General features: G+C 59.2%; 193 protein-coding genes and 5 pseudogenes (2 of these 198 running past the window's edge). 105 read left to right on the top strand and 93 right to left on the bottom strand.

Annotated features, from left to right (window positions below):
* The 11 genes from FIV39_RS01400 to lpxC all read left to right on the top strand — a co-directional run.
* Positions 1-687 carry the 3' portion of a UDP-N-acetylmuramoyl-tripeptide--D-alanyl-D-alanine ligase gene (locus FIV39_RS01400; RefSeq protein WP_090409314.1) on the top strand. The gene continues 684 nt to the left of window position 1, outside the view, so 687 of the gene's 1371 nt are visible here — the last part of the coding sequence; its start codon lies beyond the left edge, outside the window; its stop codon occupies positions 685-687.
* The gene (gene mraY / locus FIV39_RS01405) at positions 687-1769 is read left to right on the top strand and encodes a phospho-N-acetylmuramoyl-pentapeptide-transferase (RefSeq protein WP_003171875.1); all 1083 of its coding nucleotides are present in this window, start codon (positions 687-689) and stop codon (positions 1767-1769) included. Before FIV39_RS01400 ends, mraY begins: the two co-directional genes overlap by 1 nt.
* 6 nt (positions 1770-1775) lie before the next feature.
* Entirely contained in the window at positions 1776-3122 is a 1347-nt protein-coding gene (gene murD, locus FIV39_RS01410) for a UDP-N-acetylmuramoyl-L-alanine--D-glutamate ligase (protein WP_090409311.1), read from the top strand.
* Positions 3119-4342, top strand: a complete 1224-nt coding sequence (ftsW, locus tag FIV39_RS01415) for a putative lipid II flippase FtsW (protein WP_090409308.1) — start codon at positions 3119-3121, stop codon at positions 4340-4342. The genes murD and ftsW overlap by 4 nt, the downstream gene beginning before the upstream one ends.
* Positions 4332-5402, top strand: a complete 1071-nt coding sequence (gene murG, locus FIV39_RS01420) for an undecaprenyldiphospho-muramoylpentapeptide beta-N-acetylglucosaminyltransferase (protein WP_090409306.1) — start codon at positions 4332-4334, stop codon at positions 5400-5402. Before ftsW ends, murG begins: the two co-directional genes overlap by 11 nt.
* Positions 5395-6840, top strand: coding sequence for a UDP-N-acetylmuramate--L-alanine ligase (gene murC, locus FIV39_RS01425; RefSeq protein WP_090409303.1), 1446 nt, complete (start codon positions 5395-5397; stop codon positions 6838-6840). The genes murG and murC overlap by 8 nt, the downstream gene beginning before the upstream one ends.
* Positions 6837-7793 carry a D-alanine--D-alanine ligase gene (locus tag FIV39_RS01430; protein WP_090409300.1) on the top strand — a complete coding sequence of 319 codons (957 nt, stop codon included), beginning with the start codon at positions 6837-6839 and terminating at the stop codon, positions 7791-7793. The genes murC and FIV39_RS01430 overlap by 4 nt, the downstream gene beginning before the upstream one ends.
* 4 nt (positions 7794-7797) lie before the next feature.
* Complete coding sequence (locus tag FIV39_RS01435; RefSeq protein WP_090409297.1) at positions 7798-8667, top strand: cell division protein FtsQ/DivIB; 870 nt, start codon at positions 7798-7800, stop codon at positions 8665-8667.
* 15 nt (positions 8668-8682) lie between these two features.
* Positions 8683-9945 carry a cell division protein FtsA gene (gene ftsA / locus FIV39_RS01440; RefSeq protein WP_027604757.1) on the top strand — a complete coding sequence of 421 codons (1263 nt, stop codon included), beginning with the start codon at positions 8683-8685 and terminating at the stop codon, positions 9943-9945.
* 117 nt (positions 9946-10062) lie between these two features.
* The gene (gene ftsZ, locus FIV39_RS01445; protein WP_053131424.1) at positions 10063-11259 is read left to right on the top strand and encodes a cell division protein FtsZ; all 1197 of its coding nucleotides are present in this window, start codon (positions 10063-10065) and stop codon (positions 11257-11259) included.
* Positions 11260-11371: 112 nt separating this feature from the next.
* Entirely contained in the window at positions 11372-12283 is a 912-nt protein-coding gene (lpxC, locus tag FIV39_RS01450; RefSeq protein ID WP_003171886.1) for a UDP-3-O-acyl-N-acetylglucosamine deacetylase, read from the top strand.
* 116 nt (positions 12284-12399) lie between these two features.
* Here the strand turns inward: lpxC and FIV39_RS01455 are convergent, their stop codons facing one another.
* The 6 genes from FIV39_RS01455 to FIV39_RS01480 form a co-directional block, all read right to left on the bottom strand.
* Positions 12400-13896 carry a sensor domain-containing diguanylate cyclase gene (locus FIV39_RS01455; protein ID WP_090409295.1) on the bottom strand — a complete coding sequence of 499 codons (1497 nt, stop codon included), beginning with the start codon at positions 13894-13896 and terminating at the stop codon, positions 12400-12402.
* 87 nt (positions 13897-13983) lie between these two features.
* Complete coding sequence (locus FIV39_RS01460; RefSeq protein ID WP_090409292.1) at positions 13984-15312, bottom strand: OprD family porin; 1329 nt, start codon at positions 15310-15312, stop codon at positions 13984-13986.
* Positions 15313-15635: 323 nt separating this feature from the next.
* Positions 15636-17000: a heavy metal sensor histidine kinase gene (locus tag FIV39_RS01465; protein ID WP_090409289.1), complete on the bottom strand. Its 1365-nt coding sequence runs from the start codon at positions 16998-17000 to the stop codon at positions 15636-15638.
* Entirely contained in the window at positions 16990-17667 is a 678-nt protein-coding gene (locus FIV39_RS01470; RefSeq protein WP_024073527.1) for a heavy metal response regulator transcription factor, read from the bottom strand. The genes FIV39_RS01465 and FIV39_RS01470 overlap by 11 nt, the downstream gene beginning before the upstream one ends.
* 31 nt (positions 17668-17698) lie before the next feature.
* Positions 17699-20788 (bottom strand): multidrug efflux RND transporter permease subunit, encoded by a 3090-nt coding sequence (locus FIV39_RS01475; RefSeq protein WP_090409287.1) that lies wholly within the window; start codon positions 20786-20788, stop codon positions 17699-17701.
* The gene (locus tag FIV39_RS01480; protein ID WP_090409284.1) at positions 20785-21951 is read right to left on the bottom strand and encodes an efflux RND transporter periplasmic adaptor subunit; all 1167 of its coding nucleotides are present in this window, start codon (positions 21949-21951) and stop codon (positions 20785-20787) included. Before FIV39_RS01480 ends, FIV39_RS01475 begins: the two co-directional genes overlap by 4 nt.
* Positions 21952-22168: 217 nt before the next feature.
* Here FIV39_RS01480 and FIV39_RS01485 point away from each other — a divergent pair, with 217 nt between their 5' ends.
* Complete coding sequence (locus tag FIV39_RS01485; RefSeq protein ID WP_090409281.1) at positions 22169-22402, top strand: hypothetical protein; 234 nt, start codon at positions 22169-22171, stop codon at positions 22400-22402.
* A 165-nt stretch (positions 22403-22567) separates the two neighbouring features.
* A complete protein-coding gene (locus FIV39_RS01490) occupies positions 22568-23350 on the top strand; it encodes a transporter substrate-binding domain-containing protein (RefSeq protein WP_090409278.1) in 783 nt (260 codons plus the stop codon).
* 43 nt (positions 23351-23393) lie between these two features.
* Here the strand turns inward: FIV39_RS01490 and FIV39_RS01495 are convergent, their stop codons facing one another.
* The 4 genes from FIV39_RS01495 to FIV39_RS01510 all read right to left on the bottom strand — a co-directional run bounded on the left by FIV39_RS01495 (position 23394) and on the right by FIV39_RS01510 (position 26701).
* Positions 23394-24137 carry a YkgJ family cysteine cluster protein gene (locus FIV39_RS01495; RefSeq protein WP_090409275.1) on the bottom strand — a complete coding sequence of 248 codons (744 nt, stop codon included), beginning with the start codon at positions 24135-24137 and terminating at the stop codon, positions 23394-23396.
* Positions 24138-24245: 108 nt separating this feature from the next.
* On the bottom strand, positions 24246-24728 hold the full coding sequence (locus tag FIV39_RS01500; protein WP_090409272.1) for a GNAT family N-acetyltransferase: 483 nt from the start codon (positions 24726-24728) through the stop codon (positions 24246-24248).
* A gap of 3 nt (positions 24729-24731) precedes the next feature.
* Positions 24732-25634, bottom strand: coding sequence for a chemotaxis protein CheV (locus FIV39_RS01505; protein ID WP_090409269.1), 903 nt, complete (start codon positions 25632-25634; stop codon positions 24732-24734).
* A 92-nt stretch (positions 25635-25726) separates the two neighbouring features.
* On the bottom strand, positions 25727-26701 hold the full coding sequence (locus tag FIV39_RS01510; RefSeq protein WP_090409267.1) for a 2-hydroxyacid dehydrogenase: 975 nt from the start codon (positions 26699-26701) through the stop codon (positions 25727-25729).
* Positions 26702-26953: 252 nt separating this feature from the next.
* Between FIV39_RS01510 and FIV39_RS01515 the strand changes: the two genes are divergently transcribed.
* Positions 26954-27352, top strand: a complete 399-nt coding sequence (locus FIV39_RS01515) for a hypothetical protein (protein ID WP_090409264.1) — start codon at positions 26954-26956, stop codon at positions 27350-27352.
* Between the two features lie 93 nt (positions 27353-27445).
* Here FIV39_RS01515 and FIV39_RS01520 read toward each other — a convergent pair whose 3' ends face one another.
* Positions 27446-28411 (bottom strand): LysR family transcriptional regulator, encoded by a 966-nt coding sequence (locus FIV39_RS01520; RefSeq protein WP_090409261.1) that lies wholly within the window; start codon positions 28409-28411, stop codon positions 27446-27448.
* A 183-nt stretch (positions 28412-28594) separates the two neighbouring features.
* On the opposite strand from FIV39_RS01520, the gene FIV39_RS01525 reads away from it, so the two are divergent.
* The 4 genes from FIV39_RS01525 to FIV39_RS01540 are packed head-to-tail and all read left to right on the top strand — an operon-like array spanning position 28595 to position 33379.
* Complete coding sequence (locus FIV39_RS01525; protein WP_090409258.1) at positions 28595-30130, top strand: efflux transporter outer membrane subunit; 1536 nt, start codon at positions 28595-28597, stop codon at positions 30128-30130.
* Positions 30131-30140: 10 nt separating this feature from the next.
* Positions 30141-32318, top strand: a complete 2178-nt coding sequence (locus FIV39_RS01530) for an FUSC family protein (RefSeq protein ID WP_090409255.1) — start codon at positions 30141-30143, stop codon at positions 32316-32318.
* Complete coding sequence (locus FIV39_RS01535; protein WP_027604741.1) at positions 32308-32508, top strand: DUF1656 domain-containing protein; 201 nt, start codon at positions 32308-32310, stop codon at positions 32506-32508. The genes FIV39_RS01530 and FIV39_RS01535 overlap by 11 nt, the downstream gene beginning before the upstream one ends.
* Before the next feature lie 10 nt (positions 32509-32518).
* Entirely contained in the window at positions 32519-33379 is an 861-nt protein-coding gene (locus FIV39_RS01540) for an efflux RND transporter periplasmic adaptor subunit (protein ID WP_090409253.1), read from the top strand.
* 67 nt (positions 33380-33446) lie between these two features.
* On the opposite strand, the gene FIV39_RS01545 is transcribed toward FIV39_RS01540, so the two are convergent.
* From FIV39_RS01545 to yaaA, 22 genes and pseudogenes are all read right to left on the bottom strand, one after another.
* Positions 33447-33716: a hypothetical protein gene (locus tag FIV39_RS01545; RefSeq protein WP_244176430.1), complete on the bottom strand. Its 270-nt coding sequence runs from the start codon at positions 33714-33716 to the stop codon at positions 33447-33449.
* Positions 33717-33751: 35 nt separating this feature from the next.
* Entirely contained in the window at positions 33752-34186 is a 435-nt protein-coding gene (locus FIV39_RS33825) for a hypothetical protein (RefSeq protein WP_244176429.1), read from the bottom strand.
* 105 nt (positions 34187-34291) lie between these two features.
* A pseudogene (locus FIV39_RS01555) lies at positions 34292-34378 on the bottom strand (DUF4440 domain-containing protein); the annotation flags it as partial.
* A 64-nt stretch (positions 34379-34442) separates the two neighbouring features.
* The gene (locus FIV39_RS01560; protein ID WP_090409247.1) at positions 34443-35744 is read right to left on the bottom strand and encodes a hypothetical protein; all 1302 of its coding nucleotides are present in this window, start codon (positions 35742-35744) and stop codon (positions 34443-34445) included.
* Positions 35745-35879: 135 nt separating this feature from the next.
* On the bottom strand, positions 35880-36293 hold the full coding sequence (locus tag FIV39_RS01565; RefSeq protein WP_090409244.1) for a DUF4440 domain-containing protein: 414 nt from the start codon (positions 36291-36293) through the stop codon (positions 35880-35882).
* Positions 36294-36306: 13 nt separating this feature from the next.
* Complete coding sequence (locus tag FIV39_RS01570; RefSeq protein WP_090409241.1) at positions 36307-36936, bottom strand: retron system putative HNH endonuclease; 630 nt, start codon at positions 36934-36936, stop codon at positions 36307-36309.
* Positions 36929-38284: an AAA family ATPase gene (locus FIV39_RS01575; protein WP_090409239.1), complete on the bottom strand. Its 1356-nt coding sequence runs from the start codon at positions 38282-38284 to the stop codon at positions 36929-36931. Before FIV39_RS01575 ends, FIV39_RS01570 begins: the two co-directional genes overlap by 8 nt.
* A 91-nt stretch (positions 38285-38375) precedes the next feature.
* Entirely contained in the window at positions 38376-39188 is an 813-nt protein-coding gene (locus FIV39_RS01580; RefSeq protein ID WP_090409236.1) for an SDR family oxidoreductase, read from the bottom strand.
* Positions 39189-39202: 14 nt separating this feature from the next.
* Positions 39203-39667, bottom strand: coding sequence for a multidrug transporter (locus FIV39_RS01585; protein WP_090409233.1), 465 nt, complete (start codon positions 39665-39667; stop codon positions 39203-39205).
* A 441-nt stretch (positions 39668-40108) separates the two neighbouring features.
* The gene (locus FIV39_RS01590; RefSeq protein ID WP_027604735.1) at positions 40109-41560 is read right to left on the bottom strand and encodes a mannose-1-phosphate guanylyltransferase/mannose-6-phosphate isomerase; all 1452 of its coding nucleotides are present in this window, start codon (positions 41558-41560) and stop codon (positions 40109-40111) included.
* 149 nt (positions 41561-41709) lie between these two features.
* On the bottom strand, positions 41710-42363 hold the full coding sequence (locus tag FIV39_RS01595; RefSeq protein WP_090409230.1) for an alginate O-acetyltransferase AlgF: 654 nt from the start codon (positions 42361-42363) through the stop codon (positions 41710-41712).
* Positions 42364-42379: 16 nt separating this feature from the next.
* Positions 42380-43555 carry an alginate O-acetyltransferase gene (locus tag FIV39_RS01600; RefSeq protein ID WP_090409227.1) on the bottom strand — a complete coding sequence of 392 codons (1176 nt, stop codon included), beginning with the start codon at positions 43553-43555 and terminating at the stop codon, positions 42380-42382.
* An 11-nt stretch (positions 43556-43566) separates the two neighbouring features.
* Positions 43567-45099, bottom strand: a complete 1533-nt coding sequence (locus FIV39_RS01605) for an MBOAT family O-acyltransferase (RefSeq protein WP_065938586.1) — start codon at positions 45097-45099, stop codon at positions 43567-43569.
* Positions 45100-45315: 216 nt separating this feature from the next.
* On the bottom strand, positions 45316-46425 hold the full coding sequence (locus FIV39_RS01610) for a mannuronate-specific alginate lyase (protein ID WP_090409225.1): 1110 nt from the start codon (positions 46423-46425) through the stop codon (positions 45316-45318).
* An 8-nt stretch (positions 46426-46433) separates the two neighbouring features.
* Positions 46434-47882 carry an alginate O-acetyltransferase gene (locus FIV39_RS01615; protein WP_090410146.1) on the bottom strand — a complete coding sequence of 483 codons (1449 nt, stop codon included), beginning with the start codon at positions 47880-47882 and terminating at the stop codon, positions 46434-46436.
* 11 nt (positions 47883-47893) lie between these two features.
* Positions 47894-49462 (bottom strand): mannuronan 5-epimerase AlgG, encoded by a 1569-nt coding sequence (algG, locus tag FIV39_RS01620; RefSeq protein WP_090409222.1) that lies wholly within the window; start codon positions 49460-49462, stop codon positions 47894-47896.
* Positions 49462-50949: an alginate export family protein gene (locus FIV39_RS01625; RefSeq protein ID WP_090409219.1), complete on the bottom strand. Its 1488-nt coding sequence runs from the start codon at positions 50947-50949 to the stop codon at positions 49462-49464. The genes algG and FIV39_RS01625 overlap by 1 nt, the downstream gene beginning before the upstream one ends.
* On the bottom strand, positions 50946-52337 hold the full coding sequence (gene algK / locus FIV39_RS01630; RefSeq protein ID WP_090409216.1) for an alginate biosynthesis TPR repeat lipoprotein AlgK: 1392 nt from the start codon (positions 52335-52337) through the stop codon (positions 50946-50948). The genes FIV39_RS01625 and algK overlap by 4 nt, the downstream gene beginning before the upstream one ends.
* Before the next feature lie 2 nt (positions 52338-52339).
* Entirely contained in the window at positions 52340-53506 is a 1167-nt protein-coding gene (locus tag FIV39_RS01635) for an alginate biosynthesis protein Alg44 (RefSeq protein ID WP_146371482.1), read from the bottom strand.
* Positions 53507-53547: 41 nt separating this feature from the next.
* Positions 53548-55017: a mannuronan synthase gene (gene alg8 / locus FIV39_RS01645; RefSeq protein ID WP_090409214.1), complete on the bottom strand. Its 1470-nt coding sequence runs from the start codon at positions 55015-55017 to the stop codon at positions 53548-53550.
* A 103-nt stretch (positions 55018-55120) separates the two neighbouring features.
* Positions 55121-56437: a nucleotide sugar dehydrogenase gene (locus FIV39_RS01650; RefSeq protein WP_090409211.1), complete on the bottom strand. Its 1317-nt coding sequence runs from the start codon at positions 56435-56437 to the stop codon at positions 55121-55123.
* 903 nt (positions 56438-57340) lie between these two features.
* Entirely contained in the window at positions 57341-58120 is a 780-nt protein-coding gene (gene yaaA / locus FIV39_RS01655; protein WP_090409208.1) for a peroxide stress protein YaaA, read from the bottom strand.
* Positions 58121-58239: 119 nt separating this feature from the next.
* Here yaaA and FIV39_RS01660 point away from each other — a divergent pair, with 119 nt between their 5' ends.
* The 5 genes from FIV39_RS01660 (at position 58240) to moaE (ending at position 62367) form a co-directional block, all read left to right on the top strand.
* Positions 58240-59364, top strand: a complete 1125-nt coding sequence (locus tag FIV39_RS01660; protein ID WP_090409205.1) for a polysaccharide deacetylase family protein — start codon at positions 58240-58242, stop codon at positions 59362-59364.
* Positions 59365-59711: 347 nt separating this feature from the next.
* On the top strand, positions 59712-61106 hold the full coding sequence (locus tag FIV39_RS01665) for a PhoH family protein (protein WP_032877681.1): 1395 nt from the start codon (positions 59712-59714) through the stop codon (positions 61104-61106).
* Positions 61107-61202: 96 nt separating this feature from the next.
* On the top strand, positions 61203-61676 hold the full coding sequence (gene moaC / locus FIV39_RS01670) for a cyclic pyranopterin monophosphate synthase MoaC (RefSeq protein ID WP_027604721.1): 474 nt from the start codon (positions 61203-61205) through the stop codon (positions 61674-61676).
* Entirely contained in the window at positions 61673-61915 is a 243-nt protein-coding gene (gene moaD, locus FIV39_RS01675) for a molybdopterin converting factor subunit 1 (protein ID WP_090409202.1), read from the top strand. The genes moaC and moaD overlap by 4 nt, the downstream gene beginning before the upstream one ends.
* 2 nt (positions 61916-61917) lie before the next feature.
* On the top strand, positions 61918-62367 hold the full coding sequence (gene moaE, locus FIV39_RS01680) for a molybdopterin synthase catalytic subunit MoaE (RefSeq protein ID WP_090409199.1): 450 nt from the start codon (positions 61918-61920) through the stop codon (positions 62365-62367).
* 128 nt (positions 62368-62495) lie between these two features.
* Here the strand turns inward: moaE and rhlB are convergent, their stop codons facing one another.
* Both rhlB and FIV39_RS01690 read right to left on the bottom strand, forming a co-directional pair.
* A complete protein-coding gene (gene rhlB, locus FIV39_RS01685) occupies positions 62496-63959 on the bottom strand; it encodes an ATP-dependent RNA helicase RhlB (protein ID WP_167361158.1) in 1464 nt (487 codons plus the stop codon).
* A 96-nt stretch (positions 63960-64055) separates the two neighbouring features.
* On the bottom strand, positions 64056-64712 hold the full coding sequence (locus FIV39_RS01690) for an alpha/beta hydrolase (protein WP_090409193.1): 657 nt from the start codon (positions 64710-64712) through the stop codon (positions 64056-64058).
* A gap of 345 nt (positions 64713-65057) precedes the next feature.
* On the opposite strand from FIV39_RS01690, the gene FIV39_RS01695 reads away from it, so the two are divergent.
* The 4 genes from FIV39_RS01695 to FIV39_RS01710 all read left to right on the top strand — a co-directional run bounded on the left by FIV39_RS01695 (position 65058) and on the right by FIV39_RS01710 (position 69227).
* Positions 65058-66089, top strand: a complete 1032-nt coding sequence (locus FIV39_RS01695) for an amino acid ABC transporter substrate-binding protein (RefSeq protein WP_090409190.1) — start codon at positions 65058-65060, stop codon at positions 66087-66089.
* 72 nt (positions 66090-66161) lie between these two features.
* Positions 66162-67343, top strand: coding sequence for an amino acid ABC transporter permease (locus FIV39_RS01700; RefSeq protein WP_090409187.1), 1182 nt, complete (start codon positions 66162-66164; stop codon positions 67341-67343).
* 10 nt (positions 67344-67353) lie between these two features.
* Positions 67354-68451 (top strand): amino acid ABC transporter permease, encoded by a 1098-nt coding sequence (locus tag FIV39_RS01705; RefSeq protein ID WP_090409184.1) that lies wholly within the window; start codon positions 67354-67356, stop codon positions 68449-68451.
* Between the two features lie 11 nt (positions 68452-68462).
* A complete protein-coding gene (locus FIV39_RS01710; RefSeq protein ID WP_003171943.1) occupies positions 68463-69227 on the top strand; it encodes an amino acid ABC transporter ATP-binding protein in 765 nt (254 codons plus the stop codon).
* 50 nt (positions 69228-69277) lie between these two features.
* Here FIV39_RS01710 and FIV39_RS01715 read toward each other — a convergent pair whose 3' ends face one another.
* Positions 69278-69760, bottom strand: coding sequence for a type II toxin-antitoxin system MqsA family antitoxin (locus FIV39_RS01715; protein ID WP_090409181.1), 483 nt, complete (start codon positions 69758-69760; stop codon positions 69278-69280).
* Positions 69757-70031, bottom strand: a pseudogene (locus FIV39_RS01720) (type II toxin-antitoxin system MqsR family toxin). Before FIV39_RS01720 ends, FIV39_RS01715 begins: the two are co-directional and overlap by 4 nt.
* A 159-nt stretch (positions 70032-70190) precedes the next feature.
* Between FIV39_RS01720 and FIV39_RS01725 the strand changes: the two are divergent.
* Positions 70191-70850, top strand: a complete 660-nt coding sequence (locus tag FIV39_RS01725) for a FadR/GntR family transcriptional regulator (protein ID WP_090410142.1) — start codon at positions 70191-70193, stop codon at positions 70848-70850.
* Positions 70840-72105 (top strand): CynX/NimT family MFS transporter, encoded by a 1266-nt coding sequence (locus tag FIV39_RS01730; protein ID WP_090409177.1) that lies wholly within the window; start codon positions 70840-70842, stop codon positions 72103-72105. The genes FIV39_RS01725 and FIV39_RS01730 overlap by 11 nt, the downstream gene beginning before the upstream one ends.
* Here FIV39_RS01730 and FIV39_RS01735 read toward each other — a convergent pair.
* From FIV39_RS01735 to FIV39_RS01770, 8 genes and pseudogenes are all read right to left on the bottom strand, one after another.
* Positions 72102-72752 (bottom strand): annotated as a pseudogene (locus FIV39_RS01735) (DUF1120 domain-containing protein). The gene FIV39_RS01730 and the pseudogene FIV39_RS01735 overlap by 4 nt on opposite strands.
* An 18-nt stretch (positions 72753-72770) precedes the next feature.
* Positions 72771-73922 (bottom strand): DUF1120 domain-containing protein, encoded by a 1152-nt coding sequence (locus tag FIV39_RS01740; RefSeq protein WP_090409174.1) that lies wholly within the window; start codon positions 73920-73922, stop codon positions 72771-72773.
* A gap of 9 nt (positions 73923-73931) precedes the next feature.
* Positions 73932-76352 (bottom strand): fimbria/pilus outer membrane usher protein, encoded by a 2421-nt coding sequence (locus tag FIV39_RS01745; protein ID WP_146371465.1) that lies wholly within the window; start codon positions 76350-76352, stop codon positions 73932-73934.
* A gap of 80 nt (positions 76353-76432) precedes the next feature.
* Positions 76433-77128 carry a fimbria/pilus chaperone family protein gene (locus tag FIV39_RS01750; RefSeq protein WP_090409168.1) on the bottom strand — a complete coding sequence of 232 codons (696 nt, stop codon included), beginning with the start codon at positions 77126-77128 and terminating at the stop codon, positions 76433-76435.
* 28 nt (positions 77129-77156) lie between these two features.
* Complete coding sequence (locus FIV39_RS01755; protein ID WP_090409165.1) at positions 77157-77780, bottom strand: DUF1120 domain-containing protein; 624 nt, start codon at positions 77778-77780, stop codon at positions 77157-77159.
* A gap of 81 nt (positions 77781-77861) precedes the next feature.
* The gene (locus FIV39_RS01760) at positions 77862-78482 is read right to left on the bottom strand and encodes a DUF1120 domain-containing protein (protein ID WP_146371467.1); all 621 of its coding nucleotides are present in this window, start codon (positions 78480-78482) and stop codon (positions 77862-77864) included.
* A gap of 32 nt (positions 78483-78514) precedes the next feature.
* Positions 78515-79129 (bottom strand): DUF1120 domain-containing protein, encoded by a 615-nt coding sequence (locus FIV39_RS01765; protein WP_090409159.1) that lies wholly within the window; start codon positions 79127-79129, stop codon positions 78515-78517.
* Positions 79130-79164: 35 nt separating this feature from the next.
* On the bottom strand, positions 79165-79782 hold the full coding sequence (locus tag FIV39_RS01770) for a DUF1120 domain-containing protein (RefSeq protein ID WP_090409156.1): 618 nt from the start codon (positions 79780-79782) through the stop codon (positions 79165-79167).
* A 450-nt stretch (positions 79783-80232) separates the two neighbouring features.
* On the opposite strand from FIV39_RS01770, the gene FIV39_RS01775 reads away from it, so the two are divergent.
* The 7 genes from FIV39_RS01775 (at position 80233) to dacB (ending at position 87570) form a co-directional block, all read left to right on the top strand.
* A complete protein-coding gene (locus FIV39_RS01775; RefSeq protein ID WP_090409153.1) occupies positions 80233-80658 on the top strand; it encodes a hypothetical protein in 426 nt (141 codons plus the stop codon).
* A gap of 206 nt (positions 80659-80864) precedes the next feature.
* On the top strand, positions 80865-81500 hold the full coding sequence (locus FIV39_RS01780) for a response regulator transcription factor (protein WP_090409150.1): 636 nt from the start codon (positions 80865-80867) through the stop codon (positions 81498-81500).
* A gap of 97 nt (positions 81501-81597) precedes the next feature.
* Positions 81598-82068: a nuclear transport factor 2 family protein gene (locus tag FIV39_RS01785; RefSeq protein WP_090409147.1), complete on the top strand. Its 471-nt coding sequence runs from the start codon at positions 81598-81600 to the stop codon at positions 82066-82068.
* A 36-nt stretch (positions 82069-82104) separates the two neighbouring features.
* Positions 82105-82380, top strand: coding sequence for a GIY-YIG nuclease family protein (locus FIV39_RS01790; RefSeq protein WP_090409144.1), 276 nt, complete (start codon positions 82105-82107; stop codon positions 82378-82380).
* 75 nt (positions 82381-82455) lie between these two features.
* Complete coding sequence (locus FIV39_RS01795; protein WP_090410140.1) at positions 82456-83391, top strand: glutathione S-transferase family protein; 936 nt, start codon at positions 82456-82458, stop codon at positions 83389-83391.
* Positions 83392-83500: 109 nt separating this feature from the next.
* Positions 83501-85918, top strand: coding sequence for a TonB-dependent siderophore receptor (locus FIV39_RS01800; RefSeq protein WP_090409141.1), 2418 nt, complete (start codon positions 83501-83503; stop codon positions 85916-85918).
* Positions 85919-86124: 206 nt separating this feature from the next.
* The gene (gene dacB / locus FIV39_RS01805) at positions 86125-87570 is read left to right on the top strand and encodes a D-alanyl-D-alanine carboxypeptidase/D-alanyl-D-alanine endopeptidase (protein WP_090410138.1); all 1446 of its coding nucleotides are present in this window, start codon (positions 86125-86127) and stop codon (positions 87568-87570) included.
* Position 87571: 1 nt separating this feature from the next.
* Here dacB and FIV39_RS01810 read toward each other — a convergent pair whose 3' ends face one another.
* Complete coding sequence (locus FIV39_RS01810; protein ID WP_090409139.1) at positions 87572-88351, bottom strand: IclR family transcriptional regulator; 780 nt, start codon at positions 88349-88351, stop codon at positions 87572-87574.
* Positions 88352-88471: 120 nt separating this feature from the next.
* Here FIV39_RS01810 and hmgA point away from each other — a divergent pair, with 120 nt between their 5' ends.
* From hmgA to FIV39_RS01830, 4 genes are read left to right on the top strand one after another with little or no spacing between them, the layout of a single operon-like run.
* Complete coding sequence (hmgA, locus tag FIV39_RS01815) at positions 88472-89755, top strand: homogentisate 1,2-dioxygenase (protein ID WP_090409136.1); 1284 nt, start codon at positions 88472-88474, stop codon at positions 89753-89755.
* Positions 89756-89758: 3 nt separating this feature from the next.
* Positions 89759-91045, top strand: coding sequence for a fumarylacetoacetase (fahA, locus tag FIV39_RS01820; RefSeq protein ID WP_090409133.1), 1287 nt, complete (start codon positions 89759-89761; stop codon positions 91043-91045).
* A 12-nt stretch (positions 91046-91057) separates the two neighbouring features.
* On the top strand, positions 91058-91693 hold the full coding sequence (gene maiA / locus FIV39_RS01825; protein WP_090409130.1) for a maleylacetoacetate isomerase: 636 nt from the start codon (positions 91058-91060) through the stop codon (positions 91691-91693).
* Between the two features lie 53 nt (positions 91694-91746).
* A complete protein-coding gene (locus tag FIV39_RS01830; RefSeq protein ID WP_090409127.1) occupies positions 91747-93117 on the top strand; it encodes an MFS transporter in 1371 nt (456 codons plus the stop codon).
* A 79-nt stretch (positions 93118-93196) separates the two neighbouring features.
* On the opposite strand, the gene FIV39_RS01835 is transcribed toward FIV39_RS01830, so the two are convergent.
* Complete coding sequence (locus tag FIV39_RS01835) at positions 93197-94000, bottom strand: SirB1 family protein (protein WP_090409125.1); 804 nt, start codon at positions 93998-94000, stop codon at positions 93197-93199.
* Between the two features lie 185 nt (positions 94001-94185).
* Here FIV39_RS01835 and FIV39_RS01840 point away from each other — a divergent pair, with 185 nt between their 5' ends.
* On the top strand, positions 94186-95205 hold the full coding sequence (locus FIV39_RS01840) for a Leu/Phe/Val dehydrogenase (RefSeq protein ID WP_090409122.1): 1020 nt from the start codon (positions 94186-94188) through the stop codon (positions 95203-95205).
* Between the two features lie 55 nt (positions 95206-95260).
* Here the strand turns inward: FIV39_RS01840 and FIV39_RS01845 are convergent, their stop codons facing one another.
* Positions 95261-95470: a YebG family protein gene (locus FIV39_RS01845; protein ID WP_090409119.1), complete on the bottom strand. Its 210-nt coding sequence runs from the start codon at positions 95468-95470 to the stop codon at positions 95261-95263.
* Between the two features lie 542 nt (positions 95471-96012).
* Between FIV39_RS01845 and FIV39_RS01850 the strand changes: the two genes are divergently transcribed.
* The 7 genes and pseudogenes from FIV39_RS01850 to FIV39_RS01880 all read left to right on the top strand — a co-directional run.
* Positions 96013-97140 carry a site-specific integrase gene (locus tag FIV39_RS01850; RefSeq protein ID WP_090409116.1) on the top strand — a complete coding sequence of 376 codons (1128 nt, stop codon included), beginning with the start codon at positions 96013-96015 and terminating at the stop codon, positions 97138-97140.
* Complete coding sequence (locus tag FIV39_RS01855; RefSeq protein ID WP_017734296.1) at positions 97127-98590, top strand: site-specific integrase; 1464 nt, start codon at positions 97127-97129, stop codon at positions 98588-98590. Before FIV39_RS01850 ends, FIV39_RS01855 begins: the two co-directional genes overlap by 14 nt.
* Position 98591: 1 nt before the next feature.
* Entirely contained in the window at positions 98592-100721 is a 2130-nt protein-coding gene (locus FIV39_RS01860) for a hypothetical protein (RefSeq protein ID WP_143513909.1), read from the top strand.
* 36 nt (positions 100722-100757) lie between these two features.
* Positions 100758-101180: a hypothetical protein gene (locus FIV39_RS01865; protein WP_143513908.1), complete on the top strand. Its 423-nt coding sequence runs from the start codon at positions 100758-100760 to the stop codon at positions 101178-101180.
* A gap of 1540 nt (positions 101181-102720) precedes the next feature.
* Entirely contained in the window at positions 102721-103728 is a 1008-nt protein-coding gene (locus tag FIV39_RS01870; RefSeq protein ID WP_244176427.1) for a class I tRNA ligase family protein, read from the top strand.
* 246 nt (positions 103729-103974) lie between these two features.
* Positions 103975-104220 (top strand): IS66-like element accessory protein TnpA, encoded by a 246-nt coding sequence (gene tnpA / locus FIV39_RS01875; RefSeq protein WP_081609225.1) that lies wholly within the window; start codon positions 103975-103977, stop codon positions 104218-104220.
* Positions 104166-104706 (top strand): annotated as a pseudogene (locus tag FIV39_RS01880) (IS66 family transposase); the annotation flags it as partial. The gene tnpA and the pseudogene FIV39_RS01880, both read left to right, overlap by 55 nt.
* A 456-nt stretch (positions 104707-105162) precedes the next feature.
* On the opposite strand, the gene FIV39_RS01890 reads toward FIV39_RS01880, so the two are convergent.
* Complete coding sequence (locus tag FIV39_RS01890; RefSeq protein ID WP_090409108.1) at positions 105163-105438, bottom strand: hypothetical protein; 276 nt, start codon at positions 105436-105438, stop codon at positions 105163-105165.
* A gap of 182 nt (positions 105439-105620) precedes the next feature.
* Here FIV39_RS01890 and FIV39_RS01895 point away from each other — a divergent pair.
* The 6 genes and pseudogenes from FIV39_RS01895 to FIV39_RS01920 all read left to right on the top strand — a co-directional run.
* Positions 105621-105930: pseudogene (locus FIV39_RS01895) on the top strand (IS66 family transposase); the annotation flags it as partial.
* Positions 105931-106349: 419 nt separating this feature from the next.
* Positions 106350-106574 (top strand): IS66 family transposase, encoded by a 225-nt coding sequence (locus FIV39_RS33830; protein WP_376753346.1) that lies wholly within the window; start codon positions 106350-106352, stop codon positions 106572-106574.
* A gap of 644 nt (positions 106575-107218) precedes the next feature.
* A complete protein-coding gene (locus FIV39_RS01905; RefSeq protein WP_090409105.1) occupies positions 107219-108124 on the top strand; it encodes a cation diffusion facilitator family transporter in 906 nt (301 codons plus the stop codon).
* A gap of 567 nt (positions 108125-108691) precedes the next feature.
* Positions 108692-109366: a heavy metal response regulator transcription factor gene (locus tag FIV39_RS01910; protein ID WP_090409102.1), complete on the top strand. Its 675-nt coding sequence runs from the start codon at positions 108692-108694 to the stop codon at positions 109364-109366.
* Positions 109363-110781 carry a heavy metal sensor histidine kinase gene (locus tag FIV39_RS01915; protein ID WP_090409099.1) on the top strand — a complete coding sequence of 473 codons (1419 nt, stop codon included), beginning with the start codon at positions 109363-109365 and terminating at the stop codon, positions 110779-110781. The genes FIV39_RS01910 and FIV39_RS01915 overlap by 4 nt, the downstream gene beginning before the upstream one ends.
* A 736-nt stretch (positions 110782-111517) precedes the next feature.
* A complete protein-coding gene (locus FIV39_RS01920; protein WP_026136731.1) occupies positions 111518-111739 on the top strand; it encodes a hypothetical protein in 222 nt (73 codons plus the stop codon).
* A gap of 240 nt (positions 111740-111979) precedes the next feature.
* Here FIV39_RS01920 and FIV39_RS01925 read toward each other — a convergent pair whose 3' ends face one another.
* The 7 genes from FIV39_RS01925 to FIV39_RS01955 form a co-directional block, all read right to left on the bottom strand.
* Positions 111980-113380 (bottom strand): ArnT family glycosyltransferase, encoded by a 1401-nt coding sequence (locus FIV39_RS01925; protein WP_090409096.1) that lies wholly within the window; start codon positions 113378-113380, stop codon positions 111980-111982.
* The gene (locus FIV39_RS01930; protein WP_090409093.1) at positions 113374-114357 is read right to left on the bottom strand and encodes a glycosyltransferase family 2 protein; all 984 of its coding nucleotides are present in this window, start codon (positions 114355-114357) and stop codon (positions 113374-113376) included. The genes FIV39_RS01925 and FIV39_RS01930 overlap by 7 nt, the downstream gene beginning before the upstream one ends.
* Positions 114323-114742 carry a GtrA family protein gene (locus FIV39_RS01935; protein ID WP_090409089.1) on the bottom strand — a complete coding sequence of 140 codons (420 nt, stop codon included), beginning with the start codon at positions 114740-114742 and terminating at the stop codon, positions 114323-114325. Before FIV39_RS01935 ends, FIV39_RS01930 begins: the two co-directional genes overlap by 35 nt.
* A 629-nt stretch (positions 114743-115371) precedes the next feature.
* On the bottom strand, positions 115372-115698 hold the full coding sequence (locus FIV39_RS01940; protein ID WP_017736204.1) for a DUF2790 domain-containing protein: 327 nt from the start codon (positions 115696-115698) through the stop codon (positions 115372-115374).
* Between the two features lie 156 nt (positions 115699-115854).
* Complete coding sequence (locus FIV39_RS01945; RefSeq protein WP_017736203.1) at positions 115855-119010, bottom strand: CusA/CzcA family heavy metal efflux RND transporter; 3156 nt, start codon at positions 119008-119010, stop codon at positions 115855-115857.
* Positions 119011-119034: 24 nt separating this feature from the next.
* The gene (locus FIV39_RS01950; RefSeq protein ID WP_090409085.1) at positions 119035-120291 is read right to left on the bottom strand and encodes an efflux RND transporter periplasmic adaptor subunit; all 1257 of its coding nucleotides are present in this window, start codon (positions 120289-120291) and stop codon (positions 119035-119037) included.
* 67 nt (positions 120292-120358) lie between these two features.
* Positions 120359-121636: a TolC family protein gene (locus tag FIV39_RS01955; protein ID WP_090409082.1), complete on the bottom strand. Its 1278-nt coding sequence runs from the start codon at positions 121634-121636 to the stop codon at positions 120359-120361.
* Between the two features lie 401 nt (positions 121637-122037).
* On the opposite strand from FIV39_RS01955, the gene FIV39_RS01960 reads away from it, so the two are divergent.
* Positions 122038-123384, top strand: coding sequence for an OprD family porin (locus tag FIV39_RS01960; RefSeq protein WP_026136728.1), 1347 nt, complete (start codon positions 122038-122040; stop codon positions 123382-123384).
* Positions 123385-123880: 496 nt separating this feature from the next.
* Positions 123881-124555: a heavy metal response regulator transcription factor gene (locus FIV39_RS01965; RefSeq protein ID WP_017736199.1), complete on the top strand. Its 675-nt coding sequence runs from the start codon at positions 123881-123883 to the stop codon at positions 124553-124555.
* A 257-nt stretch (positions 124556-124812) separates the two neighbouring features.
* Here the strand turns inward: FIV39_RS01965 and FIV39_RS01970 are convergent, their stop codons facing one another.
* Positions 124813-125034 carry a hypothetical protein gene (locus FIV39_RS01970; RefSeq protein WP_090409079.1) on the bottom strand — a complete coding sequence of 74 codons (222 nt, stop codon included), beginning with the start codon at positions 125032-125034 and terminating at the stop codon, positions 124813-124815.
* A gap of 941 nt (positions 125035-125975) precedes the next feature.
* Positions 125976-126410: a hypothetical protein gene (locus FIV39_RS33250; RefSeq protein ID WP_090410136.1), complete on the bottom strand. Its 435-nt coding sequence runs from the start codon at positions 126408-126410 to the stop codon at positions 125976-125978.
* 296 nt (positions 126411-126706) lie between these two features.
* Here FIV39_RS33250 and FIV39_RS01980 point away from each other — a divergent pair, with 296 nt between their 5' ends.
* Positions 126707-127162, top strand: coding sequence for a helix-turn-helix domain-containing protein (locus tag FIV39_RS01980; RefSeq protein WP_017736196.1), 456 nt, complete (start codon positions 126707-126709; stop codon positions 127160-127162).
* A gap of 131 nt (positions 127163-127293) precedes the next feature.
* Here the strand turns inward: FIV39_RS01980 and FIV39_RS01985 are convergent, their stop codons facing one another.
* The gene (locus FIV39_RS01985) at positions 127294-127560 is read right to left on the bottom strand and encodes a YebG family protein (RefSeq protein ID WP_026136726.1); all 267 of its coding nucleotides are present in this window, start codon (positions 127558-127560) and stop codon (positions 127294-127296) included.
* 565 nt (positions 127561-128125) lie between these two features.
* Between FIV39_RS01985 and FIV39_RS01990 the strand changes: the two genes are divergently transcribed.
* Positions 128126-128614, top strand: a complete 489-nt coding sequence (locus FIV39_RS01990; RefSeq protein ID WP_027604688.1) for a phosphate-starvation-inducible protein PsiE — start codon at positions 128126-128128, stop codon at positions 128612-128614.
* Here FIV39_RS01990 and FIV39_RS01995 read toward each other — a convergent pair.
* Positions 128611-128928 carry a DUF3509 domain-containing protein gene (locus FIV39_RS01995; protein ID WP_090409077.1) on the bottom strand — a complete coding sequence of 106 codons (318 nt, stop codon included), beginning with the start codon at positions 128926-128928 and terminating at the stop codon, positions 128611-128613. The two genes, FIV39_RS01990 and FIV39_RS01995, sit on opposite strands and share 4 nt — an antisense overlap.
* Positions 128929-129595: 667 nt before the next feature.
* Between FIV39_RS01995 and FIV39_RS02005 the strand changes: the two genes are divergently transcribed.
* Complete coding sequence (locus FIV39_RS02005; protein ID WP_027604683.1) at positions 129596-130006, top strand: HPF/RaiA family ribosome-associated protein; 411 nt, start codon at positions 129596-129598, stop codon at positions 130004-130006.
* Positions 130007-130058: 52 nt separating this feature from the next.
* On the opposite strand, the gene FIV39_RS02010 is transcribed toward FIV39_RS02005, so the two are convergent.
* The gene (locus FIV39_RS02010) at positions 130059-131570 is read right to left on the bottom strand and encodes an MFS transporter (RefSeq protein WP_090409074.1); all 1512 of its coding nucleotides are present in this window, start codon (positions 131568-131570) and stop codon (positions 130059-130061) included.
* Between the two features lie 105 nt (positions 131571-131675).
* On the opposite strand from FIV39_RS02010, the gene FIV39_RS02015 reads away from it, so the two are divergent.
* Positions 131676-132548 carry a LysR family transcriptional regulator gene (locus tag FIV39_RS02015; RefSeq protein WP_090409071.1) on the top strand — a complete coding sequence of 291 codons (873 nt, stop codon included), beginning with the start codon at positions 131676-131678 and terminating at the stop codon, positions 132546-132548.
* Between the two features lie 164 nt (positions 132549-132712).
* Here FIV39_RS02015 and fecA read toward each other — a convergent pair whose 3' ends face one another.
* The 3 genes from fecA to FIV39_RS02030 form a co-directional block, all read right to left on the bottom strand.
* The gene (fecA, locus tag FIV39_RS02020; protein ID WP_090409068.1) at positions 132713-135052 is read right to left on the bottom strand and encodes a TonB-dependent Fe(3+) dicitrate receptor FecA; all 2340 of its coding nucleotides are present in this window, start codon (positions 135050-135052) and stop codon (positions 132713-132715) included.
* Positions 135053-135142: 90 nt separating this feature from the next.
* Complete coding sequence (locus FIV39_RS02025) at positions 135143-136084, bottom strand: FecR domain-containing protein (RefSeq protein WP_090409065.1); 942 nt, start codon at positions 136082-136084, stop codon at positions 135143-135145.
* Positions 136081-136569: a sigma-70 family RNA polymerase sigma factor gene (locus FIV39_RS02030; RefSeq protein WP_090409062.1), complete on the bottom strand. Its 489-nt coding sequence runs from the start codon at positions 136567-136569 to the stop codon at positions 136081-136083. Before FIV39_RS02030 ends, FIV39_RS02025 begins: the two co-directional genes overlap by 4 nt.
* 170 nt (positions 136570-136739) lie before the next feature.
* Between FIV39_RS02030 and FIV39_RS02035 the strand changes: the two genes are divergently transcribed.
* The 5 genes from FIV39_RS02035 to FIV39_RS02055 are packed head-to-tail and all read left to right on the top strand — an operon-like array spanning position 136740 to position 140502.
* Positions 136740-137042, top strand: coding sequence for a DUF3649 domain-containing protein (locus tag FIV39_RS02035; RefSeq protein WP_090409059.1), 303 nt, complete (start codon positions 136740-136742; stop codon positions 137040-137042).
* The gene (locus tag FIV39_RS02040) at positions 137039-138613 is read left to right on the top strand and encodes a PepSY-associated TM helix domain-containing protein (RefSeq protein ID WP_090409056.1); all 1575 of its coding nucleotides are present in this window, start codon (positions 137039-137041) and stop codon (positions 138611-138613) included. Before FIV39_RS02035 ends, FIV39_RS02040 begins: the two co-directional genes overlap by 4 nt.
* Positions 138614-138940, top strand: coding sequence for a DUF3325 domain-containing protein (locus FIV39_RS02045; protein ID WP_090409053.1), 327 nt, complete (start codon positions 138614-138616; stop codon positions 138938-138940).
* Between the two features lie 9 nt (positions 138941-138949).
* Positions 138950-139528: an RNA polymerase sigma factor gene (locus FIV39_RS02050; protein ID WP_090409049.1), complete on the top strand. Its 579-nt coding sequence runs from the start codon at positions 138950-138952 to the stop codon at positions 139526-139528.
* The gene (locus tag FIV39_RS02055) at positions 139525-140502 is read left to right on the top strand and encodes a FecR family protein (protein ID WP_090409046.1); all 978 of its coding nucleotides are present in this window, start codon (positions 139525-139527) and stop codon (positions 140500-140502) included. Before FIV39_RS02050 ends, FIV39_RS02055 begins: the two co-directional genes overlap by 4 nt.
* Here the strand turns inward: FIV39_RS02055 and FIV39_RS02060 are convergent, their stop codons facing one another.
* Positions 140503-140853, bottom strand: coding sequence for a glutaredoxin family protein (locus FIV39_RS02060; protein WP_090409043.1), 351 nt, complete (start codon positions 140851-140853; stop codon positions 140503-140505).
* Complete coding sequence (gene yejK, locus FIV39_RS02065) at positions 140853-141857, bottom strand: nucleoid-associated protein YejK (RefSeq protein WP_012722392.1); 1005 nt, start codon at positions 141855-141857, stop codon at positions 140853-140855. Before yejK ends, FIV39_RS02060 begins: the two co-directional genes overlap by 1 nt.
* A gap of 396 nt (positions 141858-142253) precedes the next feature.
* Between yejK and FIV39_RS02070 the strand changes: the two genes are divergently transcribed.
* Entirely contained in the window at positions 142254-142535 is a 282-nt protein-coding gene (locus tag FIV39_RS02070; protein ID WP_090409040.1) for an HU family DNA-binding protein, read from the top strand.
* 67 nt (positions 142536-142602) lie between these two features.
* On the opposite strand, the gene rlmF is transcribed toward FIV39_RS02070, so the two are convergent.
* The 5 genes from rlmF to FIV39_RS02095 form a co-directional block, all read right to left on the bottom strand.
* Complete coding sequence (gene rlmF, locus FIV39_RS02075; protein WP_090409037.1) at positions 142603-143619, bottom strand: 23S rRNA (adenine(1618)-N(6))-methyltransferase RlmF; 1017 nt, start codon at positions 143617-143619, stop codon at positions 142603-142605.
* Positions 143620-143857: 238 nt separating this feature from the next.
* Positions 143858-146704 (bottom strand): valine--tRNA ligase, encoded by a 2847-nt coding sequence (locus FIV39_RS02080; protein WP_090409034.1) that lies wholly within the window; start codon positions 146702-146704, stop codon positions 143858-143860.
* 210 nt (positions 146705-146914) lie between these two features.
* A complete protein-coding gene (locus FIV39_RS02085; RefSeq protein ID WP_090409031.1) occupies positions 146915-147310 on the bottom strand; it encodes a DNA polymerase III subunit chi in 396 nt (131 codons plus the stop codon).
* Positions 147311-147314: 4 nt separating this feature from the next.
* Entirely contained in the window at positions 147315-147743 is a 429-nt protein-coding gene (locus FIV39_RS02090) for a DNA polymerase III subunit chi (protein ID WP_090409028.1), read from the bottom strand.
* Positions 147744-147894: 151 nt separating this feature from the next.
* Positions 147895-149385, bottom strand: coding sequence for a leucyl aminopeptidase (locus FIV39_RS02095; protein ID WP_090409025.1), 1491 nt, complete (start codon positions 149383-149385; stop codon positions 147895-147897).
* A 283-nt stretch (positions 149386-149668) separates the two neighbouring features.
* Between FIV39_RS02095 and lptF the strand changes: the two genes are divergently transcribed.
* From lptF to tadA, 10 genes are all read left to right on the top strand, one after another.
* Positions 149669-150787, top strand: a complete 1119-nt coding sequence (gene lptF, locus FIV39_RS02100) for an LPS export ABC transporter permease LptF (protein WP_090409020.1) — start codon at positions 149669-149671, stop codon at positions 150785-150787.
* Positions 150780-151859 carry an LPS export ABC transporter permease LptG gene (gene lptG / locus FIV39_RS02105; protein WP_090409017.1) on the top strand — a complete coding sequence of 360 codons (1080 nt, stop codon included), beginning with the start codon at positions 150780-150782 and terminating at the stop codon, positions 151857-151859. Before lptF ends, lptG begins: the two co-directional genes overlap by 8 nt.
* Positions 151860-152010: 151 nt before the next feature.
* Positions 152011-153810 carry a translation elongation factor 4 gene (lepA, locus tag FIV39_RS02110; protein ID WP_027604664.1) on the top strand — a complete coding sequence of 600 codons (1800 nt, stop codon included), beginning with the start codon at positions 152011-152013 and terminating at the stop codon, positions 153808-153810.
* A gap of 5 nt (positions 153811-153815) precedes the next feature.
* Complete coding sequence (lepB, locus tag FIV39_RS02115) at positions 153816-154670, top strand: signal peptidase I (protein WP_090409015.1); 855 nt, start codon at positions 153816-153818, stop codon at positions 154668-154670.
* 147 nt (positions 154671-154817) lie between these two features.
* The gene (gene rnc / locus FIV39_RS02120) at positions 154818-155507 is read left to right on the top strand and encodes a ribonuclease III (protein ID WP_027604662.1); all 690 of its coding nucleotides are present in this window, start codon (positions 154818-154820) and stop codon (positions 155505-155507) included.
* Positions 155500-156402: a GTPase Era gene (gene era / locus FIV39_RS02125; protein WP_090409012.1), complete on the top strand. Its 903-nt coding sequence runs from the start codon at positions 155500-155502 to the stop codon at positions 156400-156402. Before rnc ends, era begins: the two co-directional genes overlap by 8 nt.
* A 141-nt stretch (positions 156403-156543) precedes the next feature.
* Positions 156544-157233, top strand: coding sequence for a DNA repair protein RecO (gene recO / locus FIV39_RS02130; protein ID WP_090409009.1), 690 nt, complete (start codon positions 156544-156546; stop codon positions 157231-157233).
* Positions 157234-157285: 52 nt separating this feature from the next.
* Positions 157286-158029, top strand: coding sequence for a pyridoxine 5'-phosphate synthase (gene pdxJ, locus FIV39_RS02135; protein ID WP_090409006.1), 744 nt, complete (start codon positions 157286-157288; stop codon positions 158027-158029).
* Positions 158030-158222: 193 nt separating this feature from the next.
* Positions 158223-159599 carry a multicopper oxidase family protein gene (locus tag FIV39_RS02140; RefSeq protein ID WP_143513906.1) on the top strand — a complete coding sequence of 459 codons (1377 nt, stop codon included), beginning with the start codon at positions 158223-158225 and terminating at the stop codon, positions 159597-159599.
* Positions 159599-160096, top strand: coding sequence for a tRNA adenosine(34) deaminase TadA (tadA, locus tag FIV39_RS02145; protein WP_090409000.1), 498 nt, complete (start codon positions 159599-159601; stop codon positions 160094-160096). The genes FIV39_RS02140 and tadA overlap by 1 nt, the downstream gene beginning before the upstream one ends.
* 155 nt (positions 160097-160251) lie before the next feature.
* Here tadA and cmoB read toward each other — a convergent pair whose 3' ends face one another.
* The 6 genes from cmoB to FIV39_RS02175 all read right to left on the bottom strand — a co-directional run bounded on the left by cmoB (position 160252) and on the right by FIV39_RS02175 (position 166891).
* On the bottom strand, positions 160252-161208 hold the full coding sequence (cmoB, locus tag FIV39_RS02150) for a tRNA 5-methoxyuridine(34)/uridine 5-oxyacetic acid(34) synthase CmoB (protein ID WP_090408995.1): 957 nt from the start codon (positions 161206-161208) through the stop codon (positions 160252-160254).
* Positions 161205-161948 (bottom strand): carboxy-S-adenosyl-L-methionine synthase CmoA, encoded by a 744-nt coding sequence (cmoA, locus tag FIV39_RS02155; RefSeq protein WP_090408992.1) that lies wholly within the window; start codon positions 161946-161948, stop codon positions 161205-161207. Before cmoA ends, cmoB begins: the two co-directional genes overlap by 4 nt.
* A gap of 35 nt (positions 161949-161983) precedes the next feature.
* The gene (locus FIV39_RS02160) at positions 161984-162640 is read right to left on the bottom strand and encodes a lysoplasmalogenase (RefSeq protein ID WP_090408989.1); all 657 of its coding nucleotides are present in this window, start codon (positions 162638-162640) and stop codon (positions 161984-161986) included.
* A gap of 1 nt (position 162641) precedes the next feature.
* Positions 162642-163031: a protease inhibitor I42 family protein gene (locus FIV39_RS02165; protein ID WP_090408986.1), complete on the bottom strand. Its 390-nt coding sequence runs from the start codon at positions 163029-163031 to the stop codon at positions 162642-162644.
* 242 nt (positions 163032-163273) lie between these two features.
* Positions 163274-165694: an endopeptidase La gene (lon, locus tag FIV39_RS02170; RefSeq protein WP_090408983.1), complete on the bottom strand. Its 2421-nt coding sequence runs from the start codon at positions 165692-165694 to the stop codon at positions 163274-163276.
* A 207-nt stretch (positions 165695-165901) separates the two neighbouring features.
* A complete protein-coding gene (locus tag FIV39_RS02175; protein ID WP_090408980.1) occupies positions 165902-166891 on the bottom strand; it encodes a GntR family transcriptional regulator in 990 nt (329 codons plus the stop codon).
* 336 nt (positions 166892-167227) lie between these two features.
* Between FIV39_RS02175 and FIV39_RS02180 the strand changes: the two genes are divergently transcribed.
* From FIV39_RS02180 to FIV39_RS02220, 9 genes are all read left to right on the top strand, one after another.
* Complete coding sequence (locus FIV39_RS02180) at positions 167228-168559, top strand: amidase (protein WP_090408977.1); 1332 nt, start codon at positions 167228-167230, stop codon at positions 168557-168559.
* An 11-nt stretch (positions 168560-168570) separates the two neighbouring features.
* Positions 168571-169449, top strand: a complete 879-nt coding sequence (locus FIV39_RS02185; protein ID WP_003234086.1) for a polysaccharide deacetylase family protein — start codon at positions 168571-168573, stop codon at positions 169447-169449.
* A gap of 38 nt (positions 169450-169487) precedes the next feature.
* Positions 169488-170828, top strand: coding sequence for an MFS transporter (locus FIV39_RS02190; RefSeq protein ID WP_090408974.1), 1341 nt, complete (start codon positions 169488-169490; stop codon positions 170826-170828).
* A gap of 10 nt (positions 170829-170838) precedes the next feature.
* On the top strand, positions 170839-171600 hold the full coding sequence (locus FIV39_RS02195) for an SDR family NAD(P)-dependent oxidoreductase (protein ID WP_090408971.1): 762 nt from the start codon (positions 170839-170841) through the stop codon (positions 171598-171600).
* Between the two features lie 365 nt (positions 171601-171965).
* Positions 171966-172715 (top strand): SDR family NAD(P)-dependent oxidoreductase, encoded by a 750-nt coding sequence (locus FIV39_RS02200; RefSeq protein ID WP_090408968.1) that lies wholly within the window; start codon positions 171966-171968, stop codon positions 172713-172715.
* Positions 172716-172728: 13 nt separating this feature from the next.
* Positions 172729-173043, top strand: coding sequence for a hypothetical protein (locus FIV39_RS02205; RefSeq protein WP_090408965.1), 315 nt, complete (start codon positions 172729-172731; stop codon positions 173041-173043).
* A gap of 2 nt (positions 173044-173045) precedes the next feature.
* A complete protein-coding gene (locus FIV39_RS02210) occupies positions 173046-174020 on the top strand; it encodes a CobW family GTP-binding protein (protein WP_090408962.1) in 975 nt (324 codons plus the stop codon).
* Positions 174017-175189 carry an ABC transporter substrate-binding protein gene (locus FIV39_RS02215; RefSeq protein WP_090408959.1) on the top strand — a complete coding sequence of 391 codons (1173 nt, stop codon included), beginning with the start codon at positions 174017-174019 and terminating at the stop codon, positions 175187-175189. The genes FIV39_RS02210 and FIV39_RS02215 overlap by 4 nt, the downstream gene beginning before the upstream one ends.
* Positions 175190-175401: 212 nt before the next feature.
* Entirely contained in the window at positions 175402-177744 is a 2343-nt protein-coding gene (locus FIV39_RS02220) for a putative bifunctional diguanylate cyclase/phosphodiesterase (RefSeq protein WP_090408956.1), read from the top strand.
* Here FIV39_RS02220 and FIV39_RS02225 read toward each other — a convergent pair.
* The 3 genes from FIV39_RS02225 to FIV39_RS02235 form a co-directional block, all read right to left on the bottom strand.
* Positions 177741-178376 (bottom strand): protein kinase family protein, encoded by a 636-nt coding sequence (locus FIV39_RS02225; RefSeq protein ID WP_090408953.1) that lies wholly within the window; start codon positions 178374-178376, stop codon positions 177741-177743. The two genes, FIV39_RS02220 and FIV39_RS02225, sit on opposite strands and share 4 nt — an antisense overlap.
* Positions 178377-178639: 263 nt before the next feature.
* Positions 178640-181051: a glucose/quinate/shikimate family membrane-bound PQQ-dependent dehydrogenase gene (locus FIV39_RS02230; protein WP_090408950.1), complete on the bottom strand. Its 2412-nt coding sequence runs from the start codon at positions 181049-181051 to the stop codon at positions 178640-178642.
* Between the two features lie 381 nt (positions 181052-181432).
* Positions 181433-183451 (bottom strand): TonB-dependent receptor, encoded by a 2019-nt coding sequence (locus FIV39_RS02235; protein WP_090408947.1) that lies wholly within the window; start codon positions 183449-183451, stop codon positions 181433-181435.
* Positions 183452-183602: 151 nt separating this feature from the next.
* Between FIV39_RS02235 and FIV39_RS02240 the strand changes: the two genes are divergently transcribed.
* The 11 genes from FIV39_RS02240 (at position 183603) to FIV39_RS02290 (ending at position 192640) form a co-directional block, all read left to right on the top strand.
* Entirely contained in the window at positions 183603-183836 is a 234-nt protein-coding gene (locus tag FIV39_RS02240) for a VF530 family protein (protein ID WP_016977534.1), read from the top strand.
* Between the two features lie 4 nt (positions 183837-183840).
* Positions 183841-184464: a Pr6Pr family membrane protein gene (locus FIV39_RS02245; RefSeq protein ID WP_090408944.1), complete on the top strand. Its 624-nt coding sequence runs from the start codon at positions 183841-183843 to the stop codon at positions 184462-184464.
* A 437-nt stretch (positions 184465-184901) separates the two neighbouring features.
* On the top strand, positions 184902-185411 hold the full coding sequence (locus FIV39_RS02250; RefSeq protein ID WP_090408928.1) for a fimbrial protein: 510 nt from the start codon (positions 184902-184904) through the stop codon (positions 185409-185411).
* 50 nt (positions 185412-185461) lie between these two features.
* Entirely contained in the window at positions 185462-186022 is a 561-nt protein-coding gene (locus FIV39_RS02255; protein WP_090408925.1) for a fimbrial protein, read from the top strand.
* A 19-nt stretch (positions 186023-186041) separates the two neighbouring features.
* Positions 186042-188645 carry an outer membrane usher protein gene (locus FIV39_RS02260; RefSeq protein ID WP_159440145.1) on the top strand — a complete coding sequence of 868 codons (2604 nt, stop codon included), beginning with the start codon at positions 186042-186044 and terminating at the stop codon, positions 188643-188645.
* On the top strand, positions 188642-189403 hold the full coding sequence (locus tag FIV39_RS02265) for a fimbria/pilus periplasmic chaperone (protein ID WP_090408922.1): 762 nt from the start codon (positions 188642-188644) through the stop codon (positions 189401-189403). Before FIV39_RS02260 ends, FIV39_RS02265 begins: the two co-directional genes overlap by 4 nt.
* 21 nt (positions 189404-189424) lie before the next feature.
* Positions 189425-190006, top strand: coding sequence for a fimbrial protein (locus FIV39_RS02270; protein WP_090408920.1), 582 nt, complete (start codon positions 189425-189427; stop codon positions 190004-190006).
* Positions 190007-190016: 10 nt separating this feature from the next.
* The gene (locus FIV39_RS02275) at positions 190017-190511 is read left to right on the top strand and encodes a fimbrial protein (RefSeq protein WP_090410133.1); all 495 of its coding nucleotides are present in this window, start codon (positions 190017-190019) and stop codon (positions 190509-190511) included.
* 13 nt (positions 190512-190524) lie between these two features.
* Positions 190525-191004 carry a fimbrial protein gene (locus tag FIV39_RS02280; RefSeq protein WP_090408918.1) on the top strand — a complete coding sequence of 160 codons (480 nt, stop codon included), beginning with the start codon at positions 190525-190527 and terminating at the stop codon, positions 191002-191004.
* An 11-nt stretch (positions 191005-191015) separates the two neighbouring features.
* A complete protein-coding gene (locus tag FIV39_RS02285) occupies positions 191016-191564 on the top strand; it encodes a fimbrial protein (protein WP_090408905.1) in 549 nt (182 codons plus the stop codon).
* Between the two features lie 119 nt (positions 191565-191683).
* A complete protein-coding gene (locus FIV39_RS02290; protein WP_090408902.1) occupies positions 191684-192640 on the top strand; it encodes a fimbrial protein in 957 nt (318 codons plus the stop codon).
* 19 nt (positions 192641-192659) lie between these two features.
* Here FIV39_RS02290 and FIV39_RS02295 read toward each other — a convergent pair whose 3' ends face one another.
* Together FIV39_RS02295 and FIV39_RS02300 are read right to left on the bottom strand one after the other, a co-directional pair.
* On the bottom strand, positions 192660-193427 hold the full coding sequence (locus FIV39_RS02295; RefSeq protein WP_090408901.1) for a siderophore-interacting protein: 768 nt from the start codon (positions 193425-193427) through the stop codon (positions 192660-192662).
* On the bottom strand, positions 193424-193963 hold the full coding sequence (locus tag FIV39_RS02300) for a PadR family transcriptional regulator (RefSeq protein ID WP_090408900.1): 540 nt from the start codon (positions 193961-193963) through the stop codon (positions 193424-193426). Before FIV39_RS02300 ends, FIV39_RS02295 begins: the two co-directional genes overlap by 4 nt.
* Positions 193964-194462: 499 nt before the next feature.
* Between FIV39_RS02300 and FIV39_RS02305 the strand changes: the two genes are divergently transcribed.
* From FIV39_RS02305 to FIV39_RS02325, 5 genes are all read left to right on the top strand, one after another.
* Entirely contained in the window at positions 194463-194963 is a 501-nt protein-coding gene (locus tag FIV39_RS02305; RefSeq protein WP_090408897.1) for a CS1 type fimbrial major subunit, read from the top strand.
* A 114-nt stretch (positions 194964-195077) separates the two neighbouring features.
* Positions 195078-197597, top strand: coding sequence for a TcfC E-set like domain-containing protein (locus tag FIV39_RS02310; protein WP_090410131.1), 2520 nt, complete (start codon positions 195078-195080; stop codon positions 197595-197597).
* Between the two features lie 23 nt (positions 197598-197620).
* Positions 197621-198847: a hypothetical protein gene (locus FIV39_RS02315; protein WP_090408894.1), complete on the top strand. Its 1227-nt coding sequence runs from the start codon at positions 197621-197623 to the stop codon at positions 198845-198847.
* A gap of 61 nt (positions 198848-198908) precedes the next feature.
* Entirely contained in the window at positions 198909-199664 is a 756-nt protein-coding gene (locus tag FIV39_RS02320) for a pilus assembly protein (RefSeq protein WP_090408891.1), read from the top strand.
* Positions 199665-199676: 12 nt separating this feature from the next.
* On the top strand, positions 199677-200159 hold the full coding sequence (locus FIV39_RS02325; protein ID WP_090410129.1) for a CS1 type fimbrial major subunit: 483 nt from the start codon (positions 199677-199679) through the stop codon (positions 200157-200159).
* Between the two features lie 66 nt (positions 200160-200225).
* Here FIV39_RS02325 and FIV39_RS02330 read toward each other — a convergent pair whose 3' ends face one another.
* Positions 200226-205391: a dermonecrotic toxin domain-containing protein gene (locus FIV39_RS02330; RefSeq protein WP_090408888.1), complete on the bottom strand. Its 5166-nt coding sequence runs from the start codon at positions 205389-205391 to the stop codon at positions 200226-200228.
* Positions 205392-205536: 145 nt separating this feature from the next.
* Positions 205537-208635: a transglycosylase domain-containing protein gene (locus FIV39_RS02335; protein WP_090408885.1), complete on the bottom strand. Its 3099-nt coding sequence runs from the start codon at positions 208633-208635 to the stop codon at positions 205537-205539.
* Positions 208636-209010: 375 nt separating this feature from the next.
* On the opposite strand from FIV39_RS02335, the gene FIV39_RS02340 reads away from it, so the two are divergent.
* Positions 209011-210429: an amino acid permease gene (locus FIV39_RS02340; RefSeq protein WP_090408882.1), complete on the top strand. Its 1419-nt coding sequence runs from the start codon at positions 209011-209013 to the stop codon at positions 210427-210429.
* A gap of 42 nt (positions 210430-210471) precedes the next feature.
* On the opposite strand, the gene FIV39_RS02345 is transcribed toward FIV39_RS02340, so the two are convergent.
* Positions 210472-216969 (bottom strand): NEL-type E3 ubiquitin ligase domain-containing protein, encoded by a 6498-nt coding sequence (locus FIV39_RS02345; RefSeq protein ID WP_090408879.1) that lies wholly within the window; start codon positions 216967-216969, stop codon positions 210472-210474.
* 70 nt (positions 216970-217039) lie between these two features.
* On the bottom strand, positions 217040-218173 hold the full coding sequence (locus FIV39_RS02350) for an OpgC domain-containing protein (RefSeq protein WP_090408878.1): 1134 nt from the start codon (positions 218171-218173) through the stop codon (positions 217040-217042).
* 221 nt (positions 218174-218394) lie between these two features.
* Between FIV39_RS02350 and FIV39_RS02355 the strand changes: the two genes are divergently transcribed.
* From FIV39_RS02355 to FIV39_RS02365, 3 genes are read left to right on the top strand one after another with little or no spacing between them, the layout of a single operon-like run.
* Positions 218395-218769 (top strand): GtrA family protein, encoded by a 375-nt coding sequence (locus FIV39_RS02355; protein ID WP_090408877.1) that lies wholly within the window; start codon positions 218395-218397, stop codon positions 218767-218769.
* Positions 218766-219749: a glycosyltransferase family 2 protein gene (locus FIV39_RS02360; RefSeq protein ID WP_090408876.1), complete on the top strand. Its 984-nt coding sequence runs from the start codon at positions 218766-218768 to the stop codon at positions 219747-219749. Before FIV39_RS02355 ends, FIV39_RS02360 begins: the two co-directional genes overlap by 4 nt.
* Entirely contained in the window at positions 219746-221227 is a 1482-nt protein-coding gene (locus FIV39_RS02365; RefSeq protein WP_090408875.1) for a glucosyltransferase domain-containing protein, read from the top strand. The genes FIV39_RS02360 and FIV39_RS02365 overlap by 4 nt, the downstream gene beginning before the upstream one ends.
* A 72-nt stretch (positions 221228-221299) precedes the next feature.
* Here FIV39_RS02365 and FIV39_RS02370 read toward each other — a convergent pair whose 3' ends face one another.
* From FIV39_RS02370 to FIV39_RS02400, 7 genes are all read right to left on the bottom strand, one after another.
* Entirely contained in the window at positions 221300-221584 is a 285-nt protein-coding gene (locus FIV39_RS02370; protein ID WP_090408874.1) for a putative quinol monooxygenase, read from the bottom strand.
* Between the two features lie 12 nt (positions 221585-221596).
* Positions 221597-223216 carry an FMN-binding glutamate synthase family protein gene (locus FIV39_RS02375; RefSeq protein ID WP_090408873.1) on the bottom strand — a complete coding sequence of 540 codons (1620 nt, stop codon included), beginning with the start codon at positions 223214-223216 and terminating at the stop codon, positions 221597-221599.
* A gap of 81 nt (positions 223217-223297) precedes the next feature.
* Complete coding sequence (gene bglX / locus FIV39_RS02380; RefSeq protein ID WP_244176423.1) at positions 223298-225541, bottom strand: beta-glucosidase BglX; 2244 nt, start codon at positions 225539-225541, stop codon at positions 223298-223300.
* Between the two features lie 17 nt (positions 225542-225558).
* A complete protein-coding gene (locus FIV39_RS02385; protein ID WP_090408872.1) occupies positions 225559-227190 on the bottom strand; it encodes a glucan biosynthesis protein in 1632 nt (543 codons plus the stop codon).
* Between the two features lie 161 nt (positions 227191-227351).
* Positions 227352-228731 carry an ATP-binding protein gene (locus FIV39_RS02390; protein ID WP_090408870.1) on the bottom strand — a complete coding sequence of 460 codons (1380 nt, stop codon included), beginning with the start codon at positions 228729-228731 and terminating at the stop codon, positions 227352-227354.
* Positions 228728-230542, bottom strand: coding sequence for a DAHL domain-containing protein (locus tag FIV39_RS02395; protein ID WP_090408869.1), 1815 nt, complete (start codon positions 230540-230542; stop codon positions 228728-228730). The genes FIV39_RS02390 and FIV39_RS02395 overlap by 4 nt, the downstream gene beginning before the upstream one ends.
* Before the next feature lie 10 nt (positions 230543-230552).
* Positions 230553-230686, bottom strand: partial view of a cytochrome-c peroxidase gene (locus FIV39_RS02400; protein WP_390620678.1) — the 3' portion only. The gene runs 856 nt beyond the window's last position; only the last 134 of its 990 coding nucleotides appear in the window; its start codon lies off the right edge, out of view; its stop codon occupies positions 230553-230555.

Raw genomic sequence — 230686 nt, forward strand, 5'->3', positions numbered from 1 at the left:
TGGCGTGTACGCGCCGCCGGTCGCAAGGTCCTGACGTTTGCCGTGCTTAACGCAGCGGCTGATTTCCATGCATCCAACATCACCGTCGATGCCCGTGGCTGCCCGTCCTTCACCTTGCATACCCCGCAAGGTGACGAACACGTGCAACTGAATTTGTTGGGCAACCATAACGTCGCCAATGCTTTGGCCGCCGCCGCTGCCGCCCATGCCTTAGGCGTGTCGCTGTTCGGTATCGCTACAGGCCTGGGCGCGGTGCAACCGGTCAAGGGCCGTACCGTGGCGCAGTTGGCAACCAACGGCATGCGTGTGATTGATGACACCTACAACGCCAACCCATCTTCCGTTAATGCCGCTGTAGACCTGCTCAAGGGTTTTGACGGTCGCAAGGTGCTGGTACTGGGTGATATCGGCGAATTGGGCGACTGGGCTGAACAAGGCCACCGCGAAGTCGGCGCCTATGCCGCAGGCAAAGTCGACGCCCTCTATGCCGTTGGCGCGAACATGGCTCATGCGGTAAGCGCCTTCGGCCCCGGTGCGCGACATTTCGCAACCCAGGCCGAGCTGATCCAGGCGCTGGGCGTGGCAGAACAAGACAAACACACAACCATTTTGATCAAGGGATCGCGCAGCGCGGTGATGGAAAACGTCGTCGCGGCCTTGTGTGGCTCAAGTACGGAGAAACATTAATGCTGCTGCTGCTGGCTGAGTATCTGCAACAGTTCCACAAAGGCTTCGCGGTCTTTCAGTACCTGACCCTGCGCGGGATCCTGGGTGTGCTGACTGCGCTGTCTTTGTCGCTGTTTTTGGGGCCGTGGATGATCCGCACCCTGCAGAACCTGCAAATTGGTCAATCGGTTCGTAATGACGGCCCGCAGTCGCACCTGTCCAAGTCCGGCACCCCGACCATGGGCGGCGCGCTGATCCTGTCGTCCATCGGTATCAGCACCTTGCTGTGGGCCGACCTGCACAACCGCTACGTGTGGGTGGTGTTGCTGGTGACCCTGCTGTTCGGCGCCATCGGCTGGGTCGATGACTACCGCAAAGTGATCGAGAAAAACTCCAAGGGGCTGCCAAGCCGCTGGAAGTATTTCTGGCAGTCGGTGTTCGGCCTTGCCGCCGCGATCTTCCTGTACACCACTGCGCCAAGCGCGGTGGAAACCACCTTGATCATCCCGATGCTCAAGGACGCCAGTATTCCTCTGGGCATCGGCTTCGTGGTGCTGACTTACTTCGTGATCGTCGGCTCCAGCAACGCGGTGAACCTGACCGACGGCCTCGACGGCCTCGCGATCATGCCGACGGTGATGGTAGGCGGCGCGCTGGGCATCTTCTGCTACCTGTCGGGTAACGTGAAATTCGCTGAGTACCTGCTGATCCCCTACGTGCCGGGCGCGGGTGAGCTGATCGTGTTCTGCGGCGCATTGATCGGTGCTGGCCTGGGCTTCCTGTGGTTCAACACCTACCCCGCACAAGTCTTCATGGGTGACGTCGGCGCACTGGCGCTGGGCGCGGCCCTGGGCACCATCGCGGTGATCGTTCGCCAGGAAATCGTGTTGTTCATCATGGGCGGTGTGTTCGTGATGGAAACCCTGTCGGTGGTCATCCAGGTGGCGTCCTTCAAGTTGACCGGGCGCCGCGTGTTCCGCATGGCGCCGATTCACCACCACTTTGAACTCAAGGGCTGGCCTGAGCCGCGTGTGATTGTCCGTTTCTGGATCATCACCGTGATTCTGGTACTGGTCGGCCTTGCCACCCTGAAACTGAGGTAGAAACGAGTGTCCCTGATCGCTTCAGACCACTTCCGCATCGTTGTCGGCCTCGGCAAGAGCGGCATGTCCCTGGTTCGCTTCCTGGCGAACCGGGGCACGTCGTTTGCCGTGGCCGATACGCGGGAAAATCCACCGGAGCTGGTCACGCTGCGCCGTGACTACCCGCACGTGGAAGTGCGTTGTGGCGAGCTGGATGTCGAGTTTCTGTGCCGCGCCGATGAGCTCTACGTGAGCCCGGGCCTGGCCCTGGCGACACCGGCCCTGCAAGCCGCAGCGGCCCGTGGCGTGAAGCTGTCCGGCGACATCGACCTGTTCGCGCGTAATGCGAAGGCGCCGATCGTGGCCATCAGCGGTTCCAACGCGAAAAGCACCGTGACCACCCTGGTCGGCGAGATGGCGATAGCGGCCGGCAAGCGCGTGGCCGTGGGCGGTAACCTCGGCACGCCGGCGCTGGACCTGCTCAGCGACGACATCGAGCTGTACGTGATGGAGCTGTCGAGCTTCCAGCTGGAAACCACCCACGACCTGGGCGCTGAAGTGGCCACCGTGTTGAACGTCAGCGAAGACCACATGGACCGCTACAGCGGCCTGCCGGCCTACCACCTGGCCAAGCACCGGATCTTCCGCGGCGCCAAGCAATTTGTGGTCAACCGCCAGGATGCACTGAGCCGTCCGCTGATGGGCGAGGGCATGCCATGCTGGACTTTCGGCCTGAGCAAACCCGACTTCAAGGCCTTCGGCATTCGTGAAGAGAACGGCGAGAAATACCTGGCCTTCGAATTCCAGAACCTGATGCCGGTGCGCGAGCTGAAAATCCGTGGCGCGCACAACCAGTCCAACGCCCTGGCGGCGTTGGCGCTCGGCCACGCAGTTGGTTTGCCATTTGATGCGATGCTCTCAAGCCTGCGCACGTTCGGCGGCCTTGAGCACCGCTGCCAGTGGGTGCGCGACCTCAATGGCGTCAGCTATTACAACGACTCCAAGGCCACCAACGTGGGGGCTGCCCTGGCTGCTATCGAAGGCCTGGGTGCCGATATCGAAGGCAAACTGGTGCTGATCGCCGGTGGCGACGGCAAGGGTGCCGATTTCAAAGACCTCAAGGCACCGGTGGCTGCGCATTGCCGCGCCGTGGTGTTGATGGGCCGCGATTCCGATTTGATCGCCGCCGCGCTGGGCGACGCCGTGCTACAGGTGCGCGCCACCTCCCTGGACGACGCCATCGCCCAGTGCAAAGCCCTGGCCCAGCCAGGCGATGCGGTACTGCTGTCGCCGGCGTGCGCCAGTTTCGACATGTTCAAGAACTACGAAGAGCGCGGCCAGTTGTTCGCCCGCGCCGTGGAGGGCTTGGCATGAGCATTGATTTCAGAAACATCATCAAGCCATACCCGTCGCCGATCATTACCGGGCGTGGCATCGACCTTGATTTCCCGATGCTCGCCGGTTGCCTCGCGCTGCTGGGCCTGGGCCTTGTGATGATCACCTCGGCCTCTTCCGAAGTGGCCGCCGTGCAGTCGGGCAACACCCTGTACATGATGATCCGTCACCTGGTGTACCTGATCATCGGCTTGGGCACGTGCATCGTGACCATGATGATCCCCATCGCCACCTGGCAACGCCTGGGTTGGCTGATGCTGATCGGCGCGTTCGGCTTGCTGATCATGGTGATCCTGCCCGGCATCGGCCGCGAGGTGAACGGCTCGATGCGCTGGATCGGCTTCGGCGCGTTCAACGTGCAGCCGTCGGAAATCGCCAAGGTGTTCGTGGTGATCTACCTGGCCGGTTACCTGGTGCGTCGCCAGAAAGAAGTGCGCGAAAGCTGGATGGGCTTCTTCAAGCCATTCATCGTGCTGCTGCCCATGGCCGGCCTGTTGCTGATGGAACCCGACTTCGGCGCCACCGTCGTGATGATGGCCGCGGCGGCGGCGATGCTGTTCCTCGGCGGCGTGGGCTTGTTCCGCTTCAGCCTGATGGTAGTGCTGGCGGTGGCTGCGGTGACCATCCTGGTACAGGCGCAACCCTACCGGATGGCGCGTCTGATCACCTTTACCGACCCCTGGTCCGACCAGTTCGGCTCCGGCTACCAATTGACCCAGGCATTGATCGCCTTCGGTCGCGGCGAATGGCTGGGCGTGGGCCTGGGCAACAGCGTGCAGAAGCAGTTCTACCTGCCGGAAGCGCACACCGACTTCGTGTTCTCCGTACTCGCCGAAGAACTCGGCGTGGTCGGCTCGCTGTGCACCGTCGCGCTGTTCGTGTTCGTGTGTGTACGCGGCATGTACATCGGCTTGTGGGCCGAGAGGGCCAAACAGTATTTCGCCGCTTACGTGGCGTACGGCTTGTCGTTCCTGTGGATCGGCCAGTTCCTGATCAACATCGGGGTGAACGTCGGCCTGCTGCCGACCAAGGGCCTGACCTTGCCGTTCCTCAGTTACGGCGGCAGTTCGTTGGTGATCTGCTGCGCCTGTCTTGGCTTGTTGCTGCGCATCGAGTGGGAGAGTCGAACCCACCTGGGCAGCGAAGAGATGGAGTTCAGCGAGAGCGACTTCGCCGAGGAGCCGACCCATGGGCGCTAACGTGCTGATCATGGCCGGCGGCACCGGGGGGCATGTGTTCCCGGCCCTGGCGTGCGCGCGGGAATTCCAGAACCGTGGCTACACCGTGCACTGGCTGGGTACTCCGCGCGGCATCGAAAACGAACTGGTGCCGAATGCCGGCTTGTCGCTGCATCTGATCAACGTCACGGGCCTGCGCGGCAAGGGCAAATTGTCCCTGCTCAAGGCACCGTTCGTATTACTCAAGGCGGTGTGGCAGGCGCGCAAGGTCATCCGTGAATTGCAGCCGGTGTGTGTGCTCGGCTTCGGTGGTTATGTGACCGGCCCGGGTGGCGTCGCCGCCAGGCTTGCTGGCGTGCCGGTGATCGTGCACGAGCAGAACGCCGTGGCCGGTACCGCCAACCGTTTGCTGGTGCCGTTGGCTGCACGGGTGTGTGAAGCGTTTCCCAACACCTTCAGTGTGTCGGATAAGCGCCGTACCACCGGCAACCCGGTGCGTACCGAGCTGTTTATGGACATTGCCCGCGAAGCACTGGCGGGGCGCAAGGCGCACCTGCTGATCCTGGGCGGAAGCCTGGGCGCCGAGCCGCTGAATAAATTGCTGCCGCAAGCCGTGGCGCAACTCCCTGTGGAATTGCGCCCGGAGATCTTCCACCAGGCCGGCAAGAACCACGATGAAGTCACCGCCACGCGTTATCGCGAGGCCGGTGTGGAGGCCAATGTGCAGCCCTTCATCAAAGACATGGCCCATGCCTATGGCTGGGCCGACCTGGTGGTCTGTCGCGCTGGTGCGCTGACCGTCAGTGAACTGGCCGCCGCCGGTCTGCCGTCCTTGCTGGTGCCTTTGCCCCATGCCATCGACGATCACCAGACCCGCAACGCCGAATATTTGGCCGGGGAGGGCGCTGCCTTCCTGCTGCCGCAAAGAACGACTGGCGCCGCCGATTTGGCCGCACGCCTGACCGAGGTTTTGATGCAACCGGAACGACTCAACAACATGGCGAGCACCGCAAGCCGCCTGGCCAAACCTGACGCAACCCGCACCGTGGTCGATATCTGCCTGGAGGTGGCCCATGGTTGAGAATCAGAAAGCCATGCCACAACCGGAAATGCGCCGCATCCGTCGCATCCACTTCGTCGGTATCGGCGGCGTGGGCATGTGCGGTATCGCCGAAGTGTTACTGAACCTGGGCTACCAGGTGTCTGGCTCGGACTTGAAAGAGTCGCCGGTCACCGAGCGCCTGAAGTCCTTTGGCGCGCAGATCTTTATCGGCCACCGCGCCGAGAACGCCGCCGAAGCTGACGTGCTGGTGGTGTCCAGCGCCGTGAACACCTCCAACCCGGAAGTGGCCACTGCCCTCGAGCGCCGCATTCCCGTGGTGCCACGCGCCGAGATGCTCGCCGAGCTGATGCGCTATCGCCACGGCATCGCCGTTGCCGGTACCCATGGCAAGACCACCACCACCAGCCTGATCGCTTCGGTGTTCGCCGCCGGTGGCCTGGACCCGACCTTCGTGATCGGTGGCCGCCTGAATGCAGCCGGTACCAACGCCCAGCTCGGTACCAGCCGTTACCTGATCGCCGAAGCCGATGAAAGCGACGCCAGCTTCCTGCACCTGCAGCCGCTGGTCGCCGTCGTCACCAACATCGATGAAGATCACATGGCCACCTACGACGGTGACTTCAACAAGTTGAAGAAAACCTTCGTCGAGTTCCTGCACAACCTGCCGTTCTACGGTTTGGCCGTGGTGTGCCTGGACGATCCGGTGGTGCGTGAAATTCTGCCGCAGGTCAAGCGTCCGACCGTGACCTACGGCTTCAGCGAAGACGCCGATGTGCGCGCGATCAATGTGCGCCAGGAAGGCATGCAGACCTACTTCACCGTGCTGCGTCCCGACCGTGAGCCGCTGGATGTGTCGGTGAACATGCCGGGCAACCACAACGTATTGAACTCCCTGGCGACCATCTGCATCGCCTCCGATGAAGGCGTCAGCGATGAAGCCATCGTCGAGGGCCTGTCGCGCTTTGCCGGTGTCGGCCGTCGCTTCCAGGTCTACGGCCAACTGCCGGTAGAAGGCGGTGACGTGATGCTGGTGGACGATTACGGTCACCACCCGACCGAAGTCGCTGCGGTGATCAAGGCCGTACGCGGTGGCTGGCCGGAGCGTCGCCTGGTGATGATTTACCAGCCGCACCGCTACAGCCGCACCCGCGATTTGTACGACGATTTCGTCAATGTATTGGCCGATGCCAACGTGCTGCTTCTGATGGAAGTCTATCCGGCCGGTGAAGAACCGATCCCGGGCGCCGACAGCCGCAAGCTGTGCAACAGCATTCGCCAGCGCGGCCAGTTGGACCCGATCTACATCGAGCGCGGTGTGGACCTTGCGCCGATCGTCAAGCCGCTGCTGCGCGCCGGCGACATCCTGCTGTGCCAGGGTGCCGGTGATATCGGTGGCCTTGCCCCTAAACTATTGGCGAGCCCGCTGTTTGCCGCCGAGAAGGGGAAGTCGAAATGACCACCGACTACGGCTCCCTGTTCTCCACCCTCACGCCTGCCGACTTCGGCCGCGTGGCCGTGCTGTTTGGCGGCAAGAGCGCCGAGCGCGAAGTGTCGCTCAAGTCCGGTAATGCCGTGCTTGAAGCGCTGCAAAGTGCCGGTGTGAATGCGTTCGGGATCGACGTGGGCGATGACTTCCTCGCCCGCCTGCAGGCCGAGAAGATCGACCGTGCCTTCATCATCCTGCACGGCCGTGGCGGCGAAGACGGCAGCATGCAGGGCCTGTTGGAGTGCGCCGGCATTCCTTACACCGGCAGCGGCATCCTCGCGTCGGCGCTGGCCATGGACAAGTTGCGCACCAAGCAGGTGTGGCACAGCCTGGGTATTCCAACCCCGCGTCACAGCGTTCTGTGCAGCGAAGACGATTGTATTTCTGCAGCCAAGGAACTGGGCCTGCCTTTGATCGTCAAACCTGCCCATGAAGGCTCCAGTATCGGCATGGCTAAAGTGAACTCGGCCGCCGAATTGATCGACGCATGGAAAGCGGCAAGTACCTACGATTCGCAAGTGTTGGTGGAACAGTGGATCCAGGGTCCCGAGTACACCATCGCCACCCTGCGTGGCCAGGTATTGCCGCCTATCGCCTTGGGCACGCCCCACACCTTTTACGACTACGACGCCAAGTACGTGGCCTCCGATACCCAGTACCGGATCCCGTGCGGCCTGGACGCAACTAAAGAGCAGGAATTGATGGACCTCACGGCGAAAGCCTGTGAGGCGTTGGGTATTGCCGGTTGGGCACGGGCAGACGTGATGCAGGATGACCAAGGGAATTTCTGGTTCCTGGAAGTCAACACTGCGCCGGGTATGACCGACCACAGCCTGGTACCTATGGCCGCTCGCGCAGCCGGCCTGGATTTCCAGCAGTTGGTGCTGGCAATTCTTGCCGCCAGCATCGAGCCAAGAGGCTAAGGACATGAAAGGCGCATCGCTTCGTCATCAGCCCCCACAAGCACCGAGCCGCAAGCCGGTGCCACGGGGTGCCAGTCGAATGGTGGCTAAAGAGCCGATGTCGGCGCGCCTGCCGAAAGCCAACTTTGGTTTCCTCAAGGCGCTGTACTGGCCGGTGTTGCTGGTGGTGCTGGGCTTCGGCACCTACGAAGGCGCGCAGCGTCTATTGCCGTATGCCGACCGGCCGATCACCAAGATCAGCGTGCAGGGCGACTTGAGCTACATCAGTCAGCAAGCGGTGCAGCAGCGCATCGGCCCGTACCTGGCGGCGAGCTTCTTCACCATCGACCTGGCCGGTATGCGCCGGGAGCTGGAGCAGATGCCGTGGATCGCCCACGCCGAAGTCCGCCGTGTGTGGCCGGACCAGGTGACGATCCGCCTGGAAGAACAACTGCCCGTGGCCCGTTGGGGTGATGAGGCGCTGTTGAACAACCAGGGCCAGGCGTTCACCCCGCGTGAGCTGGCTAACTACGAGCACCTGCCGCAGTTGTTCGGGCCGCAGCGGGCGCAGCAGCAAGTGATGCAGCAGTACCAGGCCTTGAGCCAGATGCTGCGGCCAATGGGCTTCTCCATTGCACGCCTGGAATTGCGTGAACGGGGGAGCTGGTTTTTGACGACCGGGGCAGGCAGTTCCGGCCCGGGCATCCAGTTGTTGCTTGGACGCGACCGCTTGGTGGAAAAGATGCGCCGCTTCATCGCCATCTATGACAAGACCTTGAAAGAACAGATTACGAACATTGCGAGCGTCGACCTGCGTTACGCCAACGGCCTTGCCGTCGGCTGGCGTGAACCGGCTGCGCCCACGGCAGCGCAACCCGCTGTCGCGAAGAATTAAGAAGAGGCAGGACCCATGGCAAACGTGCAAAGCGGCAAAATGATCGTCGGTCTCGATATCGGCACCTCCAAGGTGGTGGCGCTGGTGGGCGAGGTCGGGGAAGACGGCACGATCGAAATCGTCGGTATTGGCACGCATCCGTCCCGGGGCCTGAAGAAGGGCGTGGTGGTCAACATCGAGTCCACCGTGCAATCGATCCAGCGCGCCATCGAAGAAGCGCAGCTGATGGCCGGTTGCCGGATTCACTCGGCGTTCGTCGGCGTGGCCGGTAACCATATCCGCAGCCTGAACTCCCACGGCATCGTGGCGATCCGCGACCGTGAAGTCAGCGCGGCCGACCTTGAACGCGTCCTCGACGCCGCCCAGGCCGTGGCGATCCCGGCTGACCAGCGCGTGCTGCACACCCTGCCGCAGGACTATGTGATCGATAACCAGGAAGGCGTTCGCGAGCCCCTGGGCATGTCGGGCGTACGTCTGGAAGCCAAGGTCCACGTGGTGACCTGTGCCGTCAACGCCGCACAGAACATTGAAAAATGCGTGCGCCGCTGCGGGCTGGAAATCGACGACATCATTCTCGAGCAGCTTGCCTCCGCGTATTCGGTACTGACCGACGACGAAAAAGAACTGGGCGTGTGCCTGGTGGACATCGGCGGCGGCACCACCGACATCGCGATCTTCACCGAGGGTGCGATCCGTCACACCGCGGTGATCCCGATTGCCGGCGACCAGGTGACCAACGACATCGCCATGGCGCTGCGTACGCCGACCCAGTACGCCGAAGAAATCAAGATCCGCTACGCCTGCGCCCTGGCCAAGTTGGCCGGTGCCGGTGAAACCATCAAGGTGCCGAGCGTGGGCGACCGTCCACCGCGCGAGCTGTCGCGCCAGGCCCTGGCCGAAGTGGTCGAACCGCGCTACGACGAGCTGTTCACCCTGATCCAGGCTGAACTGCGCCGCAGCGGCTACGAAGATTTGATCCCGGCCGGCATCGTGCTGACCGGTGGCACCTCGAAGATGGAAGGCGCGGTCGAACTGGCCGAGGAAATCTTCCACATGCCCGTACGCCTGGGTGTTCCCCATGGTGTGAAAGGCCTGGGCGACGTGGTGCGCAACCCGATTTATTCCACCGGTGTGGGCTTGCTGTTGTACGGGCTGCAAAAGCAGACCGACGGCATTTCCCTGTCGGGCCCGAGCAACCGTGACAGCTACCGCAGCGACGACGAGGCCAAGGCACCGTTGTTCGAGCGGCTGCAGGCTTGGGTTAAAGGGAACTTCTGACGAAGTTGGCTTCAAGCGACAAGTTACAAGCTTCAAGCTTGCGGCTCATGGCTTGCAACTTGGAGCTGCTGTAAAGCAGTAGGCGAAAAAACTAGAGAAAACGAAAGGAGAGGGAACATGTTCGAACTCGTAGACAACATCCCCGCCAGCCCGGTCATCAAAGTGATCGGTGTCGGCGGTGGCGGCGGCAACGCTGTCAACCATATGGTCAAGAGCAACATTGAAGGCGTTGAATTCATCTGCGCCAACACTGATGCCCAGGCGCTGAAAAGCATCGGCGCGCGGACCATCCTGCAATTGGGCACAGCCGTGACCAAAGGCCTCGGCGCTGGCGCCAATCCGGAAGTCGGCCGTCAAGCCGCGCTGGAAGACCGCGAGCGTATTGCAGAAGTGCTGCAGGGCACCAACATGGTGTTCATCACCACTGGCATGGGCGGCGGTACCGGTACCGGTGCAGCGCCAATCATTGCCGAAGTGGCCAAGGAAATGGGGATTCTGACCGTCGCAGTCGTGACTCGTCCGTTCCCGTTCGAAGGTCGCAAGCGCATGCAGATCGCCGACGAAGGTATCCGTCTGCTGTCTGAAAGCGTCGACTCGTTGATCACCATTCCCAACGAGAAACTGCTGACCATCCTGGGCAAGGACGCAAGCCTGCTGTCCGCGTTCGCCAAGGCTGACGACGTACTGGCCGGTGCCGTTCGCGGTATCTCCGACATCATCAAGCGTCCGGGCATGATCAACGTCGACTTTGCCGACGTACGTACTGTCATGAGCGAAATGGGCATGGCGATGATGGGCACTGGCTGCGCCAGCGGTCCTAACCGTGCACGCGAAGCCACTGAAGCGGCCATTCGCAACCCGCTGCTGGAAGACGTGAACCTGCAAGGCGCACGCGGCATCCTGGTGAACATCACCGCCGGTCCTGACCTGTCCCTGGGTGAGTACTCCGACGTGGGTAGCATCATCGAAGCCTTCGCTTCCGAGCACGCCATGGTCAAAGTCGGTACCGTTATCGATCCGGACATGCGCGACGAACTGCACGTGACCGTGGTTGCTACCGGCCTGGGCGCGAAAATCGAGAAGCCTGTGAAGGTCATCGACAATACCGTTCATACCAGCCACGCCAGCCAAGCGGCTGCCGCTCCAGCGCCTTCGCGCCAGGAACTGCCGTCGGTGAACTACCGTGACCTGGACCGTCCGACCGTGATGCGCAACCAGGCTCAGGCCGGTGCTGCGGCGTCCCGTAGCCCGAATCCGCAAGATGATCTGGACTACCTGGACATCCCGGCATTCCTGCGTCGTCAGGCCGATTAATGGAATGTATCAGGGCTATGAAGGTGATTGGTGTTCAGCAAAGGTCTGGTCTGCTATTATCGCCAGCCTTTGTTGATACCAGTTCGCAATTTGCGCTGAAGCGGTCCAAGCCATGATTAAACAACGCACCCTGAAGAATATTATTCGTGCCACAGGTGTAGGTCTGCACTCCGGGGAGAAGGTATACCTGACCCTCAAGCCTGCACCTGTCGACACCGGCATCGTGTTTGTGCGTGCCGACCTGGACCCTGTGGTGCAGATTCCTGCTCGCGCGGAAAATGTTGGCGAAACCACGATGTCGACCACGTTGGTCAACGGTGACGTCAAAGTGGACACGGTGGAGCACTTGCTCTCGGCCATGGCCGGTTTGGGCATCGATAACGCCTACGTCGAGCTCTCCGCGTCCGAAGTCCCTATCATGGATGGCAGCGCTGGACCCTTCGTATTCTTGATTCAATCTGCCGGCCTGGAAGAACAGGACGCAGCCAAGAAGTTCATACGCATTCTGCGGGAAGTGACAGTAGAAGACGGCGACAAGCGCGCCACCTTCGTCCCGTTCGAAGGCTTTAAAGTGAGCTTTGAGATCGATTTCGATCACCCGGTATTCCGTGACCGCACCCAAAGTGCAAGCGTGGATTTTTCCAGCACTTCGTTCGTAAAAGAAGTCAGCCGCGCCCGTACCTTTGGTTTCATGAGTGACATCGAGTACCTGCGCAAGCACAACCTCGCACTCGGCGGCAGCGTTGAAAACGCCATTGTGGTCGACGCGGATGGTGTACTGAACGAAGACGGCCTTCGCTATGAAGACGAATTCGTGAAGCACAAGATCCTCGATGCAATCGGTGACCTCTACCTGCTGGGCAATAGCCTGATAGGCGAGTTCAAAGGCTTCAAGTCGGGCCACGCCCTTAACAACCAGCTGCTGCGCAAGTTGATTGAGCAGACAGACGCTTGGGAAGTCGTGACCTTCGAAGATGCCAGCACCGCACCGATCTCTTACATGCGTCCCGTTGCGGCGGTGTAAGTAACAACTCTCTTTCTTTAGTTTTTAAAGGCTGCCTTCGGGTGGCCTTTTTTATGGCTGCGGGTCAGACACTGTGGATAACGAGCGAGCTTGCTCGCCACATTAGTCCGCTTGCCTCATGGCAACGTCGTGGCGTCCACAATCCGATTGCGCCCCGTGTGCTTGGCCTCATACAACGCCCGGTCCGCACTGAGCAGCAAAGCCTCCAGGGACATGCGGCTGCGCTTGTCCCAGGTGCTTATGCCGATGCTCGCCGTGATCGGCCGCTCGTCCCCTGCCACCCTTGGCAAATGCTCGATGCTGCTGCGGATATGCTCGGCGATGACCCAGGCACCCTTGGCATCCGTATGGGGCAGTACCACCGCAAATTCCTCGCCGCCATAGCGCGCCGCAAGGTCAGCCGGGCGGCGGATATTGGCGCCGATCACCTGGGCCACGGTGCGCAATGCCGCGTCGCCACCGTGATGGCCATGGCGGTCGTTGAAGGCCTTGAAGTGATCCACGTCGATCATCAGCACGGTCAGTGGTTCGAGCGAACGTTGCGCGCGGTCCCATTCAAGGCGCAGGCGTTCGTCCAGGATGCGGCGGTTGGCCAGGCCGGTCAGGGCATCGGTGGCTGCCAGTTCTGACAGCACACGCTCTGCGCGATAGCGACGCCGCAGTTCCCGGCGCAGCATCCAGGTCAGCCATAACAAACCGATACAGAGAATGCCTGTGGCGCCACCGGTCAGCAAAGCGGCGCGTTTCCAAGGGGCGAATACATCTTCACTGGACAGTGCCACCACCACAATCAGCGGCAGCTCACCCACATTGGTGAAGGTGTACAGGCGCTCCTTGCCACTGATGGCTGAGAGGGCCTGGAAGCTGCCACTGCCTTCACGCAGGATTCTCTTGAAATTCGGCCGCTCGCTCAGGTCCTTGTCGATCATGTCGCGTTCGAGCAACGGCTGTTGGGCCAACAAAATGCCTTTGGTGTTGAGCAGATTCACGCTGCTGCTGTTGCCGATCGTCAGGGTATTGAATAGTTGGTCGAAATACGCCAGGCGCATGGTCGCGACCGCAACGCCGGCAAACTCGCCATTAGGCCCAGACACACGCCGGCTGAATGCCATGCGCCAGACCTGGTCGCAGTCGCAATGGATCTGGAACGGTCGGCTGATAAACAAGCCGGCCTGGGCATCCTTGGCATGCACCTGGAAATAATCGCGGCTGGCAAAGTTGCGCGGGGTGGGGTGCAGGGTGGAGGAGTCGGCGATCACCGCGCCATTGGCGTCCAGCAATAGCACTTCACCCTTGAAAGGTGCTGCCGTGGACAAGTCAAACTGCACCAGGTGCTGGATATTCTCGGCAACCTGCGACAGATCTTCACGTTGCTTGGCGGCAATCAACCCTTTGAGGGCCAGATCGTAGAGTTCGACGTTACGCAGCACGTCGGCGTTGATCAGTTGGGCAATATTGGTGGTTGAACGCGTGGCGGCCTGCAGGGTGCTGGCGTGTTCACGGACCAGCAATGCTGCGACGATGATCACAATCAGGACAACGGTGAGACCGCTGCCGAGGATCAGCAGCAACTCGGGGTGTGCAGGCGCGGTACGAACACGGCGTTGACTCATCGGGCAGACTTCAGCGGGGTGAATGCTGGCAGTTTAGTTCTACCCGATGAAAATTAAATCGTTAGTTAAAAAGAAAGATCCGTGGACTCAGAACACGTTAATCGGGTAGTCGACGATCACCCGGTATTCATCCACATCCCGATCCACCGCCGAGTAGCCGTTGCTGCCGCGATTGGTCGCCCATTGCAGGCGCACGGCCAGGTCCTTGGCCTTGCCACCTTGCACCACATACTTTAAATCGATATCCCGTTCCCAGTGTTTGGCGTCCTTGCCATCGGCGCTGTACCAGGCGCTATAGCCACGGCTTTGCGGGTCGACCTTGGTCAGGTCGGTCTTGCCGCTGATGTAGGACACCGCCGAGGTCAGGCCAGGCAGGCCGAGGCCGGCGAAGTCATAGGCGTACTTGAGTTTCCACGAGCGCTCGTTGGGGCCGTTGAAGTCCGAGTACTGCTGGGAATTGTCCAGGTACACGCTATCGCCCTGGCTAATGTAGTCGAACGGCGTGTTGCCGTTGACCCGCTGGTACGCGGCGGTGACGCTGTGGTGACCGACGCCGACGGTGAAGTGCAGGCTGTAGGTGTTGTTGTCGATACCCCCCAGCAGTGACTGGCCGGTGTCCTGGGTGTGGTAGTAGTGCAGGCCCGGGTTGAGGCTGACCAGGTCGTTCAACGCGTAGGTGTAGTCCAGGTCGTAGTAATACTGGTGCCACACGTCCTTGAGTTCGGAGGCATACAGGTTGCTGGTCAGGCCGGGAATACCGCTGAAAGACACACCGGCCCAGTTCATGTGCTGGCTGTCAGTGTTGCTCGGCAATGCGCCATAGCTGGTGCCGATGCGCCGGTGGCCGCTCTGGTTGTAGAGCTTGGTGAAGCTGGCCTGGCCGCCTTCGAGCATCCAGCCGTCGAAGCTGTGGTTGCTCAGGCTTACGCCCCGGAAGGTCTGCGGCAGCATACGGGTCATGCCGCCGGCGATCACCGGGTTGTTGAGGAACAGGTCGCCGGCCTTCAACTCGGTGTCGAAGGCGCGCATCTTCAAGGTGCCACCAGCGGTGGAAAATGAACCGGGCGCTTTGCCGCTGCCGTCAGTGCTGCCGTAGGGAAGGATGCTGGAACCGTCGGTGCCGCCACCGCCGTCGAGCTTGAGGCCGAGCATGGCGTGGGCGTCCAGGCCGAAGCCGACGGTGCCCTGTGTGTAGCCGGATTCGAAGGTGCCTATAAAACCCTGGCCCCATTCCTTGCTGTCATCGGTGTGGATGTCGCGACGGTCGCGGTTCATGTAGTAGTTGCGGGTGTTGATGTTGAGGTGCGAGCCTTCGACGAAACCGTCGGTGGGGGTAGTGTCTGCCGCGTGGGCAAAGGGGACGATCGTTGCTGCAATCGCGAGGAATAACGGGGTGAACGTCAGCGAGTTCTTCACCGGTACAGCTCCTTTGGTCAATCGAAAACGGCCAATGTCGTGGGGGTGTGCCTGGCCTTTTTTTACGGCAAAAAAAAGCCGCTGAAGTCAGCGGCTTTAAGACAGATTCCCAGTGTAGAGCCCTGGAAATAAGTCGAGGGAAATTCGGGTAAGCGGGTCAGCTGCCTTTGCCGTCGCGCTCATCGATGCGTCAAATTAACGCAGGCGAGCGGTACGATACAGAGTGTAACAAGATAATCACTGTTGCCCAAATCGCAACAGTGCTGGTGTGGGGAGGCCCCATGTGTGAGGGGCAAGCCCCCTCCTACATTTGAACGAGTTGTCTAAACCGGGAGGGTAATGCCGAAGGTATTACCACTCACGTCGCTGCGCACGAACACATCGCCGCCATGCATCAGCGCAATCGCCTTGACGATCGCCAGCCCCAAACCGTGATTGGCCCCGCTGTTGCTGCGCGACGCGTCCACCCGATAGAAGCGTTCGAACAGGCGTGGCAGGTGTTCGCTGGCAATCACATCGCCTGGGTTGGTCACGCCGATCGCCACATGATGTTCCAGCACGTCGATGTTTACCTCGATCACCTGTCCGGGCGCAGTGTGTTGTACCGCATTGCTCAGCAGGTTGATCAGCGCGCGGCGCAGGTGGGCTTTCTCGATCTGCACCTGGGCGTCGCCGTGGACCTGCACCCGGACCTGGGCGTCTTCGAGGATGAAGTCCAGGTAGTCGAGGGTGGTGGCTACCTCGTCGGCCAATGAGCTTTCAATCAGCTTGGTGGCCTTGCTGCCCTGGTCGGCGCTGGCGAGGAACAGCATGTCGTTGATGATCGAACGCAGGCGCTCCAGTTCCTCGAGGTTCGATTGCAGCACCTCGAAATAATGCTCGGCCGAACGCCCGCGAGTCAGGGCGACCTGGGTCTGGCCGATCAGGTTGGTGAGCGGCGAGCGCAGTTCGTGGGCGACGTCGGCGTTGAACGACTCCAGGCGCGAGTAGGCCTGTTCCACGCGGTCCAGGGTGGAGTTGAACGAGTTGACGAACTGGCTCAGCTCCGGCGGCAGCGGCGACAGTTGCAGGCGCCCGGAGAGCTTCGGCGGCGCCAGCTTCTGTGCTTCATCCGAGAGTTTGCTCAGCGGCTTGAGGCCAATGCGCGACACCCAGAACCCCAGCAGCGCCGCCAGCACCACGCCGACCAGCGCCAGGCTGACCAGCGCCACCAGCAGATGGTGCTGGGTGGCGCGGAAGTTTTCGGTGTCGATGGCGATCATGAAACGCAGCGGTGGGCGTTGGTCCTTGGCCGGGAACTGGCTCACCAGCACCTTGAACGGGTATTCGCGCCCCGGCAGGCGCAGATCGCGCTTACCCGTCGGGCCTTCGGCGAAGGCGCGGATCTGCGCATCGGGGTTGCCATACTCGTAGTTCGGATCGCTGCTGACGACCCAGAAGCGGATACGCTTGTCTTCCTCACCCAATAATTTGAGCTTGGCTTGAATCTTCACCCAATGGTCCGGTGTACCGAAGCGGTTCACAGAGGACTCCAACACGCTGTAGCGCGCATCCAGCTCCGCCCCTGGCAGCAAGCCCAGGCTGCGATCCACCTGCTGATAGAGCACGCCGCCGATCAACAGGAATATCAGCGCCGCCACCAGGGTGAACATGCTGCTCAGACGCAGGGCAATGGAGTTAGCCGACACTACGATTCTCCAGCACATAACCCATGCCGCGAATGGTGTGCAGCAGCTTGTGTTCGAACGGCCCGTCAAGCTTGGCGCGCAGGCGCTTGATCGCCACCTCCACGACGTTGGCGTCGCTGTCGAAATTGATGTCCCAGACCATTTCTGCAATCGAGGTCTTGGAGAGGATCTCGCCCTGGCGCCGCGCCAATACGCTGAGCAACGAGAACTCCTTCGCGGTCAGGTCCAGGCGCACGCCGTTGCGGCTGGCCTTGCGGCTGATCAGGTCGATCCACAGGTCGGCGACGGTCACTTGTACCGGCTCGTGGCCGCCGCTGCGGCGGGTCAGGGCTTGCAGGCGCGCCACCAGTTCAAGGAATGAAAACGGTTTGCCGAGGTAATCGTCGGCGCCTTCGCGTAGCCCGCGGATACGGTCTTCCACGCGCTCGCGGGCGGTGAGCATGATCACCGGCGTCTGCTTGCGCGCACGCAAGGCTCGCAATACGCCAAAGCCATCGAGGCCGGGCAGCATCACGTCGAGCACGATCACCGCATAATCGTTCTCCAGCGCCAGGTGCAGGCCCTCGACGCCCTCGCGCGCCACGTCGACGGTGTAGCCTTGCTCCGTCAGGCCACGGTGCAGGTAGTCGGCGGTTTTTTCTTCATCTTCAACAATCAGTACGCGCATGAGCCTTTTGCTCCAGGGCGGTGCCTTGGCCTCAGTGTGTGGTCGCCAGCTCGGCAGCTGGTTTGGGCCGGTGGAAAATTTTCTCAAGGTACAAGTATATGACTGGTGTGGTGAACAACGTCAGCGCCTGGCTCACCAGCAAGCCGCCGACCACCGCGATGCCCAGGGGCTGGCGCATTTCCGCGCCGGGGCCGGCGCCGAGCATCAGCGGTACCGCGCCGAGCAGGGCGGCGAGGGTGGTCATGATGATCGGGCGGAACCGCGTGACGCAGGCTTCATAGATCGCTTCCTCCGGCGGCAACCCGCGTACCCGCTGGGCGTCCAGGGCGAAGTCGATCATCAGGATGCCGTTCTTCTTCACGATGCCGATCAGCAGCACCAGGCCGATCAGCGCCATGATCGAAAAGTCCTGGCCCATCAGCGACAGCATGATCAGCGCGCCCAACCCCGCCGAGGGCAAGGTGGAGATAATCGTCAGTGGGTGCACGAAGCTCTCATACAACACGCCCAGAATGATGTAGACCGCCACCAGCGCCGCGAGGATCAGCCAGGGCTGGCTGGCCAGCGAACTCTGGAACGCCTGGGCCGCGCCCTGGAAGTTGCCGATGATGGTGGTCGGCATGCCGATTTCATTCTTGGCCTGGTTGAGCAAGATCACCGCATCGCCCAGCGCCACACCGGGGGCCAGGTTGAACGACAGGTTGGCGGCCGGGAACATGCCGTCATGGCTGATGGACAAGGGCCCCACGGTCGGCGGGTCGACCTTGGCCACCGCCGACAACGGCACCATCTCATTGGTCAACGGCGAGCGCAGGTAGAAGTAATTCAGGCTTTCGGCCTTGCCGCGCTGTTGGGTGTCGAGCTCCAGCACCACCTGGTACTGGTTGATCTCGGTCTGGAACTCGTTGATCTGGCGCTGGCCGAAGGCGTCGTACAGCGCCTGGTCGACATCGGTGGCGGTCAGGCCAAAGCGCGCGGCGGCCTGACGGTCGATGCTGATATGGGTGATGCTGCCGCCCAGTTGCAGATCGTTGGACAGGTCGCGAAAGGCCGGGTTGGCGCGCAGTTTTTCGGTCAGGCGTTGGGTCCAGGTGTTGAGTGTCGGGCCGTCATTGCTCTTGAGTACGTACTGGTACTGGGCGCGGCTGGGGCCGGAGCTGAGGTTGATGTCCTGGCCGGCGCGCAGGTACAGCACGATGCCCGGCACTTTCGCCAGCTTGGGCCGGATGCGGTCGATGAACTGGCTGGCGGACACGTCGCGATCGCCCCGGTCTTTCAAGGCGATCCAGAAGCGGCCATTGGCGATGGTCTGGTTGCTGCCGGTCACGCCCACCGAATGGGAAAACGCCTGGACCGCCGGGTCGTCCTTGACGATCTCGGCCAGGGCCTTGTGCTTGGCGACCATGTCCGGGTACGACACATCGGCCGCCGCTTCGCTGGTGCCGAGCACAAAACCGGTGTCCTGTACCGGAAAGAAGCCCTTGGGAATAAACACGTAGCCGACCACGGCCAGGGCCAGGGTCACCACGAAAATGGCGGCCATGGTGCGTTGATGGGCCAGCGCGCGGCGCAGGTTGCGCGCATAGCCGGCCAGCAGGCGTTCGCTGAAGCCGGGTTTGTCGTGGGCGGGATGGGTCGGGGCGCGCATGAACAGCGCTGCCAATGTCGGCGCCAGGGTCAACGAGACCACCACCGAAATCAGGATGGTCGAGGTGGCCGTCAGTGCGAATTCCTTGAACAACCGTCCGACCACACCGCCCATGAACAGCAGCGGAATAAACGCCGCCACCAGCGAGAAGCTGATGGACACCACCGTAAAGCCAATCTCTCCGGCGCCTTTGATCGCCGCTTCGCGCTTGTCGAGCCCGGCTTCGAGGTGGCGGTGAATGTTCTCCACCACCACGATGGCATCATCGACCACAAAGCCCACGGCGATCACGATTGCCACCAGGGTCAGGTTGTTCAGGCTGAAGCCCATCAGGTACATCAGCGCAAAACTGGCGACCAGCGACACGCCGAGCACGCTGGACACAATCAGCGTCGCCGACAACTGGCGCAGGAACAGCGCCATCACTGCCACCACCAACAGGATGGCGATCAGCAGGGTCACCTCAACTTCATGCAGGGACGCGCGGATGGTCTTGGTGCGGTCAGACAATACGCTGACCTGCACCGAGGCCGGCAGCATGCCTTGCAGGCGCGGCAGTTCGGCCTGGATGCGGTCCACCGTCTCGACAATGTTGGCGCCGGGCTGGCGCGAAATCACCAGGTTGACGCCCGGCGTGTCGCCGGACCAAGCCTGTACGTAGGCGTTTTCCGAACCGTTGATGACTTTGGCAATATCGCGCAATTGCACCGGTGCACCGTCCTTGTAGGACACGATCAACTGCGCGTAGTCCTCCGGATGGAACAGCTGGTCGTTGGTCGACAGGGTCGACACGCTGTTCTGCCCGTAGATCGCACCCTTGGCCAGGTTGAGGCTCGATTGCTGGATGGCCAGGCGAATATCGGCCAGGGTCAGGCCGATGGCCGCGAGTTTGTCGGGGGAAGCCTGCACGCGGATCGCCGGGCGTTGCTGGCCGGTGATGTTGATCTGGCCGACACCGTCGATCTGGCTGATCTGCCGCGCCAGCAGGGTTTCCACATAGTCGCTCAGCTCGGTGCTGGGCATGCTGTCGGAGCTGACACTGAGGATGAGTACCGGGCTGTCCGCCGGGTTGACCTTCTTCCAGGTGGGCAGGCTTGGCATGTCGCTGGGCAGCTTGCCGGAGGCGGTGTTGATCGCCGCCTGCACTTCTTGCGCGGCGGTGTCGATGCTCTTGTCGAGGGTGAATTGCAGCGTCAGCAGGCTTGAGCCCAAGGCACTGCTGGAGGTCATCTGGGTCATGCCGGGGATGGCGCTGAACTGCACTTCCAGCGGCGTCGCCACCGAGGAGGCCATGGTATCCGGGCTGGCGCCGGGCAATTGTGCGGTGACCTGGATCGTCGGAAATTCCGCTTCCGGCAGTGGCGCGATGGCCAGGCGCGGGAAGGCAATGATCCCGAGCAGCACCAGGGCGAAGGTCAGCAGCAGGGTGGCGACCGGGTGGTCGACGCACCAGGCTGACGGCGAGCGGCTCATGGCTGCACCCTGGCATCGACGGTCTGGATCACCTGCGGTGGCTCCTTGAGCACCTCCACCTGGGCTCCGGCCTTGAGCCGCGACTGCCCATCACTGACCAGCACGTCACCGGCCTGCACACCCTTGATGATGTTCACGTCGCTGTTTTGATAGGTGACTTGCACTGGCACCACGTCGACCTTGTCACCGTTGACCCGGTACACGAAGTGCGAATCCAGGCCGCGTTGCACCACGGTCGGTGGCACCACCAAGGCATTTTTGTCGAGGGCGGTCTGGATCTTGATGGTCACCAGTTGCCCCGGCCACAGGCGTTGCGAGGCGTTGTTGAACTCGGCCTTGGCGCGCAGGGTGCCGGTGGTGGAGCTGATCTGGTTGTCGATCAGGCTCAAGTGGCCTTCCCCCAGCAAATCACCGGTCTGGCCGTCGGTGTCGGCACCCAGGTAGGCGTTGACGCTGGCCTGGGTCGGTGCGGCGATCAGGCCTTGCAGAGTCGGCAGCATCTGTTGTGGCAGAGAGAACTCAACGGCAATGGGGTCGATCTGGGTCACGGAGAACAGGCCCTGGGTATCGCTGGTGCGCAGGAAGTTGCCTTCGTCCACATTGCGAATACCGACGCGGCCGCTGACGGGTGAGCGAATCTGGGTGTAGGAAAGCTGGACCTGGGCTGCATCGATTGCGGCCCGGTTTCCTTGAGCGGTGGCCTTGAGCTGGTTGACCAGGGCTTGTTGCTGGTCGTAGGTCTGCTTGGACACGCCGTCGTCGACGCTCAATGCCTTGTAGCGCTTGAGGTTGACCAGCGCCACCTGCAACTGCGCCTGGCTCTCGCCCAGTTGCGCCTTGGCCTGGTCGAGGCTGGCGCGGATCGAGCGATCATCGATTCTGGCCAGCAAGTCGCCGACCTTGACCAACTGGCCTTCCTTGACCAGCAACTGGGTGAGAATGCCGTCGACTTGCGGGCGAATGACCACACTGTGCAAGGACAACACTGTGCCGATGCCGCTGACAAAGCGTGGAACGTCCTGCTGCGCTACGCTCACCACCCGCACCGGGATCGCGGTCGGTGCCGCCAGTTTGGCCTTGGCGGGCCGGGTCAGTGCCCATGCTGCAATCGCCACGACCACGAGGACACCCACGATCAGGGCAGTTTTTCGTTGAATGTGCATGGAAAGACGCCGTTAGCGCAGTTGCAAGTGTCAAGCTGCAAGCTGCAAGTTGAAGTTTGGATAGCAGCTTTATAGCGGGGATAACCGGTCAGGATCGTGACGGCAAACTGACAGCCATGACAGCTAAGGCTTTTAACTTGCCGCTTGAAGCTTACCGCTTGCACCTCCGGCCCCGCTATACTCGCGCTTTTACACCAATCGCTGCGCCGGAGCCCTTATGACTTCCCCGACACAACCCCCTGTTGAAGCGACCGACATCGTCGATTCGGCCAGCGCCGAAGGCGTTGAAAAAGCCGAGATCCCGGCGTTCAAGTTTCCGTTCAAGCCGGGTGAGCTGGCTGGGGCGAGGAATGCGGCCCAACCGTGGTACAAAAACGGCGCCAAGAATGGCCATACCAAGTCGCCAGGCATGGCGCCGCCGGGTACGCGTCGTTCGATGGGTAAACGCTGAGGTTAACAAGTCGCACGTTTTGTCGACTATTGCCTACAGCTTCTGCTGAAATTTCTGATTGTAGGCCTACGACCGTTTCTTGAAAGCTTGCACAGCCTTTGCTCTGCCCCAGTGGTTTCAGGGGGAGTGGGGTGATGCTGGTCTTTCCGGAAAAGGACGACGCCCTTGGCCCTGATACACATCTGTGTAATGTTTGCGCTGTTGCTTTCGGCTGATGCCTCTGCGGCCGATGATCAACCGCAGCGTGAAATCCGTTTCGCCGTTGCCGCACAATTCCCCCCCTTCCAGAGCCGCGACCCGCAAGGGCAGCTGATAGGCTTGAATATCGAGCTGGGCAACGCCCTGTGCGTGCAGATGAATGCACGTTGCATCTGGGTCGACCAGGTACTTGCCGAAGATTTCACCTCCCTTGAAGCCAGGAAATTCGACGCGATCATGGGAATGGCGCCAACGTCGCAACGGCGACGTTGGGTGAGCTTCACCGATAACCTCTACCCGTTCACCACGCGCCTGGTGGCGCGCAGTACGTCCGGCTTGCAGCCCCGTGCAGTGTCGCTCAGGGGCAAGCGCGTCGGCGTGTTGCTGGGCAGCAATCGCGAGGCTTTTGCCCTGTCGGCGTGGGCGCCCGGGGGCGTCATCGTCAAGAGTTTCTGGCTCAATAGTGAACTGGTACGCAGCCTTATAGCCGGCGAAATTGATGCGACCCTGCAAGGCACCGTGGAAATTCGTGAAGCCCTGCTCGACACCGAAGACGGTCACGATTTCGACTTCGCAGGCCCCGCCGTTTCGTCCGCGCTTTTGGGGGATGGCGTGGCCATCGCGGTGCGCAAGCCCGACACGGCATTGCGCAACGAACTCAACTGCGCCCTTGAACAGCTGAAGCAGAGCGGCGAGTACCTGAGGATTATCCAACCCTACCGCCTTGACGCCGTTCCTGCCGAGCAGTGACGGCTGATTAATCGTGACCGTCGCGCGATGTGGCCGGCAAGGTTTACGCCGCCCGCAGCGAGATAAACGCATAGTTGGCCGGCACCTCGGTGGCAATCTGCGCGCCGGCATCCAGCAACTGTTCGGCGATGTCCATTCCCGATACGTGGAACACCCACTCATTGGCCATGGACGGCTGATCCACCGCCAGTTCAATCGCCTGGGCAAACGCGCCCATGTCCGGCAGGTACGCGGTAAACCCATCCCCCTTGAGCGCCGTGGTGCGAATGCCCAGCAAGGCGCACACCGCCTCCTTGGTCTGCACGTCGTCTCGGTCGGCCTGGCGCGAGCGCTGGATCAGGTCCGCCAGCTCCTGGTCCACCAATTCACCACCGACGATCAACACCGGGCCCTGTTCCCAGGATTCCGGTGGGCAATCCTTGGCAGCGGGGCTGAGCGGGATATGCGGGTTGATCTCCATCGGGTAGATGCGGCACACCAACGGGCGACGCTCATAAATGCGGCACAGGTTATCTGCGTCAAGATTCCGGCAGCGCCCGGCGTTGTAGGCGGCAAAGGTGATTGCCACAAACGCCTCGGTGTTGCCGCTGGGTACCACCACCGAGCGGCGCTCGGCATGTTCGCGCTGCTGCTGAGGCAGGCCCAGGCCACTGCTCAGGAAGCCTTCCACCAAAACGATGACGTTACCGCCGTCAGCCGCCCATTGGCGGGCTTCCTGGAGGGTCAGGGGCACGTGATGATCGCTGCAGCATTTGCCGCAACCGACGCAGGAAAAATGGGTGTTCATGGCGGATCTGTCACCAGGCTAGGTCAGAGGGCACGCAGGAACGGTGACGGGTTTTTACCTCTATCCACCGTAGTGCTGCTCTGGAAGCAAGTTATGCGCCAGCACGTGTCAGTCGTCGGCGACCACATCGCGCAACACAAAGACCATGCCCGCGCTTTCGTACAGTTGTCGGGCGCGCAGGTTGCTCTCCAGCACCTTCAGGTCGACGTAGGGTTCGCCGCGTTGCTTGAACACCTGGAAGCAGTGCAGCAACAACGCCCGGCCCAAGCCTTGGCCTTGAGCGCAAGGATGCACGGACAGGTTCTTGATAAACGCGCTGGTCCAGCACTGCGCCACGCCGAGAATGCCATCGCCGTTGCTGGCTACCAGGCATAGCGTGGGGTCGAATTCGGCATCGGTGATGAACTGATGCTGCCAGGCTCGCAGATGAGGAACGCGGCCACCCCCTTGCTCCTGGGTCATGCGCAGCACCGCGTGGATCGCCGGGGCCAGCTCGTCGCGGTAATGATCCAACTGCGTATTGGCCGGCCATTGCGGCGCAGGCAGGCTGCCGGTGAGATTGCGGCGCAGCAGTTGGAAATACTCCGCCACGGGTTAAAGTCCCTGTTGCGCCACAGTCTGGGCGGCTATCACCAGGCACTTGGTCAGTTCGGGCGAGGAGAACTTGGTCAGCACCGCGTTGGCACCGGCCAGGCGCGCCTTTTCGCTGTTCATCGCGCTGTCCAGCGAGGTATGCAGCAACACGTAAAGATCCTGGAAATCCGGGGTTTCGCGCAGGGTGCGGGTCAGGGCGTAACCGTCCATTTCGGACATCTCGATGTCCGACACCACCACATTGATCTGTGCGGCGGTGCCTTGCAGCTCCAGCAGCACATCGATGGCTTCCTTCGCGCTGCGTGCGGTGTGGCAGGTCAGGCCGAGGTTGCGCAGGGTGTGCACCGACTGCTGCAAGGCGACCTGGCTGTCATCCACCACCAGGATCCGCGCATTGCCGAGCACTTCCGCCTCTTCCATGGTCAGGTCGGTGGGTGCCGCTTCAATCGGCGCCGGGGCGATACCGTGGATGACTTTTTCGATGTCCAGCACCTGCACCAGGCCGCCTTCCACCTGGGTCACCCCGGTGATGAACGCACGGTTGCCGCCGGAGCCGTAGGGCGGCGGGCGGATGTCGGTGGTCAGGCAGTGCACGATCTTGCTGACGGCCTGCACATGCAGGCCCTGCTTGGAACGGCTCACGTCGGTGACGATCAGGCAGCCTCCGTCCGGATCTTCCAGGGGCATTTCCCCCAGGGCGCGGCTCAGGTCGATCACCGCCAACGAGTTGCCACGCAGGGTGGCGATGCCTTTGACGTGCGGGTGGGACTCCGGCAGCTTGGTCAGCGGCGGGCAAGGGATGATTTCGCTGACTTTCAGCAGGTTGATGGCCATCAGCTTGCCGCTGCGCAAGGTAAAGAGCAGAAGCGAGAGTGAGTCTGCGCGGGCTTTGGTGGTGGACATAAAAACCTTCTGTGGATCAGGGATGACGAACTTCTATTGAGTGTTATCGACCCATTCGCCGGAAACTGTAGGAGCGATCAAGGCCCTTAACATCAGCCCTTCCACACCTGCGGGTTCACCAGGTCCTGCGGGCGCTGGCCCAGCAGGGCGCTGCGCAGATTGTCCAACGCGCGGTTGGCCATGGCTTCGCGGGTTTCATGGGTCGCCGAGCCGATGTGCGGCAGGGTCACTGCATTGCTCAGCTGGAACAGTGGAGATTCGGCCAGCGGCTCCTGCTCATACACATCCAGCCCGGCACCGCGAATGGTCTGGTTTTGCAGGGCCTGGATCAGCGCCGGTTCGTCGACCACCGGGCCACGGGAAATATTGATCAGGATTGCGCTGGATTTCATCAGCCCCAGCTCGCGGGTGCTGATCAGGTGGCGGGTCTTGTCGCTCAACGGTACCACCAGGCAGACGAAATCCGCCTCGGCCAGCAACTGGTCCAGGCTGCGGAACTGCGCGCCCAGCTCCTGTTCCAGCGCGGTCTTGCGGCTGTTGCCGCTGTACAGGATCGGCATATTGAAGCCCAGGCGCCCACGACGGGCCACGGCCGCGCCGATATTGCCCATGCCGACGATACCGAGGGTCTTGCCATGCACGTCACAGCCAAACAGCGGTGCGCCGACGCTGGCTTTCCACTGGCCGGCCTTGGTCCAGGCGTCCAGCTCGGCGACCCGGCGCGCGCTGCTCATCAGCAGGGCGAAGGCCAGGTCGGCGGTGCTTTCGGTGAGTACGTCGGGGGTGTTGGTGAGCATGATCCCGCGCTCGTTGAAGTACGGCACGTCGTAGTTGTCGTAGCCCACCGACACGCTGGAGACCACCTCCAGCTTGCTCGCGCCTTCGAGTTGCGCGCGGCCCAGCTTGCGACCTACGCCAATCAAACCGTGGGCGTGGGGCAGGGCTTCATTGAATTGAGCGTTAATATCGCCCAGCTTGGGGTTGGGGGCGATCACGTCGAAATCCTGTTGCAGGCGTTCGATCATTTCCGGGGTGACACGGCTGAAGGCGAGGACTGTCTTTTTCATTGCAGGCGGGCTCATCGACTACGGAAGAATGCCAAGCACGCTAACATTTATCTCCTCCACGCAACACCACAAGCTTGCACCTGCAGCCAGCGGCTCAATGTCTGGACGGCATGCTGTATATAACGAATGGATTCGCTGGGTATCATCAATTGCACTGAGAAACTGTGAACTCTAACAGTGTTAAACGCAGTATTTTTATTGCAGGCTATTTACGAAAGAGGGGGAAGTGGCACTTTTCAGGAGTGAGCAATCATGAGGTATTTATTAGTGTTTGGTTTGATCGCCTGGCTTTCAAACTCAGCGGTACTGGCCGAGAAAGGTTTCACTGATCAAGATTGTATAGATCAATGGTTGAAGAGCACCGCTTCCAGAACATGTTTCACAAGGCCTGGCAATATAGTTGCCATGGATCCTTTTGATAAGCGTACTTATGATCCGCGACCGATGAGTCAGTCGTACGATTACGAAAAGAGAGAACCCGTTAAATTTTGCAGTGTTACAGCGGAGTGCTTTACAGAAGGCACTAAAGAGATAGAGACGGGGCGCGTTGCGGGAGAAACTCAAGTGATAAATACGCGTAAAACGGGTGATTATGTGTTCCGGTTGGACTCTTTGGATCGCGTTATCAACAAGGATGGAGCGCTACAGTAAAGTTACCGACGTTGAATAAAGCGTGTAGGGCGGAACATCGTCCAATACCGACACATGCCTGGCGCTTCCAGAGAAGCGCCCTGGCTGTGTTACTCAAGCCAGCCGCGCACCGCTCAGGCTGCCGCTCAACTCATACGCCACCAGCTCCGCCTGGTGCGCCGCCAGGATCTCCGGCAGCGAGCCGCGCAGGTATTCCACCCAGGTCTTGATCTTCGCATCCAGGTACTGGCGCGAGGGGTAGATGGCGTACAGGTTCAGTTCCTGGGAACGGTAGGTGGGCATGACCCGCACCAATGTGCCGTTGCGCAGGCCTTCGATGGCCGCATATACCGGCAACAGGCCGACGCCCATGCCGCTGGTGATCGCGGTTTTCATCGCGTCGGCCGAGTTGACCAGGAACGGCGATGTATTGATCGCCACGCTTTCCTGGCCTTCGGGGCCGTTAAAGGTCCACTTGTCCAGCTGGATCACCGGGCTGACCAGGCGCAGGCAGGCGTGGTTGAGCAAGTCGTGGGGGCGATGGGCACAGCCCTTGGCCTTGACGTAGTCCGGCGAGGCGCAGGCGATGCTGTAGGTGATGCCCAGGCGTTGGGACACGAAGCCCGAATCCGGCAGCTCACTGGCCAGCACGATGGACACGTCGTAGCCCTCGTCCAGCAGGTCCGGCACGCGGTTGGCCAGGGTCAGGTCGAAGGTCACGTCCGGGTGGGTGCGGCGGTAGCGGGCAATCGCGTCGATGACGAAATGCTGGCCGATGCCGGTCATGGTGTGCACTTTCAACTGCCCGGCGGGGCGGGCGTGGGCGTCGCTGGCTTCGGCTTCGGCTTCTTCGACGTAGGCCAGGATCTGCTCGCAGCGCAGCAGGTAGCGTTTACCGGCCTCGGTGAGGGCAATTCGGCGGGTGGTGCGATTGAGCAAGCGGGTTTGCAGATGTGCCTCAAGATTGGAGACCGCGCGCGAGACGTTGGCGGTGGTGGTGTCCAGTTGTGCGGCGGCGGCGGTGAAGCTGCCCGCTTCAGCCACGCAACTGAAGGCGCGCATGTTTTGCAAAGTGTCCATGGAGAGTTCTCAGGGGAGATACCAAATTGTGACAGAAAGTTACGCTGTCCAGTGATCCCTACCAACGGATTATCGCTTGAACGGTAACAAAGATTCACAGGAATGCCAGCTTATCGTCCTCCATGCCGCCGCCTAGAATTGCGCCACCTCTCCCCGCAACACCACCTCAGGAATTCGTTCGCCGTGCCGCGTCGCATCAGCAGAGAGCTGAAGACTCTCATTTACAGGGAGCTGAAGGCTCTCAGTGTTTGCGCCTTATCGTTAGCAATCAGCGGCTGCATCGGAACCGGAGGAATCGCCCCCCAAGGCCAGGCTCTCAACGCCACTACCCTGGCCACCGACGAAGCGATCCGCAGCGCCGCCCAGGACGCCCACTGGCCCACCGCGCAATGGTGGCAGGCCTACGGCGACCCGCAACTCAACCACTGGGTCGAACTCGCCACCCAAAGCAGCCCGAGCATGGCCATGGCCGCCGGGCGGGTGCGGGAAGCGCGGGCCATGGCCGGGGTTGTCGAGTCGGCCGAGTCGCTGCAGATCAACGGTGATACCAGCCTCAAACGCCACAATTGGCCGAAGGATCAGTTCTACGGCCCTGGTGAATTGAGCGGTGCCAACACCTGGGACAACAATGCATCCCTGGGCTTGAGCTACGCCCTCGACCTGTGGAGCCGCGAAAGCAACGCCACTGAACGTGCCGTCGACCTGGCCCACATGAGCGCCGCCGAAGCACGCCAGGCCCAACTCGAACTGCAGAACAACGTGGTGCGCGCCTATATCCAGCTGTCGTTGCATTACGCCAATCGCGATATCGTCGCAGCGACCCTGGCCCAGCAACAGCAGATCCTCGACCTGGCCAACAAACGCCTGAACGCCGGGATCGGCACGCATTTCGACGTGAGCCAGGCCGAAACGCCACTGCCGGAAACCCATCGCCAATTGGATGCCCTGGACGAAGAAATCGCCCTGAGCCGTAACCAGCTGGCGGCGCTTGCCGGTAAAGGTCCGGGGGAGGGGGCCACGTTACAGCGTCCGACGTTGTCCCTCGCCGCACCGCTGAAACTGCCTTCGAGCCTGCCCGCGCAATTGCTCGGCCAGCGCCCGGATGTGGTCGCCAGCCGTTGGCAGGTGGCGGCGCAAGCCCGTGGCATCGATGTCGCCCACGCCGGTTTCTACCCCAACGTCGACCTGGTCGGCAGCCTAGGCTACATGGCCACCGGCGGTGGCATGCTGGCGTTTCTCGCCGGCAAGAAATTCAACTACAGCGTCGGCCCGGCGATCACCTTGCCGATCTTCGACGGTGGCCGCCTGCGTGCGGAGCTGGGTGAAGCCAGCGCCGGCTATGACATCGCCGTGGCGCGCTACAACCAGACCCTGGTCAACGCGCTCAAGGGCATCAGCGACCAGTTGATCCGCCGTGAGTCCATGGACAAGCAAGCCGCATTTGCCGCGCAGTCGGTGGCCTCGGCGCAGAAGACCTACGACATCGCGATGATCGCCTACCAGCGCGGCCTCACCGATTACCTCAATGTGCTCAACGCCCAGACCTTGCTGTTTCGCCAACAACAGGTCGAGCAGCAGGTACAGGCCGCGCGGCTTGGCGCCCATGCCGAACTGGTAACCGCACTGGGTGGCGGCCTCGACGCCGGCAAAGACGTACCGCAAGACGCCAGAACCCTCCCGAGCAAGACCCCGGCGGCGCTTGCCGTGTTTGATCACTGAGTAGGATTTAATGACTCCCTTGCCTGCACCGCTGCGCTGGCTGCATTCCCTTGAGTGGCGCCGTGGTTTTTTTGACTGGGCACGCAGTGACGGCGTGACTTGGGTATACATCTTCAAGGTGCTGATCGCCGCGTTCTTCACGCTGTGGCTGGCGATGCGCCTGGAACTGCCGCAACCACGCACCGCGATGATCACCGTATTTATCGTGATGCAACCGCAGAGCGGCCAGGTGTTCGCCAAGAGCTTCTATCGTTTCCTCGGCACCCTGGCGGGGTCGGCGGTGATGGTGTTGTTGATCGCCTTGTTTGCGCAGAACACCGAGTTGTTCCTCGGCGCATTGGCGATCTGGGTCGGTATTTGCACCGCTGGCGCGACGCGTAACCGCAACTTTCGCGCCTATGGGTTCGTGCTCGCGGGGTATACGGCAGCGATGGTCGGCCTGCCGGCCCTGGCCCATCCCGACGGTGCCTTTATGGCGGCGGTCTGGCGGGTGTTGGAAATCTCCCTGGGGATTCTGTGCTCTACGCTGGTCAGCGCGGCGATCCTGCCGCAGACCTCCAGCGCCGCCATGCGCAATGCGCTTTATCAGCGCTTTGGCGTGTTTGCGCTGTTTGTCACCGACGGCCTGCGTGGGCGCAGCCAACGTGAGGGTTTCGAGGCCAGCAACGTGCGCTTTATCGCCGAGGCCGTGGGCCTGGAAGGGCTGCGCAGCCTCACGGTGTTCGAAGACCCGCATATGCGCCGGCGCAATGGCCGGCTCAGCCGCCTCAATAGCGAGTTCATGAGCATCACCACGCGCTTCAATGCCTTGCACCAATTGCTCGAACGCTTGCGTACGGACTCCGCGGACCATGTGGTGGCGGCGATCAAACCGGGCCTGCAGGACCTGGCCGAAGTGCTCGACGGCTTCTCCGGTCGTGCCCTCACCAGTCCCGATGCCGCGCGCCTGGTCCACCAGCTCAGCGCCTACAAGGACGGCTTGCCCGCCAAGGTGCGCAGCCTGCGCGCGACCTTCCAGGAGGGCTGCCCGAGCGAAGCCGAGCAACTGGATTTTCACACCGCTTATGAGCTGCTCTACCGCTTCGTCGATGACCTGCACAACTACGCGCAAACCCATGCCTCCCTGGCCGATCACAGCCATGCACGGGAGCAATGGGACGAAACCTTCAGCCCGAAAACCAACTGGCTGGCCTGCGCCGCCTCGGGGATTCGCGCGTCGTTCATCCTGATCGTGCTGGGCAGTTATTGGGTGGCCACGGCCTGGCCCAGCGGTGCCACCATGACCATGATCGCCGCTGCTACGGTCGGCCTGTCCGCCGCTACGCCCAACCCCAAGCGCATGGCCTTCCAGATGGCCTGCGGCACGTTGATCGGTGCGTTGGTAGGCTTTGTCGACATGTTCTTCGTGTTCCCGTGGATCGACGGCTTCCCGCTGCTGTGCGTGATGCTCGCGCCGGTGATCATCCTCGGTGCTTTCCTCGCTTCACGCCCGCAATACGCCGGGGTCGGCGTGGGCCTGCTGATTTTCTTCAGCACCGGCTCGGTGCCGGACAACCTCACTGTCTACAACCCCTACACCTTTATCAACGACTACATCGCCATGATCATCGGCATGCTGGTGTGTGCGGCGGCGGGAGCGATCATCCTGCCGCCCAACAGCCGCTGGCTGTGGCGCCGCCTGGAGCAGGACCTGCGCGAACAGGTGGTGTATGCCATCAGCGGTAAGCTCAAGGGGTTGGCGTCGAGTTTCGAAAGCCGCACCCGTGACCTGCTGCACCAGGCCTATGGCCTCGCTGTCGGCCAGCCGCAAGTGCAACGCGACCTGCTGCGCTGGATGTTCGTGGTGCTGGAAATCGGCCACGCGATCATCGAGTTGCGCAAGGAACAAGCGATCCTGCCGGTGCACCCGGCCTACGCCGAGTCCCAGCCCTGGCGCCAGGCGATCCGGGTGATGGGCCGCTCGTTGGTGCGACTGTTCCTGCAACCCAGCGCCAGCAACCTGGAGCGTGGCCTGATCGCCGTCGACCACGCCATCAGCCGCGTGCAGGCCACCGACGAACCCTTCGCCCCGCACTTCGACACCTCGGCCCTGCGCCGGGTGAAAAGCTACCTGCACTTTATCCGCACCTCGTTGCTGGACCCGCAATCACCGCTGGCGGCCCTCAAAGGAACCCCGAATGCCTCGTGAAATCGCATTCCACGGCATTTATATGCCGACCATGACCCTGATGTTCCTGATCGCGGCCGCGCTGGCCTGGGCCCTTGACCGCTTCCTGGCCGGGTTCGACCTGTACCGTTTTTTCTGGCACCCGGCGTTGTTGCGCCTGAGCCTGTTCGTTTGCCTGTTCGGCGCCCTGGCGCTGACCGTCTACCGTTGAGAATGCCCCGATGAAAAAGTTTTTCAGCCTGCTCGCGACCTTGCTGGTACTGGCTTTGGCGATCTGGATTGGCCGCACGTTGTGGGTGCACTACATGGAAACGCCATGGACCCGCGACGGCCGGGTGCGCGCCGACATCATCAACGTGGCGGCCGACGTCACCGGCGAAGTGGTCGACGTCCCGGTGCGCGATAACCAGTTGGTGAAAAAGGGCGACCTGCTGATGCAGATCGACCCCGAGCACTACCGCATTGCCGTCAAACAGGCGCAATCCCTCGTGGCCTCCCGCAAAGCCACCTGGGAAATGCGCAAGGTCAACGCCCACCGCCGCGCCGACCTCGACGCCCTGGTGATCTCCAAGGAAAACCGCGACGACGCCAGCAACATCGCCGACTCGGCCCTGGCGGACTACCAGCACGCGCTGGCACAACTCGAAGCGGCCGAACTCAACTTGAAACGCACCCAGGTCGTGGCGGCGGTGGACGGCTACGTCACCAACCTCAACGTGCATCGCGGCGACTACGCACGCATCGGCGAAGCCAAGATGGCCGTGGTCGATATGAACTCGTTCTGGGTCTATGGCTTCTTCGAAGAAACCAAGTTGCCCCATGTGAACGTCGGCGACAAAGCCGACATGCAACTGATGAGCGGCGAGACGTTGAAGGGGCACGTAGAAAGCATCTCGCGCGGCATCTACGACCGTGACAACCCGGAGAGTCGCGAGCTGATCGCCGATGTGAACCCGACGTTCAACTGGGTAAGGCTGGCCCAGCGGGTGCCGGTGCGGATTCACATTGATGAAGTGCCTGAGGGGGTGTTGTTGGCGGCGGGGATTACGTGCACGGTGATCGTTAACCAAACGCCGAACTGAAATGTGGGAGGGGGCTTGAGCCCCCTCCCACATTCGATTTTTGTTGATAGGCAGATTGGGCACCGCTTCAGGTTTGTGCGTTGGCTCTGATTTTTCGTCGACGTTTGACCCGCAGCATGCTGACGAAGCGGCGGTGGTTTCTTGTATTAAGAATCAGCAGGCAGAACAGCGATTGAAATAGTGGGAATAGTGCAAACAACGTAACTGGGTTGTTCCCCAGGTAGCCTGCCGAAAGCAAGGCGTTCAAGGCCGCGACGCCTGCAAGCAGTGGCGGCCCAGAGCGAAACCCCACCGCCACCAAGGTCAGGCCAATGCACATGGCCAGTAGCAGTGCCATGCTCGCCACGACCGCATATTCGCCAGGGAGATAATTTATTCGTGCGTAATACGACAGGCTATGTGACAGGTTGCTGAACTGCTGACTAAGTTCATTGAGACCCCCATACCTACCGTGAATGCAAAACGTCGGGTGTATCGAGTTAAGTTTCGGGGGTCTTGCAGGGTATTGATGTCATTGTTCATGGCTGCTGAACTCTTCATAAATGCCGATAACAATAGGGTTGATATTTCCGGACCTGCCACTTCCCGCAAAATCACCCGTTTGGGCCTGATACTGCACAACGGCACAAACTCACGCAGCACCGTCACCTGATAGTCACTGTTGATATGCACTACCCCGGCCCCGACGATGGCCGGGTCGGCGTTAATGGTTCGATACAGTTTGGGCAGGTCCAGCAGACTCGTCAGTCGCTGGCGAGTCGTGGTGTGCGCATCCGGCACACCGCTTCGCAGGAAATTGCTTGGCATCCTTTCACCTGTGAGTAGACCGAGGTGAAAGAGCCTGGGGATAGTTTCCTTGTAATGATGTCAGGTCGTTCGCTGTTTTTTGTAGGATTTGGCCAGGCAGTTATTTCATTGCGCTACATAAGTTTCATGCAGATGACGCCACAGGAGTGCACCACTGGCCTGTTTCTCAAACACTGCGGTGGCACGGCGATTGTCGATAGCGTTCGTTGAACCTGGGACAGGGCCACGAGCACAGCATGAGATTGGCCCGGCCTTGTTAGCCAAAGAAACTAAATAGAGCGCCAATGCCGCCAGCTGGATCTGTACCCACGACGTTCGCGCCAACGATAACGCGTTGGTCGCCCCGCTCGGTTAACACCAAAGGGGTGGACATGACGGGGGCGTCCAGATCGATGTAGCCCTTATTGTTGAAGTCTATATTCAGCGAGCCATCGGCTTTGAATTGAGCGATGTATATCCAAGCACCTTCGGATGCGGTCGTAAGGTTCCCAGAGTGGGTGTTCATGATGCGCTGCCAGCCAATGTCACGGTTGTCATCAAATTGGCTGACCATCGGTTTGCCCTTATTGAACAGTTGATGCGCTGCTCCATTGGGGGTAATGGCCTGGATCAGGCCTTTCGTCGTTCTATTGTCGTTCAGGCCAACTTGACCGGCGCCAATAAGACTCTTGTCCGCTCGTTCAACGAGATCGTAAAGCGTGGTGTGATCCGCAATGCTATCAATGCGGTGAAAACCAGGGGTCTGCGGGCTGCCAAAACCGGTATCCGTGGTTCCGTCAGGGTTGAGGCGGGCGAAGAAGGCTGTTTGGAGCCCTGGGGTGAACTGGGCATGGCCCGCAATCACTATTTTGTAATCGCTACCTTGGCTGATGCATGCGTTGATGGCAGTTGCGGCAGCGGGGTCGAGAAGTTTGAAGTCGAGCTTGCCATTGCCGTTCAATCCAGTATCCAGCGCCCCATTGGGTAACAGGCGAAACAGCACACCTACGGTCAGGGCTGGATTGTTGCGTTTTGAATAATTGGCGCTCACCAGAATGCATCCGTCCTGTTGGACATGCACTTTTACCGAGTCCTCTGTCAGCCCTTCATCTGGCCTGGTTTGAAGAATGCACCAGCCTTGTTCGGCAAAATTTGTGTCGGGGCTGCCCTTGCTGTCGAAGCGCGCAACAACCAAGTCTGCCCAGTTATCGTATGAGCTGCGCGATGTCCAGCCAGCCATCAGGATTTTCCCGTCGGCCTGTAGAGTCAGCCCTGAACCTCCGGCCGGTAACGACGGCACAAAATCACCGGTGACCAGTGCATTTTGCGTAAACGTCGTATCCAGGCTCCCGTTGAGGTTCAGGCGCCCTAAACCATAGACGTAATGATCTTTTTTAAACAGGCTGGCACTGAACAGAAGCTTGCCGTCGTTATCCGTAGCAAGCCCCTTGAGTCGAAAACGAACGGTCAGGCCAGGAATATCGTTGAGAATCGAAGACAGGGTTGTGTTCCCATTGATGCCAAAGCCGGGGTCCGGGGTACCGGGTTGTTCCAATGAATCACTGTTGGATGAACTCATCGCAGCATTCCTTCGCGCAGTGAAGAGGACGATGTGCCAAGTCGATAAGCAGCAGGCTTTGGCTGGAATACCGTTCAAGTCTGTTCTCGGTGCAATACCTCGTCTACTGTCAAATCTAACAGGTGCTAGTGGCCATTATTGGCTACGAGCCTGAGGCACAAATGTCTCATGCAGATGACGCCAAAGCATCGTGCCACTGGCCAGCTTCTCGAACACTACCGTCGCACGGCGATCCGTCTGTGTGCCGCTGGCGTCGACCTGATGCTCGCGATAAGTCACCGTCGCTCCGCGCGCATGCCGGTCAATCCCGGTCATTTCACTCAAGGTGATCTTCAACCCCGGGCGCATTCCGCCCAGGCGAGTGAACAGCGCGTTGACCCCGGCTGCATTGACGCGTGCGCCGGTGGCGGGGGCGATCATGCTGAACTCGGGCGAGAAGCGCGCAAGCAGACTTTTCAGGGTGCCTTCTGGCGCAACACCGGCAAACCATTGTTCGATTTCGACGTGGGTCTGGATCACTTCTTCAAAAAAATCGCTGTAGTCGATCATTGGGCACTCGCTGTTAGGCGCCGAGCTGACGAATCACGTTCACCAGAACGGGGGAGAAGGGTTTTAGACGGTTGTTGGTGTCGGGCTGTTCCAGCTCTTCCTTGAGCAGCGTCAGTAAGTCGAAGTCGGCCACTTCAAGACCGTCGCCCTCCATCCCGCTGTCGTAGAGCAGTGCATCCAGGATCGACTTTCTAGCGCCGAACAAGGCGCGATTGTTTTCGCGACAGTCGCCAAGGTTTAACACTTGGATGGAGGTCACTGCTCTGGGGCTTAGGCCTTCTACACGGCCAGACAGATAAAATTTCAGCTCGGTTTCGCACTCATCCATCAGGGATGTCAGCGGCAAAACCTGATGTGCGTGCGCTCGTCCGCACTGTTTGCTGCGGTTGCAACTGGCGACGATATTGGAGAAGTCTAACGAGCGGCGGGGTGCGACCTCTCTGGCCTCAACGTGTTCGTTGTGGGCGCTGTCTGATGAGATTTCGTGGCAGCAATATGCGCATAGGCCATGTTGTTCTTCCACGCAGGCTTGGCGGATGCGGGTTCTTTCTTCAGGACTTAAATCTGAGTAGCGGCCCGTCGGGTGTTTGCGCTTCCATTGCGTCAGGGCTGCTGGTTCCTCTCCTTTGGTGATCTTACGCACTGCGCAGCTCCAACTTGCGAATCAGCAGGGCGGCTTTGGCAAGTTCGATATGGCCAGGTTCAAGCTCTGCAGACAGCTCTTTAAAAAGTGTCTTGGCTTCTTTCAGTTTTTTGTCTTGCAGCAGCTCCAGCAAACGATCAAGGCGCGCCTGAACTTCGCTGTTGCGCACATCGGTGTCCATGACGCTGAGCAGTACTTGATTGGCGTCCAGGCCGTAGAGACCGTTGCGCTCTTCCAGTTCGCCGTCGTCAAGGACGTAGCACAGAACGTTCTTGGTATCGCTGATCACCAAAGGGGAGTGGGTGGTGAGGATGAATTGGCAGTTGGGGAAGGTTTCGGTGAGTTGGTGGATAAGGCGGCGTTGCCATTGAGGATGAAGATGGAGGTCTACTTCGTCGATTAGGACGATACCGGCGCCTTCAAGTGGATTGCTCAATGACGGGTTCATGATTGCCAAGCGGCGAGCAATGTCGCCGACAAGTGCCATCAGTGATTTCTCCCCTTGAGAAAGCTGAGACACATTGAGTGTATTGCCTGACTTGTCGATGGCCATATGCAATCTAGGCTTTCGTTGGACTCGAAGGTTTTTAAAGTGAGGCATGAACTTGTAGACGGCGGATCGCACAGCATTTAGCTGTGGGTCGCGTGACGCTAGGTGCAAATTTTTCAGCTCAGATACCAGTTTTTTGTCGGAGCTAGAGATTTTTTTCAACTGTTCCATTACGGCTGAGGATATTCCCTGCTCGTTCTCGGTATCTTCCCTGTCACGGAACCATTCAAAAAAACGTCCGAAATCTACGCCACCATTTAGAGCGTTTTCATATCCATCAAATTGATCGAATGGTTTTTCGGATTTTCGGGTTGTTAGTGGAACGTCAAGGACGGATCTTTCGACAGGGTAGAAGGCGACAAGCGGAAGTGAGCCGTTGTCGTCAATCAGCCCTATATGAAAGCGATAGAATTCAGCCAGCTCAGTTAATTTACTAAGAGAACTATTTACCTTTGCTTTATGCCCTCGCAAGGTGCGAGCGAGTGTCCATGAGTAGGTCTCGGAAGCTGATGCTGAGGGGCGGGGGACACCGCCGACTTCAGCATCGATTGAGGCGAATCGCTCGCCATTTGTGACCACATCTTCTTGGATGGGACTGCCACCACCATTATCGGTTCGAATGCGCCCTACCAGCCAACTTAACGACGTAGCTATCGACTTCAAAATAGTCGTCTTCCCCGCCCCATTGTTCCCCACAAACACCGTCACCTTCGACGCATGCTTATCAGTAGGCGCAAAGGCGACTTCCAAGTCGGTAAAACGACCGACGTTATTCAGTCGAATTTTTCTGATTTCCATCGCATTACCCTTGTGGGGCCAGTCAGTTTCTAGAGGCAGGCGGCGATTATGGCACTCATCCTGGGTTTTGGCAGGTGGGCTTCACCCTTGCTTACAACACACCGCCCAAGCCAAAGCGCTTCTTTAACACCGTCTCCAACAACCCCTTAGGCAACAACGCCGCCATCAACGGCAACGCCCGGCTGCCATTGCCCGAGCGCAACAGGCGCGGCGGCTGTGGTTGTTGCACCGCCTTGAGCACATCCGCCGCAAACACGCTGGCCGGGGTGGGCTTGTCCTGAGAGGCCTGGCTGCGTGCGCGAATACCTTCGCGCAACGGCCACCATGGCGATTTTTCGTTGATCAACAGCTCGGCCTGGGCGCCGGCGTTTTTTGCAAAGCTTGTATCGATGGCGCCGGGCTGCACTTCCATCACCCGTACGCCAAAGGGTGCCAGCTCCATGCGCAATGCATCACTCAACGCATGCACTGCCGCCTTGGAGGCGCAGTAGGCGCCGGCGAACGGCGTGACCAATACGCCGGAGACGCTGCCGATATTCACCACCAGGCCTTTACTGCGGCGCAGGGCCGGGAACAGCGCCTGTGTCACGCCGACGAGGGAAAATACATTGGTCTGGAACTGACGCTGCATCGCGTCGGTGCCGCCATCGAGCAGCGGGCCCATGGCGCCGTAGCCAGCGTTGTTGACCAGCACATCCAGCTCACCCAGTTGTTCGGCCAGGCGCTGTAACGCGGCACTGTCGTTGACGTCGAGTTCGACTGCATTGAAACCCGCGGCGGCGAGGGCGGTTACGTCTTCCGGGCGGCGGGCGCTGGCCCACACGTTGAAGCCGGCGGATTTGAAGGCATCGGCCAGGGCGCGGCCAATACCGCTGGAGCAACCGGTGATCAGTACGTTGGGCATGGATCAGTCCTTTGTCAGTCCGAGAAACTGCCTTGCAGGTGCTCGGCACGAAATTCCAGGGTTTGCGGGCGGTAGCCGGGGCGCAGCGGCGGGGTGGGCAGGCAGTCGTCCCAGGTGGCGCCGGCCTGCAACTCGCCGGGGCCGCGATAGCGTGGAGCGGCGTAGACGTTGTCGGCCAGGTTGACGGTGTCGCCCGGTGCATAGGCGGCGACGCGCCAGCGCAGTTCGGTGAGGGGCACGTCGTTGCCGTTGTTCAGGGTCAGCTTGAGCGGTCGGTCGGCCGGGCATTCCTGCGGGGCGTAGGTGATGCGTAGTTCCAGGCGCGCCAGTTGTGAGGCTTCACGGTTGTCCAGCCAGACCACCCAAACGGCTACGCAACCCAGGCCAGCCAAGGCAGCGAGGGAAACCGGAAGGGCTTTGGCCGGGTAGCGCAGCAGGAGGACCAGCCAGGTGATGATCAGGAGAACGCCGAAGAACATGGAGACCACCTCGAATAGGGAACGAGCATCCTAACTTAAGCGTAGGTGGGATTGGCTACCTTGAGTGCTGTGGTGGCCGGGGCGGGCCTCATCGGGGCATAGGTATTTACACAACTTTTCAGACCCTGACAAATCTCCCTGTGGCGAGCGGGCTTGTCCCGCGAGGGGCTGCTACGCAGCCCAACGCGGGGCAAGCCCGCTCGCCACAGGTGCCCTATCTGCCGGGTGTTCAGCGTGGGGCCAAAGTTGTGTAGATACCTATGCTCATCGGGGGCAAGCCCCCTCCCACATTTGAATGTATTCGCAGATCAAAGGTGGGAGGGGGCTTGCCCCCGATGAGGCCCTCACCGCCAGCGCAAATCCCAAACAAAAAGCCCCCACCCAACCCACTGCGGATAGGGGACGCAATGGGCTGGGCGAGGGCTTCTTTTTACGACTGTTTTACTGCGCGATAGTTTTCACCGAAACGCCACGTTCAACCGGCGTCGAGCGACCATAGATATCTTCAAACCGCTCGATATCGTCTTCGCCCAGGTAGCTGCCCGATTGCACTTCGATGATCTCCAACGGGATCTTGCCCGGGTTGCGCAGGCGGTGCACCGAGGCGATCGGGATGTAGGTGGACTGGTTCTCGCAGAGCAGGAACACGTTCTCGTCACAGGTGACTTCGGCAGTGCCGCTGACCACGATCCAGTGTTCGGCGCGGTGGTGGTGCATTTGCAGCGACAGGCACGCACCCGGCTTGACCGAGATGTGCTTGACCTGGAAGCGGCCGCCCATGTCCACCGAGTCGTAGGAGCCCCACGGACGATAGACTTCGCAGTGGTTCTGGGTTTCGCTGCGGCCCTGTTCGTTGAGGGTGTTGACCATCTGCTTGACGCCCTGGACCTTGTCCTTGTGGGCAATCATCATCGCGTCCTTGGTTTCCACCACGACGATGTTTTCCAGGCCGATCACCGACACCAGTTTGCCGTTGCCGTGGATCATGCAGTTCTTGCTGTCCTGGATCACCACGTCGCCCTTGGTGACGTTGCCGTTGGCGTCTTTGTCGTTGACCGCCCACAGCGAGGCCCAGCAACCCACGTCGCTCCAACCGGCACTCAACGGCACCACGCAGGCGCGCTGGGTTTTTTCCATCACGGCGTAGTCGATGGAGTTGTCCGGGCAGCAGGCGAAGGTGGCTTCGTCGAAGGTCACGGTGTCGGCGTCTTGCTGGCTGCGTTCCAGGGTCAGCACGCAGGTGTCGTAGATGTCCGGATCGTGCTTTTTCAGCTCTTCCAGGAAGCGGCTGGCGCGGAACAGGAACATGCCGCTGTTCCAGAAGTAACCGCCGCTTTTGACGAACTCGACGGCGCGTTTTTCATCGGGTTTTTCCACGAACTGTTGTACGCGGCTCACGCCTTCGGGCAGCAGCGAATCGTTGGTGGACTTGATGTAGCCGTAGCCGGTTTCCGGACGGGTCGCCGGCACGCCGAACAGCACCATCTCGCCACGCTCGGCGGCCACGGTGGCCAGGGCCAGGGCGCGTTGCAGGGCTTTCTGGTCGTCGATCACGTGGTCGGCCGGCAGGACCAGCATCAGTTCATCACGGCCTTCGTTGACCAGCATCATCGCGGTCAGGGCCACGGCCGGCGCGGTGTTGCGGCCGAACGGTTCCATCAGGATGCGCTGGCACTCCAGCTTACGGTTGGCCAGTTGCTCGTTGACGATGAAGCGATGGTCCTTGTTGCAGACCACGATCGGGGAGTCCATGCCTTCGAACACCAGGCGTTCCAGGGTTTGTTGGAACAGCGTGTGCTCGCCGGTCAGGGCCAGGAATTGTTTTGGGAACTGTTTACGGGAAAGCGGCCAAAGACGTGAGCCGCTACCACCGGAAAGGATTACTGGGATCATGTGTTTCTCCTTGAATCAATTTGGGTCAGAGCCTGTGGGAGGGGGCTTGCTCCCGATGGCGGTGATTCAGTCAGTACATCTGTTACTGAACCACCGTATTCGCGAGCAAGCCCGCTCCCACAAGGGGGAGCGTCAATTTCAAAAGCTAATCAGCGGGTCGACACCGGGCGCTTGACCCAAACTGGCGACAAGCTCGAACCCGAGCCGGTGACATACAGCACCGCCGCTTCACCACGTTCCAACGCAACCGGCTTCACATCGCCGACTTTCTTGTCGCCGTCATACAGCGCCAGGCTGACCTTCACCGGGTTGATTTCGCGCTCGCCACGACCTTTGGCGGCCACCGACTTGACCACGTCGGTCTTGCCGTCGGCGGTCTTCAGGGTCAGGGCCTTGTCGCTCAGGTTCTGCACGCGCACCAGGGATTTCTGCTTGTTCTTGAACGGCGGTTCTTCGATCAGCTGTGGCTGGCCGCTGCTGTTGTTGACCAGGGTGTAGTAGTGATCGGCGGCGAGTTTGACCGGCACGGTTTGGCTGCCGATCTTGGCGCTGTAGTCGCCGCCGGGCATGAAGCTGAAGTCGCTGCTGGCCAGCGGGGCCACTTCGTTGAGGTTGGTGCTGCCAACTGTCGCGCTGACTTCCTGGTTGGAGGCGTTGTAGACACGCACGAAGCTTGAGCCTTTCGGTGCGACTGGGCCGTACAAGGCTGCGTCACCGGCGAAGGCGGACAGGGATACCAAGCTCATACCGGCAGCCAGGGCCAGAGTCTTAGCGAGACGACGCGGAGTAGTAGTGAAAGTCATGTGAGTTACCTCTCTTTCAGTTTTGCGCCCGGTCGGGCGTCTCGGATTTTTTAAGGGTGTTCTGTGCCATGTTTTGTTGGCGCGAACCGGCTTGTTTAAGTTGCGCAACCCACGATGGGTCGGCATCACCGATTTCGTTGTTTACGGGCAGATAGCGTTCAGGAAACTCCCAGATCAGCACCTGTGGCGGGCTGTTCTTGAAGTCGTCACTTTTCAGGTAGCTGAGCATCGGCAGGATCGGGCCGTGGCCGTCTTCGGCATAGCTGACTACGTCGCTGCCGAGTGCTTGCTTGAGGGCGCCGACGAAGTTCCAGTTGGGGTTGGCGCTGTAGCTGGTGCCCACCAGTGCCACCGGGGTTTCGCTGTCGCTGAACAGCGCGTCGTCGCCTTTGGTTTCGGCCAGTTGCGTGACGCGTTTTTCCAGCGGCTCTTTCGGTGGCATCAGGTTTTCGAACAGCGGGTCCAGGGGCAGGAACAGACGCAGGTCGCCGTTGTGCGGCTCGGTCTTCTCGGCCTCGGTGACAAAACGCTGCGGCTCGCCGTGGAGCGGGGTCTTGTCGGCGATGGTTTTAGCCAACTGCTTGGCAGCGATTTCGGCGCCGTCCGGGGTCCAGTGGGTGTCGGTGCGCAGGAACACTTGCTTGCCGCCCAGCTTGGCCTGTTGCAACGGGCCGAGCAGGTCCGGGGCGATGATCTTGTCGGCGGCGACACGGGCGTGGAAGTCCTGGTACAGGTTGGCGTGGATGCTCGCCGGTTTCACTTCACCCAGGTGTTCCGGGTACAGGCGCACCTTGGCCGGCACGATCGCCATCACCAGTTGGATGCCCTGGGCCTTGAGCTTCTGGCGCACGCCTTCGACCAGCGCGTAGTTGCCTTCAAGGTTCTGGTCTTCGTTGACGGCGGGGTTGAACTCCTCGTCGCTGTACAGCCAGTGATCGCGGCCCAGCACCACGCCAGGGCGGCCTTCATTGAACAGCTTGTAGTCCAGTGCGGCCCAGAGGTTGGTGCCCAATCGCTTGATCGGGAACGCCTCGTCGTAATGGGTCTCGACGGCCTTGGTCCAGCGACCGTTGAGCACGGTCGCGTCGGCGTTGGTGCTGAAGCCCAGGAAGCTGCGCAGCGACCAGGCGCCCAGGGCGAGCAGCACCACCAGGAACAGGCCGATATAGAGGACGCGTAATGAACGGGTCATGGTCGGCTCCCTCAGAATTGGAAGTAAAGGAACGGCGAGAAACTCTGCGCCGACAGTTTGAGAATCGACGCCACGAACAGCAGCAGCACCGCAGCGCGCATGGCGTAGCGTGGCCAGTCAGCGGTCCAGTAGGCCGGTTGCACGGCAGCGTCACGGCCAACGGTGAAACCTGGCTCGTGGATGCTGCCCGGGTTGTCGCCCGGCACGGCCTTGATCAGGCTCGGGTCGGCCGGCTTGGTTTTTTCCGCAGGGCGGTTGGTGTAGAAGTCACGCAGGCCGAAGAACGCCAACGTTGCGTACGCCACCACCAGGGTCGCCACTTGCAGGCCGGTGAGGTTGGCGCGGTTGAGTTCCGACAGCGACCACTCGCCAAAGCTGAACATCGCACCGTACATACGGCCGGCGACGTGCAGGTTTTCGGCGCGGAAGATCACCCAGCCCATCACCACCAGCAGGAACGTGAAGGCCCAGCGCAGGACGTTGAAACTGCGTGGTGCGGTGTTGAGGCCGATGGCTTTTTCAATCGCCAGCCACATGCCGTGCCAGGCACCCCAGACGATGTAGGTGATGTTCGCACCGTGCCACAGGCCACCGAGCAGCATGGTCAGGAACAGGTTGCGGTAGGTGGTCAGCGTGCCTTTACGGTTGCCGCCCAACGTGATGTACAGGTAGTCACGCAGCCAGGTGGACAGGCTGATGTGCCAGCGGCGCCAGAACTCGGTGATCGACTGGCTGATGTACGGCTGCTTGAAGTTTTCCATGAAGCGGAAACCCATCATCAAGCCCAGGCCGATGGCCATGTCGCTGTATCCGGAGAAGTCGAAGTACAACTGTGCGGTGTAGGCCAGCGCCCCCAGCCAGGCATCGCCGGTGGTGGGGTTTTGCAGGGCAAAACAGTGGTCGGCCACCACCGCCAGGGTGTCGGCGATGAAGACCTTCTTGATGAAACCCTGCATGAACCGCGTGCAGCCCTCGGAGAACTTATCGAGGGTGTGGGTGCGGTTATTGAACTGGTCGGCCAGGTCGCGGAAACGCAACACCGGGCCGGCGATCAAGTGCGGGAAGATCGCCACGAACGCCGCGAAGTCGATGAGGTTGCGGGTCGCCGGGGTATCGCCACGGTAGACGTCGATGATGTAGCTGATGGACTCGAAGATGTAGAACGAGATCCCGATCGGCAACAGCACGTGGGTGAGGATGAATGGCTCCAGGCCCGCCGACTTCATCATCACGTTGATGCTGTCGACGCCGAAGTTGGCGTACTTGAAGTAGCCGAGGATGCACAGGTCGACCACCACGCCGAGCAGCAGCCAGCGCTGGGCCGGCTTGGTGCGCACGCCAGCGGCACCGACCTTGAGGCCGATCCAGTAGTTCCACAGCGTGACGGCCGCAAACAGCGCCAGGAAGTCCACTCGCCACCAGGCGTAGAACACGTAGCTGGCCAACAGCAGCAGCAGGTTGCGATAGCGTTGCCCGCTCAAGTAGTACAAGCCGAGAAAGATCGGCAAGAACAGAAACAGGAACACATTGGACGAGAAAACCATCCCGATCTCTCCATGTTTAACCAACAGTCAAGGGCCGCAGCCCCCCCAAACCCCCCCACGAATTCCGGGGAGGGCGGTACAACAATTTCACTGTCAAGCGCGGTTCAAGTGTGGGAGGGGGCTTGCCCCCGATAGCGGTGTGTCATTCAACACAGATGGCGACTGTTACACCGCCATCGGGAGCAAGCCCCCTCCCACATTTCTAACCGCGTTCCGTCAGCTGCCTTTGTTGCCTTTTTCATGCGCCGGGTCGTAGACCTTGGTCAGGTCACCCCCGAGGCGGAAGGTCTTGAACGGTTGCATCCCATGCTTGCGCTCGATCACATCCGGCGCGCAGGTGTAGAGGGTGCAGAACGGTTCGAGCCAGGCATACTTCATGTCCTCCTTGAGGTCCTTCATGTCCTGCTCTTTGCCGTTCTTCTGTTCGAAGATCTCCGGGTCCTTGACCCCGGCCAGCACTTTGTCGCCCAGGCGCTTGAGCGCGCTGTTGTTTTCCTGGCGCAGGTCAACCCCGTTGACCAGGGCAAAACTGGCGATCATCGACAGTGGCGGCAATGCGTAGTTGTGGTACGACAAGGCGCGTTGCTGACGCTTCAATTCGTTGGGCAGGAAGCCCTGGTCGTCGACCTGGTTCACGCCGACTTTGTATTCCTTCACGGCCCAATCAAACAGGTCGCGACGGTTGGTGGCGATGGAGGTTGCCATCACCGACCAGGCGGCCCAGTAGGAGTGGTTGTTGGTTTTTTCCAGCGGCAGGTTGTCCCAGTCGCTGACCACCTGATCGGCCAGTTTGTTGAACCAGGCTTCGATCAGTTGCGATTCCTGCTGGTGGTTGGCCAATGGGTGCGAGTCGGAGAACTTCAGGCGTACATAGGCCGACGCCATGCTGCCCAGTGCCCATTTGCGCATGGACTTGCCGGTGTGGTTGAAGTCCTTGGACATCAACGCATCGGCCTTGGCCCAACTGGTCAGCCAGTTGAGCGTGCATTCCAATTGTTCCGGACGACCGTCGCGCATGAACTGCATCACGCGCTTGCTGGTGTCTTTTTCCAGCTTGGTGATGTCGGCGGTGCTGTCGCGAAAGGCTTTTTCCGACTGAACATTCAGCGTGGAACGGGCCTTGTCGGAGCCTTCGTACTTGCTGCGAAATTGCAGCGAGCCAGTGTACGGCGCCGGCATGGCATCGCAGTCATTCTTGAAGTCGCCGGTCTTGAACGCTTCAATCGGTGCGAAATAGCCCTGGGGCGGACGCAGTGGCGCGGCGGCGTTGGCTGCACCGGCGAAGATCGCCAGGCCCAGCAACGATGGAATCAATAACTTCTGCATAAGTAACCTCATTGCCCTGTCGAGGCAGTCTGTTGACCACCCGCTGGGAATACGTTGCGTGTGCAAATTTTCGCTTCGACCTTCTGCGCGGCAGCACCCGCTTCGGGGCCCTGCACTTCCACGGCCAGCAAGTTCTGCGAGGCCCAGTCTTCATCGGTGCGCAGTTCAAAGGCGAAACGCCCGTCTGTATCGGATGTTTCGGGTTTCTCGATCTTGATGTCCTCGTGGCGCCCGTTCATGTACCAGAGGGTGGCTTGCAAGGTTTTCACCGACGGGTCGGCGAAGCGGATATCAACCTGGTGATTGGCATTACGCAGGTCTTTGTTCGAACTGTTAACCATCAATTCGTTCTTGCCGGGTTTCAATGTAGTGCTCGCGCTCATCTGCGCGGTCTTGCCTTCGCAGCCGTTGTCGAGCAGCGACATCATCTGGCGGTAGATGGTCTCCTGGTCCAGGCGATACAGCGGTGAAAACTCCCAGATAAGGATTTTCGGCGGGCTCTTCTGGAATTCGTCGCTGCCCAGGTACTGGATCATCGAGCCTTCCAGGCCACCGCCGGGGAAGGCGACGTTGAGGATGTCGGCGCCGATTTCTTCTTCCAGGAACCCGGCGAAGTTGTAGTTCTTGCCGCTATGGCTGGTGCCCACCAGGGTGATCTGCGGGTTGCCCGAATCGCCGAACAGGTCGCCATCACCGGCTTCGCCTTTCGGCTCGGTGGTGAACTGGTCCATGTACTGGATCGCATAACTGGTGCCGCACAGTTGCCCGGCCATGTTGTGCAGGGTGCCGGTCTTGCCCATGCGCCCGGAGCGCTTGGTCTCGAATTCGCGCTTGGGTATCTCGGCGTACTCAGGCATCTGCTTGATCTTGGCCGCGACGATTTTCGCCGTGCGCTGGGCGCCGTATGGGGTCCAGTGTTGGTCGCCACGGAAGTAGAAATCGTGGGCCGGCAATTCATCCGGCAATTGCTCATTGGTCAACGGCGACAGGTCCGGCACCACGTAGCCCATCTTGGCGAAACGGCCGAGCATGGTTTTGTAGTTGCCCAGGGCTTTGTCGAAATCGAACGAAGCTTTTTCGGCAGGGTTGAGCTTGTTGCGGTTCACCAGGCCACGGGTCGGCTGGTAGACCACCACCAGTTCCACGCCCTTGGCCTTGAACGCATCGTGTAGCTGCTGCATGCGTTTGTAGCCGGAAGGGCTGGTGTCGAATTCGGTGCGCAGATCTTCCTGGGTACGGAACAGCCAGTCGCCCTGGGCTTGTACCAGGGTGGTGAAGTTCTGCTGGTAGCGCGTGGTGTAGTTCTTCGCGTCGTGCGCGGCGGGGCACAGGCTGCAGCACGGTTCGGCGCTGAACGTTGGGGCTTTCACTTCATCGGCGCGTACGCCCTGGCTGGCCGCGAGCAGGCCGAGGGTCAGACCCGAGAGGCTCAGCAGTTTGATCATGTGTGGGTGCATAAGGGTCATCCTCAGTCCTGCATTTCGGTCTGGCGTTCGACAGGGTCGATCAGCACGGCTTTCTGCTGGCGCACCAGCAGGTCGAGAATTTCTTCCTGACGATCGCCCAGCACGCCGGAGAAGCTGATGCCGCTGGATTTGGTCGGCGCCAGCATCGACACGCGGTACAGCTCGATACTCAATGGCGAGTCGATGGACAGCGGCCCGCTGCCGTTGCCCGCCAGTTCACCGCCGACCACGATCAGCGAGACCTTGGCGTCGAATGGGTCGAGGGCGATGTCGCGGTCGGTGTCGGTCAAATCCTTGATGTGGCCGTACACGCCGGTCAGGCCGTTGGCCATCGAGGTGTTTTCGTACAGCTTGATGTTCACGCTGTTACGTATGCGGATGCCGTGGCGACGGTTGCTGATCACCTTGTTGCCCCACAACAGGTTGTCGCCGCTCTCATAGAGGGTGATGCCGTCGGTGTGGTTGCGGTAGATCTCGTTGTCGGCGATCAGGTTGTTCACGCTGTTACGGTCGATCACCAGGCCCGAAAGCTTGTTGTCGTAGCTGCGGTTGTTGAAGATGAAGCTGTCGTTCACTTCCCGGGAAATGATGATGCCGTGCTTCTTCTTGGTGCCGTACACGGTGTTGTCCGCGATGATCAGGCCGTGGGAACGGTCATGGGGGTCAATGCCGTAGACGATGTTGTCTTTGTAGGTATTGCCCTTGATCACGAAGCCCGTGGTCTCATAGCAGTAGAAGCCGTACCACATGTCCGAGAACTCGGAGTCGATGATCCAGCCGGTCGGCTCAGGGCGCTTGAGCACCTTGGCCATGTTCGGCGTGTACTGGGAAATACTCACCCCGTACGACTTACTGTTGGCATAGCCGAAGCTGGCCATCTTGGTTTTGGAGATGTAGGTTTCGGTGCCGCCCCAGGCCAGCAGGAACGGGCGGAATTCCTTGGGCGACTGGAAGGTCGCCGGGCCGTTGGCCTTCTCTTTCCAACCGGTGATCCGGGTGTCACGCACAAACAGCTGGCCGTCGTTGATCAGGAACGAACCGGCTTCCTGGGACAGGCGCAGTTCTTTGGTCTGCTTGTCGATGTCCAGGATGCCCTTGCGGCCGACCACGATCGGCAACTTGGCCAGGAATACGCCCGGCGAGGTTTCGCTGAAGTACTGCTTGGGCACTTTGCCGAGCAGGTCCTTGAGGTTCATGTAACCGTCGTCGACAAAGATCGCCTGGGGAATGCCGTGCTGGCGCACCACCCATTCGGCCATCTTGTTGTCGCCGCCGATAAAGTCCTTGAGGGCATCTTCCTGCATCATGCGACGGATGCTGATCTTGCCGGGCTTGGTGCGGACGATCTTCTTTTCCATCGCTGCGGCGGTATAGCCCGACAGGTCAGGCAGGGCCGGCTTGGCCATTTCCAGCGGCGCGGTCGGCGGGCTGGAAATGGTGTAGGTCTTGGCCTGTTGCAGTTCCTTGGCGATGGTCGGCGCCTTGGCCGCCGTATCGGCAAACGCTGTGGCACTGGCCACTAGCATTGCCGCGACGAGTAGGCTTTGAGCATTCATTGCACAGGCTCCCATCAGAATTTCCAGATCACGTCGACAAACGCGCGATGCATGTACGAGTCGACCTGGCTGCCATAGGCGTCACCCGGTTTGAACACACCGGCGCGGAAACGCACCAGGGCTGATGGCTCTTCAACCGACTGGCTGAGCGCGGCCGGCAGCAGGCCGGTCTTGAAGTACTTGGTGACCACCAGGTCCATCTCCTGGCCCAGGTCTTTCTTGCCGTCTTCAAGGGGCAGGGAAGTGCTGGACAGGATCGCGCCGGTCACGTCATCGGTGTTGTTCTGCACCGCATCGATGCCGTTGCTGCCCACCGGCTTGTTGCCGTCGACACGCCAGAACTTGTGGTACACGAGGCTGGCGTCGTAGTCCTCACGCAGCTGCCAGGAACCGAACAGGCTCATGGACTGCATGTTGTTCATCTCGCCGCGAAACGCTTCGCCGAAACGGTGGACGCGGGACTGGGTGCCGGTGAAGTTCGAACGGTTGCTTTGCAGGCCGTTCTGCTCGTATTCGGCACTGGCGCGGGCATAGGCCGCACCCACTTGCCACTGCGGGTCGAGGCGCAGGCGGATACCCAGGTCGGTAGCCCAGCCACTGACGTCATCACTGCGTTTGGCTTCTGTCGGGCGGGTGCCGTCGGCGTTCAAGGCATTGACCGAGTCGCGGTCGCCTTTCATGCCGGTGATGCTGGCCCAGTAGTTGACGGTGTTGGTGTTGCGCCAGTTGTAGGCGTCGCTGTTGGCTTCGATGCCGAGCCAGGTCAGGTCGCCGTTCTCGCGCTTGTCCAGCGAGTCGGTGGCGACGCCCGGTTCCGGGTAGTCGAGCTTGCCGTTGTCATGGGTGTGGTGGCCCCGCAGGCCGATCCACTGGCCTGGCGTCCACTGGTAGGACGCATCGGCGTAGAGGTGCTGACGGTCCTTGTCCTTGGGCGACAGTTCCTTGAGGTCGGTGCGGTATTCGCTGAAACGTTCGGCGACGCCGACGTTGGCCTTGAGCAGGGTGGTGTCGAAGGTCCAGTTCAGCGCTTCGATGTTGGTGTCGCGCCATTGGCCGTCGTCGTTGCGCAGGCGTTGGCGACCGAGCTTGAGGATCTCGCCGGGGTAGGGCGTGAAGCCGCTGTAGCCGACCCAGAACTCGCGCATGGCCAGGTAGTTTTTCTTGGTCTTGCGGTCGTTGTTGGTGGTTTGCTGGTTTTCGTCATCCGCCGACTGTTGCAGGGTGTCGGTCTCGATGATGTCGCTCGAAGCAACCGCCTGGCCCATGGCATAGGCGCTCCAGTTACCGCTTTCGCCGTAGATCCACGGGCGCAGGTCGAGGCCGATACCGTTGACGTCGCCGCCTTTCTGGGTGCCGAGGTCGCGGTCATCTTCGGACTGCGCGGTGGCTTTGACTTCCAGGCCGAAGTTCTTGGCTTCGGTCAGCGCGGCCAGGGTCGGGCACGACCACAGCAGGGCGAAGGTCAGGCCGATGCCGGCCTGCACGAATGGATTGAGCTTCATAGGGATTCCTCGCCGTCTTCTTCTTCCAGGGCGTGCAGTTGCAGCGTGCTCTGGGCCAGGGTGCCGCGTGCGGCCAGTTCCTGTTGCACCAGGCGTTGGCCTTGGGCGCGTTGTTCTGGCGTGAGCGGAGCTTCGAGCTGCGTGGCCAGGTCATTGGCCTCTGGCGTGTCCTGGGCTTTAGCCAATTGGCTGAAGACATAGGCATTCAATGGGTCGGGCTTGGTGCCCTTGCCTTGGGAAAACAATTGGGCGATGGCGAAGTCGGCGCTGTTCTGGCCGTTGCGCGCAGCGGTCAGCAGGTGGTCCAGGGCTTTTTGTGAATAGACCTGGCCCAAGTAACCACGGCGATAGATCTGGCCGAGGTAGTAGTCGGCAGCCACTTCGCGGCCCACTGCTTTCTGGAAGTGCGCTTCAGCCGCCTTGGCGTCCGCCGGCACCCACTTGCCTTCGTAGTAGAGCTTGCCCAGCAACAGTTCGGCGCGCGGCTGGTCGGCGGCGCGGCCGTTGTCCAGGTACTTCATCATCTGGTCGACGTCGCCCAGTTCGGGGAAGTCGTAGAGCAGTTGCGCCAGGCTGACCCAGGAAGCGGGGTAGCCGGGGGCGATTTTTTCCAGCAGGGCCTGGGCGGTTTTCTCATCGGTCTTGCCCAGCGTGGCGTCGCCCAGTACGCGGGCTACGCTGTCGACGCGTTGTGCGGTGACAGTGCCGCGGCTGTAGCCGGCTTCCATCTGCTTGAGCAATTCGGCCTGTTTTTCCGGCTCGGCTTTTTTCTGGTAGACCGTGGCCAGCTCGACATAGCAGATGTCGGTGGTGTTCAGCGCGGCCTTGCAGATGCGCTCAACGTCATCCAGATGCTGGTCGTAGGTGTCCTGGGTGCGATACAGCAGCACCTGGGCCAGGCCGGCTTCCGGGTAACCGGCGGCCTGCCATTTGCTGATCTGCTGCTGGGCATTCACGTTGGGGAAACTGTGCGGGTATTGCAGGTACAGCATCGCCAGCGGGATCAGGGTATTGCCTTCGCCATTGGCAAAGGCCTTTTTCAGCAGGCCTTCGGCTTCATGGTGTTCGGCTTCGGTGGAGCCTGGCTTGGCCACCAGCAGGCGACCGAGACGCGCCTGGGCGCGCGGCGAGGTATCCGCCGCTGCACGGTAGGTGGCCTCGGCCTGTTTGATTTGCGCCGGATCGCGGGTGCCTACCTGGATGTCGGCCAGGCCCACCTGGGCCTCGCTGTAGCCCAGGTCTGCCAGTTGCTGGTAATTCTGCTGCGCGGTGACGGTATCGCCACGCTTGAGCGCTTCATTGGCCAGGCGTTGGTCGGGCAGGCCGGCGCAACCGGCGAGGGCGATGGCCAGCGCCAGGGGCACAGGCAGGGTTCGAAGGGCGCTCATGATTAAAGACCCGCAGCCATGGCTTTATCGATCAGCCAGTTCAGGGATGGGCCACGGTCGCTGGTCACTTCCACCGGGCGGCCGGCGTAGGCGCTGTCCAGCGGGGCGTCAGGCTTGATCTGTACGCGGATGTCGGAGGACAGGTCGGCGCTGTTCAGGCTGGTGCTGCTGACGATGGTGCCGGTGCGCACTTGTTCTTCGTCGGCTACCTGGAAGCTCACCGGGGTACCTGGGCGCACGTCACCGAACTGGCGATAGGTAAAGCGAGCTTCGACGTTAGCCTGGCTGCCGCGTGGCACCAGTTGGAAGATCACGTCGCCTTTGCTGGCGTACTGGCCGTCGGCGACCATTTGCTGTGCTACCACGCAATCGCACGGCGAGGTGAGCGTGCCGGTCATTTGCTTGCCGAACAGTTCTTCGACCTTGGCCGGTTGCAGTTGGTCTTCGTCCAGGTGGCCCTTGAGCACATCCAGCATGCTGGTGCTGAACGTCGCCAGTGGCGCGCCTTTGGCCGCCACCGAATCACCTTTGAGCAGGCTTTGCACGGTGCCGTCGCGCGGCATGGTCACGTTCATGCCAGGCACGCTCACCAGGCCGGCCTGGGCGTGGCTGACGAAGTACATGCCGTACACCGATTTGAACACGAAACCGAAGGCCGCCAGGCCCACCAGGAAGATCGCCAGGCTGAACGTCACGGCGCGCAGGCGGCCGAAGGCGCTCATGTTGCTGCCGCCGTCCTTGACCTTGCGCGCCTTGGTGAAGTTGTCGCGTTGCAGGGTCGCCAGCACGTCACCCATGGTCACGATGTCGCCGGACAAGTGCGAGGTGATCAAGTGGCGCAGGGTGGAAATATCCTGGGCGTCGAGGTTCTGGAACTGGCAACCGGTACGGCCGCTCTGGCGGTCGTAGGAGCGGATCTGCAACTCCACATCCATGGCCAGGCCGAGGTTATCGATGACGAATTGCAGGCGACCCTTGTGCACTTCACCCACGGTCAACGGCTGGGTGGCGGTGAACGCCAGGCCGCCGGCGGACAGGTCGATGACCCGTGCTTCGGTCTGGGTGCGGTCAGTGTTGAAGAAGCGCAGCTTGGCCGGGATTTTGACCCGGGCATGTTGACGCTGGGCTTCGGATTCGTGGACAACGTTGGCGTTTACTTGACTGTTTATGCTCATTAGGGATAGCTCCTAGGTTAATTCAGGCTTGGCTGTCAGACCATCATCAGCAACACGGCAACGAAGATGCTGCCGGCGGAGAAGGTCATGGTCCGAGACGACCAGGTGTTGAACCAACGTTGAAAGCTGGCCAAATCGCGGGTCAGTTTGGTGTCCTGGCGGGTCCAGGACTGTTGATCAAGGCGGAAGAACACGTAGATCTTCACCAGCGCGCCCATGATCTGGTTGTAATAGAGAATCACCGGGTAAGCCGGGCCGATGTTGTGGCCGGAGCACGACAGCAGCAGGGTCAGGATCAGGCGGGTGATACCGATCCACAGCAGGTACGCGAGGATGAACGCGCCGCCGTACTTGAAGGTGGCGATGATTGCCACGGTCAGGCCGAGCAGGGAGGTCCACATCGACACGCGCTGGTCGAACAACACGATGCTGGTGAACAGGCCAAGGCGGCGTACACCCAGGCCGAGGGCACGGGAGTTCTGGCGCAGGTTGTTGCCGTACCAGCGGAACATCAGCTTGCGGCTGGCCTTGATAAAGCTCTTTTCCGGCGGGTGTTCTACGGTGTGGATCGCCGCATCGGGCACGTAGAAGGTGTCGTAACCCAGGCGCATCAGGCTGAACCAGCTGGACTTGTCATCACCGGTGAGGAACTTGAAGCGGCCCAGGCGCCAGTGTTGCAGCGAGTCGCTTTCCACGTCGGCGATAAAACCCGGGTCGGTTACGACGTTGGCACGGAACACCGACATGCGACCGGTCATGGTCAGTACGCGCTTGGACAGGGCCATGGAGCACATGTTGATGTGGCGTTGGGCGAAGCGCAGTTTGTGCCACTCGCTCATGATGTAGCCGCCGCGCACTTCGCAGAATTCGTTGGTGGTCAGGCCGCCGACGTTGCCGAACAGCTGGAACCACGGCACGGTCTTGCGCACGACGCCTTCGGCAAGCACGGTGTCGCCATCGATCACGGCCACCACGGCGCGGTCGTCCGGCAGGTGGCGGGAGATGGCGCGGAAACCGAAAGCCAGGCCGTCGCGCTTGCCGGTACCGGCGATACGCACGAAGTCGAGTTTGACGTGGTCCGGCGGGTTCATGCGTTCCCACAGGCTCTTGACCAGCAGCTCATCGGACATTTCCACCAGCGAGCAGACCACGGTGGTGGGGAAGCCGCATTCGATGGCCTCGCGAATCACCGAGCTGTACACCTGCGCGGTGGTCAGCGCATCGATACGGAAGCTGGTGACCATCAGGAACACGTGGGACGGGTCGGCAGCCTTGCCCAGCTTGCGCACTTTACGGCGCAGGTGTGGGTAGACCACGTACAGGAACAGCATGCCGCGAAAGAAATGCGTAGCACCCATCGAGTAGCGCCAGATACCGACGGCGCCAATCAGGAAAATAAAATTCTTCGACTCGGAGTCGAAGGTGCTGGCTGGCAGAGCCAGAGCCAGAAGCGCTAAGAGCCCCAGATAAAGTAGCCAGCCAGTCGCTTGGTTTAACCGTTGCATATTCGTGTCCGTCACGGGGGAGTAGGGCTACAAGCCGCAAGCTACAAGCTGAAAAACGTCGCTTCTAACTTGCCGCTTGCCGCTTGAAACTAACCGCTGCCCCTTACCAACAAATGCCTTCGGTACGGCCGGTCGAGCTGGTGGCCTTGGACATGAAGCCCACCAGGTCGATCACTTGCTTGCCGTGCGGTGCGTTCTGCGCCAGGGCACGGAACTTCTCGTCACGGTTGCCGAGGATGATCACGTCGGAGTTGTTGATCACGTCATCGAAGTCCGAGTTGAGCAGGGACGACACGTGCGGGATCTTGCCTTCGATGTAGTCCTTGTTCGCACCGTGCACACGGGCGTACTCGACGTTGCTGTCGTAGATGCTCAGGTCGTAACCCTTGCCGATCAGCATTTCGGCCAGTTCTACCAGCGGGCTTTCGCGCAGGTCGTCGGTACCGGCCTTGAAGCTCAGGCCCAGCAGGGCGACTTTGCGTTTGTCGTGGCCGGCGACGATATCGAAGGCGTTTTGCACCTGGGATTCGTTGCTGCGCATCAGCGAGTTGAGCAGCGGCGCTTCCACGTCCAGGGAGCTGGCGCGGTAGGTCAGGGCGCGTACGTCTTTAGGCAGGCACGAGCCGCCGAACGCGAAGCCTGGGCGCATGTAGTACTGGGACAGGTTGAGGGTCTTGTCCTGGCAGACCACTTCCATCACTTCGCGACCGTCGACGCCGACTGCCTTGGCGATGTTGCCGATCTCGTTGGCGAAGGTGACCTTGGTGGCGTGCCACACGTTGCAGGTGTACTTGATCATCTCGGCCACAGCGATGTCCTTGCGGATGATCGGTGCGTCGAGTTCTTCGTACAGGGACTGCAGGACATCGCCGGAGGCTTTGTCGAACTCGCCGATGACGGTCATCGGTGGCAGGTCGTAGTCGGCGATGGCGGTGGATTCGCGCAGGAATTCCGGGTTGACCGCAACGCCGAAGTCGACGCCGGCTTTCTTGCCGGAGCAGTCTTCGAGGATTGGGATCACCACGTTGGCGACGGTGCCCGGCAACACGGTGCTGCGGACCACGATGGTGTGGCGGGTGGTCTTGTCACGCAGGACAAAACCGATCTCGCGGCATACCGATTCGATGTAGTTGAGTTCCAGGTCGCCGTTTTTCTTGCTTGGCGTGCCGACGCAAATCATCGACAGGTCAGTATCACGAATGGCTTCGGCGAAGTTGGTGGTGCCGCGCAGTCGACCGTTTGCGATGCCTTGGCTCAACAGTTCGCCCAGACCCGGCTCAACGATCGGCGATTTGCCGGCATTGATCAGGTCGATCTTTTCCTTGGAGATGTCTACGCCGACCACTTCGTGGCCACGGGCAGACAGGCAACCGGCACACACTGCGCCAACGTAACCCAAACCAAATATGCTGATGCGCATCGCAATTACCTCTTTGTCATTGAAGACGGTATTAAAATCATGCCATTAGATGGCCGGAGTTCATGTTTGCAAACGTCACAAATGCCGCGAAAGTTGGGCGAATAGACGCCGACTTGCCGCGTACAGGCATGTTGAATAACGAGTGACTAACTATTGCACTCAAGTTGTGCGCAACTTGGCCTTGTTATTGGGGCCTGCCCTGAAATGCAGCCAGCCTTCCTGGGGGAAGGGCTTGGCGCCAGTGCCGCAGGGCCTTGATAGAGGCTATAAGCCTTTAAGTATCAATGCCTTGGGTTGTCTCACTGACCCATTAGGGTAAGCACAGCCTTGGCCTTATAGTTCGTGGCAATGGATCCTTATCGCCGCTCTCAACTAATCGGTTGGTAATGTGACCACTGAGTCAAAGTTGAATATGACAACTTCGCTACTTCCGTTGGTCCGCCTTGTAAGTCATCTCCTACAGAAACAGAGAATTTCGTTACCGGTGGTATGAGCGGTGCTTTAGGACGAAGTTCCTGGCCGCTCATCCTGTTTCCGGAAATTTCTTGAAATATGGGCAAAGATGGCACTGGTACTATATTGATAGCACTTGCTATTTGGGCCAGTAGTTACAGGTAGTTGGCGCGTAGGAATAGTTTTGTGCCACTAGTGATTTAAAAAAGTGGTGCCACTACGAAAAAAAATCGGAAATGTCGAGTGAAAGAATTGTTAGGGATGTGTCGGTATATTTTTTGACGTCAAATAAATGACGATTTTTGGTGTGGAGCGCGGACAAAAATGTGGGAGGGGGCTTGCTCCCGATTGCGTTGTGTCAGTCGCCTATGTATCGACTGATGCACTGCCATCGGGGGCAAGCCCCCTCCCACATTTGGATTTCATTGTCTGAAGGAGGCTGGTACGGCCTTATTCCGGTGCGTGATCGCGCAAAAACACCAGATTATCCGGCTTGGATTGCTCCGCATTGAAGCGGTAACCCTGCACATCGAACTGCTTGAGCTTGGCCGGATCGTTGACGCGCTCTTCGATCACGAAGCGGCTCATCATGCCCCGGGCCTTTTTCGCGTAGAAGCTGATGATCTTGTACTGGCCGTTCTTGAGGTCCTTGAACTCGGTGTTGATGATCCGCGCGTTCAGGGCCGTGCGCTTGACCGCCGAGAAGTACTCGTTGGACGCCAGGTTGAGCAGGACGTCGTCACCTTGTTCGGCCAGGGCTTCGTTCAGCCATTCGCTGATGCGCGTGCCCCAGAAGGCGTACAGGTCCTTGCCGCGGGCGTTGGCGAGTTTGGTGCCCATCTCCAGGCGGTACGGCATCATCAGGTCCAGGGGGCGCAGCAGGCCGTACAGGCCCGAGAGCATGCGCAGGTGGTCCTGGGCGTAGCTGAAGTCGGCATCGGTGAAGGTGTCGGCGTTGAGGCCGGTGTACACGTCGCCCTTGAACGCCAATAAGGCCTGCTTGGCATTCTCAGGGGTGAAGGCCGGGGTCCAGCTGCCGAAGCGGGCGGCGTTGAGGCCGCCGATCTTGTCGGACACGTGCATCAATTCGCTGATCTGCGCCGGGCTCAGTTCGCGCAGTTGCTCGATCAGCGCCTGGGAGTGGTCCAGGTACTGTGGCTGGGTAAAGCGCTGGGTCGCCGGCTTTGACTCGAAGTCGAGGGTTTTGGCGGGGGAAATCACCATCAGCATGAAGTCGTCTCCTGTAATCGTGCGGGGATTCTAGGGGCTCGGGCGTTTTGACTCCACCTATGATGGCGATAGGCGCGATCCGCTATGATGGCCGACGACTCTGGAGAGGGAGACCCTGCGTGCGAATAGCGCTTTTGTTGTCGGCTTGCCTGCTGTGCCTGAATGCCCAGGCGGCACCGGTGGATGTAGCCAGCCTGGACCGTGGCACCTGGCCGGAAAAACTCAGCAGCCCCGCGCTGTTCGATGTGGCTTCGCGCGCGGAAATCCTGATGTTCGCCCACAGCCTGCTGGCCAGTGAATCCCTGGATGAAGCCGCACTCAAGCAGCGCCTGGGCTTGAAGATCATCAACCTGGCCGCCATTGACGACCTGCGCCGCGAGCTTTGGCAGCGGTTGTTGGAGAACTACACCTTCGCCCAGCAAAGTTGCGAAGTCGACGCCTCGTTCTGCTACCTGGTGGAGAGCATGGACGACCTGCGAGAGCAGGCCGGCAAGTTGGCGATCAGCGAAGACTCCTTCTATATAGGCTGGGCAGCACCCAGCCATGCCTTCCATGAGCGCTATCTGGACGAACTGCTGCGCAAGGCCGCGCTGTTTCCGCAGATCAGCAGCGAAGTCGCGCGGTTTGGCGACCATGAGCGCAATGGCGATGAGTTCAACGACCGCCTCTTCCTGCTGACCTTCGACGGCGGTCCGGCACCCGTCAGCGGTAATACCGACTGGCTCGCCGACTACCTGCGCAAGCAGAAGATGAACGCCACCTTCTTTGTCCTCGGCAGCAGCCTGCAAAACCGCGTGGAGCGCAGTTCCGCCGCGGAGGTGGAGGCGTTGTACCAGGGCCAGTGCGTCGGTACCCAAGGCTGGCAGTACCGTTCCCACAGCCATTGGGTGGACTGGCAAGGCTCCATCACCCGCAGCGCGCAGTTGGTGCAGAACCTGATGCCGGAAAACTACGTGCCGCTGTTCCGTCCGCCTTACGGGCAACGTCGCGCGGACAGCCAGGGCTTCTTCCAGTCCCAGGGCTTGCAGGTGGCGTTATGGGACATCGATTCCCAGGACGAGCCGGGCAAGCTCAAGGCCGATGAGTCGGCGCAGCGGGTGCTCACATTGATGCTGTTGTGGCGCAAAGGCGTGATTGTGTTTCACGACACCCAGGACAAGGCGCGGGTGGCCTTGCCGATGTTGCTGCAGGCAACGGCGCAAAGCGGGCTGGGTTGGCAGGACTGCCGGGAAGCATTTCGTTAAAAAGATGAAGTGCCCGGCCCTGTTGGGTGCGAGGCATTTTTGCACTGATTTTTTGCGACATTTCGATGCAGGCGGACTTCCGACTTTAACGGTGCATCGAGCACTCGGCTAGTGCTATTCGTCATCCTGAAAAATAAACTTCAAAAAAGCGTCAAAGTGCTTTTTCCTGTCATGGGTTTTGCGGTATTACGAAGTCAGATCGCCGAAACCTGCAACACAGGTGGCGTCTTCCAAGACTCCTCATGTGGGCACTGCGCTTGACGTCACTCAGGTGCAGTCGGTGGTCGAATCGAGGCGCAGCACTGTCGTGGTATTGCGTCGACTGGCTCCCACAAAGGTGACCGAGTATGGATGATCATGGACGCACCCCTTCTTCCGACCAGCCAATCCTTTATGTGCTTGATACCAATGTATTGATCCACGATCCAAACGCACTGCTTAACTTCGAAGAACACCACGTCGCTATCCCGATGATCGTGCTTGAGGAGCTCGACAAACTCAAAAGCGGGCACCACAGCGTGGCTGCCGAATGCCGCCAGGCTATCCGCCTGATCGACAAGACCCTGGGCGAAGCGTCACCCGAGGACGTTGAAGTCGGCGTGCCGATCCAGCGCGGCAAGAGCGGACCCAAGGGCTTGCTGTCGATTCTGATGAGCAAGCGCAGCGAGCCCAACAGCCTGCTGCCGGAAAACCTCAACGACAACAAAATCATCAACCAATTGATCGACCTGCACGCTCGCGACAAGGACCTGCGCGTGGTGCTGGTGACCAAAGACATCAATATGCGCCTCAAGGCACGAGCGTGTGGGATCGCTGCCGAGGACTACAGTACCGACCAACTGGTCGACGACGTGTCGATGCTGTCCCGTGGTTATCACATGATGACCGGCTCGTTCTGGGACCGTGTCAGCAAGGTCGAAACCCGTCAGGACCATGGCCGCACCTGGCACCAGGTGCAGTTGATCGACAACCTGCCGGCTGTGCATATCAATGAATTCATCGTCGACGAGCAGGGCTTCGTGGGCTGGATCAAAGAGATCCAGGTCGACAAGCTGCTGATTCTCGACCTGCATCAGGAACCCCTGTTGCACCAGGAAGCCTGGGGCCTGAAACCGCGTGACATCTACCAGAGCCTGGCGCTGTATGCGCTGCTCGACCCGGACATCCACCTGGTCAACCTGACCGGCGCTGCCGGTTCCGGTAAAACCATCCTCGCCCTGGCCGCCGCCATCGAGCAGACCATGGTGACCAAGCGCTATCGCCGCATCATCGCCACTCGCTCCGTGCAGGGCCTGGACCAGGAAATCGGCTTTTTGCCCGGTACCGAGGCGGAAAAAATGGAGCCGTGGCTGGGGGCGATCACCGACAACCTCGAAGCCTTGCACATGGATGACGAAAACACCCATGGCAGCGTCGACTACATCCTCAGCAAAGTGCCGTTGCAGTTCAAATCCCTCAACTACATCCGAGGTCGCAGCTTCCAGCAAAGCCTGATTTTGATCGATGAATGCCAGAACCTGACCCCGCACCAGATGAAAACCATCATCACCCGTGCCGGCGCCGGTTCCAAAGTGGTGTGCCTGGGCAACCTGGCACAGATCGACACCCCTTACCTGTCCGCGACCAGCTCCGGGCTGACTTACCTGACGGAACGCTTCAAGGATTTCCCGAACGGCGTGCATATTGCGCTGCAAGGGGTGCCTCGCTCGATTCTGGCTGAATATGCAGAGTCGCATCTCTGAGTAGCAAGCTTTAAGCTACAAGCTGCAAGTGGGTCCTGTGAGCTTTTCACTTGCCGCTTGCAGCTTGTAGCTTTTTTGCTGCCTCAAGGAGGCCTCGTGCTAACTCATCTCGATTCCCAAGGTCGCGCCCATATGGTCGACGTCACCGACAAGTCCGTGACGTTCCGTGAGGCGGTGGCCGAAGCGCGGGTGCGCATGCTGCCCGAAACCCTGCAAATGATTGTCGACGGCGCCCATCCCAAGGGCGACGTGTTTGCCGTGGCCCGCATTGCCGGGATCCAGGCCGCGAAAAAAACCAGTGATTTGATCCCCCTGTGTCACCCGCTGATGTTGACCGGGGTCAAGGTCGAACTGAGTGCCGATGGCGCAGACTCGGTGCACATCGTCGCGCGCTGCAAGCTGTCCGGGCAGACCGGCGTGGAGATGGAAGCGTTGACGGCGGCCAGTGTCGCCGCGCTGACGATTTACGATATGTGCAAGGCCGTGGATCGCGGCATGACCATCGAAAACATTCGCCTGCTGGAAAAGCTCGGCGGTAAAAGCGGGCATTTCAAGGCGGATGGACAATGAGCATCAACGTACTGTTTTTCGCGCGTTACAGCGAAAAAATAGGCCTGGATTCACTTGAGATGGAAGGCGATTTCGCCACTGTCGATGCCGTGCGCCAGGCGTTGGCCGGCGATCCGGGCTTTGAAGTGCTCAACGAAACCAGCTTGATGTGTGCCCGCAACCAGGAGTTGTGCGCTCTCGACGAGCCGTTGCAGGCCGGTGATGAAGTCGCGTTCTTCCCGCCCGTGACCGGAGGCTGAGCATGGCCATTCGTGTACAGGTCGAGGCCTTTGACCCCGGCGCGGAAGTCAACGCCATGCACGCCGCGAATGTGGGCGTGGGCGCGGTGGTGAGTTTTGTCGGCTATGTGCGCGACTTCAACGAGGGCCGCGAGGTGGCGGGGATGTTCCTGGAACACTACCCCGGCATGACTGAAAAAGCTTTGGCCAAGATCGCCGTCGAAGCCGAGCAACGCTGGCCGCTGCTCAAGCTCGAAGTGCTGCATCGTATCGGTGCGCTGCAGCCGGGTGAGCCGATTGTGTTCGTGGCGGCCGCCAGTGCCCATCGCCAGGCGGCGTTCGATGCCTGTGCGTTTGTGATGGATTACCTGAAAACCCGTGCGCCGTTCTGGAAGAAGGAAAACACCAGCGAAGGTGCACATTGGGTGGAAGGACGGGACAGCGACCACGCTGCAGCGGATCGCTGGAAATAGCCAGCCGAACACAGAACCAAATGTGGGAGGGGGCTTGCTCCCGATAGCAGTGGGTCAGTCACTTTATCTGTGACTGACCCACTGCTATCGGGAGCAAGCCCCCTCCCACATTTTTATTGCATTTCAGCTTACGGGCGTTTGCGTTCTACAGCCCGCAGTAAGTGCGTTGGCGGTGTCTCGCAGCTGATCTTGCGCCCCAGCAAGGTCTCGATGGAAGGCAACTGATACGAGTCATCCTCCCCGGCAAAGCTTATCGACACACCCGCTGCGCCCGCCCGGCCGGTGCGGCCGATACGGTGCACGTAGTCGTCCGGCACTTCCGGCAGGGTGAAGTTGATCACGTGGCTGATGCCGTCGATGTGAATCCCGCGCCCGGCCACGTCGGTGGCCACCAGCACGCGAATCTTGCCTTCGCGGAAGCCTTCCAGGGTCTTGATGCGCTTGTGTTGCGGCACGTCGCCGGACAGTTGCGCGGCGTTGACGCCATCGCGCACCAGGCGTTCTTCGATGCGACGCACTTCGTCCTTGCGGTTGGCGAATACCATCACGCGCTCCCAACCGTTGTCGTTGACCAGGTTATAGAGCAGCTTGTACTTGTCGGCACCGGCCACGGCGTAGATGTGCTGTTCGACGTTTTCGCTGGCGACGTTCAGTGCTTCGATCTCGACGATGGACGGGTCGGTGGTCCATTGCTTGGCGAGGTTCATCACGTCTTCGGTGAAGGTTGCGGAGAACAGCAGGGTCTGACGCTCGGCCTTTGGCGGGGTCTGGCGAATGATCTGACGCACTTGTGGGATGAAACCCATGTCGAGCATGCGGTCGGCTTCGTCCAGCACCATCACTTCGACCATGTCCAGGTGCACGTCGCCGCGCTGGTTGAAGTCCAGCAGGCGGCCAGGGGTGGCTACGAGGATGTCGCAATGGCGGGCTTCGAGGTGCTTGAGCTGCTTGTCGAAGTCCATGCCGCCCACGAACGTCATCACGTTGAGGCCGGTGTACTTGGTCAGGTCGGCGGCGTCCTTGGCGATCTGCACCACCAGTTCACGGGTAGGCGCGATGATCAGCGCGCGCGGTTCACCCATGTAGCGTTCTTTCGGCGGCGGCGTTTGCAGCAGCTGGGTGATGATCGAGATCAGGAACGCGGCGGTCTTGCCGGTGCCGGTCTGGGCACGGCCGATGGCATCTTTGCCGGCGAGGGTGAAGCCCAATACCTGTGCCTGGATCGGCGTGCAGTACGGGAAACCCAGGTCCTGGATAGCGTGCATCAGTTCCGGGGCCAGTTTGAAATCGTGGAAGCGGGTCTTGCCTTCCTGGGGCTCGACGACGAAGTCTTCGAGTTTCCACGGGATCACCGGCGGTTTCGGCGCGCGTTCCCGGCGAGGCTTGGGGGCGGGTGCGGCTTCAGCCTCAGGTTTTGCCTGTTCGGGCGGTGTCACCGTCGGTGTCTTCGGCTGGGCGACAGGTGCAGTCCGGCCTGGCTGTTGACCGTCATTGCGGCTGCCGGAGGAGGGGACAGGAGCACTGGGAACAGGCGCGAGCGGCTCAGCCTCGCTTTTGCCGAACATCTTCTTGAGTGCTTTGAGCACGGTGATCTCATTAATTGGTTAAGGAATATACGCCGGCCAGTGTAATGCAAGAATCGGGCGCGGCGTAGTGCGTCTGTCATACGGCTACATAAACGTGGGTTTTCAGCCCAGGCGAGCGATCAGCCAAGTAGCGATATCGCGTATCTCCTCGGGTAACACTTCGTGGCCCATTGGGTATTCCTGCCATGTCACGGTGACACCACGGGTTTTCAGATACTCGTAGGCGCTGCGGCCCATGGCGTTCTGTACTACCTCGTCGTACTGGCCGTGCAGGCACAGGGTGGGAATGCGTTGCTGGCTGGCGGATAACTCCAATTCGTCATCGAAGGTTGGCGCGTAGGTCGAGAGGGCGATCACGCCGCCCAGGGCACCTTGCCATTTCTTGAATGCTGTGTGGAAAACCACTGCGCCACCTTGGGAAAAGCCGGCTAAGAAAATTCTTGAGGCGTCTATTCCGCTGCTTTTTTGCTCCTTGATCAAATCCGTGACCATTGTGGCTGACTCTTTCAGCTCTTCCAGGCTGATCGAACGCGCCGGGCTCATGGCCTTTATGTCGTACCAACTTGGCATCTCGTAACCGCCATTGATCGTCACCGGGCGGGTCGGCGCCTGGGGCAATACAAAGCGGGTGGACAGCAAGGTCTGCTGAAGCGCCTCGGCCACCGGCAGGAAGTCGTAGCGATCGGCACCCAGGCCATGCAACCAGATTACGCAGGCGTCTGCGGGCTTGGCGGGCTGAAGAATCAAGGGTTCGGTCATGTCTGCTCCATAAATGTGCGTGCGCTCCGATTGGGTGCGTCGGAACGGTGCGCGACAGGTTGATCTGTTAAGAGAATGTCGCAAGGGTGAATCTTTTTCTATTGACGAGGGGCTGAAACGACTCAGCCGCCACTCTGGTACGCGCCTTGCTATGTGTAGGTCGATGTCAGAACTTTTTCGGGACGGTAACACTATCAGTGACTGCCGCTTTCGGGATAGCAGCTGGAATTATCGCGAAAGCCTCATGCCGCTTGACCCTAAAAAAAGCCAACACGGGTCGATATCGCCTCATAAGGGTGCGCTGAGGTTGGAGCTTCGACACAACAAGAGCAACTGGAGGTTTGAATGAAGGTATTGAAATCCACCCTGGCCATCGTTTGCGCGGCGGCCGTACTGGGTGTCAGTGGTTTCGCCCAGGCTGGCGCCACTCTGGACGCCGTGCAGAAGAAAGGCTTTGTGCAATGTGGCGTGAGTGACGGCTTGCCGGGTTTCTCGGTACCGGATGCCAGCGGCAAGATCCTCGGGATCGATGCTGACGTTTGCCGTGCTGTGGCCGCTGCCGTTTTCGGCGACGCCACCAAGGTCAAGTTCAGCCAGTTGAACGCCAAGGAGCGTTTCACCGCGCTTCAGTCCGGCGAAGTCGACATCCTGTCGCGTAACACCACCATGACCAGCTCCCGCGATGCGGGCATGGGTCTGAAATTCCCGGGCTTCATCACTTACTACGACGGCATCGGCTTCCTGGTTAACAACAAGCTGGGCGTCAAAAGTGCCAAAGAACTGGACGGTGCAACCATCTGCATCCAGGCCGGTACCACCACCGAGCTGAACGTTTCCGACTACTTCCGTGGCAACAACCTCAAATACACCCCGATCACCTTCGACACCTCCGATGAAAGCGCCAAGTCGCTGGAATCCGGCCGTTGCGACGTACTGACCTCCGACAAGTCCCAACTGTTCGCCCAGCGCAGCAAGCTGGCCGCGCCGAAGGACTACGTGGTTCTGCCGGAAACCATTTCCAAGGAACCGCTGGGCCCGGTCGTGCGTAACGGCGATGACGAGTGGCTGGCCATCGTGCGCTGGGTTGGCTACGCCATGCTCAACGCTGAAGAAGCCGGTATCACCTCCAAAAACGTTGAAGCTGAAGCCAAGTCCACCAAGAACCCGGACGTTGCACGTCTGCTCGGTGCTGACGGCGAATACGGCAAAGACCTGAAAGTGAAGAAAGATTGGGTCGTACAGATCGTCAAGCAAGTCGGTAACTACGGTGAAGTGTTCGAGCGCAACCTGGGCAAGAGCACCCCGCTGGAAATCGACCGTGGCCTGAACGCGCTGTGGAACGCTGGCGGCATTCAATACGCACCCCCTGTGCGCTGATCGCTGATGGTTCTGTCACCCGGTGGGCCAACCGCCGGGTGATGTTCTGTTCCATTATTTTCGGGGCACTTCATGCAAAAACAAATCGGCGCACCAAAGCAGAAGCTCAGCTTCAGCGATCCCAAAGTGCGTGCGTGGCTCTTCCAGATCATCACGATTGTGGCGGTGATCTCGCTGGGCTGGTACCTCTTCGACAATACCCAGACCAACCTTCAACACCGGGGCATTACCTCGGGTTTCGACTTTCTTGAGCGCAGTGCCGGCTTCGGTATCGCGCAGCATTTGATCGACTACACCGAATCGGACAGCTATGCCCGCGTCTTTGTAATCGGCTTGCTCAACACCTTGCTGGTGACCGTGATCGGTGTGGTCCTGGCGACGCTGCTCGGCTTCATCATTGGCGTGGCGCGCCTGTCACCGAACTGGATGATCAACAAGCTGGCGACCGTGTATGTGGAAGTGTTCCGCAACATTCCGCCGCTGCTGCAAATTCTGTTCTGGTACTTCGCGGTGTTCCTGACCATGCCGGGGCCACGCAACAGCCATAACTTCGGCGACACCTTCTTTGTCAGCAGCCGTGGCCTGAACATGCCGGCAGCGCTGGCCGCTGACGGGTTCTGGCCGTTTGTGGCCAGCATCGTGGTTGCCATCGTCGCAATCGTGCTGATGGCGCGTTGGGCCAATAAGCGCTTTGAGGCGACCGGCGTACCGTTCCACAAGTTCTGGGCGGGCCTGGCGCTGTTTATCGTGATCCCGGCGTTGTGCGCCTTGATCTTCGGCGTGCCGCTGCACTGGGAAATGCCAAAGCTTTCAGGCTTCAACTTTGTCGGCGGCTGGGTACTGATCCCTGAACTGCTGGCGCTGACCCTGGCGCTTACCGTGTACACCGCGGCGTTTATCGCCGAGATCGTGCGCTCGGGCATCAAGTCCGTCAGCCACGGCCAGACCGAAGCTGCGCGCTCCCTGGGCCTGCGCCCTGGGCCGACGCTGCGCAAGGTCATCATCCCGCAAGCCCTGCGGGTGATCATTCCGCCGCTGACCAGCCAGTACTTGAACCTGGCGAAGAACTCGTCGCTGGCCGCCGGTATCGGCTACCCGGAAATGGTTTCGCTGTTTGCCGGCACGGTGCTCAACCAGACCGGCCAGGCGATCGAAGTCATTGCCATCACCATGAGCGTGTACCTGGCGATCAGCATCAGCATTTCCCTGCTGATGAACTGGTACAACAAGCGCATTGCGCTGATCGAGCGGTGAGGAAACGCACATGAGTTCGCATACTTTCAAACCTGATATGCCGCCGCCGAGCAAAGTCTTCGGACCGATGGCCTGGATGCGTGCCAACCTGTTTTCCAGTTGGCTCAATACCCTGCTGACGCTGTTGGCGTTTTACCTGATCTACCTGGTGGTGCCGCCGATCCTGCAGTGGGCCATCCTCGATGCCAACTGGGTCGGCACCACGCGCGCCGATTGCACCAAAGAGGGCGCGTGCTGGGTGTTTATCCAGCAGCGCTTCGGGCAGTTCATGTACGGCTACTACCCCGGCGACCTGCGCTGGCGTGTGGACCTGACCGTGTGGCTGGCCATTGTCGGTGTGGCGCCGTTGTTCATCTCGCGTTTTCCACGCAAGGCGGTCTACGGCCTGAGCTTTTTGGTGCTGTACCCGATCATCGCGTTTTTCCTGCTGCACGGCGGGATCTTCGGCTTGACCAACGTGGCCACCAGCCAATGGGGCGGCCTGATGCTGACCCTGGTCATCGCCACTGTCGGCATCGCCGGTGCCTTGCCTCTGGGCATTGTGCTGGCCTTGGGGCGGCGCTCGAACATGCCGGCGATTCGTGTGGTCTGCGTGACCTTCATCGAGTTCTGGCGCGGCGTGCCGTTGATCACGGTGCTGTTCATGTCTTCGGTGATGCTGCCGCTGTTCCTGCCTGAAGGCATGGGCATCGACAAGCTGCTGCGGGCGTTGATCGGTGTGATCCTGTTCCAGTCGGCCTACGTGGCCGAGGTGGTGCGCGGTGGTTTGCAGGCGATCCCTAAAGGTCAGTACGAAGCGGCCGCGGCGATGGGCCTGGGTTACTGGCGCAGCATGGGCCTGGTGATTCTGCCGCAAGCCCTGAAGATGGTAATCCCGGGCATCGTCAACACGTTTATCGCGTTGTTCAAGGACACGAGCCTGGTGATCATCATCGGTTTGTTCGACCTGCTCAACAGCGTCAAGCAAGCCGCCGCCGACCCGAAATGGTTGGGTATGGCCACTGAAGGCTACGTGTTCGCCGCCCTGGTGTTCTGGATTTTCTGTTTTGGTATGTCGCGCTATTCCATTCATTTGGAACATAAGCTCGACACAGGCCACAAGCGTTAGGAGTTGTTGTTATGAGCGAAGCGATCAAACAGCCTGTGAGCCCTGAAGGCATTATCCAGATGCAGGGCGTCAACAAGTGGTACGGCCAGTTCCACGTGTTGAAAGACATCAACCTCAACGTCAAGCAGGGCGAGCGTATTGTGCTGTGCGGCCCGTCGGGTTCTGGCAAGTCCACCACCATCCGCTGCCTCAACCGTCTGGAAGAGCACCAGCAGGGCCGCATCGTGGTCGATGGCGTGGAGCTGACCAACGACCTCAAGCAGATCGAAGCGATCCGCCGTGAAGTCGGCATGGTGTTCCAGCACTTCAACCTGTTCCCGCACCTGACCATCCTGCAGAACTGCACGCTGGCGCCGATGTGGGTGCGCAAGATGCCCAAGCGCAAGGCCGAGGAAATCGCCATGCACTACCTGGAGCGTGTGCGCATCCCGGAGCAGGCCCACAAGTTTCCGGGGCAATTGTCCGGCGGCCAGCAACAGCGTGTGGCGATTGCCCGCGCCCTGTGCATGAAACCGAAAATCATGCTGTTCGACGAGCCGACCTCGGCCCTTGACCCGGAAATGGTCAAGGAAGTGCTCGACACCATGATCGGCCTGGCCGAAGACGGCATGACCATGTTGTGCGTAACCCACGAAATGGGCTTCGCCCGCACCGTGGCCAACCGCGTGATCTTCATGGACAAGGGCGAGATCGTGGAACAGGCGGCGCCGAATGACTTCTTCGACAACCCGCAGAATGACCGGACCAAGTTGTTCTTGAGCCAGATCCTGCATTGATTGACGTTTGAAAAAATAAACCCGGCCAGGCCGGGTTTATTTTTGTCTGTTCAGCAGGCCTTGAGCGCCTCATGCCCTGTGTTCACGGTATGAGTGAACCCCCGCAGGTCAGCGCCTTCGGCCAATACCTTGGCGTCGGCGAGCAAATGAGGGTAACGGTCCAACAATCGCATCAACAGAACCAGTGGCTTCGGTGGCAGAAGCTCACCGCGTTCATAACGTGAAAAAGCGTTGTGACCGCCACCGGACAGCAGTTGCACGGTTTCTTTTTGCGTAAGGTGCAGCTTGCGACGGATGCGTTTCATCTCGTTGCCGATCATTGTCCGCGCGGCGTGGACGAGTTCATCCCCTGCTTTTGCGTGGCGCTCTGAACTATCCGGGTCATACATGCCGTCGCCGCATGCATGGCATTCCCAGCCAGAAAGGTCATCGACACGACGCTCCATCCCTTTGACGCTAATGGTCTCGCTACGGCCCTCGAATCGATTCATGCCGTCGGGCGTACCGCATATAAAGCACTGTTGAGTCTTCATGAGTTGCACTCCTTGAAGGAGATTACCGGTGGGTTACCGCCTGAGTGGTAAGTGACCTTTATGTAAATCTCCATGCCGTGTGAACTGATGTGGGACACGTCCTGCCAGACCTTATGGTCTGCAATTGAAAAACGACTTCTTGCATTTCATGGATCTCAAAGCCGAGTTTCCTTCCTGTGCTCTTTGCCGTTGAGGTAAATGCCTTTTCTCCAAGCCGCCTGACATCCGCCTTGATCACCGCCAGATCGTAATGAGGTGTGTACTTTTCCATAAGACACCTGAGCCGAATAATTACCCTCTAAGGGTAATTTTACCAATCGAAAATACTGCTCCTTTTCCTGCCTAAGAACCCTGGTGCGTTGCCTTTTTAGGCAACTCTGAATAGGCTGTAGGAAAATTCATCCTATGATTGGACGAAAACCTGCATCCCATGACAGACATCGCCCCCCTGATCAAACGCTCCCTGGTGGACCAGGCCCTGGAGCAGTTGCGCTGGCGCATTACCGAGGGCAAGTGGGCCATCGGCGAACGCCTGCCCACCGAGCCGGAGCTGTCCGCCGAGCTGGGCATCAGCCGCAACACCGTGCGCGAGGCCATGCGCGTGCTGGCGTTTTCCGGGTTGATTGAAATCCGCCAGGGCGACGGCAGTTACCTGCGCTCGATGACCGACCCGCTGGGCGCCATGCGCGCGTTATCCCACTGCAGCCTGGAGCAGGCGCAGGAGACGCGGCAAATTCTGGAAGTGGAGGCCGTCGGGCTCGCGGCGGTGCGCCGTACCGAAGCCGACCTCACCGCTTTGCATGAGGCACTCAAGGCCAGCGCGGTGCTGTACCACGGTGACCTGGAGGCCTATATCAGCGCCGACCTGGTGTTCCACAAACGCCTGGTGGATGCCGCGCACAACCCGGCATTGAGCGAGCTGTACCAGTACTTTTCCGCGATTGTCGGCGCGCAGTTGCGCCAGACCCTGAACATTTCGCCGCGCCGCCAGGCGGTGTTCGACCTGCATACCGCCCTGCTCGAAGCCGTGCAACATCAGGACCCGGAACGCGCCAAATCCCTTTGCCGGCAGTTGATCAATGAGCCCTGAAACCAAGCGCACGACCGAGTTGGAAGAACTGTTGATCGACGCCGAAGCCGACGACGAGGTGGTGCAACACAGCCACCCGATGGTGAGTCGCCCATGGCTGTTGCTGTTGGGCCTGGTCCTGGTGGCGTTGAACCTGCGCCCGGCGTTGTCGAGCGTGGCGCCGTTGCTGGCCGAGGTTTCCAGCAGCCTGGGGTTGTCGGCGGCCAAGGCCGGTTTGCTGACCACCTTGCCGGTGTTGTGCCTCGGCTTGTTCGCTCCCATGGCGCCGATCCTGGCCCGGCGTTTTGGCGCCGAGCGCGTGGTGCTGGGGATCCTGTTGACGCTGGCCGCCGGCATCATCCTGCGCAGTTCGTTTCGCGAAGTGGGGTTGTTCGCCGGCAGTCTGATTGCCGGTGCGAGCATCGGCATCATCGGCGTATTGCTGCCGGGCATCATCAAGCGCGATTTCGCCAGACACGCCGGCGCCATGACCGGTGTGTACACCATGGCCCTGTGTCTGGGCGCAGCGTTGGCGGCGGGCGCCACGGTGCCGCTGAGTCATTACTTCGGCGACCGCTGGACCATTGGCCTGGGCTTCTGGATTCTGCCGGCGTTGGTGGCAGCGTTGTTCTGGTTACCGCAGGTCGGCCAGAAACACGGCGCCCATCAGGTCGCCTATCGAGTGAAGGGCCTGTTGCGTGACCCGTTGGCCTGGCAGGTCACCGTGTACATGGGCCTGCAATCGTCCCTGTCGTACATCGTGTTTGGCTGGCTGCCGTCGATTTTGATCGGTCGTGGCCTGAGCGCGACCGAAGCCGGTTTGGCGTTGTCCGGCTCCATTGTCATGCAATTGTTCAGTTCCCTGGCCGCACCGTGGCTGGCGACACGCGGTAAGGACCAGCGCCTGGCAATTGTGCTGGTGATGCTGCTGACCCTCGGCGGCCTGTTCGGTTGCCTGTATGCACCGCTGGACGGTCTGTGGGGCTGGGCGATTCTGCTTGGCCTGGGGCAGGGCGGTACGTTCAGCCTGGCGCTGACCTTGATCGTGTTGCGCTCGCGCGACTCCCATGTGGCGGCCAATCTGTCGAGCATGGCCCAGGGCTTTGGTTACACCCTGGCCTCCCTCGGCCCGTTCGCGGTGGGCCTGGTGCACGACTGGACCGGCGGCTGGACGGCCATCGGCTGGATCTTCGCGGTGATCGGCGTGGGCGCGATCATCGCCGGCCTGGGGGCCGGGCGTGCGCTGTATGTGCAGGTGAGCAGCGAGAAACTCTAGAAATACACCACCTCCAGTGTGGCCAGGCCGTCGAGTTGGGTGTCGCTGCTCAGGTCGAGGTTTTGCGCGGCGTTGATCACGGTTTCAACCTTTACCGTGCTGATCAGCTCACGGATCGCCGAGGGGCCGGCCGTGCTGCCTGGCGTGTCGGTGAAACCCAGGTAGCTGTTGGCGCCGATGTTGATCGGGTTGAGGTTGGCGGTACGCCAGGCCAGGCCGCCAGTGGTGGATTCGGTGCCGTACACTTGCGTGGTGCTGTCGACCTGGGTTTGCCGGGGGTCGAAGGTCATGGAGTACAAGCCGATGCGGTTACCGCTGTTATCAAACCCGAGGCCTTAGTAAATCTCGCTGTTGACGGTCGCCGAGCCTTCACGATTGTCACGCATGCGCAGGGCGAAGCGGTTCGGCGCGTTGCAGTCGATGCTGACTTGCAGCAACTTGACCGGCAGGCGTGTGCTTTTGTCCTGGTTGAGATCCTGGCGGGAAATCTTGCCGTAGTCGATCAGCGCGCCGTTGGACAGCAGCGGGGTGCAAGCCATAGGCGTAATGCGGCCCTTGACCGTCACGTCGACGGCCGAGGCGGCCTGCGCAACGGGCGTGGCACCGAGCAGCAGCAGGGAGAAAAAGGCGATGTCGTACGGTTTCATGAGGTTGATTCCCAGGGGTTACAAATAGATGATTTCGAGTGTGCCGGAGCCGTTGATCCGCACCACGCTGCGCAGGTCCAGGTTCTGTGTCGGGGCCAGGTAGGCTTTGATGCGCACCGTTCCGGCCAGGTTCTGGATAGGTACCGGCCCCAGCGTACTGGCGGCGCGGTCGGTGAAACCCATGAGGCTGTTGGCGGCGATGGGGATCTGCCGGGAACTGGAGCTGCTCCAGGCGGCACCGCCACTGGTGGAATCGGTGCGATACAGTGTGCCGAGGGCGTCGGCGCTGAACTCCGCCGGGTCGATGTTCACGTAGTAGCGCCCGATCTTGTTCCCGCTGTTGTCCAGGTCCAGGCCGTAGGCGGTTTCATCGGTGCCGCCGGTGGCCGAACCGTTGCGGTTGTCATGCATCTTCAAGGCGAATGGGGTAGCAGCGTCGCAGCTCACCGAAAACTGCAACGTCCGAGTGGGCAGCGGGGTTTCATTGTCAGCGCCCAGATCCTTGGCCAGTAAGGTGCCGTAATCCACCAGCCCGCCGTTGGACAACTGTGGCACGCAGGCCACGGGGGCGAACTGGGCCAGCAGCGTCAACTCGCGGTACCGATCACTGGGCAGGTTGTAGAGAGTTCCGGACACTTCCCAGGTGGTTGCCTCCCTGACCCGCGTGGCGGCGGAATCGGCCCAGGCGCTGACGCTCAATTGCAGTGTGAAGTGCTTGCCCGTCAGCAGCGTGCCGTTCTCGACCGGAGCAATCCCATGGCCCGGTCGCCAGTCCAGCGTGGTACCGGTGACGATGGGCGGCTGACCGCTGGCGGGCAACAGCCCCAAGGTCACCGCCTGGCCATCCAGTACACCGTCGCTGGCGTGAATGGCATAGCTGCCATGCTCGGTAAACTGCAGCCGCTGCGCACTCGCCGCCACGGCGCGATAAAACAGGCTCGGGTCGCTGGGGTTCGGGCAGTTGAACGTTAGGCTCAGGCGGCGTTCGCCGAGTAAGCGTTGCGCGGCGGCGTCGTTTTGCGCGGCGCGGTTCATCGAGCCGAAATCCAGCCGTGAGTCGCTGACGTTCAACTGGCATTCATCCTGGGCCTGGGCAGCACTGAACGCACCCAGTAGCACGCAGGCAGCGCTCAGCCGTCGCGCGTGGGGGGCAAGCAATAGGGCAGTCATCGAGCATCCTCAAGGTGTATGGCAACGGGCCGGGGCGGTTTCGAAATACACCGTCGGATCAGCCTTGGCCGGTAGTTCATAGCGCAGTTCGCAGCGCCGGCTGTCGGCGGTGCTGACCCACAGCGGCGTGTGCTCCAGCACATTGGGCAGGAACACCTGGCTGCCATCCTGGACGAGGGTGACAAACTCGCCCTGCGCGGTGCTCACCATGGCGCCACGGGGCAGCGGCTGATCCTGATCGGTACGCACGGTCAGCAGCAGTCGCCGGGTGAGCGCCACGCCGAAGTCGACGCGATCCACCGCGCCGCGCCCGGCCGTGATCATCGCCAGGCCATTGTCGATATCGGCATTGCGTGGCAGCGAGCGGGTCTGGACCTCGACCGGGCTGCGCCCATATGCGTTGACCTGGGGCACCACCGCCTGGCCCTGCCAGTCGGTCCAGACCGGGCCGCTGGGCGTGCTGAGCTTGATGCCGCCCATGTCGCCCACGGACACCAGGGCAAACGTGTCGCGTACCGGGTAGGGCGACAGGGTGAGGCCACTGCCATGCAGCACCATCGCGCCTCGGGCCCCGCCCTGATAACTCGAACGTTCGGCGTCGCTGCGGCTGTAGCTCAAGTCCAATTGGCTGTAGCGAGGCAATGCGGAGACGCCCACGGAGGTCTCCACCTGCCGGTCACGGGTGTCGTACTCGGCGCTGACCCGATAACCGAGTTGATCGTTGAGCTGTTCGTTCAGCCCCAGCCCGGAGCGATGTTCACCACCCGAGTTGCGCACCCAGGCGCGTGCCCGACGGTTCTCGCCCAGGGGCAGGCTGAGGTTGAGGTACACGGCGTTATCCTGCTGCTGGCGCCCGCCCATCTGCCATTCGGCACTGGCCGACAGCGACACGCCGTTGACGCTGGTGCCCCAGGCGGCCAGCGCGCGGCTGCTGCTGGCGCCGGCAAAATTGCTGGAGCGCGATAGGCCGGCGCTGAATGCCCCGAGCCACGGGTGCGACCAGCCCAGCGTGGCGCTTTGCTGATCACGATAACGGGAGCCGCGGTAGAGATCGGGTTGTGCTTCGTAGGTGGCTTCTTCCAGCTCGCGATAGCCCGGCGTGCGCCAGGAGTTGGCGGCGCTGAATGACCACTGTTCACTCAGGCGTTGGGACCATGACAGGTCGGTCTGCACGCCACGCACCTTATCCCGGCCCTGTGCATCGGAGAGTTGGCTGGCGAGTTGAACCTGGCTGTCCAGGCCGGGTAGCCAGGCCAGGCTCGCACCGGCGGCGCGGTATTGGTTGGCGGCCAACATGCCGACGCCCACGGACATTTGTGCGTGCACAGCACCGTTCCAGCCCGCGCTGACCACCCACGGATCGTCACCCTCGGCGTTGCCGATATTGCGCACGCGCCCGGCTGCCACCGAGTAACCCGCTGCGGGCAGTCCCAGGCCGAGCATGGCCGCGGGGACGGTAAAGCGCCGCTCGCCGCCGGTGCTTTCCCTGACGGTCACTTCGACGTCCGAGCGGGTGTTCAAGCGTCGCACATCGGTCAGGGCGAACGGGCCGGCAGGCACCACCGTCGAGTGAATCAACGCACCGTTCTGCCGCACCTCGACCTGTGCCGGGCTGTTGGCGATGCCCTCGATGGTCGCGCCTTGCTCCTGGTCTTGCAGGGCTTGCTCGGTGAACACTTGGACGCCATTGATCTGCGCACCCGGCAGCACTGGGTTGTAGAGGCTGACCTGCCCGGCTTGCAGCACCGCCTGATAGCGCGCAAAGGTGCGCTGGGCATAGGCCTCCAGATGCGTGCTGCGTGACATGCCGTCCTGCCAGGTCTGTACCTGGCGGCTGCGCACGATCCAGTCGCCGGCATTGAAGCCGACCTCGGTATTGGCCGAGCCGAAACGGCTGGCGTCATCGCCGAACCGGTTGTAGAACCCGCTGAGGTCATAGTTGAGCAAGGCTGCGACACCGCCGGCTTGATAGCCCGAGACATCCTGTTGTACCGGACGCAAGGCTTCGGTGGGCACCACCAGCGATACGGTGAGGGTGGCTGGATCGGCTTCCACCAGGCTTTGTGGGAATTGGGCCAAAAAGTCATGGCAACGCCCGCTGTCTGCCGGGATCACGAGGTGGGTGGCGTCCAGCAAGGCGCGGTCAAAACACAAGACGCCTTGCTGGTCGAAACTGACGTCCAGGCGACCCCGGCGTTGCCCGTTCACCTGCACGCTCACGGCGTGCTTGCCGGCACTGAAGCGTGGGGTGTCCAGCAGCAGGCTGGCCAGTTGCGGATCGATGCCGCGCTGGTTCAGGGTCTTGGCGTCAAAGCCCGAATATTCATCGGCCCAGGCCCCCTCAGGGAGCAGGGCACAGGTTAACAGCCACGCAGGTAAAGCAAGCTGGGCGGGGGCGGCGGGCACGGCTTTGCCGTCACGGTAATTCACGACTGTTTTCACCAAAGGCAATCAAATGTTCGACGGCTGCGCGTCGCGGTGGCGGTCGTCAAGCCGTCACTTCGTTTTAGTCAGGGGCGGGCGATCGGCGCATCGTAGGCCGCTACGGCGAAGCCATAGAGGGTGGCCGGTTGCAGGCGCACGGTGCTGGCGCCTGTGGCGCTTGCCGGTATACGCAAGCGTTCGCCCGGTAATACATAGGTGCGCGGCAACATCGCCTTGCCATCCCCGGGCAGCAGGCGCAGTTCCTGGGCCAGCCGCACCACGTAAGGTGTGTCATTAGTGACCAGCAACTCGTGGTTGTCGAACGCCCAGGTCAATCCGGTCCAGGGGCTGCGATTGGTCGCCAGGCCTTTGGGATGAATGATCACTGGCAAGTTCTGGCGCACGGTCACACCGACACGGGCATGCCCGGCTTCGGCGGCCGGGCGACCCTTGGGCATGCCTTCGAAAATCACGCGTTTGAGCCGCTGGCTCTTGAGCGGCAAATGATCCTGCAGGATGAAGCGCACCAGTTGCGATTTTCCCGACTCCACCCGCGACAACGGCGGGGTGACGACCAGCAGCGGTTCGTTGTCCTCCGGGATATCCTCCAGGGTGACATGCAGCAAGGCCAGTTGACTGTCGGTGTTGGTCACCGAAACGCTGGCTTCGCCGTCGTTTTCGTACACGATCACCACGGAGGTATCCGGGACCATGCCATCGGCCTGAGCGTTCATGCTGAGCAGGAGTGTCAGGGCCGCGATGTTCAAAAGTTGCGTCGTCATGACGAGAGTTCCATGGGCAGGATAAGAATCAGAGGTAGCGCAAATCCAGAACGATGGACCCGTCCAGGGGGACCTCTTGATCCAGGGTCAGGTAGTTGGAAAAGTTGATGGCTGTTTCGATTTGAAGTTGGGTGGTCAACTGGCGGATGAAGTCCGGCTGACGGTCACCAGGCAATGCAAAACCTGCATAGGCTTTGGGCTTGGCATCCGGCTGTGCTGTCCAGGTTTCGCCGTTGTCGCTGGACATCAGCACCTGCATGGGCTGTGCATCGCCCACGGGGTTTTGATACGACAGCGCCACGCTGCCCAGACGTTCTTCGGGGGCGTGGATATTTCGTCCCAGCCCGTATAAACCGGGCGTCAGCGCAGACTCCGAACGATTGTCGATACCCACCAGCGCAAACAGCATGGGCCTGGCGCATTGCACGGACAGCTCCAGCAACAGGCTGGGCAGTGCGGTGAACTCATCACTGTTCAGGGCATGCGCGGGAATCTTGCCGTGATCGACGATGCCTTCTTCCGACAGTTCGACGTGGCAAGCATCCGGGGTCAATCGGCCGGTCACGGTGATGTCGACGATACTGGCCGTCCAAGCCGGGGTGGCGAAGGTTAGAGCAAGCAGGGTGGCGAAGAGCTTGGGGTGCGGGTTCATGGCGGATCACTGGCTGGGCGGAAGGTGGCCGACACGTCAGCGAGGCCATGCCGGAAAATTGCCTGGCATGGCCTCACAGGATTACAGGTACTTCACTTCCAGGGTGGCCGACCCATCCAGGGTGACCTCGTTGCTCAGATCCAGGCCGTCCGTGCGGGCGATCGAGGTGTCTACCACCATCTGCGCGACCAACTCCTTGACGGGCAGCGGCTGGGTGCCGTTGCTGGTGTCGGCGACCGACATATACAGCTTTGGCTCCCAGAATTTTTCGTCATACCAGGTGTTGCCACCGTCCCCCGAGGCGATGGTTTTCACCTGCACGCCATCGGCGACGGCGTTTTGCAACATCAGCTGGAACCAGCCGAGCTTTTGCGTGCCGTTGATGAAGCCCAGGCCGAAGTGCGAACTTGTCAGCGCGGAGTCCGCGCGGTTATCGATCGAGTTCAAGGCGAACGGGATTGCGCCATCACAGATCACCGCAATGGTCATGGTGTGGGTGCCGATGAGGGTCGGGTTGTCCGGGCGCAGGTCCTTGGCGGAAATCTTGCCGTGATCGATGATGCCACCGCTGGACAGGCTGGGGGTGCAGGCGCTGGGGACGATCAGGCCCTTGACCGCCAGGTCCACGGTGGAGGCGGCGTAGGAGGTGGCGCAGGTAAGTAGCATTACGCTGGCGGCGACGCTATTGAGCAGGGTTTTCATGACGGACGAACTCCTTTCGCTAAGGGGGGCGGTTACAGGTACTTGAGTTGGACGGTGGCGTGCCCGTCGATGGGGACTTCATCCAACAGGGTCAATTGGTCGGCGGGGGCGATGTGGGTGTACAGGCGAATCTCGGCGTCAAAATCCTGCACGGCGATAGGTGTTTCTTGATTGATTCTCGCAACCGTGGTCAGCCACAGATGGTTCAACTCGTTGGCGGGCCTCCAGGTCACGCCGCCATCCACTGAGGTAATCATGCGTACCGCGACGCCGTCGGCCACTGGGGTGTAGAGGTGAAACGCGGAGCCGCCGAGCTTTTCATCGTTCGGCGTCATGCCCAGGCCATGCCAGCGATCGTGGTTGGCCGAAGTACCGGCGCGGTTATCAATGGTGCTGAGGGTGAAAAAGGTCGGCGCTTCACAGCGCACGCTCAACTGCATGCTCTGATTGGGCAACGAAGTGTGTTGCTCGGCATTGAGCGACTTGGCCGACATCTTTCCGAAGTCGACCATGCCACCGCCGGAAATCAGTGGGGAACAGGCGCTGGGCGTGATGCTGCCCCTGACGGACAGGTCGGTGTTGCTGGCGGCGAACGCCGGAGGGGCGAGCAATAGGGTGAGCATGAGGCGAGAGGCGAAAGCGTTCATGGGCAAGGGCCTTTGGTCACAGTGATCGGGGGGCGTTACAGGTACTTCACTTCAATCGTGGCCGAGCCATCGATCGGCACTTCCTGGCTCAAGTCCATTCCGTTAGTGGCAAAAATGCCGCTTGCGACTTCCAGTTCCACGGCCAGTTCACGGGCAGCAATGGGGGTATTGGTGTCCGAAAGGTCACTCATCGCAAACAGTGCAAGGGGTTCCAAGTTGTCTTCCGGCTGCCAGGTGCTGCCGTTGTCGTAGGAAACAATCGAGCGGGCGGGTAGGCCGTCCATCATGGGATTGTTGAGGTACAGGTAAAACCACCCCAGCTTCTTGTCACCGTTGACAAAACCCAGTCCGTAATTACTCGTGAGGCCGCTGCTGGCGCGATTGTCGATACCCCTTAGGCCAAACAGGGTTGGCGCCTCACAGCTCACGTTCATCCGCAGGAAATGTTTGGGCAGGGACGTGGGATTGTCCGGCTTGAGGTCTTTGGCCGAGATCTTTCCATGGTCGACAACACCTGCGCCGGACAAGGTCGGTGCGCAGGCACTGGGGGTGATCAAGCCTTTGACGGCCAGGTCTATCGAACTTGCGGCTTGGACGGGTGAGAACATGTTGAGTAACAGGGCGGTGCTCAACAGGGTCAGGGACTTACTCATTTCAATGCATTCCACTGTAAGGCTGGCTGATACGGCGCGCGCACGGCATCGTCCTATCTTTAGGGATAGGCGCAGAGCAGAGCGGCCGGTTGTATTTGGTTGGGAGCGCCGCAGGCTGCGCGTCCATTCCCTCTTTGCGGGGTGGGGGGCAATTTAGCCGGGGTATGGAGTGGGGGAAATACAACTATTACGACAATGAAAGTGACAGGTACTTGGGCGTTGATGCGTGGGAATAGATGGTCTTATTTGTAGGAAAGTTGGTTTTTTCGTAGTTGTTGTATCGTCATCTTCGTATCCAGAAAGTTATCTACTGTTGCTTATAGCAGCCATGTGAGTGCCATGAAGATGTTCACGCCGTTATGTATTTGGTTGTTGCATCCTCTGCATCCACTCAAGTGAGTATGGGTGAACTCATGGTCTGCATATCAATGTAAGCGCAATGAGGTGACCATGGTGACAAGGGTATTTACCAAGCCAGTACCTGTCCTGAAGTTGGCACCCTCGCTCTCACCACCGCGGGTGGCGGAGCAGGCTTTTCGTCCGCGTGGGGATGGGTGGCCGACGCGTGCCAGCCTGATCGAAATGTTTGGCAGTGATGAGGTGGTGAGCCGGGTGCTGGTCAGCCTCATGAACGAAGCACGGGAAGACGATGTCTTGCTGGACCAGGCTCGGCTCAGTGCCAATGCGTTGTTGGTGATGGAGCGGCTGCACCGTCTGGTGGGTAGCCTGGCGTTTGTCGGTATGGCCGATCTGGAGCGTTGCGGCGAGCAGCTGATTGCTCGCGTCCAAGCCGCGGGCGTAGAGGAAAATACGCTGGAGTTGCAGGCATTTCAGCGCAAGTTACGTGTGTACATCACTTATTTGAGCCGCTTGTAAATCGTTGGATTAGAGAAGTTTGTAGGACATCATTCCCGCGTGCCTGAGGTTTTTTGTGTAGGGCATTTCTTTTTATATTGTGGGACGGAGGTTGTCGTCTACCAAATGCTGGACGCGGTTCGTTAGGTGCCGCGTCGGGTGGTTGTTGAGGGCCGTGGACAGCGGTATTTTGCGCCAATTCCAATTGCCATCTTTCGTGGGTATCTATGTTTCGTGTGATTATTGCCGACGACCATCCGATTGTGCGTATCGGGCAGCGGGTGGTGATTGAGGCGGGCGGCAGGTGCAAAGTCGTCGGCGAAGCCGATGGTCCCGATGAGTTGCTCGCGTTATTGAGTACCGTGGCCTGTGATGTGTTGGTGACTGACTTCGCCATGCCGGGCGGTCAGCAGGCCGACGGCTACGGGTTGCTGGGCCTGTTGCGTCGCCAGTACCCGACATTGCCGGTGATCCTGGTCACCATGTTTGCCAACGTGGCAACCCTACGCGCTTCGTTTGCCCATGGCGCACGGGCTATTGTCGCCAAGAGCGCATCGGCCCGCGAACTGCCCATTGCAATCAATGCGGTGATCAAGGGCGAGACGTTTGCCAGTGAGTGCCTGCGGGCTCAGTTGACAGAGGCCGGGACCGGCGACCAGCTGCAACAGCCCCAGCTCTCCAGCAAGGAGCGCGAAGTCGTCAGGATGCTCGCCAGCGGCATGACCGTCAGCCAGATTGCAGCACGGGTCAACCGCAGTATTTCCACGATCAGCAAACAGAAAAGCACGGCCATGAGCCGGCTGTGCATTTCCACCGACGTTGACCTGTTCGCCTACGCGCGCAGCTGCGGCATGGTGCCATAGCAGTTGGCGGGCCATTCCCCGCGTAAATGGCGATAGAGTTTTACCGGTGCGCAGACTATCTTGGACGGCTCATAACCCCCTGGTTTGGAACCTGCCCATGAGCGATGCACACAACGCCCTGATCACCGAGTTCTACAGCGCCTTCCAGCGGCTGGATGCCGAGGCCATGGCGGCCTGCTACACCGAGGATGTGCTGTTCAGCGACCCGGCCTTCGGCGAACTGCGCGGCCGTGACGCCGGTGATATGTGGCGCATGCTCACCACCCGGGCCAAGGACTTTTCCCTGACCTTCGACCATGTGCGCAGCGATGACACCAGCGGCAGCGCGCACTGGGTCGCGACCTATCTGTTCAGCGCCACCGGTAACACGGTGGTCAACGATATCGGCGCGCGCTTCGTGTTCCGCGATGGCAAGATCTGCGAACACCACGATCACTTCGATCTGTGGCGCTGGTCCCGCCAGGCCCTGGGCCTCAAGGGCCTGTTGCTGGGTTGGTCGCCGGCCCTGAAAAACGCCGTGCGCGCCCAGGCGCTCAAAGGGTTGAAGGCATTTCAGGCCAGTCGTTGATAAGCTTGGCGCTCCTCTGGTTTACCGAATCGACCCGTGACTGATCCTTCTGAACCCAAACCCTGGTTCGTCTACCTGGTACGTGCCGCCAATGGCGCGCTGTATTGCGGGATCAGCAATGACCCGGTGCGCCGCTTTGCCTCTCACCAAAGCGGCAAGGGCGCGCGGTTTTTCCTCTCCAGCCCGGCGGTGGCGCTGGTGTATACCGAGCAATGCGCGAGCAAAGGCGAGGCCTTGCGTCAGGAGCGCTTGATCAAGAAGTTGAAGAAGAGCGCCAAGGAGTGCCTGGCGGCGAGCGGGTCATTGATTTGACTGATGGGTTCCCATCACACCCGCGAAGCGTTTTGCGCGCTAAGCTGCGGGTCCACCTGCCAAGCGGACGCCAGCATGTCTGAACTTATCCTGCACCATTACCCCACCTCCCCATTTGCCGAGAAGGCGCGACTGCTGCTGGGCTTCAAAGGCTTGTCCTGGCACTCCGTGCACATCTCGCCGGTGATGCCCAAGCCTGACCTGACCGCCCTGACCGGTGGCTATCGCAAGACGCCGGTGCTGCAGGTCGGTGCCGATATTTATTGCGACACAGCCCTGATCGCCCGGCGTCTGGAGCAAGAGAAGTCCTCGCCGCCGCTGTTCCCGCTCGGCCAGGAGATGATCACCCAAACCTTCGCCGCTTGGGCCGACAGCGTGGTATTTGCCCATGCGGTGAGCCTGATGTTCCAGCCGGAATCGGTGGCGGTGCGCTTTGGCAAGTTGCCGCCGGAAGCGATCAAGGCGTTTCTCGCCGACCGCGCCGCGCTGTTCAGCGGCGGTACGGCGAGCAAGCTCCCGGCCGAGTTGGCCAAGCACCAATGGCCGGCGATCATGGCGCGGCTGGAGCAGCAATTGCAGAGAGAACCGGGGGACTTCCTGTTTGGTGAACCGTCGATTGCCGACTTTGCCCTGGCCCACCCGCTGTGGTTTCTCAAGGCCACACCGGTGACTGCGCCGTTGGTGGAGGCGTATCCGGCCGTGTCGGCGTGGTTGGGCAGAGTGCTCGGTTTTGGCCACGGCACGGCGAGCCAGATGACTGCCGTGCAAGCATTGGAAATCGCACAAAAGGCCACACCGGCCCCGTTACCGGAAGAAGTGTTCGAGGACTTGAATGGCTTCGTGGCGGGCCAGCAGGTGATCATCAGCGCCATCGATTACGGTGTCGACCCGGTCGCCGGCGAATTGCTGTTTGCCGGGCGCGAAGAGCTGATCCTGCGCCGCACCGACGAACGTGCCGGCACCGTTCACGTGCATTTCCCACGCTTCGGGTTTCGCATTCACGCGCAATAAATAAAAATATTTGCAAATACAGATGAGGTAAATCGCCAGCCCATCCGTGTAGTGCTTGAAACTGCGATCTATTCGCATTAACAGCGTTTTCTACACGGGTTCTCACAGCATGAAGTCGACGGCAGGCGGTTTGGTTAAACAGTGGTTGGGAGCCTCGGTATTGGCGGTGTCGGGGCTGGCATTGCTGCCCCTCGGCGTGGCTCAGGCGCAGGAGCAGCAAAGCGCCCAGTTCACCTTTGCCCTGGCTGCCAAACCGTTGCCCCAGGCCTTGAGCGATTTCAGCCGGGTCACCGGAATCAGCGTGATCTATACCGATGAAGCGCCTTACGGCCTCAACGCCCCGGCCGTCCGCGGGCAAATGAGCGCGACCCAGGCGCTGCAACGTCTGCTGGGCAACTCCGGCTTCACCTTCCGCCAGATCGATGCCCGCACCCTGGCCCTGGAGCCGGTACCCACCGAGGGCGCGCTCAACCTCGGCGCGACCACCATCAGCGGTGTCGGCCAAACCGAGGACAGCACCAGCTACCAGCCGCCGCCCACCAGTTCGGTGATGCGCTCCCGTGCTTTGCTGCTGGAAACCCCGCAAACCGTCAATGTGGTACCCGCCCAAGTGCTGCGCGACCAAACCCCGCGTAACTTGGATGATGCCCTGGCCAACGTCAGCGGCATTACCCAGGCCAACACCTTGGCCAGTACCCAGGACGCGGTGATGTTGCGCGGCTTTGGCGACAACCGTAACGGCTCGATCATGCGCGATGGCATGCCGGTGGTGCAGGGCCGGGCGTTGAACTCAACCGCAGAACGGGTCGAAGTGCTCAAGGGCCCGTCGTCGCTGCTGTATGGCATCCAGGACCCGGGTGGCGTGGTCAATATCGTCAGTAAAAAACCGCAACTGACCCAGGCCACGTCCCTGACCGTGCGCGGCTCGACCTTCGGCGACGGCAAGAACGGCAGCGGCGGCAACCTCGACACCACCGGCCCCATCGGCGATTCGGGCCTGGCGTATCGCCTGATCGTCGATCATGAAGACGAGGACTACTGGCGCAACTTCGGTACTCACCGCGAGTCGCTGGTGGCGCCATCCCTGGCCTGGTATGGCGACACGACCCAGTTGTTGTTCGCCTACGAGCACCGCGAATTTCTCTCGCCGTTCGACCGTGGCACGGCCATCGACAAGTCCAACCACCCGCTGGACATCCCGGCCACCCGTCGTCTGGATGAGCCGTTCAACAACATGGAAGGGCGTTCCGACCTGTACCGCTTTGAAGCTGACCACGACTTGAACGACGACTGGAAAGCCCATTTCGGCTACAGCTGGAACCGTGAGACCTACGACGCCAGCCAAGTGCGCGTCAGCGCGGTGAGCACCAATGGCACCCTGACCCGCAAGATGGACGGCACCCAGGGCGCGATCACCACTGACCGTTTCGCCACGGCCAGCCTGGAAGGCAAGGTCAGTGTGCTGGGCATGCAGCATGACCTGGTGTTCGGCCTGGACGACGAGTACCGCAAGATCTACCGCGCCGACCTGATTCGCCAGGACTCGCGCTCCACGTTCAACTACAACAACCCGGTGTACGGCAACGAAGTCGCGGGTACCAACGTCAGTGCCGCCGACAGCGCCCAGACCGACTTGCTGCGCAGCGATTCGCTGTTCTTCCAGGACGCGATCCACCTGACCGACCAGTGGATCTTTGTGGCTGGCGCGCGCTACCAGATGTATGACCAGTACGCTGGCAAGGGCGTGCCATTCAAGGCCAACACGGACGGCAACGGCCAGGCCTGGGTGCCGCGTGCCGGCCTGGTGTATCGCTACACCGATGAGTTGTCGTTCTACGGCAGCTACACCGAATCGTTCAAACCCAACTCCACCATCGCTGCCTTGGCCGATGGCAGCACGCTGACCGGTGACCTCACGCCGGAGGAATCCAAGTCGTGGGAACTGGGCGCCAAGCTCGACATTCCGGGGCGCATTACCGCCAGCGCAGCGTTGTTCACTATCGACAAGCGCAATGTGCTGGTGTCGATGGGCTCCGGTCCCAACACGATCTACAGCATCGCCGGGCAGGTACGTTCCCGTGGCCTGGAACTGGACGCTACCGGCCAGTTGACCGACAAGTGGAGCCTGATCGGCAGCTACGCCTTTACCGACGCCGAAGACATCAAGGACAACAATCCGGCGCTTGAAGGTAACCGCCTGCAAAACGTGGCCAAGCACACCGGTTCGCTGTCGGTGGCCTACGATTTCGGCAATATTTTTGGCGGCGATCAGCTACGCGTGGGCACCGGTGCGCGGTATGTCGGCGAGCGTGCAGGCGACGCCGCCAACGACTTCAACCTGCCGGGCTACACCGTGGCGGATGCCTTCGCCACCTACGACACCAGGATCGACGGGCAAAAGGTCAAATTCCAGGTCAACGTGAAGAACCTGTTCGACCGCGTCTACTACACCTCGGCGGCCAGCCGCCTGTTTGTGTCCATGGGTGATGCGCGGCAGGTGTCGGTGTCCAGCACCCTGGAGTTCTAAAACCTGGCAAGCTCCCTGTGGCGAGCGGGCTTGCCCCGCGTAGGGCTGCGAAGCGGCCCCAAAACAGTCTCTGCGGTGTTCCTGAAAAAACGCGGCGGCATTAGTAAGGGCGGCTTCGCCAGCCAGCGCGGGGCAAGCCCGCTCGCCACAAAGGTACGGAGCTGTTAGCGTTGCGGCCATTAATGGCTTTGCGGAACACAGTACTGATGCACTTTGGACGATGGCTACACCTGCTGTGCCTGAGCGTTTTACTGGGCGGCTGTGCGAGTGTTTTGCAGCCGTCCACGTCTTCGACACTGGACCATCTGCTGGCCGATCCTGCTCTCAATGGCGCCACGGTTTCCGTCATGGTGCGCGACGCACGCAGTGGCAGCACCCTCTATCAACACAACCCGCGCGCACGCCTGATCCCGGCGTCCAACCTCAAGTTGCTCACCACCGCTGCGGCGATGGATGTGTTGGGGCCGCAATACCGCTTTTCCACGCAGCTGTTGAGCAACGGCACCCAGCAAGGTGAGCGCCTGGCCGGCAACCTGTACCTGCGTGGCCTCGGCGACCCGACCACGCAGTTCGCCGACTACCAGGCACTGGCCGCCCAGTTGGCGAGCCAGGGCGTGCGCCAGGTGCAAGGCGATCTGGTGTTTGACGACACGTGGTTCGACGCCGAACGCCTGGGTGTGGACTGGGCTCAAGACGATGAAAGTACCTATTACGGCGCGCAGATCTCGGCGTTGACGGTCTCCCCCAATACGGATTTTGACGCGGGCACCTTGCTGGTCACGGCGAAGGCTCCCGTCGCGCTCGGCCAGCCAGTGAGCGTGGTGGTGAGCCCGTCCACCGACTACGTGCAACTGAGCAACCGCGCCGTCAGTGGCCCCGGCAACAGCTACGGCATCACCCGCCAGCACGGCACCAACCTGCTGCAACTCACCGGCGCGCTCGCACCGGGCAAGCAAAGCCGGCAATGGGTGAGCGTGTGGGAACCGACGCAACTGGTGGCCAATCTGTTTGAACAGGCCTTGTCGCAGCAGGGCATCCAGGTGCTGGGGCGGCGGGTGATCGGTGGCGTCAGCCCCAGCACGGCCACGCTGTTGGCGGAGCATCAGTCGGCACCGCTGCAAGCGCTGATCACGCCGCTGCTCAAACTCTCGAACAACAACATGTCCGAAGCGTTGCTCAAGGCCATGGGCCGCAAAACGGCCAATGCTGGCACGGCGGCGGCGGGCGTGGCGGCGGTAGCGGCGTTCATGCAGCGCCAGGGCCTGGACCCGGCCACGCTCAGCCAGGTGGATGGCTCAGGTTTGTCGCGGCGCAACCTGGTGTCGGCGCAGAACCTGACGGACCTGCTGCTGGTCACCGCCAAGCAACCGTGGTTCGACGCCTGGTACAACGCCTTGCCGATTGCCGGCAATGCCGACCGCATGACCGGCGGCAGCCTGCGTTATCGCCTGCGCGGGACGGCTGCGGAAAACAACCTGCACGCCAAGACCGGCTCCATGGCCGGCGTCTCCTCGCTGAGCGGCTATATCACCGATGCGCAGGGACGGCGCCTGGTGTTTTCGATGATCAGCAATAACTACGTCAGCGACGCAGCCCCTGTCCGCGCCCTCGAGAACCGCCTGGCACTGGCCCTGGCCCAGTGGCACGACTAGTTCAGGGCTGGTAGCCCATCCGCCAACTCACGGCCTGGGTCGCTGCCAGCAAGCGCTGCGCCGCCGGGCCATCTTCGTCGGCGTGGAACAGCGAGGTGGGGCCGACCACGGTCATCACCGCTGCCACTTGCCCGACCGCGTTGAACACTGGCGCCGACAGCGCATCCACCCCCGGCATCAGCAGGCCATGTACAAAGTGCAGGCCGCGCTGGCGGATCAGTTCACAGGTGCTGGCATAGGCCTCGTCGTCGGCCAGGGCATGGGCGATACCGGCCTGGATTTCACGCTCACGCAACTCGACGGTTTCCCGCGACGGCAGGAAGGCACTGAACACCAGCCCGGTGGATGAGCTGAGCAGGGGCAACACTGAACCCAATTGCGTCACCACCGTCACCGCACGCACCGCCGGTTCGATCTGCACCACCGTCGCGCCCTGGTTGCCCCATACCGCCAGAAAGCAGGTTTCATTCAAATCGTCGCGCAGCTCTGCCAGGGGCATCGCGCCGACTTTCAGCACGTCCATGCTGCCCAGCGCGGCCAGGCCTACACGCAACGCTTCGCGCCCCAGGCCGTAATGGTTGGTGGCGGTGTTCTGTTCGGCAAAGCCCGAGGCGATCAGCGCCTGTAAATAACGGTGCACCTTGCTCGCCGGCATCTGCACATGTTCGGCCAGCCGCGACAATGAAGTGGAGGGCGACAGTTCGGCCAGGGCCTTGAGGATGTCGGTACCCACTTCGGCCGAGCGGACTTTCTGTTTACCGGTGTCGCGAGGCTTTTCCATGGAAGGGCGAGAATCCGAGAGATGAATGGGCGTCTTTATAGCTTGACGGTCGATAGTGATCAAATTACGTTATGCGTAACTGGATTACGATAAAAACAACTTCCGCACAGAGGATGATCCATGAACCTCGAATACCTGTCGGGCTTCGGCAATGAATTCGCCAGCGAAGCCTTGCCCGGTGCCTTACCGGTAGGCCAGAACTCCCCGCAAAAAGCGCCCTACGGGCTGTACACCGAACTGTTTTCCGGCACTGCCTTTACCATGGTGCGTAGCGAAGCCCGGCGCACCTGGCTGTACCGCATCCAGCCGTCGGCCAATCACCCGGCGTTCGTCAAGCTGGAGCGGCAGCTGGCCGGTGGCCCTTTGGGCGCGGTGACGCCCAATCGCCTGCGCTGGAACCCGTTGGATATTCCGAGTGAGTCGACAGACTTTATCGACGGCCTGGTCGGCATGGTGGCCAACTCAGGGGCGGAAAAACCCTCAGGTATCAGCATCTACCACTACCGTGCCAACCGCTCGATGGACCGCGTGTTCTTCAATGCCGACGGCGAACTGTTGATCGTGCCCGAGCAGGGCCGCCTGCGCATCGCCACCGAACTGGGCGTGCTGGAGGTCGAGCCGCTGGAAATTGTGGTGTTGCCCCGTGGCCTCAAATTTCGCGTTGAACTGCTGGATGTGCAAGCGCGCGGTTACGTCGCCGAAAACCATGGTGCACCGCTGCGCCTGCCGGACCTGGGGCCCATCGGCAGCAACGGCCTGGCCAACCCGCGTGACTTCCTCACCCCGGTAGCCCACTACGAAGACCTCAAGCAACCGACCACGCTGGTACAGAAATTCCTCGGTGAACTGTGGGCGTGCGAACTGGACCATTCACCGCTGAACGTGGTGGCCTGGCACGGCAACAACGTGCCGTACAAATACGACCTGCGCCGTTTCAACACCATTGGCACGGTAAGTTTCGATCACCCCGACCCGTCGATCTTCACTGTATTGACCTCGCCCACCAGCACCCATGGCCTGGCCAACCTCGACTTCGTGATCTTCCCACCGCGCTGGATGGTGGCCGAGAACACCTTCCGTCCGCCGTGGTTCCACCGCAACCTGATGAACGAATACATGGGCCTGATCCAGGGCGCCTATGACGCCAAGGCCGAAGGCTTCCTGCCCGGCGGCGCGTCGCTGCACAGCTGCATGAGTGCCCACGGCCCGGACGGCGAGACCTGCACCAAGGCCATCAACGTGGACCTGGCGCCGCACAAGATCGACAACACCATGGCCTTCATGTTCGAGACCAGCCAAGTGCTGCGTCCCAGCCAGTTCGCCCTGGAGTGCCCGCAACTGCAACCTTCTTATGACGCGTGCTGGGCCTCGTTGCCCGCCACCTTCAACCCGAACCGGAGATAACCCATGACGCAGCCAACCCTTACCCGCAGCTGGGTAGCCTCCGCCAACGGTCACCGCGATTTCCCCCTGCAAAACCTGCCGCTGGGTGTGTTCAGCATCAATGGCTCGGCGCCGCGTAGTGGCGTGGCGATTGGCGACGCGATCCTCGACCTGCACGCCGCTCTGGATGAGTTTGAAGGCGAAGCCCGCCGCGCCGTTGAAGCTACCGTAGGCGGCCAGTTGAACGCCTTTTTCGAGCTGGGCCGTGGCCCGCGCGTGGCCTTGCGCGAGCGCCTGCTGGAACTGTTGGCGGAGGGCAGCAAACTGCAGACCCGTGAAGCGCAGGTGCTGCACCGCGCCGCCGATTGCCAGATGCACCTGCCGGCGAAGATCAACGACTACACCGACTTCTACGTCGGCATCGAGCACGCGCAGAACGTCGGCAAGTTGTTTCGCCCGGATAACCCGCTGCTGCCGAACTACAAGTACGTGCCGATCGGTTATCACGGCCGCGCCTCGACCATTCGCACCTCGGGTGCCGACGTACGTCGTCCCAAAGGCCAGACCTTGCCGGCCGGACAGACCGAACCGACCTTCGGCCCCTGCGCACGCCTGGACTATGAACTGGAACTGGGCATCTGGATTGGCCAGGGCAATGCCATGGGCGACTCGATTGCCATTGGCGATGCGGCCGAGCATATCGCCGGTTTCTGCCTGCTCAATGACTGGTCCGCGCGGGACATCCAGGCCTGGGAGTACCAGCCGCTGGGGCCGTTCCTGTCGAAGAGCTTCATCACCAGCATTTCACCGTGGGTGGTCACGGCCGAAGCCTTGGAACCGTTCCGCAAAGCACAACCAGCGCGGCCCGAAGGCGACCCGCAACCGCTGCCGTACCTGCTGGATAAACGCGATCAGGCGGCCGGCGCGCTCGATATTGAGCTGGAAGTACTGATCACCACGGCGTCGATGCGTGAGCAAAACCTGCCGGCTCATCGCCTGGCGCTGAGCAACAGCCTGCATATGTACTGGACCGTCGCGCAGTTGGTGGCGCACCACAGCGTCAACGGCTGCCAATTGCAGGCCGGTGATCTGTTTGGCTCGGGCACCTTGTCCGGCCCTGAGGCCGGGCAGTTCGGCAGCCTGCTGGAGATGACCGAAGGCGGCAAGAAGGTTATCGAACTGCCTTCCGGCGAAGTGCGCCGGTTCCTCGAGGATGGCGATGAAGTCATCCTGCGCGCCCGTTGCAACCGCGAAGGCTTCGCCTCCATCGGCTTCGGCGAATGCCGTGGCACTGTGGTCGCGGCGCGCTAGGAGGGCAGGGCGATGGAACTCTATACCTACTACCGCTCAACGGCGTCGTATCGGGTGCGCATCGCCCTGGCGCTCAAGGGCCTGGATTTCACTGCGGTGCCCGTCAACCTGCTGGTGCCGGCGGGCGGCGCCCATCGCCAGCCCGAATACCTGGCCATCAACCCGCAAGGCCGCGTTCCGGCCTTGCGCACCGATGAGGGCGCGGTGCTGATTCAGTCTCTGGCGATCATCGAGTACCTCGAGGAACGTTATCCACAGGCGCCGCTGCTTTCCAAAGACCTGGCCACCCGTGCCCATGAGCGCGCGGTGGCGTCGATCATCGGCTGCGACATTCACCCGTTGCACAACTCCAGCACCCAGAACCTGTTGCGCCAGTGGGGGCATGATGAGGTGCAGGTGCTGGCGTGGATCGCTCATTGGATCAGCCAGGGGCTGGGCGCGGTGGAGCAGTTGATTGGCGATAAGGGATTCTGCTTTGGCGAGCAGCCGGGGTTGGCGGATGTGTTTCTGATTCCCCAGCTGTATGCGGCGGAGCGCTTCAAGGTGCCGTTGGCGACGTATCCGCGCATTGGCAGGGTGGCGGCGTTGGCGGCGCAGCATCCGGCGTTTATCCAGGCCCATCCTGCCAACCAACCCGACACCCCCTGATCGATTTTCCCCACCCAGAGCGTGGGAACAATAATAAAAACAGGTACCTTGCGATGCACAATCAGATTGCCAGCTTTCGCGCGGCACTCGATGCCCGTCCGGTGTCGCGCTATCAGTGGTTGATTCTCCTATTGCTGGCGCTGCTGCTGGTGACCGATGGCTACGATGCCCAGGTGCTGGGCTATGTGGTGCCGGCACTGGCCAAGGACTGGGGGTTGGAAAAGGCCGCCTTCGGCCCAGTGTTCAGTGCCAACCTGCTGGGGCTGACCTTGGGCTCGCTGCTGGTGACACCCCTGGCGGATCGGTTTGGCATACGCCGCATCCTGCTGGGCTGTGTGCTGATCTACGCCAGCCTCACGGTGTTGATGGTGTTTGCCAACTCGCTGACAACGCTGATGGCGGCGCGCTTTATCTGTGGCATCGGCATGGGCGGCGCGATGCCCAGTGCCATGGCGTTGATGTCGGAGTATTCCCCACCCCGTTTGCGCACCTTGATGGTGACGTTGGCCGCGTGCGGCTTCTCGTTCGGCGGCGCAGCCGGTGGGTTTGTGGCCGCGGGATTTATCGACGGCTTCGGCTGGCAGGCGGTGTTTCTTGCCGGCGGCGTGACGCCGTTGCTGCTGTTCCCTTTCCTGCTGTGGCTGCTGCCGGAGTCCCTGCCGCGCCTGCTACGCGATGCACCGCCGTATGCACGCTTGCATAAGGTCACCGCGCGTATGTTGCCTGAGTGGCGTGCGCCTCTGGCGAGCGCGGAAGCAAACCGCCGCGAGCAGGGCAGCCCATTGACGGTGGTGGAGCTGTTTCGCCATGGCTATGCGCGTCCTACGTTGCTGATCTGGGCGACCTTTTTTGTCAGCCTGATCCTCCTGTATTTCATGATCAGCTGGTTGCCGTCGCTGCTGCTGGAAAGTGGCATGGCGTTGAATGAAGCCAACCTGGTGACCTCGATGTTCCTGTTTGCCGGCACCTTGGGCGCCATCGGCATGGCCTGGTTTGCCGACCGGTTGAAGCGCAAGGTGCGGCTGTTGTCTGCGGTGCTGGCTGCTGCTGCGGTGAGCACGATTTTGCTGGGGTTGAACCACGACACTCCCCGCTACCTGGTGGCCTGCGTGTTCGCCGCCGGTTTCTGCATCATCGGCGGGCAATTGACCCTTAACGCTTTCGCCAGCAACTTTTATCCGGCACATGTACGCGCCACAGGTACGGGGTGGGCATTGGGTGTGGGGCGCTTCGGCTCAATCCTGGGGCCGCTGTTTGGCAGCATGCTGCTGGCGATGCATATTCCGGTGCAGCAGATTTTCTTCTTCTGCGCGATTCCGGCGGTGATCGCGGCGGTGTTGATCATTCAAGTGCGCTCGCCCGCGACTGACACGCCGAAGAGCCCGTTGCAGGGCGATATCCTCAAGACACCGGCCAGTCAGTGACGATGCTGCATCTACATCGAGCGGGCTTTTGTGGCAAGCCCGCTCGCCACAGGAAAATGTGTTCCTGAAAATAATGTGTTCAATGCACCACGGAGTTGGGCGGCAGGTGCCCCAGCCGCTCAGTCAGGCGCAAGCGTTGGATTGGGTCTTCGCTGAGCATCAACGCGTGTTCCAGGTCGAAGCGCTCGGCGTTGGGGCAGTCCAGGCGTTGGTACAGGCTGGCCCGTGCGAGGTAATCGGCGGCGCTGGCATTGCCCAGTTCCAGCACGCGCTCGGCGTCGATCAGCGCGGCCAAGGGGTTGTCATTGGCCAAGTGCAACTGGCGCAGGTTGCGTGACAGCCGTTGCAGGATCGAACGGGGTTCGGCGGTGTGCAGGTGGTCGGCCTGCAAGTTGAGGTTGGGCCCGTATTGGCGCTGCAGCAGTTCGCGGCAGTCGTTGGGGTACAGGCGGCGCCCGCCGCAAGGGTCCAGCAGATGATCGGCGCCGGGCACCCGCAGCAGGAAGTGGCCGGGGAAGTTGACGCCGACCATAGGGATTCCCAAGCGTCGAGCCAGCTCCATGGCAATCAGCCCCATGGCCAGGGGCTGCCCGCGTTTGCGTTGCAACACCTTGTCCAACAGGGCGGCGGCGGGACGCAGCGGGGTGAAGTCATCCTGGGCGAACCCGAGGTCATTCATGCACCGCAGCAAAGGCTGGCCCAGTTCGTCCGCCGGCAGCAGGGGCATGCCCAGGCTGACCTGTTGCTCGAGCAGTTTCAGGTCCTGCAGGATCAACACCGGTTGCACCGCCGGGTCGTGCTCGGCAGCAATCCACAGCGCGGCTTCAAACAGCGCAGGGGGCGAACGTTCCAGGCAGGCGAAAAAAGCGTGACGGGGATTCATTGCATTCTCCGGCGGATGCCCCCGTTTTAGCCTTGCTGGGAATTTTCGTCCAGTGGCTTAAGAAATATCCTGCGCGCTTATGTCGCAAGACCTACAAAACCGGACGGCTTATTCCAGCGCACTTCGGCAGTTTTCCACCGCAAGCCTATACTTGGCGACACAAGAAGTGATTCGGGAGCTCGACGATGTTTGCTCTCATGCACAGCACCCGCCTTGAATCGCTGCACCTGAGCATCGACCCGGTGACGGGGTTGAAGGCGGTCATAGCCATCCACAACAGCCGCTTGGGCCCTGCCTTGGGCGGCTGTCGCTACCTTGCTTACCCCGACGACGAAAGCGCCGTGGCAGATGCCGCGCGCCTGGCCCAAGGCATGAGCTACAAAGCCGCCCTGGCCGGGTTGCCGGTGGGTGGCGGCACGGCGGTGATCCTGCGCCCCGCTCATGTGGAAAACCGTGCGGCGCTGTTTGAAGCTTTTGGTCGCTGCATCGAGCAACTCGACGGTCGCTACATCACCGCCACCGACAGCGGCACCTCGGTCGCCGACATGGACTGCATCGCCCAACACACCCGCTTCGTTACCAGCACCACCGCTGCCGGTGACCCTTCGCCCCATGCGGCCATGGGCGTGTTCGCCGGGATCCGCACCACCGCCATGGCCCGTCTGGGTAGCGACAATCTCGAAGGCTTGCGCGTGGCAATCCAGGGCCTGGGCAACGTGGGGTTCGCCCTGGCCGAACAACTGCATGCCGCTGGCGCCGAACTGCTGGTCAGCGATATCGACCACGGCAAGGTGCAACTGGCCATGGAACAGCTGGGCGCACACCCCATCGCCAACGACGCCCTGCTCAGCACCCCGTGTGACATCCTCGCGCCCTGCGGGCTGGGCGCCGTGTTCAACCGCACCAGTGTCGGCCAACTGCGCTGCGCCGCTGTGGCAGGCTCCGCCAGCGCGCAACTGACCAACCTGCAAGTGGCCGACCAACTCGAAGGCCGCGGCATCCTCTACGCCCCGGACTATGTGATCAACTCCGGCGGCCTGATCTACGTCGCGCTCAAACACAGCGGCGCCGAACTACCGACCATCACCGCGCACCTGTCCAACATCGGCACGCGCCTCACCGAAATCTTCGCCCACGCCCAGGCCGAAAAACGCTCGCCCGCACGGGTCGCGGACGAACTGGCCGAGCGCTTGCTCTACAAATAGGCCAGGCATTAAAAAGGCCCTGAATCGATGATTCAGGGCCTGTTCAATTCGGGCTTTATTCCGCCGGCGCGTTCAACAACTCGGACAGCGCGTCCGGTTGGCTCTTGAAGGCCTTGGCAAATACATCGCGATTCTTCGCCATGTAGATCCCGGCTTCTTCCACCTGCTGTTCGCTCAGGGACGGCACGGCTTTTTGTAACACTTCTGCGAGCAACTCAGCGAGTTCAAGCATCTTGTCATGACGGTCAGCTTCGGCTTTATCCATGATTTAGTGGATCGAAAGGTGCCTACTTAATTTTAGGAATATATTAAATTGCGGAGTGGCGAACCTGCTGATAGCGCGCTATCGTCAATTAGGGGCGTCATCGCAACGCCTCGGGACCATAGATAGCGACCGCCTGTCGGAGTCCGCTGACGCGCATCTGTACCCACGAACGTTTACTAAGACGTCGGGGTTGTGCGCATGTGTATTAAAAGATCACACCTTCAATATCAATTTCGAGCCGAATCTCTAATTGGTCTACCGGGCGTTGCCTGGTGGGATGTTAAGCCCATGGGCAAGAAATTCTATGTGTCTGTGATCTTCCGCTCGTTATTGTTCGCTATAGGTAAGAAAAATCTATATCGATGTGCATTGTTTGGCTGCATATGGACGGACGCCTGCGAATCTAAATGGGGGCGTGAACTGTGAAAGTTAATATTCGCATATCGAAGGGTCGAAAAAATCTACGGTATAAACTAGTCAAGTTTCAAGCTGAAGGGGTCGGTAGATGCTTATTTGTCAATTCTAGAACACTGGTTCCGTCTTTGGCTGCATCGCTTTTCGAGGCAGCGTACGCCCGAGGGGAAAGAAAAAACAAAGGTAGCATATTTACCCTGTTTCATCACGTAGCATTTTTATTTACTTGGGCTAGCGAAGGAAAAGTCGATTTAGAATTCTATCTATTGAGTGGGTTTGGGCTTCGCTATAAACAAATAAAAAGTTTCTCGGATTGGCTCAGTGAGGTGGTTGACAAAGACTCAAACACTATCAGCGCCTACAATAGGCAGGTAATGCAAAGCTGTAAAACTTTTGTTGTGTGGTTTGTTTTAAACTATGTAAGCTCGAGTGAGCTGATTAAGGCGGATGTGGAGTTAATTGCCCTCGTTAATACGCAGCGTTTTTTTTGGAGTAAGGCGACCGTTGGAGGGGAGGGAGGAAAACTCGCTTTGGACTTGAGCGATAGTGAGCTTAATTCAATCGAAAATCTCTTGCTACATGAATTTGAAGAGGCAAAATTTGACAAGGGTATTTGTCATAGAAATTATTTATTATGGCGACTCGTAAAAGCGTTTGGATTAAGAATTGGTGAGGCACTATCGCTTAGGTTGGAAGATTTGAATTTGTCGGGTAGTGATCCGTATGTTGAAATAGTTCATCTGGATAGAAGAAATAGCAATCTAGACTCCAGAGTTCCTTATAATCCAAAAGTTAAAACGCTAGGTCGATATTTGTATATACAGCCTGAGGATGATGATCTAGTTGGATTGCTTGAGCTGTATGTAAATAAATATAGGGTTATGAAGAAATTTATCAGGGGCAAGATGAGAGTGACTAATTTTTTAGATCATGATTATCTGTTTGTTACGCATGGAAGTTTTGGCGCAGGAAAACCTTTGTCTTGTTCTTCCGCGAGCCGCATCGCAAATGTCATTCAGCGGAAATCTGGAGTAACGTTTAGATGGCATTTGCTTCGCCATTCAAAGTTTAACCGATTATATATTGCAGCTCAGGAATCTCCTGACCGAAACGCTGCAATCGATAGCATCGTATATATGGGGGGGTGGCGAAGTGAAACGTCTTTGCTTCTTTATGCAAACCGGGCAGTGAGAGATTCTACACGTAGAAAAGTTACTGAAAATAATAAGAGGAGGGTTCAGAATGGAAGTCAATGAACAGGGGAAGTATGTAAATAGCGACGGGAATATCTTCATAAAGTGTTACGCTGATCCTTCTTCCTGTTTGTTGATTGATGTGACTGGGCCGAGGATAGAAAGTATCTGGAGGGGCAGAAGATATTGGATTGACTTTTCCATGTACCTGTTTTGCTCTCAGGTAGTTGATGCAGCATACGAATATGTGTGTGATAAACTTCAAGACCATACGCCGGCAATTGTAAATGAAGTGAAGTCAGCATTAAAGATGATGGCTGTAGTATGGAAGGATGAGTGGAAAAATTTTTCGTCGTTGTCATGGCATGAACTTTTTGAGATGTTCGCTACCGCGTCGAAGTCTATAAGGCTTTGTTTTAGAAAATTTTATACATATTGTGCTGATAATGGTTTGGCCCAGGCGGACGAAATTTACGCTGCTGAACTTAATCAAATTGCAGTGGGCTCGCCATCGACAAGAGTTATATCGGATTGGGATAAAAAACGTGGGGCTTTGACTAACGCAGAGCTGGAGTTGGTGCGCCGAGCGATGCTTGAGAGTGGGAACGAGTCATGGGATGAAAATGTTGCAAGACTTTTTGTTTGGATTTCCTTTGAAACGCTCAAGCGACCAATGCAGATTTCAAGTATGGATATTGAGGCTCTCTGGTCGCCGCCAGGTATTTTAGGTGAAAAAGAATTCTTCTTGAGAATTCCGAAAATTAAGTATAACGCGGGACAGCCCAGTGATTTGTGGCCTATTACAGCTGAACTAGCTAATGAAATTTTAGAGTATGGAAAGCGTGAAGGCGTAAGTGAGTGTCAAAAGGCTAAGGGGCGGCTAATTGTAACATCTAAACCTGGCACAAAATCGAATTTCGACGCTATGATAAAAAACTGGTCCAGAAAAAAGAAAATCATTAGCCCTAGAACCAACGAAATCTTGATTTTGACGCCGTATCGTATCCGTCATAGCGGCGCAACACAAATGGCCATGCAGGGATGTACTAGCGAAGAGATAAGGTATGTGTTGGAGCATAAGAGCCTTTTCGCAGTAAACGCATATATTGACTGCCTAGTATCTGATTTTTGTCCACTCTTGGATCGTGTCGGAAGAAAGTTAGGCGGTATCTTTTCCGAGCTCACAGCTGCATTTTTTGCAGGGAAGATAGCGCCGATTTCGCCAGGTAATCCAATACTGATCCCAGTTATAGCTGCCCCCGCAGTAGTGGGGTCCTGTGGAAGTCAAGTTGCTTGTACTAAACACCCATTTTTTAGCTGTTATAACGGATGTCCATTTTTTATCGCTTGGAAAGATGCCGATCACTACCGGTCTTTGAATTACATAGAAGCTATGTTGAATAAGTGGAATGCGGCAATCAACGGATCCGAACGTAGTAAAGTGCTTAAAGAGTTGGAGCGTGTTTATCAATCCATCACAGATGTGATTGTTAAAATCGAAGCAGGTGACTAAATTGGAATTATTAAAGAAATTAAAAGCAATCGGTATGCCAAGTCAACTAATCGATAAGTGCACGCGGTGGATGCAGATTTTGGAAGATGATATCGATTTTTTTTCTGACAAATGGAATGTTTTGCGTTGGAAAAGACGTCCCGGCAATGCGCGATATTCAAATGTTCTTTTTTCGTCCATTAGTAATCTTGGTCTCAGAGCTGTAGCTAAAGCATACATATTAAATAAGCGCTGGAAATCTAATATCTGTGATGCTACCGCCGTTGGAGATATGAGGGCTATCAAAAAACTGGACGAAATTTTAGGGTCAAAAAGTATTATGCAGGTGAATAATGGTGATTTTGAAATTGCTGTGGGGAATAACGTCAATCTTCAAAAAAAGCTATTTAATTTTGGTTCTTGGCTGAGAATAAATCTAGGTCTTAGAATAAGTTATAAGGCGCTCGCAACCAGCACTATAGAGCATGGTCGGGATGGAACTGAGGAAGGGAGACGTAATAAACTCATACCTATTGAGGTGATGAGGGATTTTTTCGGGCTAGCGTCGAACGAAAGTCTTGCTCCGAAAGATCGCTTTTTTATAAATGCAATTGTACTGAATTCTGCAATGGGGGGGCGTGTTGGCGAGCTGGCAAGTTTGCCAGTTGATTGTTTAGTATTTCATGAGGGCGCGTGGGTGCTCAGACTGTTTCCCGAAAAGGTCGAAGGTCAGACGTTGAGATTGTTTCCACAGGATTTGCTGCCGGCAGTTAAAAGTGCAGTCGAGTTTTTGAAGAACCTAACAGTGGGGGGCAGACGTATAGCGCGCAAAAGAAAAGAATCATCGGCTGTCGATTGGTATAAGGTTTGGAAATCGCCGGAAGCTACAGAGTACTATGCGAGGAGATTTTGTCACGAGTGGACCACCAGCTTTAGTATCTTTACGCCTGATGCAGTTTGGGTTGGTAAACGTAATCAATTTATAGATTTTGTTGGAGTCCAGCGGCGCCTGGGTATCAATGGAGGAGCTAAGTATATAGGTGTTAGTGCAAGGCATTTTAAAAGGCAGGTTAACAGGCAAATGGCACTTAAAGAAGGTGTCTATTATTCTTTAGATTCGAATTGGCGCTCGTTTCCTGTGACGCTTGATACTCCTAATTGGAGGGAAGTATTGTTGGTGCATCCTCATTCGGTATCATTCAATCGCTTCGAGCAGTTTTATCAGATGCGCTTTAGGCATCACAAAACAGCGACTAGTATTGTGAGGAAGATTTTTGATGTGTGTCTTTCGGATCAGTTGTTGAAAAAATCGTTCCCATTTACATATGACGCCAATTTTGAGGGAGAATTTCATAAACAAATTGAGCCAGTTATTCGAGATGGTACTGGTGCAGTGCTTGAGGTTGAGGATGCGCTGATGGTTCTACCCCGTTTCTTTTTTCATACTTCGTTCAATACGGATTTGGCTAATTATACGATGGTATCTCGAGCACAATTTTGTTATTGGCTGGCCGATGCCGCGAAAGGCCTAGATTCAGTTTTTTCTAAATACAATGTTATTGATCCTAGAACTGGTAATGTTGCCACTTTCACATGGCATGATATACGACACTGGTTGAATACTGTTTACAAGCAAGGGGGGCTGACTGATTTGCAAGTTAACGCGCTCTTGTCTAGAAAAAGCTTAGCGCAGGCGCGAGTATATGATCAGACGTTAGCGATCGATAGAAGCAAAGTTGTTCAGGATTTGCTGACAAGCATCCGGCAAGATAAAGCCATTGGGCAAATACAAGAGACTTATAACATTTTGGGCATGACCGATCGCCAAACTGCCGAACAATACCTCAAAGCCGCAGTACGGATTGTCAATCCAATGCCACATGGGGGATGTACATTAGATTTAGCTCTGAAAACGTGCAGGCATAGTCTCTCTTGCTTGTCAGTCAATGAGCGAGGAGACTGCTGTGAAAGTTTGGTGGTGGATGTAGAGAATGAAGGTCAATTTATTGAGCTGAAAAAAATCAATGATGATGCTAATACTATTAGGGAATATATTCAAGCGAACGGTGGGGAAGGTGGTCATCAAGATGTCCATTTCAGCCGCGTGGCAAGAAGTACCGCTCGCCTGTTGGAGGTTCGCCAACTTAAGTAGCGCCGGAGACTCAAAATGCAGCGTAGAGGAAAGCGGTTGAGTGAGTATCTTAATGAGTCGTTGAATGCATTGAATACTGAATATCTAAGTCGTGGGGAACAATATGTATATAGCCAAAAGGAATTAGCCGTTTTTGCGAGCGTTTCTAGAGAAACTATCAGGAAGCATCAGGGGGAGCTTGATGAAGCCATATCCACACTTTCTCTTAAAAAATATAGTCTGGATAAGGACTCGCACGCTGCCAATTTAAAAGTGAAAATTTCAAAGCTAGAGAATGACTTGACTCGTACAATCATGAGTTATGAGGCGTTGCGCGTGCAATATTTGCACGTGATCAGCGTTATCGTAAAAGAGTCGTTAGATATTTCTAAGTTTATTAGGCGTGATATGGCAGGTGTGGTCGAATGCCCTATTTGCAATCGAATGCCGGAGGTGCGTCTACTTGCTATGGACCCTTAGCTGCAATTCGTTAGAAATCAATTTTTTATACTTGATTCGAAGTGTAGGCGCGAATTATTAAATCTATTCCAACCTCAGCGATACCCATAGCTAAGGGATATGATCAAATGATTTACTTACCCTCGAAGCTAAGGCGTGCTCATTGAATAAAAATGGCCGTGCATAATTTTATATGGCTTTTAATATGTAGGCGGCTTCAGTCATTATTAAATTCAGTTTGCTAATTTTGGTGATTGGCATTTCAACTAGACGAGCTTTGTTGAAATTGGTAAATAAGAAGAATCAGCGGATTTTTAATTTTAATATTTTGTGTCGTGAATCCCCTAATTTGAAGGCGGGCCTACAATAGGTGTAAAAATTTAAGATAACCTGGCCAGGTTGGATTTAAATGCGTTAAAGTACTGGGAAGCGGACGGCATTATCATCTTGAAGATACATTCAGAAAGTATGACAATGAAAGTTCCGGGTTAACGAAAACTCTTCTTCAGAAGCTTGATTCCTCAAAGCCAGAGTCTTGACCACGAATTGCTCAGACTGTATGCACTAAAGCTTGTAAATATGATCAGAAATCCTTACGCGCGTAAAGCGCACCCTCGGAATATTTAGAGAGATAATTGGTGCTGTGCCAGACTTTATGCAGAAAAGCGTTATTCGTGTTCACAAAATTTTGATAATGTGGATATGCTTCTTACTTTCAATAAATATTGTGTTTGTTTTACTGGTTTAAATGTTTTCTGCGCTTTGGGAACGCCTTTTGGTATACCGTTCAGCCGCAGAACATTTCAGGTCTTCACTCTGATGATGTGGCTGGACCGAAGTTGTCTTAATTGATAATTTTCTTATGACTGACTGTTACCGCTGAATGCTAAGTGCTCCCACACCTATCTGAATATATCCTGGTGACTATAGATTATAGTCAGCAGGATATATTCGGATATTTTCCGCCGGCAGCTATGCATCAGTACGGCAGCGCTACTCTTGCGGTCATTGCCGAAACCAGAATGGTTGAGGTGATGTTTATTCAAGTGGCAGACCGGTTTGCGTTGTGAATCACCATGCTCCAGCGTTTGGTGATACCGTTACCCCAAGACCCCCCTAAAAAAACGATTAGACCTAATGAGATTGACCATGAAAGGCAAACGTAAGGCCGAAACATCCAAGTGGCTCATGAAAGGTCAATTCGAGAGGGAGGCGAGGCTAATACTGCGGAGACGATCCCGTGATGCTTCGAACCATTTCCTTGATGCTGCAGCTATATTTGGAGTCGAGCATGAACCGGTAGGTTTGCTAACGGGTAAATTGCTGTGAGTGATTATATTCTCAAAACTCGCCTCCTAAAGTTGTAGAAACCCCACCGATAGTTGATTGCCGGGGGCTTTTAAGGAGATAGGTTGACCGCTACTGATCGACAGTTGTCAGTCACTCTTCTGAGAAATAGTATGAATACGGAATTGATGGAAGATGAGATACGTGGGGCGCTATTCGGTGATTCTGAGCCCTCTACGCCCGCAATTAAGGTTTCGTCGGCGAACAGGACGTCATGGATACGTGGGCCACCAGCTCGCTGACGCCTCAAATCGCCGGAGGGTGGGGAGATGACGACGCATTGTTCGCCAAAATATACCCCATGGATCTCAGGCCTCAAGGTCACGACATAATCCGGACCTGGCTATTCTCGACACTAGTACGCAGCCATTTTGAGCACGGTTGCGTGCCATGGCGCAATGTCGCGCTCTCTGGATGGATCCTTGATCCCGACCGTAAGAAAATGTCTAAATCCAAGGGTAACGTGGTAACCCCTCAAGCCTTGCTCGACCAGTACGGAAGTGACGGCGTGCGCTACTGGGCAGCCTCAGGGCGGCTGGGCAATGACACTGCCTTTGAAGAACAGCAGATGAAGATCGGCCGCCGTTTGGCCGTCAAGCTGTTCAATCTATCAAGGTTGGTTCAAGGCTTTGCGAAGGATGACTCTGCGGATATCGACCAACCGCTGGATAAGGCAATGCTTAAACGCTTGGACGGCGTAGTCCAGGACGCTACCTTCGCTCTGGAGGCGTACGACTATAGCGTCGCGTTGTCGCGTATCGAAGGGTTCTTCTGGTGGTTTTGCGATGACTATGTCGAATTGGTCAAGCGTCGGGCCTATCGACCAGAAGGCCATTCGGCTCGGAATGCTCTTGCGCATGCGCTGAGGGTGCAGCAGCGACTGTTCGCACCATTTCTGCCATTTGTGTGTGAGGAAGTCTGGCAAGGCTGGAGTTACGGCTCAGTGCACAATTCGTCTTGGCCGCAAGGAAATGCTTCTCCTGACGCGTCTATTGAAAGCTTATTGATGAGTGTTAGTGCCGTGCTATCTGCGATTCGCAAAGCAAAATCTGACGCCCGCCAATCCATGAAGGCTTCGGTAGCACGTGTTGAACTGGTTGACAGGGCTGCGCAGCTTGAAATGATAAAAGGCGTTCGCCAAGACTTGATCGAAGCAGGTCAGGTTGAGGCTTTGGTGTTTATAGAGGGAACTGAGCAGCAGGTTGGTGTATGGCTGAAGTGACGTAGACTTAAGGGCAATTCAATTCGCGGGGCGATCAAGGAGATCTCTTCGCGAGCACGTCTGTAGTCGTCCATCAAACACTTGGTTCATATGCCGGATAGAAAATATGGCGTAGTGGTTTGACCTGCAACCAGATCACATTCCGTGTAAGCGGATGGCGAACACACCTACCGAAATCCAGTATTTAGGGCGATGGTATTCGCGTATTTTTAAGCGGACGCGATCACCCTTATCGCCAGGATTTCCATGCGCCAACGCAGCTCTTACCCCAAACTATTTAAAGCCCAAGTCGTCCAGGAATGCCTGCAACCCGGAGCGACGATTTCCAGCGTAGCCATCCATCACGGCATCAACGCCAACGTGATCCGCAAGTGGCTACCGATTTACCGGGATCAATCACCCGCAACTCTGCCGGCCTTCATCCCCGTACAAGCTGTACCCACGCGCGGCGCAAGTTCTTCGATCTGCACGTCGCGAATAAAAGCCAGTTGACGGAGCAGGCGCTTCACTCGATTGGCGGGCTGTACGAAGTTGAGCGACACGCCAAGGAAATGAGCTACGAAGACTATTGGCGATTACGCCAGGAAACGGCGGTGCCCATCGCTGAAAAACTGCATGAGTGGATGCTGGCCACCAACGTGAACTTGTGCCCGAGGGCTCAGCTACGGCCAAGGCCCTGGATTACAGCCTTAAACACTGGGTAGCACTGACGCGCTACCTGGAAGATGGCGCTGTGCCCATCACAACAACCAAATCGAGAACTTGATCCGACCGTGTGCGCTTGGGCGGTCGAACTGGTTGTTTGCTGGGTCGCTGCGCAGCGGCAAACGGGCGCCGGCGATCATGAGCTAGATCCAGTCTGCGCGGGTCAATGGTCATGATCCGTATGCATATTTGAAAGACGTTCTCACGCGCCTGCCGATGCAGCGGGCGAGTGAAATCGATCAATTGCTGCCGCATAAATGGTCGCCGGTTTAATTACGCGAGGCGTGATAGCCGGACATATAAAAGGGAATGCCAATGCCAAATGGATTACAAGATGGGAGCCCGCAGCAATGAGCTTTGACATTATTATTTTGAAGCCTACTAACCTCAGTGAAAACGATCTGTCCAACGTCGAGGACGTGCTAGATATTGGATGCCATGAGGCCGTAATCACATTTCTGGAGTTGGTGTTCCCTGGATGTGCCCAAGGTGCATTTTCGGATGGTGAACGCTACTCGCTCGAGTCTGCTCAAAATGGAGACCCAGTGACCACCATACACCTTACTCTCAGATACGGGCGAGACTGGTCTGAGGCAACCGATGCTGAGTTCCTGACCCTGCTCTTGAGGCTCTGCCAATTGCTCCAGTCAGTAGCTTTTGCGGTCTCCGATAACTCAAGGATCACACCTTCCTGCTAAAGACGGCGCATCTTGCTCGCCATGGAGCGGCTCACCTAGCCAATTGGTGCGTGTACTTGATCACATGGGCAGGAAAAAATTCTTCATAAAAAGCAGTGGGAATGCCGAGGATACTTATCTCGATGCAATCGGGCAGAAGCTCTTCAGCGTAATCCAGAATGGCGACTCCCATAGATGGAATAACCAAGCCTGCTTCGGTTTTTACTGAAAGGGCCAAACCGGACTGGTCGAAGTGATTTGTGCGGCACTCGTTTTGAATAGCAGGATACCCAGTGGTTGGCTCGAATTGGCCGAAAGCAACGCCCATGGGAGGATCTCCACTCTCCAGCGACGAGTTGCCAACCAAAATCAATCCGCTATAAATCGAAAATCGCGCCATCTGATCGCCTATTGCTTGCCGTGGCATTGGATATTTATGGTGTTTATCACTTGATTAGCTTGAATGCGAGCGCGCCGTGGAGGTTCGGAAGATGACTTGGCCGAACGTTTACGGCCATCAGCAGAGCACTCGATTACAGCCTGAAACGCTGGGCAGCGCTATCGCACTAACTCAATGACGGGAGCGTTCCCATAGATAACAATTGGGCGGAAAACCAAATTAGGCCATGGCGCTTGGACGCAAAACTGGCTCTTCGCAGGGTCGTTGCGTAGCGGAAAAAGGGCTGCGGCAATCACGAGCCTGATTCAGTCTGCGCGCATGAACGGCACATGACCCGTATGGCTATCGCGGTTGTCGACGCAGAGGGCCAGTGAAATTGGACAGTTGTTGGCGCACCAGTGGGTAGCTCCATCGGATTGATCTAATGGGTGTCACCCACTGGATTTCCCATTTTTTTCCCTGTCGTTGGCTAGATTTTCTTAACCGCGCCAAGAATTTCTTAAAATGTGCGCCAAACACTCAGAAAATATTAACCGAAAATGGCCGCGTAACCACTATTTTCGGGTTTTCCGCTTATCGGCGGTAAGCGTCCCGCAATCACACCTTGCCGCACTGTGCTTTCTGGACGACCTGGACTTTGAACGGTTGGCATAAGAGCTACGTTGGCGCATGGACATCCTAGCTATAAGGGTGATCGCGTTCGCTTAAAAATACGCGGGCACCATCGCCCTTAATGCTGGAGTTCGGTAGGTGACTTGGCCGGACGGTTACCATTCCGTCAGGCATCTCAGTAGTCAGAACTCCTGCCTGCCTAGATTGTTGCCGTCAGAGTTTTCGCTTTGGGTGGGTTACCAACCGCTTACCACGCACGAGCCTGCTTGGGCGGATGGAACGGCAAGCTGGTCTGCGATGACTTTGCCGGCTACAAGGCAGGCTTTGAGCTGGGCGTTACGCAGATCGGCTGCATGGCCTATGCCCGCAAAGTTTTTCGACTTGCATGCGACCAACAAGAACTAGATCGCCGAAAAAACACTGCCCTACATCGCGGCCTTATACGAAGTTGAACGAGAAGTCTGTGAGCTGAAACCGGGTGATCGACAGCGAATACGGCAGGAAAAGCAACGCCAATCACCGACGCACTTCATACCTGGATGACCTCCCAAAGATAGCTTGTGCCTGAGGGTTCGGCCATCGCCAAGGCCCTGGATTACAGTTTCAAACGCTAGATAGCGCGGACGGTACTGTGCCCATCGCTTACTCTGAGAATTTAATACTAGCAGCGTAACGCCCAGTCTTTATTTAAAGCGCGTAGCGATTTATACCTAATCCTCGCTGGTAGCGTATGGGAGTCAGGAATATTCTGTGAGAGCCTAAAGTTTTCCGACAATTTTATTGTAGCCACTCACTCATAACGACACGATGACCGCGTAATTACAATCCCGACAGAATCCCGCCTAGACCTTTTGATTTCGCCTGAGTCGCCTTATGATCAAAATCAGTAGCAATCTACCACTTGAAACGTAGCCAGCGTTTAGCATGGCGCTTAAAACTCAGCATTCGTAAAGTCGTTATTTTATCCTATACCTGACCAAAATATGATTTTTTCTAAAAGTCGGCGAACAGAATACTTAATTAAGCTATATTTAGGAAACACGTAGCTCCATAGCAGGGCAAGTGTGCGTCCTCTACGTTACGGAAGGAGAAGTATGTGGCATCTAATCACTCTCATGGCGCTGCAGCGCTAAGTGAAGGTCACCAGAAAAAGCTAGTCATGGCACTGGCCTTGACAGGCAGCTTCATGATTGCTGAAGTGATCGGAGCATGGATTACTGGCAGCTTAGCATTGCTGTCCGACGCGTCGCATATGCTTACAGATACTGCCGCCCTGATGATTTCGTTGATTGCGCTTCAAATAGCCAAGCGGCCAGCAGATCAGAAACGAACTTTTGGCTATGCTCGCCTGGAAATTTTAGCATCCACATTCAACGCCCTATTGCTCTTCATGGTGGCTATTTACATCTTGTACGAAGCTTATCAACGCTTCCTAATACCTTCTGAGATCGCAACCGGCGCGATGATGTGGATCGCTATTGGGGGCCTTGTTGTAAATCTGATATCGATGCGCTTGCTCTCCTCAGCGAGTAATGAAAGTCTGAATGTCAAGGGAGCCTATCTCGAAGTTTGGAGCGACATGCTTGGGTCATTGGGCGTGATAATTGCCGCACTTATAATCCGGTTCACGGGTTGGAGTTGGATCGATACGGTCGTCGCCGTAGCGATCGGAGTATGGGTGCTGCCGCGCACTTGGCAGCTAATGCGCGAGAGTTTGGGAATTCTTATGGAAGGGGTTCCTGGCGGCCTCAACATTAAGGAGATCGAGTCGACGATTCTAAGTGTCGATGGTGTCACAGACGTTCATGATCTACATGTTTGGGCTGTAAGTAGCGGTCGCAACGTACTGACGTCGCACGTTGTAGTTCGCGACTCAGTAGATCGAGATGCTGCGCTAGCAGATGTAATCAATGCGGTAAGTCATGCGTTCGACATTCATCATTGCACAATTCAAATGGAGAGTACGGACTTCCATAAGGACACTCCAATTCCTTCACACTAGTCAACCTAGAAAACTTAAACCGTAGGATTAATATTGAAGGCGTCAGCACCAAAAATTTAGATTAATTTTGGTTCATTACTTAGCGTCGAGAGACAGGTCAATTAAAAATTATTTTATTGTCACGTTGCGTTAGCAACAATGCCACCAGCTGAAGGTTAGAAAACTAAAATATTGGCACGTTAACCAAGAATATAATTTTTACTCGGATCGATTGATGCCAAATCACAATGGAACTGACCAAAAAAATATCCAGCGGCTCTCGAGCGGAATAGTCTGGTGCATCCGCCAGTCGTGGCAGTGCTCAACTACCTGATTCATCAAAGCTATGCTGCACCAATAATTTAAATCGCCACAACTTTCAGTGGCCTTGCGATCAAATTAAAAATTTGTAATTTTTCGCCAAAACCCACTATTTCGCGTTAATATTCGAGCATCCTGAGTTGATCACGGCGTATTGATGTAGGTAGAAATCACCACATGCCAAGCACGCAGAAAAACTTTAAACTGGCCTTAAATCACGATCAGGGAGAGCTCGGCCCACTCCTTACTCACACCTTGAGATAAGTTATGCGCGTACTAGTTGTGGAAGACGAGATTAAAACCGCGGAATATATTCAGCAGGGTCTATCCGAAAGCGGGTACGTCGTAGACATTGTACACAATGGTGTTGATGCTCTTCACTTGTTCAATACGATTGTTTATTCGCTCGTACTCCTAGATGTGAACCTCCCGGGCATCGATGGTTGGGACCTCTTGGAAACTATCAGAAAAACTAGCCGGGTTCGCATCATCATGCTGACTGCCCGCGGACGCATTAATGACAAGCTTAGGGGCTTGGATGGTGGTGCAGATGATTATCTCGTCAAGCCCTTTGAGTTCCCCGAATTGCTTGCTCGCATCCGGTCACTGCAAAGGCGTGGCGATGAGGTTGTCGAGAAGAGCACACTTATAGTTGCGGATTTGGAATTGGATTCCTTGCGCCATAGAGTATGCCGAGGAGCGACACGCATTGATCTCACCACAAAGGAATTTGCTCTCCTGCACCTACTAATGAGCAGAACAGGCGAAGCGCTTGCCCGTTCGCAAATAATCTCGTTGGTCTGGGACGTAAATTTTGACTGCGATACTAACGTCATTGATGTCGCCATCCGGAGATTGCGCTCAAAAATTGATGATCCATTTGAGACCAAGCTCATACACACACTTCGAGGCGTCGGATACGTGTTGGAGGAGCGTACATGAGGCCTTTCAGCCTCGCTGTGAAGGTGGGATTCAAAGTTGGACTGATGAGTGCGGCGTTGCTGCTTCTTTTCGCCACCTTCGGTTATCTGATGGTGAGCCAAGCTCTTGAGAGAAACGCCCGAACCGACCTCGAAGTGAAAATGGCAGGCATGGCTCACAACCTTTCCGCAATCACTGCTATTTCTGGTGTAAATGCAGACGCCCACCAGCTTGTTGACTTGGTCATGGGGCATAACAATCTTTACGTCAGCATCTTCGAATCGACACAAACTCTAACTCCATTGCTCTCGATAGGCTCGAAGCAAGTCAACATGGAAGTGCACAAATTCCAGCCTACCGAACAGGCGGAGCAGCGAGAGTGGCGCGACTCGACGGGCCGCCCGCTAATGAGCGCCTCACGAGTCATGCGCTTAGGCGATGGAACCGAAGTTAGTGTATTCATGACCATGGACCAGTCATCTAACCATGCCCTTCTTGATGCGTTGCTCACCTGGGCATTAATGGTGTCGCCTCTTATTCTCATGCTGATCTTGGCAATTGGGTGGTGGACTGTACGCAGAGGACTGCTCCCCCTCACCAAGTTCCTGAAGGTCGCCTCAAGGATTTCCACCGAGAGCCTTGAGCATCGCCTTCCAACAAAGGGGATGCCGGCAGAACTTAAGAATCTCGCCGATGGAATTAACATCATGCTGATGCGTTTAGACGACGGAGTTCAGCAGCTTTCGCAGTTCTCTGACGACCTTGCTCACGAACTGCGGGCACCACTGTCTAACCTGATGGGTAAAGCTCAGGTCGCGTTAACCCGGGAACGATCCCTCCCTGAGTATAGAGAGGTCCTAGAGTCGTGCACTGAAGAGCTACATCGCATGAGCCGGATGGTTTCCGACATGCTATTCCTAGCCCAAGTCAGCCACCCAGCGTCAATGGTAGAGTTCGAAAGCGTATCTCTAATCGACGAAACTCAGCGGGTCTGCGATCTGTTCAGCATTTCGGCCGAAGAAGGTGAGATACAGCTCCAGATCGCAGGAAGTGGAGACGTGGTGCATGGTAATCAGATAATGATTCAGCGAGCCGTCTCGAACCTGGTCTCGAACGCGATCCGCTACTGCCCTCGTGGTCGGACGGTTTACGTGAAGGTTCAACGTGGTGCTGACGGCGCTACATTGAGTGTTGGCAATCCGGGACGTGGGATCGCCAAGGAACACCACGCGCATTTGTTCGAGCGATTTTACCGGGTGGACAAAAGTCGAGCACGAAGCGAGGGTGGCACCGGTCTTGGCTTAGCTATCGTTCAGTCAATCATGATTTTGCATCAGGGTTCGGCAAGCGTGGAAGTTACGGATCAGAATTTCACTTGGTTTCACCTTAACTTCCCCGAAGTTCAAATGAAACAACAAGAAATGAAGCCAGCTTAGCTCCGTGTAACGAAGAAGGCCCGGTTATAGATGGGCCCCCTTCGCTCTAGGTGCAGGCGCGAATGCCTGAGACGTAGCCGACGCGTGGGTGCTCAAGGACTCACTGACGTTATGCGAGAAAAAACTCTATCGCCAGAATCCTCACATGGCGCGTAGAAAACCGGCGGGTCTCTGAACTTCAGACCGAATAATTCGCAACCGTTGCTTTTGCATAGCGCTCAACGATCAGAGACCCCGCTACACTCTGCAGAATTTGAAATGCTTCGAACTGTAAGTCGATCTCGACGGCATGAGGCCGCACCTTCTCTCTTGCACCTTCCCCCGGAATATGCGGCGGAGATCGTAAATTCATCGAAAAAAATCAATTGATCTCCCCCCCGACCGCGTCGCGCGCCCTAATGTAAAATGAAAGCTCACTTAGCTGTAAATTGAGTCTTGATGCATGGGCGAAAATCAAAGACTTCTGCCACTCAGGGCTCTAAAACGAACATGATTAGCTCCTTGGCAAGCAAGAAAAGCCTCCAGTGTTAATGCACCGGGTATCAAAATTGAAAATTAATAAAAGCCCCAGCTCTTCATCGTCTTTTGTTATCGCCTGGAAGACTTAAACCTTCTCGCCAAGCGTAAAATTACGAAATTGTAATTATTAACTCATCTTGCCGTTAGCTTCGTAATCCTAGACTAGTAACCAACAAAGGATGCTATCAAGGCAGACCTAGTGAATATCGAGGCTTCAATGAAATTCGTAAAATACTTCTCTATTGGCAGCCTGCTGATTGGGCTTACAGGTTTCGCGTTTGCTGAAGATGGTTTCGAGCGAACTAAGCAGTTCAAGGAAAACTTCCGAGCCGAACAGGCTCGCTTGTGGGGCCCTGACTCCTCGGAGCAAGGTAAACAGAAAGTTGCTCAAGAAAAGCAGGAAGAGCGTCAGGATCGTCAGGAGCAAGCCGACAACTAATAGGCGGTTAGATGTAAAATGACGATTTGTATCGACGAAAAGCCAGATTAATATCTGGCTTTTTCTTACATTTAGTGTTGGCTATTCCAGCGGTGATAGACGGAACTACTCAGATACAGAGATCATCTCTAAGACTTATTGTTCTTTTAAATCTGAAATAACGTCACGCTTTGAGTATGTCCTTCATCGGATGATCATTTTCGATTAGAGCCCGCTACGCCATCTGCTGCAAAATCTTCACTATCTTGGCCCAGTATTCTCCCAACGACAAAGAAGCAGTAGGCTTGCGTTCGTTTCGGTAACTCTTACGCAACCTAGGCCTGTAGGCAGATCAGCATTGCTGTCGCGCAAACGCCTGGAAAGATAGAAAAAGCTGTTGCGAGGCCACTCATCAGGATCTTTGATGTTTTCGGACATTCCCCTACTATAAAACTCAGAAGAATACGAACGACGGCCAGGATAGATCAGGGCACCCGATTGAGCCGACTGTGCTTTGAACCAGGCGTCAACCACATCTCGCTGGTTTTGAGGGCGTTCGTCTAGTACTCCAGCGTAAATGATACCTGCGCCCACAATTGGCAGCAGGAAAGCGCTCGCTGCAGCAGCCCGGCTGCTATAAAGGCCGACTTCACTGATTCGCCCTGCAAGAAGCAGCGCCCAGGCGGGTAGAGCCGGGAGCAGATAGGTCCAGAGAATGTTGCCAGAGAACGTGAAGAAGAGAGGCGTGGCCAATGCCCAGAGCCACATATAAGCCTCGAAACGCCGCATCGATGCTCTTCTGCGAATCATTAGAGGCAGGAAAAATGCCCAAGGCAACAGCGACAGACCGAGCTGGATCCAGATGGTGCCATATGGCTTGGCATGTGCACTGCCATATAGGTCCCCAGCCCAATCACTAATTACATATCGGCTCCAGTGTTCACCAACAAAAAAATATTCCATGAACCCAGGCGTCTTTATTTCGGCCGCGACATACCAAGGCACAGAAATACCGAGCATGAGAATAATCCCGGTTACCCACGGAAGCATCATCATCCGATTCCATTCTTTGTGGATGACGATCCAGGCGAATGCCGGCATGCCCATCAACACCAGTGTCAGTGGTCCCTTAGCGAGTAAGCCCAAGCCCAGACCTAAGAACATCAGATAGGCATCCGCTTTGCCTGCACACTTCATCCAACGCCAAAAACCATAGCTAGCAAGCAGTATAGAGAATGACAGAACAGGGTCAGTCAGTACAACACCACTGGATACCAGGCCCAGTGTTGTGCTTGAGAAGATGATGGCTCCCCAGATGCCAGCCCTGCGCGACATCTCCTGGGTCGCGAGCTTAATGATGATAAAGCTGCTTGCTAGGTGAAGTAGCCAAGCTGGAAATCGGGCAGCGAATTCGTTGATACCGAATAACTTCATGCTCGCTGCCTGAGTCCAGAAAGACAGTGGCGGCTTACCCCAAAACGGTACTCCATAATCGAACATTGGGGTAATCCAGTCATTCAGTTCGACCATCTTGCGTGCCATTTCGGCATAGCGTGCTTCGGACGTATCCATCAGGGGATATGCTCCCAGCCCCAGAAGACGTAAAAGCAGAATCGAGATTAGGATCCACAGCAGTGTCCGCTCGTTTTTCAAGTTCAGCATTTCTTACTCTCGATCGAGGAAACCGGAGGGTGAATAGTCACGGGGGTTGCTTTGTTATTGCTCTTCAAAAAATAAAGCGGTCGGCGTTTGACTTCCGCGAGCGTCACACCCAAGTACTCGCCCACCATGGCAACCCCCAAGCACATAAATGAAGTCATTCCGAGCAGCAAGTGATGGATGTCGAAGGAGCCTGCCACGAGCGCTGCGAGCAGGAAACAGATACTGGAGACGAAGAAGCCGAAGCTAATGAGGCTGAATATACGCAGCGGCTTTCGAGAGAAACTGAGAACACTTTCAATGGCTAGATTGAACAGCCCAGCGGCGTTCCATTTGGTATTACCCGCATGACGAAAAGTGCGATTGTAGGGTAGCTCTATGGTACGAAAACCCACCCAGCCGATCAGGCTCTTAAGAATTCTGGAGCGTTCGTCTAGCGCTCTCAATGCAGCCAATGGCGCAGGGCCAATCAGACGGAAGTCACTGACATCCGCCGGGAGATCAACTTTCTCCACCAGTCGCTGCATGATCCAGTAGTAACTGCGCGCACTCATGCGCTTTAGCAAGGAATCGCCGGTTCGCAAGTCGCGTTGCATGTTCACAACGTCGTAACCCATCTGCCAGTGGTGCACCATGCTCGTAATGAGTTCAGGCGGGTCCTGCAGGTCCACGTCAATAAAGATCAATGCGCTACCGCGCGCGTGGTCGATGCCTGCACTTAACGCAGCCTCTTTGCCGAAGTTTCGGCTCAGGAACAGGCAGCGTACATCAGATCCATCCTGATAGTGGCGAAGTAAGTCTGCAGTACGGTCATTGCTTCCGTCGTCGATATAAAGAATCTCGCACGAGACAGGCAAACACCTTACGACGCGGGTGATGCGCTTGTGAAATTCGGGAATGGTTTGCTCTTCTTGAAAGCAGGGCACCACAATGGTTAACAAAGGATCAGGGCGTTCGGAAAGCCGATGTAATGTCTGCATGATTGAATGTCCAGAAACGGTGTGCGATGAATCCGAGCGCAGTTAGGATTAACGTCACCAATATCTGGGATATAAACGGTGACAGGTCAATTTTAATTAAGACCCACATGCCCATTCCATTACCGAGGTTTGTCGCCAACGAAATCAGCAAAAACCTAATGGGTTGAAGTTTACAATCTCCCTTCGCTATAAAGCAGAGCCTTTTATTACCAACATAGCTAACAAACGCGCCTAAGACGCCTCCGCTAACGCTGGCCAACACTGGATCAGCAAACCCGCTCGCGACCAGTGCAAGGAAAACAGAGTAATGCACTCCCGTTGCAATAGATCCGACCCCTAGATAACGAATAAATAACGCTACAATAGGCAAGTTTTTATTTTCCATCTGCGAAGCTTAAGGAGTTCAAAGTGAAAAAAAAGTGAAAATTACATGTGGTTTCAGAGCTGAATAACTTCAACATGACTCGAAAATTACAATTTTGAAAAAACGGACAGTCCATATCACAAGTATAGATACCCCACATTACCCTGCTGCGATTTGAATGGGTGACCACATAGTAAGTTTGTCTGTCGCAGAGATTATTTAGTGCAGAGAGACTGGAATCACAATTGTACGCTTCTAGGCTTTCCCACATACCACAAGCTTCCAATTTACTCCACAGGTCGAAGTCTTAGAAATACACTGCCCCAATCATTCGGCCTCGCCAATTTTAGTCGTCTTAATATCAAAATATTCAACAGGTTAAGTACCAAAAGCTCACTCTGAGCAAGCTGCGATCAGGTTAACCTAGGGAAAGTTACTATTGCTGAGCCATCAGGAGGGTCAACCAGATGTTATGAACTCGATCGTTCTGAATGCAGGTGTTCCAACCAAGTATATTGGCTATAACGTATTAAGGCTTGAGGGCGAGTAGCACCATCGGTGCAACAATGTTTGCCTAGTACCACTCCAGGCGCCTTAAAAAACGCCAGGCATTGCCTGGCGCTTATTAAATGCCTAGCCATTCAAAAAATTCAGCTTTTGTTATTCGGGCATTGCGAGAATACAGAATAGCGAATCGTCTTGAGTTCACCCTGGGGGTCTTCGTAGCTCATCAATCGTGAATAAATCTGGCAAGTACGAGGGTCCTGGGATTGACGTACGAATTTCTCTACATCAATCTTCATACCGTATTTATAGTCGACAATCTCTGGCATAGGCTTGTTATTTTTTTTCGCGTAGGCAGCCACGGCACTTTGGTGCTCCTGGATGTATTCCATCTGCTTCTTCTCGGAAAAAGTAGTGGCTTGCGAAGTCATAGAGCAAAAAACAAGTGCAGCTGCAACAATAAGCTTTTTCATAAGTTTCTCTCGATATCAATGTCACTGGAAGCAACCTTATCAATTCATAGGCATCACCGGCATGACGGAAAACTTACAATTTTGAAAGGTGAAATATCGACCCTATAAAAACGAAAAAGCCCACAACTGTTGTTGTGGGCTTTTGTTTATCGGCTATCAGCTTTCTGCTTCATCGCCGTCATCATCCTTGCGGTGTGCCCATTGATACAGAGCAGGCAACACCAGCAAGGTAAGTGCGGTGGAGGACAAGATACCGCCGATCACCACTGTAGCCAGCGGCCGCTGAACCTCTGCACCGGTACCGGTTGCCAGTGCCATAGGTATGAATCCCAGGGATGCAACAAGGGCAGTCATCAGCACTGGCCGTAATCGAGTCAATGCGCCTTCATCAACTGCGTGACGTAGGGTACGCCCTTCCTCACGTAGTCCGCGGATAAAGGAAATCATTACCAAACCGTTCAACACAGCTACACCGGAAAGCGCAATGAATCCGACCCCTGCCGAGATCGACAGCGGGATATCCCGCAGCCAAAGCGCGACTACGCCACCCGTGAGTGCGAATGGGATCCCGGTGAAGACCAGCATGCCATCCTTGAGGTTGTTGAACATCAAGAACAACAACGTCATGACCAACAGCAAAGCTACCGGAACAACTACCTGCAGACGTTTGGCTGCTGACTGCAGTTGCTCGAACTGACCACCCCACGTGGTCCAGTAGCCAGCGGGAATCTCCACGCCGGTTGCCAGAGCACTGCTCGCTTCTTCAACAAACGAACCCAGGTCACGCCCCCGAACGTTTGCGCTGACCACAACAACACGCTTACCGTTCTCTCGGCTTATCTGGTTCGGACCTAGCTGCAGATCCAGGCTAGCCACTTGGGACAGCGGAATGAAGCCGATTTGATTCGCCCCTTGTGCCGCATTCGGCGGCACGGGAATCAGCAAGCCGGACAACCCCGCTACATCTGTACGCAGTGTTTCAGATAGACGTACCACCATATCGAAGCGGCGATCGCCCTCATAAAGCGTGCCGGCCTGACGACCACCTACTGCGATTGCAATTGCATCTTGCACTGCGCCGATGTTCAGGCTGTAACGTGCTGCCTTCTCCCGATCAATATTGATGGTAAGTACAGGCAGGCCTGTAGTCTGCTCTACCTTCACCTCCGAAGACCCCTGGACACCCTTTAATGCAGTGGCTATCTTCGCTGCTGTTCGATTTAGAACGTCCATGTCATCGCCGAACACCTTGACGGCCACGTCACTGCGGACACCCGAAATGAGTTCGTTGAAGCGCAGTTGAATAGGTTGGGACAACTCATAGTTGCTGCCAGGCACACTTGCTGCAGCTTTCTGAACTTCAGCAATTAGCTCTTCACGCGATCGATTGGGATCTGGCCACTGGTCTTTCGGCTTCAGCATCACGTAAGCGTCTGAGATATTCGGCGGCATTGGATCGGAAGCAATTTCCGCTGTGCCGGTACGGGCAAACATTCGCTCGACCTCAGGCACCTGCTCAATGACGGCTTTTTCCAAGCGCTGCTGCATGTCTACGGACTGAGTCAAGCTAGTCCCCGGTACTCGTAAAGCCTGCAGCGCAAAATCCCCTTCACTCAGACTCGGAATGAACTCACTGCCCATTCGGCTCGCGAGCACACCACTTAGAACGACCAAGGCTATGGCGGCGGAAAATGCGATGCTTCTATGCTTAAGCACCCACTGCAGAACGGGAGCGTAACGCTGCCGTGCAATACGCATCACCATCCCCTCTTCTTCCTTGACCTTGCCTGTGACGAACATGGCAATTGCCGCAGGAACAAAGGTTACGGAGAGAATCATCGCGCCGACAAGTGCCATCACCACGGTAAATGCCATGGGGTGGAACATTTTTCCTTCGACACCGGTGAGTGCAAAGATCGGCAAATACACAACCATGATAATCAGCTGACCGAAGATCAAGGGGCGGCGAGCTTCCCGTGCAGCTGCAAAAACCTCGTGAAAGCGCTCGGCTTTGGTGAGCATCCGCCCATGCTTGTTTTGTGCATGAGCCAGCCGCCTGATTGCGTTCTCGACAATCACTACCGCCCCATCAACAATGATGCCAAAGTCGAGTGCGCCAAGGCTCATCAAGTTGGCACTGACCTTGTTGTTGAACATGCCTGTAAACGTGAACAACATGGACAACGGGATCACCATGGCAGTGATCAGTGCCGCACGGATGTTACCGAGGAACAGGAACAAGATAACGATTACAAGAATCGCCCCTTCAATCAGGTTCTTCTTCACTGTCGATATGGCTTTTTCAACCAAATTGGTACGGTCGTAGACGGTAACGGCAACAACGCCCTTGGGTAGGGTACGGTTAATGTCAGCCAGTTTGGCTGCAACAGCTTGAGATACTGTCCGGCTGTTTTCGCCGATCAGCATGAACACCGTACCCAATACAACCTCTCGACCGTTCTCAGTAGCAGCTCCAGAGCGCAGCTCTTTCCCGATGCTGACTTCAGCGACATTGCTGACTCGAATCGGCACGCCATCGACACTGGTAATCACAATATTGGCGATATCTTCGATACTGCCTACCTGGCCGGGTGCGCGGATGAGCAACTGCTCACCGCTGCGCTCGACGTAACCGGCGCCAACGTTGGCGTTGTTGCTTTCCAACGCAGCGACCAGATCATTAAGAGTCAGCTTGTAAGTGGCCAGACGTTTCGGATCCGGAGCAATCAGGTACTGCTTGGCATAGCCACCAATGGTGTTGATCTCGGCCACACCCCGGACGTTGCGCAATTGTGGCTTGATTATCCAATCCTGGATCACGCGCAAATCAGTTGGTGTATAGGCCGTACCATCCTCTTTGACAGCGCCTTTCTCAGTCTCGACAGTCCACAGGAAGATCTCGCCGAGACCCGTTGATACAGGCCCCATCACTGCGTCTACGCCATCCGGCAACTGCTCCTTCGCTACCTGCAGTCGCTCGTTGACCTGTTGCCTAGCGAAGAAGATGTCGGTGCCGTCTTCAAAAATGACGGTGACCTGAGATAGTCCAGAGCGAGAAAGGGAACGAGTCTGCTGAAGGCCCGGCAAGCCAGCCATTGCCGTTTCAACTGGAAAGGTAATTCGCTGTTCGGTTTCCAACGGAGAGTAACCAGGAGCAGCAGTGTTGACCTGAACCTGTACGTTGGTAATATCTGGTACTGCATCAATAGGCAGCTTTTGATAGCTGTAGACACCGATACCGGCCATGATCAGCACGGCTATCATTACAACGATGCGCTGCTCAATGGCGAATCTTATGAGACGTTCAAACATGTGGAATGATCCTGTCAGTTCGCATCAGTGACTGTGCTCGGCACTAGCCTTGCCGAGCTCGGACTTGAGCGTGAAGCTGCCACTGGCTGCCACTTGGGCGCCGGATTGGAGGCCTTCGGTTATTTCCACATAGCCACCTGCACGGCGACCAAGCGTTACCGTGCGAGTGTCAAATCCCTCAGTGGTCCTGACGAATACCGCAGGCTTTTCCTCAACGGTCTGCACTGCGGATTCTGGAACGGCTACGGCCACCCGATCAGTCTGTGAAGTGACCGCGATGCTTACGAAAAGGCCTGGTCGCCAGGCTCCATTAGGATTGGTCAGCGTGACGCGAACGGTCGCTGCACGGTTCTGCTCACCCAGGAGGCTGCCTACATAACCAACCTTGCCGTCCACCTCAGCCTTCATGTCAGGCGAAGAAACCTTTACCGCACGGCCTGTCACAACCTTCCCTAAATCGCCCGGAGGAACTGCGAAGGTTGCCCACACCTGATTGAGGTCTGAAAGAATGAAAGCGTTGGTTGCCTCGCTGACAACCTCACCGACGGTCAGGTGCTTCTCCACGACAACTGCGTCGAAGGGCGCGCGAAGCTCGTAGCGGTTACCGCCGGCAGAATTGACCGATGCCCCGATAGCTCCGACCTTTTGCTTAGCATTGGCCAAGGATATATCTGCCTCTTGCAACCCTTGACGAGCCTGGAGGTAATCCTGTTCGGCGGAGATTTTGTCCTGCCACAACTGTTTCTCGCGGTCAAAGGTCAAACGTGCCAGTTCTACACGTCGTTGAGCGGCTTGTTGCTCACTGCGTAGATCGGAGATCTGTTGACTCGCAATCACCGCAAGGACTTGCCCCTTCTTAACCGACTCTCCGAGGTTGGCCTGAACGCTTTCTACAACGCCAGGTACGCGAGGCACGACATGCGCTGTATGGTCCTCGTCAAACCGTATCTCGCCAGGAAAAGTCACGACAGTGCTAAGTTCACGGGGAGCCGCAGCTTCGAGGACGACACCGGCAGCCTTGATCTGCTCAGCGCTAAGCGTCATCTTGCCTTCTTCCTCCTCTCCCTTTTCGCTGTCGCTGTGGCCCTCCTCACCGTGGCCATCATCCCCCCCCTCTTCAGCGGGTGCTGCGGCAATCTTCTTATGCTCATGGCCGTCCTCAGCGCCGTGTTCGGCATTACTGGCTGGCGGCTGCTCAGAACTAGAGTTCCAGGCGAAGCTGCCAAATCCAAGGGCTGCCACAGCGGCTACCGCCAGTGCGATCTTACGTTTGTTGTCCATTGTTACTCCTGCTGATCGTAGGTAGCGGCTTATTCAAAGACGCGTACCGAGGAAAATGTCTAGGCGTTCAGCGAAAACTGGCATTCGATCCGACGTCGCCATAAACCCTTTCCACCTGCGCACGCGCATTGGTTGCAGCCGCCAACGAGTCGAGGTACTGGCCACGAGCGACTATCAAGGTGCGCTGCGCATCCAGCACTTCGATGAAGCCGAATTTGCCCATCTCAAATCCACGCGTTGCGGTATCCACGGCCAGTTGAGCTGAAGGCAGAATCGTCTTGTCGTAAGACTCGACCTCTTGCATGGCGGTAGCCCACTGGTTAACTGCGGTTTGGGTTTCGGAGCGTAGCCTTAGCTCTACAGCGTTTCGTTGGTCTCGGGCCTGATCTGCGCGGCGAGAAGCGGAAAGAATGTTGCCCTGATTACGATCAAAGAGCGGCAAAGGCATCGACAGCCCCACGAGGTTGACCCGCTCGCGAACAGACCGGTCATATTGGCTACCCACACTCACAGTGAGATTCGGGATACGTTGGGCCTTTTCCGACCCGAGTGAGGCATCGCTCTTGTCTATTTGAGCAAGCGCCTGTCGCATCTCTGCAGTTTGATCAAGCTTCGCCAATAATTCTGCGGCCTGCGGCGGAATGCCGGGAGATAGGTTTGGCGAGTCCAGACGATCAAATGCAGTAGCCGAGCTGCCTATTACCTGGGCCAATTGCTGGTAAGCCGTTGACTTCGCTGTTTCAGCGCGCCTTACCTGTAACTTGGCTTCAGCCAACTGCACCTGGGCGCGCGTAGCCTCCACCGGTGAGGACTTACCGGCGCGCACCCGACCATCGACTATGCGCAGACCGCGTTCGGTGAGCTCCAAAGATTGTTTTGCCAGGTTCAAGCCTGTCTGAGCCCTTAAGGCGGCGTAGAAAAACTGGACAACATCCGCACGAAGACTATTGACTCGTCGGTCCAGCTCTAGCTGCGCGACGGTTTGACCGTAGGTGGCAACTTCGATACGAGCGCTTCGTTTGCCACCCAACTCTAAAGGCTGACTAAGGGTGACTGTGGTCGTGCTTGTATTACGACGGGTGTCTTCCACGTCATACGAAATTTCAGGATTAGGGATGAGTCCCGCTTGCTTGCGAACTCCTTCCGAGATGCCGATTTCCTGACGCGCAGCTGCAAGATCGGGGTTAGCATCCATTGCAGTGGAAAGCGCTTCGGCCAGGCTAATACTCTGAGCAAATGCGGCTGGCACGATCGCTCCTGAAAGGAGCGTACAGAATGCAATGGCTCTCAAGGGAAAGACAAAGACAGAGGTTTTAGATAAAACGTTGTGATTATACCAGGGCACTTTATGGTCCTCGTGCACAAACTTTGATAAAGCTTGGCGAGAACGTATTTACAGCCGCCAAGCTCCACTGGATCAGGTGATGGCACTCTAATCAGCGATCGCTATCAGTGGGGTGGCTGTAAAATTACAATTTCGTTAGAAAGTACGTTCCACATTAAAATTTCCCGCCCAGTTGCGCGCGGGACAAGCTATTGAGTAAATCAGTCCGCAGCTACAAAACGTCCTTAAATACGACAGATAACAATTAGATTGCCAAATTGTAATTTTTCTATCACCAATCCGTTATCTTTGATCTGCAACTATCATGTCAGGTCCTACGCAGGTGCCCGGCCGGGCCACAAAAAAAATATAGCCGTGTCGGTAAATCAAAATAAAAGCTGCCGTAATCAAAGGGGCATCAAATGAAAATTAAAGTACCGTTGTGTGTGTTGGCAGCTTCTGCTTTTTCCATAAGCTATACAGCTATAGCAAACGCGGAAGATAAGTCATCAGAAGGTTTTATTGACGGTAGCAGCCTCACTGTTTTAAACCGAAACTTCTATTTCAATCGTGATAATCGCAGCTCTTCTGCGCCAACGTTCAATAGCGGCAAGGGAAACACCAACGGATATTCTGAAGCTTGGGCGCATGCGATAATTTCTAAATTCAACTCGGGCTTCACCCAAGGCACCGTCGGCTTTGGTTTAGATGCCTTCGCTATGATCGGCCTCAAGCTCGATACAGGCGATGGCCGTAACGGCGGCCGAAGCTCCTTCGATGTGTTGCCAGTTGATGGAAAGGGCCAGGCCCGTGATGAATACACGAAGGTTGGGGGGGCTGCCAAAGTCCGCCTGTTCGATACCGTAGTGAAATTGGGTGATGTCTTCCCAGCGACACCAGTCGTTGCATCAGGAGACGCACGTCTACTGCCAGAAAGCTTCCGCGGTGTAACGGTTGAAAACACCAGCATGCAAGGCCTCACCCTGCAGGGTGGTAGACTACACGCGATGAGCCAACCAGTATCCAGCGACCTGAACGATAACTTCGTGACCTTCTATGGCGGCCCAGTCAACTCGCCTTGGATCGGTTACGGTGGCGGCGATTACAAGGTCAACGACAGTGTTACTGTAAGTCTCTATGCCAGCCAGCTAAAAGATGTATGGAATCAATACTACGCCGGGACAAGCGTCTCCTACCCGCTTAGCAATGATTTGACCCTGATCAGCGGCTTTAATTACTATAAAGCTGTTGACGAAGGCAAGAAGCGTTTGGGTGAGTTCGATAATAATATCTGGAGCGCCAAGCTCGGCGTCAGGTATGGTGCACACACCCTCGCACTGTCGCATCAGCGTAACAATGGCGATGACGATTTCGACTATTTACGTCAATCAGACTCGATATTCGTCGACAACTCAATTCAGTACAGCGATTTCAACTCGCCAAAAGAACGCTCTTGGATGCTGCGCTACGACCTAAACATGACCGACTACGGTATTCCAGGCCTTTCGTTCATGACTCGCTATGCCAAAGGCTCTGGCGCGGACTACTCTAATGCCAATCAGTTTTACATGCGTACCGATGACAATGGCAATCCGCTCACCAATCAAAAACGTTGGGAGCGTGACATTGAGGTTAAATACGTAGTGCAAACAGGAGCTGCCAAAGACCTTTCTTTGAGATTGCGCCAAGCAAATACACGAGCAACTGCTTTCGAATCGGATTTGGATGAAGTGCGCCTGATCGTTGAATACCCACTTTCGGTACTATAAGCTATTGCGTTGCTCTGCTACTCCTCCAGCCGAAACTTCTGAAAGCAAATCGCTAGTTCAACGAATTCACCTTGAGTTGCTTAAATGCTCCTTTGGTAAAAGGTGAATATTTTACGCCCTTCGGGGCGTTTTTTTTTTACTAAAATTCCAATACCTGTTCAAGGATGTGCATGGCATCCCGATGGAGTTCATGGCTGCACCAGTGGCCCACGTCCTCAACGTGAGAGTCGACCCCATCATCTGAACGGAACAGAGCGACCACGACAAATAGAACAACCCAATATTTCATAAGGTAAATTCACCTAATGGGGGAGGGTCCGCAATTGACAAACCCAGATGGCGACACATTAAACTGCGAGGTTATCAAGCGTATTGCTTAACAATTACAAGTCCGTTATTTAAGCCACGGACAGTTAGTTTTGATTTACCATTCCCCACAATGATGACTGCGCACTTGCGTGGTTAAAACTGCTGAGTAATATCGAGACAAAATCCAATGCGAATTCTGGTAATTGAGGATGAAGTAAAAACTGCTGAATATGTACGCCAGGGCCTCACTGAGTGCGGATATGTAGTGGATTGCGTACATACCGGCTCTGACGGGCTATTTCTGGCCAAGCAGCACATGTACGAACTCATTATTCTAGATATCAATCTTCCAGAGATGGATGGCTGGCAAGTTCTAGAACTATTACGACGGAAAGATTGCTCTTCGCGTATTATGATGCTCACTGCCCGCAGCCGACTAATCGATAAAGTCAGAGGTTTGGAGAATGGAGCTGATGACTACCTAATTAAACCCTTCGAATTCCCCGAATTGCTTGCTCGAGTTCGCGCATTGATGCGTAGGTCGGATAGTGCTGCATCTGTAGAAATCATTCGCGTAGCTGACCTTGAGTTGGATCAAAGCCGCCACAGAGCGTTCAGAGATGGTCAGCGTATAGACTTAACAACAAAGGAGTTTGCTCTGCTGCACTATCTAATGCGGAATACGGGCATTGTTCTGAGCCGCACACAAATCATATCCCAAGTGTGGGATATGAATTTTGACTGCGACACTAATGTCGTTGAGGTTTCCATAAGAAGACTTAGAGCCAAGATGGACGACCCTTTTGAGAGTAAGTTAATTCACACACTTAGAGGCGTGGGATATGTTCTAGAAAAACGCTAGATTTACATTATTAAAAATAATGAACGTGCGAATAATATTTGATGCCTTCAAATAATGCCCCGTTCAAAATCCTTGGTAGCAATATAAATCGCTCAAATTCAGACTATTAAAAGTGTTCGTTCAGGAGGGTGTTTTTAGCAGAGCAGTCAGGAAAGCCTTAAATTTTAATATGTCGCCAAATTCATGCTCCCAAGTGGCGCTCCGCAGATTCACTACTTTGAGATTGACATCATCGAAATGGCGCCGCCATAGGGCAATTACTTGTCGAATACTGCAGAGAAAATCTTACTGCCGCCTTGTTGTTGGTCTTGTAAAGACCTGTAAGCCTTCAGCCACTTCCCGGCCTCCCGCTCAGCTCTTGTTCTCTCGAACAGCATCTGGGCCTGAGACTCAAGTGCTAACTCAAAGCGCTTCTTAAGATCAATGTTTTCTTGTTTTATCTCTTCAATTTTTTTGGCAGCCTCACCACGTTGAGGCAATTTTCTTTTTCCATTTTTTAAAACTATATCCCTCACTTAATAATATTTAGTATTTGATCGAGCTATGAGGGATCGAGACCTACCAGTCTCGTCGTCTACGGCGGACAACGTGAATTCTACCTTGGCTTTGCGCTGCATTTCTAAATTTTTATGATTACGGGGCACGTTGTTTACCAGCCTCTCAAAAGCCTTGCTTATAATATCAAACTCGTCAATAGAGCGTTTTCGAAAATTAGTCATTGATATTAAATTGCCGCCTATTCCGACTAATTACCCAAAGACAAAATCCTTATAGTTTTTCGCCTGTTCAGCCTGTTTACGGATAACAGCGAATGAAGATTCACTCTTAGGCATATCCTAAGTCAAGAAATTCGAATATTCTGAATATCGATATTTCCAGAATGATAAATGGCTTCTGTTAATAATAAAACATTGACATCCTAAACATACGCTAAGCTGCTGAGCTTTATAATTAGGTGCTCTACCTATCGGGGGCCTTCTTCCGCATACCCGATGTCACTGCATCTGCGAATCATCTAGAGGAAGACCAGTGGCGTGCGGTGCGAACCAGATAACCAATCCTTTTTCAAACAAAAAAGTGTCTAACATCAGCCCATCCTTGGGCCTTATTTTGACCCTTTTGCTATCGTGGATACCACATAAAGCGTTAACCAAAGTAGGAGAAAATCCTCTTCTAACAACAAACTTTGGCTGACGGGAGGAGGCCGCAATAACAACCACTGTCGAGTCCGCGACTAGACAATAGGCGCGTCCAGGAAAGTAAAATCCAACCTAATCTGTTGCCGCTGACCGAAAACTGACCCATTGGGTCAGTTTTCAATCGGCGCCAACATACGACAATTTCGCGGGCATCCGACAGAGCTTCGGCGGCACGTTTGAAATCTGACATCAGAAAGCTCCTCGGTAAGGAGCCACGAGACTTAAGCGAACTTGGGACTGATCGTCGACTTGCGCCTCAGGTAGAGGGGAGCGTACATCTGGTGACTGGCTGATTTGGGAGCCGGCACTGATATCCTAGGGCGGTGATTTTCCAAGCGCTTTTTCGAGAACCACACCTGTGATGTCTTTTTTTTGCGAAGGTCCAGCTCTCCCATTTTGTAAACACCGCGAGAGGTGCGATATACAACAGCACTTTCTTGAGTTGCTATGCCTTGGAAGTAAATAATTTGGTCCAGGTCCTCCAAACTCCATCTGCCGGAACGGGTCAGGGCTGGTGGGCACAGCATCTGCACGTGACTGATGACAACGTCAGGAGCAGCATTCATATAGTACTGAAGTTCATACGCACAGCTGACCATCGCAGCGCGATCACTCATCCCTGTCTGGGCTGAGGTAATGGTGATAAGAAATCCCACCCCCTCTAGTTCACAGTGTGTCCTAGTGAAAACTTTACGTTCTGCAGGGTCAAGTATGTATATCAATTGCCAACCCATTCCCGATTCAGTCCGTGCCACTCGTACACTCACAGTGGAAAAATATTCGGTATCGCAGGACTCATCTCGACTGCGTTGTGAGTGTTTGAGGATTTGTAGAACGTTCCTGGAAGGATGAGGATTCCAAGCTTACGCGCTATATATGCATTTTATACCCCCACGATGTGATGCGTCAAAGCATGGCTTTATTCTCTCTTTTGTGAGTACACGGAAGAGAGATGGATTATTTGGAGGCTTTGGGGCAGGTCATAAGGGAAGTCCGGGTTGCTGCTGGGCTCAGTCGAGAGGGCTGTGCACAAGTCCTAAATCGAGATCATCTTGCCAAGGTCGAACAAGGACGCCTGGCCATTTCTGTTCTCAAACTCTATTCTTTATGCGAATGCCTAGGCATCTCCCTCAGCCTTGTGCTTATGGCTGTGGAGGCGCGCATGGTTGGTATCGACCTTGAAGCCTATCGGCATCAGCAAGAACGTGATTTAAACCGACTTGTCGGAGCTGGCCTGCTGAGTAGTGTTATCAATCATGGTGCGAGCCGCGGGGTACGTGGAAAGCGGGCAGAAGATAATCGTTTGGCCATCCAGACTTTGCAAACCGAAGGATTAGCAAAAATGGAGATCGTTCGTAGACTGGGTGTCAGTCGCGCCACAGTCGACCGTTATTGGCTGAAGCGATAAGCGACCAAACACTCCCGAGGGGGTTGTAATTTTAAAAATATTCCAAACATTCCCATTACGCTGGAGCTTAGTTTGCATAAGCTCCAAACGCTTACTAAACGGTCAATCACGTTCGAAGGCTCTGACCTATTTCATCCTTCAGTACCAGTGGCTTCAGAAAGCTCGCTCAAAGCGCCCACATTGTTTTTGAAAGCTGCTGCAAACACTGAGCGATTTTTAGCCATGTAGATGCTCACATCCTCTGCGTGTTTCTCAGATAGCCCCGGTACATGCTTCATCAGTGTGTCCGTCAGCAGCTCCGCCAGCTCAAGCATTTGATCATGCGCATCAGCGAGTTTGCGGTCCACAAAAGTAGTCTCCAGGTCTCGGGTACTGCGATAAAGAGTCTCAACTGCCATTTTGGCCTCGTCGTCTGTCTGTCCAGCGTGTATGAGAAAGCATTTGTTCAAATCAAATGCTGGCCGATGAATCTTGCGAACTGTTGCGCTAAAGCCCTACGAGCTAACTAGGCAGGGTGGCAAAAGCGAAAACTAGGCAGGATAGTTGGTTTCGAAGGACAATATTTCTCCATCTGGATACTTAGGCTGCTGATACTACGACAGTTTTAGATGCAGCTACCCCGACCAATGGCCTATCTAGGCAGTCCGCTAGTCCGCAAAACGATATACAAACGCTCCAGATCTCGGCTGCTGCGGTATACCACTTCGACGGCCATTCACCACCTCACATGCCTTCACGATAGTTGTCTTTTGCGACTACTGTATTTATATACAGCGAAAAGGGTAAGCCAAACCGTGTGGTTTGGGTAGCAGTTTTTTAATGTAGCCCGTAAATACAGGTTAGGCGTGCCTCATGTCACCCCGCCATCATCTTATACCCGCCTCTGGCCTTTTTTCTGCATGCAAAACAACCGTCACGTCCAACCCGCATTATCCGGTCGAACCGACCTAAGGAAGCACCATCGTGAAATTTAATTGGGCCGAAAAGCTGCGCCATCAAGTCCATGGGCTGGCCGAGTCCCTGGGTAATCTGTTTGTCGAGTCGTTCCACTACCTGGCGTTATTCGCCATCGGTGCGGTGACCGCCTGGGCAGCGGTGATGGAATTTCTGGGGATGCTGGAGAACGGGCATATCAAGATCGATGACATCTTGCTGCTGTTCATCTACCTGGAATTGGGCGCGATGGTCGGGATTTATTTCAAGACCAACCACATGCCGGTGCGCTTCCTGATCTACGTGGCGATCACTGCGTTGACGCGCCTGCTGATCTCCAACGTGTCCCACCACAACCCGCCCGACCTCGGCATCATCTACCTGTGCGGCGGGATTCTGCTGTTGGCGTTTGCGATTCTGGTGGTGCGCTACGCGTCATCGGCGTTTCCGTCGGTGAAGGTCGAAGGCCCGCGTCGCAAGGGCGAGGCGAGCCTGGAAACCGAGAAGGGCGAGCTTTAAAGCCCGACGCTGAAGGGCAGGGTGCGGGTCGGTGGCCGCTGCAACAATTTGTGGCTGTCGCCGTCCGTCATCACCGCCAGGATCTCCATGGCGCTGTGGCCCTGCTCGATGGCGATGCCGAATTGAATACTTTGCACAAGGCGTTTGAGCCGTTGCGGGTCGTTGCGTTGTTCGGCACTGATCATGCGTTTGGCGACTACGCCCGTCTCATCCGAGAGGGTGAGCATGATGCTGCCGTCGAGCCGCTGGATGCTCAGGTTGACGCGGTATTTTGGGGTGAAGGTGTCGGTGATGATCTGAAAAGGATTGTCCATGGTGCGTTACCGCCTGATAAGAACATGCAGTCATTGACGACCGGTGTCGTGATTAGTTCGCGTTGCCTGACCACCGGCCACTCCGTCGCTGAGGTTGTACAAATTCCGTTTACCTCATGAGCTGTACAGCAAAGGGCGTGCCGTACAGCAGCCTTCCAGGCACCGGGATCTCAATGTGGGAGGGGGCATGCCCCCGATAGCGGTGAATCAGCCAATAAATGCTCGGCTGAAAGACCGCTATCGGGGGCAAGCCCCCTCCCACATGGGTTCTATGTTGTTCTTGAAATCGGTGATCCGTTTCAGGGCAGCACGGAAAAAACGATCGCTGACAGCGCAATCAGCATTCCACCCAGCTGACCGCCAGGCCGCCCCGGTGCGCGCGGTGCATGACTGGCTGGTAGAGGACGCGGGGATTTTTCGCGCAATGCACCCGCTGGGAGAGGGGCAATGGTGAGGATCGCGGGGCGTAAGAAGATGTAACTAACTCCCCACCCTAACAGCGTTTTTGCTTGTCGTCAGGGTTAATTTGTAATGTAGGATTTATCTTTGCAAAGGGGTTGAAATGTTTCTCTGGCTGCTCAATTGTGTAATCAAGAGGTCATGGTTTCACCACCCCGGTGTTGCAGTTTGTGACCTCCCGCGAGCTAGCTGAAATAAGGGAAGAACTATGCAAATCCAAGTCAATAGCGATAACCATATTGAAAGCAGCATCCGACTGGAGGAGTGGGTACGTACTACCATTGAGAGCACGCTCGAACGTTATGAAGAAGACCTGACCCGAGTGGAGGTCTACCTGCGGGATGAGAACGGCGACAAGCCCGGTCCCCACGATTTAAGTTGCCGCCTGGAAGCGCGACCAAAAGGCCATCAACCGCTGTCGGTATCGGCCAAGGGCGATACCCTGGAACAGGCGATTGACAGTGCGGCCACCAAGCTGGATCACGCGTTGGAACATCTGTTCGGCCGACTGCAAGGCAAGCCCCGCGCTGCCGCGAAAAACCAGCCAATCAACAAAGTGAATGAAGACGCGCTGGAACAGGAATTCCTGGAAAACGAAAACGCTGTCATCAACGGCTGACCGTTTTTTCACCCTCCTACAAACGGGCCTGCATCTGCAGGCCCGTTTTCGTTTAGCGGCCGCGTCGGAAAAAATACCGGCTCAGCATCGCCAACCCACCAGCACCCAACCCGGCAAACAGCATCGCCCATCCGGCGCCATGGCGCAGGGCTGCCTGGGCATCGTTGAAGGCCAGCCCCATCGATTCCAACTTTCCTGCGGCAATGTTTTGGCTGATAGCCGGCCAATCGATTGCCGTGGTTGCGGGCAGTACTTGGGCCAGGTGATGGCTGATCCCCAGCAACAGCACCAGCCCCATCAGCGCAATGTTGAGCGCCAGGGTGATCAGCCGCGCACTGAGGTCGATGCCTGACGCCATGCCCGCGTGGTCGGCCGACACCGAGCCAGTGGTGGTGTTGGTAGTGGGCGAGTTGGTCAGCGCCAGGCCCACGCCGGCGATCACGCAACTGAGCAGTACCAGCCCGATACGCGGGTGCCCGGCCCCGTTGACGGCAGCCATGGCCAGAAAGCCCGCGCCCATCAGGCCCAGGCCTAGGGGGATGATGCGTTCGGCGCCATAGCGCAGGGCCAGGCGCTCGGCCAGCGGTGGTACCAGCAAGGTCGGCAGGGTGTAGGCGAGCAGCGCGGCGCCGGTGGTCAAGGTGTCGTAACCCAGGCCCGCCTGGAAGTACAACGGCAGGTAGATCATGAACGGCCAGAAGCTGAAGTTCATGCCGATCGAGCCCATCAACGCGCCGTTGAAACGCTGGATGCGGAACACCGAGAAGTCGAACATCGGGTGCGCACTGCGCAGCTCGACCGTGATGAACAGCAGCAAACCGAGCCCCGACAAGGCCGCCCAACCGAGCATGGCCGGTGTGCCGAAGCCGCGCTCGCTGCCTTGGGTGATGAAGTACACCAGGGCAAACACCGCCAGGGTCAAGGTGAGCATGCCGGCGATGTCCAGGCGATGGGCGGCCGGGTCGCGGGACTCCTGCACGCTGATGCGCAGCAGCACCAGGGTGAACAGGGTGAGCGGCACGTGCACGAGGAACACCCAACGCCAGTCCGCGACCGCCAGGATCAATGCGCCGATCATCGGTCCGAAGCCGAGGCCCACGCCGGCAATCACGCCCCATATCGCAAACGCCCGTGCCCGTGCTGCCGGTTCGCGGAACAGGTGCGAGAGGATGGCGAACTGGCAAATCATCATTGCCCCGGCGCCGATGCCCTGGACAAACCGCGCCGTGATCAGCAGCGAGGCATCCTCAGCCAACCCGCAGGCCAGCGAGGCCAGGCCAAACACCCACAGGCACAACACCAGCATGCGGCGACGGCCAAAGCGATCCGCCAATGTGCCCGCCGCCATCAGCACGCTGGTGCAGGCCAGGGTGTAGGCGTTCATGATCCATTGGGCGTCTTGAAAGCCCGTGCCCAATTCTCGCTCGAGCGTCGGCAGGATCACCGGGACGCTGGAAATCTCCAGGCCGAACATCAGGGCGACGAGGCACACGGCAGTGAGGGCCAGCCCATTCCTGGCGGTATGTGGGCGGCTGGCGGCGGTTAACGTGGCGGCGGGTGGCATGGGGTTCTCCTGAAGATGACGTGTCGCGTTATTTTCAGGGGAATCTGTTTCTTTATTCGTGATAAGTTTTCTTCTAATAAGGGACTCAAAGGCGACAATTACCGCATGGCCACTCCACGTTTTGATGGTGTTGAGCTGTTTCTGCAAATCGTCGAAAGCGGCAACCTGACCGAGGCTGCCGAACGGCTCAATCTCACGCGCTCAGCGGTGGGCAAGGGCCTGGCGCGACTGGAGGCGCGGCTTGGCACTTGTCTGTTGCAGCGCTCCACCCGCCGGCAGCGCTTGACCGAAGACGGGCAGGCGTATTACGAGCATTGCCTGCGTGCGTTGGCGGAGCTGGAGGCGGCCGAGTCCGTACTTGAGAGCGGCCGCCAGCAGCCACGCGGCCGCTTGCGGGCCAGCTTGCCCCTGGCCTTCGGGCACCACTACGCGGCTCCGGCATTGTGGGGATTGATGGCGCGTTATCCGGAACTGGAGATCGAGATCAGCTTCGCCGATCGGCTGGTGGACCTGGCACAGGAAGGCTTCGACGTCGCCGTGCGGATCGGCCCGCTGCCCGACACCGACCGCCTCAGTGCTCGTCGTCTGGGCGAGCAGGCCGTGGGACTGGCGGCGTCACCGGCGTACTTGCAGCGCGTCGGGCCGATTGAATGCATCGAAGACCTTGCTGATCATCGCGGCATCGCCTATCGCAGCAGCACCCCACACCGCAATCGCGTGGCCTCGCCGTTAATGATGGACGACCTCCAGGCCGTGGCCGATGCCGCCATCGCGGGCGTCGGCCTGGCCTGGTTACCGAGTTGGTTGATTGCGCACTATGTGCTGCGTGGGCAGTTGGTCGCAGTGTTGCCCGGCTATCGCGAGCAACCTGCGCCCATTCATGTGATCTGGCCCACGGCCGTCCATATGCCGGCCAAGACGCGCTGTGCAATCGATGCGTTGGTCGCGGCCACCCCCAGTTGCCTGGCGGGCAGTTAGAACCGGCAGGTCAGGGCGAGCAAAACGGGTTTGTTGTGGCGAGCGGGCTTGCCCCGCGTTGGGTTGCGAAGCGACCCCAGCTCTTCGTTTGAAAAGGCCGGGCCTGCTACGCAGTCCAACGCGGGGCAAGCCCGCTCGCCACAGGTGGTGTGTTGCTTGGACAGTTAGAACGCGATAGACGTCTGCACATACACCGTGCGTGGTTCACCGACGTATTTGCCCTTGTTGTTATCGTCGAACGAGCGCGTGAAGTACTGCTTGTTGAAGATGTTCTTCACGCCGACCGCCACGTTCAAATCCGACAGTTGCGGGCCGAAATCATAGGCCGCGCGGCTGCTGAACAGCATGTAGCCGGGGATGCGTCCGTTGGCGCCGTCAGCACTTTCCGTCTGAGTGTTGGCGTTATCGGCGAACTGGCTGCTCTGGTAGCTGCTGTCCACATTGAGTTTCCAGCGCCCTTCGGTGTAACCCACGCCGAGGGTGCCTTTGTGCTTGGACGAGAAGGGCACGCGGTTGCCTTTGTTCGGACCGTCTTCGCGGATGGTGGCGTCGACGTAGGCGTAGGTGGCGTACACATCGAAACCGGCCAGCGCCGGGCTCAAGCCGTCGAGGGCGTAGTTGACGCTGGTTTCGATACCCTGGTGGCGCGTTTCACCGCGGGCGATGACCGAGTCGTTGGTCTGGTTGCTTTCATACTGGTTATCGAAGTTGATCAGGAACGCGCCGATTTCCGCGCGCAAGGTGCCGTCATCGTAACGGGTACCCAGTTCCCAGGTGCGGGCTTTTTCCGGTTTGACTTCACCGCTGGTGACGCGGTTGGGCATCTGGCTGTACTGCACGCTGCCGAATGAACCTTCGGTGTTGGCGTACAGGTTCCAGTCGTCGGTCACGTGATAGAGCACGTTCAACGCCGGCAGTGCGGTGTTGTAGTCGCCTTTGTATTTGACGTTGGTCAGGTTGTTGCTTTGCTGGGACTCGATCATCTCGTAGCGAATGCCTGGGGTGATCGTCCACTTGCCGATATCAATCCGGTCATCGACGAAGAAGGCATTGGCTTCGGTGCCGCCGCGCGTGTCGCGGTCGTTGCGGCTGTCAGTCGTGGGGATTTGTTGGTTGTTGGCTGAAATCGGCGTGCGATAGCGCAACTCGTGGCCGGCTTCGTTGATGTAGCGGTAGCCGACGCCCACTTCATGGCTGGTCGGGCCGAGGTCAAAGCCTTGGGCGAAACGGGTTTCCACGCCGCGCACCCAGTACTCACGAGGTGACAGCGACAGGAACGTGCCTTGGTCCAGGTAGCCGCTGCGCAGGGTCTTGGTGAAGAAACTGTTGACGGTGAATTCGCGGCGGTCCTGCTCGTAGCGATAGCCGACGTTGAACATCGTACGACGGCCCCAGAATTTGTCGTAGGGGCGGGTGGACTGATACGGATCGGCCTTGTAGTCCGCGACGTTCAAGCCCCCAGGCATATCGGCCTGGCCTTCGTAGTACTGCGCCATGGCGTTGAAGCTGTTGGCGTCGTCGAGCTGGTATTTGCCTTTCAGGATCAGGTCGTCGATGCGCGTGTTGCTGTTTTCGCGCCAGTCTCCGCCACGGGTGCCGGAATACAAAATCGCGCCGCCCAGGCCATTCTCGGCAGTGCCGCCGGCCAGCAGGTTGCCGGTGGTCTTGAAGCCGTCATGGCTGGAAGACGGGCTGGTTTCGGTCTGCAAGCCACCTTTGACGGTGGGTGCATCCGGGATCGCACGGGTCACGAAGTTGACCACGCCGCCGACGTTCTGCGGGCCGTAGCGCACCGCGCCGCCGCCACGTACCACGTCCACGGCGTCCATGTTGCCCATGCTGATCGGCGCGAAGGACAGCTGCGGCTGGCCGTACGGCGCGAAGGGTACGGGGATGCCGTCCATCAACACCGTGGAGCGTGATGCCAGGCGCGGGTTGAGACCGCGAATGCCGAAGTTCAGCGCCATGTCGTGACTGCCGGTGCCGTTGTTGTCCGGGGCGTTGACGCCGGGGATGCGGTTGAGCACGTCCTTGGCCTGGGTGGCGCCCTGGCGTTCGAATGCTTCGCGGCGGATCACATCACGGGCGCCGGGGTGTTCGAATACATTGGTTTGCGCCGCATCGCCGAGCCAGTCGCCGACCACGCTGGAGGTCGCCAACTCGACAGCCGCCGGCGCTGTTGCCGGTTGCAGGCTGTAGGCATTGTCGCCTTCGGCGCGGGCTTGCAGGCCGGTGCCTTCCAGCAACTTCTGCAGGCCCTCGGCAGCGCTGTAGTTGCCGGATAGCCCACGACTCTGCATACCGGCCGTGACTTCGGAGCCGAAGGAAATCAACACGCCGGCCTCACGGCCAAACTGGTTCAGGGCTGCTTCCAGCGAGCTGGGCGCGATGTGATACGGCTTGGCATCGGCCGCCATCACGCAAGGCAGTACGGTGAAACTGAGGCTGGCGCCCAGTAGCAGATGACGCAAGGTGCGGGCGAGAAGGGTGGGTTGCTGGGGCATGAAGGGCGGTCCTGAGAAGGAAGGATCAAGGTGGCTTTCCTTCTCTGTCACGCGAGGTGCGGAAAACGGCTCACGGTGGCTGAAAATAATTTACGCCCGTGCCTGGACGTTCACCCAATAGCGGGTAAAACGCCGCACCTTGACCGGCAGACTGACTTCCAGCAGGTCGAGAATGCGTTCGCTGTCGTCCAGCGGGTAGCTGCCGGACAGCAGCAGGTCGGCGACTTGCGGATCGCAATTGAGCTGGCCACGGCGATAGCGGCCCAGTTCGGCGAGGAAGTCCTCGAGGCGCATATGCGCGGCCACCAGCATGCCGTCGGCCCAGGCGCCGCTATTGGCGTCGGCAGGGCGCGGGGTGTCCCAGCCTTTGCGGGTGAAATTGACCTGGCGCGCCGCTTCGACCGTCAAGGGCAGGCCGCTGTAGCGGTTGGGCATTACGTCGACGTGGCCGTCGAAGACCGCCAGTTGGGTGTGGTCGTTGAATTGGCGCACATTCAGGCGCGCCGCCTGGCTGCTGAGCAGGCCCTGGCCGGTCAGCACCTGCAAGGGCGTGCCGCCGGCAATGCCGGTGAGCAGGATCTCGCCTTCGAGCAGGCGGATCAGCCGTTGCCGGCCGTCGAAATGCACATCCACGGCGCTGCCGGTATTGAGCTGCAACTGGCTGCCGTCGGCCAGTTGCACCTTGCGCCGTTGGCCCACGGGGCTGCGATAGTCGGCGGTCAGCGGCGGCAAGATATGTTGCTGGCGCAGGCTCCAGGCGGCGGCCGAACCGGCGCCGAGGATCAGCAACAACTTCAGCGCCTGGCGCCGACTGCTGGACTTCGGCGCGTTCAACGCCGCATGGGCCAGGGGCGAGGGCATGCCGCGCAGGCGTTGGTTGACGCGCTGGATATGGTCCCAGGCGCGCTGGTGTTCGCTGTGGGCATTCAGCCATTGCTGCCAGGCCGCTTGCTGGCGCGGGTTGAGCGCGCCTTGCTGCATTTCCATCAGCCAGTGCACGGCCTGTTCGGCAACCTGGGTCGAGACATTCATAGGGCGAAGTAGCAGCGCAGGGCGGCTTTATTCAGGTGGCGTTTGACGGTGGCGATGGAGATGCCCAGTTCGGCGCCGATCTGCGCATACGTCAGGCCGTCGAGTTGGGCCAGCAGGAACGCGCGTTTCACCAGCGTGGGCAAGCCGTCGAGCAACTGGTCCAGCTCGACCAGGGTTTGCAGGATGATCGCGCGCTCTTCTTCGGATGGCGCTACCTGTTCAGGCATCTGCGCCAATGCGTCGAGGTAGGCGCGTTCCAGGTCCTGGCGGCGGTAGAAGTTGAACAACACGCGCTTGGCCACCGTGGTGAGGAAGGCGCGGGGCTCGATCAGCGTCGGCGCTTCCCGTGCGGTCAGGACCCGGATGAAGGTGTCCTGTGCCAGGTCCGCAGCGCTTTGCGGGCAGCCGAGCTTGCGTCGCAACCAGCCGGTGAGCCAGTGGTGATGGTCGTTGTACAAAACTTCGACGGTGTTGGACGGGCTCAACGCGAACACTCCACAAGCTTCGGCATGCCTTAGAGAACAAGAATTGTTCGCATTGTAGGGTGCGAGACACGCTTCGGCAATCCGGCAGGGCAGGTGATTCATCCGTTCTGTTTTGCTTATGAGAATATTTATCATTAATATTGCGCACTGATGAACCTGGCGCCTCCCGCATGAAAAGCAAAACCTCACTGCCCGCCTCCTATCGTCTCGCTGTCACATCGCGGGTGCTCGCCGCTGTGGTCGGCGGTTACTTGATCGCGTCCCTGGCCAGCATCTGCCTGGCGCTGTGGATGCCGACCTCCCGCGCCGATGCGGTGATCACCGGGATGATGAGTTCGTTTGTGTTCTATCTATTGGCGGTGCTGTGGTGCTTTGCCTGTCGTACGGCATGGCGTGCCTGGTGTGGCGTGATGCTGCCGAGTGCGGCGTTTGCCACCCTGGCGGGCGTGGGCTTGTGGTTGGCACGCCCATGAAAGAGGGCTTTCGCCAGGCCATGGCCTGGTTGCACACCTGGGCCGGGCTGATTTTTGGCTGGCTGCTTTTTGCGATTTTCCTGACGGGTACCCTGGCCTATTTCAAGGATGAAATCAGCCACTGGATGCAGCCCGAGGTGCTGGCCCATCCCCTGGATGATGCGCGCAGTCTTAGCGTCGCCCAGGACTACCTGCAGAAGGTCGCGCCCACGGCCGCACGCTGGTTCATCACCTTGCCGGACAGTCGCGACCCTGGCCTGTCAGTGATGTGGCAAGACAAAGTCGACCCCGGCAAACGCGGCAATTTCATTCAGAAAACCCTCGACCCCGTCAGTGGGCAGGCCGTAGAGGCCCGTGAAAGCATGGGCGGAGATTTCTTCTATCGCTTCCACTTCCAGCTGCAAATGCCGTACCCGTGGGGCCGCTGGCTGTCGACCATCGCAGCGATGGTGATGTTCGTGGCGCTGATCACGGGCATCATCACCCACAAGAAAATCTTCAAGGACTTCTTCACCTTCCGCCCCCGCAAAGGCCAGCGCTCCTGGCTCGACGGGCATAACGCGGTGGGGGTGCTGGTGCTGCCGTTTCACCTGATGATCACCTACAGCAGCCTGGTGATTTTCATGAGCATGGTGATGCCTGCGCCGATCCTGGCCTCTTACGGCAACGACAGCCGCGCCTTCTTCAGCGAGGTATTCCCGGCGACCAACAATGCGCCGGCGCTGGGGCAGCCGGGCAAACTGTTGCCACTGCTGCCGATGTACGAGCAAGCGCGGGCACAGTGGGCCGGCGGACATGTCGGACGGCTGGCGGTGAATAACCCGAGCGATGTGAATGCATCGGTGAATGTGTTCCGCGCCGGTTCCGACAGCGTGGTGCATGATTTCGGCAGCACCGTGGCGTTCAACGGCACCACCGGCGAGCTGCTGCGGGTCAGCGGCGAGCAGTCGTTGCCGGCGGTCATCGGTGGCAGTTTCTACGGCCTGCACATGGGCCATTTCGCCGGCCCGGTGTTGCGCTGGTTGTACTTTATCTGCGGCTTGGCGGGCACGGCCATGATCGGTACGGGGCTGGTGATCTGGCTCGGCAAGCGTCAACTCAAACATGCAAAAACCGCTGTGATGCCATTTGAACTACGGCTGGTGGACGTGCTGAACATCGCCAGCATGTCCGGGCTGTTGATCGCCATCGCGGGGTTCTTTTGGGCCAACCGTTTATTGCCGGTGAGCTTCGCCGAGCGCTCCGATTGGGAAGTGCAGGCCTTCTTTATCGCATGGGGCCTGAGCCTGTTGCACGCGATCCTGCGTCGAGGCCGCCAGGGCTGGGTTGAGCAATTGAGCTTCGCAGCACTGCTGTTTGCCGCAATCCCATTGCTTAATGCCCTGACCACGTCGCAGCACTTGGGCGCTTCACTGGCAGCGGGCGACTGGGCCATGGCCGGCTTCGACCTGACCTGCCTGGCCAGCGGCGTGTTCCTCGCCTGGGCGGCCTGGAAGATGCAACACCGCAAGGCGCCGCAGCCCAAGACCGAGCGGGCAAGGCCGCTCCACCTCAAGCAGGAGGCGAACTGAATGCTCCTCGCGCTGCTGATGTGTTACGCCGGGTTCACTGCCTTATGCCTGTCCACCGACCGCCACCACGGCGAACTGCTGCACAGCAAGCCATCGCCTCGGCGGCGGCTTGCTTTGCGCGTCATCGGTTGGCTGCTGCTGACCGTCTCGATCTGGCCCGCAGTGGCTATCGCCGGTTGGGGCCAGGGCCTGGTGGAGTGGTGCGCGGTGTTGATGCTCAGCGCCCTGTTGCTGGTGCTGTTGTTGCCGTATCGGCCAAGGCTGGCCTTGATCCTGGCGGGCGTCGGCCTGCTGGCCAGCCCTGTTGCGGCCTTCGCCACCCTCTGAGCCCCTGCCATGATGATCAGCACCCCACCCGATTCCCAGGACAGCCCGCCGGCTGACGCGGCGGGTGGGCGTGCGCATTTCCTGCAAGTGTTCTTGTCCCAGCGCTCGCAGATGGAAGCGTTGGTGAGCCGACGCGTAGGTTGTCGCGCCACGGCGGCCGACCTGGTGCAGGACCTGTTCCTGCGTTTTTGGCGTCGGCCATTGGTGCAGGTCGAAGAACTCAGCACCTACCTGTTGCGTTGCGCCGGCAATATCGCCATCGACCACCTGCGTAGCGAAGGCGCACGGGTGCGCAGCAATGAAGGCTGGCTGCCGGAACAGCAGGATAACCAGGGCTCCGAACCCCAGGCGGCGCTCGAGGCGGGCAACGACCTGCGCCATGTCGAAGCCGCCCTGCGCAGCTTGCCGGAGCGCACCCGGCAGATCTTCCTGCTCAACCGCATTCATGGGCGCAAGTACGCGCAAATCGCCAAGGCCATGGGCCTGTCCCAAAGTGCCGTGGAAAAACATATGATGCGTGCCCTCGAAGCCTGCAAAGCCAGCCTTCGCGAACCATCGCCACCGCGCACGCCAAGGAAAGCACCGTGAACGTCACCCCCACGCCCGACCAGGAACAAGCCGCACTGGCCTGGCTGAGCCTGTTGCACGACCAGCCCACCAGTGGCGACCAGGCCACCTTCAGCCGCTGGCTTAGGGCTGATCCTGCGCACGTCGAAGCGTACGCCCAGGCCCAGGTGCTCTGGGAGTTGAGCGAAGTACCGGCGCGCCAGTTGGCGGATGAAGACGCGCTGGCATTGCAGGGTTACCTCAAGGCGATGAACACCCCGACGCGCTCGCGGGTAGTGCGCTGGTCCGGCGCCTTGGCCATGGCGGCGTGCCTGGTGTTGATGGTGTGCGTGGGCGCCGGTTGGCAGCCTTCGCGTTGGATCGATGACATCGGCGCCGATTACGTGAGCGCACCGGGAGAGGTGAAGACCGTCACTCTGGCCGACCAGTCCCAGGTCACCCTGGATGCGGACAGCGCAATTGCCGTGGACTTCAGTCACGGTGAGCGGCATATCCAATTGCGTCGCGGTGCGGGTTTTTTCAGCGTCACCCACACCGGCCAGTCCTTTGTGGTCGAGGCGGGCAGCGGCGAAGCGCGGGTGCTGGGTACGCAGTTCGAAGTGCGCCTGCAACCGGCAGGGGCCGAGGTGACGGTGTTGTCGGGGCGGGTGGGTGTGACCGCGTCGAAACAGGGCCAGCAGCAAATTCTCACGGCAGGCCAGCAAGTGGCCTACGCCGATGGCATCGCCGATCCCCTGCACGCGGTCGACAGCGAATCCCGCCTGGCCTGGCGTGATGGCTGGCTCAACTACTACAAGGCGCCGCTGGCGCAGGTGGTCAACGACTTGGGGCGTTACTACCCTGGTCGCATCCTGCTGCTCAACGAAGAGATGGGCGCCAGGCGCGTCAGCGGCAGTTTCCCGAGCAAGGACCCGCAGGCGGTACTCAACGCCTTGCAAGCGGTGTTGGGGTTTGAGCAGCACAGCCTGTTAGGACGGGTGATCGTGGTGCGCTGATTACTTCAGCGCTGCCATGATCGCGTCAGGGTTGTAGTCGCGAATCAGCGTCCCATTGACGTCCACAAACGGAATCCCACCACCGCCCAGCGCCTCATACGCCTTGCGCGCCTGGGCGTCCTTCTCGATGTCGAAGGCTTGGTAGGGAATACCCTTCTGGTCCAGGAAGCGGCGGATCTGCTTGCAGTAGCCACACCATTCGGTGGCATACAGCGCCACTCGCGCCGATGCTCGCGTCTGCTCCGAGACTACCTGGGAAGGGTTGAACAGCCGCTCGATCTTGCCCCAGTTCTGGATAACCACCACCACCAGCAACACCAGCAGGACTTTCTTGAGTACCCCGCCGAGCATCAGTTACGGCGCTTGAGCTGGTCGGTCAGTTGGGTTGGCAGGCCCTTGATGATCAGGGTACCGGCGGCTTCGTCGTACTCGATCTTGTCGCCCAGCAGGTGTGCTTCAAAGCTGATGGACAAGCCCTCGGCGCGGCCGGTGAAGCGGCGGAACTGGTTGAGGGTGCGTTTATCGGCCGGGATTTCCGGCGACAGGCCGTAGTCCTTGTTGCGGATATGGTCGTAGAACGCCTTAGGCCGATCTTCATCGATCAACCCCGACAATTCTTCAAGGCCCATGGGTTCGCCGAGCTTGGCCTGGCTGCTGGCGTAATCGACCAGGGTCTTGGTTTTTTCGCGGGCGGATTCGTCCGGCAGGTCTTCGCTTTCGACGAAGTCGCTGAAGGCCTTGAGCAGGGTGCGCGTCTCGCCTGGGCCGTCGACGCCTTCCTGGCAGCCGATAAAGTCGCGGAAGTACTCCGAGACCTTCTTGCCGTTCTTGCCTTTGATAAAGGAGATGTATTGCTTGGACTGCTTGTTGTTCTGCCACTCGGACACGTTGATGCGCGCTGCCAGGTGCAACTGGCCCAGGTCCAGGTGGCGCGACGGGGTCACGTCCAGCTCGTCGGTCACCGCCACGCCTTCACTGTGGTGCAGCAGGGCGATGGCCAGGTAGTCGGTCATGCCTTGCTGGTAGTGGGCAAACAGCACGTGCCCGCCGGTGGAGAGGTTGGACTCTTCCATCAGTTTTTGCAGGTGTTCGACGGCGGTGCGGCTGAACGTGGTGAAATCCTGGCCACCCTCGAAATATTCCTTCAACCAGCCGCTGAACGGGTGCGCGCCGGACTCGGCATGGAAGAAACCCCAGGCCTTGCCTTGTTTGGCGTTGTAGCTCTCGTTGAGGTCGGCAAGCATGTTCTCGATGGCGGCCGACTCGGCAAGCTCGGAGTCGCGGGCGTGGAGAACTGCGGGTGTGCCGTCGGGTTTCTTGTCGATCAGGTGGACGATGCAATGACGGATCGGCATGGGCTTCTCGGCTGGTTGAAGGGGAGCGGTTGGCCTCCCCGAAAAGTTGCCCAGTGTACCGCACCCATTGGTCAAGACACGCGTTGAAGGCCATTTTGGATGCTCTCCTACGGGCCATATGCTTTTTTTTCACTGTTTAGAGCGATAAAGCTGACCAAATGGGTATGTTGAGGCGGATATTTCCCCGTCTCTGTGCTAGTTTTGCCCCGTCTTGCGCCATGTCTCGGCGTTAAGCGTGCATTCAGCATCTGTCAGGTCGAACCAATCCCCGTTTCAAGCATCTATAACCCCGATCTCCGTGGTTATAGCCGGGGGTGCCAGGCCATGACGGTCGGGCTCGACGGCTGACACTGCACTCTGCAATCCATATGAATTTGATAGGGAAGGAACACCACAATGGCTATTACTAAAGACCAACTGATCGCTGACCTGGCTGAAGCAGTAGACGCACCGAAAACCACCGTGCGCGCTCTGCTGGACCAACTGAGCCAAGTTGTTGCTGACCAGCTGGAAAACGGCGGCGAAATCACTCTGCCAGGCGTTGGCAAACTGAAAGTGACCGAGCGTCCTGCCCGTACTGGCCGTAACCCTTCGAATGGCGCTGCCATCGAAATCGCTGCCAAGAAAGTTATCAAGCTGGTTGTGGCCAAAGGCCTGAGCGACTCTGTTAACAAGTAAGACGCAGCAAAAAAAACCGTGCTCCGGAGTGATCCGGGCACGGTTTTTTGTTGCCTGCGATTTGTCTCTATCGCACCCAGCGCTGGCGCCAGATCTGCTGTTCGTTCTTGGTCTGGAAGGTCCAGGCCACGAAACGGCTCTGCTTCTGGCCCTGGGACATTTCCACCACCTGGCTTTCCAGCACGCCGGCTTTTTTCAGGGCGGTCTCGATCGCGGGCAAGTTTGACGCTTTTGACACCAGGGTGCTGAACCACAACACCTTGTGGGCAAAGTGCGCGCTCTCGGCGATCAACTGTGTCACGAAGCGCGCTTCACCGCCTTCACACCACAACTCGGCTGATTGGCCGCCGAAGTTCAGCACCGGCAATTTGCGCTTGGGATCGGCCCTGCCCAGGGCGCGCCACTTGCGCTCGCTGCCCTTGGTGGCTTCGTCCATGGACGCGTGGAACGGCGGGTTGCACATGGTCAGGTCAAAACGTTCGCCCGGCTCCAGCAGGCCCAGCAGGATGTGCTTGGGATTGGTTTGCTGGCGCAGCTGGATGACCTTGCTCAGGTCGTTGGACTGCACGATGGCCTTGGCGGCGGCTACGGCGGTAGGGTCGACCTCCGAGCCGAGGAAATTCCAGCGGTACTCCATATAGCCAATCAGCGGGTAGACGCAGTTGGCGCCCATGCCGATATCCAGCACCTTGACGATTGAGCCCCGGGGAATCTTGCCGTCGTTGGTACTGGCCAGCAGGTCGGCGAGGAAGTGCACATAGTCGGCACGCCCTGGCACCGGCGGGCACAGGTAATCCGCCGGAATGTCCCAATGCTGGATGCCATAGAAGGCCTTGAGCAACGCCCGGTTGAACACTCGCACTGCGTCCGGGCTGGCGAAGTCGATGCTTTCCTTGCCGTAGGGGTTGATGATCACGAATTGCGCCAGTTCCGGCGTGGTCTTGATCAGCGCCGGGAAGTCGTAACGGCCCTGGTGGCGGTTGCGCGGGTGCAGGGTGGCCTCTTTGCGCGGCGCGACGGGTTTGGCCGTGGCTGCGGTTTTAGGCTTCTTGCGTGGAGGTTTGGGCGTAGTGGGGGCGGTCATGATGATTCTGGTGTTGGCTCAAAGTGGTGGGCATTGTCACACATTCCCGAGGATAACTCGGTCAAATGTGGGAGGGGGCTTGCTCCCGATAGGGGTGAATCAGTCAATACTAGCCTGGCTGACAGATCGCCATCGGGGGCAAGCCCCCTCCCACATTGACTGTATTGCCAGCAAGGGATTGGGAAACGCCAGGCAAAAAAAGAGACCCGAAGGTCTCTTTCTCCACGCGAATCAAGCCTTACAGGCTGGAAATCCGCGCATGTTGCTCCGCCAGCTTGCCCAGGGCCTGTTCGGCCTCGGCCAGCTTGGCGCGTTCTTTGTCGATCACCTCAGCCGGTGCCTTGTCGACGAATGCCGCGTTGGACAGCTTGCCGCCCACCCGCTGCACTTCGCCTTGCAGGCGCAGGATTTCCTTGTCGAGACGGGCCAGTTCCGCGCCCTTGTCGATCAGGCCGGCCATCGGCACCAGCACTTCCATGTCGCCGACCAGTGCGGTCGCCGACAGTGGTGCTTCGGCGCCATCGGCCAATACAGTGATCGATTCCAGCTTCGCCAGCTTCTTGAGCAGCGCATCGTTCTCGGTGAGACGACGCTGGTCTTCGGCGCTGGCGTTCTTCACGAATACCGCCAGTGGCTTGCCCGGGCCGATGTTCATTTCGGCGCGGATGTTGCGCGTGCCGAGCATCAGGGTCTTGAGCCATTCGATGTCGCTTTCGGCCGCCTCATCGATGCGTGCTTCGTTGGCCACCGGCCAAGGTTGCAGCATGATGGTCTTGCCTTCGATACCGGCCAGCGGCGCCAGGCGCTGCCAGATTTCTTCGGTGATGAATGGCATGAACGGATGCGCCAGGCGCAGCGCCACTTCCAGCACGCGCACCAGGGTGCGACGGGTGCCGCGCTGGCGTTCGATCGGCGCGTTTTCGTCCCACAGCACGGGCTTGGACAGTTCCAGGTACCAGTCGCAATACTGGTTCCAGATGAACTCGTACAAGGCTTGTGCGGCCAGGTCGAAACGGAACTGGTCGAGTTGGCGGGTCACTTCGGCTTCGGTGCGTTGCAGCTGCGAGATGATCCAGCGATCGGCCAGGCTCAGTTCGACCGCTTCGCCGTTCTGGCCGCAGTCTTCGCCTTTGTCCAGCACGTAACGCGCGGCGTTCCAGATCTTGTTGCAGAAGTTGCGATAGCCTTCGACGCGGCCCATGTCGAACTTGATGTCGCGACCGGTGGATGCCAGCGAGCAGAACGTAAAGCGCAGGGCGTCGGTGCCGTAGCTGGCAATGCCGTCGGCGAACTCGTCGCGGGTCTGCTTCTCGATCTTCTTCGCCAGTTTCGGCTGCATCAGGCCCGAGGTGCGTTTCTGCACCAGGGTTTCCAGGTCGATGCCGTCGATGATGTCCAACGGGTCCAGGACGTTGCCCTTGGACTTGGACATCTTCTGGCCTTGGCCATCACGCACCAGGCCGTGCACGTACACGGTCTTGAACGGTACCTGCGGCGTGCCATCCTCGTTCTTCACCAAATGCATGGTGAGCATGATCATCCGGGCAACCCAGAAGAAAATGATGTCGAAGCCGGTCACCAGCACGTCGGTGGAGTGGAATTTCTTCAGGAATTCGGTCTGCTGCGGCCAGCCCAGGGTGGAGAACGTCCACAGGCCCGAGCTGAACCAGGTGTCGAGTACGTCGTTGTCCTGTTGCAGCGCGACGTCCGGACCCAGATTGTTCTTGGCGCGTACTTCGGCTTCGTCGCGGCCGACATAGACCTTGCCCGACTCGTCGTACCAGGCCGGAATGCGGTGGCCCCACCACAGCTGACGGCTGATGCACCAATCCTGGATGTCGCGCATCCACGAGAAGTACATGTTTTCGTACTGCTTGGGTACGAACTGGATGCGGCCGTCTTCCACGGCAGCAATCGCAGGCTCGGCCAGGGGTTTGGTCGACACGTACCATTGGTCGGTCAGCCACGGTTCGATGATGGTGCCGGAACGGTCGCCCTTCGGTACTTTCAGGCCGTGGTCGTCAACGCTGACCAGCAGGCCGGCGGCGTCGAAGGCAGCAACGATCTGCTTGCGTGCTTCGAAACGGTCGAGGCCGGCGTATTCGGCCGGGATCTTGCCGTCGATGCTGTCGTTCAGTGTGCCGTCGAGGTTGAACACCTGGCAGGCCGGCAATACGGCGGCGTTCTTGTCGAAGATGTTCAGCAGCGGCAGGTTGTGGCGCTTGCCGACTTCGTAGTCGTTGAAATCGTGGGCCGGGGTGATTTTCACGCAGCCGGTGCCGAATTCAGGGTCGCAGTAGTCGTCCGCGATGATGGGGATGCGGCGGCCAACCAGTGGCAGCTCGACGAACTTGCCGATCAGTGCCTGGTAGCGCTCGTCATTCGGGTTAACCGCGACGGCGGCGTCGCCAAGCATGGTTTCCGGACGGGTAGTAGCGACGATCAGGTAGTCGTTGCCTTCAGCGGTCTTGGCGCCGTCGGCCAGCGGGTACTTGAGGTTCCACAGGAAACCTTTCTCGTCGTGGTTTTCCACTTCAAGGTCGGAAATCGCCGTGTGCAACTTGGTGTCCCAGTTGACCAGGCGCTTGCCGCGGTAGATCAGGCCGTCTTCATGCAGGCGCACGAAGGCTTCTTTCACCGATTCCGACAGGCCGTCGTCCATGGTGAAGCGCTCGCGGCTCCAATCGACGGACGAACCGAGGCGACGGATCTGACGGCTGATGTTGCCGCCGGACTGGTCTTTCCATTCCCAGACTTTTTCCAGGAATTTCTCGCGACCCAGGTCGTGACGGTTCTGGCCGGTGGCTTCGAGTTGGCGCTCCACCAGCATCTGGGTGGCGATACCGGCGTGGTCGGTACCCGGTTGCCACAGGGTGTTGCGGCCCTGCATGCGGCGGAAGCGAATCAGCGCATCCATGATCGCATTGTTGAAGCCATGGCCCATGTGCAGGCTGCCAGTGACGTTCGGTGGCGGAATCATGATGGTGTAGGACTCGCCCGCGCCTTGCGGAGCGAAATAGTTCTCGGACTCCCAGGTGTTGTACCAGGAAGTTTCAATAGCGTGCGGCTGGTAGGTCTTATCCATGCGCGGCGGGACCCTAGTTGGCATTTATTCAGGAAAGCCGGCAAGTATAACGGGGGATAGGGCGCAGGGCGAGGCGAAGACGGGCTTAAGGTGCAGGCAATCAAATGTGGGAGGGGCTTGCCCCCGATGGCAATGTGTTAGCTATATATGGGCTGACTGATACACCGCCATCGGGGGCAAGTCCCCTTCCACAGGGGATCTAATTAGGATTCAGGACTGGTACTGGCTGAGCAACCGCTCCATCCGCGCATCCATCCGGCGCTTGATTTCGGTTTCGATATGCGGGGCAAAGTCGTCGATCACGTCTTGCATGATCAATTGCGCGGCGGCACGCAGTTCGTTGTCCAGGTGCAGCAGCAGGGCGTCGGGCCCCTTTTCGGCGGGCGCAGGCGCAGCGTCCACGGCAACGGGGGCTTCGACGACTGGCTCCGATGCAGCCTGCTTGCTGCCGACCATGTCGAACAACAGCGGAATCTGTACCTCGCCATCGGCCTGTTCGGTCAGCAGCGGCGGTTGCAAGCCATCATCACCCAGCAACTGACGGATCGACTCGAGGTCGTCCAGCAGGTGGTCATCTTTTTTTGTAGAGTTGGGAGTGTCCATCATGTACTCAAAGTCGTTGTAGCCGGTGATCTTGCAAAGGATAGCCCTGTTCGCGGTAGAAACGGAAACTCTCCCGCGCGGCCTGACGAATAGCCGGATCTTCCACCACCACTTCCGCCACGCGGGCGAAGGCCTTGGCAAAAGGCGGTACTTTCAGGTCGAGGTTGACCAGCAGGTCATGGTGATTGCCGCAACTGTCGCCCAAGCCCAGGACAACCTGGCCTTCGGGTTCGGATTCCGCGGGGCCGTGGGGCACGAAGCTTTCGCCCTTGAAGCGCCACAGGCGGGCGTCGAGCTCGTCGCGTTGGGTGGCATCGCTGCAATGCAGGTAGATGCGGTGGCCCATGCGCCAGGCTTTTTCGGTGAGTTTGCAGGCAAAGTCCAGGCGCGCGAGGGGATCGGCGCTGGGCACTATATAGAAGTCGACTTGGGTCATTGGTTATTCACCACAGTAAAAATCCCGTAGCAGCTGCCGAGCGCAAGCGAGGCTGCGTTGCGGTGTGTCAAGAACTCCGCCAACGCAGCCTCGCTTGCGCTCGGCAGCTGCTACGACCGGGGTGATCAGTACCACCCAGGCGTTTTCAGTTTCAGGCTTTGGCGCGGTCCAGCAGGTATTGGGTCAGCAGTGGCACCGGACGGCCAGTGGCGCCCTTGTCCTTGCCGCCGCTGGTCCAGGCAGTGCCGGCGATGTCCAGGTGCGCCCAGTTGAAGTTCTTGGCAAAGCGCGACAGGAAGCAGGCAGCTGTGATGGTGCCGGCCTTCGGGCCACCGATGTTGGCGATGTCGGCGAACGGGCTGTCCAGCTGTTCCTGGTACTCATCGAACAGCGGCAGTTGCCAGGCGCGGTCATCGGCGGCCTTGCCTGCGCTGAGCAGTTGCTCGATCAGTTCGTCGTTGTTGCCCAGCAGGCCCGAGGTGTGGGAGCCCAGGGCAACGATGCAGGCGCCGGTCAGGGTGGCGATGTCGATTACGGCTTGCGGCTTGAAGCGCTCGGCGTAGGTCAGGGCATCGCACAGCACCAGGCGGCCTTCGGCGTCGGTGTTGAGGATTTCCACGGTCTGGCCGCTGAGGGTGGTGACGATGTCGCCCGGACGGGCTGCGCCGCCGCTCGGCATGTTCTCGGCGCAGGCCAGGATGCACACCAGGTTGATCGGCAGCTTCAGCTCCAGCACGGCACGCAGGGTACCGAACACGCTGGCGGCGCCGCCCATGTCGTACTTCATCTCGTCCATGCCCAGGCCGGGCTTGAGGCTGATGCCGCCGGTGTCGAAGGTGATGCCTTTACCGACGAGGGCGTAGGGCTTCTCGGACTTCTTGCCGCCGTTGTATTGCATCACGATCAGGCGTGGCGGCTGGTCGCTGCCCTGGCCCACGGCATAGAACGAGCCCATGCCCAGTTCCTTGATCTTCTTCTCATCCAGCACTTCGACTTTCAGGCCCTTGAACTCTTTGCCCAGCGCCTTGGCTTGCTCGCCCAGGTAGGTTGGGTGGCAGATGTTCGGCGGCAGGTTGCCCAAGTCGCGGGTGAACGACATGCCATTGGCGATGGCCTGGGCGTGGGTCACGGCGCGCTCGACTTCAGCCTGGGCGGCCTTGATGGTCAGCAGGGTGATTTTCTTCAGGGCGCGGGGTTCGGCTTTCTGGCTCTTGAACTGGTCGAAGAGGTAGCCGCCGTCCACCAGGGTTTCGGCCAGCAGGCGGGACTTGCCGTAGCTGTCACGGCCTTTGACCACGATTTCATCGAGTGCCAGTGCTGCATCGCTGCCGCCCAGGCCCTTGAGGGTGTTGAGGATGGCGCTGATGATCTTGCGGAACGGGCGGTCGCCCAGTTCAGCGTCCTTGCCCACGCCCACCAGCAATACGCGGTCGGCCTTGAGGTTGGGCAGGTTTTGCAGCAGCAGGCTCTGGCCCACTTTGCCGGCCAGGTCGCCGCGCTTGAGGACCGCACTGATTGCGCCGCCGCTGAGTTCGTCGAGTTGCTTGGCGGCAACGCCGAGCTTGCGGCCTTCGCCGATGGCGACCACGAGGGTGGCGGTTTTCAACGTTTCGGGGCTAACGCTTTTTACAACCAATTCCATTTTCGGGTCCCTTATAAAGGTCTGAGAGCCTGCGTTTGTACGCAGGCTTTAAAGCTTGGCAGCTGTGTAAACCGCCAGCGACAAAGGCCGCAGTTTGAACCTCGCCGACGGAGCCTGACAACCCTTGGCGCATGCTTTGTAGGTGCACGTGAGGTTGCGCAGTGACAGGCGCGGTCAATCACAGGATAATGCGCCATCTTTTTAGCCGGCCCGGTGTAAACGGGCTGACTCGGTATGCTTGCTTGTTTGGCCGCCTTAGCCTGACAACCCTGGAGTGTCTGGTTTGATCGTCTTCCGTTATCTGTCCCGCGAAGTCCTGTTGACCCTGAGTGCCGTGAGTGCGGTCCTGCTGGTCATCATCATGAGTGGTCGTTTCGTCAAATACCTGGCCCAGGCTGCGTCCGGCGCCCTGGACCCAGGCTCGCTGTTCCTGATCATGGGCTTTCGCCTGCCGGGTTTTTTGCAACTGATCCTGCCGTTGGGCCTGTTCCTTGGGATCCTGCTGGCATACGGCCGCTTGTACCTTGAAAGTGAAATGACCGTGCTCTCGGCCACCGGCATGAGCCAGCAGCGCCTGCTGGGCATGACCATGATCCCTGCCGCCGGTGTCGCGCTGATCGTGGCCTGGTTGAGCCTGAGCCTGGCGCCGCAGGGTGCCATGCAATTCCAGCTGGTGCTGAACAAACAGGACGCGATGACCGAGTTCGACACCCTCGAGCCGGGCCGTTTCCAGGCGCTTAATGATGGCTCGCGGGTGACTTACACGGAAACCCTGACCGACGACCGCGCCAACCTGGGCGGTGTGTTCATCTCCGAGAAGCGTTTTGGCCAAGACAAGAAAGACCGTGGCATTTCCGTGCTGGTGGCGGATTCGGGTCGCCAGGAAGTGCGTCCTGATGGCAGCCGCTACCTGATTCTGGAAAATGGCTATCGATACGATGGCAGTCCAGGCATGGCTGACTATCGCGCGATCAAGTACGACACTTACGGCGTGATGCTGGCCCGCCCGGACATCAGCGACGAAGTCACCGACCGCGACGCCATCCCCACGACGGACCTGCTCGGTAGCAAGGAACTGCGCTCCATCGCCGAGCTGCAATGGCGGATTTCCCTGCCGCTGCTGGTGTTTATCGTGACCCTGATGGCCGTGCCGCTGTCGCGCGTCAACCCGCGCCAGGGCCGTTTCCTCAAGCTGTTGCCGGCGATCCTGCTGTACATGGCTTACCTCACTATCCTGATTTCCGCCCGTGGCTCCCTGGAAAAAGGCAAGTTGTCGCCGACCCTGGGCCTGTGGTGGGTGCACGGGATGTTCCTGCTGATCGGCCTGGGGCTGCTTTATTGGGAGCCTATTCGTTTGAAAATGATGAGCCGTCGTGGCCAGAAGGAGTTGGCTCGTGGCTAAGCTCGATCGCTACATTGGTAGCAGCGTCCTGATCGCCATCCTGGCGGTACTGGGCATCATCCTGGGCCTGGCCTCGTTGTTCGCTTTCATCGATGAAGTCGGCAACGTCAGCGACACCTATACCGTGTGGGACGTGCTGAGCTACGTGGCGCTCACCGCGCCGCGTCGTCTCTACGACATGATGCCGATGGCTGCGCTGATCGGTTGCCTGATCGGCCTGGGCAGCCTGGCCAGCAACAGCGAACTGACCATCATGCGCGCCGCCGGGGTGTCCATTGGTCGTATTGTCTGGGCGGTCATGAAGCCGATGTTGCTGCTGATGCTGTGCAGCGTGCTGATCGGTGAATACGTAGCGCCGCCGGCCGAAAGCACCGCCCAGGCCAATCGCGCCCTGGCCCAGGGCTCGGGCGATGCGCAAAGCGCCAAGCATGGCCTGTGGCACCGTCAGGGTGATGAGTTCATCCACATCAACGCCGTGCAACCGGGCGGACTGTTGATCGGTGTGACGCGCTACACGTTCGATAAGGAACGCCACATGCTGTCGTCGAGCTTTGCCAAACGCGCGCAGTACAGCGACGAAAAGTGGCAATTGACCGACATCACCACCACTCACTTCCGTAATGTCGGCCAAGGCACAAAGGCCAGCACCGAAGTGATCAATGTGCCCAGTGAAGAGTGGGACATCGCCCTCAAGCCGGAACTGCTCAATACGGTGGTGATGATCCCCGAAAGCCTGCCGATCTCCGGGTTGTGGGGCTATATCCACTACCTGAAGGACCAAGGCTTGAATAACGGTCGTTATTGGCTGGCATTTTGGGTCAAGGTGTTGCAGCCGGTGGTGACCGCCGCGCTGGTGCTGATGGCGATCTCGTTCATCTTCGGTCCGTTGCGCTCCGTGACCCTCGGCCAGCGGGTGTTTACCGGGGTGCTGGTCGGTTTCACCTTCCGCATCGCCCAGGACCTGCTCGGCCCGTCGAGCCTGGTGTTCGGGTTCTCGCCGCTGTTTGCGGTGCTGGTGCCGACGGCCATCTGCGCCCTGGCCGGGTTCTGGCTGCTGCGCCGGGCCGGCTGATGCCGCACTCCTGTACAAAAAATGCCCCGCTCTAATAAGTGGGGCATTTTTGTTCTGGTCAGCAAAGATGACGTCTGGCCTGAGCATCAGGTACAATTCCCGGCTATTTTTCAGCGGGCAATCTGCCTGCAGCCTTTTTGAGTGTTGATCCGTGAGTGATTTGAGTCATATCCGCAATTTCTCCATCATCGCCCACATTGACCATGGTAAGTCGACGCTGGCCGATCGATTCATCCAGATGTGCGGCGGCCTTGCCGAGCGTGAAATGGAAGCCCAGGTACTGGACTCCATGGACCTCGAACGCGAGCGCGGGATCACCATCAAGGCCCACAGCGTTACCCTGTACTACACCGCCAAAGACGGTATCAAGTACCAGTTGAACTTCATTGACACCCCGGGCCACGTTGACTTCACCTACGAAGTCAGCCGCTCCCTGGCGGCCTGCGAAGGCGCGCTGCTGGTGGTGGACGCGGGCCAGGGCGTTGAAGCCCAGTCCGTGGCCAACTGCTACACCGCCATCGAGCAAGGCCTGGAAGTCATGCCGGTGCTGAACAAGATCGACCTGCCACAGGCCGATCCGGATCGCGTAAAAGAAGAAATCGAAAAAATCATCGGCATTGACGCCACCGACGCCGTCGAGTGCAGCGCCAAGACCGGCCTGGGCGTCGACGAAGTGCTCGAGCGCCTGGTCAAGACCATTCCAGCCCCCACCGGCAACTACGAAGATCCGCTGCAAGCGTTGATCATCGACTCGTGGTTCGACAACTACCTGGGGGTTGTCTCCCTGGTACGCGTGCGCCACGGCCGTGTGAAGAAGGGCGACAAGATCCTGGTCAAGTCCACCGGCAAGATCCACCTGGTGGACAGCGTCGGTGTATTCAACCCCAAGCACACCGCGACCACTGATCTGAAAGCCGGTGAAGTAGGCTTCATCATCGCCGGTATCAAGGACATCCACGGTGCACCGGTGGGTGACACCCTGACCTTGAGTTCCACCCCTGATGTCGACGTGCTGCCGGGCTTCAAGCGCATCCAGCCGCAGGTCTACGCCGGCCTGTTCCCGGTCAGTTCCGACGACTTCGAAGACTTCCGCGAAGCCCTGCAAAAGCTGACCCTCAACGACTCGTCGTTGCAGTACACCCCGGAAAGCTCCGACGCCCTGGGCTTCGGCTTCCGCTGCGGCTTCCTCGGCATGCTGCACATGGAAATCATCCAGGAGCGCCTGGAGCGCGAATACGACCTGGACCTGATCACCACGGCGCCGACGGTTATTTTTGAGCTGCTGCTTAAAAACGGTGAAACGATTTACGTCGACAACCCGTCCAAGCTCCCAGACCTGTCTTCCATCGAAGACATGCGCGAACCGATCGTGCGGGCCAATATTCTTGTGCCGCAGGAACACCTGGGCAACGTCATTACCCTGTGTATCGAAAAGCGTGGCGTGCAGCACGACATGCTGTTCCTCGGTACCCAGGTGCAAGTGACCTACGATTTGCCGATGAACGAAGTGGTCCTGGACTTCTTTGACCGTCTCAAATCCACCAGTCGCGGCTATGCTTCGCTGGATTACCATTTCGACCGTTACCAATCGGCTAATCTGGTGAAACTGGATGTGTTGATCAACGGCGACAAGGTCGATGCCCTGGCACTGATCGTGCACAAGGACAACGCGCACTACAAAGGTCGCCAGTTGACCGAGAAGATGAAAGAACTGATTCCGCGCCAGATGTTCGATGTCGCGATCCAGGCCGCCATTGGCGGGCAGATCATTGCGCGAACCTCCGTCAAGGCACTCAGAAAGAACGTACTGGCCAAATGCTACGGTGGCGACGTCAGCCGTAAGCGCAAGCTGCTTGAGAAGCAAAAGGCCGGTAAAAAACGCATGAAGCAAGTGGGCAACGTGGAAATTCCACAAGAAGCCTTCCTTGCGGTGCTCAGGTTGGATAGTTAGGTCCTATGTCGCTAAATTTCCCGCTGTTGCTGGTCATCGCCGTTGCCGTTTGCGGTCTCCTGGCGTTGCTCGATCTGGTGTTCTTCGCCCCGCGTCGGCGGGCGGCTATCGCGTCCTATCAGGGCAGCGTCAGCCAGCCCGATGTCGTGGTGATCGAGAAGCTGAACAAAGAGCCCTTGCTGGTTGAATACGGCAAGTCGTTCTTCCCGGTGTTGTTCATCGTGCTGGTGCTGCGTTCGTTCCTGGTGGAGCCGTTTCAGATCCCGTCGGGGTCGATGAAACCTACCCTGGACGTGGGCGATTTCATCCTGGTGAACAAGTTCTCCTACGGGATTCGCCTGCCGGTGATCGACAAGAAGGTCATCGAAGTCGGTGATCCGCAGCGCGGCGATGTGATGGTGTTCCGCTACCCGAGCGACCCGAACGTCAACTACATCAAGCGTGTGGTAGGCCTGCCGGGCGACGTGATTCGCTACACCGGCGACAAGCGCCTGTTCATCAATGGCGAGTCGGTGGCCGAGAAGTTGCTCGGTTCCGAACCGAACAGCCTGGGCAGTGCCGAGCTGTACCAGGAAAAACTCGGTGCGGTAGAGCATGAAATCCGCAAGGAAATGAGCCGCTACCGCGCGATGCCTGATGGCGAGTGGAAAGTGCCGGCCGGGCATTATTTCATGATGGGCGACAACCGCGACAACTCCAATGACAGTCGCTATTGGGATGACCCCAGCATTCCCAAGGATCTGCTGGGCATGGTTCCCGACCAGAATATCGTCGGCAAGGCCTTCGCGGTCTGGATGAGCTGGCCGGAACCCAAGCTCAGCCACCTGCCGAACTTCTCGCGGGTCGGGCTGATCAAGTAATACAAGCGGCGCTGTGAACACAGCGCCGAATGCTTTTCTGGGGCTTGGACATTTTCCGTCCCCATGCAATACCAACCAGGATTTGAATTTGAACACTGCGTCAATCGTCGATGGCCGCCGGTGCCACCACACAGATATGGGTAAACCGTGACCGTTTCTCTAAGTCGTCTCGAGCGCCAGCTCGGCTACACCTTCAAGGATCAGGAATTGATGGTCCTTGCCCTCACACACCGCAGCTTTGCAGGGCGTAATAACGAACGCCTGGAATTCCTCGGTGATGCCATCCTCAATTTCGTCGCCGGTGAAGCCTTGTTCGAGCGCTTCCCGCAAGCCCGTGAAGGTCAGCTGTCGCGTTTGCGCGCACGCCTGGTGAAGGGCGAGACCCTGGCCGTGCTGGCCCGCGGGTTTGGTCTGGGCGAGTACCTGCGCCTGGGGTCCGGTGAGTTGAAGAGCGGCGGTTTCCGCCGTGAGTCGATCCTGGCCGACGCGCTTGAAGCGCTGATCGGTGCGATCTACCTCGATGCAGGCATGGAAGCGGCCAAGGAGCGCGTCACCGCGTGGCTGACCTCCGAGATCGAAAGCCTCACGCTGGTCGACACCAACAAAGATCCGAAGACCCGCCTGCAGGAATTCCTGCAATCGCGCGGTTGTGACCTGCCACGCTACGAAGTGGTGGATATCCAGGGTGAGCCCCATTGCCGCGTGTTCTTCGTGGAATGTGAAATCACCTTACTGAATGAAAAAAGCCGAGGTCAGGGTGTAAGCCGTCGTATTGCCGAACAGGTAGCGGCCGCTGCAGCACTGATTGCCCTGGGCGTGGAGAATGGCCATGACTGATTCAACCGCAACACGCTGTGGCTATGTTGCCATCGTCGGCCGCCCGAACGTGGGCAAGTCCACGCTGCTGAACCACATCCTCGGCCAGAAACTCGCGATCACCTCGCGCAAGCCGCAGACCACCCGCCACAACATGCTGGGCATCAAGACCGAAGGCAGCGTGCAAGCGGTCTACGTCGACACCCCGGGCATGCACAAAGGCGGCGAGAAAGCCCTTAACCGCTACATGAACAAGACTGCCTCGGCGGCGTTGAAAGACGTCGACGTGGTGATCTTCGTCGTCGACCGCACCAAGTGGACCGACGAAGACCAGATGGTTCTGGAGCGTGTGCAGTACGTCACCGGCCCTTTGATCGTCGCGTTGAACAAGACCGATCGTATCGAAGACAAAGCCGAGCTGATGCCGCACCTGACCTGGCTGCAGGAGCAACTGCCGAACGCCCAGATCATGCCGATCTCGGCCCAGCACGGTCACAACCTCGAAACCCTGGAGCGCGTGATCGCCGGCTACCTGCCGGAGAACGAGCACTTCTTCCCGGAAGACCAGATCACTGACCGCAGCAGCCGTTTCCTCGCCGCCGAACTGGTGCGTGAGAAAATCATGCGCCAGATGGGCGCCGAGCTGCCGTACCAGATCACCGTCGAAATCGAAGAGTTCAAGCAGCAGGGCAAGACCCTGCATATCCATGCGCTGATCCTCGTCGAACGTGACGGCCAGAAGAAAATCATCATTGGCGACAAGGGCGAGCGCATCAAGCGTATCGGCACCGAAGCGCGCAAAGACATGGAATTGCTGTTCGATTCCAAGATCATGCTCAACCTGTGGGTGAAGGTTAAGGGTGGTTGGTCCGATGATGAGCGTGCGTTGCGCTCCCTCGGCTACGGCGACCTCTAAGGACACCGCAGGGCAAAAATGTGGGAGGGGGATTGCCCCCGATAGCAGTGGGTCAGTTAATAGATAAGTGACTGAACCACCGCCGTCGGGGGCAAGCCCCCTCCCACATTAGGTTTGTGTTGTTTTCAAGATAGAGAACCCATGTCCCAATCCCCACCCCCCAGCCAACTCGCCTACGTCCTGCACAGCCGCGCCTACCGCGAGACCAGCGCCCTGGTGGACTTCCTCACGCCCCAAGGCCGCCTGCGCGCGGTGTTGCGCAGCGCGCGGGGCAAGGCGGGGACATTGGCGCGGCCCTTCGTGGCGTTGGATGTGGAGTTTCGCGGCAAGGGTGAGCTGAAAAACGTCGGGCGCCTGGAAAGCGTCGGCACTTCCGCCTGGCTCAATGGCGATGCACTGTTCAGCGGCCTCTACCTCAATGAGCTGCTGATCCGCCTGTTGCCCGCCGAAGACCCGCACCCGGCTGTCTTCGATCACTACGCCGCCACCTTGCTGGCCCTGGCAGAAGGTCGCCCCCTGGAGCCGCTGCTGCGCGCCTTCGAATGGCGCCTGCTCGACGACCTGGGCTACGGCTTCGAACTGAACAACGACCTGCATGGCGACCCCGTCGCCGCCGACGGCATGTACCGCCTGCAAGTGGATGCTGGCCTGGAGCGTGTGTACCTGCTGCAACCGGGCTTGTTCCAGGGCACCGAGTTGCTGGCCATGAGCGAGGCTGACTGGAGCGCACCCGGTGCGTTGTCCGCCGCCAAACGCTTGATGCGCCAAGCCCTGGCCGTGCACTTGGGCGGAAGGCCGCTGGTCAGTCGCGAGTTGTTTCGAAAGCCCTGACATCCCCGTGTATGCTGTGCGGCGTTTCTTTCCCCTTTTCAGGAGCGCTTCCGTGACCACCAGCAATCGCATTCTTCTTGGCGTCAACATCGACCACGTCGCTACCCTGCGCCAGGCCCGGGGCACCCGTTACCCTGACCCGGTCAAGGCCGCGCTGGACGCCGAAGAAGCGGGCGCCGACGGCATCACCGTGCACCTGCGCGAAGACCGCCGCCACATCCAGGAGCGCGATGTGCTGCTGCTCAAGGACGTGCTGCAAACCCGCATGAACTTCGAGATGGGCGTCACCGAAGAAATGATGGCCTTCGCCGAGCGCATCCGCCCGGCGCACATCTGCCTGGTCCCGGAAACCCGCCAGGAACTGACCACCGAAGGCGGCCTCGACGTGGCTGGCCAGGAAGCGCGGATCAAGGCAGCCGTGGAGCGCCTGTCGAAGATCGGCAGCGAAGTTTCATTGTTCATCGACGCCGACGAGCGCCAGATCGAAGCGTCCCGCCGTGTCGGCGCGCCGGCCATCGAGCTGCACACCGGCCGTTACGCCGATGCCACCACACCGACCGAAGTGGCGGATGAACTGCAGCGCATCATTGACGGTGTGAACTGCGGCCTCAATGAAGGCCTGATCGTCAACGCCGGCCACGGCCTGCACTACCACAACGTCGAAGCGGTGGCTGCGATCAAGGGTATCAACGAGCTGAACATCGGCCACGCGCTGGTGGCTCATGCGTTGTTCGTCGGTTTCAAAGGCGCGGTTGCCGAGATGAAAGCGTTGATCCTGGCCGCTGCCAAACCCTAAAAAATAATGAAGAACCAATGTGGGAGGGGGCTTGCCCCCGATAGCGGTGTATCAGCCATAAATGTGGTGGCTGACACACTGCTATCGGGAGCAAGCCCCCTCCCACATGAGAAGCCTTACTGTTTAGCCAATGCAGGTGTATCGTATCTGCCCTTTGCAGGCCCTGCGCCTGCGGCAGATACGTGAGGTTGTTGTGTCCCGATCCTTTTCCCGTCGACAAATCCTGGGTGGTCTTGCAGGCCTGGCCGTAGTGGGTGTTGGTGCCGGTGGCGCCTACCGCTACTGGCTGGGGAAAGTCGCCGAAGCCGAAGCAGGGCACGATTACGAACTGATCGCCGCGCCGCTCGATGTAGAACTGGTGCCGGGGCACAAGACCGAAGCCTGGGCCTTCGGCCCTTCGGCACCGGGCACCGAGTTGCGCGTGCGCCAGGGTGAGTGGCTGCGGGTGCGCTTTATCAACCACCTGCCGGTCGCCACCACGATTCACTGGCACGGCATCCGCCTACCGCTGGAAATGGACGGCGTGCCCTATGTCTCGCAATTGCCGGTGTTGCCCGGCGAATACTTCGACTACACATTCCGCGTGCCCGATGCCGGCAGCTACTGGTATCACCCCCATGTGAACAGCAGCGAAGAACTCGGCCGAGGCCTGGTCGGCCCGCTGATCATCGAAGAGCGCGAGCCCACCGGCTTCAAACACGAACGCACCCTGAGCCTGAAGAGCTGGCATGTGGACGAAGAGGGCGCCTTCGTCGCCTTCAGCATTCCCCGTGAAGCCGCGCGTGGCGGTACGGCCGGGCGGTTGTCGACGATCAATGGCGTCTCCCAGGCGGTAATCGACCTGCCCGCCGGGCAGATCACCCGCGTGCGCCTACTCAACCTCGACAACACCCTGACCTATCGCATCAACATCCCCGACGTCGACGCGCAGATCTACGCGCTGGACGGCAACCCCGTCGAACCACGGCCGATGGGTAAGGAATACTGGCTGGGTCCGGGCATGCGTATCTGCCTGGCGATCAAGGCACCGCCGGAGGGCGAAGAACTGTCGATCCGCAACGGTCCGGTGCGCCTGGGCACTTTCCGCTCGGTCGCCAACACCGATGCACCGACCGAGTGGCCCCCGGCATTGCCCGCCAACCCGATTGCCGAGCCGGACCTGGCCAATGCGGAGAAACTCAACTTCAATTTCGAGTGGGTCGGCTCCGTATCGGTGGATAACGGCAAGCCGCCGAGCCTGTGGCAGATCAACGGCCAGGCCTGGGACATCACCGACAAGACCTGCGCCGACCGGCCGATTGCCAAGCTGGAAAAGGGCAAGAGCTACATTTTCGAATTGAAGAACATGACCCAGTACCAGCACCCGATCCACCTGCACGGCATGAGCTTCAAGGTGATCGCCTCGAACCGCCACAAGGTGATCCCGTACTTCACCGACACTTACCTGCTGGGCAAGAACGAACGCGCTCGCGTGGCCTTGGTGGCAGATAACCCGGGGGTGTGGATGTTCCACTGCCATGTGATCGACCACATGGAAACCGGCCTGATGGCCGCTATCGAGGTGGCGTGATGCGCCAGTTTCGCCCCACGGCGATTATCGACCGCAGCCGCGACCAGGATTTCATGCGCGAAGCCCTGGCCCTTGCGGCACAAGGTGCGGCCCTGGGCGAAGTGCCGGTGGGCGCGGTGCTGGTGCAGGACGGTGAAATCATCGGCCGCGGCTTCAACTGCCCGATCAGCGGCAATGACCCCAGCGCCCATGCCGAAATGGTCGCCATTCGCGCAGCTGCGCAAGCTGTCAGCAACTACCGACTGCCGGGCAGTACGCTGTACGTGACCCTGGAACCATGCAGCATGTGCGCCGGCCTGATCGTGCATTCGCGAATTGCGCGGGTGGTGTACGGCGCGTTGGAGCCGAAGGCGGGGATTGTGCAAAGCCAGGGACAGTTCTTTACCCAGGGGTTTCTGAATCATCGGGTGTTGTTTGAAGGCGGTGTGCTGGCCGAGGAGTGCGGCGCGGTGCTGAGCGAATTCTTCAAGGCCCGCCGGGCTAAGCCCTCGCTCTAAAGAACACTGATGAGCAAATGTGGGAGGGGCGGTGCGACGATTCGACTTGCTCCCGATAGCGGTGTATCAGCCATAGATGTGTTAGCTGATACCCTGCAATCGGGAGCAAGCCCCTCCCACATTTTTGATCTCCATTTTTTCAGGGAGATTAGCGGTTACTTCTTGGCGATGATCACGGCCCGCATCGGCGCCGGCAGCCCTTCAATCGTCTTGCTGTGATCCTGCGGATCGAGGAAGTCGCTGAGGGACTGATACTTCATCCACTCCGTCCCGCGCTGTTCCTCCACCGTGGTCACACTTACATCCACGCACCTCACATCACTGAAGCCCGCCCGCCGCAGCCACAGCATCAACGCCGGCACCGACGGCAGGAACCACACGTTACGCATCTGCGCATAACGGTCTTCCGGCACCAGCACCTGTTGCTGGTCGCCTTCTACTACCAGGGTTTCCAGGACCAACTCCCCGCCCTTGACCAAGGTGTCTTTCAGCGCCAGCAGATGCTCGATCGGCGAGCGACGGTGATAGAACACCCCCATGGAAAATACCGTGTCGAAACCTTCCAGGTTCGCCGGCAGGTCTTCAAACGAGAACGGCAGGTGCCAGGCTTTAGGCTCAGACAGGTAACGCTGTACGGCTTGGAACTGGCAGAAGAACAGCCAGTTCGGGTCGACGCCTATCACGCTGTCGGCCCCGGCGCCGAGCATGCGCCACATGTAGTAGCCGTTGCCGCAACCGACATCGAGAATGCGCTTGCCCTTCAGGTTCAGGTGTGGGGCCACACGCGACCACTTCCAGTCCGAGCGCCATTCGGTATCCACATGCACGCCGAACAGATGGAACGGGCCCTTGCGCCACGGGCTCAAGCCCATCAGCGCGGTGTGCATTTGCGCGCGGGTGGCGTCGTCGCAATCGGTGTCCAGCACCAGGCCATTGAGCAAGTCGACTTCACTGGGCTGGATCTTTGGCAGCGCGTCCAGGGCACTCTGCCAACGCTCCAGGTCGCCATGGCCCTTTTCCATCTTGCTATCGAGCTGCGCTTGCAGGCCTTGGGCCCATACGGCCAGGGGAGTGCCGACCAGATGGCGGGCAAGGGGGGACAGATCAATCATGGCAAGGCAATCAACGAGGCAAAGTTAAGACACTGGAACCACGGCACGACTTTCGAGAACCCGGCCGCCAGCAGGCGTTCGCGGTGTTCTTCGAGGCTGTCGGGCTTCATGACGTTTTCGATGGCGCTGCGCTTCTGGGCGATTTCCAGTTCGCTGTAGCCGTTGGCGCGTTTGAACGCGATATGCAGGTCGGTGAGCAGCGCATGTTCCTCAACATCGTTGAAGCGCAGCTTCTCCGAGAGGATCAACGCACCGCCCGGCAGCAGCGCCTGACGAATGCGCGACAGCAACGCCAGGCGCTCGTCGGGGGCAATGAATTGCAGGGTGAAATTCAGCGCCACCACCGACGCCGGTTGAAATTGCAGCGCAAGGATATCGCCCTCGATCACCTCGACCGGCAGCAGCTCCTGGAACATCGAGTCCTGGCCATTGAGGTACTCGCGACAACGCTCGACCATGGCCGCCGAGTTATCCACAGCGATCACTCGGCAACCGTCAGTGCGCACGTGACGGCGCAAGGCCTGGGTCACCGCACCCAGGGACGAACCCAGGTCGTAGAGCACGCTGTTGGGCTGGGCAAACTGCGCCGCGAGCACGCCGAGGTTTTCGACGATGGTCGGGTAACCTGGCACCGAGCGCTTGATCATGTCCGGGAACACCCGCACCACGTCCTCGTTGAAGGCGAAGTCCGGCACCTGGGGCAGGGGCTGGGCGAATAGGCGATCGGGTTGTTTGCTCACGGTTGTTCCGGCGACGAGGGGGAAAGGCCGGCATTTTAGCCAAGTTGGTCAGCGGATGCGCGGGTTGTCTGATGGAAAGCCGACGCCGTGATTCCCCATTGGCCGAGCCAGTAAGTTGTGATCAACAAATACGGCGCGGCCTCGAACGACAGCACGAACCGATTGATGCCGATCAGCGTGTCGGAAAACACAAACGACGCCGCACCGGCTGCTGCCAGCAGGGCTGAACGTTTTGGCACCTCGCTGCCCACTCGCGCCAGGGCACGCCAGAGCATGGCGCTGATCACCAAAGCGTAAACGACCACGGGAATCAGCAGGTCGCCAAGGCCGTGGGAAATCAGGATGCTCAGCAAGATCGCGCCCACGCCGAGCGCCAATACCAACGGCAACAGCGCCAAACGGCGGCAGTCGCTGAAATAGGCTTTGAGATAGGCCAAGTGCGCAAACAGGAAGGCGCCGAGGCCAAAGATAAACAGGTCGCCCGGCCAGGCGAGCAACACATCGCCCACCAGCGAGAAAATCAGCCCGAGGCTGATCCAGCGTCGATAGTCGGTAGGCGGCGCATCATGCAGCCAGCCCAGCAGCGCCAGTACCGGCAGCGGCTTGACCAGCAGGCACAGCAACATCGCATGGGTGGCGAGGCCGTAGATAAAAGTGAAGGCTCCCATCAACGCGAGTATCAGCCATGGCATATCAGTTCACCGTAATGGCGCAGTCGAAGGTCTCCACGGGTTCGGCTTCCGGCTCCCAGGGTTGCTGGGAGGTCAGGCGCAAACGGCCTTGTCCTGCGGCAAATGCCTGGAAGCGCCAGGTCGATTGACCTCCCCCTCCGATCACTCCGGACTCCGTACTGCTGTAGACCTCGGGGCTCAGCGCGCGCAGCACGCCACCGGCGGAATCCTGGATGGCCCAGCGGTAGCCGGTGGTGGGGTTACTCGGCAGGGTGAGGATCAGGTTTTGTCCAGTTTTAAGCTGGAGCGGGCAGGCGCTCTGGTTTTCCACGGTGACGTTTTGCTTCGGCGCACTGGCGCACGCGGTCAGCAGGGCAAGGCTCAAGGGGAGAAGCAGGCGGGCAGCGATCATGGAGGCTCCGTTGTTTGGCGACGAAGACCGAGCATAACCGAAGATGAGACAAGGTGTGGCAAGAGGGGCTCAGAGTGCCCTTCGTGGCGAGCAGGCTTGCCCTGCGTTGGGCTGCGAAGCAGACCCTTTTAAAAAGACCCCATTCTTTCTGGAAGAATGGGGTCGTTAGTTTTGGGGCTGCTGCGCAGCCCAACGCAGGGCAAGCCTGCTCTCCACAGGGGTCCGCTCAGGCGAGTGACCTATCAGAAGAGCACCTTCGCCACATCCGCGAAGCGTTTGGCAAAGTGCACGGTCATGCCTTCCTTCAGGTACTCCGGCAGCTCTTCGAAGCTGCCGCGATTGGGCTCCGGCAAGATCAACTCGTGAATCTTCTGGCGCCGCGCTGCAATCACCTTCTCGCGCACGCCGCCAATTGGCAGCACGTGCCCGGTCAAGGTCAGTTCGCCGGTCATGGCCACGCCTTTTTTCGGCGCTTGATTGCGCGCCAGGGACAACAGCGCACTGGCCATGGTCACCCCGGCGCTCGGGCCGTCCTTCGGCGTGGCACCTTCCGGTACGTGCAAGTGCACGAAGGCTTCGTCGAAGAACTTCGGATCGCCGCCAAACGACTTCAGGTTGGAACTGATGTAGCTGTAGGCAATTTCGGCGGACTCTTTCATCACCTCACCCAACTGCCCGGTGAGCTTGAAGCCACGATTGAGCGTGTGGATACGCGTCGCCTCGATCGGCAGTGTGGCGCCACCCATGCTGGTCCAGGCCAGGCCGGTGATCACACCGGTACCGGACAACACCTGCTCGTTGCGGAACACCGGCATGCCCAGGGAGCTTTCCAGGTCCTTGTTACCGATCTTGATCACCGAGTTCGGCTCATCCAGCAGCTTGACCACCGCCTTGCGCACCAGTTTGCCCAGCTGTTTCTCCAGCTGGCGCACCCCGGCTTCACGGGCGTAACCGTCGATCAGTGCGCGCAGGGCGCCGTCGCTGATGCTCAGGCTGTTTTTCGAAACGCCGGCTTTTTCCAGCTGTTTTGGCCACAGGTGGCGTTTGGCGATGGCGACTTTTTCTTCGGTGATATAGCCCGACAGGCGAATCACTTCCATACGGTCGAGCAGCGGGCCGGGGATCGAGTCCAGGGTGTTGGCGGTGCACACGAACAGCACTTTGGACAGGTCCAGGCGCAGGTCGAGGTAGTGGTCGAGGAATTCGACGTTCTGCTCCGGGTCGAGGGTTTCCAAGAGTGCCGACGCCGGGTCACCCTGGAAGCTCTGGCCCATCTTGTCGATCTCGTCGAGCATGATCACCGGGTTCATCACTTCCACATCTTTGAGCGCCTGCACCAGTTTGCCCGGCAGCGCGCCGATGTAGGTGCGGCGATGGCCCTTGATCTCGGCCTCGTCACGCATGCCGCCGACGCTGAAGCGGTAGAACGGTCGGCCGAGGGACTCGGCGATGGATTTGCCCACGCTGGTCTTGCCCACGCCCGGCGGGCCCACCAGCAGCACGATGGAACCGGCGACTTCGCCTTTATAGGCGCCCACCGCGAGGAATTCGAGAATGCGGCTCTTGATGTCATCCAGGCCGGCATGGTGCTTGTCCAGCACCTTGCGCGCGTGTTTGAGGTCAAGTTTGTCCTCGCCATACACGCCCCATGGCACCGAGGTGGCCCAGTCCAGGTAATTGCGCGTCACTGCGTATTCCGGCGAACCGGTTTCGAGGATGGACAGTTTGTTCAGTTCTTCATCGATACGTTTTTTCGCCTGGGCCGGCAGCACCTTGCCTTCCAGGCGTTGTTCGAACTGTTCGACGTCGGCGCTGCGGTCGTCCTTGGTCAGGCCCAGTTCCTGCTGGATGACCTTGAGCTGTTCCTTGAGGAAGAACTCGCGCTGGTGCTCGCCGATCTTGCGGTTCACCTCGGCGGAGAGTTCTTTTTGCAGGCGCGCGACTTCCACCTCCTTGCGCAGCATCGGCAGGACTTTTTCCATGCGTTTGAGCATCGGCACGCAATCCAGCACTTCCTGCAGCTCATTACCGGTGGCTGACGTGAGGGCGGCGGCGAAGTCGGTGAGGGGCGACGGGTCGTTGGGGCTGAAGCGGTTGAGGTAGTTCTTCAGCTCTTCGCTGTACAGCGGGTTGAGCGGCAGCAGCTCCTTGATCGCATTGATCAGCGCCATGCCGTAGGCCTTGACCTCGTCGGTCGGATCGCTTGGCTGGTGCGGGTATTCCACTTCGACCAGGTACGGTGGACGGTGGTGCTTGAGCCAGGTTTTGATCCGCACGCGAGTCAGGCCCTGGGCGACGAATTGCAGCTTGCCGTTCTCGCGGCTGGCGTGGTGCACCTTCACCAGGGTGCCGTACAGCGGCAGGGCGGAGGTGTCGAAGTGGCGTGGGTCTTCCGGCGGTGTGTCCATGAAGAACAGGGCGAGGGAGTGGTGGTCGGATTTGCTCACCAGCTCCAGGGTCTCGGCCCACGGTTCTTCGTTGACGATCACCGGCAGCACTTGCGCCGGAAAGAACGGCCGATTGTGGATCGGGATGATGTAGACCTTGTCCGGCAGGTTTTGCCCAGGCAGGGCCAGGCCGGTATTGGACGAAGGGGTTTCAGCGTTTTCGGGGTCGGCGTAATCGTTGAGGTCGTAATCAGGGAATTCTTGCTGGTCGCTCATGGGGCACCTGCATAAGGAAGTATGCAGGTTAGATGGGGCGGGGTCGCAGTGGTTTCAATGGTGGGGGTGAGATAGCAACATATTGCATGAAATTACTGCAGCGACTCGGTCAATGTGGGAGGGGGCTTGCCCCCGATAGCGGTGGTTCAGATAAAACAACGCTGACTGACACACCGCCATCGGGGGCAAGCCCCCTCCCACATTGAGTCAGCTGATTTTGTGGAGATAGGCGGGCAGTGGCTGTTCTGGCAGCACCGATAGCACTTTCAAACGCTGCAACATCCGCTGCCGCGCCCGTTGCAAATGCTCGCGCAAATTCAGCGCTGCCGCATCGAATGCGCCATGCAGCAGCAGCTCCAAAATCAAGCGATGTTCGGCAAGCATCGCCGGATCAGCGCCGATCCCCAGCAATCGGTAAAAAATCCGGCTGATGATCATCGGGCTCTGGCCCTGGCGAATCAGCGCGGCAATCTTGCGGTTTTGCAGGCCGGCCAGGCAGCGCTGGTGCAAATCCTCTTCGATCTGCTCGATGGCTTCCAGGCTGCACTGGGGGCTGTCCTGGGCATCCAGCACGCGTTGCAACATGGCTTCCAGCATGTCGCGGTCGAGGTTCGGGGCACTCTGGCGCAGGGCTTCGGGTTCGAGACAGGCGCGCAGCTCGTAATCCTCGGTGACCTCCCGCGCGGTCAAAGGCCCCGCCAGCCATTGGGAATAGGGCTCTTTTTCCACCAGGCCCCGGTCGCGCAGGCGCATCAGTGCTTCACGCACCACCGCGCGGCTGACGCCGTAGTGGTCGGCGGCGGCTTGCTCATCCAGGCGGTAATGGCCGAAGGCGATGCAGGTGGACAGCGCCGCGCCGATTTCCTCGACGATACGCTCGCCCAACGGCCGGGTGTCCACCAGTTCGGCTTCGCCATTGAGGCCAAGGTGCGCATGGCTCAAGGGCAGGCGCAGTGGCTCCATGGCCAGGCCGTCGGGGTTGATCAGGTAACCCCGGCCGTTGAAACGGCAGATCAAGCCTTCAGCGTGCAGCAGGTCCAGCGCCTTGCGCACCGGCACGCGGCTGGTGCCGAACAGCTCGGCCAGGGGCGCTTCCAGCAATACCAGGCCATGGCGGGCGGTGCCGTTGACGATCGCGTCGCGCAACACCTGGTGAATCATCGCGTAACGGGAGGCCGAGGCGGACACTGCTTTCATCGATTTCTCAAAGGCATGTAGGACGATGGCCGGGGATTCTCTCATAAGTTACGCCTGTCACTCTGCGCCACGTCGGTGGCACTTTTTTGGGGCCTTGAATGTAGGAATGTTACTTTTCTGCACCAAAATGTACTTATTAATAAAAGATACATTATTTCATTGAGGGCGCTTCGCAGCCGTGACGCAAGACTTTTTTCCACCGATCAACACCATCTATCCCGTAGCTCTGGGTAAAAAAGCGTAATCGCGCCAGGAGCGCTACACAGAGACTGGCACGAAAGCTGCCTTTGTAAAATGTACATTTTATGAATATGTACGTTTTATGAGGTTTCTCTGATGTCAGACGCCACTTCACTGGCCGAGGATTTCGCCAGCGGTCGTAGTGACCCGGTGCAAGCCCTTGAACAGGCACTCGATCAAGCGAGCCGCTCGACCAGCGTATTTATTTCCCTGACCGCCGAACGCGCCCGCCGTGAAGCCGAAGCGTCCGCCGCCCGTTGGCGTGCCGGCCAGCCCTTGAGCGTGTTCGATGGCGTGCCCCTGGCCTGGAAAGACCTGTTCGATGTGGCCGGCAGCATCACCACCGCCGGCGCCGCCTACCGTCGCACTGCGCCCGCGGCGTTGCTCGATGCTCCCAGCGTGGGCCTGTTGTGCCGCGCCGGGATGGTCAGCGTCGGCAAAACCAACCTCAGCGAACTGGCCTATTCCGGTTTGGGCCTGAACCCGCATTTCGGCACGCCGCATAATCCCCATGGCACGGACCAGGCGCGCATTCCCGGCGGCTCGTCGTCCGGGTCGGCGGTGGCCGTCGCCGCGCATATCGTGCCAATCGCCATGGGCACCGACACTGCAGGTTCCATCCGCATTCCGGCGGCGCTCAACGGACTGGTGGGTTACCGCAGCAGCAGCCGACGCTACAGCCGCGACGGTGTGTTTCCCCTGGCCCACTCCCTCGACAGCCTTGGCCCGTTGGCCCGCAGCGTGCGCGATGCCTTGGCCGTCGACGACCTGCTCCATGGCCGTACCCAGCGCCACAGTGCCCGCCGCCTGAAAGGGCAGCGGTTTGTTTTGGAACAAGGCGTGCTGGCCGACGTGGAGCCTGCCGTGCGCAACAACCTGCTGCGCGCCGTTGAGCGACTGAAGGCTGAAGGTGCGCTGATTGAAGAGCGTGAAAGCACCCCATTCCAGGCCACCCTGGACCTGATCAAGCACCAAGGCTGGCTCGGCGCGTTCGAAGCCTTCGCCCTGCACCAGGCCCTGCTCGACAGCACTGATGCCGAGCAACTCGACCCCCGCGTGCGCCGCCGCCTTGAAGCTGCCCGCGCATTGCCGGCCAGCCAACTGATCCACCTGACCGACGCGCGCCGCCGCCTGCAACAGCAACTGCTCGACGCGCTCGACGGCGCGATCCTGATCACCCCCACCGTCGCCCATGTCGCCCCGGCGTTGGCACCGCTTGAAGCCGACGACGAACTGTTTGTGAAAACCAACCTCGCCACCCTGCGCCTGACCATGCCCGGCAGCTTTCTCGACATGCCAGGCGTCAGCTTACCCAGTGGCCGCGATGCCCAGGGCCTGCCCACCGGGCTGCTGCTCAGCGCCCCGACGGGAGAAGACGCGCGGCTGTTGCGCGCGGCCTTGTCCGTCGAATCCGTACTTAACGTTTAAGGAGACACACCATGGCAAAAGACATCCTCTGTGCATTTGGCGTCGACGTCGACGCCGTCGCCGGCTGGCTCGGTTCCTACGGCGGCGAAGACTCGCCCGACGACATCTCCCGTGGCCTGTTCGCCGGTGAAATCGGCGCGCCGCGCCTGCTCAAACTGTTCGAACGCTACGGCCTGCGCACCACCTGGTTTATCCCCGGCCACTCGATGGAAACCTTCCCCGAGCAGATGAAGGCCGTGGCCGACGCCGGCCACGAAATCGGCGTGCATGGTTACAGCCACGAAAACCCGATTGCGATGACCGCCGAGCAGGAAGAAATCGTCCTCGATAAATCCATCGAACTGATCACCCAAGTCACCGGCAAGCGCCCCACCGGCTACGTCGCACCGTGGTGGGAGTTCAGCAAGGTCACCAACGAGCTGCTGCTGAAAAAAGGCATCAAGTACGACCACAGCCTGATGCACAACGACTTCCACCCCTACTACGTGCGCAAGGGCGACAGCTGGACCAAGATCGACTACAGCCAGCACCCCGACACCTGGATGAAGCCCTTGGTTCGCGGCGAAGAAACCGACCTGGTGGAGATCCCGGCCAACTGGTACCTCGACGACCTGCCGCCGATGATGTTCATCAAGAAAGCCCCCAACAGCCACGGCTTCGTCAACCCGCGTCACCTGGAAGAAATGTGGCGCGACCAGTTCGACTGGGTTTACCGCGAGCACGAACACGCGGTGTTCACCATGACCATCCACCCCGACGTGTCCGGCCGCCCGCAAGTGCTGTTGATGCTCGAGCGCTTGATCGAACACATCCAGAGTCATGCCGGCGTGCGTTTCGTCACCTTCGACGAAATCGCCGACGACTTTATCCGCCGCCAACCGCGTACCTGATCCCAACCCAAGCAGCCCCCACCTCCCGAGGCGCGATTATGTCCATCTACAACAAGCTTGACCTGACTGGCTGGAAACCCCGGCAACTGACGTCCCAGGAAGTACGCTTCGCCACCTGGATCGCGTTTTTCGCCTGGGTGTTTGCGGTGTATGACTTCATCCTGTTCGGCACCTTGCTGCCGGAGATCGGCCGGCACTTTGGCTGGGGTGAAGTGGAACAAGCTGAAATCGCGACCTGGGTGGCGGTGGGTACCGCCGTCGTCGCCTTGGCCATCGGGCCGATCGTCGACAAGCTGGGGCGGCGCAAAGGGATTATTTTCACCGTGGCCGGTTCCGCGCTGTGCTCGGCGCTGACCGCCATCGGCGGGGCGTGGGGCAAGTCGCCGCTGATTCTGATCCGTTCGCTGGGTGGCCTGGGATATGCCGAAGAAACCGTCAACGCCACCTATCTGACCGAGTTGTATGGTGCGTCAGAAGACCCGCGACTGACCAAGCGTCGCGGCTTCATCTACAGCCTGGTGCAGGGCGGCTGGCCGGTCGGTGCGTTGATCGCCGCCGGTTTGACCGCGCTGTTGCTGCCGATCATTGGTTGGCAGGGTTGCTTCATCTTCGCCGCGATCCCGGCGGTGGTGATCGCGATCATGGCGCGCAAGCTCAAGGAGAGCCCGCAGTTCCAGATCCACCAGCGCATCAGCGAGCTGCGTAAAAGCGGCGCGGTGAAAGAAGCGCAAAACGTTGCCGTGACCTACGGCGTGGACTACGACGAACACAGCAAGGCCGGCCTCAAGGCGGCCTTCCGTGGCCCGGCCCGTCGCGCCACGTTGGTGATCGGCGCTGCCCTGCTGCTCAACTGGGCAGCGATCCAGGTGTTCAGCGTGCTCGGCACCTCGGTGATCGTCAGCGTGCACCACATCTCGTTCGAGAACTCGCTGATCATCCTCGTGCTGTCCAACCTGGTGGGTTACTGCGGCTACCTCAGCCACGGCTGGATGGGCGACAAGATCGGCCGTCGCAATGTGATCGGCCTGGGTTGGATGCTCGGCGGCCTGGCGTTTGCCGGCATGCTGTTTGGCCCGAGCAATATGCCGATGGTGGTCGGGCTGTACAGCCTGGGCCTGTTCTTCCTGATCGGGCCGTACTCGGCGGCGCTGTTCTTCATCAGTGAAAGTTTCCCCACCAGCATCCGCGCCACCGGCGGCGCGATCATCCATGCCATGGGCCCGATTGGTGCCGTGGTCGCGGGCTTTGGTGCGACCCAGGTGTTGTCCGCCGGCAGTGACTGGCAGACCGCCGCGCTGTGGTTCGGCGCGCTGCCGTGCTTCTTGTCCGGCGCGCTGATGTTTGCCGCACGCCATGTGCGTCCGGAAACCATTCAGTAAGGAGTGTTTGATGAGCCGTAAAGTTGCCTTGATTACCGGTGCCGCCAGCGGCATCGGCCAAGCCCTCGCCGTGGCCTATGCCCGCAGCGGTGTGGCGGTGGTGGGCGGGTATTATCCGGCCGATCCTCACGACCCGAGCACCACCGTGTCACAGGTGGAAGAGGCGGGGGGCGAGTGCCTGATGTTACCGCTGGACGTGGGCGATACCGCCTCGGTGGATGCCTTGGCCGAACAGGCGGTACAGCATTTCGGCCGGTTGGATTACGCGGTGGCCAACGCCGGTTTGCTGCGTCGTGCGCCGCTGCTGGAGATGACCGATGAGCGGTGGAACGAGATGCTCAATGTCGACCTGACGGGGGTGATGCGCACCTTCCGCGCGGCGACGCGGCATATGAACGAAGGCGGCGCGCTGGTGGCGATCTCTTCGATTGCCGGCGGCGTATATGGCTGGCAGGAACACAGCCATTACGCAGCGGCCAAGGCTGGTGTGCCGGGGTTATGCCGCTCGCTGGCGGTGGAGTTGGCGCCCCTGGGCATTCGTTGCAATGCGGTGATCCCGGGGTTGATCGAAACACCGCAATCGCTGGATGCAAAGAACTCCCTCGGCCCGGAAGGCCTGGCCAAGGCCGCGCGCGCGATTCCGCTGGGGCGGGTAGGGCGCGCGGATGAAGTGGCGTCGCTGGTGCAGTTCTTGACCAGTGAGGCGTCGAGTTATTTAACCGGGCAGAGCATCATCATCGATGGCGGCCTCACCGTGCGCTGGCCTGACTGACTGATGTACTTGATCCAAATGTGGGAGGGGGCTTGCCCCCGATGGCGGTGGTTCAGTTAGCCCATCTGTGACTGACCCACTGCCATCGGGGCATGGGTATCTACACAACTTTTCAGCCCCTGACAAATCTCCCTGTGGCGAGCGGGCTTGTCCCGCGTTGGGCTGCGTAGCAGCCCCAGTAAAGCAGAATGCGGTGTATCAGAAACTCCATAGCGGCTGTTTTGGGGCCGCTACGCGGCCCAACGCGGGACAAGCCCGCTCGCCACAGGGGAACTCGCCAGTCTCTGAAAATTGTGTAGATACCTATGACCATCGGGGGCAAGCCCCCTCCCACATTGGAAGTGGATTTTTTCAGGAGTTTTTGCATGAACCAACTGACCAACCGCCGCGCCGTGATCACCGGCGCCGGCAGCGGCATCGGTGCCGCCATCGCCCGCGCCTACGCCGTTGAAGGCGCGCGTCTGTTATTGGCCGACCGTCACGCCGCCAGCCTCGCCGAAACCGCGATCACCTGCCGTAACCTGGGCGCCGAAGTGGTCGAGTGCGTGGCCGATGTGGGCACTGTCGAAGGCGCCCAGGCCAGTGTCGACCGTTGTGTCGAACACTTCGGCGGCATCGATATCCTGGTCAACAATGCCGGGATGCTCACCCAGGCGCGGTGCGTCGACCTGTCCATCGACATGTGGAACGACATGCTGCGCGTCGACCTCACCAGTGTGTTCGTCGCCAGCCAACGTGCCTTGCCCCATATGCTCGCGCAGCGTTGGGGACGGATCATCAACGTGGCTTCGCAGCTGGGCATCAAGGGCGGCGCCGAACTGACTCACTACGCGGCCGCCAAGGCCGGGGTGATCGGCTTTACCAAATCCCTGGCCTTGGAAGTGGCCAAGGACAACGTGCTGGTCAACGCCATCGCCCCCGGCCCGATCGAGACGCCGTTAGTGGGCGGTATCAGTGACGATTGGAAGCGCGCCAAGGCCAAGGAGCTGCCCTTGGGGCGCTTCGGCCTGGCGGACGAAGTGGCGCCCACCGCCGTGCTGTTGGCCAGCGAGCCGGGCGGCAACCTGTTCGTCGGCCAGACCCTGGGCCCGAACTCGGGCGATGTCATGCCATGAGTGAGGTATAGCCATGTGCGGACTCTGCGGATTGCTCGGCGAAGACCTGCACTGGAGCGACCCCCTGGGCGATGAACTGCCCCGGCGCCGCGAACGCCTGCGCCGCATCGCCGCGATCAACCAGGTGCTGGCGGTGTTCCGCCTCAAGGTCGAAGACTTCCAGGGCGCGTCCTATCTGCTGTTGGGCGCCACCGGCAAACAGGAACTGGCGAGCGGACTGGATCAACTCTGGCAGGCCGCCGAGACCATGCTCGGCCGGTCGCTGGATCCCCTCGACCCGCGTCTACTTGACCACCTGGAAAACACCCCACTGTCGGAGCGGAGGTAAATATGAGCATTGCTCTAAATGTCATCACCGGCTTTCTCGGCAGCGGCAAAACCACCTTGCTCCAGCGCCTGCTGCAAGGCGAAAGCCTGGGCGACACGGCACTGCTGATCAACGAATTCGGCGACATCGGCATCGATCATCTGCTGGTGGAAGAAGTCGCGCCGAACACCGTGCTGCTGCCCAGCGGCTGCATTTGCTGCTCCATCCGTGGCGAGCTCAAGGACGCGTTGCTCGGTCTGTTGCAACGCCGCGAGCGTGGCGAAATTCCTGCGTTCAAACGGGTGATCCTCGAGACCACCGGCCTGGCCGATCCGGCGCCGATCCTCGCGACCTTGAACAACGACGTGCAACTGCGCGGGCGTTTTCATATCGGCCTGGTGGTGACGCTGGTCGACGCCAGCCACGCCGCGTTGCAAGAGCGCCTGCACCCGGAATGGCTGGCCCAGGTTGCGGCGGCAGACCGTCTGCTGCTGAGCAAGACTGACCTTGTGGGTGACTGCGAACCGCTGCGTGTGCACCTGCAGGCGCTTAACGCCGGTACGCCGATCCTCGATACCCACGCCATCCACAGCGGCGACCAACTGTTGCTCGGTGAAGGCCTGCGCAGTGCCGAACCCGCCATGGAAGTCAGCCGCTGGCAATTGCATCGGACCACCAGCGCCAGCCACGGAGCGGCCCAAGTGTGCAGCATGACCTTCGACCAGCCGCTGGACTGGGTCGGCTTCGGGGTGTGGTTGTCGATGCTGTTAAGATGCCATGGCGAACGAATCCTTCGCGTCAAAGGACTGCTCAACGTGAACGCCAGTAACGCCCCCATCGTCATTCATGGCGTGCAGCATTGCCTGCATGCCCCGGTTCATCTGCCTGCGTGGCCTGGCGCCGACCGGCAATCGCGCCTGGTGTTTATCCTGCGTGGCCTTGACCCCGCGCTGCTGCGGCGTTCCTTTGAGGTGTTCTCACGGCGGTTCGCCGGATGATCACCTTACGTGTGCTCGGCACCTCGGTCACCTTGCTCGAATGCCTGCGCGTGCGCGCCGAACAGGAGCTGGGGATTCGCCTGGTGTACCAGGTGCACGACGTCGAACAGGCCCAGCGCATCGCGGTGATGCAGCCCGACAGTTATGACCTGTACGACCAATGGTTTCACAACGTCGACTTCGTGTGGCCGGCCCGGGCGATCCAGCCCATCGACACGCGGCGCATCGCGCTGTGGCACGAGATCAACGACCTGCCCAAGCGCGGTCGGCTGTCGCCCACCGACCGCCTGGGCAGCGGCAGCGTGCCCAGCGAGCGTTTGTTCGTGCAGCACGACGGCAGCCTCGGCAGCGCCGTCACCGAACGCATCAGCATGCTGCCGCTGACCCACAATGCCGACAGCTTCGCCTATCGCCCCGAGCGTCTGCCCGAGGGTTTTTGCCACGGTAACGAAAGCTGGGGCTGGTTGCTGGACCCGGCCTGGCGCGCACGCACGGCCCTGCAGAGCGATGCTGCCATCGGCGCCCTGGATGCTGCGCTGGCCGTGCAGGGCGCGGGGCTGGCGCGCTTCAACGACATCGGCAATATGAGCATCGAAGAGATCGACGTGCTCGCCGATATTCTGGTGCGCAAACAGAAGGAAGGGCATTTCGCTGCGTTCTGGTCCGACGATGAAGAGGCGGCGCAACTGATGCTCAGCCCAAGCATCGATATTCAGAGCCTGTGGTCGCCGACCTTGATGCGCCTGCACCGCGCCGGGGTGAAATACCGCCTGGCGGTGCCCAGCGAAGGCTATCGCGCCTGGTTCGGCGGCTTGTCATTGTCGCGCCATGCCCAGGGCCCGGTGCTGGATGCGGCGTACGCGTACCTCAATTGGTGGCTGTCCGGCTGGCCGGGCGCGGTGATGGCGCGTCAGGGTTATTACATCGGCAACCCCGCGCGCAGCCGTGATCACCTCAGCAGTGCCGAGTGGGATTACTGGTACGCCGGCAAGCCTGCTCGAGAGGAGTTGCTCGGCAGCGATGGGTTGCCTTTGATCGATATCGGCGAGGTGCGCGACGGCGGCTCCTATGAACAGCGCATGGGGCATATCGCGGTGTGGAACTCCGTCATGGATGAGCACAACTATCTGGTGCGGCGTTGGGGGGACTTCATGCGCGCCCGCGGCTGATAGTGGGTATGGCCAACCGGTTGTCGCCAATAAAATGACAATGGAAGCCCCGTTTTTATTCGGTGCACTTGTGCGTTGTCCCAGCTAATCTGCTAAAACAAAATTTCTAGTCTAAATAGATGTTTTTTTGACGGCGGGTCTGGGCGCAGGGACTGCACATGACTAAGGGACGCGGCGGCAGAGAGCGGCGAACGCGGCCAGAGGGCACAGCCATGACATGGCGCCATACCTTTCAAACCCGCATCGCCGGGGTGCTGGCGCTGTTGTTGCTGGTGGTGGTCGCCGCAACCTATTTCGCCGTCAAGAGCGCCACCACCCGTGCGGTGGAAAACCAGGCACAAGTCCAACTGAAAACCGGGACCCAGGTATTCGAGCGTCTGCTGGACCTGCGTGGGCGGCGCCTGCAATACGGGCTGGCCTGGCTCACCGGCGATGGGCCGTTCAAGCAGGCCGTGGCCGAGGGCAAGCCCGCGCCGATCCTGGCGGCACTGCGTCGGCACGGCACCGGCATCCGTTCCAGCGAGGTGTTTGTGCTGGGCCTGGATGGCAAGGTCATGGTCAGCACATTACCCATCCTCACCCGTGGCCAGCGTTTCCCCTATGACGCCGCCTTGCGCCATGCGCGGCGCAATGGCCTGCAAATGTTGATCGTGGCCCTGGACGGGCGGCCTTACTTGCTGGTGCAGGATGAAGTGCGCGACCCGTTGCCCATCGCTCGTATCGTGATGGGCTTCGCCATGGACCAACTGTTCGCCAATGAACTGCGCTCCATGAGCAACCTGGAAGTGTCGTTTCTCAGTGTGCAGGACGGCACGCCCGGCCCGCTGTTCAGCACCCAGCCCGCTACATACCAGGCCACCGCCCTCAGCCTGCTGCGCGACGCACCGCTCAATCCTGAGGCGCAGATCCATGTGTTTCACGGTCAGCGCGTGCTCAGCCGAGTGCTTGCGTTGGCCAACACCGGCGACGGGGATGAAGTGCGCGTATTGCTGCAAAGCCCGCTGGACCATGCGCTGGAATCCTTTGCGCCGCTGGACCGGCAGTTCCTCGGGATTGCCCTGGCGGTGCTGGTGGTGTCATTGGCCGGTGCGTTGTTCCTGGCGCGACGTGTATCGCGCCCGCTCAACGCCTTGGTCGAGGCGGCCGGGCGTATCGGTGCGGGTGATTACCGCACGCCGGTGCGGGTACGCAGCCACGATGAGTTCGGTTTGCTGGCCCGCGCCTTCAATGCCATGCAAAGCGGCATCGCCGTGCGCGAACGGCAACTGGCCCATAACGCCCTGCATGATTCCCTCACCGGCCTGCCGAACCGAGCCCTGGCCATGGAGCGCCTGGGCAGTGCGATCAGTGCGCGGCGGCCGGTGGTGTTGCTGTACCTGGGGATCGAGAACTACCGGGTGATCAATGAGGGCTTCGGTCCCGAGGGCGTGGATGAAATGCTGCGCGAAGCCAGCCGCTGCCTGTCCATGAGCCTGCTGGCCAGCGACACGGCGGCGCGCATCACCGGCAGCGAGTTCCTGCTGTTACTGGAAAACACCGAGATCGACCGCGCCGTGGCCCGCGCCGACCGTCTCTACGGGCTGCTTACCGAACCCCAGCACATCGGCAATGATGAGGTGCGCCACGAAGTCAGCATCGGCATCGCCGCTTATCCCGCCGACGGCCAGCAGGTTGAAGAACTGATCAGCCGTGCCGCCATCGCCCGGCACGATGCGGCGACACTGCCGGGCTATCTGCAGATCTACCAGCAGGACCGCGACCTCGCCCACCAGCGCCAGATCACCCTGATCCGCGACCTGCGCCGGGCCGCCGTCGAGGGCGAGTTGCACCTCTGCTACCAGCCCAAACTCGACCTCAAGCACGGCCATGTGTGCCAGGCCGAAGCCTTGCTGCGCTGGCAGCATCCCACCCTGGGGCTGGTGTCGCCTGCCGAATTCATCCCCCTGGCCGAGCGCACCGGCAGCATGGGCGGCCTGACCCAATGGGTGATCGAAGAAGCCATCCGCCAGATCGGCGAGTGGGCACAACGGGGCATGCACATCCAGTTGTCGGTGAACATCTCGGTGGATGACCTGGCCGACGATGACCTGGCGACTCGTGTCACCACCTTGCTGATGCAATACGGTGTGCTGGCCCAGCAGCTGATTTTCGAGATCACCGAAAGCGCGATCATGCACAACCCGCAACAAGCCTTGAGCGTGCTGGAGCAACTGCGCGGATGCGGCATCAGCCTGTCGGTGGACGACTTCGGCACCGGTTATTCGTCGCTGGCGCAACTGCAGCGACTGCCGGTGCAGGAGTTGAAGATCGACCAATCCTTCGTGCGCAACCTCGACAGCACCAGCGGTGACGGCGTGATCGTGCGTTCGACCATCGAAATGAGCCACAACCTGGGGCTCAAGGTGGTGGCCGAGGGCGTGGAATTCGAACCCAGCCTCAAGCTGCTCAAGCAGTGGAGCTGCGACACCGCCCAGGGCTACCTGATCAGCCGGCCGTTGAACGCCATGGCGTTTGAAAGGTGGATGCGCCGAGAGCGCACACCGGTCGACGGTTAAAACAACCCGGCGCGCCTCAGTTGCGGGATATTCATTCGGCGCGATGGGCTACGGTCGCCTAATTGTTTTTCCATTGCGTTGATCGTGTTTTGATAGTCACCCGCCAACGCGTCCGGAATGCACTCGAACCCGCCTTTGGCGTAATCGTGAACAATTTCAATCTTGATGTGCGGTGCGATGCTGTCCGTCAAGTGCCGCTTGAACATCAACCCGAAGTCCACGGGCACAATTTTCCCTTCGGCGGTTTTCTTGAAATTTTCCGGTGCAGGATCGCCCATCATGAAGTCGAGCTTGAACAGGTCCCGCACGGCCTCTTTAACCTCTTCCTGTGTGGGTGTTTGGCCGGCGATGTAGGGCATGTTCAGTTTGCCGCCGTCCAGGAACGCCGCCTGGGTGCGGCTATCGGTTGCCCTCAGGTAGTCGTTGCACATGTTCAGTTCATGCTTGATGGCTTTGGGGTCGAACTCATTGAAGGTCTTGATGGCCCGGTCTGCGCATCGTTCTACGCTGCCTCTGGAGCCTGCCTCGATAGAGGGCTCGTGGTGGTTCAGTCCCGAGGAGCGCGAGGGCAGCAAGAAGTGCATTTGGAGGGTGTTGGTAGTGAAGTTTAGTAATAATGGGGAAACTGGCATTGGATGTACTCACTCTAGGTTGTCCTGGCCCTGAGTGGTGCGGTGTGAGCAAAATCAGCGTAGGACTGGCGCATTACCAGCGTTGGCCAGTGTCTTAAATGGCGGTGGGAAAAATTCACGCGTTCAGAGTGTGCGAGCACATCGATCTCCAGCGCCTGCGCTGCAAGCTGATCGAGCACGGATGAAAAATGTGGGAGGGGGCTTGGTCATGAAAAAGGCGGCTACCCAGAAGGTAGCCGCCTTTGTTTTACCGCCAGTCTTGCTTAATCCGGCAGTTTAAACGCCATCACGTAGTCACCCTGCTTGGTCCCCAGGGAACCATGACCACCCGCCACGACCAGCACGTACTGCTTGCCGTCCTTGCCGGTGTAGGTCATCGGTGTGGTTTGCGCGCCGGCTGGCAGGCGGCCTTCCCACAGCTGCTTGCCGTTTTTCACGTCGTACGCACGCAGGTATTGGTCGAGGGTACCGCTGAGGAAGGACACGCCACCGGCTGTCGTGAAGGTGCCGCCCAGGCTCGGTACGCCCATGCTCAGGGGGATCGGAACCGGCGAGCTGTCACGCACGGTGCCGTTCTTGTGCATCCAGATGGTTTTGTGGGTGGTCAGGTCGACCGCGGCCACATAACCCCAGGCCGGAGCCTGGCACGGCAGGCCCATTGGCGAGAGCATGGCTTCGAGGATCACACCGTACGGCGCGCCTTTGTTTGGCTGCACGCCTTCGGTTTCGCTGACCCGTGGGCCTTGCTTGGCGATGTCGGCAGCCGGGATCAGTTTGGATTTGAACGCCATGTAGCTAGGGTTCACAAACGCGATCTGGCGTACCGGGTCGACGGAAATGCCACCCCAGTCGAATACGCCGAAGTTGCCTGGGTAAACGATCGAACCTTGCAGCGAAGGCGGGGTGAACGCCCCGTCGTAGCGCATGGATTTGAAATCGATGCGGCACAGCATCTGGTCGAACGGCGTCACGCCCCACATGTCACGCTCTTTGAGCGGCGGTGGCATGAAGTTCAGGTCGGACTTCGGTTGGGTCGGCGATGTGTGGTCGCCGGCGACAGCGCCTTGCGGCACGGCCACTTCGTGGATCGGCACGACCGGCTGGCCGGTGGCGCGGTCCAGTACGTAGATGCTGCCTTGCTTGGTCGACGCCATTACCGCCTGCTTCACGCCGGCGTCGGTCTTGATGTCGATCAGCGACGGCTGGCCACCCACGTCCATGTCCCACAGGTCATGGTGAGTGAACTGGAAGGTCCACTTCACATGGCCGCTGTCGATGTCCAGGGCAGTCAGGCCGGCGCTGTATTTTTCCGAGTCTTCGGTACGGTCGCCGCCGTATTGGTCGGGCATCTGGTTGCCCATCGGCAGGTAGAGCATGCCGAGTTTTTCATCCACGGCGAACATGGACCACATGTTCGGCGAGTTACGGGTGTAGGTCTTGCCCTCGGCCAACGGGGTGGTGTCGTCCGGGTTGCCGCTGTCCCAGTTCCACACCAGTTTGCCGGTGTGCACGTCGAACGCGCGGATCACGCCGCTTGGCTCGTCGGTGGAGACGTTGTCGGTCACGTGGCCGCCGATCACCACCAGGTTCTTGGTCACGGCCGGTGGCGAAGTGGAGTAGTAACCGCCTGGGGCGAAGCTGCCGATATTGGCACGCAGGTCGACCTGGCCTTTGTCGCCGAAGTCTTCGCACATCTTGCCGGTGTCGGCGTTCAGGGCGATCAGGCGGGTGTCGGCGGTCGGTACGAAGATGCGCTTAGGGCAGGCATTCGGCGCGGCGGCCGGGCTGGCGCTGCCGGTCGGGCTCTGCTCGGAGGCGTAGGCGGCGTCATCGTGATACGACACGCCACGGCAGGTCATGTGCGCCCAACCCTTGAAGTTCTCGGCACCCTGGCTGCTGATCTTCGGATCGAAGCGCCAGATTTCCTTGCCGGTGTCCGGGTCCAGGGCGATCACCTGGCTGTGCGGCGTGCACACGTAGAGCATGCCGTTGACTTTCAGCGGGGTGTTTTCCGCAGTGGTCTCGCCTGGATCGTTCGGGCCAGGGATGTCGCCGGTGCGATAGGTCCACGCCGGTACCAGCTTGTGCGCGTTTTCCGGGGTGATCTGCGCCAGCGGCGAGTAACGATCACCGAAGGACGAGCGACCGTAGGAGTTCCAGTCGCCATCCGCCTGGGACGGTGCGGCGCTGGCCATGCCCGGTACCGCGTCGCGGTCCAGTTGGCCTTTGATCTCACCAGGGTTGGTGAATTGGCTGGCGAGGGCAGCAGCGCCGGCCAGCACCACGGCCACGCTCAGCGCACCGGTGCCCAGCGGGGCAGGTTCGCCACGCAGCAACGGACGGCGAAACCACGGGAGCAGCATGACGATGCCCAGGGCGAACAGCAGCGCCAGGCGCGGCACCAACTGCCACCAATCCAGGCCGACTTCCCACAGGGCCCACACGGTGCTGGCGAACAGCACCAGTGCGTACAGGCCCAGCGCGGCGCGACGGGTGGCCAGCAGCAACAGGCCGGTCAGGGTGATGCCGATACCGGCCAGCAGGTAATACAACGACCCGCCGAGCAGGCTCAGCTTTATACCACCGGCCAGCAAGGCCAGCCCCATGATCAGCAGCAAGACGCCTAGCAGCCTGGGCAGCAGGCGGCTTGGACTTGAAGCACCGTCAGTGCTCATAGTTGTGTTTCTCCGTTACGTTGGAATTATGTATCCCCGTGTTTCTTCACTGTAGATGACGATTCGGCACGGGCTTGGTTCAGCGTTAATTACGTTTTTCTGGGGATAACCGCGTTATCCACAGGCGGGCGATTTATTCCCAGGCGCGGGGCGGCGTAAGACAGCGCTGTCTTTGAATGTAGGAATAATCAGCAAAATGGGGTCGGCCGGGGGAGTGAAACGTTTCAGGTTATTGCCGACAAGGATAAAGCGCTGGCGCACCAAGAGAAAGAACGAATCTCAAGATGCATCATTTCAGATTTGGTAACAGTGACAGATCGTCGCTGCCAAATAAGGGTAGGAGGGGGCAAGCCTCCTCCCACAGGGGAATTTTGGTGTTTTTTAGAAGGTGGTGCGGATGCCGAATTGCACACTGCGGCCCGGTGCCGGCGCAATATCACGCAGGATCGAGCTGGCATAGCGTACGGTCTGGTTAGTCAGATTTTCGCCATTCACGAACGCCAGCCACTGGCTGCCGCCCACATTGAAGTGATAACCCGCGCTCGCGCCCAAGGTGGTGTAGCCATCGGTGCCGCTTTCGTTATCCGGCACACGCCCTTGGCCGGCGGCGTGCTCGACGTCGATGCGCGCCTGCCAGCGATCCAGTTCCCACAGCAAGCCGCTGTTCAAGCGCAGCGGTGCTATGCGCGGCAAGGCTTCGCCGGTGTCGAGGTTGGTGGCGCGGGTGTAGTCGCCCGACAGTTCCAGTGCGAACTTGCCGTAGGCACTTTCCCCGAGCTTCCAGTGATCCTGGGCCTCGAAGCCGGCGAAACGGGCGCGCACGCCGGAATATTCGTACTCAGGGATGCCGTCCGCGTCCTCTCCACCGTCATCGTTCAGCGTACGACCCGTGCCCAGCAAGCCGATGTAATTGGAGAAGTGGCTGTAGAACACACCGAAGCTGCCCTTGTGGGTGCCCGTGTCAAAACGCAGGGCCAAGTCGCTGGACACGGCTTTTTCTTTCTTCAGGTTGGCGTCGCCCAGCTCATAGGTGCCGGTGGCGACGTGGGCGCCGTTGGCGTACAGCTCGTAGAAGGTCGGCGCGCGCTCGGTGTAGCCCAGGGTCGCGGCCACCGACCAGATCGGCGTAAGGGTGTACACCGCACCCGACGACAGGCTGCCGGCGGTGAAGTCATTGCGCTTGTCGGCGCCGGCGAAGCGTTCGTTGCCCTTAGCGTCGGGGTCGATGCTGGTGTGTTCCAGGCGCCCGCCGAGGCTGAGTTTCAGGCGTTCGGTGGCGTGCATTTCTTCGAGGATAAACAGCGCGCCGGCATTGGTGTCGGTCTGCGGCACGAAGGCCTCCTCACCGAGGGCCGAGAACTCGTTGCGGGTCACCTGCGCCCCGACTACGCCGTCGAACGGGCCGATAGGCTGGTGGCGTGCTTCAACCCGTGCTTCATAGCCCTTGTTCTTGAAGATCGTGCCGGTTTCGCCGCCTTCGATTTCACGGTGTTCGTAGTCGGTGTAGCCCGCGTCGACTTTTACCGAGGTAAACGGGCCTTGCAGGTTGCGGATTTCGGATGCAAACGCATAGTGATCCTGCTGCATGCGGATGCGTACATCCTGCTCGGCGGGGGAGCCGTAGTTGCTGTCGTAGTTGCTGTAGGACAGCCCCGCGTAACCGTCGTCCCAGGTGTAGGAACCGCCCACCGCGCCGCCGTCCTGGCGCCCGTCGCTGTTGCCCAGGTGACCGTTTTTGCCGGGGGCGTCATCGCTTGCCTGGGCGTGGCGGCTGCGGGCCTGGCCGGGGATTTTCAGGTCGTTGAATTCCCGCGCGTTGGCGTCCAGGTGCAAGGCGAAGGTGCCGTTGCCGGCTTCCAGTTTGCCCGCGCTGCTGCGCGTGGTGTCGGCGCCGCCGTAGCGCAGTTCGCCCGCACCATGGATACCTTCGATGGCTTCGGTGGGAATGCGGTTGTCGAAGGTGTTGACCACACCGCCGATGGCGCTGCCGCCGTACAACAGCGCCGCCGGGCCGCGCACGATTTCAATGCGTTCGACGTTGACCGGGTCCAGCGGCACCGCGTGGTCGTAGGACAGTGACGACGCATCCAGCGCGCCCACGCCATTGCGCAGGACGCGAATGCGGTCGCCGTCCTGGCCACGGATGATCGGCCGGCTGGCGCCCGGGCCAAAGTACGAAGACGACACGCCCGGCTGCTTGTTCAGGGTTTCGCCGAGGCTGCCTTTTTGTTGCAGGGTCAGGTCATCGCCTTCGAGCACGGTGGTCGGCGACGCGAGTTGCTCGCTGCCCAGCGGGTTGCCGGTAATGACTTGGGGTTGCAGTTCGAGGGCGTGGGCTTCGGAGCAGATCAACAGGGCGGCGGCGAGCGGGGTCAGGCGCCACAGGGAGGAGAGGGACATCGGCACATTCCTTGGCAAAACGGCGAAAAGATTTGAAAGTAATAGTTACAATATAACATCTCTTTTTCGTGGGCCACGGGAACTTTTTATAACTGAGCGAGCGGGGTGATAAGGTGTGCGCCTTCGTGAGCACTTTTTTCATAGGCCCGGCATGACCGCAACAAGCAACGATCCCCTCCACGGCGTAACCCTGCAGCACGTCCTCACCACCCTGGTGGAACACTACGAATGGGAAGGCCTCGCCGAGCGCATTGATGTCCGCTGTTTCAAGAGCGACCCCAGCATCAAGTCGAGCCTGACATTCCTGCGCAAAACGCCGTGGGCGCGGGAGAAAGTCGAAGGGTTGTACGTGAAGCTGATGCGCACCAAACGCCCGCTGGACTGAGCCCATGAAGCGGTATGTGGCGGCAGCGGCGCTGGCCGGTTGGGTTGGGTTGGCGATTCAGCAGTACCTGATTTTCTATTCGCGCTGGGACGCCGGCGCCAGCCTGCTGGGCGGGCTGATCAACTTTTTCAGTTTTTTCACGGTGCTGACCAACACCCTGGCGGCGGTGGTGTTGAGCTATGCGTGGGTGAAGCGCGACTCAGCGGCCAAACGGTTCTTCCTCGCCCCCAGTGTCAGCAGTGGCATTGCGGTGAGCATCGTCGTGGTGGGCCTGGCCTACAGCCTGTTGCTGCGGCATTTGTGGCAGCCCGAAGGCTTTCAATTGATCGCCGACGAATTACTGCACGACGTGATGCCGGTACTGTTCTTGATCTATTGGTGGCGGTGCGTGCCCAAGGGCACCCTGCGCCTCAAACACATCGGCGCGTGGGTGATCTACCCGCTGGTGTACTTCGCTTATGCGCTGCTGCGCGGGGATTTGCTCGGGCAGTATCAATACCCGTTCATCGACGTCGGCACCCTCGGTTATCCACAGGTGTTTGTGAATGCCGGGGGCATTCTGGCGGGGTTTGTGCTGGTTGCGTTGGCTGTGGTGGGGCTGGATAAGCTCATCAAACCCCGCGCCTGATTGACTCTTTCCTTACCCCTCCTAGGCGCGCACCGTCTCGTCGAACGGTTGCGCGCTTCCTCTCGAGCTCTTCAATTCATTAGTTAATCTTTTCACATAAATACTCTGGTTTTTCAGGTGATGTAATCATTTTCCTGAAGTTTGTTTATGCATAAAACCCTCTCGTTAAACTTCGTGTGATCCGATTCTTACAGATGAATTTAAAGTTTTAGCTGGTCATCGTAGTTTTCCTACATTTCTTGGTGTTGCAGGCTACGAAATTAAATGAATTAGCCGACTTAACTTCTAAAAGTTGAACTGGATAATCGCCGGGCACCAAATGAGCTGAGTTGCAATGCAAGTAATTGGAAAAAAAGGTAGGACGTTCTGCGTGCTAAGGCGGCGGAATGACTAAATGACGTTTATTACTATGTGAGCCTCTATACATGAAAGCTAAAATGAACACCGTGCTGTTATCTATCGGGCTGTTGGTAGGGTCGATGTCTGTTGCTCAGGCTGCGGATGGAACGATCACGTTTTTGGGCTCGGTCCATTCCGGAGCCTGCTCCATCAAGCCTGACTCCGTCGATCAAACCATTCCCCTTGGCGCGATCGCCAAGCATCAACTGCAGACGGGAGGGAAGTCCGAGCCTCGGCGCGTGCTGATTGAACTCGAAGGTTGCGATCTGGCCGGCCTCACCGATAACACCGTGACCACCACTTTCACGGGTGCGCCTTCCAGCGTCGTGCCGGGTGCGCTGGGCACCGTCGGTAGCGCGGGCAATGTGGGCATCATGATGACCCATGGCAGCCAACCCGTTCAGTTGGGTGTGGCTACCACGCCGCAGGTCATTGCCGCCGGTGATAACACGCTGGAGTTCGGTGCCTATGTGCAAGGCGCTGCTACGGGCGACATCGTACCGGGCGATTTCAGCGCGGTGACCAATTTCACCTTGGCTTATCAGTAAGCTTTTTCCCCCGCCACCCAGCGTGGCGGGGGAGGCTGGTGGAGGCATAGGTGAAAACATTCATAAGTCTCGCTATTACCTCTTCATTGACGATGTTCATCAGCCCTTGGGTGGCTGCCCAGGTGCCTGCGCAAGGTGATGGGCTCGTCACGCTGGGAGGAGAGGTTGTTGACTCGGCCTGTGGGCTGGAGTTGGTCAGTGTCGATCAAACCATCGATGTGGACCCCGAGCCCATTGGCCGGTTTTTGCGACGCGCCAGGGGAGGGGACCAATCCTTCCAGTTACGCCTGGTCAATTGTACGTTGAGTCGCACCGACCCGTTGCGCCCTGGGGTAACGCTGCCCGACTGGCAGCACCTACGGGTGACATTTGACGGCCCCACCGACAGAGGTGGTCGCTCTTTTGCGGTGTTTGGTGGCTCGCAAGGTGTTGCCCTCAATATCGAGGATTCCGTTGGCCAATTGAGTATTCCCGGTCAGCCGATGACGCCGCATCCATTGTCGGAAGGCGACATGACGCTTCACTTCACGCTTCATTTTGTTGGCAACGGATTGCCCATAGTGGCCGGAGCGCACCGTGCTGCAGTGCGGTTCAAGTTGGAATATTTCTGAACTTTGATGGGTTGCTTGCATGTTGAATACGGCGAAGGTCAAAAATACGCTGCGCTCGAACTTTTTCAGTGGGTTGATATTATTGCCGGCCACTGCGATGGCTGCCGGGGAAATTGAGTTTAATACGGACGTTCTTGATCTGAGTGATCGAACTAATATTGACTTGTCTCAGTTCGCGCGCAGCGGTTTTATTCTGCCTGGCACTTACTCGATGGTGGTGCAGATCAATAACCAGGCGATTGCCGAGCAATCAGTGGCTTTCTATCCTCCCGATAATGATCCTAAAGGCAGCCAGGCGTGTTTGTCGCCGGCCCTGGTGGGCCTGTTGGGCCTCAAGGCGTCGGGCGCTGCTGAACTCAAGTGGTGGAAAGGCAGCGACTGCCTGGATATAGAAAGCTTGCCGGGCATGGAGGTCGGTGGCGACCTGGCCACCTCCACGCTGAACATCAGCGTGCCCCAGGCCTACCTTGAATACAGCGCCATCAATTGGGATCCGCCTTCCCGTTGGGATGAGGGCGTGCCGGGGCTGCTGGTCGATTACAACATGACGGTGCAGTCCAGTTATCAGAAGAATGACGGCACCCGTAACAATCTCAGTGGTAACGGCACCCTGGGAGCGAATGCCGGGGCCTGGCGCTTGAGGGCGGACTGGCAGGCGCGTGTCGAAAAAGGCCTCAACAGCGGGTACGGGGACCAACAACAACTGGAGTGGAGTCGTTACTACGCTTATCGCGCAGTGCCTGCACTGAAGGCGCGCCTGACGGTGGGAGAGGACTACCTGTATTCGGACCTTTTTGACAGCTTCCGCTATACCGGCGCCTCTCTCATTTCGGATGCAAGCCAGCTGCCCCCCAACTTGCGTGGTTACGCGCCGGAAGTGGTAGGGGTCGCCAAAACAAATGCCAGGGTTGTTATCAGCCAGAAGGGCCGCGTGCTGTATGAAACGCTGGTCGCGGCAGGCCCGTATCGTATTCAGGACCTCAATGACGCCGTGAGCGGCACCCTGGATGTGCGGGTGGAAGAGCAGGATGGTTCGGTACACACCTTCCAGATCGATACGGCAGGCATTCCCTACCTGACGCGCCCTGGCCAGGTTCGTTACAAGCTGGCGGCGGGGCGACCCTCCGATCTTCAATATGGCGCCGATGGCAATGTTTTCGGTACCGGCGAGTTCTCCTGGGGCGTCAGCAATGGCTGGTCGCTGTTCGGCGGCGCTATCACCGATAACAACTACCGTGCGTTGTCTGTCGGGGTCGGTCGTGACCTGTTGGCGCTTGGAGCCGTATCGCTGGATGCCACTCAGTCCCACGCCAGTGTGTGGAATCAGACACTCTCGGGCAAATCCTACCGCCTTCAATATTCCAAGCACTTCGAGCAGTACGACAGCCAGGTGACGTTTGCCGGTTACCGGTTTTCCGAGAAAAACTACTTGAGCATGAGTGAGTACCTGGACGCTCGCCATTACGGGTTGAACGGCGAGCGCGGCGAAATCGATAACGTTGAGTTCATCGAGGGCTGGAAACCGATTGGCGACAGCAAGGCACTGTATACGGTGACGCTCAATAAGCAGTTTCGTGACCTTGGGACAACCGTCTACGCCAGTTACAACAGACAGACGTATTGGGGGCGCCCGGACACGCAGCGCTGGAACCTGTCGATGTCGCGCTACTTCAATGTGGGCTCCGTCAGGAACATGAGCCTGTCCCTGAACATGTACCGCAGTCAGGAGTACGCCTACAAGGATAACGGGATGGCACTGACGGTCAGCCTGCCATTGGGGCGCAGCGGCACACTGTCGATGGATGGGAGCAGGACCTCGGGCAAAGAGAGCTTTTCCACGCGTTACAGTGACCGCATCGATGAACGCAACAGCTATCAGCTCAGTGCCAGCGACAGCTCTGCCAGTGGTTATCTGAGTCACATTGGCGACCAGGCTGATATCGATCTCAGTGCCAGCACACAACAAGGCAATGGCAGAACCCTCAGTGCGTCTATTCGCGGTGGCGGCACGCTCACGCCCTACGGTGCGGCCCTGCACCGAACCAATACCGTTGGCGGGACCCGCCTGATGCTCGACACCGGTGGGGTACCCGACGTGCCTGTGCGGGGTTACGGCGTGTCGACCCGCACCAATGCCTTCGGCAAAGCGGTGATCTCCGATATCAGCAGCTACCAGCGTACGGCCGCCAGTGTTGACCTGGAGAGCTTGCCGAGCAACGTCGAGGCCACTCAGTCGGTGACGCAACTGACACTCACCGACGGGGCCATTGGTTATCGATCGCTGGAAGTGATTGCCGGTGAAAAGGCCATGGCAGTCCTGCGCCTGCCGGATGGCAGTTCACCGCCTTTCGGCGCGACGGTGAAAAACATAAAACAGCAGGACACCGGAATTGTGAACGACGGCGGCGCCGTTTACCTGAGCGGCATCCAGGCCGGCGAGCAGATGATCGTCAGTTGGGGCGGCATCGACCAATGCCTGCTCACGCTGCCTGTGGTTTTGCCAGCCGACAGCTTGACCGATGCCCTGCAACTGTACTGCCAGAGTGTCGCCACTGATCAACCCTCACCCGAGCCAGCAGCGCTGACCGGGAAGCGCACCGATACGGAGAACACCGCCTCATGATGCTCAATACGCGCCCTACACTCCTGGTCTTCGCACTGCTGGCTCTGGGCCTCAACCCGAACGCTGACGCTGCGGTTGGCCTGGACCGGACCCGTGTGGTTTTTGATGGGGGCAAGGATGCCACCAGCGTGAACATTACCAATAACAACACCCAGTTGCCGTACCTCGCCCAGGGGTGGATCGAGGACGAGCAGGGTAACAAAATCACCTCGCCCTTGATCGTGCTGCCGCCGGTTCAACGCTTGGAGCCCGGTAAACAAAGCCAGGTGAAAGTCCAGGCGTTGCCGGCGGTCAAATCGTTGCCCCAGGATCGCGAGACCGTCTACTACTTCAACCTGCGGGAAATTCCGCCGCGCAGCGACAAATCCAACACCCTGCAAATTGCGCTGCAGACCCGTATCAAATTGTTTTACCGCCCGCAAGCCATCATGCCCAGCCAGCAGGACTTGGCCAATCCCTGGCAGGAAAAGCTCACCCTCACCCGGCAAGGTGACCGTTACCAGGTGAGTAACCCCACGCCTTACTACGTGTCCCTGGTGGACGCGCGCAGCAGCAAAGACGGCAAAACCGTGGCGGGCTTTGAACCGGTGATGATCCCGCCCAAGGGCACGCTGGCTTTGGGGCCAACGGCCAAGGCACTTGGCGAGGCCCCCTATCTGGCCTATGTGAACGATTACGGTGGACGCCCGCTCCTGGCGTTCACCTGCAGTGGCGAGACTTGCACGGTGAACGCGCAAGTCTCATCGCCTAATGAGTAGCGTCTGCTGCGGGAGAAGGCCATGAAGTCGCACAACGTGAAGGTCCTGGGCTGCGTGTTATTGGCCTTGGCGGCGCGCGTGGGCGCCGAGGATGACGACGGTATCGATGGCCAGCGTGGCCGGTTGAACGTTAACGGGTCCATGCATGAATCGCCTTGCAGCCTGGAGATGACATCGCGCCATCAAACGATTGACCTGGGCGCCGTGTCGGCCAGCCAGTTGCAACGACCTGGCGATCAGGCGCCATCGAGGCCCTTTCAGCTGCGCTTCCAGGACTGCCAGCGCACCGCAGGCAGTATCCGCAGTGAGCGTACCGGGAACCTGGCATGGAGCTCCCATCAACCGGTGCTGTCGGTCACGTTTGTCGCGCCTGCCGACGCCGATGATCCACGGCTGGTCAAAGTGCAAGGCATCACCGGGATGGGGCTGCGTTTGACCGATGCCCTGGGGCGGGATGTACAGCTGGGCTCCCGGGGTGAGCCGTTGTTTTTGAACGAGGGCAGCGGTCTCCAGACCTGGCATGTGCAACCCACGCGCACCTCCGCTCCGTTGACCAGTGGGGCATTTCGGGCCGTGGTGGATTTCAGGCTCAGTTATGAGTGAGGGCAATCTAATGACGAAGGCAGTCGGCTCGCGGGCCATTCTTATAGGGGGAGGCCTGCTGTGGGCCGTCAGCCAGGGTGTGCAGGCCGACACCAGCCTGATCATCCGCGCGGTCATCATTGCGCCTCCTCCATGCGTCATTAACGGCGGGAGTACGCTCAATGTGCCCTTTGGCAATGACCTTCTGACGTCACGGGTGGACGGCGTCAACTATCGCCGCAATGTGCCCTATACCGTCACCTGTGACGCCCCGTTCAGCAACGCGATGAAACTTGAACTCAGGGGCACAGGGGCTTCGTTTGATGGTCGCGTACTCTCGACCCGCAACCCGGATCTAGGGGTAAAACTGTTCGTTAACGGCACTGACTGGCCCCTGAATGCGGCCGTGAATTTTACGCACCCCAACTTTCCCGTCGTGCAGGCGGTGCCTGTCAAACGCGCGGGCAGCCGACTGGCGGGGGGCGCGTTTGATGCCGCCGCCACCCTTGTGGTCGATTACCAGTGATGAGGAACGATCAATGATCTGTTGGCAGCAGCGAGCCTTGCTCGCCTTGTGTTCCATCGGCCTCAGCAGCGGCGCCTCGGCCAACTTGACGTTCAGCGGGACGCTCAACGAACCGCCGCCCTGCACCATCGATGCGGGGAACAAAATTGAAGTCGATTTCGGGGATGTCGGTGTAAAGCGCGTCGATGGCGTGAGATACCGTCGCGGGGTCGGCTACACCATCAGCTGTGGTACCGACACGCTGCCGTGGGTGCTGAAGTTGAGTGTCAACGGCACACCGACGACGTTCGACGGCGCGGCATTGCAGACCAGCGCGCCAGACCTGGGTATTCGGATATTTCAGAATAACCTGCCGTTTCGACTCAATACGCCACTGGACATAACCGTGTCGTCACCACCGGTATTGGAAGTCGTGCCGGTCAAACAACCGGGTGCAACGCTGGCCCCCGCAAGGTTTACAGCGGTGGCCACGCTGTTGGCCGAATACCAGTAGGAGTTGAATCCATGGGACATGAGAGTGTTCATCGAGGGTGGCTGTGTGCCTTGCTGGCGTGGGTGACAGCCTTCAGCCTGATCCCCGAAGCGCATGCGGCGGACAACCTGAATTTCAAGGGCAACCTGGTTGAAGAGGCCTGCACTATCCGGCCTGGCGACGAGGCAATCACCCTGGAGCTCTGGGACCTGACCAGCAAGCACCTCTACATCAATACGCGTTCGGTGGGCAAAGGTTTCAAGCTGCATCTGGAGGACTGTGACACCACCATCGGCAACACGGTGACCATCACATTCAGTGGTGTGGAAAACCGGGCGCTACCCGGATTGTTCGCGCTGGATGGTGGCAGTGGTGCCTCGGGTATCGGGCTGGGGCTGGAGACGCTGAGCAATAAGCCATTGCCCCTGAATAAGGTCAGCGACGAACAGGTGCTGAGCAATGGCAGCAATGTGATTGAGCTCAAAGCCTATGTGCAGGGTGAGCCGAATGCCATCAGGGACCAGACCATTGGCCATGGCGCATACACCGTGACCTCTACTTTTACGCTGGACTATCCGTAATCCAAACGCTCAAGAACCGGGTGCATCGGCATTGGCATTGGCTTTCAGGTCAACCCGGTTTACACGGGCTGATTGTTTGCTGGATGGCGCCTGGGTAGAGAAGCAACGAGAGATCAAAAATGAAACGACTATATGACAGAGCCCTTGGGCTTCTGCTGTTGATTGGCGTCAGCACGACCGTGCAGGCCGTAGACTGTCGGGTCAATGGCGGTGAGTGGGCGCGCGTCACTCATCTGACCGTGCCCGTAGCTGTACGACTCGATACCGATCGCACGAGGATTCTGATGGAAGGTGCTCGGCTCGAATGTCGGTTTACGGCTGGCGCAGGCCCCGTCTGGGGAGCGGATTATTGGGAAACTGGCAATGCCTCTGGGACACCTTGGACACCCGGCCCCAGGTTCGCCGGTGAACAGAGTGGTTTACGCATCAATGGCGCGTTCCTCAATACCCCGGTTCCGGCGGGTATACGGGTGGCCACCATGCCCAACAACGGGGTCGGTTATCCCATCAATATCACCCCCTATATCCAGGTACGCCACAGCCCCTCCAATCCGATCAATATTCGAGCGGGAGACACCCTCGGCCTGTTGCGTCTCACCAGCTCGAACAATTACGACGCCACTCGGCCGCAACTCACCGTCACTTATACGGCCGCCAACAACTTCACCATTTCCCCGTCAACCTGCACGATCAACAATAACAACCCGATCGAGATCAACTTCGGCAATGTTCACCAGAGAGCAATCGGTACCGATCCGCTGACCACGTCCGTGCGCAGCAACCGCCGGCTCACTTATTCATGCCCGGACGGCGGGATCACCACGCCGATCACCATCACTTACAAAGGCAGCCCCTCGTCGTTCGACACGCGCCTGCTGCTGATGACCAACCCGGACGTGGGGACGGCCCTTGTCCGGGGTGCCAGTGCGGTTCAAGTCGGGGGGGCATTCCTGACCCAAATTACCAACAGTGTGGGGGGCGACGATGTGACGTTTTCCCTCGTAAGGCGCGCCGGGTCCTTGCCTGCCGCCGGGGCTGTAAGCGGCAGCGGTGTGCTCGTAATGGGGGTGCCATGACGCACCCGCACCGTGACGCTTACTCTTCTTCGCTGCCGTCCGCACGCCAGTAGCCCACGGCCTTGAGGAATTCCTCATTGACCTTGTGCGTGTCCAGCAGTACCCGGCGTACCTGGCGCGACAGCTTGGTTTCGGTCGCGACGAAGCTGTACAGCGTGCCGCCTGGCAGCGTCAGGTTCTGCACCGTTTGCAACAGATCGTCCTGACCGCGCACCACCCAGATCACGTCCACATCGGCAGCACTGCGTAGCGTTTGCTGCTCCGCTGCAGTTTCGATCTCGATCACCGCCAGGACCTTGCGCCCTGCCGGCAGTTCTTCCAGGCGGCGGCCAATGGCGGGCAGGGCGGTTTCGTCGCCGATCAGCAGGTAGCTGTCGAAGATGTCCGGCACGATCATCGAGCCGCGTGGGCCGCCGATGTACAGGTGCTGTCCGACCTTGGCCTGGTCGGCCCAGGTGGAGGCAGGGCCATCGCCGTGCAGCACGAAGTCGATGTCCAGTTCGCCGCTGGCCAGGTCATAGCGGCGCGGGGTGTAGTCGCGCATCGCCGGTTGCGGGCCGTCGCCCTTGATGCTGAAGGTCGGGCTTTCCAGCGCCGCTTGTTCGGCGGCGTTCTGCGGGAACAGCAGCTTGATGTGATCGTCGCTGCCCAGGCTGATAAAGCCGGCCAGTTCCGGCCCGCCCAGGGTGATGCGGCGCATGCGCGCGGTGATGTCGACCACGCGCAGGACGTCCAGGCGGCGGCGTTTGATTTCGTGGGTGACGCGATGGATGGCTTGAGTATTCATTGAGCTTTCCCGTCAGCAATGGCTTGGGCAGTGCCGTTGAGCAGCGCTGCGACACGTGTGATTTCTTCCGGGCTCCAGCGCCCGTGGTGCGAATGTAAGGCGTGGCGCAGGTTGTGCACCGCCTCATGGATTTCCGGCGGGCGGTCGTGGCCGCGCAGCGAACGTTTGCTCACATCCATGCGCATGCGAATACCTTCGAGGGCAACCGCCTGTTCGCTTAGGAAGAGACGACCGGCGTCGGTGATTGTGTAGCGTTTTTTACCGCCTTCGGCGTCGCCGGTAATCAATTCGCTTTCTTCGAGGAACGTCAGCGTGGGGTAGATCACCCCGGGGCTGGGGCTGTAGGCCCCGTCGAAGAGGGCTTCGATCTTACGGATCAGGTCATAGCCGTGGCAGGCCTGTTCGGCGATCAGCGCCGGCAGCAGCAATTTCAAATCGCCGGGGGCGAATACCCGGGGGCCACGACCGCCGCGTTCGCGGCCGGGGCGTTTTTCGAAGCCGTCACCGGGGTCACGGTGGGAATGATGGTCTCTCATTTTGGTGCTCTCTGTGTTTGGTTTAGACATAACGTAAGATATATCTTATTGCGCGAACAGAGGCACGCGACCAACGGTCATTCGCTGCCAACGGGCCCTTTTCCGTCCGTTGGAAATCCATTCTTTGTGGTGAAGTTTCATTACGGGCATTAGAGTTAATACTCGAACTTTTATTGGGTGCGCTGTTGCTTGGTTTAATGACAGTTGTGGTACTGTTCCTACAGTTTATTCATAACTTAAGCCTGTTGTTAGTTCATGTAGTCTATGTCTTACGGATGTAATTTAAGTTTTGGCAAAATGCCATGATTTTCACTCGATCCCTGTATCCAATGGCTACGAAGGTACGGGAACCAGCCTGCATACCTGTTTTTTAAGTTGGTGGATCATTTGTTTCGCGTTGCACTCACTTGAGTTCATTGCAACGGATCTCATTGCGCGTTGATGTTTTGGTCAACCTTCAGTGAGGCACTTACTTGTCCGAAAAAAACAGGAAATCACCATGTTCAAGAAGTTCGCAATTGCTGCTCCCCTGGCCCTCCTGGCACTGAACTCGTCGATGGCATTCGCTGCCGGCGAAGCCAACCACACCGTCAACATCAAGGCGACTATCCCGACCACAGTGTTCCATGCGCAGCCACGCGACCCGAACTTCGGTCGTGATGAAACCATGGCCTACAACCTGGTCAGCGGCGAGCTGTCACCGCTGAGCGCGATCTACGACCTGAAGAACACCAATGGCTCGATTCACGCCTACATCGAAGGCGGCCCGGCCGTGCTGTTCAACGGTAACGCCGCGCAAAACATCGCACTGACCACCACCCTGCACGGTGTTGAGCTCAATGGCACGGCAAAAGAAGTGGTGAACGAGGCGGACTCCACCCCAGGCGTGGGTGCAGAACTGCGCATCGTGGCGGCCAAGCCGACGGCGACCCAGCGCGGTGCCTATACCTCCGCTGTGGCGCTGGTGTTCGATGCGGTGTTGCCAACACCTGCACCTTAAGGGTGTCAGTGCCCGTTGGGCCGGCTGGCCCGCGGGCGTTCGGGCCGGCTGATTTTCCCCCATTGGCCGGCCTGCTTTTTCACCTTGTCTCCAGGCCCTCAGAGTATGCCTTTCATGTTCCCGATGACGCCCATCGCGGTTGCGCTTGCGCTATTGATTTGTACGAGTGCCTTGGCTGCACCCACGCCAGGCACTCTTACGCCTGCCAGTCTGCTGACCCAGGCCCAGGATTTGCCTGCCGGGTTCAGCGACCACTTCTTCGATGTGCCCTTGGCGGTACAGGTTGAGTTGGATCAGCAACGACTGGGTGAAGCGCTGATTGTGTTGTCCCAGGACGAGCGTGTGACGCTGCTGGAGTTCACCGACTTCGGTGACAGCAAAGTCCCCGCCGCCATCCGCGATACCTGGCAGACGGTGCTGGAGAGCGGCGTAGCCCTCGGCGCCTGCACCCAGTCGTGCCCGCAGCAACTGGTGTCCGTGCACTACAACCTGGAAAACTCGCTGCTGTCGATCATCACCCAGAACGTCGAACACGCCAGCGATGCGCCGCGCTTTTACCGGCAGCCCGAAGGTGGCAGCCGTGGCTTGATCATCAACAACCAGCTCAACCTCAACGGCGGCCAGGACGAAGACCTGGGCGGGCGTTATGGTTTGCAGGCCAGTGCCAGCCTGGGCAATTGGACCCAGGTGTTCAATCTGCAACTGGCACGCCAGAGCGGTGATGAAGAGCAACTGCGCCACGCGATCCATGAGCTGTATACCCAGCGTGAACTGGAAGGCCAGTTTTTGCGCCTGGGGCATTTCACCCCCAACTCCGATGGCCTGACGCGCCAGTTGCGCAGTTTTGGCGCCAGCCCCGATACGGCGTTGGGTGTCATGTATGGCAGTTCGGACAGCCTGGCTATCAACAATTCCAAAGCCAGTGTCTACCCGATCTACGTGACCGCCAACCGCCAGGCCGCCGTGGAGATTTACCGCAATGGCCTGCTGATCAACACCCAGGCGGTGGGCGCAGGGTTGCAGACGCTGGACACGCGTCCTTTGCCCGGCGGTATCTATGAAGTGGAAGTGCGTTTGGTGGAGGACGGCCTGACCGTCAGCACCACCCAGGAACTGGTCTACAAGCCCAGCAACTGGCGCAATGTCGATGACCGCTGGCGCTACAACGTGTTCGCCGGGCGTGAAACCAAGTTGTTCAGCAACTGGGATGAACAGGCCTCCGGCGCGATCACGGCCGGCGCGTCCGTCAATTACCTGGTGCACCCCCGAGTGATCCTCGGCCTGTCGGCACGTGAAGTGCGCGAGCAACTGCAATACGGCGGTTCGGTGGACTGGACGGTTGCCAACAACACCAGTCTCTACACGAATGTCTACCAGACCCGCGAACACGGCACCGGCATGGACCTGCAGGGGCTGTACACCTTTGGCGCCACTAACCTGGTGCTCAGTCATAACCGCAGTTGGCTCGACACCCGTGACACCTACGAAACCCTGCCCGACGGCACGCGCCTGCGGCGCAACACCTTTGTCGGCCAGACCAGCAACTCGGCGCTGTCGGTGAACCACCGGGTCGATTCGCGCAATTCCTGGAACCTGCGCCTGTCCCACAGCGAAGGTAACGCCGAAGGTGCCGGGCTCGACCTGGGCTGGAGCCGCCGCGATACCTTGTGGGGCAGCGATGCCAACTGGCGCTTCTCAGTGTTCGACCGGCCGGGCACTTCCGGCACCAACGACCAGCGCAACCGTGGCGTGGACCTTTCCGTAAACCTGGCCCTGGGCGGCGATGGTCGGCAGGTATCCGGCAGCATCGGCACCCGAACCGCGCGCGATGGCGGCCGTGATAACAATGCCTCGGTTACCTACCGCCAGGACCTCACCGACCATCTGCTGCAAAGCGTCTCGGCCACGGCAATCACCGACACCTACGGCGTCGGCCTGTCAGGCATGGCCAGCTTTGACAGCGATGTGGTCAGCGGCGACGGCTTTATCCAGCGCAGCTCATTCAATGGCGATCTCAGCGGTGGCCTGAACCTGCACAGCACCTTCGTCGCCGGTGGCGACCAGATGCTGATGACCAGCCAGAACCAGACCAATGGCGCCGGCATGATCGTTGATGTCGAGACCGACCTGGATGAGATCACCTTGCGCGCCGATGACTTCAGTGGTGGCGGCGCCATTCTGCGGCCAGGGCGCAACTTCGTGCCGGTGGCGGCCTACAAGAGCAGCACGGTGAACTTCGACTTCGAAGGCAATCACCCGCCGGCCGCCAACATCCAGCCGGGGCGGACCACCTACCACCTGAACAGGGGCGGCGTGGACTACCGCAAAATCACGGTGTTGAAGACCGTGTCGGTGCTGGGTCGCCTGCTTGATGCCCAGGGCCAGCCGCTCAAGGGTCATCACGTGATCAACCACGCCAGCCGTGGGATCAGCGAAGTCGACGGGTTCTTCTCCATGGAAATGAGCGCCAGCTCACCGACCCTGGAAGTGCGCTACCGCAACCAGCTGTTGTGCCAGTTCCGCCTGGATCCGGCCACCACCGCCAATGAAAACGACGTGTTGATGATCGGTGACCTGCGTTGCACGCCGGACACCCTGGCCGAAAACACCTCCAGCACTCACACCGCAGGTTGAGTGCTATGACGAGAACTCTGACGATGAAACCCCTCAACACCTTGATCCTGTCCATGGGCGCTGCGTTGTGGCTCGGCTCATCCGCGTTGCAGGCGGCCGAGCAGATCACCGCGCGGTTTCGGCCAGACCCTGCCAACCCGATGAAGAACGACTTCGAAAACACCACGCCGATCAGCTCGATCTGTGCGGCGCATATTCCGACCCAGTGCCGGGCGTTGGGCATTTTCAGCCTGCGCGATAACGACTTCACTGCACAGTCCAACCAGCCCATCGAAGCCAATCATGAAGATGACCGCAAGGGCTTTATGGTCAAGGTGCCGTCGGACTGGCGAGACCTGCAAGTGACCCATACCGCCACCGGGGAAACCGAGACGGTACAACTGCGTATCGCAGGTGTCGGTTCATTGTGGACCGTGTCCCATCCACCCGGCGTATCGGGCTGGGCGCAGCCGGGTATTGGTTGGTCATCTCAATGGCGGAATGCACCAAGCCCCTGTCAACGCACTGGTCACCTTGCTGCCAGTGATCGTTGGGCTTCCTATTTCTGGCTGACACCCGAAGGGGCGGGGTCTTGTGGTCGAAAACCCTCGGTAGGCTTTAGTGCTATGAGGTACAACTCCATGGAGTACGCCTACGAACTCCGAACACCCAACCCCCTGACCATGTCCGGTGGTCAATACCACGGCAGCATCACCTACACCATGGGGCCCGGCGGCGATTACGACTTTGGCGACGTGATGGTCCTGAATAAGAACGCCCTCACTTTCGACTTCATCCTCAGCGTGGAACACGACCTCAAGGTCGACATCCCCCCAGGCGGCAACCGCATCGAGCTGCTCCCCGACGGCGGCTGGCAAGCCTGGCTCAACCGCGGCCGTGCGCCCACGCGGCTGTACCGCGACCAGACCTTCCGCATCGCCGCCAGTTCGCGGTTCAAGATGCAACTGGAGTGTTCGATCGTCATGGGCAACACCTGCGGCCTGCGCAACGCCAACGGCGACGAGGTGCCGCTGCAGATCGCCGTGACGCTGCCCAGCGGTATCGATGGGCGTGGCAACGAGGCCGTGCTAAAGCGCCCTTTGCGTTTGGATGGTGATGGGACCGAGCTGTTCCAGCCATTGTTCTACGTCAACAATCGACCCGGCACCCTGCACTTTGAAGTCCTGCGTGACGACATGGCAGAGATGCTCAAGCAGCCGGGCAGCACCTATACGGGCGTGGCGACCGTGATCTGGGACTCAGAGATTTAGTCCGGCTCTGCACCATTGGCGGGCCCGGCCCGCCGCATTCAATCAATGAGGCGTAGTAAACATGAAACAAGCAGTGTTATGGATCGGGTTGTGCCTGATGTCCCTCACGGCCCACGCCGGGCCGTTGATCAATGTCGGGGTGGTGTATGACTACCTCGAAGGCGATCGCAGTTCCTACCTCAAGCGCGTGTTCAATGGCGGCACCAGTACCGCGTTCGTCAAGGTCAACGTGCTGGAGATCCTCTACAACGCCGACGGTACTACCCGCGAAGTACCGGTGGCTTCGATGACTGATGAGAAGGGCATCACCACCAGCCGCGACGGCCTGATGGCCAGCCCGTCGCGCTTGATCGTGCCGGTGAACGGGCGCCAGGGCACCCGCCTGTTGTACATGGGGCCGCGGGACAAGGAGCGTTATTTCCGCCTGCGCTTCATCCCCGTGGTACCGGAAAAAGACGACAACTTCGGCATCAGCGATGAAGAGCGTGCCGACTACAAGGACCATCTGGCAGCCGGGATCAACGTCATGGCCGGCTACGGCACGGTGTTTTTCGTGCGCCCCAAAGACACGCGTTTTGACACCCGGATCAACGAGACGGCCGAGCAATACCAAGTGCGCAACGCCGGCAACAGCACGGTGGTGCTCGATGAGTTTCACGATTGCTCGGCCACCGACGCCAGCGACTGCGTGCCCACCACCAAGCACCACATCCTGCCCGAGCGTCAATTGACGTTCGAGAAAAAGCCTGGCCGGCGCTACAGCTTCGTACTGGTGGAAGGGCTGGATAAAAAACCGATGACGGTCGAAAAAAAGTAACGGGTGATCATGATGTTCAAGCAGCTGACAAGACTAGGGGTACTGGCGGCCTGCATGCTGGCGGCTAACCACACCGCAGCGATCCAGGAACGCCACTCGTTCGACGTCTCGGTGACCATACCGGTGCATGAGGCCTACGTGCTGCCGTCCGAGCCGGACTGGATGGGCCAGGAGCAACTGCTGGCCTGGAACCTGGTGACGTCGGAACTGGGCCGCCTGCGCAAGAACTTCGACGTAAAAAACCTCAACGGCGGGGTCGCTGCTCGACTGGGGGCTGAAGCTTACCTGTTCAACGGCCGCAACCGGATCGACCTGCAGGTGTTGTTCAACCAGGTTGCGCTGACCCTGGAGCCCACGCAGGTGGTCAACGCCGATGAGGCTCGCGTGGGCCGGCGCGCCGAGCTGAACATCGCCGCGATTGAGCCCGAAGGCGGTTATCGCGGCGGTGAGTATTACGGCACGGTGCACCTGGTGTTTGATTTCCTGGCACCGTGACGCGCTTGAGCCGGCTGCTCCCTGCAACGTCTGGCGTGTCAAACGGCGCGCCAGTTCGTTGTAGCGTTATTCGGCGCCTCTTCGCAGCAACTGGTGGGTCTGCTCACGGGGCCATTCCTTGCTGCGTTCGCTCACGTCGCTGAGCAGTTGACCGTAGAGTTCATCGGACATTGCCTCGTCGAGCGGTACCCGGTCTTCGACCAGCAGCTGTTGCACCCATTCTTGCAATGCCTGGTGTTTTTGCGCGCGCTGTTCGTCGGTTAACTCCGTGGAATGAGCGTAGGTGTGCAGTTCGTCCCTGAGCTTATCGAGCAATGCCATTTGTTTTTCGGTGCTCATTAGGTTCGCTTCATAGTCCGTTGCGTATTGCTCCTTGAGGAAGCGCTCCCAGTACGGCTCCAGAAGCATTTGGTCCACCAGGCCGTCACCCTCGCTTAACGCCAGTACTGCCGTGTAGGCCTGGGTGATGGACGCTTCGCTGACCTCGGCCGTTGCGCGATACAGCATGTGTTCGCTGACCCAGGGCAGCCCGAGCCGACCGGCCAGGCGTGTCTGGTAGGCCAAATGGACTTCCACTTCGTCGACGGTCCCTGGCTGGCCATCGATCACCTGTGAGGTCAGTCGCAGTCCCAGCCCGCCTTGTTCGACCGGCTTGAGGCGGTGGGCAATGTCGGAGCGCGCCACGTGGTTCAGCAGTTTGAGGTTGGCGGCGCCCCTTGCCAGCTTGACCATACGCGTTTCGCGTTCGGCGGGGGTGCGGCTGAAATACTGTGCCTGGTTGGCTTCTACCTCGATGCCCATATTGGTGAAAATCTGTAACCCTGCATCCGGGCACAGGCCTGGAAAGCGGGACATCCAGAACAGCTTCTTGCGTAGCTCGGCGTCGCCGTACATGGCCGAGAGCATGGTTCGTAGTTGTGACCTCATCTGCGCGTTGTTGTGTGTGTAGAGCGCTTCATCGATCGAGTCTTCGAAGAACTCTGGAGGTTCGAGCGCCCGGATCACTTCGAAGAAGCCTTGGGAGTCGTGCTCATGTTCCAGCGCGTCCCAAAGCGTTCGATATTTGTCGCGGTTTTCATCATCCAGGTCTTCAACCCAAAAATCGCTTTTACCCAGGGGCTCATAGGTCCGATGAGGGTCAAGCCCGGCGGCTATTCTGTAGGCTTCCAAGCGGTTCTGCGCTTCCAGGCTCAGGCTTGTGCGGTCCAGCCGGGTAAGGGCAATCATGGTTGCCGTTTCGGAATCAACCGCGACATCGGGGACGTCGGTAATGGAAGTGCCTTGCAGCTCCAGGATGAATGTTTCGGGACGCGATTGCGCAAAGAGTCCTACCGGCCATTCCTGGATATGGGTGTGGTTGAGCAGGAGCATATCCAGATCGGGCATCAAGCTGACATCCGGCACTGCGTCCAACGGGTTGTGCTCCAGGCTCAACAGGCGCAGGCGCTTGAGGTCACGCAGATGCGCCAGCGCCGGGCCATCCAGGACGATCTTGTTATGCGCCAGGTTCAACTCCCTGAGCAGGCTCATGCGTGAAAGGGCCGCTGGCAACGCTGTCAACGCGTTGCCTCCCAGGTCGAGGCTGCGCAGATGGGGGAAATGCTGCAAGAAACGCGCTCGCTCTGGGGTGAAATCAACACCGTTTATGATCAGGTGTGTGACTTGTCGCAGGTCCGCTGGCAGCTCCGGAATTTTTTCGGGCCAGGGTATTTCAGACAGGTCCAGTTGGACTCCGCGGTGTCGCTGACCGAGCTTGTCGTGCAGCCGGGTGCTGCCTTCGCGCCAGGCTTCCATCAGGGTATGGGCAAAATCGCCACGGCGTTTTCGCTCGACCGCCTCCAGGCGGCTGCGTGTTGGCCATCGGGTACTGGATCTGACATAGCGGTCCAGCGTCGTTTCAAGCGTTTGCCCTTCGGTTTCCAGGCGCACCAGCAGGGCCAGGCCGTCTTCGCTTTGCGCCTGGTGAGCAAAGTCTCTTACACCTTGTTCGGACATCTCGGGCAGCCACCGTTTGATGCGGTCCTGCAGGGCCACGGTTGAGGTGTCGGCGTGCGATAGGCGGCGCAAGGTGCTGAGGAAGTTGCCGCCCCCCAGCAGTATCAGGGTTTCACGTTGCGCCTGGGGGCGGATCGGCGGTTCAGCAAGGATCAGGCGTCGTTGCGCGGCGGCTTTGTTTTTTTCGATCAGCCATGACCTGAATCGCTCGCCGTCGATAAAGTGTTTGTCGGTTGTCAGGGTATGGAAAACGGCAGTGTAGAAGTCGGTGGGACCGTGCAGCTGCCTGCCTTGGGCATTGACGATGCGGTACTGGGCTTTTTTGTTGCGCACCAGGATACGGATGTTCGGAGCATCGAGTGAGCCGACGTGGGTTCGCAAGTTGCCGGTGGGGGTTCGGTCACGTATTTCGATACGCAGCCGGTCCAGTGCATCGGTGTGCATCCTTAAGCTATTGAGTGCCAGGGTCTCCGCGTCTACCGACAGGGGGCGATCTTGATGGATCTGCTCGAACACCCGGGTGCTGGTGACTTCGAAACCCAGTTCTTCGGCCTGGTTTTTCACCTCCAGCGGCACGCGTCGGTCTTCATCCATCACCTTCAGATGGCGTCTGCGGGTGTGCTCGAGCAGGCGCTGGGCAATGTTCAGCGGTATGTCCGGGTACTGGCTGCGAAGCAATTGGACATGCGGGTCGCCTGAAGCTTCCTGCTCGCTGTAAAGGTGCAGTCTTAGCGACTCACTTTGCTGTTCTATGTGCTCGGCAAGCCGTTCGCGCAGTGCCTGGGCCCGTTCCGGTTCCGGCACCATATCCGCCAGCAGTGCGGTGAGTTGATGTTCGTCCAGGAACATCACGACTTTCTCCGGCAGGCGGCCGGACATGACGTCGGCGATGCTGAGGCTGAGGGTATCGCTGCCCTGGGCCGTCGGACTGCCATACCGACGGGGGGTACCCGAAAGATCGGACTGCTGATAAACCAGCAAGGCCTTGTCCGCTGGCCAGCCTTCCAGTTCGGTGACCATTTGCTCAAACCAGTAGGACGCCGGGTCCAGTGGCTGGTTCATGCGAAGGCTTTCGACGCTGGTTTTGATCTGCTTGTCGTTCTTGAAGCGTTTCAACGTATCGGCCAGCAGCGGTGGCGTCGGTTGATTGTTGACGTACATGTGGCGCAAGGCGCCGAACTCGACATCGCTGATGATACGAATCTGCTCCAGTTCACCGGCACTCAAGCCCTCCGTCTGCGGCCCTAACCGACGCATTAACGTTTGATTGCTCCAGGCGCGCGGCTGTTCGCCTTCCAGTACACAGGCGCCGGTGCCGTTGAGTGCCACGGAGGGGCGATAGGCTTCGACACGTGTGGGATGAGCGAGGTGGAAGCGTTGAGACAGCGGATCCTGCACGATTTCATAATGGCGGTTGCCCTGGCGCGCAATCTTCTTGCCGCGGTGGTGATACAGGCCATTCTCTTCAGGCGGGAAATCCGAGGGCAGGCGCAGATTCCGGTGCTGGTAGGGCGTCAGGTCCGGGTGCCACAGGCGGGTTTCGCCTGAGGCGGTTTGTACCGGTTTGAGTCCCGCTATAAAGGACGACAGCTTTGTCTCGGCGACCTGGCTGAGCTGCCCGCCGGCATGGAAGATACCGAGTTGGATAACGTTTTCAGCCACGCCGATGATGTGCTGCCATCCCTCAAGCTGCCGTCCCTCGGCCCAGTCGACAATGCCTTCGAAGGTGTCGTCGAGTAATTGGTAGGCGGTGTAGGCCAGCATCAGTTCACCGAGTACCGGCACGACCGGGGTGATCACCAGCAGCGCTGCGTTGAACAGGTCCGAGAGCATTTTTTCCAGGTTGTCCCACCATTCCCAGCGCGCCATGCGGTCGGCGTAGGCGGTGGAGACGGCGATTTGCCGGGCGTCATTGATGATCTTGTTCAGCTTGACCCGACAGAGGTAATTCCACAGATCATCGGAGGCAGGAACGGCGGCGCGGTTGGCGGTATCGTTGCGGGTCGCCAGGACGCTGACCCGCAGGTTCGGGGTTTCCACGGGCGTTTCTCGCCAGCTGGGGCGGCTGTCCCCGGGCTGGCTGGGATGCCAGCGTACGGTCTGGAGCAGGTTATTGAGTTGTGCAAAAAAACGGCCGCGCTGTTCATGTTCGATGAATTGACTGAAAAACGGCTGGTAGCTGGGACGCGACGCGCCTGGCTCCGGCGAACGCAGCTGGAGGATCAGCTCTTTGACGAATGCGGCTGAGGAGTCGTATTCCTTGAGTGGGTGGTCAGGGTCCTCCGGGATGTAGACCAGTATTTTCACGACCGCAGCGGTATGCCCGGCGAGGCTTTCGATCACGGTCTGCAAAGGCGAGGGGGGATCCGGTTGTCGGGGCGCAATGATCAACGGCCCGATCACGCGGGTGTCCAGTATGTTCAGGGTGTAGAAATCTACCGGTTGGCCGTTCCACCTCAGGTTGGTGCGCCCCGCCAGCATGGACTGGACAAGGGCGTAGGTTTCATCGCTGATATGCCGGTTGGCCAGCGCCAAGTGAGCCGCGCTGTTCAGGGCAGCCTTCTGCTGATTGACGAGCGTGACGCGCAGCCGTTCTGCGACCTGCGGATTGTCGAGGCCGAAGGTGGTGCGCAGTTGCTGTTGGTAGCGGGCGCCGATATCGAGGGTGCGGCACAGGGCTTTGAAGGTCTCGGCGGTCAGCGCCTGGCCGGTCACCGCGTGGGTCAGGGTCAGCGTGCGCTGTTGCCCCTGACTGTTGGCAGCGGACAAAAAGGCAAAGTCAGCGAAAGTTTCCGAGGACGAGAAATTGTGCAATGCGGCATCCAGCAACGTGACGGTGCGGCTAGTGACGCCGGGCGCGGCATTGATTGTCCACCAGGGCAAATTGGCCGGTGAGTACAAGCGGATTGAAGTCTGCGCTACCTCGATCTCGCCATAGTCCCGCAGCGCTTCCTTGAGCAGTGGCTCGGCAAAGGCCCGAAGGTCGCTCAAGTGGGCCAATTGTTTGTCGACGGCGTTCTGAGCGGCCCACTGTTCGGCCAGTGCTTGTTTCAACGGCGCGCGAGCTGCAGGTATTGAAAGGTTGTGTGGGATCGTCGGGGTCAGGGCTTTCAGTGCGCCGATGTGCCGCGCATGGGCGTCGATCAGCCAGGGGGGGAGTTGTTGCTTGATGAAGGCGTAGGAATCCGGGGTTTTTCCTGCAACCGGAAAGACTCGATCCGTGAGAGCGGTGGGCATGACAAAACGACCTTTTAAACTGAATGAGGTCGTTGAATTATGCGCGGGATACCGCCGGTTAAAAGCTTGAAATCCAGCTGGGAATCGGTGGTATTCGATGCACTATTCAGAACTGAAAAACAGCGGGATAACACCCTGCCCAGGGTCAGTGGTTGGCCATCGACGGCAGGCACAACGTCTGGGCTCCTGGCTTTAGATAGGGGGTGAGGATCGGCGCCATGCCCTTGAGCACCTGCACGGGCAAGGCTGATGTAAACGTGAAGTGCTGCGCCGAACTGCCCGGCACAAACGCCGTCAGTGTGCCGAAGTGCTGCTCGCCGATGTAGAACACGAACGTCGCGGTACGGTTGATCGACTTGGAACTGAGTATGCGCCCCCCGGCACCGATGGCTTCAATGCGGTTGTCGCCGGTGCCGGTCTTGCCACCCATGGTCAGGGGCGTGCCATCGGCCAGCTTGAAACTGCCGGCCACGCGTTTGGCGGTACCGGCATCCACCACCTGCGACAACGCACCGCGCAGGGCCGCCGCGACTTCGCTGGGCATCACCCGTTTGCCGCGATCAGGCTGGTTGACCAGGCGCGTTTCATAGGGCGTGTCGGCGGCGAAGTGCAGGCTGTCGATACGCAGGGTCGGTTCACGCACGCCGTCATTGAGAATGATCCCGACCAACTCTGCCAGGGCCGCCGGACGGTCGCCGGAGCTGCCGATGGCCGTGGCCAGGGATGGCACCAGATGGTCGAACGGGTAGCCGACCGCCTGCCAGCGCTGATGAATATCCAGGAATGCCTCGACCTCCAGCATGGTGCGGATGCGGCTGTCGCGAGCGCTCTTGTGGCGGCTCTTGAACAGCCAGCCATAGACTTCCTGACGTTCGTGCTCACTGGCGGCGACAGCCTCGGCGAAGGTGGCGTCGGGGTGGTCCAGCAGGTAACCGAGCAGCCACAACTCCAGTGGGTGGACCTTGGCGATATAGCCCTGGTCCGGCAGGTCGTAGGTACCGGGGCCGTAGTCCTTGTAGAGCTTGGCCAGGCGTTCGTCGGTGAGTTTTTCCGGGGCCTTGGTGTTCAGGTGCGCGCGCACAAAACGGTTGAAACTCTCCTGGCTGGCCTGGGGCAGCAGGTAACGGTGCACGGCAGCCAGGCGAATGGCAGTGGGGTGCATGCCGTCAAGAAACGTGTCGAGCCGCGCCTGGGTGTCCTTGTTGCGGTAGCGCTTCCAGAAACGCAACAGGAAGGTAGTGCCCTCGCGGTCGGCGAATTGCGCCAGGTATTCCTGGCGGCGCGGGTCGTTGTCGTCCTTGAGCAACTCGGCGCTGCTGTTGGGCCCCTGATAAGTGCTGTAGCGCACCAGGTCGCGCATCAGGCGAATGAACGGCAGGTTGATCGACTCACGCAAGGCTTCACGCAGCGTGGGGTTGCGCCCGTTGTCTTCGTTACGAAAATTATTGAAGTGATGCAGGCCGCCGCCGGTGAAAAAGCGTTCGCCGGGGCTGGCTGAATACTGCCGCTCGAGCGCCGCGTCGAGCATCTTCGGCAGGCTCTGGTCGCGGTTTTGTGCGAGGTAATCCACGGCCCAGCGCGATAGGCGATCCTGCTCATCAAGGTTGATTTTTTTCAGCTCGGCGGGTGTCTGGCCGGCATAACGGTCGTGCAGTTCGCTGATGATTTGCAGGTAGGTGGTCAGCACGCGCAGCTTGGCGGTGGAGCCCAGTTCCAGCTTGCTGCCTTCGTTGATGTCGAAGGGCTGGTCGGTGTTGTCGGTCTGTACCCGCACCCGTGCGCCATCGGCGGTCATCTCATAAAGCGTGAAGCTGTAGCGTACTTGCGCGGTGCTGGCGGGCGTCAGCAGGCGCGGGCCGAGCAAGCCGATTTGCCCGGCGAAGGCGGGGTCGGCCAGGTGCTTGAGGTAGGCGGTGGCCTGGGTTTGCAGCTCATCCTGCAGGGTGCTGGTGGCGGACAAGTCCAGGCGGTCGAGGTCGTACAGCGGGCGATTGAGCAGGGCGGCCAGGCGGCTGCGGGCAACGCTGATGCCTTTGTTGGTTTCAATCGGTTGGATCGTCGGCTGTTGCTGCCAGTCGCGATAGCTGACCTTGCTGGCCAGGGCGGCCTGGGCCAGGGCCGGGTCGATGACCGCGTTCTGCGCGAGCAGGCGAATGTGGCTGTCGGTCAGCTCCGCCAGTTCGGCGTGGCCTTTGGACAAGTAGTGCGAAGGCCGGCGCTGGGCAATCATCAATGACAACACTTCACGCAAGGCCAGGCCTTTTTGCCCGAGGTTTTGCGTGCTGTTGTCGGCAAGCAGCGCGTTGGTGCGGTTGAAATCGGCGCCGTACCACACCCGCAACCCTTCGGCCATTCCGTGCACTTCACCGTGGCCGGGCACGGCGGACAACGGCACGCTGTTGAGGTAGTCGCGCACGATGTTCTGGCGGGCCTGCAAGGTCTGCGGGCCGTCCTGGTACGCACGCACGCTGGCGGAAAACATCTGGCGCAGCTTCTCGCCGCCCGACAAGGTCAGGCCGTCGGGGGAGTGACGGTATTTTTCCAGTTGCGTCGCCAGGGTGCTGCCGCCGGCGGTCTGCCCGGGCAAATGCAGGAGCCTGGCCACTTGTGACCAGGCGGCTTTGGCGAAGCGTGGCCAGTCCACTGCGGGGTTGGCTTCGGGTTGGGCCGGGTCGAGCAGGTCGCGGTTCTCGATGAACAGCAGGCTGTTGACCACCACCGGCGGAATCGCGGTGAAGCTTTCGTACAGCTGCTGCGGATAGTTGTACTGGTAGAGCGGCACGGCGCGGCAGTCGGTGATGGACAACCCGGCCTGGATCTTTTCCGCATAAGGCACGAACAGGCCCTTGGCACTGTAGTCCATCAACTCGGCCGAAAAGCGCGCCTGGCTTTCGATCGCATAACCGCGCTTGAGCAGGCGCGGCAGGAACGTGGCGAGGTCGCTGTAACCCAGGCGCCGGTCGAAGGGGCCGGCACCGGGGTAGGCGATTGCCGGGCTGGGGCCGGGCTCCAGCTGGTAGGTGAGGGCACGGGCCAGGCGGCTGAGTTCCTGGGCCTGCGGGCGTGAGGTGCGCATCTCTTTAGCGGCGGCAAACCCCAGGGCCACCAACGCCATCAGCACAATCAACCAGAACAGGCGCCGTGAGTAACGGGGCCTGGGTTTATTTTGGGGTAAAGGCGCTGGGTCCGAACTACCGTGTACTTTCGCAGCCTTGCTCGATTCGGTTTGCCACAGTGCGCCCATAGTCGATTGATCCCTTCACGCAGATAGATCGGACTTGGCTGAAGTCTAGTCGCTGATGGCTGTGTGTGAGGGAATTGTGTATTGGGTGTCGGAATATTCCGATGGATTTGCTACGGTGCTGCCGCGACGTTTTGTCGCCAAAGACAGGTCAGACACTCCTGTAAAATTGCATTTTGACCGACGCTTCCCCTGAATTGCCTCGTTTTTATAGTGAAAGGCCCTGCTCCTGGCTTTTTATACTGCACGCCCCGCTGATCTTGCCTGGCAAGAAGGGCTCGTCCATGAGGCGGCCCGGTTTCAACAAGGGCGCAGGCTTACCGGCTTGCCCCTGGAGACTCGACGGACATTCCAATAACAAAATGAGGTTGTACCCCTATGCCAGTTGGCAACCACCTGCCCCATGGCGAGACCGCTTCGGGCGGCCCGCTCAAACGCGAACTGGGCGAGCGGCATATTCGCCTGATGGCCCTCGGCGCCTGTATCGGTGTCGGCCTGTTCCTCGGCTCGGCCAAGGCCATTGAAATGGCCGGCCCGGCCATCATGCTGTCCTACATCATTGGTGGCTTGGCCATCCTGGTGATCATGCGTGCCCTCGGTGAGATGGCCGTACACAATCCGGTCGCCGGCTCGTTCAGCCGTTATGCGCAGGACTACCTCGGGCCGTTGGCCGGTTTCCTGACCGGCTGGAACTATTGGTTCCTGTGGCTGGTGACCTGCGTGGCGGAAATCACCGCCGTGGCGGTGTACATGGGCGTGTGGTTCCCCGATACGCCGCGCTGGATCTGGGCCCTGGCGGCGCTGATCAGCATGGGCACGATCAACCTGATCGCGGTGAAGGCCTTTGGTGAATTCGAATTCTGGTTCGCGCTGATCAAGATCGTCACCATCATTGCCATGGTGATCGGCGGCGTGGGCATCATCGCGTTCGGCTTTGGCAACGACGGTGTGGCGCTCGGTATTTCCAACCTGTGGGCCCATGGCGGCTTTATGCCCAATGGCGTGCAGGGTGTGTTGATGTCCTTGCAAATGGTGATGTTCGCCTACCTGGGCGTGGAAATGATCGGCCTCACCGCCGGTGAAGCGAAGAACCCGCAAAAGACCATCCCCAGTGCCATCGGCTCGGTGTTCTGGCGCATCCTGCTGTTCTACGTCGGCGCGTTGTTCGTGATCCTGTCGATCTACCCCTGGAATGAAATCGGCACCCAGGGCAGCCCGTTCGTGATGACCTTCGAGCGTCTGGGGATCAAGACGGCGGCGGGCATCATCAACTTCGTGGTGATCACGGCGGCGCTGTCGTCCTGCAACGGCGGGATTTTCAGCACCGGGCGCATGCTCTACAGCCTGGCGCAGAACGGCCAGGCGCCGGCCGCGTTCGGTACCACATCGAGCAACGGCGTACCGCGCAAGGCGCTGCTGTTGTCGATCTTTGCCTTGCTGCTGGGGGTGTTGCTCAATTACCTGGTGCCGGAGAAAGTCTTCGTCTGGGTGACCTCCATCGCCACCTTCGGCGCGATCTGGACCTGGGTGATGATCCTGTTGGCCCAGCTCAAGTTCCGTAAGAGCCTGAGCCCGGCCGAACAGAAGGCTTTGAAGTACCGCATGTGGCTGTACCCGGTCAGTTCCTACCTGGCGCTGGCATTTTTGGTGCTGGTAGTCGGCCTGATGGCGTACTTCCCGGATACCCGCGTGGCGTTGTATGTGGGGCCGGTATTCCTGGTGCTGCTGACCGTGTTGTTCTATGTGTTCAAGTTGCAACCGACGCAGGTCAGCCAGGGCTCGCCCCGCTCGGCTTGACGCAGCAAGCCCCGGTGCCCGCCTTGGGCGCCGGGGCCTGGTTCAGGCGCGTTGCAGCGCGGCCTGGGTGGCGACGGTCAGTTGTCGCACCAGGCGATTCTGCTCGTCCTGCTCCAGGTCGATCAGTGACTGACGCCGTTCCAGATGCTCGTCCGAGTGTCGGTCCGGCACCTCTTTTTCCAGCAGGCTGACTTTGTAGCGAATGGTGTCCTTGATGGTAGCAAAGGTCTCCGGATGGCTCCTGGCCAGGTATTCGATCCAGAACCCTTCCATCAATAGCCATTCCTGCAGGGCCGGGCTGTTGCCGAGCCCGCGCAGTTGCAGGCGGGCGTTATTGATGACCTCCGTGGTCACATAGTCTTCGACGCTGTACAGCAGTTCCAATGGGTGAAAGGGCAGGTTGAACTCGGTGGCCAATTGGGCACGGAAGTAAATCGTGACTTCGGCCGGGTCGACTTCCAGGCCGGCCAGTTCCCGGTCATGAATGAATTTGTCGGAGATATGGTCGAGCTGGTTGAGGTAGAAGCGTCCGGCGGACAAGTCAATCAGCGCGCGGTCACTCTCGTAGCTGCGGCTCTTGGCTTTGGCCATGTGGATCCGGTGTTCAAGCTCCATATTGGTAAAGGCCAGCAGCACACTGTCGCCGCAGTCACCCGAGCCGTAGGTGTTAAGGAACACGTTATTGCGCAGCTCGCTCGACTCGCCCATGGCCAGCAGCAAGGTCCATACCCGTTGCGTCAAGACCTCCCGACGAGCGCCCCCGGCGGTGTAGGCGTAGGTATTGGTCAGGTCCGCGAGCACCCTGAAGGCATCATCGGGATTGGCGCCTTCGTGGTGTTTGAGTTGCTCCCACAACGTTCGGCGCGCCGCGACATCGGCCGTGGGCACGCCGCTTAACCAGGATGAAACAGCGTCAGCCACTGGCGCTTGATGCGGTTGCCCAAGTGCGCCGCCGAGCCTGATACCGGTGGTGTGCCGGTGCTGTTCGATACGCTCAAGGGTGGCTGGCGAGAGCGGGTTTTCATGCAGCAGGATAGTGCGGCGAGGCGGGCCGACGCGCTCATCGTTGAACAGCGTTTCGGGAAGGTCGGTGATTGCGTTTTCCTGCAGGCGCAACTCCTCCAGAGACGGCAGCAGTTCCGCCCCCGTGGGCCACTGGGTCAGCCCGGTATTCGTCAGGTTCAAGTGCTGCAGGTGGGTCATGGCACTGACATCCGGGGACACGCCAAGGTCTGGGTTGTCCTCCAGGACCAACCGCTGCAGGTTGACCATGGATGCCAGGCGCTGGGCCGAAGCTTCGGTGAGGCGGATATCGTTGTCGCTGAGCGTCAGGTGGGTGAGTTGGGTCATGTCAGTGATGGCTGCGGGTAATTCGTGCAGCCGGCAATCCAGCTCCAGGCCGCTTAGCCCGGTGAATTTGCTCAGGAACGCATTGGCTGTTTCAGGAAAGTGATTGCCCGATATTTTCAGATAGTCGATGTGTGAAAAGCCTTGATTGCCGTTGATGAAATGGGCCGGCGGCAGGTCGCCGTCATCCAGTTGCAACTCCAGGAACTGGGCGTGAAGAACCCCGGCGAGGTAGGTAATGGAGCGATTTTCGTGGCGCCAGGCTGCTCGCAGCTGTTGCGCGAGGTAGCGACGGCTGGCCAGTCTCAAGCCCAGCGGATCCTGGGTGGGTTCATCCGCACTCTGGGGTGTGTCTGCCCAGCGCTCCAGCTCGATGTCCATGTTGTGGTATTCGGTGCGCCGGCGTTCGATTTCGACCAATGCAGCCGGCTCGTTCATGTTCAGCGCGCGGATGAAATCGCGGGCATCGGAATCTCTCATCCGGGGGTAAAGCTCTTGGACCTTGGTGACCAGGTCGGGTGGCCGATGACCACTGAACGGCCAGAACCGGCTCCACATAGGGTAGGCCAGGAATGTCCGTTCCCCGCCCATGGGCGGCACCATCCAAGGTTGCAGGTGGGTCAGGTCCAGAAGGCTTTTGATCTGTACCCGTTGGCTGAGTGCAAGCGTGAGAATCTGTTGGCGCAACCCTGACAAGCCTGCCTCATCGGTCGCCTCCAGCGCGTTTTTTTCGTCGTCGGACAAAGTGGAGAGAATAATCCGCAGCAACAGGTTCGATGGCTGGCCGAGCGGGTTGCCCGACCTGTCGTAGGCCTGGTAGCCGCGTTCGGTCCTGGCGAGCGTGCGGCGTTCGGTGCCGGTGATCGGGCCTGCGCTTTGCAGCAGGGGCCCGTGGTTGTTGCCTTGGTGAATGTCGATGCGCACGCCGGCGGGCCATGCGGGCAAGTCCTTGAGCAGATGCAAGGTGATTTTGTCGCTGTCGGCGTTGATACAGGCGTCGGAGTACAGACCCTCATAGGCGCGGTTCAGACGTACGTCGTCGGCGGACAGGCGTGCCTGTTCGGCAAGGCGCAAACCGGGCGCTTTCTTTTGCTGCAGCTGCTTGAGTTCCTTGGGCGTGGCCTGGCCGAGAATCGCCTCGACACTGCTGTTGGGCAGGCCTGGGTGGTGGACTTTGAAATGCCTTACCAACTCAGTGTCACGGTCTTCACTGCGTTGATAGATCGACTCCAGGAGCTGCGGCTTTTCCCGTTCGGTGAACTCGACGATCTGCTTCACCAGTTTGAACAGGCGGTCGTCGCGGGAATCTGGCAATTCACCGAGCACGGCCTGGGTCACCTCATCGTCGGTGATCACTGTGTCCAATAGCCTGGCGTTCTCGTAGTCACTCTTCTTGACCACCAATGCTTTGTCGTTTGGCCGGTTGCGGTCAGGGTATTGCTGGACAACCCGGTTGTCGGTGTCGACCACACGCAGGACGTGGCTGTCAGGCCAACTGGGCAGGCTGGAAAGCACCAGCAGCTGCAAGTCGGGACGGGCGATACGCGAGGTGGGAGTGTTGCCGATCGCCTCGATGAACTGCCGGATCTCCTGTTCCATTTTCAGGCGTTTGCAGGTGTCGGCCAGCAGCGGTGGTGCGGCATGGCCGGCACGGTGGGCGTGGCGCAAGAGCCTGGACGGAGTGTTGGTGAGGGCGAGGATATTGGCGGACTCGGCCTCTGTAAACGCGTAGGTGTGGTTGCCCAGACGGTAAAGCAGTTCATGGTCGTTCCAGGACATCGGGTTTTCGCTGGCAAGACGCCAGGCACCGTGGCCATTGTGGGTGAGTGATGGGGTGTCGACCCCGACTTTCCGAGGGTGGCGCAGACGCCATTTGTGCAGGACTTTGTCAAACACGATCCGGTACAGGGAGCCGTAGAGCGGCAGGTAATGCTGGGTATTCCACTCGAAAATACCAAGGGCGTCAGGTGCCAGGTCGGTGGGCGGCGTGAGGGTGTGTTCGTATTGCATCAGCGAACCGTTGACCAGGCTGACATAACCGGCCGCGCTGCGCTTGCTGCTCATGTAGTCACCCAGCCGGGTGCGCAGGCCCTGGGCGTCGGTGGCGCTGCTCATGCCCAGCAACTGCCGCTCGTGGGGCTGCAATACCGAAGCGATGGCCAGGTAGAAACTGTCCATGGTTGCAGGCACGGGAATCGTGCCGCCGTTGACCACGTCGTACGCCTCATATACGCCGTTGCCATAGTGGCGCAACTCCACCGTGGGGTCCTGCGGGCCTTTGAATACGTAGGGTTTGGCGATGTGCCCGGCGACCATTTCGGTCATCACGAACGGGCGCTTGAGGGTATTGCGCACCAGCGCCGAGGCGAACTCCCGGGCCCATTGGTCAATGTCGTCATTGTAGGCGCGGGCGTGGTACAAGCCGTCGATGGCCGCATCGATACGCAACGCGGTGCGGTGGTTGTCCAGCAGTTCATGGAAGGCGCTCGGCAGCGTGCCTTGTCGCAAGTAGGCCTGTTGCTGCTGGGGCGTCAGTGGATGCTGCTCCAGCAGGCGCTCCAGATTGGCCGGGGACAAGGGGCGGTTGAGGTCACGCAGTTTTTTCAGCAACGGTGTGACGGCGACCAGGGGGGGCAAGGCCGTGGCGGGCAGAAACCGGCGCATGTTCGCCGGTACAAGCTGCTCGCTTTTTTCGTAACCGGCGTAGTTCACCAGGGCGCTGAACAGTGTCATGCGCTCGTCGCTGGCCAGTTGCGCGACCTGTCGACGTAGCACCGTGATGCGCTGCGCAGAGGTGTGGGGAGCATGCCCCTCCAGGCCCAGTTGCGAGAGGGTGGGTTGCAACGCAATGATCAGGTTCAACAACGGCTCATCGGCATTGGGTACCAGGTGCGCAACGTCCCGTGCGCTGTAGGTGCCATCCTCGGCCCTGATAATGTCGATGGCATGGGTGGGGGTTGGGGGGCGCTCGGTTTTGCTGTAGCTCTCGATCACCGTGCGCTGGGGGTCGCTGATACTCAGGGTGGTGTTCGCTGGCCAGTCGGGCAGTTGCGTCAGCAGGCACAGTATCGCGCTGTCACCGTGGGGCGGCAGGTAGCCGGGCTCGTTGAAGCGGTCGATGATCAGTTGGATGACCCGGTCGACCTGTAGTCGCCGCACGCCTTCGATCAGGTTCAAGGGCGCCGGCTCCGACCGCCACACCTTGTCCAGTGTTTCCCGGGTGGTAGAGGTGCTGCGCAGCATGGTTTCCAGGTCTGCTGCCGGCGCCAGCGAGGAACCGTTGGGCAGCATGCGTTGTAGCAGCTCGATGTCCGAGAGGGTGTGGGCATTGTGCAGGTCGAAGACCCACGCCTGCTTTGCCGGGTTGAAAAGGATGGGCGGGGTGTAGCCATCGCTGCGTTGATGTTTGAGCACGTAGCGCATCTGCTGGTCGTCGTGTTTGACCTGTGCCACCAGAAACTGGTCACCTTCATTGAGCTTGACGTATTTCTCGCCATTTACGCTGTAGACGCCCAGGGCATCGGGGCTGCGGCCGTCCAGCAGCGACTGTCGATCATGGGCGTAAGGTTGCGCGTCGGGTTTCCACAACTGAGGGCTACCGCCCGAGCGGATGACCTTGCGCGGGTTACCTAGGTTCTGCATCAGCGTTTGCATGCGTTGGCGCTGCAAGCGGCCGGCCGTTGCGGTCAACTGGCCGCTGACGATCAGGTCGGCAACATCCGTGAGGCTGCTGGCAAAGGCACTGGCGTCGCCTTTGACGGCCTGGTCCAGGCCCTGGATCACGCTGTAGGTCAGGCTGCCCAGCATCAGTACTTGCAGGGTTCGCATCATGCCCGTCACGCCCCCGGGCACCGGGGTCAGGAGCAGGTCGAGGACCTCGGACGCAATCGCCTGCGCCGCGTCCTTGAGGGCTTGCCAATCGGCTTCGGAGCGATTGACGGCGAGTGTGTCGAGGTCTGCCTGGCAGCGTTGGATCTGCCGGTAAGTCATGGCCTCTACCAGGCTCACTGGCCGTCCCGTCTTGGCGTCGGCGGCGAAGTGGATATCCTTGAGGGTCTGCGCCGGGAAGGCTTTGTGAAAACCGTCATACAGTTTTCCCGCAAGCCAGTTCAGGCCTTCCGGCCGAGGCTTCTTGGTCACCAGTTTGGAGAAGACGGACATGCCCACCAGGGGCAATTGCCGGGAAAACCAGCCCAAGTCGTCGTTTTGATGGCTTTCGAGCAGTTGCGTGCGGAATGCTTGCTCCGCCGCGCGTGCGTCGGGGTGATAGCGCAGTGCGCCCCCAGGGCGGAACGGAAAGTACGACAACACACCCAGGGCCGCGACGCGAATCAGCAGCAGAGGCACCGGAATTATGGTGTCCCAGGGCACGAAGGGAACGGCCGCCACCACCGTTACCCCCGCTGTCAGGCCCAGTGAGTCAATCTCCGGTTGAGCCCCTGTCTCATCAATGGCCGCATTCAACAGGGTGTACATCTCGCGGGTCAGCCCGCTATCGGCACGGTTGCGCCAGGCGTCCAGCACATCGAACTGCAGCAGCGTCCTGGCTGAAACACTCATCAGGCGGCGCAGTGTGCCGTTATCCCCCAAGGTGGCGTTGATGCGGGTTTTCAGCTGGCCGCCCAGGTCCAGTTCGCGTGCCACGTCGATAAACGCTTGTGCCGAGAGGCTGCGATCATCGCCTGGCCCCGCGACATGACTGGCTTGTACCAGGCTGTAGCCGGACTCTGTGGTCCTGCCGTAGGTGAAGCCAAAGTTGACGCAGGCCGCCTCCCACAGGGACATGCTTTTGACGTGATCGACGTAGTGCCAGTCTTGCGTGTAGGAGCGGCGACGGAATCGGGTCCGTTCTTTACGTTCAGGTTCCCAAGGGAAGGGCTGTTCTACTTTTTCCCGGTAAACGGTGTTGAACCGGAAGGCTTCGGGGTCACGCCCGTCAATGCGGCTGCGCAATTGGGCCAGGCCTTCGGTCTTGAAGGCCTGTACCACGCGCTCTTTTTCGGTTTCAACTGCGTTAAGGGCCGCCAGGGCTTCGCGTTGCAGTCTCACATAGCGTTTTTTTTCATCGGGCGTGAGGGCGCCCAATGCATGCGTCAAGTTATGCCGGATCTGCTCCACAGCTTCCTGCTGTGCCCAGGAGGTGCTCGATTGCAGATTGCCGGATAAGCCGTTGAGTAATTGAGAAGTCGGCATGGATGGGTGGCCTTTCACATATTGAGTGGAAGGCCGATGTAATCACCACGCGCACGATGCCAGGGGTTAACTATTTACCCGTAGCGAGAGGGCGGTGCCGGGAGGCATCCAGGTTTTTAATGAACTCCAGCCAGGCCGCCAGTGCAGCCATCAGCAACAGGCCCAGCAGTGCGCTGAACACCTGCATCGGCCAGGCATCCTCGACCTGGGCGTTGAGCATGTCGGCCAGCGGCGCCAGCAATACTCCCAGGCAGAACACCTCCAACGAATAGCGGCCCATGCGGCAGCTCTGTTGCGCCAGCCAGTTTTGCGTCCAGGCACGACCCGGCAGCAGCTTGGCGGTGACATACGCCAAGGCGAGAAAGTGCACCAGGCGCACCGGTGAAAGGTCGGTCTTGCTGATGGGGTACAACATGTTGCTGACGATGGCGGGCATCCAGGCATCGTGAAGGTGCGGCCAGCGCCAGGACAATGTAATCACCCCGGCCAGCAGGGCATAGGCTGCCGCCGCGATAAACAACGGTTGCCGGCGCAGCGGCCGGGTATCGGGCGCGCGGGCCTGGCCGGCCTGCACCGCCGCCGCGCCGCCGAGGATAAACAGAAACTGCCAGGTCACCGGGTTGAAGTACCACACACCGTCGGCAATCGCCCGCAGGTTCCAGCCCATCCAGGGCGCCAGCAGATACACCGTCATCGACAGCCCCACCACCACCCACGTTTTGCGCAACAGCAGCGGCAACACCAGCGGCAAGCCGGCAAGCAGCACGATATACAGCGGCAACGGGTCCATCAGGTTGGGTTTGAAACGCAGCAGCAATTCATCGGTCAGGGCCTGTTGTGGGTGGGTGACGAAGTGCGTCAGGCCCATCTCCTCGACCAGGTCGCGGGTCTCCACATGGCTGTTGGCGAAGAACACGATACCCATCAGCATCGCCAGCAAAAAGATGTGCACTACGTACAACACCCAGGCTCGGCGCAGGATTTTCAGGGCGGTGATCCAATATCCTTCGGCCTGCAGAATTTTGCCGTAGGCCAGTACGCAGGCATAACCGGCGAGGAACACAAACACTTCCGCAGCATCGCTGAAACCGAAATTGCGCAGGGTGATCTGGCCGAGGGGGTTGTGGGGGACGTGATCCCAGAAAATGAAGATCAACGCCAGGCCCCGAAAAAAATCGATGCGCGGGTCGCGTCCGTTCAGCATGGCAGCGGGCTCTTGAACTGAGGGTTTAGTAATGACAGGCAAGCGGCGGTGAAGTCTTACGCCGTGCGTCGGGCGGGCGCAGGTTGGCGACATTTGTAAGCAATTGCAAAGGCCGGGTATTACAGAATGTCTCAACCGCGCGACGGGTACCTGTTAATTCTGACAGTAGACGAACAATGACGGACGTGGCTTGCTGGAGGCAGGCGGAACAGGGCGACGGCATGGCCAGACTGTGGAAGGGATTCTCCAGCTACACGGTGATTGGGGTCGCCAATACGCTGATCCATTGGCAGCTGTTTTTTGTGTTCAGGGCTGTACTGGACCTTAGCCAGGCCGTGAGCAACTTTCTCGCCTTTTGCGTGGCGGCGTCCTTCTCGTTTTATGTCAACGCGATCTACACCTTTGCCATGTCTGCATCGTTGGCCCGTTACCTGGTGTTCATGGCGTGCATGGGCGGTTTGAGCCTGGGCGTGGGCTGGCTGGCGGACCGCTGGCGTGCGCCGGGGATCGTCACGGTGGTGGTGTTTTCGCTGGTCAGCCTGGTGTGCGGTTTTTTGTTGTCACGCTGGGTGGTGTTCCGCGAGCGTGGGCAATGAGGATTTCGCTGATCGTGCCGGTGTTTAACGAGGAACAGGCCATCGAACCGTTCTATCGCGCGGTACGCGAGGCACCCGGTTTGCAGGCTCACGGCATCGAGATAGTGCTTATCGACGATGGCAGCACCGACCGTACGGCCGAGCGTGCCCGGGCCCTGGCGATGGTTGACAGCGATATGGTGTTGATCAATCTGTCGCGCAACTTTGGCAAGGAGGCCGCGCTGTTCGCCGGGCTTGAATACGCCACGGGCGAGGCCGTGGTGCCTATGGACGTGGACCTGCAAGATCCGGTCAACGTGATTCCGCGCTTGATCCATGAATGGCGGAACGGCGCCGATGTGGTGCTGGCCAAGCGTCGGGACCGCTCCAGCGATGGCTACCTCAAACGCCGTAGCGCGTCGTTGTTCTATCACCTGCTTAATCGAATTTCCTACACGCATATCGAAGAAAACGTCGGCGACTTCCGGCTGATGGACCGCAAGGTGGTGGATGTGATCAAGGCCCTGCCCGAACAGCAACTGTTCATGAAGGGGGTGTTGTCCTGGGCGGGGTTCGGCGTGGCCATTGTCGAGTACGACCGTGCCCCCCGCACGGTGGGCCAGAGCAAATTCAACGCGTGGAAACTGTGGAACCTGGCATTGGATGGCATCACCTCGTTCAGCACCTTGCCGTTGCGGTTGTGGAGTTATATCGGTGGCGTGATTTCGCTGATCGCATTGGTGTATGCCGGGTACCTCGTGCTGGACAAAGTACTGTTTGGTAATGAGGTGCCTGGGTACCCATCGTTGATGACGGCGATCTTGTTCCTGGGAGGGGTGCAGCTGATTGGGATCGGGATACTGGGGGAATATGTGGGGCGCATCTATATGGAAACTAAGCACCGGCCGCGTTATGTGGTTAAAGGCGTTGTGAGTCGGGGCGAGCAAGTCGCCGAAGAGGCAGGTGTTTGGAGTGATCTTAAGGGAGGCGCCGAAAAGTGATTACCTATGAATGGTCGAGGAAGGAAAGTTTTATATTCTTTTTAGTGGCTGTTTTAGTCTATGTGTATCCCTTGACCCTGGCTGACTACTTTTACGTTGAAGATAGCTTTAGGGCTGCGTATGGGTACGCGTCATGGCGTGCTGAAGGGCGTTTTTTAATTGACGGTTTTTATCATTTCTTATCCCTCTCAAATGGCGCCCCAGACTCATCCCCATTGGGCCTGTTGGTCGCGTGCGTGGTCATGGCTACCGCATTGGAGAAGCTCGCATTTCATTACTTTTGTCACGTGAATGTGTTTTCGTCGATGGTGGTGTTGCCGGTGTTTTTCAGTCCCTTGTTTTTGAGTGATCTTGCTTATAAATACGACGGCCCTGTGATGACTGTAGGGTTGGCGATGATGGTATTTGCTATCACCTTTAAGTCTGAACGGAAATGGCTGGAGTGGTGGGGCAGCACGTTACTGGTTGGCAGTGCGCTGTGTATTTATCAGCCACTTATCAATGCGTTTTTCGGATTGTGTTGCATCGAATTGTACAGAGCGATTAAAGATAAAAAAGCAACCCGTGAATGGGTGATGTTGGGTTTGGAAAAGGCCATGCAGGCAGGCGTTGCCTCGCTTTTTTATCTTTGTGCGATCGTTCCCTTTATGGGCACGGAACGGCAGCAGCTTCTTGCTTTGGATAAGGATTGGCCGGTTGTCATGTTCCAGCGTTTAGAAAATGCGGAAGAAAGAATTCGCCCTTTATATACGGGCGATAGTGCCTGGTTTTTTGGTGTGATGGCGATTCTGTTTGGGATGGGTTACGCCTGGGCTGGTTTTTCTGCATTGCGTGAGCGTCCAGGGTGGGTGAGTAAAGTGCTGGTGAGTTTGGCTTATATATCGATAGTGCCGCTGCTGATAATGTCTGTGCCGGGAATCATGCTTGTTTTTTTCTATGAAAATAATGATGCAAGGGCGATGTTGGGGAGCGGGCCTTTGCTGGTCTTTATAGTCCTGGTGATCCATCAATGGTTGAATGCTGTGCAGCGCAATTTGACGGTGTTTGTTGTGCTGCCAATAATTTTATTTTTGTCAATTTCTTATAGTTATGGGCGAGTCTTGAGCCTGAAGAAGGAATTGGAAACCAGCGTGATGAGTAGTTTGGCTTATTCGCTGACTTCTAATGCGGCGCTGGCCTCGGTGGAGGTTTTTTACTTTAATGCCAGTGCTCAGGATTATTGGTTGCCAGCCTCTGCCGGAACCGTTTCGATCATGCCGGTTATGCCGTATTTAGTGGCTGCTGATTTTCTGTTTTTACCTGAGGCAATGGCCAGGGTAGGGATCACTAATGTGGTACAGGCCAGCCATGAACATTCGGCCGGAGTACGACTGAAACCCGATGCTCGACCCATAGTCGATAACTGGTTTTACTCCATTTACGTGGAGGATGGGGATGGTTATATCGTCATGAAAAAACAGCCTCGCGTTAATCCATGAAGGAACTGCCAACTGCCAGGCAGTTGCTTCAACGATACCGCCGATGGTCCGGTTCAGCGGGAAAAGGGTGAATTAGAACGCATCCATCAACAGCACTTTGCACGGCTTGGCCTGGTGCTCATTGATCTGCGGCACCAGCCGGGTGAAGTGTTCGGTCTGGCAGTGCGCATCCAGCGCGGCCTGGTCGGGCCATTGCTCGATGAAAATGAAGTGCCCCGGATCTTTTTGATCGACAAACAGATCGTAGGCGATGCACAGCGGTTCCTGGCGGGTCTTTTCCACCAGCTCGGCATACCAGGGGCGCACGGTATCGAGGTATTCGGGCTTGATGAAATCTTCAGCGATGACTTTCAACACGATCTGAATCCTTTAAGCAGCGGCGACTTCGTGGGGCTCAAAACTGTCTGCGCGCGCCATCTGCCACATGCGCGAATAGAACTCGCCGTTGACTTCGCCGGTGAGCAATTCACCCGGCTTGAGGAATACATGCAACTGCGAGAACAGCTTGATCTCGGTGGCCGACATACGCCGCACCAGATGCTTGGCCGACAGCTGCGACGGGTGATCCAGGCCTGCCGCCGCCAGCATCTCGGCCAGGGCCTTGAGGGTGTTACGGTGGAAGTTGAACACGCGCTGGGCCTTGTCCGGTACTACCAGGGCGCGTTGGCGCAATGGGTCCTGGGTGGCGACGCCGGTCGGGCACTTATTGGTGTGACAGCTTTGCGACTGAATGCAGCCGATGGCAAACATGAAGCCGCGCGCCGAGTTGGTCCAGTCGGCGCCGATGGCCAGCACGCTGGCAATATCGAAGGCGCTGACGATCTTACCGCTGGCGCCCAGCTTGATCTTGTCGCGCAGGTTCAGGCCCACCAGGGTGTTGTGCACGAACAGCAGGCCTTCACGCAGCGGCACGCCGATATGGTCGGTGAACTCCACGGGCGCGGCGCCGGTGCCGCCTTCCTTGCCGTCGACCACGATAAAGTCCGGGAGGATGCCGGTTTCGAGCATGGCCTTGGCAATGCCCATGAACTCCCAGGGGTGGCCCAGGCAGAACTTGAAACCCACCGGCTTGCCGCCGGACAGTTCGCGCAGTTGCGCGATGAATTGCATCAGTTCGATAGGCGTGGAGAACGCACTGTGGCGTGACGGCGAGATGCAGTCTTCGCCCATCAGGATGCCGCGCGTTTCGGCGATCTCTTTAGTCACCTTATGCTTGGGCAGGATCCCGCCATGGCCGGGTTTGGCACCCTGGCTCATCTTGATTTCGATCATGCGCACCTGCGGGTTCTGCGCCTGCACGGCAAAGCGCTCCGGGTCGAAACGGCCGTCGCTGGTGCGGCAGCCGAAGTAGCCGCTACCCAATTCCCAGGTCAGGTCGCCGCCGTTTTCGCGGTGATAGGAACTGATGCTGCCTTCGCCGGTGTCATGGGCGAAATTGCCGAGCTTGGCGCCTTGGTTGAGTGCGCGAATTGCGTTGGCGCTCAACGAGCCAAAGCTCATCGCCGAGATATTGAACACCGACGCCGAATACGGCTGCGTGCATTGCGGGCCGCCGACCATTACGCGAAAGGCGCTGGGGTCGCTCAGCGGCGCGGGGCGCATGGAGTGGCCGATAAATTCGAAGCCCGACTGGTAGACGTCGATCAGGGTGCCGAAGGGCTTGTCGGCGGTTTCGTTCTTGGCGCGCGAGTAAACCAGCGAGCGTTGCGAGCGCGAGAAGGGCAGGGCGTCGCTGTCGGATTCCAGCAGGTACTGGCGAATTTCCGGGCGGATGGCTTCCACCAGGTAACGGATATTGCCCAGGATCGGGTAGTTGCGGCGCACGGCGTGGGGGCTTTGCAACAGGTCGAAAATACCGATCAGGCTCAACACACCGGTGACCAGGCTGATGGGCCACAGCCATTCGTGTTGGATAAAGGGGAGGCTGGCGAGGGTGAAAATGACGCACACGGCAAAGAAGGCGTAACGGCTTAGCAAGGACAGGCTCATACGGTTTCCTTGGGTTCGGACTCTCAGGTCGATCCGGCATTTTGCGCCAGTAATGAAACTCCAGACAACCTGCGGGTGTACTCAGTTTGACCCTTGTGATGGAACGGACTGGCCCGAAATAGACAATGCGCGGCTATCGGTCACTTCAAAGCGGGCGTGGTTTTCGGTGGTCGAATCTGCCCCGACGAAGACGGTGAACGTGCCGGCCTCAACCACCGGCGAAAAATCGCTATCCAGCAGGGCGAAGTCCCCTTGGTCAAGGGTGAAGGTCAGGTCCCGAGCCTCGCCAGGCGCTAAATGCACTTTGCGAAAGCCGCGTAATTGGCGAACCGGACGGGTCACGCTGGCGACATCATCGCGCAGGTATAACTGCACGATTTCTTCCCCTGAGCGCGCTCCGGTATTGGTGACCGTGACCGTTACGTCCAGTGATTGGGTGGACGCCAGCCGCTGGGCGCTGAGCCGTGGCGTGGAGTAGCTGAACGAGGTGTAGCTCAGGCCGAAACCGAAGGGATACAGCGGCGTCCAGTGCTCATCGATGTAGGCAGACGCATAACGTCCATCGCCGCTGGGCGGACGGCCGGTATTTTTGTGCGCGTAGTAGAGGGGGATCTGTCCCTCGCTGCGAGGGAACGTGATCGGCAGTTTGCCGCTGGGGTTGACGTCACCGAACAGAATATCGGCCACGGCATTGCCCATCTCACTGCCCAGGAACCAGGTTTCCAGCAGCGCCGGCGCCTGGCGCACGGTCGGCGAGAGCACCAGCGGGCGGCCATTCATCAGCAGGATGACCACCGGTTTGCCGGTGTCCAGCAGGGCACGCAACAGCGCCTCCTGGGCACCCGGCAAGCCCAGGTCCGCGCGACTGCGGGCTTCGCCGCTTTGATCTGCTTGCTCGCCGAGCACGGCGACCACCACCTCGGCAAGCCGGGCGGCCTGTCGGACCGTGTTGAGGTTCTCAGCCTCTTTGCTGACGGGCGAAGCGCCTGGCAGGTAAACCACCTCAGTGTCAGCGGCGACGGCGCGGCGTATGCCCTGCAAGACCGTGATCGACTCTTCGGGGTGACCCGCCAAGGCCCACGGGCCGATCGTGGCCTCGGCATCCGTGGCCAGGCTGCCGACCACTAGCACGTTACGCAGGTGCTTGGGCAGCGGCAGCAGGGCATCGGTATTTTTCAACAGTACGATGGACTTCTGCGCGGCCTCACGGGCCAGGGCTCGGTGCTGCGGTGTCAGGACATTGGCCCGTTGCCGGGCCTCATCGCTGTAGCGGTAAGGATCTTCAAACAGCCCCAGGCGTTGCTTGGCCTGGAGTACACGGCGCACCGCATCATCCACGGCGGTCAGGGGAACCTCGCCATTGCGCACCAGCGCGGGCAGGTGTTGACGGTAGGTCTGGCTGGCCATGTCGATGTCCACGCCGGCGTTGAACGCCAGCCTTGCCCTGTCGGCCGGACCGCGTGCGATGCCGTGCTGGCTCAGCTCCCAGATGGCGTTGAAGTCACTGACAATCAGGCCACCGAACCTCCATTGATTGCGCAGCACGCCGGTTAACAGGGCGGTGTTGCTGTGCAGGGGAACCCCGGCCAGTTCGTTAAACGAGGGCATGATCCCATCGACGCCAGCCGCTACGGCCGCCTGGAAAGGCGGCAAGTACACTTCGCGCAACGTGCGTTCCGACACGTCGGCGACGTTGTAGTCGCGCCCGCCTTCGGCCGCGCCATAGGTCACGAAGTGTTTCGCGGTCGCCAGCATAAAGGAGGGGTCTGGAGGCCCCGCGCCGTGGAACCCCTGCACCTTGGCGCTGGCCAGCGCCGCGCCCAGGAACGGGTCCTCACCGGAACCTTCCACCACGCGGCCCCAACGTGGGTCTCGGGCAATGTCGACCATGGGGGCGAAGGTCCAATGCACGCCGCTGGCCGTAGCTTCAACGGCCGCCGCGCGAGCGGTCCGCTGTGCCAGGGCAGGATCCCAGGCCGCGGCTTCTGCCAGCGGCACGGGAAATACAGTACGAAAGCCGTGAATCACATCGAAAGCAAACAACAGCGGTATATGCAGGCGCGAGCGCATGACGACCTGTTCCTGTAACCGGCGGGTCTGCTCGAAACCGTAGGCGCCGAGGACCGAGCCAACGGTGCTCATGGGCAGTTGCGCCAGTTCGCCTTGGTCAATGACGGGGCCGGTAGGCGTGTCTTGGACGCCGAGTTGGTTGAGTTGGTCGACTTTTTCTTCGAGCGTCATATGCTGCAACAAGCCCTCTATGAAGTCATGCTCGTTGGCAGGGAGGGCGCTGCCGCTGATACTGAGCGCCAGGTAGAACAGCACCAAATTGCTCCAGAGCCTCACGGGCGATTGCCGGTGTCAGCCGTTGAAGGGGTACCGATTGCCGTCGATTCCGAATTGAAGGGGTGGTACTGATACAGCCAGGTCTCTGACAGCGGCTGGCCGTCAAGGCGTAGGAAAAGGCGCAATTCCACCGGGTCCTTGCCGCCGACAGTCAAATCGAACTGTGCTCGCCAATGGCCGGCGATGCCGTCCGGCACCGCTTCGGTAAAGACCTGGCTGAGCTCGCCTCTGGAGCAACTGATCACGGCCTCGGGTTTGACGCCCGGCGCGAGTTTTTCCAAGGGGGCGCCTTGGAATTCGACCACGAATTTACGCACCCCTACAGGGCGCGGCTGGCCCGGTTGGCCGCCGTTGCCCAAGCGTGTGGCCAAGCACACTGCCAGTGGCGAAGCGTAGGGCTCCTGGGCCAGCCAGTGCAGGCGATAACGCAGCGAATAGCGGTTGCCCGCTTCCGCTGGAGCCGAGGGCACCCACATCGCGACGATGTTGTCGTGGATCTCGTCGTCGGTGCCGTTTTCCATCAGTTGCACGCTGCCTTTGCCCCAATCGCCCAACGGCTCGACCCACAGGCTGGGGCGCCGCTGGTAATTCACACCATCGAGGTAGTGGTCAAAGTTGCGGTCGCGCTGTAACAGGCCGAAGCCCTTCGGTTGATGATCGGTGAACGCCGAAACCATGGTGCGTGGCGGGTTGTTCAGGGGACGCCAGATACGTTCTCCGTTGCCGGTCCAGAGCCCCAGGCCGTCACTGTCGTGAACCTCGGGGCGCCAGTCGGCGGCGGTGCGCTTGGCGGTTTCACTGAACCAGAACATCGAGGTCACCGGAGCAATGCCCAGCCGGCTGACACTCCTGCGCAGGAAAAACGTGCAATCGATGTCCATGACCACGCCCTGTGTGCGGTGGATCAGGAAACGGTAAGCCCCGCAGATACTCGGGCCGTCGAGCCGCGCATAGAGGGTCATGGCGTTAGCGTGCTCGTTCTTTGGCGGCTCGAACCAGATGTGGGTGAAGTCAGGGAACTCTTCGGCCTTGCCGGCTTGTGCCACATCCAGGGCAATAGCCCGTGCCGACAGACCGTACTGATACAACTCGCCGATGGCCCGGAAGTACGACGCGCCAAGGAAGGCCACCCAGTCGTTCCGTTGCCACGCCCGTTTGGCTTGGTTGCCCAGGCGGCTTTCCTGGATGCGAAAGCCAGCGAACCCACTGTTACGGGGCAAGGCATGGGCAGGGCTGTCGCCTGGCATATCGAAGTGCGCCGGGTCGTAGACGATCTCGCGGGCGATGCCGTTGTCCAGGGCATACATCCTCACGGGGGTGCGAAAAAACGACCCCAAGTGAAAGAACGTCACGGGGAACTTGCCGGGGCCGTTGGCGAACAGGGCGCGCTCGGGTTTGAAGTGGATCTGGCCGTGGGTGGCGTAGTCGAGTCTCGCCAGCAGCGTGGCCGATGCGGTGCTGGGGTAGGTGTAGGGTTTCAAGGCATCGGCTTGTGCCTGTTCGATCAAGTCTTCGAAGGAAAAAGCGCTGGGGTGGTCGGCTGTATCGGCCGCCAGGGCGCCCCTGCCCAGTGGCGTGAGCAAGGCGGCCAGTGAAGCGTACGTCAGGAACTCGCGGCGCGTAGACATGGTGTCCTTTCCTTCGACGATGAGGGTCCAGGCCTCACGTTCAGCACGCCCCACGGCATGCAGCTGTGTTGCTTGTGTGGAGTGTCGAGTCGGGAAACGTGTCTGTCTACTGTCAGAAATAACAGGTAGTGGGGGAAGGGCGGATGATTCGGCGGCGAGCCCTACGCCGCCGTCTGCCGAATTGGCAAGACCACGCGAAACTTCGTCCCCTTACCCAGCTCACTGCTGACAGAAATATCGCCATGGTGTTTCTTGACGATGCCGTAGGAGAGTGACAGCCCCAACCCCGTGCCTTCGCCCACCGGTTTGGTGGTGAAGAAAGGATCGAAGATTTTCTGCACGGTCTCCGGCGCAATCCCGCAGCCGTTGTCCGCCACCTCCAGCCAGACGTTTTCGCCTTCCACGCCATTGCTGATGGTAATGATGCCGCGTTCCGGCCCCATGGCCTGCGCTGCATTGATGACCAGGTTCATCACCACCTGGTTGAGCTGCGAGGCCAGGCATTCAATCTCTGGCAGCGGTTCGTAGTGCTTGACCACATCGGCCTTGTACTTGAGTTCGCTGGCAACGATGTTCAGCGTGGAGTCGATACCCTGTTGCAGGTTTGCGAATTGCCAGGTCTGGTCGTTATCGACGCGGGAGAAGTTTTTCAGGTCCTTGACGATCTGCGCCACGCGACCGATGCCTTCCTTGGTCTCGCGGATCAATATCGGAATGTCGTCCTGTAGAAAGTCCAGTTCCAGGCGGGTACGCAATGCCTTGAGCTGCGCGTGCTGTTCACCCGGGGCGAGGGTTTCTTCGGCCTGCTGGTAAGCCTCCAGCATCTGTTGCAACTGGTTGAAATAACCGTCGAGCGTACTGAGGTTGGACGAGATAAAACCCACCGGGTTGTTGATCTCATGGGCCACGCCTGCGGCGAGTTGCCCCAGCGAGGCGAGCTTTTCCGATTGCACCAGCTGGCTTTCCAGGTGCTTGCGCTCTTCGATTTCCTGCTGCAGCGCTTGCGTGCGTTGTTCCACCAGCCGTTCCAGCTGAGTGGTTTGCAGGGTGGCACGACGGGCCATGTCCCATTTATTGGCCAGGGTGTTGGCCATCTGCTGGACTTCGATGTTATCGAACGGCTTTTTCAGGATCAGCAGTCGGTCATGGCCGTGCAGACGGTCCAGCAGGTCTTCCCAGGCATAGTCCGAGTACGCAGTGCACACCACCACTTGCAGGTCGGGGGCGACTTTCCAAAGTTCTTCTATGGTCTTCGCCCCGTCCCAGCCTTGGGGCATGCGCATGTCGACAAACGCCAGGGCATAGGGGTGCTGTTGCGCCATAGCGGTGATGAGCAACTGCAGGCCTTCTTCGCCGCCGTAGGCCGAGTGCAGGTCGAAGGGGGGCGCCGTGGGTTTGCTGGATTCGCCGAACAGTGCCGACTCCATGTCATCCAGCACCTGGTTGGATTCAACGGCAGGCATCAGGATCTTGCGGAAATCGTCGTGAATCGACGGCGTGTCATCAATCAGCAGGATGCGCCGGTTGGGAGGTTGGTTCATGCGGGACTTCCGGCAGGCGTGAGGGGGATCGTCAGGGTGAATATCGCACCTTGGCCTGGCCCGTCACTGTGGGCGCTGAGGTGACCATCCATTTCAACGGCGGCCAGTGCACAGCTGTGCAGGCCAAAACCGTGACCTTCCTTGCGGGTGGTAAAACCGTGGGTAAATATGCGGGTCATGTTCTCGGCCGGTATGCCTTCCCCATCGTCCTTCACGCTGATCAGCAACGTGCTGTCCTCCAGCGACTGGACCGTCAGGGTCATCTGCCGTGGCCGATCGGTGAGGTTGGACATGGCGTACTTGGCGTTGCTGATCAGGTTGACCATGATCAGCAGCAAGCGGTGTTTGTCCGCGAGGACTTCCGGTACCTGCCCATAGTGCTTGACCACCGTGACATTGTGCCGGCTCAGTGCCCCCGCATTCATGCGCAGGGCGTCTTCCATCAAGGTGCTGATCTGCACCGGCTCCTTCAGTGAGGGCGCGCCCGCATAGGATTGCTGGGTGGAGACGATGTCCTTGATGTGGTCCACGCTTTTGCTCAATTGCGCCAGCTCATCGATCAGGCCTTGTTGCTCGACGGCAATGGCGTCCACCAGTTGGTTGAGGTAGCCGGGCAGCAGCTTGCCCTTTTCATCCTCGGTGATAAAGGTGCCCAGGTCGGCCTGGCGCTCGTTGATCAACTGCATGGCTTTGCCCAGGCCCATTGCCTTGCTGCTGCGCAGTTTGCGGGTGACCAGGTCGGCGGAGATGTTCACGCTGTTGAGCACGTTGCCGACGTTGTGCAGCACGTTGGTGGCGATCTCCGCCATGCCGGCCTGGCGCGCGCTGTCCATCAACTCGGTTTGGGCATCCTTGAGCTGTTGGGTGCGCCGTTCCACGCGTTGTTCCAGGGTTTCGTTGGCCGCCTGCAAGGCACGGTTGACGCGGTTGATTTCGGCGAAACTGCGTAGCAGGCGAATCGTCAGGTACAGCAGCAGGGCCACCAGCAGGGTCGAGAACACCAGCAGGTAGCGGTGGTATTGCTGTTCGACCAGGTCGACGGCCTGTTGGTCCTGGTTGAGGTGGGTGGTCAGGTCATCCAGGCGTTCGGCAACCGGGATGGCGGCGATCTCTTCGAGCAGGGTGTTCACCACGGGCTGCTCGCGCAAGATCAGTTCGATGTGATTGCTCAGGATCTCCACCGGGGCGCGGAACTCGCTGGGCAGCAGTTCCTTGTTGACTGCCAGCTTGCCCAGGCCGACGAGGATGTCGGCGGCGCGCTCTTGGGTGGTGACCTGGGCGAATTCCAGGCTGCTGAGCAGCAAATCGTAAGTGTCGGTGGCCACGCTTTGCAGTTGCAGTTTTGTGTCGTCGTTTACCTGGTTGAACTGCGCCTGGATATCGTCTTCGGCGGTCGGCAGGAAGGCCAGGGAATTGCGCAACACGGCGTTGTGGGATTTGAACTGATCGATGCGCCGGGCTTTTTCGTGGATAGCTGCTCGATAAGCCTGCTGGCTGGCTTGCCAGCCGGACAGGTCCTCAGGGCTGTGGCGCGAATCGTGCTCTTCCAGCTCTGCCCACAGCCGGGTCATTTCTGTCAGGGGCGCCACCAGGGGGTCGTAATTGTGGGTAATGGCGATCCTGGCCTTGAGCACTTCGCTGTCCCACTGGGCGTTGAGTTGCTGTAGCTGCCGGATCAGGTCCCTGGACTGGGTGTAGGAGGACGCCTGGTTGCTGGACGACTTGACGTACAGAAAGATCAGCGTGGAGGCCAGCAACAGGGTGATGAACCCCAAGGCCAGTAGGCTGGTGCGGCGGCGATAGAGGGTCATGACGAACTGCTCATAAAGGCTTGCCCGACCATTCGCCGGTCAGGGTCTTGAGAAACTGGATAATCAGGTCTTTATCCTCTTGCGAGGGGTTGCGCCCCAGTTGGAACTTGAACATGACGTCGACCGCTTCTTCCAGGGTCTTGG

The sequence above is a fragment of the Pseudomonas grimontii genome (genome assembly GCF_007858185.1).
GTDB lineage: Bacteria > Pseudomonadota > Gammaproteobacteria > Pseudomonadales > Pseudomonadaceae > Aquipseudomonas > Aquipseudomonas grimontii.

Bases quoted from the DNA above. Each gene is read 5' to 3' on its own strand.
- FIV39_RS01590 (WP_027604735.1), bottom strand. From the start codon at position 41,560: ATGATCCCAGTAATCCTTTCCGGTGGTAGCGGCTCACGTCTTTGGCCG.
- ftsA (WP_027604757.1), top strand. From the start codon at position 8,683: ATGGCAAACGTGCAAAGCGGCAAAATGATCGTCGGTCTCGATATCGGC.
- FIV39_RS01510 (WP_090409267.1), bottom strand. From the start codon at position 26,701: ATGAAAAAGACAGTCCTCGCCTTCAGCCGTGTCACCCCGGAAATGATC.
- FIV39_RS01780 (WP_090409150.1), top strand. From the start codon at position 80,865: ATGTTTCGTGTGATTATTGCCGACGACCATCCGATTGTGCGTATCGGG.
- algG (WP_090409222.1), bottom strand. From the start codon at position 49,462: ATGGGAGCCTGTGCAATGAATGCTCAAAGCCTACTCGTCGCGGCAATG.
- FIV39_RS01485 (WP_090409281.1), top strand. From the start codon at position 22,169: ATGACTTCCCCGACACAACCCCCTGTTGAAGCGACCGACATCGTCGAT.
- lpxC (WP_003171886.1), top strand. From the start codon at position 11,372: ATGATTAAACAACGCACCCTGAAGAATATTATTCGTGCCACAGGTGTA.
- FIV39_RS01710 (WP_003171943.1), top strand. From the start codon at position 68,463: ATGAGCGAAGCGATCAAACAGCCTGTGAGCCCTGAAGGCATTATCCAG.
- FIV39_RS02050 (WP_090409049.1), top strand. From the start codon at position 138,950: ATGATGATCAGCACCCCACCCGATTCCCAGGACAGCCCGCCGGCTGAC.
- FIV39_RS02350 (WP_090408878.1), bottom strand. From the start codon at position 218,173: ATGCTGAACGGACGCGACCCGCGCATCGATTTTTTTCGGGGCCTGGCG.
- alg8 (WP_090409214.1), bottom strand. From the start codon at position 55,017: ATGCAACGGTTAAACCAAGCGACTGGCTGGCTACTTTATCTGGGGCTC.
- FIV39_RS02010 (WP_090409074.1), bottom strand. From the start codon at position 131,570: ATGCCACCCGCCGCCACGTTAACCGCCGCCAGCCGCCCACATACCGCC.
- mraY (WP_003171875.1), top strand. From the start codon at position 687: ATGCTGCTGCTGCTGGCTGAGTATCTGCAACAGTTCCACAAAGGCTTC.
- FIV39_RS01965 (WP_017736199.1), top strand. From the start codon at position 123,881: ATGCGAATTCTGGTAATTGAGGATGAAGTAAAAACTGCTGAATATGTA.
- FIV39_RS02225 (WP_090408953.1), bottom strand. From the start codon at position 178,376: ATGCCAGTTTCCCCATTATTACTAAACTTCACTACCAACACCCTCCAA.
- FIV39_RS01690 (WP_090409193.1), bottom strand. From the start codon at position 64,712: ATGACCGAACCCTTGATTCTTCAGCCCGCCAAGCCCGCAGACGCCTGC.
- FIV39_RS01530 (WP_090409255.1), top strand. From the start codon at position 30,141: ATGACTCCCTTGCCTGCACCGCTGCGCTGGCTGCATTCCCTTGAGTGG.
- FIV39_RS02215 (WP_090408959.1), top strand. From the start codon at position 174,017: ATGATCACCTTACGTGTGCTCGGCACCTCGGTCACCTTGCTCGAATGC.
- FIV39_RS02300 (WP_090408900.1), bottom strand. From the start codon at position 193,963: ATGAGAGACCATCATTCCCACCGTGACCCCGGTGACGGCTTCGAAAAA.
- FIV39_RS02270 (WP_090408920.1), top strand. From the start codon at position 189,425: ATGAAGTCGCACAACGTGAAGGTCCTGGGCTGCGTGTTATTGGCCTTG.
- FIV39_RS01540 (WP_090409253.1), top strand. From the start codon at position 32,519: ATGAAAAAGTTTTTCAGCCTGCTCGCGACCTTGCTGGTACTGGCTTTG.
- FIV39_RS01715 (WP_090409181.1), bottom strand. From the start codon at position 69,760: ATGAAGACTCAACAGTGCTTTATATGCGGTACGCCCGACGGCATGAAT.
- FIV39_RS01760 (WP_146371467.1), bottom strand. From the start codon at position 78,482: ATGAAAACCCTGCTCAATAGCGTCGCCGCCAGCGTAATGCTACTTACC.
- FIV39_RS02330 (WP_090408888.1), bottom strand. From the start codon at position 205,391: ATGCCCACCGCTCTCACGGATCGAGTCTTTCCGGTTGCAGGAAAAACC.
- FIV39_RS01765 (WP_090409159.1), bottom strand. From the start codon at position 79,129: ATGAACGCTTTCGCCTCTCGCCTCATGCTCACCCTATTGCTCGCCCCT.
- algK (WP_090409216.1), bottom strand. From the start codon at position 52,337: ATGAGCGCCCTTCGAACCCTGCCTGTGCCCCTGGCGCTGGCCATCGCC.
- FIV39_RS01625 (WP_090409219.1), bottom strand. From the start codon at position 50,949: ATGAAGCTCAATCCATTCGTGCAGGCCGGCATCGGCCTGACCTTCGCC.
- FIV39_RS01950 (WP_090409085.1), bottom strand. From the start codon at position 120,291: ATGGACAACAAACGTAAGATCGCACTGGCGGTAGCCGCTGTGGCAGCC.
- FIV39_RS01585 (WP_090409233.1), bottom strand. From the start codon at position 39,667: ATGTTCTTCGGCGTTCTCCTGATCATCACCTGGCTGGTCCTCCTGCTG.
- FIV39_RS02190 (WP_090408974.1), top strand. From the start codon at position 169,488: ATGTCCATCTACAACAAGCTTGACCTGACTGGCTGGAAACCCCGGCAA.
- FIV39_RS02160 (WP_090408989.1), bottom strand. From the start codon at position 162,640: ATGCCATGGCTGATACTCGCGTTGATGGGAGCCTTCACTTTTATCTAC.
- FIV39_RS02180 (WP_090408977.1), top strand. From the start codon at position 167,228: ATGTCAGACGCCACTTCACTGGCCGAGGATTTCGCCAGCGGTCGTAGT.
- FIV39_RS02235 (WP_090408947.1), bottom strand. From the start codon at position 183,451: ATGTCCCTCTCCTCCCTGTGGCGCCTGACCCCGCTCGCCGCCGCCCTG.
- yaaA (WP_090409208.1), bottom strand. From the start codon at position 58,120: ATGCTGATGGTGATTTCCCCCGCCAAAACCCTCGACTTCGAGTCAAAG.
- FIV39_RS01920 (WP_026136731.1), top strand. From the start codon at position 111,518: ATGAAATTCGTAAAATACTTCTCTATTGGCAGCCTGCTGATTGGGCTT.
- FIV39_RS01535 (WP_027604741.1), top strand. From the start codon at position 32,308: ATGCCTCGTGAAATCGCATTCCACGGCATTTATATGCCGACCATGACC.
- FIV39_RS02250 (WP_090408928.1), top strand. From the start codon at position 184,902: ATGAACACCGTGCTGTTATCTATCGGGCTGTTGGTAGGGTCGATGTCT.
- FIV39_RS01515 (WP_090409264.1), top strand. From the start codon at position 26,954: ATGAGGTATTTATTAGTGTTTGGTTTGATCGCCTGGCTTTCAAACTCA.
- FIV39_RS33825 (WP_244176429.1), bottom strand. From the start codon at position 34,186: ATGCCAAGCAATTTCCTGCGAAGCGGTGTGCCGGATGCGCACACCACG.
- FIV39_RS02295 (WP_090408901.1), bottom strand. From the start codon at position 193,427: ATGAATACTCAAGCCATCCATCGCGTCACCCACGAAATCAAACGCCGC.
- ftsW (WP_090409308.1), top strand. From the start codon at position 3,119: ATGAGCATTGATTTCAGAAACATCATCAAGCCATACCCGTCGCCGATC.
- FIV39_RS02085 (WP_090409031.1), bottom strand. From the start codon at position 147,310: ATGATGGACACTCCCAACTCTACAAAAAAAGATGACCACCTGCTGGAC.
- FIV39_RS01495 (WP_090409275.1), bottom strand. From the start codon at position 24,137: ATGAACACCCATTTTTCCTGCGTCGGTTGCGGCAAATGCTGCAGCGAT.
- era (WP_090409012.1), top strand. From the start codon at position 155,500: ATGACTGATTCAACCGCAACACGCTGTGGCTATGTTGCCATCGTCGGC.
- FIV39_RS02290 (WP_090408902.1), top strand. From the start codon at position 191,684: ATGAAACGACTATATGACAGAGCCCTTGGGCTTCTGCTGTTGATTGGC.
- tadA (WP_090409000.1), top strand. From the start codon at position 159,599: ATGCGCCAGTTTCGCCCCACGGCGATTATCGACCGCAGCCGCGACCAG.
- FIV39_RS01935 (WP_090409089.1), bottom strand. From the start codon at position 114,742: ATGGAAAATAAAAACTTGCCTATTGTAGCGTTATTTATTCGTTATCTA.
- FIV39_RS01430 (WP_090409300.1), top strand. From the start codon at position 6,837: ATGACCACCGACTACGGCTCCCTGTTCTCCACCCTCACGCCTGCCGAC.
- FIV39_RS02280 (WP_090408918.1), top strand. From the start codon at position 190,525: ATGATCTGTTGGCAGCAGCGAGCCTTGCTCGCCTTGTGTTCCATCGGC.
- FIV39_RS01565 (WP_090409244.1), bottom strand. From the start codon at position 36,293: ATGATCGACTACAGCGATTTTTTTGAAGAAGTGATCCAGACCCACGTC.
- FIV39_RS02070 (WP_090409040.1), top strand. From the start codon at position 142,254: ATGGCTATTACTAAAGACCAACTGATCGCTGACCTGGCTGAAGCAGTA.
- FIV39_RS02310 (WP_090410131.1), top strand. From the start codon at position 195,078: ATGTTCCCGATGACGCCCATCGCGGTTGCGCTTGCGCTATTGATTTGT.
- FIV39_RS01890 (WP_090409108.1), bottom strand. From the start codon at position 105,438: ATGGGCGTTGCTTTCGGCCAATTCGAGCCAACCACTGGGTATCCTGCT.
- FIV39_RS01520 (WP_090409261.1), bottom strand. From the start codon at position 28,411: ATGGACACTTTGCAAAACATGCGCGCCTTCAGTTGCGTGGCTGAAGCG.
- FIV39_RS01435 (WP_090409297.1), top strand. From the start codon at position 7,798: ATGAAAGGCGCATCGCTTCGTCATCAGCCCCCACAAGCACCGAGCCGC.
- rlmF (WP_090409037.1), bottom strand. From the start codon at position 143,619: ATGACCGCCCCCACTACGCCCAAACCTCCACGCAAGAAGCCTAAAACC.
- FIV39_RS02305 (WP_090408897.1), top strand. From the start codon at position 194,463: ATGTTCAAGAAGTTCGCAATTGCTGCTCCCCTGGCCCTCCTGGCACTG.
- FIV39_RS01750 (WP_090409168.1), bottom strand. From the start codon at position 77,128: ATGACGACGCAACTTTTGAACATCGCGGCCCTGACACTCCTGCTCAGC.
- FIV39_RS01945 (WP_017736203.1), bottom strand. From the start codon at position 119,010: ATGTTTGAACGTCTCATAAGATTCGCCATTGAGCAGCGCATCGTTGTA.
- FIV39_RS01615 (WP_090410146.1), bottom strand. From the start codon at position 47,882: ATGCACCCACACATGATCAAACTGCTGAGCCTCTCGGGTCTGACCCTC.
- FIV39_RS01855 (WP_017734296.1), top strand. From the start codon at position 97,127: ATGGAAGTCAATGAACAGGGGAAGTATGTAAATAGCGACGGGAATATC.
- FIV39_RS01770 (WP_090409156.1), bottom strand. From the start codon at position 79,782: ATGAGTAAGTCCCTGACCCTGTTGAGCACCGCCCTGTTACTCAACATG.
- FIV39_RS01985 (WP_026136726.1), bottom strand. From the start codon at position 127,560: ATGGCAGTTGAGACTCTTTATCGCAGTACCCGAGACCTGGAGACTACT.
- FIV39_RS02260 (WP_159440145.1), top strand. From the start codon at position 186,042: ATGTTGAATACGGCGAAGGTCAAAAATACGCTGCGCTCGAACTTTTTC.
- FIV39_RS01545 (WP_244176430.1), bottom strand. From the start codon at position 33,716: ATGGCACTGCTACTGGCCATGTGCATTGGCCTGACCTTGGTGGCGGTG.
- FIV39_RS01930 (WP_090409093.1), bottom strand. From the start codon at position 114,357: ATGCAGACATTACATCGGCTTTCCGAACGCCCTGATCCTTTGTTAACC.
- FIV39_RS02340 (WP_090408882.1), top strand. From the start codon at position 209,011: ATGCCAGTTGGCAACCACCTGCCCCATGGCGAGACCGCTTCGGGCGGC.
- FIV39_RS02335 (WP_090408885.1), bottom strand. From the start codon at position 208,635: ATGGGCGCACTGTGGCAAACCGAATCGAGCAAGGCTGCGAAAGTACAC.
- FIV39_RS01600 (WP_090409227.1), bottom strand. From the start codon at position 43,555: ATGACCCGTTCATTACGCGTCCTCTATATCGGCCTGTTCCTGGTGGTG.
- FIV39_RS01755 (WP_090409165.1), bottom strand. From the start codon at position 77,780: ATGAACCCGCACCCCAAGCTCTTCGCCACCCTGCTTGCTCTAACCTTC.
- FIV39_RS02385 (WP_090408872.1), bottom strand. From the start codon at position 227,190: ATGTCTACGCGCCGCGAGTTCCTGACGTACGCTTCACTGGCCGCCTTG.
- FIV39_RS01800 (WP_090409141.1), top strand. From the start codon at position 83,501: ATGAAGTCGACGGCAGGCGGTTTGGTTAAACAGTGGTTGGGAGCCTCG.
- FIV39_RS02090 (WP_090409028.1), bottom strand. From the start codon at position 147,743: ATGACCCAAGTCGACTTCTATATAGTGCCCAGCGCCGATCCCCTCGCG.
- FIV39_RS01775 (WP_090409153.1), top strand. From the start codon at position 80,233: ATGGTGACAAGGGTATTTACCAAGCCAGTACCTGTCCTGAAGTTGGCA.
- FIV39_RS02265 (WP_090408922.1), top strand. From the start codon at position 188,642: ATGATGCTCAATACGCGCCCTACACTCCTGGTCTTCGCACTGCTGGCT.
- murC (WP_090409303.1), top strand. From the start codon at position 5,395: ATGGTTGAGAATCAGAAAGCCATGCCACAACCGGAAATGCGCCGCATC.
- lepB (WP_090409015.1), top strand. From the start codon at position 153,816: ATGTCGCTAAATTTCCCGCTGTTGCTGGTCATCGCCGTTGCCGTTTGC.
- fecA (WP_090409068.1), bottom strand. From the start codon at position 135,052: ATGCCCCAGCAACCCACCCTTCTCGCCCGCACCTTGCGTCATCTGCTA.
- moaE (WP_090409199.1), top strand. From the start codon at position 61,918: ATGGCCATTCGTGTACAGGTCGAGGCCTTTGACCCCGGCGCGGAAGTC.
- FIV39_RS02240 (WP_016977534.1), top strand. From the start codon at position 183,603: ATGACCGCAACAAGCAACGATCCCCTCCACGGCGTAACCCTGCAGCAC.
- FIV39_RS01840 (WP_090409122.1), top strand. From the start codon at position 94,186: ATGTTTGCTCTCATGCACAGCACCCGCCTTGAATCGCTGCACCTGAGC.
- FIV39_RS01940 (WP_017736204.1), bottom strand. From the start codon at position 115,698: ATGAAAAAGCTTATTGTTGCAGCTGCACTTGTTTTTTGCTCTATGACT.
- FIV39_RS01455 (WP_090409295.1), bottom strand. From the start codon at position 13,896: ATGAGTCAACGCCGTGTTCGTACCGCGCCTGCACACCCCGAGTTGCTG.
- FIV39_RS02205 (WP_090408965.1), top strand. From the start codon at position 172,729: ATGTGCGGACTCTGCGGATTGCTCGGCGAAGACCTGCACTGGAGCGAC.
- FIV39_RS02165 (WP_090408986.1), bottom strand. From the start codon at position 163,031: ATGATCGCTGCCCGCCTGCTTCTCCCCTTGAGCCTTGCCCTGCTGACC.
- FIV39_RS02015 (WP_090409071.1), top strand. From the start codon at position 131,676: ATGGCCACTCCACGTTTTGATGGTGTTGAGCTGTTTCTGCAAATCGTC.
- FIV39_RS02325 (WP_090410129.1), top strand. From the start codon at position 199,677: ATGTTCAAGCAGCTGACAAGACTAGGGGTACTGGCGGCCTGCATGCTG.
- FIV39_RS02230 (WP_090408950.1), bottom strand. From the start codon at position 181,051: ATGAGCACTGACGGTGCTTCAAGTCCAAGCCGCCTGCTGCCCAGGCTG.
- FIV39_RS01810 (WP_090409139.1), bottom strand. From the start codon at position 88,351: ATGGAAAAGCCTCGCGACACCGGTAAACAGAAAGTCCGCTCGGCCGAA.
- yejK (WP_012722392.1), bottom strand. From the start codon at position 141,857: ATGCCGATCCGTCATTGCATCGTCCACCTGATCGACAAGAAACCCGAC.
- lon (WP_090408983.1), bottom strand. From the start codon at position 165,694: ATGAGCGACCAGCAAGAATTCCCTGATTACGACCTCAACGATTACGCC.
- FIV39_RS02220 (WP_090408956.1), top strand. From the start codon at position 175,402: ATGACATGGCGCCATACCTTTCAAACCCGCATCGCCGGGGTGCTGGCG.
- FIV39_RS01470 (WP_024073527.1), bottom strand. From the start codon at position 17,667: ATGCGCGTACTGATTGTTGAAGATGAAGAAAAAACCGCCGACTACCTG.
- FIV39_RS01725 (WP_090410142.1), top strand. From the start codon at position 70,191: ATGACAGACATCGCCCCCCTGATCAAACGCTCCCTGGTGGACCAGGCC.
- FIV39_RS02035 (WP_090409059.1), top strand. From the start codon at position 136,740: ATGAAAAGCAAAACCTCACTGCCCGCCTCCTATCGTCTCGCTGTCACA.
- FIV39_RS01475 (WP_090409287.1), bottom strand. From the start codon at position 20,788: ATGAGCCGCTCGCCGTCAGCCTGGTGCGTCGACCACCCGGTCGCCACC.
- FIV39_RS01925 (WP_090409096.1), bottom strand. From the start codon at position 113,380: ATGCTGAACTTGAAAAACGAGCGGACACTGCTGTGGATCCTAATCTCG.
- fahA (WP_090409133.1), top strand. From the start codon at position 89,759: ATGACGCAGCCAACCCTTACCCGCAGCTGGGTAGCCTCCGCCAACGGT.
- FIV39_RS02315 (WP_090408894.1), top strand. From the start codon at position 197,621: ATGAAACCCCTCAACACCTTGATCCTGTCCATGGGCGCTGCGTTGTGG.
- FIV39_RS01695 (WP_090409190.1), top strand. From the start codon at position 65,058: ATGAAGGTATTGAAATCCACCCTGGCCATCGTTTGCGCGGCGGCCGTA.
- FIV39_RS02345 (WP_090408879.1), bottom strand. From the start codon at position 216,969: ATGCCGACTTCTCAATTACTCAACGGCTTATCCGGCAATCTGCAATCG.
- FIV39_RS02355 (WP_090408877.1), top strand. From the start codon at position 218,395: ATGGCCAGACTGTGGAAGGGATTCTCCAGCTACACGGTGATTGGGGTC.
- FIV39_RS01605 (WP_065938586.1), bottom strand. From the start codon at position 45,099: ATGGTTTTCTCGTCCAATGTGTTCCTGTTTCTGTTCTTGCCGATCTTT.
- FIV39_RS02095 (WP_090409025.1), bottom strand. From the start codon at position 149,385: ATGGAATTGGTTGTAAAAAGCGTTAGCCCCGAAACGTTGAAAACCGCC.
- FIV39_RS01705 (WP_090409184.1), top strand. From the start codon at position 67,354: ATGAGTTCGCATACTTTCAAACCTGATATGCCGCCGCCGAGCAAAGTC.
- FIV39_RS01785 (WP_090409147.1), top strand. From the start codon at position 81,598: ATGAGCGATGCACACAACGCCCTGATCACCGAGTTCTACAGCGCCTTC.
- tnpA (WP_081609225.1), top strand. From the start codon at position 103,975: ATGCGCCAACGCAGCTCTTACCCCAAACTATTTAAAGCCCAAGTCGTC.
- FIV39_RS02210 (WP_090408962.1), top strand. From the start codon at position 173,046: ATGAGCATTGCTCTAAATGTCATCACCGGCTTTCTCGGCAGCGGCAAA.
- moaD (WP_090409202.1), top strand. From the start codon at position 61,673: ATGAGCATCAACGTACTGTTTTTCGCGCGTTACAGCGAAAAAATAGGC.
- FIV39_RS02185 (WP_003234086.1), top strand. From the start codon at position 168,571: ATGGCAAAAGACATCCTCTGTGCATTTGGCGTCGACGTCGACGCCGTC.
- FIV39_RS01845 (WP_090409119.1), bottom strand. From the start codon at position 95,470: ATGGATAAAGCCGAAGCTGACCGTCATGACAAGATGCTTGAACTCGCT.
- FIV39_RS02360 (WP_090408876.1), top strand. From the start codon at position 218,766: ATGAGGATTTCGCTGATCGTGCCGGTGTTTAACGAGGAACAGGCCATC.
- FIV39_RS02040 (WP_090409056.1), top strand. From the start codon at position 137,039: ATGAAAGAGGGCTTTCGCCAGGCCATGGCCTGGTTGCACACCTGGGCC.
- FIV39_RS02195 (WP_090408971.1), top strand. From the start codon at position 170,839: ATGAGCCGTAAAGTTGCCTTGATTACCGGTGCCGCCAGCGGCATCGGC.
- FIV39_RS01995 (WP_090409077.1), bottom strand. From the start codon at position 128,928: ATGGACAATCCTTTTCAGATCATCACCGACACCTTCACCCCAAAATAC.
- FIV39_RS02200 (WP_090408968.1), top strand. From the start codon at position 171,966: ATGAACCAACTGACCAACCGCCGCGCCGTGATCACCGGCGCCGGCAGC.
- FIV39_RS01870 (WP_244176427.1), top strand. From the start codon at position 102,721: ATGGATACGTGGGCCACCAGCTCGCTGACGCCTCAAATCGCCGGAGGG.
- cmoB (WP_090408995.1), bottom strand. From the start codon at position 161,208: ATGATTGATCTGTCCCCCCTTGCCCGCCATCTGGTCGGCACTCCCCTG.
- FIV39_RS02320 (WP_090408891.1), top strand. From the start codon at position 198,909: ATGAAACAAGCAGTGTTATGGATCGGGTTGTGCCTGATGTCCCTCACG.
- murG (WP_090409306.1), top strand. From the start codon at position 4,332: ATGGGCGCTAACGTGCTGATCATGGCCGGCGGCACCGGGGGGCATGTG.
- FIV39_RS01665 (WP_032877681.1), top strand. From the start codon at position 59,712: ATGGATGATCATGGACGCACCCCTTCTTCCGACCAGCCAATCCTTTAT.
- FIV39_RS02390 (WP_090408870.1), bottom strand. From the start codon at position 228,731: ATGAACCAACCTCCCAACCGGCGCATCCTGCTGATTGATGACACGCCG.
- FIV39_RS01595 (WP_090409230.1), bottom strand. From the start codon at position 42,363: ATGACTTTCACTACTACTCCGCGTCGTCTCGCTAAGACTCTGGCCCTG.
- FIV39_RS01580 (WP_090409236.1), bottom strand. From the start codon at position 39,188: ATGCCCAACGTACTGATCACCGGTTGCTCCAGCGGTATTGGCCGCGCC.
- FIV39_RS02175 (WP_090408980.1), bottom strand. From the start codon at position 166,891: ATGAAAGCAGTGTCCGCCTCGGCCTCCCGTTACGCGATGATTCACCAG.
- FIV39_RS02285 (WP_090408905.1), top strand. From the start codon at position 191,016: ATGGGACATGAGAGTGTTCATCGAGGGTGGCTGTGTGCCTTGCTGGCG.
- FIV39_RS02005 (WP_027604683.1), top strand. From the start codon at position 129,596: ATGCAAATCCAAGTCAATAGCGATAACCATATTGAAAGCAGCATCCGA.
- FIV39_RS01980 (WP_017736196.1), top strand. From the start codon at position 126,707: ATGGATTATTTGGAGGCTTTGGGGCAGGTCATAAGGGAAGTCCGGGTT.
- FIV39_RS01480 (WP_090409284.1), bottom strand. From the start codon at position 21,951: ATGCACATTCAACGAAAAACTGCCCTGATCGTGGGTGTCCTCGTGGTC.
- FIV39_RS01505 (WP_090409269.1), bottom strand. From the start codon at position 25,634: ATGTCCACCACCAAAGCCCGCGCAGACTCACTCTCGCTTCTGCTCTTT.
- recO (WP_090409009.1), top strand. From the start codon at position 156,544: ATGTCCCAATCCCCACCCCCCAGCCAACTCGCCTACGTCCTGCACAGC.
- FIV39_RS02060 (WP_090409043.1), bottom strand. From the start codon at position 140,853: ATGCTCGGCGGGGTACTCAAGAAAGTCCTGCTGGTGTTGCTGGTGGTG.
- FIV39_RS01835 (WP_090409125.1), bottom strand. From the start codon at position 94,000: ATGAATCCCCGTCACGCTTTTTTCGCCTGCCTGGAACGTTCGCCCCCT.
- FIV39_RS01610 (WP_090409225.1), bottom strand. From the start codon at position 46,425: ATGCAGAAGTTATTGATTCCATCGTTGCTGGGCCTGGCGATCTTCGCC.
- FIV39_RS02025 (WP_090409065.1), bottom strand. From the start codon at position 136,084: ATGAATGTCTCGACCCAGGTTGCCGAACAGGCCGTGCACTGGCTGATG.
- FIV39_RS02080 (WP_090409034.1), bottom strand. From the start codon at position 146,704: ATGGATAAGACCTACCAGCCGCACGCTATTGAAACTTCCTGGTACAAC.
- FIV39_RS01700 (WP_090409187.1), top strand. From the start codon at position 66,162: ATGCAAAAACAAATCGGCGCACCAAAGCAGAAGCTCAGCTTCAGCGAT.
- hmgA (WP_090409136.1), top strand. From the start codon at position 88,472: ATGAACCTCGAATACCTGTCGGGCTTCGGCAATGAATTCGCCAGCGAA.
- FIV39_RS02395 (WP_090408869.1), bottom strand. From the start codon at position 230,542: ATGACCCTCTATCGCCGCCGCACCAGCCTACTGGCCTTGGGGTTCATC.
- FIV39_RS02245 (WP_090408944.1), top strand. From the start codon at position 183,841: ATGAAGCGGTATGTGGCGGCAGCGGCGCTGGCCGGTTGGGTTGGGTTG.
- FIV39_RS01915 (WP_090409099.1), top strand. From the start codon at position 109,363: ATGAGGCCTTTCAGCCTCGCTGTGAAGGTGGGATTCAAAGTTGGACTG.
- FIV39_RS01830 (WP_090409127.1), top strand. From the start codon at position 91,747: ATGCACAATCAGATTGCCAGCTTTCGCGCGGCACTCGATGCCCGTCCG.
- FIV39_RS02275 (WP_090410133.1), top strand. From the start codon at position 190,017: ATGACGAAGGCAGTCGGCTCGCGGGCCATTCTTATAGGGGGAGGCCTG.
- FIV39_RS02375 (WP_090408873.1), bottom strand. From the start codon at position 223,216: ATGAGCCTGTCCTTGCTAAGCCGTTACGCCTTCTTTGCCGTGTGCGTC.
- ftsZ (WP_053131424.1), top strand. From the start codon at position 10,063: ATGTTCGAACTCGTAGACAACATCCCCGCCAGCCCGGTCATCAAAGTG.
- FIV39_RS01650 (WP_090409211.1), bottom strand. From the start codon at position 56,437: ATGCGCATCAGCATATTTGGTTTGGGTTACGTTGGCGCAGTGTGTGCC.
- FIV39_RS01730 (WP_090409177.1), top strand. From the start codon at position 70,840: ATGAGCCCTGAAACCAAGCGCACGACCGAGTTGGAAGAACTGTTGATC.
- FIV39_RS02045 (WP_090409053.1), top strand. From the start codon at position 138,614: ATGCTCCTCGCGCTGCTGATGTGTTACGCCGGGTTCACTGCCTTATGC.
- FIV39_RS01560 (WP_090409247.1), bottom strand. From the start codon at position 35,744: ATGAGTTCATCCAACAGTGATTCATTGGAACAACCCGGTACCCCGGAC.
- dacB (WP_090410138.1), top strand. From the start codon at position 86,125: ATGCACTTTGGACGATGGCTACACCTGCTGTGCCTGAGCGTTTTACTG.
- FIV39_RS01795 (WP_090410140.1), top strand. From the start codon at position 82,456: ATGTCTGAACTTATCCTGCACCATTACCCCACCTCCCCATTTGCCGAG.
- FIV39_RS01910 (WP_090409102.1), top strand. From the start codon at position 108,692: ATGCGCGTACTAGTTGTGGAAGACGAGATTAAAACCGCGGAATATATT.
- maiA (WP_090409130.1), top strand. From the start codon at position 91,058: ATGGAACTCTATACCTACTACCGCTCAACGGCGTCGTATCGGGTGCGC.
- FIV39_RS01575 (WP_090409239.1), bottom strand. From the start codon at position 38,284: ATGGAAATCAGAAAAATTCGACTGAATAACGTCGGTCGTTTTACCGAC.
- FIV39_RS01960 (WP_026136728.1), top strand. From the start codon at position 122,038: ATGAAAATTAAAGTACCGTTGTGTGTGTTGGCAGCTTCTGCTTTTTCC.
- FIV39_RS01740 (WP_090409174.1), bottom strand. From the start codon at position 73,922: ATGACTGCCCTATTGCTTGCCCCCCACGCGCGACGGCTGAGCGCTGCC.